198 protein-coding genes, 3 tRNA genes, 3 pseudogenes and 1 riboswitch (2 of these 205 cut by a window edge) are annotated in these 226,689 nt (G+C 73.2%); of the genes and pseudogenes, 95 read left to right on the top strand and 109 right to left on the bottom strand.

The genetic code is table 11. The annotated features are described in order from the left end of the window. The 4 genes in view from ACFYU0_RS14095 to ssd are tightly spaced (at most 7 nt apart) and all read right to left on the bottom strand, a layout consistent with a single transcriptional unit that may run on beyond the window. Positions 1–202 carry the beginning of a type II secretion system F family protein gene (locus ACFYU0_RS14095; protein ID WP_389300735.1) on the bottom strand. The gene continues 584 nt to the left of window position 1, outside the view, so the window shows 202 of its 786 coding nt (coding positions 1–202); the start codon lies at positions 200–202; its stop codon lies off the left edge, out of view. Continuing rightward, on the bottom strand, positions 199–1,044 hold the full coding sequence (locus tag ACFYU0_RS14090; RefSeq protein ID WP_389300911.1) for a type II secretion system F family protein: 846 nt from the start codon (positions 1,042–1,044) through the stop codon (positions 199–201). The genes ACFYU0_RS14095 and ACFYU0_RS14090 overlap by 4 nt, the downstream gene beginning before the upstream one ends. Positions 1,045–1,051: 7 nt before the next feature. Further along, positions 1,052–2,263, bottom strand: coding sequence for a TadA family conjugal transfer-associated ATPase (locus tag ACFYU0_RS14085; protein ID WP_389300732.1), 1,212 nt, complete (start codon positions 2,261–2,263; stop codon positions 1,052–1,054). Beyond that, complete coding sequence (gene ssd, locus ACFYU0_RS14080) at positions 2,260–3,366, bottom strand: septum site-determining protein Ssd (protein WP_351667377.1); 1,107 nt, start codon at positions 3,364–3,366, stop codon at positions 2,260–2,262. Before ssd ends, ACFYU0_RS14085 begins: the two co-directional genes overlap by 4 nt. Before the next feature lie 579 nt (positions 3,367–3,945). On the opposite strand from ssd, the gene ACFYU0_RS14075 reads away from it, so the two are divergent. Then, positions 3,946–4,782 carry an HAD family hydrolase gene (locus ACFYU0_RS14075; RefSeq protein WP_389300730.1) on the top strand — a complete coding sequence of 279 codons (837 nt, stop codon included), beginning with the start codon at positions 3,946–3,948 and terminating at the stop codon, positions 4,780–4,782. 359 nt (positions 4,783–5,141) lie between these two features. On the opposite strand, the gene ACFYU0_RS14070 is transcribed toward ACFYU0_RS14075, so the two are convergent. Beyond that, positions 5,142–5,966 carry an oxidoreductase gene (locus ACFYU0_RS14070; RefSeq protein ID WP_389300727.1) on the bottom strand — a complete coding sequence of 275 codons (825 nt, stop codon included), beginning with the start codon at positions 5,964–5,966 and terminating at the stop codon, positions 5,142–5,144. A 100-nt stretch (positions 5,967–6,066) separates the two neighbouring features. Between ACFYU0_RS14070 and ACFYU0_RS14065 the strand changes: the two genes are divergently transcribed. Continuing rightward, positions 6,067–7,047, top strand: a complete 981-nt coding sequence (locus tag ACFYU0_RS14065; protein WP_389300724.1) for an ATP-binding protein — start codon at positions 6,067–6,069, stop codon at positions 7,045–7,047. A gap of 3 nt (positions 7,048–7,050) precedes the next feature. On the opposite strand, the gene ACFYU0_RS14060 is transcribed toward ACFYU0_RS14065, so the two are convergent. Then, positions 7,051–8,316: a hypothetical protein gene (locus ACFYU0_RS14060; RefSeq protein ID WP_389300721.1), complete on the bottom strand. Its 1,266-nt coding sequence runs from the start codon at positions 8,314–8,316 to the stop codon at positions 7,051–7,053. A 331-nt stretch (positions 8,317–8,647) separates the two neighbouring features. Between ACFYU0_RS14060 and ACFYU0_RS14055 the strand changes: the two genes are divergently transcribed. The 6 genes from ACFYU0_RS14055 (at position 8,648) to ACFYU0_RS14030 (ending at position 16,554) form a co-directional block, all read left to right on the top strand. Beyond that, positions 8,648–10,990 carry a SulP family inorganic anion transporter gene (locus tag ACFYU0_RS14055; RefSeq protein ID WP_389300718.1) on the top strand — a complete coding sequence of 781 codons (2,343 nt, stop codon included), beginning with the start codon at positions 8,648–8,650 and terminating at the stop codon, positions 10,988–10,990. A gap of 118 nt (positions 10,991–11,108) precedes the next feature. Further along, the gene (gene acs / locus ACFYU0_RS14050) at positions 11,109–13,064 is read left to right on the top strand and encodes an acetate--CoA ligase (RefSeq protein ID WP_389300715.1); all 1,956 of its coding nucleotides are present in this window, start codon (positions 11,109–11,111) and stop codon (positions 13,062–13,064) included. A 233-nt stretch (positions 13,065–13,297) separates the two neighbouring features. Beyond that, entirely contained in the window at positions 13,298–14,707 is a 1,410-nt protein-coding gene (nhaA, locus tag ACFYU0_RS14045) for a Na+/H+ antiporter NhaA (protein WP_389300711.1), read from the top strand. A gap of 119 nt (positions 14,708–14,826) precedes the next feature. Continuing rightward, the gene (locus ACFYU0_RS14040; RefSeq protein WP_351667393.1) at positions 14,827–15,315 is read left to right on the top strand and encodes a phage holin family protein; all 489 of its coding nucleotides are present in this window, start codon (positions 14,827–14,829) and stop codon (positions 15,313–15,315) included. Beyond that, positions 15,312–16,247, top strand: coding sequence for an alpha/beta hydrolase (locus tag ACFYU0_RS14035; RefSeq protein ID WP_351667395.1), 936 nt, complete (start codon positions 15,312–15,314; stop codon positions 16,245–16,247). The genes ACFYU0_RS14040 and ACFYU0_RS14035 overlap by 4 nt, the downstream gene beginning before the upstream one ends. 127 nt (positions 16,248–16,374) lie before the next feature. Continuing rightward, positions 16,375–16,554 (top strand): hypothetical protein, encoded by a 180-nt coding sequence (locus ACFYU0_RS14030; protein WP_351667397.1) that lies wholly within the window; start codon positions 16,375–16,377, stop codon positions 16,552–16,554. Between the two features lie 46 nt (positions 16,555–16,600). Here ACFYU0_RS14030 and ACFYU0_RS14025 read toward each other — a convergent pair whose 3' ends face one another. The 3 genes from ACFYU0_RS14025 to nth all read right to left on the bottom strand — a co-directional run bounded on the left by ACFYU0_RS14025 (position 16,601) and on the right by nth (position 19,597). Further along, positions 16,601–17,800: a MarP family serine protease gene (locus ACFYU0_RS14025; protein WP_351667399.1), complete on the bottom strand. Its 1,200-nt coding sequence runs from the start codon at positions 17,798–17,800 to the stop codon at positions 16,601–16,603. A 119-nt stretch (positions 17,801–17,919) separates the two neighbouring features. Beyond that, positions 17,920–18,624 carry a CoA pyrophosphatase gene (locus ACFYU0_RS14020; RefSeq protein ID WP_351667401.1) on the bottom strand — a complete coding sequence of 235 codons (705 nt, stop codon included), beginning with the start codon at positions 18,622–18,624 and terminating at the stop codon, positions 17,920–17,922. Positions 18,625–18,676: 52 nt separating this feature from the next. Further along, positions 18,677–19,597: an endonuclease III gene (nth, locus tag ACFYU0_RS14015; RefSeq protein ID WP_351667403.1), complete on the bottom strand. Its 921-nt coding sequence runs from the start codon at positions 19,595–19,597 to the stop codon at positions 18,677–18,679. Positions 19,598–19,873: 276 nt separating this feature from the next. On the opposite strand from nth, the gene ACFYU0_RS14010 reads away from it, so the two are divergent. Beyond that, complete coding sequence (locus tag ACFYU0_RS14010; protein ID WP_199211391.1) at positions 19,874–20,548, top strand: Crp/Fnr family transcriptional regulator; 675 nt, start codon at positions 19,874–19,876, stop codon at positions 20,546–20,548. 166 nt (positions 20,549–20,714) lie between these two features. Beyond that, positions 20,715–21,545: a nucleotidyltransferase domain-containing protein gene (locus ACFYU0_RS14005; RefSeq protein WP_389300703.1), complete on the top strand. Its 831-nt coding sequence runs from the start codon at positions 20,715–20,717 to the stop codon at positions 21,543–21,545. A gap of 87 nt (positions 21,546–21,632) precedes the next feature. Here ACFYU0_RS14005 and ACFYU0_RS14000 read toward each other — a convergent pair whose 3' ends face one another. Genes ACFYU0_RS14000 through ACFYU0_RS13985 form a run of 4 tightly spaced genes read right to left on the bottom strand, consistent with a single transcriptional unit; the run spans position 21,633 to position 24,072 of the window. Then, the gene (locus tag ACFYU0_RS14000) at positions 21,633–22,463 is read right to left on the bottom strand and encodes an MBL fold metallo-hydrolase (RefSeq protein WP_389300700.1); all 831 of its coding nucleotides are present in this window, start codon (positions 22,461–22,463) and stop codon (positions 21,633–21,635) included. Further along, positions 22,460–23,389 carry an NUDIX hydrolase gene (locus ACFYU0_RS13995; RefSeq protein ID WP_351667410.1) on the bottom strand — a complete coding sequence of 310 codons (930 nt, stop codon included), beginning with the start codon at positions 23,387–23,389 and terminating at the stop codon, positions 22,460–22,462. Before ACFYU0_RS13995 ends, ACFYU0_RS14000 begins: the two co-directional genes overlap by 4 nt. Before the next feature lie 57 nt (positions 23,390–23,446). After that, complete coding sequence (locus ACFYU0_RS13990; RefSeq protein ID WP_351667412.1) at positions 23,447–23,911, bottom strand: RidA family protein; 465 nt, start codon at positions 23,909–23,911, stop codon at positions 23,447–23,449. Next, on the bottom strand, positions 23,908–24,072 hold the full coding sequence (locus tag ACFYU0_RS13985) for a DUF4177 domain-containing protein (RefSeq protein WP_136744038.1): 165 nt from the start codon (positions 24,070–24,072) through the stop codon (positions 23,908–23,910). The genes ACFYU0_RS13990 and ACFYU0_RS13985 overlap by 4 nt, the downstream gene beginning before the upstream one ends. Before the next feature lie 217 nt (positions 24,073–24,289). Between ACFYU0_RS13985 and ACFYU0_RS13980 the strand changes: the two genes are divergently transcribed. After that, on the top strand, positions 24,290–25,267 hold the full coding sequence (locus ACFYU0_RS13980; RefSeq protein ID WP_351667414.1) for an ArsA-related P-loop ATPase: 978 nt from the start codon (positions 24,290–24,292) through the stop codon (positions 25,265–25,267). Continuing rightward, complete coding sequence (locus tag ACFYU0_RS13975) at positions 25,264–26,604, top strand: ArsA family ATPase (protein WP_351667416.1); 1,341 nt, start codon at positions 25,264–25,266, stop codon at positions 26,602–26,604. Before ACFYU0_RS13980 ends, ACFYU0_RS13975 begins: the two co-directional genes overlap by 4 nt. Before the next feature lie 407 nt (positions 26,605–27,011). On the opposite strand, the gene wblA is transcribed toward ACFYU0_RS13975, so the two are convergent. Further along, a complete protein-coding gene (gene wblA, locus ACFYU0_RS13970) occupies positions 27,012–27,350 on the bottom strand; it encodes a transcriptional regulator WblA (protein ID WP_174266212.1) in 339 nt (112 codons plus the stop codon). Between the two features lie 533 nt (positions 27,351–27,883). Here wblA and ACFYU0_RS13965 point away from each other — a divergent pair. Continuing rightward, complete coding sequence (locus ACFYU0_RS13965; RefSeq protein WP_389300697.1) at positions 27,884–30,190, top strand: transglycosylase domain-containing protein; 2,307 nt, start codon at positions 27,884–27,886, stop codon at positions 30,188–30,190. A gap of 129 nt (positions 30,191–30,319) precedes the next feature. Here ACFYU0_RS13965 and ACFYU0_RS13960 read toward each other — a convergent pair whose 3' ends face one another. Then, positions 30,320–30,787, bottom strand: a complete 468-nt coding sequence (locus tag ACFYU0_RS13960) for a GatB/YqeY domain-containing protein (RefSeq protein ID WP_351667421.1) — start codon at positions 30,785–30,787, stop codon at positions 30,320–30,322. A 94-nt stretch (positions 30,788–30,881) separates the two neighbouring features. On the opposite strand from ACFYU0_RS13960, the gene ACFYU0_RS13955 reads away from it, so the two are divergent. The 3 genes from ACFYU0_RS13955 (at position 30,882) to ACFYU0_RS13945 (ending at position 32,984) form a co-directional block, all read left to right on the top strand. After that, a complete protein-coding gene (locus ACFYU0_RS13955; RefSeq protein ID WP_351667423.1) occupies positions 30,882–31,808 on the top strand; it encodes a metallophosphoesterase in 927 nt (308 codons plus the stop codon). A 277-nt stretch (positions 31,809–32,085) separates the two neighbouring features. Further along, entirely contained in the window at positions 32,086–32,844 is a 759-nt protein-coding gene (locus ACFYU0_RS13950; protein ID WP_389300693.1) for a Pr6Pr family membrane protein, read from the top strand. 66 nt (positions 32,845–32,910) lie between these two features. After that, positions 32,911–32,984, top strand: a tRNA-Pro gene (locus ACFYU0_RS13945). Positions 32,985–33,424: 440 nt separating this feature from the next. On the opposite strand, the gene ACFYU0_RS13940 is transcribed toward ACFYU0_RS13945, so the two are convergent. Then, a complete protein-coding gene (locus ACFYU0_RS13940; RefSeq protein WP_389300690.1) occupies positions 33,425–33,895 on the bottom strand; it encodes a DUF4429 domain-containing protein in 471 nt (156 codons plus the stop codon). A 672-nt stretch (positions 33,896–34,567) separates the two neighbouring features. Here ACFYU0_RS13940 and ACFYU0_RS13935 point away from each other — a divergent pair. Next, positions 34,568–34,948, top strand: coding sequence for a hypothetical protein (locus ACFYU0_RS13935; protein WP_389300687.1), 381 nt, complete (start codon positions 34,568–34,570; stop codon positions 34,946–34,948). A gap of 414 nt (positions 34,949–35,362) precedes the next feature. Here ACFYU0_RS13935 and ACFYU0_RS13930 read toward each other — a convergent pair whose 3' ends face one another. Further along, positions 35,363–35,890 (bottom strand): SMI1/KNR4 family protein, encoded by a 528-nt coding sequence (locus ACFYU0_RS13930; protein WP_389300684.1) that lies wholly within the window; start codon positions 35,888–35,890, stop codon positions 35,363–35,365. Between the two features lie 55 nt (positions 35,891–35,945). Beyond that, on the bottom strand, positions 35,946–36,344 hold the full coding sequence (locus tag ACFYU0_RS13925; protein ID WP_389300681.1) for a VOC family protein: 399 nt from the start codon (positions 36,342–36,344) through the stop codon (positions 35,946–35,948). Positions 36,345–36,436: 92 nt separating this feature from the next. Between ACFYU0_RS13925 and ACFYU0_RS13920 the strand changes: the two genes are divergently transcribed. Both ACFYU0_RS13920 and ACFYU0_RS13915 read left to right on the top strand, forming a co-directional pair. Further along, a complete protein-coding gene (locus ACFYU0_RS13920; RefSeq protein WP_389300678.1) occupies positions 36,437–37,426 on the top strand; it encodes a helix-turn-helix transcriptional regulator in 990 nt (329 codons plus the stop codon). Between the two features lie 150 nt (positions 37,427–37,576). Beyond that, the gene (locus ACFYU0_RS13915) at positions 37,577–38,380 is read left to right on the top strand and encodes a nucleotidyltransferase domain-containing protein (RefSeq protein ID WP_389300675.1); all 804 of its coding nucleotides are present in this window, start codon (positions 37,577–37,579) and stop codon (positions 38,378–38,380) included. Between the two features lie 360 nt (positions 38,381–38,740). Here ACFYU0_RS13915 and ACFYU0_RS13910 read toward each other — a convergent pair whose 3' ends face one another. Further along, the gene (locus ACFYU0_RS13910) at positions 38,741–40,714 is read right to left on the bottom strand and encodes an Ig-like domain repeat protein (RefSeq protein ID WP_351667433.1); all 1,974 of its coding nucleotides are present in this window, start codon (positions 40,712–40,714) and stop codon (positions 38,741–38,743) included. Between the two features lie 400 nt (positions 40,715–41,114). Here ACFYU0_RS13910 and ACFYU0_RS13905 point away from each other — a divergent pair, with 400 nt between their 5' ends. Continuing rightward, a complete protein-coding gene (locus tag ACFYU0_RS13905; protein ID WP_351667435.1) occupies positions 41,115–41,570 on the top strand; it encodes a TerB family tellurite resistance protein in 456 nt (151 codons plus the stop codon). Between the two features lie 33 nt (positions 41,571–41,603). On the opposite strand, the gene ACFYU0_RS13900 is transcribed toward ACFYU0_RS13905, so the two are convergent. From ACFYU0_RS13900 to ACFYU0_RS13890, 3 genes are all read right to left on the bottom strand, one after another. Next, on the bottom strand, positions 41,604–42,545 hold the full coding sequence (locus ACFYU0_RS13900; RefSeq protein WP_389300670.1) for a M56 family metallopeptidase: 942 nt from the start codon (positions 42,543–42,545) through the stop codon (positions 41,604–41,606). Positions 42,546–42,585: 40 nt separating this feature from the next. After that, positions 42,586–43,029, bottom strand: a complete 444-nt coding sequence (locus ACFYU0_RS13895) for a BlaI/MecI/CopY family transcriptional regulator (protein WP_389300667.1) — start codon at positions 43,027–43,029, stop codon at positions 42,586–42,588. 87 nt (positions 43,030–43,116) lie between these two features. Further along, the gene (locus ACFYU0_RS13890) at positions 43,117–44,079 is read right to left on the bottom strand and encodes a nitronate monooxygenase (RefSeq protein ID WP_351667441.1); all 963 of its coding nucleotides are present in this window, start codon (positions 44,077–44,079) and stop codon (positions 43,117–43,119) included. Here ACFYU0_RS13890 and ACFYU0_RS13885 point away from each other — a divergent pair. Then, positions 44,015–44,320, top strand: a pseudogene (locus ACFYU0_RS13885) (hypothetical protein); the annotation flags it as partial. The gene ACFYU0_RS13890 and the pseudogene ACFYU0_RS13885 overlap by 65 nt on opposite strands. A 428-nt stretch (positions 44,321–44,748) precedes the next feature. On the opposite strand, the gene ACFYU0_RS13880 reads toward ACFYU0_RS13885, so the two are convergent. Continuing rightward, the gene (locus tag ACFYU0_RS13880; RefSeq protein WP_351667443.1) at positions 44,749–45,222 is read right to left on the bottom strand and encodes a carboxymuconolactone decarboxylase family protein; all 474 of its coding nucleotides are present in this window, start codon (positions 45,220–45,222) and stop codon (positions 44,749–44,751) included. Between the two features lie 280 nt (positions 45,223–45,502). Here ACFYU0_RS13880 and ACFYU0_RS13875 point away from each other — a divergent pair, with 280 nt between their 5' ends. Together ACFYU0_RS13875 and ACFYU0_RS13870 are read left to right on the top strand one after the other, a co-directional pair. Then, positions 45,503–46,435 carry a hypothetical protein gene (locus tag ACFYU0_RS13875; protein WP_389300663.1) on the top strand — a complete coding sequence of 311 codons (933 nt, stop codon included), beginning with the start codon at positions 45,503–45,505 and terminating at the stop codon, positions 46,433–46,435. Between the two features lie 103 nt (positions 46,436–46,538). Then, the gene (locus tag ACFYU0_RS13870; RefSeq protein WP_389300908.1) at positions 46,539–48,386 is read left to right on the top strand and encodes an NAD-binding protein; all 1,848 of its coding nucleotides are present in this window, start codon (positions 46,539–46,541) and stop codon (positions 48,384–48,386) included. 61 nt (positions 48,387–48,447) lie between these two features. Here ACFYU0_RS13870 and ACFYU0_RS13865 read toward each other — a convergent pair whose 3' ends face one another. Then, on the bottom strand, positions 48,448–50,256 hold the full coding sequence (locus tag ACFYU0_RS13865; RefSeq protein ID WP_389300660.1) for a prolyl oligopeptidase family serine peptidase: 1,809 nt from the start codon (positions 50,254–50,256) through the stop codon (positions 48,448–48,450). Between the two features lie 194 nt (positions 50,257–50,450). On the opposite strand from ACFYU0_RS13865, the gene ACFYU0_RS13860 reads away from it, so the two are divergent. Beyond that, the gene (locus tag ACFYU0_RS13860; protein ID WP_389300658.1) at positions 50,451–51,269 is read left to right on the top strand and encodes an SURF1 family protein; all 819 of its coding nucleotides are present in this window, start codon (positions 50,451–50,453) and stop codon (positions 51,267–51,269) included. Positions 51,270–51,319: 50 nt separating this feature from the next. On the opposite strand, the gene ACFYU0_RS13855 is transcribed toward ACFYU0_RS13860, so the two are convergent. The 7 genes from ACFYU0_RS13855 to ACFYU0_RS13825 form a co-directional block, all read right to left on the bottom strand. Continuing rightward, positions 51,320–52,600 carry a hypothetical protein gene (locus tag ACFYU0_RS13855; protein WP_389300655.1) on the bottom strand — a complete coding sequence of 427 codons (1,281 nt, stop codon included), beginning with the start codon at positions 52,598–52,600 and terminating at the stop codon, positions 51,320–51,322. Next, a complete protein-coding gene (locus tag ACFYU0_RS13850; RefSeq protein ID WP_389300653.1) occupies positions 52,597–53,289 on the bottom strand; it encodes a SigE family RNA polymerase sigma factor in 693 nt (230 codons plus the stop codon). Before ACFYU0_RS13850 ends, ACFYU0_RS13855 begins: the two co-directional genes overlap by 4 nt. Before the next feature lie 319 nt (positions 53,290–53,608). After that, on the bottom strand, positions 53,609–54,682 hold the full coding sequence (locus ACFYU0_RS13845) for an aspartate-semialdehyde dehydrogenase (protein WP_351667451.1): 1,074 nt from the start codon (positions 54,680–54,682) through the stop codon (positions 53,609–53,611). Next, positions 54,679–55,950: an aspartate kinase gene (locus ACFYU0_RS13840; protein WP_351667453.1), complete on the bottom strand. Its 1,272-nt coding sequence runs from the start codon at positions 55,948–55,950 to the stop codon at positions 54,679–54,681. The genes ACFYU0_RS13845 and ACFYU0_RS13840 overlap by 4 nt, the downstream gene beginning before the upstream one ends. A gap of 159 nt (positions 55,951–56,109) precedes the next feature. Next, positions 56,110–56,772, bottom strand: coding sequence for a DUF5063 domain-containing protein (locus ACFYU0_RS13835; protein ID WP_351667455.1), 663 nt, complete (start codon positions 56,770–56,772; stop codon positions 56,110–56,112). Then, positions 56,765–57,364 carry a recombination mediator RecR gene (recR, locus tag ACFYU0_RS13830; RefSeq protein ID WP_250401419.1) on the bottom strand — a complete coding sequence of 200 codons (600 nt, stop codon included), beginning with the start codon at positions 57,362–57,364 and terminating at the stop codon, positions 56,765–56,767. Before recR ends, ACFYU0_RS13835 begins: the two co-directional genes overlap by 8 nt. Before the next feature lie 111 nt (positions 57,365–57,475). Beyond that, the gene (locus ACFYU0_RS13825) at positions 57,476–57,820 is read right to left on the bottom strand and encodes a YbaB/EbfC family nucleoid-associated protein (RefSeq protein WP_351667457.1); all 345 of its coding nucleotides are present in this window, start codon (positions 57,818–57,820) and stop codon (positions 57,476–57,478) included. Between the two features lie 274 nt (positions 57,821–58,094). Here ACFYU0_RS13825 and ACFYU0_RS13820 point away from each other — a divergent pair, with 274 nt between their 5' ends. Next, entirely contained in the window at positions 58,095–58,841 is a 747-nt protein-coding gene (locus ACFYU0_RS13820) for an SLATT domain-containing protein (protein WP_351667459.1), read from the top strand. 8 nt (positions 58,842–58,849) lie between these two features. On the opposite strand, the gene ACFYU0_RS13815 is transcribed toward ACFYU0_RS13820, so the two are convergent. Next, positions 58,850–60,376, bottom strand: coding sequence for a substrate-binding domain-containing protein (locus tag ACFYU0_RS13815; RefSeq protein ID WP_389300643.1), 1,527 nt, complete (start codon positions 60,374–60,376; stop codon positions 58,850–58,852). Between the two features lie 1,917 nt (positions 60,377–62,293). Continuing rightward, positions 62,294–63,215 (bottom strand): annotated as a pseudogene (locus ACFYU0_RS13810) (serine/threonine-protein kinase); the annotation flags it as partial. A 226-nt stretch (positions 63,216–63,441) separates the two neighbouring features. On the opposite strand from ACFYU0_RS13810, the gene ACFYU0_RS13805 reads away from it, so the two are divergent. The 4 genes from ACFYU0_RS13805 (at position 63,442) to ACFYU0_RS13790 (ending at position 68,441) form a co-directional block, all read left to right on the top strand. After that, positions 63,442–64,797 (top strand): aspartate aminotransferase family protein, encoded by a 1,356-nt coding sequence (locus ACFYU0_RS13805; protein ID WP_389300640.1) that lies wholly within the window; start codon positions 63,442–63,444, stop codon positions 64,795–64,797. 111 nt (positions 64,798–64,908) lie between these two features. Then, complete coding sequence (locus ACFYU0_RS13800; RefSeq protein ID WP_351667465.1) at positions 64,909–65,601, top strand: GntR family transcriptional regulator; 693 nt, start codon at positions 64,909–64,911, stop codon at positions 65,599–65,601. A gap of 140 nt (positions 65,602–65,741) precedes the next feature. After that, positions 65,742–66,392: a hypothetical protein gene (locus ACFYU0_RS13795; protein ID WP_143629802.1), complete on the top strand. Its 651-nt coding sequence runs from the start codon at positions 65,742–65,744 to the stop codon at positions 66,390–66,392. A gap of 99 nt (positions 66,393–66,491) precedes the next feature. Continuing rightward, positions 66,492–68,441: a protein kinase gene (locus ACFYU0_RS13790; RefSeq protein ID WP_389300636.1), complete on the top strand. Its 1,950-nt coding sequence runs from the start codon at positions 66,492–66,494 to the stop codon at positions 68,439–68,441. Positions 68,442–68,558: 117 nt separating this feature from the next. Here ACFYU0_RS13790 and ACFYU0_RS13785 read toward each other — a convergent pair whose 3' ends face one another. Next, on the bottom strand, positions 68,559–69,842 hold the full coding sequence (locus tag ACFYU0_RS13785) for an adenylosuccinate synthase (RefSeq protein ID WP_351667468.1): 1,284 nt from the start codon (positions 69,840–69,842) through the stop codon (positions 68,559–68,561). A 195-nt stretch (positions 69,843–70,037) separates the two neighbouring features. Here ACFYU0_RS13785 and ACFYU0_RS13780 point away from each other — a divergent pair, with 195 nt between their 5' ends. After that, positions 70,038–70,886 (top strand): diacylglycerol kinase, encoded by an 849-nt coding sequence (locus tag ACFYU0_RS13780; RefSeq protein WP_351667469.1) that lies wholly within the window; start codon positions 70,038–70,040, stop codon positions 70,884–70,886. Between the two features lie 260 nt (positions 70,887–71,146). On the opposite strand, the gene ACFYU0_RS13775 is transcribed toward ACFYU0_RS13780, so the two are convergent. Beyond that, entirely contained in the window at positions 71,147–71,689 is a 543-nt protein-coding gene (locus ACFYU0_RS13775; protein ID WP_389300632.1) for a GbsR/MarR family transcriptional regulator, read from the bottom strand. Positions 71,690–71,802: 113 nt separating this feature from the next. On the opposite strand from ACFYU0_RS13775, the gene ACFYU0_RS13770 reads away from it, so the two are divergent. Further along, on the top strand, positions 71,803–72,732 hold the full coding sequence (locus ACFYU0_RS13770) for an ATP-binding cassette domain-containing protein (RefSeq protein ID WP_389300629.1): 930 nt from the start codon (positions 71,803–71,805) through the stop codon (positions 72,730–72,732). Next, on the top strand, positions 72,729–74,330 hold the full coding sequence (locus ACFYU0_RS13765) for an ABC transporter permease (protein WP_389300626.1): 1,602 nt from the start codon (positions 72,729–72,731) through the stop codon (positions 74,328–74,330). The genes ACFYU0_RS13770 and ACFYU0_RS13765 overlap by 4 nt, the downstream gene beginning before the upstream one ends. A gap of 12 nt (positions 74,331–74,342) precedes the next feature. Here the strand turns inward: ACFYU0_RS13765 and ACFYU0_RS13760 are convergent, their stop codons facing one another. The 16 genes from ACFYU0_RS13760 to ACFYU0_RS13685 form a co-directional block, all read right to left on the bottom strand. Further along, positions 74,343–75,563 (bottom strand): cytochrome P450, encoded by a 1,221-nt coding sequence (locus ACFYU0_RS13760; protein ID WP_389300624.1) that lies wholly within the window; start codon positions 75,561–75,563, stop codon positions 74,343–74,345. 19 nt (positions 75,564–75,582) lie between these two features. Then, entirely contained in the window at positions 75,583–76,248 is a 666-nt protein-coding gene (locus ACFYU0_RS13755; protein ID WP_389300621.1) for a response regulator, read from the bottom strand. Then, positions 76,245–77,585, bottom strand: a complete 1,341-nt coding sequence (locus tag ACFYU0_RS13750) for a histidine kinase (protein WP_389300617.1) — start codon at positions 77,583–77,585, stop codon at positions 76,245–76,247. The genes ACFYU0_RS13755 and ACFYU0_RS13750 overlap by 4 nt, the downstream gene beginning before the upstream one ends. Before the next feature lie 91 nt (positions 77,586–77,676). Then, positions 77,677–78,357, bottom strand: a complete 681-nt coding sequence (locus tag ACFYU0_RS13745; RefSeq protein ID WP_351667476.1) for a response regulator transcription factor — start codon at positions 78,355–78,357, stop codon at positions 77,677–77,679. After that, positions 78,354–79,748, bottom strand: coding sequence for a sensor histidine kinase (locus ACFYU0_RS13740; RefSeq protein WP_389300614.1), 1,395 nt, complete (start codon positions 79,746–79,748; stop codon positions 78,354–78,356). Before ACFYU0_RS13740 ends, ACFYU0_RS13745 begins: the two co-directional genes overlap by 4 nt. Before the next feature lie 10 nt (positions 79,749–79,758). Beyond that, positions 79,759–81,063, bottom strand: coding sequence for an acyltransferase (locus ACFYU0_RS13735; RefSeq protein WP_389300611.1), 1,305 nt, complete (start codon positions 81,061–81,063; stop codon positions 79,759–79,761). Further along, positions 81,056–82,066, bottom strand: coding sequence for an alpha/beta hydrolase (locus ACFYU0_RS13730; protein ID WP_351667478.1), 1,011 nt, complete (start codon positions 82,064–82,066; stop codon positions 81,056–81,058). Before ACFYU0_RS13730 ends, ACFYU0_RS13735 begins: the two co-directional genes overlap by 8 nt. A 137-nt stretch (positions 82,067–82,203) precedes the next feature. Next, positions 82,204–83,109 carry an alpha/beta hydrolase gene (locus ACFYU0_RS13725; RefSeq protein WP_351667479.1) on the bottom strand — a complete coding sequence of 302 codons (906 nt, stop codon included), beginning with the start codon at positions 83,107–83,109 and terminating at the stop codon, positions 82,204–82,206. 162 nt (positions 83,110–83,271) lie between these two features. Beyond that, on the bottom strand, positions 83,272–84,468 hold the full coding sequence (kynU, locus tag ACFYU0_RS13720; protein WP_389300606.1) for a kynureninase: 1,197 nt from the start codon (positions 84,466–84,468) through the stop codon (positions 83,272–83,274). Continuing rightward, positions 84,461–85,309 (bottom strand): tryptophan 2,3-dioxygenase family protein, encoded by an 849-nt coding sequence (locus tag ACFYU0_RS13715; protein WP_351667481.1) that lies wholly within the window; start codon positions 85,307–85,309, stop codon positions 84,461–84,463. Before ACFYU0_RS13715 ends, kynU begins: the two co-directional genes overlap by 8 nt. A gap of 180 nt (positions 85,310–85,489) precedes the next feature. Further along, on the bottom strand, positions 85,490–85,903 hold the full coding sequence (locus ACFYU0_RS13710) for a DUF3151 domain-containing protein (RefSeq protein WP_351667482.1): 414 nt from the start codon (positions 85,901–85,903) through the stop codon (positions 85,490–85,492). 525 nt (positions 85,904–86,428) lie between these two features. After that, positions 86,429–87,883: an MFS transporter gene (locus ACFYU0_RS13705; RefSeq protein ID WP_389300602.1), complete on the bottom strand. Its 1,455-nt coding sequence runs from the start codon at positions 87,881–87,883 to the stop codon at positions 86,429–86,431. Between the two features lie 63 nt (positions 87,884–87,946). Further along, positions 87,947–88,969 (bottom strand): class II fructose-bisphosphate aldolase, encoded by a 1,023-nt coding sequence (gene fbaA, locus ACFYU0_RS13700; protein WP_351667484.1) that lies wholly within the window; start codon positions 88,967–88,969, stop codon positions 87,947–87,949. Positions 88,970–89,124: 155 nt separating this feature from the next. Next, on the bottom strand, positions 89,125–89,676 hold the full coding sequence (pyrE, locus tag ACFYU0_RS13695) for an orotate phosphoribosyltransferase (RefSeq protein WP_389300599.1): 552 nt from the start codon (positions 89,674–89,676) through the stop codon (positions 89,125–89,127). Between the two features lie 10 nt (positions 89,677–89,686). After that, complete coding sequence (locus ACFYU0_RS13690) at positions 89,687–90,475, bottom strand: aldose 1-epimerase (RefSeq protein WP_389300596.1); 789 nt, start codon at positions 90,473–90,475, stop codon at positions 89,687–89,689. 278 nt (positions 90,476–90,753) lie between these two features. After that, a complete protein-coding gene (locus tag ACFYU0_RS13685; RefSeq protein ID WP_351673242.1) occupies positions 90,754–91,521 on the bottom strand; it encodes an SRPBCC domain-containing protein in 768 nt (255 codons plus the stop codon). 176 nt (positions 91,522–91,697) lie between these two features. Between ACFYU0_RS13685 and ACFYU0_RS13680 the strand changes: the two genes are divergently transcribed. Then, positions 91,698–93,986 carry a SpoIIE family protein phosphatase gene (locus ACFYU0_RS13680; RefSeq protein WP_389300593.1) on the top strand — a complete coding sequence of 763 codons (2,289 nt, stop codon included), beginning with the start codon at positions 91,698–91,700 and terminating at the stop codon, positions 93,984–93,986. 10 nt (positions 93,987–93,996) lie between these two features. Here ACFYU0_RS13680 and ACFYU0_RS13675 read toward each other — a convergent pair whose 3' ends face one another. Both ACFYU0_RS13675 and ACFYU0_RS13670 read right to left on the bottom strand, forming a co-directional pair. Continuing rightward, on the bottom strand, positions 93,997–95,634 hold the full coding sequence (locus ACFYU0_RS13675) for a polyamine aminopropyltransferase (RefSeq protein ID WP_389300590.1): 1,638 nt from the start codon (positions 95,632–95,634) through the stop codon (positions 93,997–93,999). 79 nt (positions 95,635–95,713) lie between these two features. Continuing rightward, positions 95,714–96,259, bottom strand: a complete 546-nt coding sequence (locus ACFYU0_RS13670) for a DUF2617 family protein (protein ID WP_389300587.1) — start codon at positions 96,257–96,259, stop codon at positions 95,714–95,716. A 272-nt stretch (positions 96,260–96,531) separates the two neighbouring features. On the opposite strand from ACFYU0_RS13670, the gene ACFYU0_RS13665 reads away from it, so the two are divergent. Further along, positions 96,532–97,113, top strand: a complete 582-nt coding sequence (locus ACFYU0_RS13665; RefSeq protein ID WP_389300584.1) for a hypothetical protein — start codon at positions 96,532–96,534, stop codon at positions 97,111–97,113. Positions 97,114–97,171: 58 nt separating this feature from the next. Further along, complete coding sequence (locus tag ACFYU0_RS13660; RefSeq protein WP_389300582.1) at positions 97,172–98,356, top strand: pyridoxal phosphate-dependent aminotransferase; 1,185 nt, start codon at positions 97,172–97,174, stop codon at positions 98,354–98,356. A 45-nt stretch (positions 98,357–98,401) separates the two neighbouring features. Here ACFYU0_RS13660 and ACFYU0_RS13655 read toward each other — a convergent pair whose 3' ends face one another. Both ACFYU0_RS13655 and clpB read right to left on the bottom strand, forming a co-directional pair. After that, positions 98,402–98,932 carry a YbjN domain-containing protein gene (locus ACFYU0_RS13655; protein WP_351673254.1) on the bottom strand — a complete coding sequence of 177 codons (531 nt, stop codon included), beginning with the start codon at positions 98,930–98,932 and terminating at the stop codon, positions 98,402–98,404. 182 nt (positions 98,933–99,114) lie between these two features. Further along, positions 99,115–101,712 (bottom strand): ATP-dependent chaperone ClpB, encoded by a 2,598-nt coding sequence (gene clpB, locus ACFYU0_RS13650; RefSeq protein ID WP_351673256.1) that lies wholly within the window; start codon positions 101,710–101,712, stop codon positions 99,115–99,117. Between the two features lie 141 nt (positions 101,713–101,853). Between clpB and ACFYU0_RS13645 the strand changes: the two genes are divergently transcribed. Next, entirely contained in the window at positions 101,854–102,267 is a 414-nt protein-coding gene (locus ACFYU0_RS13645) for a TIGR03618 family F420-dependent PPOX class oxidoreductase (protein WP_351673258.1), read from the top strand. Between the two features lie 144 nt (positions 102,268–102,411). Here ACFYU0_RS13645 and ACFYU0_RS13640 read toward each other — a convergent pair whose 3' ends face one another. Beyond that, positions 102,412–102,747 (bottom strand): hypothetical protein, encoded by a 336-nt coding sequence (locus tag ACFYU0_RS13640; protein WP_351673260.1) that lies wholly within the window; start codon positions 102,745–102,747, stop codon positions 102,412–102,414. Positions 102,748–103,122: 375 nt separating this feature from the next. Between ACFYU0_RS13640 and ACFYU0_RS13635 the strand changes: the two genes are divergently transcribed. Continuing rightward, on the top strand, positions 103,123–104,085 hold the full coding sequence (locus tag ACFYU0_RS13635; protein WP_351673284.1) for a helix-turn-helix transcriptional regulator: 963 nt from the start codon (positions 103,123–103,125) through the stop codon (positions 104,083–104,085). Between the two features lie 19 nt (positions 104,086–104,104). Here the strand turns inward: ACFYU0_RS13635 and ACFYU0_RS13630 are convergent, their stop codons facing one another. From ACFYU0_RS13630 to ACFYU0_RS13600, 7 genes are all read right to left on the bottom strand, one after another. Then, on the bottom strand, positions 104,105–105,154 hold the full coding sequence (locus tag ACFYU0_RS13630; protein WP_351673262.1) for a helix-turn-helix transcriptional regulator: 1,050 nt from the start codon (positions 105,152–105,154) through the stop codon (positions 104,105–104,107). A 171-nt stretch (positions 105,155–105,325) separates the two neighbouring features. Then, positions 105,326–106,432, bottom strand: a complete 1,107-nt coding sequence (locus tag ACFYU0_RS13625; RefSeq protein WP_351673264.1) for a substrate-binding domain-containing protein — start codon at positions 106,430–106,432, stop codon at positions 105,326–105,328. 309 nt (positions 106,433–106,741) lie between these two features. Further along, a complete protein-coding gene (locus ACFYU0_RS13620; RefSeq protein ID WP_389300578.1) occupies positions 106,742–107,200 on the bottom strand; it encodes a heat shock protein transcriptional repressor HspR in 459 nt (152 codons plus the stop codon). 7 nt (positions 107,201–107,207) lie between these two features. After that, positions 107,208–108,377, bottom strand: coding sequence for a molecular chaperone DnaJ (gene dnaJ, locus ACFYU0_RS13615; RefSeq protein WP_351673268.1), 1,170 nt, complete (start codon positions 108,375–108,377; stop codon positions 107,208–107,210). Between the two features lie 36 nt (positions 108,378–108,413). Next, positions 108,414–109,079: a nucleotide exchange factor GrpE gene (grpE, locus tag ACFYU0_RS13610; RefSeq protein ID WP_351673270.1), complete on the bottom strand. Its 666-nt coding sequence runs from the start codon at positions 109,077–109,079 to the stop codon at positions 108,414–108,416. After that, positions 109,076–110,914, bottom strand: coding sequence for a molecular chaperone DnaK (gene dnaK, locus ACFYU0_RS13605; RefSeq protein ID WP_351673272.1), 1,839 nt, complete (start codon positions 110,912–110,914; stop codon positions 109,076–109,078). Before dnaK ends, grpE begins: the two co-directional genes overlap by 4 nt. A gap of 94 nt (positions 110,915–111,008) precedes the next feature. Beyond that, on the bottom strand, positions 111,009–112,028 hold the full coding sequence (locus ACFYU0_RS13600) for an MraY family glycosyltransferase (protein ID WP_351673274.1): 1,020 nt from the start codon (positions 112,026–112,028) through the stop codon (positions 111,009–111,011). Positions 112,029–112,221: 193 nt separating this feature from the next. On the opposite strand from ACFYU0_RS13600, the gene ACFYU0_RS13595 reads away from it, so the two are divergent. From ACFYU0_RS13595 to ACFYU0_RS13575, 5 genes are all read left to right on the top strand, one after another. Next, positions 112,222–114,504 carry a (Fe-S)-binding protein gene (locus tag ACFYU0_RS13595; RefSeq protein WP_351673276.1) on the top strand — a complete coding sequence of 761 codons (2,283 nt, stop codon included), beginning with the start codon at positions 112,222–112,224 and terminating at the stop codon, positions 114,502–114,504. Between the two features lie 178 nt (positions 114,505–114,682). After that, positions 114,683–115,972, top strand: a complete 1,290-nt coding sequence (locus ACFYU0_RS13590; protein ID WP_389300571.1) for an FG-GAP repeat domain-containing protein — start codon at positions 114,683–114,685, stop codon at positions 115,970–115,972. Between the two features lie 194 nt (positions 115,973–116,166). Beyond that, positions 116,167–117,642 (top strand): VCBS repeat-containing protein, encoded by a 1,476-nt coding sequence (locus tag ACFYU0_RS13585; RefSeq protein WP_389300568.1) that lies wholly within the window; start codon positions 116,167–116,169, stop codon positions 117,640–117,642. A gap of 24 nt (positions 117,643–117,666) precedes the next feature. After that, positions 117,667–118,692, top strand: a complete 1,026-nt coding sequence (locus ACFYU0_RS13580) for a Yip1 family protein (RefSeq protein WP_389300565.1) — start codon at positions 117,667–117,669, stop codon at positions 118,690–118,692. Positions 118,693–119,097: 405 nt separating this feature from the next. After that, positions 119,098–119,532: a hypothetical protein gene (locus tag ACFYU0_RS13575; RefSeq protein ID WP_389300562.1), complete on the top strand. Its 435-nt coding sequence runs from the start codon at positions 119,098–119,100 to the stop codon at positions 119,530–119,532. Between the two features lie 70 nt (positions 119,533–119,602). Here the strand turns inward: ACFYU0_RS13575 and ACFYU0_RS13570 are convergent, their stop codons facing one another. Together ACFYU0_RS13570 and dcd are read right to left on the bottom strand one after the other, a co-directional pair. Further along, on the bottom strand, positions 119,603–120,112 hold the full coding sequence (locus tag ACFYU0_RS13570; RefSeq protein ID WP_351672550.1) for a phosphoribosyltransferase: 510 nt from the start codon (positions 120,110–120,112) through the stop codon (positions 119,603–119,605). A 10-nt stretch (positions 120,113–120,122) separates the two neighbouring features. Further along, on the bottom strand, positions 120,123–120,698 hold the full coding sequence (gene dcd / locus ACFYU0_RS13565; protein WP_351672548.1) for a dCTP deaminase: 576 nt from the start codon (positions 120,696–120,698) through the stop codon (positions 120,123–120,125). A gap of 522 nt (positions 120,699–121,220) precedes the next feature. On the opposite strand from dcd, the gene ACFYU0_RS13560 reads away from it, so the two are divergent. Then, positions 121,221–121,294: transfer RNA gene (locus tag ACFYU0_RS13560), tRNA-Gly, on the top strand. Positions 121,295–121,373: 79 nt separating this feature from the next. Here the strand turns inward: ACFYU0_RS13560 and ACFYU0_RS13555 are convergent. Beyond that, on the bottom strand, positions 121,374–121,745 hold the full coding sequence (locus tag ACFYU0_RS13555; RefSeq protein ID WP_389300557.1) for a hypothetical protein: 372 nt from the start codon (positions 121,743–121,745) through the stop codon (positions 121,374–121,376). A 557-nt stretch (positions 121,746–122,302) separates the two neighbouring features. On the opposite strand from ACFYU0_RS13555, the gene ACFYU0_RS13550 reads away from it, so the two are divergent. From ACFYU0_RS13550 to ACFYU0_RS13540, 3 genes are all read left to right on the top strand, one after another. Next, the gene (locus ACFYU0_RS13550) at positions 122,303–122,653 is read left to right on the top strand and encodes a MerR family transcriptional regulator (protein WP_351672544.1); all 351 of its coding nucleotides are present in this window, start codon (positions 122,303–122,305) and stop codon (positions 122,651–122,653) included. A gap of 217 nt (positions 122,654–122,870) precedes the next feature. After that, positions 122,871–123,209: a MerR family transcriptional regulator gene (locus tag ACFYU0_RS13545; protein WP_389300554.1), complete on the top strand. Its 339-nt coding sequence runs from the start codon at positions 122,871–122,873 to the stop codon at positions 123,207–123,209. A 230-nt stretch (positions 123,210–123,439) separates the two neighbouring features. Next, a complete protein-coding gene (locus ACFYU0_RS13540) occupies positions 123,440–123,643 on the top strand; it encodes a cold-shock protein (protein WP_007383480.1) in 204 nt (67 codons plus the stop codon). A 91-nt stretch (positions 123,644–123,734) separates the two neighbouring features. Here ACFYU0_RS13540 and ACFYU0_RS13535 read toward each other — a convergent pair whose 3' ends face one another. Continuing rightward, positions 123,735–124,517, bottom strand: a complete 783-nt coding sequence (locus ACFYU0_RS13535) for a DUF4232 domain-containing protein (RefSeq protein ID WP_389300551.1) — start codon at positions 124,515–124,517, stop codon at positions 123,735–123,737. Positions 124,518–124,730: 213 nt separating this feature from the next. Between ACFYU0_RS13535 and ACFYU0_RS13530 the strand changes: the two genes are divergently transcribed. The 3 genes from ACFYU0_RS13530 (at position 124,731) to ACFYU0_RS13520 (ending at position 127,539) form a co-directional block, all read left to right on the top strand. Continuing rightward, positions 124,731–126,074 (top strand): helix-turn-helix domain-containing protein, encoded by a 1,344-nt coding sequence (locus tag ACFYU0_RS13530; protein WP_389300548.1) that lies wholly within the window; start codon positions 124,731–124,733, stop codon positions 126,072–126,074. A 128-nt stretch (positions 126,075–126,202) separates the two neighbouring features. Next, positions 126,203–126,787, top strand: coding sequence for a sigma-70 family RNA polymerase sigma factor (locus tag ACFYU0_RS13525; RefSeq protein ID WP_351672536.1), 585 nt, complete (start codon positions 126,203–126,205; stop codon positions 126,785–126,787). A gap of 23 nt (positions 126,788–126,810) precedes the next feature. Further along, positions 126,811–127,539, top strand: coding sequence for an anti-sigma factor domain-containing protein (locus ACFYU0_RS13520; RefSeq protein ID WP_389300905.1), 729 nt, complete (start codon positions 126,811–126,813; stop codon positions 127,537–127,539). Between the two features lie 100 nt (positions 127,540–127,639). Here ACFYU0_RS13520 and ACFYU0_RS13515 read toward each other — a convergent pair. After that, positions 127,640–127,786: pseudogene (locus ACFYU0_RS13515) on the bottom strand (RNA polymerase subunit sigma-70); the annotation flags it as partial. A 240-nt stretch (positions 127,787–128,026) separates the two neighbouring features. Here ACFYU0_RS13515 and ACFYU0_RS13510 point away from each other — a divergent pair. Next, positions 128,027–129,631 carry a molybdopterin-dependent oxidoreductase gene (locus tag ACFYU0_RS13510; RefSeq protein WP_389300545.1) on the top strand — a complete coding sequence of 535 codons (1,605 nt, stop codon included), beginning with the start codon at positions 128,027–128,029 and terminating at the stop codon, positions 129,629–129,631. A gap of 67 nt (positions 129,632–129,698) precedes the next feature. Beyond that, positions 129,699–130,355 (top strand): fasciclin domain-containing protein, encoded by a 657-nt coding sequence (locus ACFYU0_RS13505; protein ID WP_389300542.1) that lies wholly within the window; start codon positions 129,699–129,701, stop codon positions 130,353–130,355. A 165-nt stretch (positions 130,356–130,520) separates the two neighbouring features. On the opposite strand, the gene ACFYU0_RS13500 is transcribed toward ACFYU0_RS13505, so the two are convergent. Next, a complete protein-coding gene (locus ACFYU0_RS13500) occupies positions 130,521–130,760 on the bottom strand; it encodes a hypothetical protein (protein WP_389300539.1) in 240 nt (79 codons plus the stop codon). Between the two features lie 153 nt (positions 130,761–130,913). Continuing rightward, complete coding sequence (locus ACFYU0_RS13495; RefSeq protein ID WP_351672525.1) at positions 130,914–131,099, bottom strand: hypothetical protein; 186 nt, start codon at positions 131,097–131,099, stop codon at positions 130,914–130,916. Between the two features lie 250 nt (positions 131,100–131,349). On the opposite strand from ACFYU0_RS13495, the gene ACFYU0_RS13490 reads away from it, so the two are divergent. Continuing rightward, the gene (locus tag ACFYU0_RS13490; RefSeq protein ID WP_389300536.1) at positions 131,350–132,408 is read left to right on the top strand and encodes a PucR family transcriptional regulator; all 1,059 of its coding nucleotides are present in this window, start codon (positions 131,350–131,352) and stop codon (positions 132,406–132,408) included. 54 nt (positions 132,409–132,462) lie between these two features. Here ACFYU0_RS13490 and ACFYU0_RS13485 read toward each other — a convergent pair whose 3' ends face one another. The 6 genes from ACFYU0_RS13485 to ACFYU0_RS13460 all read right to left on the bottom strand — a co-directional run bounded on the left by ACFYU0_RS13485 (position 132,463) and on the right by ACFYU0_RS13460 (position 139,265). Further along, positions 132,463–133,686, bottom strand: coding sequence for an NAD(P)/FAD-dependent oxidoreductase (locus tag ACFYU0_RS13485; protein WP_389300533.1), 1,224 nt, complete (start codon positions 133,684–133,686; stop codon positions 132,463–132,465). Positions 133,687–133,779: 93 nt separating this feature from the next. Next, on the bottom strand, positions 133,780–134,724 hold the full coding sequence (locus ACFYU0_RS13480) for an RNA polymerase sigma-70 factor (RefSeq protein WP_351672519.1): 945 nt from the start codon (positions 134,722–134,724) through the stop codon (positions 133,780–133,782). 95 nt (positions 134,725–134,819) lie between these two features. After that, a complete protein-coding gene (secD, locus tag ACFYU0_RS13475; RefSeq protein ID WP_389300902.1) occupies positions 134,820–137,048 on the bottom strand; it encodes a protein translocase subunit SecD in 2,229 nt (742 codons plus the stop codon). Positions 137,049–137,162: 114 nt separating this feature from the next. Then, complete coding sequence (locus ACFYU0_RS13470; RefSeq protein WP_389300530.1) at positions 137,163–137,573, bottom strand: hypothetical protein; 411 nt, start codon at positions 137,571–137,573, stop codon at positions 137,163–137,165. A gap of 79 nt (positions 137,574–137,652) precedes the next feature. Next, complete coding sequence (locus ACFYU0_RS13465; protein ID WP_351672515.1) at positions 137,653–138,309, bottom strand: response regulator transcription factor; 657 nt, start codon at positions 138,307–138,309, stop codon at positions 137,653–137,655. Between the two features lie 2 nt (positions 138,310–138,311). Continuing rightward, the gene (locus tag ACFYU0_RS13460; protein ID WP_389300527.1) at positions 138,312–139,265 is read right to left on the bottom strand and encodes a HAMP domain-containing sensor histidine kinase; all 954 of its coding nucleotides are present in this window, start codon (positions 139,263–139,265) and stop codon (positions 138,312–138,314) included. A gap of 302 nt (positions 139,266–139,567) precedes the next feature. On the opposite strand from ACFYU0_RS13460, the gene ACFYU0_RS13455 reads away from it, so the two are divergent. The 5 genes from ACFYU0_RS13455 to ACFYU0_RS13435 all read left to right on the top strand — a co-directional run bounded on the left by ACFYU0_RS13455 (position 139,568) and on the right by ACFYU0_RS13435 (position 142,351). Beyond that, positions 139,568–139,894 (top strand): TraR/DksA family transcriptional regulator, encoded by a 327-nt coding sequence (locus ACFYU0_RS13455; protein WP_389300525.1) that lies wholly within the window; start codon positions 139,568–139,570, stop codon positions 139,892–139,894. A gap of 58 nt (positions 139,895–139,952) precedes the next feature. Continuing rightward, positions 139,953–140,378, top strand: coding sequence for a TraR/DksA family transcriptional regulator (locus tag ACFYU0_RS13450; RefSeq protein WP_389300522.1), 426 nt, complete (start codon positions 139,953–139,955; stop codon positions 140,376–140,378). Next, the gene (locus ACFYU0_RS13445; RefSeq protein ID WP_389300519.1) at positions 140,375–141,199 is read left to right on the top strand and encodes a rod shape-determining protein; all 825 of its coding nucleotides are present in this window, start codon (positions 140,375–140,377) and stop codon (positions 141,197–141,199) included. The genes ACFYU0_RS13450 and ACFYU0_RS13445 overlap by 4 nt, the downstream gene beginning before the upstream one ends. A gap of 44 nt (positions 141,200–141,243) precedes the next feature. Further along, entirely contained in the window at positions 141,244–141,870 is a 627-nt protein-coding gene (locus tag ACFYU0_RS13440) for a hypothetical protein (RefSeq protein ID WP_389300516.1), read from the top strand. Positions 141,871–142,030: 160 nt separating this feature from the next. After that, positions 142,031–142,351: a GYD domain-containing protein gene (locus tag ACFYU0_RS13435; protein ID WP_351672506.1), complete on the top strand. Its 321-nt coding sequence runs from the start codon at positions 142,031–142,033 to the stop codon at positions 142,349–142,351. Between the two features lie 20 nt (positions 142,352–142,371). Here the strand turns inward: ACFYU0_RS13435 and ACFYU0_RS13430 are convergent, their stop codons facing one another. Together ACFYU0_RS13430 and ACFYU0_RS13425 are read right to left on the bottom strand one after the other, a co-directional pair. After that, positions 142,372–143,064 carry a TNT domain-containing protein gene (locus tag ACFYU0_RS13430; RefSeq protein ID WP_389300513.1) on the bottom strand — a complete coding sequence of 231 codons (693 nt, stop codon included), beginning with the start codon at positions 143,062–143,064 and terminating at the stop codon, positions 142,372–142,374. 216 nt (positions 143,065–143,280) lie between these two features. Beyond that, the gene (locus tag ACFYU0_RS13425) at positions 143,281–144,054 is read right to left on the bottom strand and encodes a VOC family protein (RefSeq protein ID WP_351672502.1); all 774 of its coding nucleotides are present in this window, start codon (positions 144,052–144,054) and stop codon (positions 143,281–143,283) included. Between the two features lie 132 nt (positions 144,055–144,186). Here ACFYU0_RS13425 and ACFYU0_RS13420 point away from each other — a divergent pair, with 132 nt between their 5' ends. The 4 genes from ACFYU0_RS13420 to ACFYU0_RS13405 all read left to right on the top strand — a co-directional run bounded on the left by ACFYU0_RS13420 (position 144,187) and on the right by ACFYU0_RS13405 (position 149,420). Further along, a complete protein-coding gene (locus tag ACFYU0_RS13420) occupies positions 144,187–145,731 on the top strand; it encodes a M1 family metallopeptidase (RefSeq protein WP_389300510.1) in 1,545 nt (514 codons plus the stop codon). Between the two features lie 158 nt (positions 145,732–145,889). Further along, positions 145,890–147,842 (top strand): N-acetylmuramoyl-L-alanine amidase, encoded by a 1,953-nt coding sequence (locus ACFYU0_RS13415; protein ID WP_389300508.1) that lies wholly within the window; start codon positions 145,890–145,892, stop codon positions 147,840–147,842. Positions 147,843–147,886: 44 nt separating this feature from the next. Then, the gene (locus ACFYU0_RS13410) at positions 147,887–148,378 is read left to right on the top strand and encodes a hypothetical protein (RefSeq protein WP_389300505.1); all 492 of its coding nucleotides are present in this window, start codon (positions 147,887–147,889) and stop codon (positions 148,376–148,378) included. Between the two features lie 52 nt (positions 148,379–148,430). Next, a complete protein-coding gene (locus ACFYU0_RS13405; protein ID WP_389300501.1) occupies positions 148,431–149,420 on the top strand; it encodes an NAD-dependent epimerase/dehydratase family protein in 990 nt (329 codons plus the stop codon). A gap of 187 nt (positions 149,421–149,607) precedes the next feature. Here ACFYU0_RS13405 and ACFYU0_RS13400 read toward each other — a convergent pair whose 3' ends face one another. Further along, on the bottom strand, positions 149,608–150,720 hold the full coding sequence (locus ACFYU0_RS13400) for a HAMP domain-containing sensor histidine kinase (protein ID WP_351672493.1): 1,113 nt from the start codon (positions 150,718–150,720) through the stop codon (positions 149,608–149,610). 1 nt (position 150,721) lies between these two features. Continuing rightward, entirely contained in the window at positions 150,722–151,459 is a 738-nt protein-coding gene (locus ACFYU0_RS13395) for a response regulator transcription factor (protein WP_351672491.1), read from the bottom strand. Between the two features lie 105 nt (positions 151,460–151,564). Here ACFYU0_RS13395 and ACFYU0_RS13390 point away from each other — a divergent pair, with 105 nt between their 5' ends. From ACFYU0_RS13390 to ACFYU0_RS13380, 3 genes are all read left to right on the top strand, one after another. Beyond that, positions 151,565–152,284, top strand: coding sequence for a glycosyltransferase family 2 protein (locus tag ACFYU0_RS13390; RefSeq protein WP_389300497.1), 720 nt, complete (start codon positions 151,565–151,567; stop codon positions 152,282–152,284). Positions 152,285–152,387: 103 nt separating this feature from the next. Then, positions 152,388–152,999: a DUF2064 domain-containing protein gene (locus ACFYU0_RS13385; RefSeq protein WP_351672487.1), complete on the top strand. Its 612-nt coding sequence runs from the start codon at positions 152,388–152,390 to the stop codon at positions 152,997–152,999. Then, a complete protein-coding gene (locus ACFYU0_RS13380; protein WP_351672485.1) occupies positions 152,996–153,727 on the top strand; it encodes a methyltransferase domain-containing protein in 732 nt (243 codons plus the stop codon). Before ACFYU0_RS13385 ends, ACFYU0_RS13380 begins: the two co-directional genes overlap by 4 nt. A 346-nt stretch (positions 153,728–154,073) precedes the next feature. On the opposite strand, the gene ACFYU0_RS13375 is transcribed toward ACFYU0_RS13380, so the two are convergent. Further along, positions 154,074–155,312 (bottom strand): molybdopterin-dependent oxidoreductase, encoded by a 1,239-nt coding sequence (locus ACFYU0_RS13375; RefSeq protein ID WP_389300493.1) that lies wholly within the window; start codon positions 155,310–155,312, stop codon positions 154,074–154,076. Between the two features lie 113 nt (positions 155,313–155,425). On the opposite strand from ACFYU0_RS13375, the gene ACFYU0_RS13370 reads away from it, so the two are divergent. Further along, positions 155,426–156,808 (top strand): hypothetical protein, encoded by a 1,383-nt coding sequence (locus tag ACFYU0_RS13370; RefSeq protein ID WP_389300490.1) that lies wholly within the window; start codon positions 155,426–155,428, stop codon positions 156,806–156,808. Positions 156,809–156,899: 91 nt separating this feature from the next. Here the strand turns inward: ACFYU0_RS13370 and ACFYU0_RS13365 are convergent, their stop codons facing one another. The 7 genes from ACFYU0_RS13365 to ACFYU0_RS13335 form a co-directional block, all read right to left on the bottom strand. Then, positions 156,900–157,844 carry an MIP/aquaporin family protein gene (locus ACFYU0_RS13365; protein ID WP_351672481.1) on the bottom strand — a complete coding sequence of 315 codons (945 nt, stop codon included), beginning with the start codon at positions 157,842–157,844 and terminating at the stop codon, positions 156,900–156,902. Positions 157,845–157,945: 101 nt separating this feature from the next. Further along, a complete protein-coding gene (locus tag ACFYU0_RS13360) occupies positions 157,946–158,611 on the bottom strand; it encodes an SDR family NAD(P)-dependent oxidoreductase (RefSeq protein WP_389300486.1) in 666 nt (221 codons plus the stop codon). An 84-nt stretch (positions 158,612–158,695) separates the two neighbouring features. Continuing rightward, entirely contained in the window at positions 158,696–159,400 is a 705-nt protein-coding gene (locus tag ACFYU0_RS13355) for a DUF4328 domain-containing protein (protein WP_389300900.1), read from the bottom strand. 37 nt (positions 159,401–159,437) lie between these two features. Then, on the bottom strand, positions 159,438–160,730 hold the full coding sequence (locus tag ACFYU0_RS13350) for a hypothetical protein (RefSeq protein WP_389300483.1): 1,293 nt from the start codon (positions 160,728–160,730) through the stop codon (positions 159,438–159,440). Positions 160,731–160,817: 87 nt separating this feature from the next. Further along, positions 160,818–161,315: a SigE family RNA polymerase sigma factor gene (locus tag ACFYU0_RS13345; protein ID WP_351672475.1), complete on the bottom strand. Its 498-nt coding sequence runs from the start codon at positions 161,313–161,315 to the stop codon at positions 160,818–160,820. A 175-nt stretch (positions 161,316–161,490) separates the two neighbouring features. Then, the gene (locus ACFYU0_RS13340; protein WP_389300480.1) at positions 161,491–162,375 is read right to left on the bottom strand and encodes an RNA polymerase sigma-70 factor; all 885 of its coding nucleotides are present in this window, start codon (positions 162,373–162,375) and stop codon (positions 161,491–161,493) included. Between the two features lie 50 nt (positions 162,376–162,425). Next, positions 162,426–163,112: a DUF6445 family protein gene (locus ACFYU0_RS13335; protein ID WP_389300478.1), complete on the bottom strand. Its 687-nt coding sequence runs from the start codon at positions 163,110–163,112 to the stop codon at positions 162,426–162,428. Between the two features lie 343 nt (positions 163,113–163,455). Between ACFYU0_RS13335 and ACFYU0_RS13330 the strand changes: the two genes are divergently transcribed. Then, positions 163,456–164,199, top strand: coding sequence for a DUF4142 domain-containing protein (locus tag ACFYU0_RS13330; RefSeq protein WP_389300475.1), 744 nt, complete (start codon positions 163,456–163,458; stop codon positions 164,197–164,199). Here ACFYU0_RS13330 and ACFYU0_RS13325 read toward each other — a convergent pair. Next, the gene (locus tag ACFYU0_RS13325; protein WP_389300472.1) at positions 164,196–165,842 is read right to left on the bottom strand and encodes a glycoside hydrolase family 13 protein; all 1,647 of its coding nucleotides are present in this window, start codon (positions 165,840–165,842) and stop codon (positions 164,196–164,198) included. The genes ACFYU0_RS13330 and ACFYU0_RS13325 overlap by 4 nt on opposite strands. Positions 165,843–166,099: 257 nt before the next feature. Between ACFYU0_RS13325 and ACFYU0_RS13320 the strand changes: the two genes are divergently transcribed. Further along, positions 166,100–167,053, top strand: coding sequence for an LAETG motif-containing sortase-dependent surface protein (locus ACFYU0_RS13320; protein WP_389300469.1), 954 nt, complete (start codon positions 166,100–166,102; stop codon positions 167,051–167,053). A gap of 128 nt (positions 167,054–167,181) precedes the next feature. After that, positions 167,182–167,387: riboswitch (cobalamin riboswitch) on the top strand. Between the two features lie 28 nt (positions 167,388–167,415). Next, on the top strand, positions 167,416–168,501 hold the full coding sequence (locus ACFYU0_RS13315) for a HoxN/HupN/NixA family nickel/cobalt transporter (RefSeq protein WP_389300466.1): 1,086 nt from the start codon (positions 167,416–167,418) through the stop codon (positions 168,499–168,501). Positions 168,502–168,606: 105 nt separating this feature from the next. Here the strand turns inward: ACFYU0_RS13315 and ACFYU0_RS13310 are convergent, their stop codons facing one another. Beyond that, on the bottom strand, positions 168,607–169,584 hold the full coding sequence (locus ACFYU0_RS13310) for a nucleoside hydrolase (protein WP_389300463.1): 978 nt from the start codon (positions 169,582–169,584) through the stop codon (positions 168,607–168,609). Between the two features lie 633 nt (positions 169,585–170,217). Between ACFYU0_RS13310 and ACFYU0_RS13305 the strand changes: the two genes are divergently transcribed. Then, complete coding sequence (locus ACFYU0_RS13305) at positions 170,218–170,997, top strand: hypothetical protein (protein WP_389300461.1); 780 nt, start codon at positions 170,218–170,220, stop codon at positions 170,995–170,997. A gap of 83 nt (positions 170,998–171,080) precedes the next feature. Here the strand turns inward: ACFYU0_RS13305 and ACFYU0_RS13300 are convergent, their stop codons facing one another. Next, positions 171,081–172,424, bottom strand: coding sequence for a tetratricopeptide repeat protein (locus tag ACFYU0_RS13300; RefSeq protein WP_389300459.1), 1,344 nt, complete (start codon positions 172,422–172,424; stop codon positions 171,081–171,083). A 498-nt stretch (positions 172,425–172,922) separates the two neighbouring features. Between ACFYU0_RS13300 and ACFYU0_RS13295 the strand changes: the two genes are divergently transcribed. Continuing rightward, on the top strand, positions 172,923–174,470 hold the full coding sequence (locus ACFYU0_RS13295; protein WP_389300456.1) for an LCP family protein: 1,548 nt from the start codon (positions 172,923–172,925) through the stop codon (positions 174,468–174,470). Between the two features lie 164 nt (positions 174,471–174,634). Next, complete coding sequence (locus tag ACFYU0_RS13290) at positions 174,635–176,593, top strand: YncE family protein (protein WP_389300453.1); 1,959 nt, start codon at positions 174,635–174,637, stop codon at positions 176,591–176,593. A gap of 6 nt (positions 176,594–176,599) precedes the next feature. Here the strand turns inward: ACFYU0_RS13290 and ACFYU0_RS13285 are convergent, their stop codons facing one another. Together ACFYU0_RS13285 and ACFYU0_RS13280 are read right to left on the bottom strand one after the other, a co-directional pair. Beyond that, positions 176,600–177,736, bottom strand: a complete 1,137-nt coding sequence (locus ACFYU0_RS13285; protein ID WP_389300450.1) for a hypothetical protein — start codon at positions 177,734–177,736, stop codon at positions 176,600–176,602. A gap of 64 nt (positions 177,737–177,800) precedes the next feature. Continuing rightward, entirely contained in the window at positions 177,801–178,952 is a 1,152-nt protein-coding gene (locus ACFYU0_RS13280; protein WP_389300447.1) for a PP2C family protein-serine/threonine phosphatase, read from the bottom strand. Positions 178,953–179,095: 143 nt separating this feature from the next. Here ACFYU0_RS13280 and ACFYU0_RS13275 point away from each other — a divergent pair, with 143 nt between their 5' ends. Further along, positions 179,096–179,584, top strand: a complete 489-nt coding sequence (locus ACFYU0_RS13275) for a hypothetical protein (protein WP_389300444.1) — start codon at positions 179,096–179,098, stop codon at positions 179,582–179,584. A 405-nt stretch (positions 179,585–179,989) separates the two neighbouring features. Continuing rightward, positions 179,990–180,931: a hypothetical protein gene (locus ACFYU0_RS13270; RefSeq protein WP_389300441.1), complete on the top strand. Its 942-nt coding sequence runs from the start codon at positions 179,990–179,992 to the stop codon at positions 180,929–180,931. A 448-nt stretch (positions 180,932–181,379) separates the two neighbouring features. Here the strand turns inward: ACFYU0_RS13270 and ACFYU0_RS13265 are convergent, their stop codons facing one another. Beyond that, entirely contained in the window at positions 181,380–182,726 is a 1,347-nt protein-coding gene (locus tag ACFYU0_RS13265) for a PLP-dependent aminotransferase family protein (protein ID WP_389300897.1), read from the bottom strand. A gap of 88 nt (positions 182,727–182,814) precedes the next feature. Between ACFYU0_RS13265 and ACFYU0_RS13260 the strand changes: the two genes are divergently transcribed. The 9 genes from ACFYU0_RS13260 (at position 182,815) to ACFYU0_RS13220 (ending at position 193,225) form a co-directional block, all read left to right on the top strand. Next, positions 182,815–183,633, top strand: coding sequence for an alpha/beta fold hydrolase (locus ACFYU0_RS13260; protein ID WP_389300439.1), 819 nt, complete (start codon positions 182,815–182,817; stop codon positions 183,631–183,633). 144 nt (positions 183,634–183,777) lie between these two features. Further along, on the top strand, positions 183,778–185,589 hold the full coding sequence (locus ACFYU0_RS13255) for a VWA domain-containing protein (protein ID WP_389300436.1): 1,812 nt from the start codon (positions 183,778–183,780) through the stop codon (positions 185,587–185,589). A gap of 86 nt (positions 185,590–185,675) precedes the next feature. Further along, positions 185,676–187,289, top strand: a complete 1,614-nt coding sequence (gene metG, locus ACFYU0_RS13250; protein WP_389300433.1) for a methionine--tRNA ligase — start codon at positions 185,676–185,678, stop codon at positions 187,287–187,289. Positions 187,290–187,449: 160 nt separating this feature from the next. Then, positions 187,450–188,361, top strand: a complete 912-nt coding sequence (locus ACFYU0_RS13245) for a hypothetical protein (protein ID WP_351662097.1) — start codon at positions 187,450–187,452, stop codon at positions 188,359–188,361. A 65-nt stretch (positions 188,362–188,426) separates the two neighbouring features. Continuing rightward, a complete protein-coding gene (locus ACFYU0_RS13240; RefSeq protein WP_389300430.1) occupies positions 188,427–189,140 on the top strand; it encodes a nucleotidyl transferase AbiEii/AbiGii toxin family protein in 714 nt (237 codons plus the stop codon). A 148-nt stretch (positions 189,141–189,288) separates the two neighbouring features. Further along, a complete protein-coding gene (locus tag ACFYU0_RS13235; RefSeq protein ID WP_389300428.1) occupies positions 189,289–189,870 on the top strand; it encodes a hypothetical protein in 582 nt (193 codons plus the stop codon). 21 nt (positions 189,871–189,891) lie between these two features. Next, the gene (locus ACFYU0_RS13230; RefSeq protein ID WP_389300425.1) at positions 189,892–191,271 is read left to right on the top strand and encodes a peptidoglycan-binding protein; all 1,380 of its coding nucleotides are present in this window, start codon (positions 189,892–189,894) and stop codon (positions 191,269–191,271) included. Further along, positions 191,268–192,014 carry an ABC transporter ATP-binding protein gene (locus ACFYU0_RS13225; RefSeq protein WP_389300422.1) on the top strand — a complete coding sequence of 249 codons (747 nt, stop codon included), beginning with the start codon at positions 191,268–191,270 and terminating at the stop codon, positions 192,012–192,014. The genes ACFYU0_RS13230 and ACFYU0_RS13225 overlap by 4 nt, the downstream gene beginning before the upstream one ends. Beyond that, complete coding sequence (locus ACFYU0_RS13220) at positions 192,011–193,225, top strand: ABC transporter permease (RefSeq protein ID WP_389300419.1); 1,215 nt, start codon at positions 192,011–192,013, stop codon at positions 193,223–193,225. The genes ACFYU0_RS13225 and ACFYU0_RS13220 overlap by 4 nt, the downstream gene beginning before the upstream one ends. A gap of 133 nt (positions 193,226–193,358) precedes the next feature. On the opposite strand, the gene ACFYU0_RS13215 is transcribed toward ACFYU0_RS13220, so the two are convergent. Next, positions 193,359–194,975: a sensor histidine kinase gene (locus ACFYU0_RS13215; protein ID WP_389300416.1), complete on the bottom strand. Its 1,617-nt coding sequence runs from the start codon at positions 194,973–194,975 to the stop codon at positions 193,359–193,361. Continuing rightward, a complete protein-coding gene (locus tag ACFYU0_RS13210) occupies positions 194,972–195,694 on the bottom strand; it encodes a response regulator transcription factor (protein WP_351662076.1) in 723 nt (240 codons plus the stop codon). The genes ACFYU0_RS13215 and ACFYU0_RS13210 overlap by 4 nt, the downstream gene beginning before the upstream one ends. A 383-nt stretch (positions 195,695–196,077) precedes the next feature. Here ACFYU0_RS13210 and ACFYU0_RS13205 point away from each other — a divergent pair, with 383 nt between their 5' ends. Further along, the gene (locus ACFYU0_RS13205; RefSeq protein WP_351662074.1) at positions 196,078–196,434 is read left to right on the top strand and encodes an SH3 domain-containing protein; all 357 of its coding nucleotides are present in this window, start codon (positions 196,078–196,080) and stop codon (positions 196,432–196,434) included. A 103-nt stretch (positions 196,435–196,537) separates the two neighbouring features. Here ACFYU0_RS13205 and aspS read toward each other — a convergent pair whose 3' ends face one another. Beyond that, positions 196,538–198,301 carry an aspartate--tRNA ligase gene (aspS, locus tag ACFYU0_RS13200; RefSeq protein WP_351662071.1) on the bottom strand — a complete coding sequence of 588 codons (1,764 nt, stop codon included), beginning with the start codon at positions 198,299–198,301 and terminating at the stop codon, positions 196,538–196,540. A gap of 176 nt (positions 198,302–198,477) precedes the next feature. Here aspS and ACFYU0_RS13195 point away from each other — a divergent pair, with 176 nt between their 5' ends. After that, the gene (locus ACFYU0_RS13195) at positions 198,478–200,601 is read left to right on the top strand and encodes a SpoIIE family protein phosphatase (RefSeq protein ID WP_389300411.1); all 2,124 of its coding nucleotides are present in this window, start codon (positions 198,478–198,480) and stop codon (positions 200,599–200,601) included. Here ACFYU0_RS13195 and ACFYU0_RS13190 read toward each other — a convergent pair. The 3 genes from ACFYU0_RS13190 to ACFYU0_RS13180 all read right to left on the bottom strand — a co-directional run bounded on the left by ACFYU0_RS13190 (position 200,571) and on the right by ACFYU0_RS13180 (position 203,349). Continuing rightward, positions 200,571–201,617, bottom strand: coding sequence for an AI-2E family transporter (locus ACFYU0_RS13190; protein WP_351662068.1), 1,047 nt, complete (start codon positions 201,615–201,617; stop codon positions 200,571–200,573). The genes ACFYU0_RS13195 and ACFYU0_RS13190 overlap by 31 nt on opposite strands. A 143-nt stretch (positions 201,618–201,760) precedes the next feature. Continuing rightward, entirely contained in the window at positions 201,761–202,738 is a 978-nt protein-coding gene (locus ACFYU0_RS13185; protein ID WP_389300407.1) for a pirin family protein, read from the bottom strand. 137 nt (positions 202,739–202,875) lie between these two features. After that, a complete protein-coding gene (locus tag ACFYU0_RS13180) occupies positions 202,876–203,349 on the bottom strand; it encodes an SseB family protein (protein WP_351662062.1) in 474 nt (157 codons plus the stop codon). Between the two features lie 143 nt (positions 203,350–203,492). On the opposite strand from ACFYU0_RS13180, the gene ACFYU0_RS13175 reads away from it, so the two are divergent. The 4 genes from ACFYU0_RS13175 to ACFYU0_RS13160 all read left to right on the top strand — a co-directional run bounded on the left by ACFYU0_RS13175 (position 203,493) and on the right by ACFYU0_RS13160 (position 207,681). After that, on the top strand, positions 203,493–205,319 hold the full coding sequence (locus tag ACFYU0_RS13175) for an acyl-CoA dehydrogenase (protein ID WP_389300404.1): 1,827 nt from the start codon (positions 203,493–203,495) through the stop codon (positions 205,317–205,319). 124 nt (positions 205,320–205,443) lie between these two features. Continuing rightward, a complete protein-coding gene (locus ACFYU0_RS13170) occupies positions 205,444–206,742 on the top strand; it encodes a M18 family aminopeptidase (RefSeq protein WP_389300402.1) in 1,299 nt (432 codons plus the stop codon). A gap of 119 nt (positions 206,743–206,861) precedes the next feature. Continuing rightward, a complete protein-coding gene (locus ACFYU0_RS13165) occupies positions 206,862–207,116 on the top strand; it encodes a DUF6458 family protein (protein WP_351662053.1) in 255 nt (84 codons plus the stop codon). A gap of 73 nt (positions 207,117–207,189) precedes the next feature. Further along, positions 207,190–207,681 carry an LURP-one-related family protein gene (locus ACFYU0_RS13160; RefSeq protein WP_351662050.1) on the top strand — a complete coding sequence of 164 codons (492 nt, stop codon included), beginning with the start codon at positions 207,190–207,192 and terminating at the stop codon, positions 207,679–207,681. 50 nt (positions 207,682–207,731) lie between these two features. On the opposite strand, the gene ACFYU0_RS13155 is transcribed toward ACFYU0_RS13160, so the two are convergent. Next, positions 207,732–208,571 (bottom strand): carbon-nitrogen family hydrolase, encoded by an 840-nt coding sequence (locus ACFYU0_RS13155; protein WP_389300398.1) that lies wholly within the window; start codon positions 208,569–208,571, stop codon positions 207,732–207,734. 217 nt (positions 208,572–208,788) lie between these two features. On the opposite strand from ACFYU0_RS13155, the gene ACFYU0_RS13150 reads away from it, so the two are divergent. Both ACFYU0_RS13150 and ACFYU0_RS13145 read left to right on the top strand, forming a co-directional pair. Beyond that, positions 208,789–209,613 carry a maleylpyruvate isomerase family mycothiol-dependent enzyme gene (locus tag ACFYU0_RS13150; protein WP_351662044.1) on the top strand — a complete coding sequence of 275 codons (825 nt, stop codon included), beginning with the start codon at positions 208,789–208,791 and terminating at the stop codon, positions 209,611–209,613. Between the two features lie 352 nt (positions 209,614–209,965). After that, a complete protein-coding gene (locus tag ACFYU0_RS13145; RefSeq protein ID WP_389300396.1) occupies positions 209,966–210,724 on the top strand; it encodes an SAM-dependent methyltransferase in 759 nt (252 codons plus the stop codon). Between the two features lie 105 nt (positions 210,725–210,829). Here the strand turns inward: ACFYU0_RS13145 and ACFYU0_RS13140 are convergent, their stop codons facing one another. Then, positions 210,830–212,125, bottom strand: coding sequence for an MFS transporter (locus tag ACFYU0_RS13140; RefSeq protein ID WP_351662038.1), 1,296 nt, complete (start codon positions 212,123–212,125; stop codon positions 210,830–210,832). Further along, a complete protein-coding gene (locus tag ACFYU0_RS13135) occupies positions 212,122–212,772 on the bottom strand; it encodes a GntR family transcriptional regulator (RefSeq protein WP_351662035.1) in 651 nt (216 codons plus the stop codon). Before ACFYU0_RS13135 ends, ACFYU0_RS13140 begins: the two co-directional genes overlap by 4 nt. Before the next feature lie 188 nt (positions 212,773–212,960). Between ACFYU0_RS13135 and ACFYU0_RS13130 the strand changes: the two genes are divergently transcribed. Next, the gene (locus tag ACFYU0_RS13130) at positions 212,961–213,866 is read left to right on the top strand and encodes a D-alanyl-D-alanine carboxypeptidase family protein (RefSeq protein WP_389300393.1); all 906 of its coding nucleotides are present in this window, start codon (positions 212,961–212,963) and stop codon (positions 213,864–213,866) included. Between the two features lie 80 nt (positions 213,867–213,946). On the opposite strand, the gene ACFYU0_RS13125 is transcribed toward ACFYU0_RS13130, so the two are convergent. Continuing rightward, complete coding sequence (locus ACFYU0_RS13125) at positions 213,947–214,699, bottom strand: hypothetical protein (RefSeq protein ID WP_389300390.1); 753 nt, start codon at positions 214,697–214,699, stop codon at positions 213,947–213,949. 246 nt (positions 214,700–214,945) lie between these two features. Between ACFYU0_RS13125 and ACFYU0_RS13120 the strand changes: the two genes are divergently transcribed. Further along, positions 214,946–215,017 (top strand) — tRNA-Pro (locus ACFYU0_RS13120). 2 nt (positions 215,018–215,019) lie between these two features. Then, positions 215,020–217,356 (top strand): hypothetical protein, encoded by a 2,337-nt coding sequence (locus ACFYU0_RS13115; protein WP_389300387.1) that lies wholly within the window; start codon positions 215,020–215,022, stop codon positions 217,354–217,356. Between the two features lie 127 nt (positions 217,357–217,483). Here the strand turns inward: ACFYU0_RS13115 and ACFYU0_RS13110 are convergent, their stop codons facing one another. The 3 genes from ACFYU0_RS13110 to pdhA are packed head-to-tail and all read right to left on the bottom strand — an operon-like array spanning position 217,484 to position 221,077. Then, positions 217,484–218,899: a dihydrolipoamide acetyltransferase family protein gene (locus ACFYU0_RS13110; RefSeq protein WP_389300384.1), complete on the bottom strand. Its 1,416-nt coding sequence runs from the start codon at positions 218,897–218,899 to the stop codon at positions 217,484–217,486. Positions 218,900–218,910: 11 nt separating this feature from the next. Then, positions 218,911–219,888, bottom strand: coding sequence for an alpha-ketoacid dehydrogenase subunit beta (locus ACFYU0_RS13105; protein WP_351662021.1), 978 nt, complete (start codon positions 219,886–219,888; stop codon positions 218,911–218,913). Position 219,889: 1 nt separating this feature from the next. After that, positions 219,890–221,077 carry a pyruvate dehydrogenase (acetyl-transferring) E1 component subunit alpha gene (gene pdhA / locus ACFYU0_RS13100; RefSeq protein ID WP_351662018.1) on the bottom strand — a complete coding sequence of 396 codons (1,188 nt, stop codon included), beginning with the start codon at positions 221,075–221,077 and terminating at the stop codon, positions 219,890–219,892. A 504-nt stretch (positions 221,078–221,581) separates the two neighbouring features. On the opposite strand from pdhA, the gene ACFYU0_RS13095 reads away from it, so the two are divergent. Then, positions 221,582–222,625: a phosphotransferase gene (locus ACFYU0_RS13095; RefSeq protein ID WP_351662015.1), complete on the top strand. Its 1,044-nt coding sequence runs from the start codon at positions 221,582–221,584 to the stop codon at positions 222,623–222,625. Positions 222,626–222,708: 83 nt separating this feature from the next. On the opposite strand, the gene ACFYU0_RS13090 is transcribed toward ACFYU0_RS13095, so the two are convergent. Beyond that, on the bottom strand, positions 222,709–224,292 hold the full coding sequence (locus ACFYU0_RS13090) for a protein kinase (RefSeq protein WP_351662012.1): 1,584 nt from the start codon (positions 224,290–224,292) through the stop codon (positions 222,709–222,711). A gap of 343 nt (positions 224,293–224,635) precedes the next feature. Between ACFYU0_RS13090 and ACFYU0_RS13085 the strand changes: the two genes are divergently transcribed. After that, a complete protein-coding gene (locus tag ACFYU0_RS13085; protein ID WP_389300378.1) occupies positions 224,636–226,252 on the top strand; it encodes a protein kinase in 1,617 nt (538 codons plus the stop codon). A gap of 122 nt (positions 226,253–226,374) precedes the next feature. On the opposite strand, the gene ACFYU0_RS13080 is transcribed toward ACFYU0_RS13085, so the two are convergent. After that, on the bottom strand, positions 226,375–226,689 hold the 3' portion of the coding sequence (locus tag ACFYU0_RS13080; protein WP_389300894.1) for a bacterial proteasome activator family protein. The gene runs 225 nt beyond the window's last position; the window shows 315 of its 540 coding nt (coding positions 226–540); the start codon falls outside the window, past its right edge; it ends in the stop codon at positions 226,375–226,377.

Genomic DNA, 226,689 nt, shown 5'->3' with positions numbered 1-226,689 from the left:
CCACGACCGGCAGCCACCGCCGCACTTGGTTCCCGACCTCGAAGGGCGCTTTCGACTCGGCCTTCACCAAGGCCAGCAGTTCGGCCACCCTGCGTCGCGCCCGGCGCCGGCGCCGGGCCATGACCAGCCACCGGGCCGCCCAGCCCACGCTCAGCAGACCGGCCGCGACTGTCCCCAGCCTGTGGACGACTTCACCGCTCATGCCGCCTCAGCTCCCCGTACGATCCGCCCCGCCCACCACACCCCGGCGCCCTCGAACACCGCTCCCGCCACCAGGCAGCCAAGCCCCGCCCCGCTGTGCAGCAGCACCCGCAGGGGGTGGGCGCCCATGGCCGAGCCGAGCAGCAGCCCGAGGGCGGGCAGCGCAGCGAGCAGCAGCGCCGTCGCCCGAGCCCCGGACAGCTGGGCCCTCAGATCCGCCCGTTGGTCCCGCTCGGCACGCAGAGCCCCGTCCAGCCGCTCGAGGCCGTCCGCGAGCCCGGCGCCCTGGTCCACGGCCACCCGCCAGCAGGCGGCGAGACCCAGCAGCCCCTCCGCGCCCGGCTGCCGGGCCGCGACGGCCAGCGCGCCCGGCACATCGCCGCCGAACCGCGCGGCCGCGACCACGCCGTCCTGCGCCTCCCCGAGCCCGCCGGAATCGCGGGCGGCCCGCAGCAGCGCCTCACCGGGCTGCCGTCCCGCGCGCACCTCCCCGGCCAGCACGCCGCACAGGCCGATCACCGCGTCCGCGCGCCGCTCCCTGGCCCGTCCGGCCTGCCGGGCCAGCCGCGTCCTGCGCAGCACCGGCACCCCGGCCGCCCCCGCGACGACCGGAATCACCGAGGCGCCCAGCAGTGCGAGCAGCAGCCCGGCCGCGAGCGACCACCATTCGGGCCTCAGTCGTCCCTGCAGTCGCCGCAGTTCACCCACGGCCCGCTCCCAGGAGAGCGGGCCGGTCGCCACCCCCGCGCCCCCGGCCAGCAGCAGCCTCGCGCGCCGCGTCCCGTGGTGCCGTCCGCCCAGCAGCCAGGCCGCGGCCCCGACACAGGCCGCCGCCGCCCCCATCGACGTCTCAGTGCTCACTTCCGTCACTCCTCTCGTCCCGCTCGCTCCCGGATGCGCCGCTCAGCAGCTCCCGCAGCCGCTCCCAGCCCCGCTCCCGGGTGAAGGCCCGCACGCCCCAGCGCAACGCCGGCACCGTCCGCACGAGGCCCGAGTCGTCCCGCTCCAGCACATGCACCTCGGCGATCCGGCGCCGCCCGGACCCGTCCCGCACGAGGTGGAGCACCACCGACAGCGCGGCCGCCAGCTGGCTGTGCAGCGCCGCCCGGTCGAGTCCGGCCGCCGTGCCGAGCGCCTCCAGCCGGGCGGGCACGTCGGCGGCGGCGTTGGCGTGCACGGTTCCGCAGCCTTCGTGGCCCGTGTTGAGCGCGGCCAGCAGGTGCACCACCTCGGGGCCCCGCACCTCGCCGATGACCAGCCGGTCGGGCCGCATCCGCAACGCCTGGCGGACGAGGTCCTCCAGGGTCACGAGGCCGGCCCCCTCCTGGTTGGCCGGCCGGGTCTCCAGCCGTACGACGTGCGGATGGTCCGGTCTCAGCTCCGCCGAGTCCTCGGCGAGCACGATCCGTTCACCGGGCTGGACCAGACCGAGCAGTGCGCTCAGCAGAGTCGTCTTGCCGCTGCCGGTGCCGCCGCTGACGAGGAAGGACAGCCGGGCCGCGAGCAGCGCCCGCAGGACCTGGTCCCCGCCGGGCGGTACGGTGCCCGCCTCGACCAGTTCCCCGAGCGTGAACGCCCGAGGTCGCACGACGCGCAGGGACAGGCAGGTGCAGCCGACGGCCACCGGGGGCAGCACCGCGTGCAGCCGGGTCCCGTCGGGCAGCCGGGCGTCTGCCCAGGGCCTGGCGTCGTCCAGCCGGCGTCCGGCCACGGCGGCCAGCCGCTGCGCGAGACGCCGTACGGCCGCCGCGTCCGGAAAGGTCACCGGCGTCAGTTCCAGGCCGCCGCCGCGGTCCACCCACACCCGGTCGGGCGCGGACACCAGGATGTCGGTGACGCCCGGATCGGCGAGAAGCGGCTCCAGCGGACCGGTCCCGACCAGCTCCGACCGCAGGTGCTCGGCCGCGCCGAGCACCTCGGCGTCCCCGAGGACCCGGCCCTGTTCGCGCAGTGCCTGGGCGACGCGCGCCGGGGTCGGTTCGGCGCCGCTCTCCGCCAGCCGGCGTCGGACCCCGTCCAGCAGGGCCATGACGTCGGCCCGGTCGAGTCCGGGCAAGGTCATCGTGGGCCTCCCGTCTCGGCCAGTGCCTGTTCCCAGAAGGCGGTGCAGAAGCGGGCCAGCGGGCCGCGGCCGGTCGCGGCGGGCGGCTTGGCGGTGCCGTGCGCGCGCTGCAGGGCCGGTTCGACGGGGACCTCGCCGGCCAGGGGCAGGCCCAGCAACCGGGCGACCTCGCGGTCGTCGAGGCCGGGCGCGTACGGCCCCCGCACCGCCACCCGGAGGTCCCCGACGACCATGCCGAGCGCCGATGCGACCCGGCCGGCGGCCGCGACCGCCCGCAGTTCGGCCGGGACGACGAGCAGGGCCAGGTCGAGCTGGGCGAGGGCTTCGGCGACCCCGTCGTCCAGACGCCGCGGGAGGTCGACGACCACCGTGCCGCCGCGCCGCCTCGCGGCCGCGAGCACCGCGCGGACGGCCTGGGCCGGGACGGCCACGCAGTCGCCGCGGTCCCAGCTGAGCACCCGCAGCGAGTGCAACCGGGGCAGCGACTCCTCCAGCGCGCCGCCGCCGACCCGGCCGCGGGAGGCGGCGAAGGCGGGCCAGCGCAATCCCTCGGCGCTCTCACCGCCGAGGAGCACGTCGAGTCCGCCGCCCAGCGGATCGGCGTCGACGAGAAGGGTGCGCAGCCCCTCGCGTGCGGCGGTGACGGCGAGGGCGCAGGCCAGTGTGGACGCACCGGCCCCACCCCGGCCGCCGACGACCCCGACCGTCAGGGCCGGACGGCCGACGCCCTCGGCGACGTCCGCGATCCGGTCGACCAGCCACTGCTCTCCGTCGGGCAGCATCAGGACGTGGTCCGCGCCGATCTGCACGGCCCTTCTCCACACCCCGGAGTCGTCCTGGTCGCGGCCGACCAGCACCACTCCGCGCCGGCGCGCCGCTCCGCGCAGGCGGCGGGCCGCGTCGTCGCCGACCAGGACGAGCGGGGCCGCTTCCCAGCCACCGCCGTGATCGGGTACACCGTGATGCACTTCGGGCGTGGCGCCCGCGGCCGCGCACAGGCGCAGCAGATCGTCCAGCAGATCCGCGTCCTCGGTGACGATGAGCGGCCGTCCCGGCAGACCTCCGGTGGCCGGTGCCGGGTCGTGGGCGACGGTTCCGGTCACGTGCGCTCCCCCTTCCCATGTCCTCCGCGCGGCCTCCGCGGCCCCGCGATTCCCAAAGATGTGAAGGACCGGCGAGCGGCGCTCTGTGCGAGGCGGCAGAAACCGGCCATAGGCACTCCGGCAATCGGAACCGGCCATGAACTCGCCGGCGTCGGAGTGCGTGGGAATCACGGTGCAGCGATCCGGGAAATCGTGTGGATCTTGGTGGAAAACCGTGTACAACTCAGCGGTTGTGAATATCGCGGTCACCCATACCGGTGAGCCTTGAGCCGCCCTCTCCGCGACTTCCACAGAGCAGCGCTTCAATTACTCAGAGTGACGACTCACGGGCACGGCAGAGTCCGGTCGGCATCGGGCGCGACCGGTCGCGAGACATGTTGAAAAGGGGAGAAAATGCGTCCGGACATGCGACGACCCCCGCCGGGGGGGAGAGCGGGGGTCGTCCCCACGGCCGACTCGGGGGGGGAGGAGTCGGACCGGGTTAGCACGGTCGCGAACGATCCGTGACTTCCATGGTGTACCCGAGAGCCTTCTCAGGCAAACCCACGCGCCCCACCTTACGCCGAATGGTGGGCGCATATGCTCAGGGACGTGGAAAACCACTCCTTGCCCCGCGCAGCAGCCTTCTTTGACCTGGACAAGACGGTCATTGCGAAGTCGAGCACGCTCACCTTCAGCAAGTCCTTCTACCAGGGCGGGCTGATCAACCGCAGGGCCGCGCTGCGTACCGCGTACGCCCAGTTCGTCTTCCTGGCCGGCGGCCTCGACCACGATCAGATGGAGCGGATGCGCCAGTACCTCTCCGCGATGTGCCGAGGCTGGAACGTCCAGCAGGTGAAGGAGATCGTCGCCGAGACCCTGCACGACCTGATCGACCCGATCATCTACGACGAGGCGGCCTCCCTCATCGAGGAGCACCACACCGCCGGACGCGACGTGGTGATCGTGTCCACCTCGGGCGCCGAGGTGGTCGAGCCGATCGGGGACCTGCTGGGCGCCGACCGCGTGGTGGCCACGCGCATGGTGGTGGGCGACGACGGCTGCTTCACCGGGGAGGTGGAGTACTACGCGTACGGCCCGACCAAGGCGGAGGCCGTCAGGGAACTGGCCGTGTCCGAGGGGTACGACCTGGACCGCTGCTACGCCTACAGCGACTCGGCGACCGACCTGCCCATGCTCCAGGCGGTCGGGCACCCGCACGCCGTGAACCCGGACCGCACGCTGCGCCGCGAGGCGGTCGCACGCGGGTGGCCGGTCATGGAGTTCGCCCGGCCGGTCCGGCTCAAGCAGCGGATCCCCGGATTCTCGGTACCGCCGCGTCCGGCTCTCGTGGCGGCGGCGGCCCTCGGAGCGGCCGCCGCGACCGCGGGCCTCGTCTGGTACGCGAGCCGGCGCAGGGGCGTCGCCGCCACCTGACCGGTTTACCGCCGTTTGGACCTGAAAGTAAAGAAGTGCGGGCAGGGGTTCCACTTACTCCGGGGGTGCAGTACAAAGGTTTCAGGCCCGCGAGACCACAGGACATCCGTGAGGATCCCCTACTACTACGCACTGGCCCCACGGACCCCGCATGAACACCGGGCACCCACGCGACGTCGACCCGTCGATTACGGGCCAGCCGCACCAGGTGACGGGCAAAGACCCCGACCTGATGGGCAGATATCGAGGACGCTTGGTAACCCGGTGAGCATGCCAGCGGCGGTACGAGAACTCGTACCGCCGCAACCCCTGTCCGGCCCCCTCGCGGGGGCCTTTCCCATGTGTCCCGCGCTCAGGGCTCAGGCGGCCCCGCGCTGCAGCGCCTCGCATACCGCGGTGGACTCGCGCACCCCGAGCTCGACCGCGCGGCCGCAGTGGGCGATCCAGGCGGCCATGCCCTCGGGGGTGCCGGAGACGTACCCGTCGAGCGCGGCCAGGTAGGCCGCGCGTCCCAGCTCGGCGTGACCCACCTCGGACGGGCAGACCGCCTTGGGGTCGAGGCCGCTGCCGATCAGGACGATCCGCTCGGCCGTGCGCGCGACGAGGCCGTTGTGCGAGGTGAAGGGGCGCAGCGCGAGAAGTTCGCCGTGCACCACCGCCGCGGTGACCAGCGCCGGCGCCGAGGAGCCGGCGATGATCAGGTCCGCCAGGCCCTCCAGCCGGCCCGACACCTCCCTGGCGTCCGGCAGCGGCAGCTCGAGCAGCGGCTCGTCGACCGGTTCGCCCGCCTGGCGCGGACGGCCGACGTCGTCGCCCTGGGTCGCGGCGGCCACCAGATGGAGCCGGGCCAGCACGCGCAGGGGGGACTGCCGCCAGATGGACAGGAGCTGACCCGCCTCGGCGGTCAGCCTGAGCGCCGCGCCCACGACCATCGCCTCGGCGTCGGCGCTGAAGTCGGAGCGCCGCCGCACCTCCTCCAGGGCCCAGTCGGCGCCGGACAGCGCGGCCGAGCCGCGGGCGCCGCGCAGCGCGGCCTCTGAGGTGATCTCGTTGCTGCGGCGGCGCATGACCCGGTGCCCGTAGACCCGGTCCACGGCCTTGCGCACGGACTCCACGGACTCGGCCACGCCGGGCAGCGAGCCCAGGGCCGCGAGCGGATCGGCGGTCGCGCCTGTCGTACTCATGAGTACGACCCTACGCACCCGACCGCCCCACCCCACGAAGGAGTGGTCTTCTTCACTCCTCTCGACACATAGAGCTATCGGTTCACTACTGTTGGTGAACATGAAAATTGCTTTCGTCGGGAAGGGCGGCAGCGGCAAGACCACGCTCTCCTCCCTCTTCATCCGCCACCTCGTGGCTGCGGGCGCCCCGGTGCTCGCCATCGACGCCGACATCAACCAGCACCTCGGCCCGGCGCTCGGCCTCGACGAGGCGCAGGCGGCCGCGCTGCCCGCGATGGGCGAGCGGCTGCCGCTGATCAAGGACCATCTGCGCGGCTCCAACCCGCGCATCGCCTCGGCCGCGACGATGATCAAGACGACCCCGCCCGGCGAGGGTTCGCGGCTGGTGCGGGTGCGGGAGCCGAACGCGGTGTACGACGCCTGCGCGCGTCCGGTGGAACTCGACGGCGGCGCGGTCCGTTTGATGGTCACCGGCCCCTTCACGGACGCCGACCTGGGGGTCGCCTGCTACCACTCCAAGACGGGAGCGGTGGAGCTGTTCCTCAACCACCTCGTCGACGGCCCCGACGAGTACGTCGTGGTCGACATGACGGCGGGTTCGGACTCCTTCGCGTCCGGCCTGTTCACCCGCTTCGACATGACGTTCCTCGTCGCCGAGCCGACCCGGAAGGGGGTCTCCGTCTACCGCCAGTACAAGGAGTACGCCCGCGACTTCGGCGTGGCCCTGAAGGTCGTCGGCAACAAGGTCCAGGGGCAGGACGACGTCGACTTCCTCCGCGCGGAGGCCGGTGACGACCTGCTGGTGACGGTCGGGCACTCGGACTGGGTGCGTGCGATGGAGAAGGGGCGCCCGCCCCGGTTCGGTCTTCTGGAGGAGGCCAACGTCCGCTCCCTGCAGACGCTCCGGGCCGCCGCCGACGCCACGTACGAACGGCGCGACTGGGAGCGCTACACGCGCCAGATGGTCCACTTCCACCTGCGCAACGCGGAGGCCTGGGGCAACGAGCGCACCGGGGTCGATCTGGCGGCGCAGATCGACCCCGGGTTCGTGCTCGGCGAGGGCCTGGCGGCTCCGGTATGACGCCTACTGCTTGACCGCCGGCGCCCCGGGAACGCCCTTGGGCGCCGGGGCCGGCCGCCCGGACATGAGGGACGCCCAGCCCTGCCGGGGTGCCTCGCCCACCTTCAGGGTGCGCAGCTTGGCCAGTGTCTGCGGGTTCTGCGCGTCCAGCCAGTCGGCGAGCTGGTGGAAGGAGACGCAGCGCACCTCGGGCTTGTTGCACACCTCCTTCACCACCTCGTCGATGGCGCGCATGTAGGTGCCGCCGTTCCAGGACTCGAAGTGGTTGCCGATGATCAACGGCGCGCGGTTGCCGTCGTAGGCGCGGTAGAAGCCCTTGAGCAGGCCGTCACGCATCTGGTCGCCCCAGTAGTCGTACATGTCGGGGTCGCCCTGGGTCTGCGTGCCGGACTGGTTGACCATGAAGTTGTAGTCCATGGTCAACTGCTCGTAGGTGTGCCCCGGGAAGGGGACCAGCTGCATCGACAGGTCCCACAGGCCGTCCTTCTTATCGGGCCACACCTGGTCGCCGACTCCGCTGGAGTCGTAGCGGAAGCCGAGTTGGCGGGCCGCCTTCCTGAAGTTCTTCTGCCCTTCCAGGCAAGGGGTCCGGGCGCCGATCAGCTCCTTGTCGTAGTCGAAGGGCAGGGGGGCGGTCTTCTCCATGCCGGTGTTGGTCCGCCAGTTCTTCACGAACTGCTTGGCCTGGGCGATCTCGCTCTTCCACTCCTGCACCGACCACTCGCCGACGCCGCCGTCGGGACCGCAGAAGTGTCCGTTGAAGTGGGTGCCGATCTCGTTGCCCTCGAGCCAGGCCAGCCGCACCTGCTTGAGGGTGTCGGAGATGCCCCGCGCGTCGTTGAAGCCGATCTCCGAGCTGCCCGGGGCGTGTTGCGGCGGTCTGTAGAGCTCGCGTTTCTCCTCCGGCAGCAGGTACACGCCGCTGAGGAAGTACGTCATGGTCGCGTTGTTCTCCTTGGAGACCTTGCGGAAGTGGGAGAACAGCTTCTGGCTGTCCTCCCCCGCGCCGTCCCAGGAGAACACCACGAACTGGGGAGGTTTCTGACCGGGCTTGAGCCGCTCGGGGACGGGCAGGTGCGGCTGCCCTCCGGTGTACGCGGTGGACCCGTCACCGATCAGACGGAGCACGCTGTTGGGCGCAGGCGCCCCCTGCCTGGGGCCGGACGCTCCTTGCTTCGGGCCGTCGCCGCCGGACGAGCAACCGGCCAGCGACGCGGTACAGGCCGCGGCGACCATGGCGCCCACGGCGATCCTCTGGGTGGCGGCCATCTTCCGCCCCACCTTCTTCCTTCTCTCAGGCAAACGCTGATGAGGGCGTTTTCAGGTGATGTGCCGGGTTGTGCCGACAGCGCCGCCAAGGTCGCACGGGCCCGAGAAGGAATTAGTACGACAAGCCGATGAAATGATCGCTTCGCCCGCAGAGGTGACTGTTTACCCCATTTGCGACTAAAAGCTATGCATGACCTTTACTCTGCATTACGGTTCGTTTACGAAGCGTTGATCCCGCCACTGCACGCCGTGATCCCACGGCCGCGACCGAGCCCCCCACCGACGGGGCACCACCCCGTACGCGACCGCGCCACCCGGAGGAGACGGGACCATGACCGCCTGCGCACCCACCCACACCCACCACTCACACCGGCCGCACAGCCCGCCCCGCGCCCCGCGCCGCCGCCTCGTCCAGGGCGCCGACGTGTCCGCGTCCATCGCGGTCTTCCTGATCGCCCTGCCCCTGTCCCTCGGTATCGCCCTCGCGACCGGCGCCCCGCTCCAGGCCGGCCTGGTCGCCGCCGCGGTCGGCGGGCTGGTGGCCGGCCGGCTCGGCGGCTGCCCGCTGCAGGTCAGCGGCCCCGCCGCCGGACTCACCGTGGTCACCGCCGACCTCATCCACCGCTACGGCTGGCGGACCACCTGCGGCATCACTGTCCTCGCCGGCCTCGCCCAACTGGGCCTGGGCTGCCTGCGCGTGGCCCGCGGCGCACTCGCCGTCAGTCCCGCCGTGGTGCACGGCATGCTCGCCGGCATCGGCGTCACCATCGCCGTCGCCCAGCTGCACATCGTGCTCGGCGGCAGCCCGGACAGTTCCGTCCTCGCCAACCTGCGCGCCCTGCCCGCTCAACTCGCGGAGCTGGACCCGGCCGCCCTGTCGATGAGCGCGCTGACCCTGACCCTGCTGCTGGCCTGGCCGCGCCTCCCCGGCCGCGCCGGCCGGCTGCTGCGCAGGGTCCCGGCCGCCCTGGTGGCCGTCACCGGAGCCACTGTCACCGCCACGCTGACCGGACTGGTGCTGCCCCGGGTGGACCTGCCGTCCTGGAGCAGTCACGCGCTGGCCGGGCTGCCCGAGGGCCCGGGGCTCGGCATCGCCGCCGCCGTGCTCACCACCACGCTGGTGTGCAGTGTGCAGTCACTGCTCGGCGCGGTCGCCGTGGACAAGCTGGTCGCCGCCCGGCCCGGGCCTCTGGTCGGGCGCTCGGACCTCGACCGCGAACTGCTCGGCCAGGGCGCCGCCAACATCGTCTCGGGGGCGCTCGGCGGACTGCCCGTGGCGGGGGTGGCCGTGCGGAGCACCGCGAACGTGAACTCGGGTGCGGTGAGCCGGAACTCCACGATGCTGCACGGCGTTCTCGTAGTAGCCGCCGCACTGCTGATGGTCCCGCTCCTGGAGTGGATCCCGCTCGCCTCGCTCGCCGCCCTGGTGATGGCCGTCGGCATCCAGATGGTGTCCCTGAACCACATCCGCACGGTGACCCGCCACCGTGAAGTGCTGGTGTACGTCGCCACCACACTCGGCGTGGTGGTCCTCGGCGTCCTGGAGGGTGTGGCCCTCGGGGTCGGCGTGGCGGTCGCCCTCGCCCTGCACCGCCTCGCCCACACCCGCATCACGCACACGGAGAAGGAAGGAGTCCATCACGTACACGTCCGGGGCCAGCTGACGTTCCTCGCCGTGCCCCGGCTCAGCAGAGCCCTGCATCTCGTACCCCAAGGGGTCCACGCCGTCGTGGAGTTGGACGGCTCGTTCATGGACCACGCGGCGTACGAGTCGCTGCAGGACTGGCAGAACACGCACACCGCGCGGGGCGGCACCGCCGAGCTGACCGGTCGGCGGGGCGGAGTCCGCTCGTCGGATCCCGGTCCGTCCGCGGTGTGCCGGTGCCGGCCGTGGACGCCCTGGCGCAACCACCGGGCCTGCTTCGCACAGGTCCCCAGCACACCCGTCACCCACGAACTCGCCCGTGGCATCAGCTCGTTCCAGCGGAACACCGCCCCGCTGGTGCGCGAGGAGCTGGCGCGGCTCGCGCGGGAGGGGCAGCAGCCCTCGCAGCTCTTCCTCACCTGCGCCGACTCCCGGCTGGTCACGTCGATGATCACCGCCAGCGGTCCCGGCGACCTGTTCGTCGTCCGCAACATCGGCAATCTGGTGCCGCCGCCGGGCGAGGAGCACGGCGACCACTCGGTGGCGGCCGCCATCGAGTACGCGGTGGACGTGCTCGGGGTGCGGTCGATCACGGTGTGCGGGCACTCCGGGTGCGGGGCCATGCAGGCGCTGCTGGCCGCCGAGCCCGGCGGCCCGGCGACCCCGCTGAAGCGGTGGCTCGGACACGGGCGGCCGAGCCTCGCCCGGCTGGCCGGCGACCACGGTGACCGGCCCCGGCTGGCCGGGCGGCCGCCCGCCGACGCCGTGGAGCAGCTGTGCCTGACCAACGTGGTCCAGCAGCTGGAGCACCTGCGGGCGCACGAGACGATCGCGCGTGCCCTGCAGGCCGGTGCGCTGGAGCTGCACGGGATGTACTTCCACGTGGGCGAGGCGCAGGCCTATCTGCTCGACGGGAGCGGGGACGGCGCCGCGGTGTTCGAGCATGTGGAGGGAGCTGCGGGAAAGGAGGCGGAAGAGGAGGCTGGACAGGAGACCGGGACGGCCCCGGAGCTGCGAAGTCCCGTTTGATCCCCGAGCCGGGTCGACAGGTCTAAACCAATTTGGCCGTCGACCCTTGTCATCGGACCCCCGCGTCTGATGAGCTGTGGCCTGGGACACAACGGACACCCTGGGAAAGGGAGATGTCGTGAGCAACGAAAGCCTGGCCAACCTCTTGAAGGAGGAGCGACGCTTCGCGCCGCCCGCCGACCTGGCCGCGAACGCCAACGTCGGGGCCGAGGCGTACGAACAGGCCAAGGCTGACAGGCTCGGCTTCTGGGCCGAGCAGGCCCGCCGGCTGACCTGGGCCAAGGAACCGTCCGAGACGCTGGACTGGTCGAACCCGCCGTTCGCGAAGTGGTTCAAGGACGGCGAGCTGAACGTCGCGTACAACTGCGTGGACCGGCACGTGGAGGCCGGGCACGGGGACCGGGTCGCCATCCACTTCGAGGGCGAGCCCGGCGACAGCCGCTCGATCACCTACGCGGAGCTGAAGGACGAGGTCTCCAAGGCGGCCAACGCGCTGCTGGAGCTCGGGGTCCGCAAGGGCGACCGGGTCGCCATCTACATGCCGATGATCCCGGAGACCGCGATCGCGATGCTGGCCTCGGCCCGGATCGGCGCGGCGCACTCGGTGGTGTTCGGCGGTTTCTCGGCGGACGCGCTCGCCACCCGGATCCAGGACGCCGACGCCAAGGTCGTCATCACCTCCGACGGCGGCTACCGGCGCGGCAAGCCCTCCGCGCTCAAGCCCGCCGTGGACGAGGCGATCACCAAGGTCGACAACGTCGAGCACGTGCTCGTGGTGCGCCGCACCGGGCAGGACGTCGCCTGGGACGGCGAGCGGGACGTGTGGTGGCACGAGCTGGTGGACCGGCAGTCCGCCGAGCACACCCCGGAGGCGTTCGACGCGGAGCACCCGCTGTTCATCCTTTACACCTCGGGCACCACCGGTAAGCCGAAGGGCATCCTGCACACCTCCGGCGGCTACCTGACCCAGACGGCGTACACGCACTGGGCGGTGTTCGACCTCAAGCCGGAGACGGACGTCTACTGGTGCACGGCGGACGTCGGCTGGGTCACCGGGCACTCGTACATCGTGTACGGGCCGCTGGCCAACGGCGCGACCCAGGTCATGTACGAGGGCACCCCGGACACCCCGCACCAGGGGCGCTTCTGGGAGATCGTGGAGAAGTACCGGGTCACGATCCTCTACACCGCGCCGACCGCGATCCGCACGTTCATGAAGTGGGGCGACGACATCCCCGCGCAGTTCGACCTGTCGTCGCTGCGGGTGCTCGGGTCCGTCGGCGAGCCGATCAACCCCGAGGCGTGGATCTGGTACCGCAAGCACATCGGCGCCGACGCCACCCCGGTCGTGGACACCTGGTGGCAGACGGAGACCGGCGCGATGATGATCTCGCCGCTGCCCGGCGTCACCGAGGCCAAGCCCGGCTCGGCGCAGCGCCCGCTGCCCGGCATCAGCGCGACCGTCGTGGACGACGAGGCGAACGAGGTGCCGGACGGAGGCGGCGGCTACCTCGTGCTCACCGAGCCGTGGCCGTCGATGCTGCGCACCATCTGGGGCGACGACCAGCGGTTCATCGACACCTACTGGTCGCGCTTCGAGGGCAAGTACTTCGCCGGCGACGGCGCGAAGAAGGACGACGACGGGGACATCTGGCTGCTGGGCCGGGTGGACGACGTGATGCTGGTGTCCGGCCACAACATCTCCACCACCGAGGTGGAGTCGGCGCTGGTCTCGCACCCGTCGGTCGCCGAGGCGGCCGTCGTCGGCGCCGCCGACGAGACCACCGGCCAGGCCATCGTCGCCTTCGTCATCCTGCGCGGCTCGGCGTCCGAGGACGACAAGCTGATCGGCGCGCTGCGCGACCACGTGGGCGCCACGCTCGGCCCGATCGCCAAGCCGAAGCGGGTCCTGCCGGTGGCGGAGCTGCCGAAGACCCGCTCCGGCAAGATCATGCGCCGGCTCCTGCGGGATGTCGCCGAGAACCGTCAGCTCGGTGACGTCACGACGCTGACCGACTCCACGGTCATGGACTTCATCCAGGCGAAGCTCCCGGCCGCGCCGAGCGAGGACTAGGGCCGCACCGCGGGCGGCGGCGCCGTCCGCACGGCCGCGGGACCGGCCGGAAGGGGCGCCCGGCGCGAACACGCCGGGTGCCCCTTTTGCGTCTGATGTTCGGATCGCCGGGTGCATCCCGCGACGACCTTGGGTAACCTCGGCAGTGCTCGATGTGAAAGAGCCTCAAGGTGCGCCGGGAAGTCTGGTCGGCATGTGCTCAGTCCTGCCCACCACACCCGGAGGTCCCCACCGTGGCCGCCCCCCGTGACACCGCGTCCTCCACCTCGACCGGCCGCAAGGTCCTCGGGCGCCTGTCCCTGCCCGAGCGGACCGTGGTCGCGGACGCGCTGCGCACCGAGACCGTGGGCGGCGTCCTGCTGCTCGCCGCCGCCGTCACCGCGCTGGTCTGGGCGAACATCCCGGCACTGAGCCATGGCTACGAGGCCGTCAGCGACTTCCACTTCGGCCCCGCCGCGCTCGGCCTGAACCTGTCCGTGGCGCACTGGGCCGCCGACGGGCTGCTCGCCGTCTTCTTCTTCGTCGCCGGGATCGAGCTCAAGCGCGAGCTGGTCGCCGGTGACCTGCGCGATCCCAGGGCGGCGGTGCTGCCCGTGGTCGCGGCGCTGTGCGGGATGGCCGTACCCGCGCTCGTCTACACCCTGACCAACCTCGCCGGGCACGGCTCCACCGACGGCTGGGCGGTGCCCACCGCCACCGACATCGCCTTCGCGCTGGCCGTCCTCGCGGTCATCGGCACCGCGCTGCCCAGCGCCCTGCGGGCCTTCCTGCTGACCCTGGCGGTCGTCGACGACCTCTTCGCGATCCTGATCATCGCCGTCTTCTTCACCGAACGGATCGACCTGGCCGCGCTCGGCGGAGCCGTCGCCGGGCTGGTGGTCTTCTGGCTGCTGCTGCGCGCGGGGGTGCGCGGCTGGTACGTGTACGTGCCGCTCGCGGTGGTCGTCTGGGCGCTGATGTACAACAGCGGCGTGCACGCCACCATCGCCGGCGTGGCGATGGGCCTGATGCTGCGCTGCACCACCCGCGAGGGCGAGGAGCACTCGCCGGGCGAGCGCATCGAGCATCTGGTGCGGCCGCTGTCGGCCGGGCTCGCCGTACCGCTGTTCGCGCTGTTCAGCGCCGGCGTGTCGGTGTCCGGCAGGGCGCTCGGGGACGTCTTCACCCGGCCCGAGACGCTCGGCGTGGTGCTCGGGCTGGTCGTGGGCAAGGCGCTCGGCATCTTCGGCGGCACCTGGCTGACCGTGCGCTTCACCCGGGCCTCGCTCAGCCAGGACCTCGCCTGGGCCGACGTCTTCGCGGTGTCCTCGCTCGCCGGGATCGGCTTCACCGTCTCGCTCCTCATCGGCGAGCTGGCCTTCGACGGCGACATGGCGCTCACCGACGAGGTGAAGGCGGCCGTCCTCTGCGGCTCGCTGATCGCGGCCGTGTGCGCCACGGTGCTGCTGAAGATACGCAACGCCCGGTACCGCAGGCTCTGGGAGGACGAGGAGCGCGACGAGGACGAGGACGGCATCCCGGACGTCTACGAGCAGGACGACCCGGCGTACCACCTGCGGATGGCGGAGATCCTCGAGCGCAAGGCCGCCGACCACCGGCGCATCGCCGCCGAGAAGGCCGCCGCGGCGCGCCACGGGCTATAGGAAGTACGGGGCGGGGCAGGCGTTGAGGACGGCCGTCCGGCATGATCTGACGAGACGGTACAAATCAAGACGGCACTCGAGACGTCACACGGCACGCGAGACTTCAAAGGGAGAACGCGATGAGCGCACCCGACGGCAGCCCGGTCGGCGCCGAACGCAGCATCGGCCAGCTGTTCGCCTCGGCGACGACCGAGATGTCTGCGCTGGTGCACGACGAGATCGCGCTGGCCAAGGCCCAGCTCAAGCAGGACGTCAAGCGGGGGGCGACCAGCGGCGGCGCGTTCAGCGCCGCCGGCATGCTGCTGCTGTTCTCCCTGCCCATGCTCAACTTCGCGCTGGCGTACGGCATCCGCACCTGGAGCGGCTGGAACCTCGCGGTCTGCTTCCTGCTGTCCTTCGCGGCCAACGTGCTGGTCGCCGCGCTGCTCGCGCTGATCGGCGTGATGTTCGCCAAGAAGGCGAAGAAGAGCCAGGGCCCGCAGAAGGTCGCCGCGTCCGTGAAGGAGTCGGCGAGCGTCCTGCAGAACGCCAAACCGCACCCGCGCCCCGAGCTTCCGCAGGAGCGTGCGCCCCAGGCCATCGAAGCTGTGGCACGCTCGTCCTCATGACGGAACCCGCCGCGGCAGCGGCCGTACGGATCGACCTTCCCTCCGGGGAGAAGGTGACACACCGGGACGTCGCCGCCAACGGCGCGCGGTTCCACATCGCCGAGCTCGGCGACGGCCCCCTGGTGCTGCTGCTGCACGGTTTCCCGCAGTTCTGGTGGACATGGCGCCATCAGCTCGTCGCGCTCGCCGAGGCGGGCTACCGGGCGGTGGCGATGGACCTGCGGGGGGTCGGCGGCAGCGACCGCACCCCGCGCGGGTACGACCCCGCCAACCTCGCCCTGGACGTCACCGGGGTGATCCGCTCCCTCGGCGAGCCGGACGCCGCGCTGGTCGGCCACGACCTGGGCGGCTATCTGGCGTGGACGGCGGCGGCGATGCGGCCCAAGCTCGTGCGGCGGCTCGCGGTCGTCTCGATGCCGCACCCCCGGCGCTGGCGTGCCGCGATGCTCCGGGACGCCCGGCAGACGGCGGCCGGCTCCTACATCTGGGGGTTCCAGCGGCCCTGGATCCCGGAGCGCCAACTCACCGCCGACGGCGGCGCGCTGGTGGGCCGGCTGATCCGGGAGTGGTCCGGGCCGCGGCTGCCGGAGGACGAGGCCGTGGAGAACTACCAGCGGGCCATGTGCATCCCGTCCACCGCGCACTGCTCGATCGAGCCGTACCGCTGGCTGGTGCGCTCCCTGGTCCGCCCGGACGGCATCCAGTTCAACCGCAGGATGAAGCGGCCGGTGCGCGTGCCCACGCTGCATCTGCACGGCTCGCTCGACCCGGTGGCCCGCACGCGCAGCGCGGCCGGCTCGGGCGAGTACGTCGAAGCCCCGTACCGCTGGCGGCTGTTCGACGGGCTCGGGCACTTCCCGCACGAGGAGGACCCGGCGGCCTTCTCCGCGGAACTGGTCAACTGGCTGCGGGATCCCGAACCGGACCGGTGAGGGGACGGACGCGGTGGGTACCCGTCCGCCGAACACCCGTTCCGCGAACGGCCACATGCCCGCCGCATAGGCCAATTGGGGGGCGCGGACGCGGTTATCGACCTTCGGGCGGGGCAGATGTCGGGGTATGGGCTGGACGCACGACTACAGTGACGCACCCCGCAACCGCCGCTCGGCCTCCGGGCTGAGCTCCCCGCAGCGAGGCACTCCGCGGCTCGCGGAGGCGGACCTCAGGGTGGGAATTCCGCGTATCCTGCGCCGCCGGGCCCGCTGGGTCTCGGTACGTCTGCGTCACCCGCGCGGCTGATCCGCCGCACGGGGTCGTCACCGCGGCCGGTCCCCCGCCTCCGGGATCACAGGGCGCAGCTGTCGGTGCCCACCTGCTGGTTCGCGGTGCGGCCCCGGGCGATGTCCTGCTGGATCTCGTCCGCCGTGAGGGCGTAGCCGGTGTCGGCGTCGTCGAGGGACTTGGCGAACACCACTCCGTAGACCCTGCCGTCGGGCGTGAGCAGCGGGCCGCCGGAGTTGCCCTGACGGACGGTCGCGTACAGGGAGTAGACGTCCCGGCCGACCGTGCCGCGGTGGTAGATGTCCGGGCCGTTGGCGGTGATGCGTCCGCGCACCCGCGCGGCCCGCACGTCGTAGGAGCCGTTCTCCGGGAAGCCCGCGACGATCGCGCCGTCGCCGCCGGACGCGTCCTGGGTGCTGAACTTCAGGGCGTTCGCCGTGAGGTCCGGTACGTCGAGCACGGCGATGTCGCGCTTCCAGTCGTACAGGACGACCTTCGCGTCGTACTTGCGGCCCACTCCGCCTATCTGGACGGTGGGCTCGTCGACGCCGCCGACGACGTGCGCGTTGGTCATGACACGCCGGTCGGCGAAGACGAAGCCGCTGCCCTCAAGGACCTTGCCGCAGCTCTGCGCGGTGCCGGTGACCTTGACGATGGACCGCTGGGCGCGCGTGGCGACCGCGCTGTTCGCCAGGGCCGGGTCGGGCGGCTCCACGTCCTTGATCGGCTCGTTGGAGAAGGGGCTGAAGACCTGCGGGAAGCCGTTCTGGGCGAGGACCGAGGTGAAGTCCTGGAACCATGTGTCCGCCTGCGCGGGCAGCGCCTCGGAGACGCCGAGCAGCACCTTGGAGCTGCGGACCTCCTTGCCCAGCGTCGGCAGGGTCGTCTGGGCGAGGGCGGAGCCGATCAGCCAGGCGACGAGCAGCATCGCGACGACGTTGACGAGGGCGCCGCCGGTGGCATCCAGCGCGCGGGCCGGGGACCAGGTGATGTAGCGGCGCAGTTTGTTGCCCAGGTGGGTGGTCAGGGCCTGGCCGACGGAGGCGCAGACGATGACGACGACCACGGCGACGACGGCCGCGGTGGTGCCCACCGGGGCGTTGTCGGAGACGGCGTCCCAGATGACGGGCAGCGTGTACACGGCGACGAGGCCGCCGCCGAGGAACCCGATCACCGACAGGATGCCGACGACGAAGCCCTGGCGGTAGCCCACGACCGCGAACCACACGGCCGCGGCCAGCAACAGGATGTCCAGCACGTTCACTGCTTCAGGCCTCGCCTACTCCACTCCGGTCCCAGCAGCCTCGGCCGGGGGTCCGAGGGCCCGCGGCGCAGCCGCCGACGTCACTGCCCTCGGGCGAACACAGCACGGGGTTCACCCTGTCATGACCGCCAGTCGAGCGGGACCTGCTTGTCCCGGTCCCAGGGCCGCTCCCAGCCCGCGTAGTGCAGCAGACGGTCGATCACTCCGGCGGTGAAACCCCAGACCAGGGCCGATTCGACCAGGAATGCCGGACCCCGGTGGCCGCTCGGGTGGACGGCGGTGGCCCGGTGGGCGGGGTCCGTGAGATCCGCCACGGGGACGGTGAAGACGCGGGCCGTCTCGTTGGGATCGACGACGCCGACCGGGCTGGGCTCGCGCCACCAGCCGAGCACGGGGGTGACGACGAAGCCGCTGACCGGGATGTAGAGCGCGGGCAGCACGCCGAAGAGCTGGACGCCGGACGGGTCGAGGCCGGTCTCCTCCTCGGCCTCGCGCAGCGCGGCTCTGAGCGGTCCGTCGCCCGCCGGGTCGCCGTCCTCCGGGTCGAGGGCGCCGCCCGGGAAGGACGGCTGGCCGGCATGGGAGCGCAGGGAGCCGGCCCGCTCCATGAGCAGCAGCTCGGGGCCTCGCTCGCCCTCGCCGAAGAGGATCAGCACGGCCGACTGCCGTCCCGAGCCGTTCTCCGGCGGCAGGAAGCGGCTGAGCTGGAGCGGCTGGACCGTCCGCGCCGCCCGCACCACCGGGTCCAGCCAGTCGGGAAGGCCCTCCTCGCTCAGTGTCACCGGCCCTCTGTGCGTGTCGTGCGTCTCGTGCGTGTACGTCATCGCCACCCCCGTCCTGCCGTGTCCAACGCCCGAGGGCACCGAGATCGTTCCGTCATCCGGCCCCCAGCGGCGGCGCGGGCCTGCCGCCGGCGTCGAGGTAGGCCTGCGGCGGCTTCAGTCGCTGGCCGGGGAGGCCGCCCTTCTCGTACTTCAGGAGCTTCTTCGCCTTCTCCGGGTCGGTCTCGCCCTCGCCGTAGGCCGGGCAGAGCGGGGCGATGGGGCAGGCGCCGCAGGCGGGCTTGCGGGCGTGGCAGATGCGGCGGCCGTGCCAGATCACGTGGTGGGACAGGTCGGTCCAGTCGCTCTTGGGGAACAGGGCGCCGACGGCCGCCTCGATCTTGTCGGGGTCGGTCTCGTCGGTCCACTGCCAGCGCCGGACCAGCCGCTGGAAGTGCGTGTCCACGGTGATCCCGGGGCGCCCGAAGGCGTTGCCCAGGACGACGAAGGCGGTCTTGCGGCCCACGCCGGGCAGCTTGACCAGTTCCTCCAGTTTTCCGGGCACCTGGCCGCCGAAGTCCTCGGCGAGGGCCTTCGAGAGGCCTATGACCGACCTGGTCTTGGCCCGGAAGAACCCGCAGGGGCGCAGGATCTCCTCGACCTCCTCCGGGTTGGCCGCCGCGAGGTCCTCGGGCGTGGGGTACTTGGCGAAGAGCGCCGGGGTGGTCTGGTTGACCCTCAGGTCGGTGGTCTGGGCCGACAGGACCGTGGCGACCAGGAGCTGGAACGGGTTCTCGAAGTCCAGCTCCGGGTGGGCGTAGGGGTAGACCTCGGCGAGCTCGCGGTTGATGCGGCGGGCGCGGCGGACCAGCGCGGTGCGCGACTCCCCGGCCGGCGGCTTCACGGCGATCTTCTTGACCGGCGCGGACTTCTTCACCGGCACGGCCTTCTCGGCGCCCACTGCCTTCTCGGCCGGTGCGACCTTTTTGGACGATTTGTCGCTTTTACTACTACTGCCGGGACCCTGTTCGCCCACAGCGGAATCTCGACGTGCAACCACCCGTGCAGCCCCCTTGCCCTGTGCTCTCACCGGCGTTTTGGACACCCGGCCAGCCTAAAGCCCGGCACCGACATCCGCCCCGGACCCGGGGGATCGGCCCCCGATTGGACCCCTGCCGCGTACCCCGGGACATCTGTGCGGCATCCTTGTGACAGATCACACTGTTTGGACCGCCCGGCAAAACGGGGAACACGGTCCCCTGGTAGCCGGGGGATCATGGTCCCCTGAGCAGGTCGACAAGGGAGAGAACTCGTGGACGACGTTCTGCGGCGCAATCCGCTTTTCGCGGCGCTCGACGACGAGCAGGCCGCGGAGCTCCGCGCCTCCATGAGTGAGGTGACCCTCGCGCGTGGTGACTCGCTGTTCCACGAGGGCGACCCCGGTGACCGGCTGTACGTCGTCACCGAGGGCAAGGTCAAGCTGCACCGCACCTCTCCCGACGGCCGCGAGAACATGCTCGCCGTCGTCGGCCCCAGCGAGCTGATCGGCGAGCTGTCGCTGTTCGACCCGGGCCCGCGCACCGCGACCGCGACCGCGCTCACCGAGGTCAAGCTGCTCGCCCTCGGCCACGGCGACCTCCAGCCCTGGCTGAACGTGCGCCCGGAGGTGGCCGGCGCCCTGCTGCGCGCCGTCGCCCGCCGCCTGCGCAAGACCAACGACGCCATGTCCGACCTGGTCTTCTCCGACGTCCCCGGCCGTGTCGCGCGCGCCCTGCTGGACCTCTCCCGCCGTTTCGGCGTTCAGTCCGAGGAGGGCATCCACGTCGTCCACGACCTCACGCAGGAGGAGCTGGCCCAGCTCGTCGGCGCCTCGCGCGAGACCGTGAACAAGGCGCTGGCGGACTTCGCCGGGCGCGGGTGGCTCCGCCTGGAGGCGCGTGCCGTGATCCTGCTGGACGTGGAGCGCCTGGCCAAGCGGTCCCGCTGACCGCCCGCACACGCGCGTGAGGCCTTGCCGCCCCGCGTGAGGCCTTGCCGCCCCGCGCGGGGCCTTTCGCATGCCCCGCGCGGGGCATGCGAAAGGCCCATCGCCCTCAATGCCGACAGCCCGTAAATCGCCCGCCCCGGGGCCCCGCACCGGGCACAGTGAACGCATGACCGACACCGTTCAGCGTCCCGGACTCGACACGCAGGGGTTCCTCGTCCGCGAGGGCTCCCTCGCGCGCGTGCCGGACGCGTTCCGCCCCGTCGTGGCCGCCGCGCGCGACCGGCTGCCGGACCTCCTCGGGGCGCGGCTGCACAGCGCGTACCTCTACGGGTCGATCCCGCGCGGCACCGCGCGCCCCGGGCGCAGCGACTTCGATCTGCTGCTTGCGCTGCGCGAGGAGCCGACGGACGCCGACCGGCAGGACGTGCGGGCCTTCGGCGAGCGCCTCGACGAGGAGTTCCCGCAGATCGACGGGGTCGGCGCGCTGCTGTACGGCCGGGGGCGGCTGCTGAGCGAGATGGAGCGGCACGACATGGGCTGGTTCGTCGCCTGCCTGTGCACACCGCTGCTCGGGGACGACCTCGCCGCGCACCTGCCCCGGTACCGCCCCGACTCCCTGCTGGCCCGGGAGACCAACGGCGACCTCGCCCTGCTGCTGCCGCGCTGGCGCGAGCGGATCGAGCGGACGGCAGGCACCGAGGAGGCGCTGCGGCCGCTCGTCCGTTTCATGTCCCGGCACCTCGTGCGCACCGGCTTCACCCTCGTGATGCCCCGCTGGCGGGGCTGGACCAGCGACCTGCGCGAGATGGCCGGCGCGTTCGGCGCCCACTACCCGGAGCGGGCCGCGCAAATGCGCCGGGCGGCGGAGTGCGGCTACGAGCCCGTCGGCGACGCGGACGTACTGCGGTCGTACGTGGACGACCTCGGCCCCTGGCTGGCCGCCGAGTACGCGCGCGTGCACGGTGTGAAGGCCCCCCGGCCGGAGGACCGGCTCTGAGCGGCCCCGCGGGCCTGCGCCACCCGCCCTGCGGGTGGCCGCGGCCTGCGGGAGCCCGGCCCGACGGGCACCCGGCGTACGGGACCGCTATATGAGTCCGTGCTCGCTCAGGTAGTCCATCTGGGCCCGCACCGACAGCTCCGCCGCCGGCCACAGGGAGCGGTCGACGTCGGCGTACACGTGGGCGACGACCTGCGCCGGGGAGCGGTAGCCGTCCTCGACGGCCGTCTCGACCTGGGCGAGCCGGTGGGCGCGGTGGGCGAGGTAGAACTCGACGGCCCCCTGGGCGTCCTCCAGGACCGGCCCGTGGCCCGGCAGGACCGTGTGGACGCCGTCGTCCACGGTGAGGGAGCGCAGGCGGCGCAGGGAGTCCAGGTAGTCGCCGAGGCGGCCGTCCGGGTGGGCCACGACGGTCGTGCCGCGCCCGAGGACGGTGTCCCCGGTCAGCACCGCCCGGTCGGCCGGGAGGTGGAAGCAGAGCGAGTCCGCGGTGTGCCCGGGGGTCGGTACGACCCTCAGCTCCAGACCGCCGACCGCTATCACGTCACCGGCGGCCAGGCCCTCGTCGCCGAGCCGGAGCGCCGGGTCGAGGGCGCGCACGCGCGTGCGGGTCAGCTCGGCGAACCGGGCGGCGCCCTCGGCGTGGTCGGGGTGGCCGTGGGTGAGCAGGGTCAGGGCTATGCGCTTGCCGGCCTTCTCGGCCGTGTCGACGACGGCGCCCAGGTGGCCGTCGTCCAGCGGCCCGGGGTCGATCACCACGGCCAGGTCGGAGCCGGGCTCGGAGACGATCCAGGTGTTGGTGCCGTCCAGGGTCATCGCGGAGGCGTTGGGCGCGAGCACGTTGACGGCGCGTTCGGTCGCCGGACCCGTGAGGACACCGCCCCGGGGCTGTCCGGGCAGGGCGCTTGCGTCCGTCATGCGGGGCCTCCTCCGGTGCTCGGGGCCGTCGTCCCGCGTTCCGTCCCAGGTGCCCCGCCGGTGGCCGTCCCACTCGCCGGGACATGCTTGGTGAACTCGTCGTGGCCGGGCCAGGACAGGACGATCTCGCCGTCCACCAGGCGGGCTCTGGCCAGCACCGGGGTCATGTCCCGCGCCGGCGCGGCCGCGAGCGCCCCGGCCGCCGTGTCGTACGGCAGGAGCTGGCGCAGGGTGGCGATGGTGGGCGGCATCATCAGCAGCTCGCCCCTGTCGTACCCGGCTGCGGCCTCCTCGGGGCGGATCCACACCGTGCGGTCGGCCTCCGTGGAGGCGTTGCGGGTGCGCTGGCCCTCGGGCAGGACGGCCACGAAGAACCAGGTGTCGTAGCGCCGGGACTCGAACTCCGGGGTGATCCAGCGGGTCCAGGCGCCCAGCAGGTCGGAGCGGAGCACCAGGCCGCGGCGGTCCAGGAACTCGGCGAACGACAGCTCGCGCGCGACGAGGGCGGCGCGGTCGGCCTCCCAGTCGTCCCCGGTGGTGTCCCCGACCACCGAGCCGGCGTCCGGGCCGGCGAGCAGGACGCCCGCCTCCTCGTACGTCTCCCGCACGGCGGCGCAGACGACGGCCTGGGCGCCGCTCTCGTCGACGCCCAGCCGTTCGGCCCACCACGCGCGCGTGGGACCGGCCCAGCGGACCAGGCGGTCGTCGTCGCGCGGGTCGACACCGCCGCCGGGATACGCGTACGCGCCTCCGGCGAAGGCCATGGAGGCGCGTCTGCGCAGCATGTGGACGGCCGGACCGGCCGCGGTGTCCTTCAGGAGGAGCACGGTGGCCGCGCGCTTCGGGGTCACCGGCACGAGGGTGCCGTCCGCGAGCGCGCGGATGCGGTCGGGCCACTCCGGGGGATACCACTGACCGTTCGCCATGGCCGGAGGCTATCCCGTGTAGGGCGAATGTTCGAGAGGCACCCGAGGTCAGAGAGGTTACCGGTCGAGCTCGACCTGGATCTCGACCTCCACCGGGGCGTCCAGCGGCAGCACCGCGACGCCCACCGCGCTGCGGGCGTGCACGCCCTTCTCGCCCAGCACCTCGCCGAGCAGCTCGCTGGCGCCGTTGACGACACCCGGCTGCCCGGTGAAGTCAGCGGCCGAGGCGACGAAGCCGACGACCTTCACCACGCGCGCGATGCGGTCCAGGTCGCCGGTGACGGACTTCACGGCGGCCAGCGCGTTCAGCGCGCAGGTGCGGGCCAGCTCCTTGGCCTCCTCGGCCGTGACCTCGGCGCCCACCTTGCCGGTGACCGGCAGCTTGCCCTCCACCATCGGCAGCTGGCCGGCGGTGTAGACGTAGACGCCGGACCGCACGGCCGGCTGGTACGAGGCCAGCGGCGGCACGACCTCCGGCAGGGTCAGGCCCAGTTCGGCCAGCTTCTCCTCGACCGCGCTCACGCCTGCTTCTCCCGCTTCAGGTAGGCCACGAGCTGCTCGGGGTTGTTCGGCCCGGGCACGACCTGGACGAGCTCCCAGCCGTCCTCGCCCCAGGTGTCCAGGATCTGCTTCGTGGCATGGACGAGCAGCGGCACGGTCGCGTATTCCCACTTCTTGGTCATGGGCCGACTGTAGCCGCTGCGGTCACCCGGTCAGGCGGCCGACCACGGCCTCCGTCGCCCGCGGCGGGCACCGGTGCACGGGTGTGCCGTACGCCGGGCAGGGAGCGGAAGGCGCCGGACGCGAGGACGGCGGAAGGGGGTCCCGGGGGCCGGTCGGGAGCGCGGTTGTCCACAGCCTCCCGCGTGGACATCGGCCGGACTGGTTAGGCTCGAATACGTGAGCAGGCTCCAGGTCGTCAGCGGCAAGGGCGGGACCGGCAAGACGACGGTCGCCGCCGCACTCGCGCTGGCCCTCGCGACCGAGGGGAAGCGGACGCTTCTCGTGGAGGTCGAGGGTCGGCAGGGCATCGCACAGCTCTTCGAGACAGATGCGCTGCCCTACGAGGAACGGAAGATCGCGGTCGCACCCGGTGGCGGGGAGGTGTACGCCCTCGCCATCGACCCCGAACTCGCCCTTCTGGACTATCTCCAGATGTTCTACAAGCTCGGCGGCGCGGGCCGGGCGCTGAAGAAGCTCGGCGCGATCGACTTCGCCACCACGGTCGCGCCGGGACTCAGGGACGTCCTGCTGACCGGCAAGGCGTGCGAGGCGGTCCGCCGCAAGGACAAGGCCGGGCGGTTCATCTACGACTACGTGGTGATGGACGCGCCGCCCACCGGCCGCATCACCCGGTTCCTCAACGTCAACGACGAGGTCGCCGGACTCGCCAAGATCGGCCCGATACACAATCAGGCGCAGGCGGTGATGCGGGTGCTGAAGTCGCCGGAGACGGCGGTGCACCTGGTGACGCTGCTGGAGGAGATGCCCGTCCAGGAGACCGCCGACGGGATCGCCGAACTCCGCGCGGCGCGGCTCCCGGTGGGCCGGGTCATCGTGAACATGGTCCGGCCGGGGGTGTTGGACGCGGAGGACCTGGAACTCGTACGGACCGTGCCGCGCGCCTCCGTCGCGCGGTCCCTGTCGGCCGCCGGGCTCGGCGGGGCGCGGCGCGGCGGGCACGCCGAGCGGCTGGTGGACCCGCTGCTGGAGCAGGCGGCCGAGTACGCCGAGCGGCACGCGCTGGAGCAGGAGCAGCGCGCGGTCCTCGGCGAACTGGAGCTGCCGCTGCACGAACTGCCGCTGCTCGTGGAGGGCATGGACCTCGCGGGCCTGTACGAACTCGCCACCGAGCTGCGGAAGCAGGGGTTGTCATGAGCGTGGACCCGGCCGAGGCGCAGGACGCCGCCCGACCTCATCTCTCCCCCGCGCGCGTGCTGGACGTCGATCCGCTGCTGGACGACCCGGGCACCCGGATCGTGGTGTGCTGCGGCTCGGGCGGCGTCGGCAAGACGACGACCGCGGCGGCGCTGGGCCTGCGGGCGGCCGAGCGGGGCCGCAAGGTGGTCGTCCTCACCATCGACCCGGCCCGCCGGCTCGCCCAGTCGATGGGCATCGACTCCCTCGACAACGTGCCCAGGCGGGTCAAGGGCACCGAGGGCGACGGCGAGCTGCACGCGATGATGCTCGACATGAAGCGCACCTTCGACGAGGTCGTGGAGGCGCACGCGGACAGTGAGCGGGCGGCCGCGATCCTGGCGAACCCCTTCTACCAGTCGCTCTCGGCGGGCTTCGCGGGCACGCAGGAGTACATGGCGATGGAGAAGCTGGGGCAGCTCCGGGCGCGGGACGAGTGGGACCTGATCGTGGTCGACACCCCGCCGTCCCGCTCGGCGCTGGACTTCCTGGACGCGCCCAAGCGGCTCGGTTCCTTCCTGGACGGCCGGCTGATCCGTCTGCTGACCGCTCCGGCCAAGCTGGGCGGCCGCGCGGGGATGGCCTTCCTCAACGTGGGCATGTCGATGATGACCGGCACCCTGGGCAAGCTGCTCGGCGGTCAGCTGCTGAAGGACGTGCAGACGTTCGTGGCCGCGATGGACACCACCTTCGGCGGCTTCCGCACCCGCGCGGACGCCACGTACAAGCTGCTCCAGGCGCCCGGTACGGCGTTCCTGGTGGTGGCGGCGCCGGAGCGGGACGCGCTGCGCGAGGCGGCGTACTTCGTGGAGCGGCTGGCCGCGGAGGCCATGCCGCTGGTGGGGCTGGTGCTGAACCGGGTCCACGGCAGCGGCGCCGGGCGGCTGTCCGCGGAGCGGGCCCTCGACGCCGCGGAAAATCTTGAGGACCCCCGCATTGTGGATCAGGGGGACGGGAAAGCTGGACTTCGTAACTCTCCCGACACGCAAGGCAGTTCAGAAACTCCCGCTGCCACGCCATCGGCTCCGGACGACGGCTCCCCCGCCGGCACCGACGACGGCTCCCCCGCCGCGGACCCGGAGCGGACTGTGGACCAGCTCACCGCAGGCCTGCTGAGACTGCACGCCGAGCGCATGCATCTGCTCTCGCGCGAGCAGCGCACGCGTGACCGTTTCCTCGCCCGTCATCCCGAAGTGGCGGTCGTCGAGGTACCGGCGCTGCCCGGTGACGTGCACGACCTCACGGGGCTGCGCGACATCGGCGACCGGCTGGCGGCGGGGCGTACGGAACTGTCGTAGCGCTTACCGCTCGGCGTGCACGCGTACGTGGCGGTCGTCCGCGCGGGTCCGGCGGACGGCACGCACCGCGCGTTCGCGCGCGCGTGACCGCTCGTGGCAGGCATGCGCGTCGGTCGCGTGCTCGGACAGCGGGCGCACGCGGCTAGCCAGAGCGCCTGTCACCCACGCCGCGTCGGGGGCCGCACCGCCGCGACACCCCGTCACCGCTGCGACGGGCCACTGCCACTCCGACGGACCACTGTCGCTCGTCGGCCCGGCGGCCACCTGCCCAGCGGGCAGCGTCACGCCGACGCGTACCCGCCGGCCGGGGCCGAGGCCGCTCCTGGAGCGGCCGTCGCCTCAACCACGCACGCCTCGACCGCGCTCGCCCCGAATGGTTCCGGGGCGACACCCAGTGGCATGTGCCCTCAGCTGACCGCCGCGTAGTTCTCGTACACCTCGTCGCTGTCGAGGGACACGATGCCCGCGCCGCGCTCGTACTCCGAGCGTGCGGTCTCCAGCAGCCTGCGCCAGGAGGTCACCGTGGGCCGCCGGCGCAGCAGTGCGCGGCGCTCCCGCTCCGTCATGCCTCCCCACACGCCGAACTCGACGCGATTGTCCAGCGCGTCGGCCAGGCACTCGGTACGTACCGGACATCCGGTGCACACCGCCTTGGCCCTGTTCTGCGCTGCTCCCTGCACGAACAGTTCATCCGGATCAGTAGTGCGGCAGGCAGCCTGCGCACTCCAGTCGGTTACCCAGCCCATACCGGCGCCGTCCTCTCCCGAATCGAGGCTCCCCCACGGCGGCAGCGGCATATTCACCGCCGCCAGTTGAGGACGTTACGGAAGGTGGGCACAGCGCAACACCCCCTTCGGGCCCAATCTTGAATGGTCCGAACGGACTATGGGTAAGCGGCAGATCACCCGGGGGAGTGAGCTGACGACATGCGCGACCATCCCGGCATACCGGGACGGCTGTGGTGTGCCACACGGTGCGTCAGGTGACACACGAGGCGGAATCGGACACGCCCCGCCGAAGATTCAGGGGTACTTCCGGAACGATTCGGGTTCGCCGGACGTATTGATGTGTGGCCGCGCCGCTGTGACAGTTACGAGCAGCTTAGGCCAAGGCCTGTGCGCCTGTCCGGCGAATGAGAACGTAGGCCCCGCTTCGCCGTGCCGTGACAGCGGCCCCGGGCCGCCGGGCCGGAGGCGCGCACGTCACGATCCGGCACCCGAACATCCCGACGGAGGGCCGCTCCCTCGGAACGCTCATGAGTACGGATTAGGCTGCCCCCATGGCAAAGAAGCGCTCGAGCGGTGGCCTGTCGGCAACGCAGCAGGCCGCCAAGTTCCTCGGAGTCAGTGTGCTCGCGGGAGCCGTGATGGCGGGCATCGCGCTGCCCGCGGCCGGCGCGCTGGGCCTCGCGGCCAAGGGCTCGGTCAAGGGCTTCGACGAGATTCCGGCCAACCTCAAGAGCCCCCAGCTCAGTCAGCGCACGACCATACTGGACAGCCGGGGGACCCAGATCGCGACCGTCTACTCCCGTGACCGCACGGTGGTGGACCTCAAGAACATCTCGCCGTACATGCAGAAGGCGATCGTCGCGATCGAGGACTCGCGCTTCTACAAGCACGGCGCGATCGACCTCAAGGGCGTGCTGCGCGCCCTGAACAAGAACGCGCAGAGCGGCGGCGTCTCCCAGGGCGCCTCCACGCTGACCCAGCAGCTCGTGAAGAACTACTTCATCGAGGAGGCCGGCGACGACCCGACGAAGGTCGCCGAGGCCACCCAGCAGACCCTCGGCCGCAAGGTCAAGGAGCTGAAGTACGCGATCCAGATCGAGGAGAAGCTGGGCAAGAAGAAGATCCTCGAGAACTACCTGAACATCACCTTCTTCGGCGAGCAGGCCTACGGCGTCGAGGCGGCCGCCCAGCGCTACTTCTCCAAGCACGCCAAGGACCTGAACCTGCAGGAGTCGGCGCTGCTGGCCGGCATCGTGCAGTCCCCGAGCCGCTACGACCCGGTGAACGACGAGGCCGAGGCCACCAAGCGGCGCAACACCGTGCTGCAGCGCATGGCGGAGGTCGGCAACGTCTCCCAGGCGGAGGCCGACCGGGCCAAGGAGAAGCCGCTCGGACTGCACGTCAGCCAGCCGAAGAACGGCTGCATCACCGCGACGAAGGGCTCCGCGTTCTTCTGCAAGTACGTGGAGCACGTCTTCCTGACCGACCCGACCTTCGGCAAGACCCGCGAGCAGCGCGCCAAGCTCTGGAACCGCGGCGGACTGACCATCCGTACGACGCTCGATCCGCAGGCCCAGGACTCCGTCCAGGCCTCGCTGAAGGAGCACGTCTACAAGTCCGACAAGGTCGCGGCGGCCGCCACGCTGGTCGAGCCCGGCACCGGCAAGGTCCTGGCCATGGGTCAGTCGAAGCCGTTCGGCTACGGCAACAACGAGACGGAGTACAACTTCTCGGTCGACCGGGACCTGGGCGGCTCGAACTACGGCTTCCCGACCGGTTCGACGTTCAAGCCGTTCGTGGCGGCGGCCGCGATCGAGGGCGGCAAGCCGGCGACGCAGGAGTACTCGGCGCCGTACAAGATGAACTACCCGAGCCCCGTCCAGCGGTGCAGCAGCAACCCGTACGTCAACACCAAGAACGAGACGGTCGAGAACGAGAACGAGTCGGAGAAGGGCCCGTACCGCATGAAGGAGGCGATGGCCAAGTCCATCAACACCTACTTCGTGCAGCTCATCTCCGACATCGGCCTGTGCCCGGTGGTGAAGATGACCGACGCGCTGCACGTGGTGCAGGGTGACGGCTCGAAGCTCCCGGAGACCCCGTCGATCGCCCTCGGCTCGATCGGCCTCTCCCCGCTGACCATGGCCGGCGCCTACGCCACCTTCGCCTCCCGCGGGATGTACTGCACGCCGGTCGCCATCGAGTCGATCGTCCAGAAGGTCGGCACCGAGCAGAAGTCGCTCGAGGTGCCCAAGTCCACCTGCTCGCGCGCGATGAGCGAGAAGACCGCCGACACGGTCAACACGCTGCTGCGCGGTGTGGTCGACTCCGGTACCGGCCAGGAGGCGGGCCTGAACGACCGTGAGAGCGCGGGCAAGACGGGTACGACCGACGAGCGCAAGAACGCCTGGTTCGTCGGCTACACCCCGAACATGTCCGGCGCGGTCTGGGTGGGCAGCGCCAAGCAGAACGTGAAGATGACCGGGATCACCATCGGCGGCGTCTACCGCGATCTCGTCTTCGGCGGTCAGGTCCCCGGTCCCATCTGGCGGGACGCCATGGCCGGCGCCCTCGCCGGCAAGGACGCCCCGGACTTCCAGCTGGTCGACATCCCGGACGACCAGGGGGACGGTGGTGACCAGGGAAAAGGCGATCAGGGGGGACGCGACAGGAAGGGGGACAACACGGGGGGACGGACCGGGGGACTGATCGGCGGACCGACAAACGGGGGAACAAGCCAGGGCGGTGACACCGGCGGGACCGTCCCGACCCCGACCTTCTCCTTCCCCGACAACTTCATCGAGGGCCAGACCAACGGCGGCACGCACGGGAACGGCAACGGGGGGCACCGGGGGTGACCCCTCCCCCGTGACGCGGCGGCCGTGAAACGGCGGGGCCGCACCCTCTGCGAGAGGGTGCGGCCCCGTGGTCGTGCACGCGGTGTCCGGGGGCGGGCCACCGGCGTGATCAGACGCCGGTGGCGCGTCTCAGCCCTGCAGCAGCTTCTTCACCGCGGCGGCGACGCGGCCGCCCTCGGCCTGGCCGGCCACCTTCGGGTTCACGATCTTCATCACGGCGCCCATGGCCCGCGGCCCCTCGGCGCCGCCCGCCTTGGCCTCCTCGACGGCCTGGGCGACGATCGCGTTCAGTTCGTCGTCGCTGAGCGGCTTCGGCAGGTACGCGGCAAGGATCTCGCCCTCCGCCTTCTCCCGCTCGGCCTGCTCGGCGCGGCCGCCCTGCGCGAAGGCCTCGGCCGCCTCGCGGCGCTTCTTGGCCTCACGGGTGATCACCTTCTGCACCTCGTCGTCGGAGAGCTCGCGCTTCTCCTTGCCCGCGACCTCCTCCTTGGTGATCGCGGTGAGCGTCAGCCGGAGCGTCGAGGAGCGGAGCTCGTCGCGCCCCCTGATCGCGGCGTTGAGGTCGTCCTGCAGCTTCGACTTGAGCGTGGTGGTCATGGGGCCGATTGTCTCAGGTACCGGGGCGCGAACGCCCATTGATTTCCCGGGCGGCCGGTCCCGGGCATACCGCGGGGTCTGACACGATGGTCGTATGCGCGCGCGATATGGAGTACCCCTGGGAATCATGGCGGCAGGCGCCGCCGGAGTGGCCTACGCGGCGGGCTTCGAAGCCCGCTCCTTCCGCCTCCGACGGGTGACGGTCCCGGTCCTCCCGCCGGGCATGGGTCCGCTGCGCGTGCTCCAGGTCTCCGACATCCACATGGTGCGCGGCCAGCGCAAGAAGCAGCGCTGGCTGCAGTCGCTGGCGGGGCTGCGCCCGGACTTCGTGATCAACACGGGCGACAACCTCTCCGACCCGGAGGGCGTCCCCGACGTGCTCGACGCGCTCGGCCCGCTGATGGAGTTCCCAGGCGCGTACGTCTTCGGCTCCAACGACTACTACGGCCCGAGGCTCCGCAACCCCGCCCGCTACCTGCTGGAGAAGACGAGCGGCCGGCACGGCCTGAACGGCAACCCGCCGGCCGTGGGCGTGATCCACAACCCCTGGGAGGACATCAGGGACGGCTTCGACGCGGCGGGCTGGCTGAACCTGACGAACACCCGGGGCGTCCTGAAGGTCGAGGGCGTGTCGATCGAGCTGACGGGCCTGGACGACCCGCACATCAAGCGCGACCGCTACGCGCAGGTGGCGGGCGGCCCCTCCGGCTCGTACGACTTCTCGATGGGCGTCGTCCACGCCCCCTACCTGCGCGTCCTCGACTCCTTCACGGCGGACGACTACCCCCTCGTCCTGGCCGGCCACACCCACGGCGGCCAGCTCTGCATTCCCTTCTACGGCGCCCTGGTCACCAACTGCGACCTGGACACGGACCGCGTGAAGGGCCTTTCCCGGCACACGGCGGAGGGCCGCACGTCCTACCTGCACGTGTCGGCGGGCTGCGGCACCAACCGCTACACCCCCATCCGCTTCGCCTGCCCGCCGGAGGCGACGCTGCTGACGCTGGTCGGCCGGGAGTAGGCCGGACGGCGCCCTGGGCCGGGGCGCCGTCCTGAACCGGGGGGGCGCCGGGACTGGGGGCGCGCCGGGTCTGCCGGGCGCGCCGGGTCTGCCGGGCGCGCCGGGTCTGCCGGGCGCGCCAGGCGGGTGCCGGGCGGCGGCCCCCTGTCGATGGCGGAAGGACGGAGGGTCGGAAGGTCGGAAGGACGGAAGGGCGAAAGGGCGGACCACAGTGGCCGCAAACCCATTCGGACTGCCCCATATAGCCCCATTCATCCCCTCTGCCTAGCGTGAGGGCATGACCGCCCCGATACCCAGGGACATCCCGGACCTGCCCAGGGTGCCCGGCCCGCCCCTCCTGCTGCCCGCCCCGGTCCCGGCCACGGCGGTGGTAGGCCCCACGCACCGCCCCCTGGCAGCGCTGTTCCGCCTGATGATCGCCCTCGCGGCGGCCGCCGGCGTCGCCCTGCAGCTCCTCCTCGGCACCCCGTTCCGGACCCTGAGCTACTTCAGCGTCCAGGCCGACATCCTGCTGGCCGTCGTCATGCTCTCGTCGGCCTCCAGGGCCTGGCGCACGCGTCGCCCCCTGCCCGCGTCCGTGACCGGCGCCGCTCTCCTCTACGCCGTGGTCAGCGCCCTGACCTACCAGGTGCTGCTGGCCCACGCCACGCCGCCGTTCACCATGACGGACGCGGCCCCGCCCCCCGCCCGCTGGCACGCCCAGTGGGCAGCGCTCCAGCTCGTCCACACGGTCGCCCCACTGGCGGCCCTCCTGGACTGGCTCCTGCTCACCCCCGCGGCCCGCCTGCGCCTGCGCCACGCCGCGACCTGGCTCCTCTACCCCCTCGCCTACCTGGCCTTCTATCTCACCCAGGCGGCGCTCCGGTCCCCCTCCGCGCCGGCCCGATATCTCTACCCCTTCCTCGACGCGCAGACCCACGGCTACCGCGACACCCTGGCGAACGCCCTCCTCATCGGCCTCGCCATCTACGCTCTGGCGGTCCTCCTGGTCGCCCTGGACCACGCCCGCCCGAGCCCGGTCCGCCACCGCGGCTAAACCGGATTTCGTCTCCGGCCACCAGTGGGCTAAAGTAAACGACGTCGCCGCGAGAAGCAGCGACATCGGGGTGTAGCGCAGCTTGGCAGCGCGCTTCGTTCGGGACGAAGAGGTCGTGGGTTCAAATCCCGCCACCCCGACAGAGAAACAGCAGATCAGGCAGGTACTGGATTCAGTACCTGCCTGATCTGTTTCTGCGTGCGTGTCCACCTGAGTGACTACCGCTTCCCGCACGCCTACGGCCGCCGCGGCGGTCCCCGAGTGCCCGACGTGCCGCGAGATCTCCTCCAGGGGGACGCCCCGGTCGGAAAGCAGCGAGACGAAGCTGTGCCTCAGCTCCCGCGGAGTCCACTCGTCGGCGTTGATCCCGGCGATGCCCTTGAGCGCCTGGCGGAAGGCACGGCGGACCGGGTCGTCGTCCACGACAGCGACCAGGGCCACACGGTCACCGCGGAGCTGTACGCGGACGCACTGCGGGTAGGTCATTCGTGCTGAGTCAGGAAACCCGCCGCGGCTTCTGGTGCGAGTGCTGGACAGAAGACCTCACCGAGCAGCGAGGGCCGGCACTCCTGGCATCCTTCTACTGAGCGAGCAGTCGCGCCTTCTGCTGTTCGAACTCGGTCGTGCTCAGCACACCCTGGTCCCGCAGCGCCGCGAGCTTAGCCAACTCGTCGGCGAGTGAGGCCGGCCCCGTAGCGGCCGGTGCCTGGGGTGCGTGCTGCGCGACGATGGCCTGGTCAATGGCAGCGCGGAGCTTCTCGAACTCCGACTGCTGCTGCTTGGTGAAGACGACCGAGTTCTCGTCGTGCGCTGCGCTGGAGGTCTGGCTGCCGAATGCTGACCGGCGTTCGTTGCCTCCGGGCACTGTGAACTGGATGAAGCCATTCACGAATGCGCCGGCGGGCTTCCATTGAACGGCCGTGATCTGACGGATGTGGAGTCGCTTCTCGCCCTTGCCGACTGTGGCTCGGGCAAGGAATCCCTTGCGGGTGATGGTGACGTACTGGCCATCGAACTGAACCTGCCCGCCGTGACCTTTGACCTCGATCATGGTGTTACCCCCCTTGCTGGTGGGGGCATCGTGGCACGAGGTCTCCTAATCTGGGGAGGGGAATGACAAAGGCCCCTATTTGAGCTGCCTCGCTTCAGTCGGTTCGGATCTGCGATGCACCATGCGAAGCCGCCAGTTGGCATCCCTGAAGCGGTGGACACGGGTCGACGCTGACGGTAGTGGTGACGGCCAACGACAGTGGACGCCAGCGGCGCTCACCAGCCGAGCACAGCGGCGGCAGCGTGGTGACAGACCGGCACGCCATCATGTGCCCGCATCTTCTAAGCGCCTGGTCGGCTTGCGCGGCTGTGTCTAACTGCGTTCGGTCGGGGCCTGCCCGCTCCGGTGGCTCAGCAAGGAGCCGTGCCAGTCGCGTGCCAGATCGCGCGGGAACCAGGGGGAGCAGCGGGCACTGGGGCGACGGCGCCCAAGACTCCAACTCAATTGCAGGTCAGCACAAAACCCGCTTCCCAGAAAACCCAAGCTTCCCAAGCTGAGGGCCGATCGCTGCCCGATAGCCTGCTCCCCGTGCCGTTCGCTCAGGCGCCAACGGGCGCCCTTCAGCTGAAGTGGGAACTCCAGGGCCATGGGTGGGCGAGGTGCCACCTAGCCACTGACTCCCATCAGGCTTCGCTCGTAGTCAGTTACTGCACCGATGCGTTGGCGGATCTCGTGGCAGCAGCAGGCGGGCTCTACGGGCAGCAGCGCACGACCCGATTCTTCTTCGACGCCGAGCCGCAGGAACTCCGCTGGGTGCTCCGTGCCACGGATGCACTGATCGACGTGACCATCCACAAGTTCTCCGATGTGTCGATCAGCCCCGACCTACCGGACAACGCCGGCACGGTGATCTGGCAGTCGGCACACTCACGTCGCTTGTTCTCCCACGCCGTGCTGAACGCCGCTCAGAATGTGTTCGCGGAGCACGGCGAGGCCGGTTATCAGGCCAAGTGGATGCTCCATCCCTTTCCCGTCGCTCTGGTCCAGGACCTCCGCAGACTGCATCTGCGTGACGACGCCTGCGGACTGCCCCACGACCACGCACATCCCTAGGCGAACGAGGTGTTCCTGACTTCCCAGGGCTCCCGCGGTGACACCCGACGGGCAGCGAGAGTGAGTGTCTAACTGCGTGACAACGCCGACGAACAGCGGCGGACATTCACGAACGCCTGCGGACCATCAGCGCAGGTGAACAGCACGCCAGCTCAAGGCGGCGCTCCCACCCAAGTTGCTTCGGGACGAAGAGGTCGTAGGTGCAAAGCCCGCTACTCTCACGGGCCAGGTCTGTGGCCGTTAGGCCCCCTCAACCGCGGCCGTCTCCGGGTGGCCGACGAGCCGCGAGAGCTGCTGCGGCGGCACGCCCCGGGTCGGAGTGACTGGCGGGAGGCACGGCCTCCGTCTGAGCGAGGGTACGCGTCTTGGGTGGGCGTCCGTCTGCCCGTGGGGCGCCGAACACAGCGAGTCCGGTCAGCGGCACAGGGCCATGATGGTTTCGTCGAAGTCCGGGAATTCCTGGGTTGCCAGTTCGATCACTGCGGCTGCCGGCTGCTCGGAGTCGGCGGCGAATCGTTTGGCGACGGCCGTCAGTTTCTGGTTGTGGCGCGGAGTCCAGTCGGAGGCGTACGACGTGGCCGCTTCCCAGGGGCCGTATCCGCCGGCCAGCAGCCACAGGAACGCGTTCAGGTCGCGCGCCACGACACCGGTCTCTCCCTCGGAACCGAGGAAGACCACGGGCTGGTCGGCCAGCGGGCGGTGTGGGTGGACGAGCCAGAAGGCCGCGTAGCCGCCCGTACCATCCTGGCCGAACACTCGGAAGCAGTCGCCGTCCAGCTTCGCGTTGCCTGTCCACGCCCGGAACCAGTCGGTGGTGTCCTCGGCGGACAGGAAGGCTGGGAAGGGTTCGAAGTCGACGCCGTGGCCGTCGTCGTAGTCGAACGGGAGTGTCAGAGCGGCGGCGAGGGCCGCGGGGAACTGCCGATCATCAGTAGGCACCACGCGAACAGGCTAGCGATCGGCCCCTGGTCGCCGCGAGAACGGCTGTGTCGGGCGTTCAGCGGGCGAATTTCGCGATCGCCGCCGGGGTGACGGGGGTGAAGAAGTTGACCAGGTTGCCGTCGGGGTCGCGCAGCAGGAGCGATCGGTTGCCCCAGGGCATCGTGGTCGGCTCGGTGACGAAGGCCGTGACGAAGCCGGTCAGGTTTTGGTGGACGCGGTCCACGTCGTCGACGAGGAACTCGGTGATCACGCTGTGGTTGTCCGCCGGGCGGGCCGAGCCCGGGGCGAACAGCGGGACGGTGCTGCTGCCGGCGATCGCGAGGGTGGCGCCCGCTGTGGTGAGTTCGGCGAAGTCCTTCGTGGCCCACGTCGCCCGCGCCCCCGTGGCCCGCTCGTAGAACTCGACGAGGCGTGCCACGTCGCCGGTGATGATGCGGACCGAGACGAACTCCATGGGGATCTCCTTGGCTGTGCTTGAGGCGTGCACTGCGCAGGCTAGGAGGAATAGTGGACAGAATCGGTCCTCTATTCGCCTAGGTTGTGTACATGTCCCGACCCACCGCCCGCGTGCTCACGCTCCTCGAACTGCTGCAGTCGGGCGGCACCCGGACAGTGGCCGAACTGGCCGACCGGCTCGGCGTCGAAGGGCGCACCGTGCGGCGGTACGTGGACCAGCTGATCGACCTCGATGTGCCCGTGGAGTCGGTGCGCGGCCGCTACGGCGGGTACCGGCTCGCGCCCGGGTACCGCCTGCCTCCCCTCATGCTCAGCGACGACGAGGCGCTGGCCGTGCTGCTCGGCCTGATCGCCGGCCGCCGAGCCGGGCTGACGACGACGCAGCGCACGGCCAACGAGACGGCGTCGGCGAAGGTCCGGCGAGTGCTGCCCAAGCACCTCGCACGCCGGCTCGACACGCTCCTGGAATCCCTCGCCTTCACTGAACAGCCCGGGGAGTTCGAGGCCCCGGACACCGGGGTACTGCTCACCGTCGCCGACGCGGTGCGCCACCGCCGGCCGGTCTCGGTCCGCTACACCGACCGCGACGGGCGGCGCAGCGAACGCACGCTGCACGCGTACGGGATCGTCGCGCATGCGGGCCGGTGGTACGTCACGGGCAAGGACGCCCGGATCGGCGAGGACCGGACCTTCCGGCTCGATCGCATCGCGGACGCGCGGACCCTTCCCGGTACGTTCGAAGCGCCCTCGGGTCCCGGTCCGGCGCAGCGCGTGCTGTCGGCGTTCGCCACCGCCGAGTACCGGTACGAGGTGACCCTGCGGATCCACGGGACGGTCGAGCAGATCCGCGCCCACCTGCCCGCGGGCATCGCGAGCCTCGAGGAGCTCGAACCCGCGGCGGGCCAGGACCAGGCCGCCGAGCGCTGGCACCGCGTCGAGCTGCGGGCGGAGCGGCTCGACTGGGTGCCTCCCGTGCTCGCCTCGCTCGACCGGCCGTTCGTCATCGAACGCCCCGACGAACTGCGCGACCTCGTCACCGCGCTCGCCGATCGCCTCGCTTCCAGCGCTCGCCAAGCGTGAAGGCGGGGAGGTACTACCGCTGGGCGCTGCGCTCGTAGCAACGCAGTCCGCGCAATTGAGACGCCTGCTCCGCCCAGCCGCCGAAGCCGCTGGAGAAATTGGTCGCTGTGAGTCGGCCGGTTCTGCACACTCTGGTGCGTGGAGCGCCTGATGGAGATCGCTGGTCGGCTGGCCGGCGTCGGTGGAGTGGTCGGGGTGTGTCTGGGCGGCAGTCGGGCCAGGGGGACGCATCGTCCTGACTCCGACTTCGATCTCGGGGTGTACTACCGGCCCCCGCTGGACACCGCCGCCCTGCGCCGGCTCGCGTTCGAACTGACCGGTGAGCGGATCGAGGTGACGGAGCCGGGCGGGTGGGGGCCGTGGGTGGACGGTGGGGCCTGGCTGACCGTCGACGGGTGCCGTGTCGACTGGATCTACCGCGACCTGGACCGCGTTCGCCGGATCTGGGAGGAGTGCCGGGAGGGGCGCTTCGAGGTCGGGGTACAGGCCGGGCATCCGCTCGGGGTGTACTCCTACGCGTACGCCGGGGAGCTGGCCCTCGGCCGGGTTCTCGTTGATGACAGCGGTCGGTTGCGGGCCCTGCAGCAGGAGACCCGGCGATATCCGGAGCCGCTGCGCGAGGCGCTGATCGCCAACGCGCGGTGGGAGGCTCCCTTCATCCTGGCCAACGCCCGCAAGGGAGCGGCGCGGGGCGACACCTTCCATGTCGCCGGCTGCCTGTTCCGCGCGGTGGGGCTTCTCGTCCACGGCCTGCATGCTCACGCGGGCTGCTGGGTGGTGAACGAGAAGGGTGCTGTTCAGGCCGCGGGGGAACTCCCGGGTGCGCCTCGGGACTTCTCCGGGCGGGCCCACGGTCTGTTCGCCGCGCTCGGCACGGGCCCGGATGCGCTGTTCAGCGTGCTCGATGCCGCTGACGAGCTGGCTGCCGAGGTTTGCGGGCGGCTCGCCGTCTGAGACAGGCCTCGATGGCTTCGGCCACCGGCAGGTCGCGCCTATCTGCGGCGCCGGACGTACCAGCCCACGGCCAGCACCACCAGAAGCGACGCCACGAACGCCCACACGGTCGTCGCCGTGTCGAAGGACCGGTACACGATGGCCAGCATGGGTGGACGGGTACCCGGTATGCCGCGCGACAGTGACGACGGCTGCGACGGCTGCGACGGGCTGCGAGCGAGAGGCTGCCCTGCCAGTCCGGATGCGTGCTGGTGGGCGGGTCCGCCCAGGGCGGTGGGCCGCGCGAAGGGGCGGCCCTGCGCACCGACATGCCTGCGGCACCGGCAGAGGCTCTGCCGGTGCCGCTGGGTCACCCTCGGGTCAGCTGGAGAAGTACAGGTATTTCCACGAGCCGTACGTCGTCGTGTTGACGGTGTCGCCCGAGGAGCCGTTGATGTACGACGCGCGGACGCGGGCCTTGATGCCGGACTGGCCGGGGGCGCCCAGGTTCACGGCGCACTTGCCGTTGGAGGCGAGCTTGAAGTACTCCGAGCTGCCGTCCGTGGCGTACCACTTGCCCTGGTAGTAGACCTGGAGGTCGAGGCGCTCCTTGCGGCCCGAGTAGTACGACATGGTCGTGGTGATCACCGGAGCGGTGTTCTTGTGGAACCAGTAGTACGTCGTCGTGCCGATCTTGGCCTTCTTGTAGTACTTCGACATCACGCTGGAGTTCTTCACCTTGGCGAAGCCCGTGGACTTGACCGTCTTCGGCTTGTAGCGGGCGTCGCCCTTGAAGACCGCGGTGACGTCGGTGTCGCGGGTCATGTCGACCGTGGCGGAGATGTTGCCGTGCGAGTCGACCGTGCCGCTCTTGAGCAGCTTGTTGGGCTTGTCGCCGCCGTAGGGGTTGGCCCAGATCTCGACCGTGCGGTTCTTGTACGTCGTGCCGAGGTGCGCCGTGAACTTCACGTCGGCGCCGTAGGAGTACACCTTGCCGTTGTTGTTCAGGCTCAGCGAGGTCGAGGCGCGGGAGACGGAGACCTTGCCGGTCGCGGAGACCGCGGAGTGCGTGGCGTCGCCCGCGTACCTGACCTTGTAGGTGACCGTGCCGCCGGCGGGCGGGGTGTCGGAGAAGGAGTACGTGCCGTCCGACTTCACCGTGACGTCGGGCAGCGCCTTGCCGCTCGGGGACTCCAGGTCGGTGCGGGTGGCCTGGAGCTTCACGCCGGCCGGCAGCGGCACCGACGCGGTCAGCCGGCCGGTGACGGTGAGCGACTTGCCGCGGGTCGCGGTGGCCGGCGCCTTGACCGTCAGGGCCGGGCTGTTCAGCCCCGGGTCGGTGAGGACCTTGAGGGTGTAGCCGTCGCTCTCGCTGCCGGTGCCGACCAGCGCGAAGACCCGGGAGTCGTCCGGCGCCCAGGCGAGGTCGGCCGGGCGGGAGGTGCTGCCCTGGTCGTAGGTGTGCAGCGGCAGGGTGGCGTTCGGCTGGTACGTGAGGATCTTGGTGCCGCTCGCCTGGGCGACGAGGCCGTTGGAGGCGATGTCGGCGAACTGGCCGCCGGGGTAGGAGCCGGCGGCCTTGAACGTGCCGTTCGCGTAGGCGTCCCGGTCCCGGCCGTTGACCAGCACCTGCTTGCCGCCGGGCACCACGTCGATGTCGCCGATGCCGTTGTTCAGGGAGTAGTCGCCGTTGTGCCAGGCGACCACGGCGGGCTTGGCGCCGGAGACGTCGAGCACGGCCATCGAGTCCGAGGAGAGCCCGGTCTCGCCGACGGCGAGGACGCCCGGCTGGGTCGGGTCGGTGTCCAGCAGCGCCTGGCCCCAGACGCCGACCGAGGTGCCCTCGGTCGGGAACTGCGCCATGGCCACCGGGTCGGCGCCGGTCGCCGGGTCCACGGCCGGGTCGACGGAACCGATGTCGCCGTCCCACTGGTCGCCGTAGGAGAACCACACCTTGCCGCCGCTGAACGCGACGTGGCGCGGGCCGTAGTTGGTGGAGACGGTGTAGCGGGCCTTGACGTCCAGGGTGGTCGCGTCGATGGCCCAGATCTCGTGGATCTGCGGCGCGGCCGCGTACACGGTCGAGCCGTCGTCCGAGACGACGAGGTCGCTGACGCCGGTGACACCGCCGACCGAACCGAGGACGGCGCCGGAGTAGTCGGCGGCCACGACGGTGTCCTTGGCGGCGTCGCCGACGAACACCCGCTTCACCGCGCCGTCCACCGCGAGGCCGCCGGGCGTGGTGACCCGGGCGGCCGAGGCGGCCGAGGCGGTGCCGGCCACGCCGGCGCTCAGCGCCGCCGAGCCGAAGAGGACCGCGAGCGCCGTCGCGGTCGAGATGCTGCGCCTACGCACAGTGCTGTTACCCCCACGAGGAGACCCGGTGCAGGACCGGGGAGATGAGTGCGCCGCGCGGCACCCGGACGTGACCGCCGGACGGCGGTGACGCGCGGGGCGCGGCTGCTGGAGGCAGCGTATGGCATGACTGTGACAAATGAGGAGGGGGTTTCGGTTGTGAAGAGGTCACTCGCCTCGGGCCGCGACATCGCAACGGCGGACCACGACACCGCGAGGCAGGCGCACGGCGGCGCCACCCGCGCGGCCCGTACGGTCCTGCGGCGCGATCCGAGCGGTCGGGAAGTCCGACCTGCCGGCCGGATGGGAACCCCGGCGCTGGTTTCTACGTTGCTGTAGAAGATGCGGTCGCCCCTCCTGGTGGCCGCAACGCCGTCTATCGCATGTGGAGTTGGTTGGCATGGCCCTGTGGGACCGCCTCAAGGAGTCCGCGTCTCAGATGCAGAACCAGTTGGTGGCGAAGAAGAACGACCTCAAGAGCGGCGCCTTCCGAGACGCGAGCATGGCCATGTGCGCGCTGGTCGCGGCTGCCGACGGGACCGTCGATCCCTCCGAGCGGCAGCGCGTGGCCCAGCTCATCGGTACCAACGAGGTACTGCAGAACTTCCCCGCCGACGATCTGCGCCGGCGCTTCGAGGAGAACCTGAACAAGCTCACCGCCGACTTCGCCTTCGGCAAGGTCAGCGTGATGCAGGAGATCGCCAAGGCGAAGAAGAAGCCGGCGGAGGCCCGTGCGGTGATCCAGATCGGCATCGTCATCGGCGGCGCCGACGGCGACTTCGACAAGGACGAGCAGGCCGTCGTCCGCGAGGCGTGCTACGCGCTCGACCTGCCGCCGCACGAGTTCGACCTCTGACGGTCAGGCCCTGACGGCGGCGGCGCCCGGTCCTCAGAGGGGCGTCGCCGCCTTCAGGACGAGGTACATCGTCACGGCCGAGTTCGCCGACGACAGCGCGGACACGGCCGTGCCCACCGCCGCGCCCCAGGCCGCCAGGCCCACCGAGGTGAACACCGGCGGCCAGGGGCGGCCCGACGGGGCGGGCGCGAGCAGCGCCGCCACCCGGCGCGGGACCGGTCCGGGCGCGGCGAGGCAAGGCAGCGTCGCGGCCGGGGCGCGGTGGGCGGACAGGGCCGCCCGGCCGATGGCGCGGGCCACCGTCCGGCGGCTGCCGACCACGCGGGCCGCCTCCTCGTCCGCCCACCGCTCCGCCGTGTACGACACCGCCGTGCGCAGCGGGCGCAGGAACGGGTTGGCGCACGCCGCCAAGTGGACGGCGAGGAGCAGGCGGTGGTGCCGGGCGGCGAGGTGGGCGCGCTCGTGGGCGAACAGTGCCCTGCGTTCACCGGGCCGCCGAAGCCGCTCCAGCAGGGCGGTGGTCACGACCACGCGGTCCCTTCGTCCGCGTCCGCCGGGCAGCGCGTACGCGTACGCCGCCTCGTCACGCAGTACGGCCACCTGGGCGCCCCGGAGGCCGGCCAGGGCCCGGTGCGCGCGGCGCCGGGTGCGGGCGTGGCGCCACAGGGTCCGGCCGCAGGCCGCGACCACCGCGCACAGGGCCGGGATGGCCGCCTTGCCGGCGATCTCGTCGTACGGCACGGCGGCGCGCACCTCGGGGTCGGACCAGGCGTCGGGCAACGGGTTGCCGGGGAGCTGGGCGGTGCCGACCACCATCACCAGGGCGAGGCAGACGGTGCTGCACACCGCCATCACCGCCGCCACGGCCGCCAGCAGCCGCGTGGCGGCACGGGGATGCAGGTGCTGTTCGGCCAGGCGCGCGACCGGCCACGCCGTCAACGGCAGCACCAGCGGCAGGAAGACGAAGAGTCCCATCAGACCCCCATGATCTCCATCAGAGGATCCCCATCGGGCCTCAGTCGTCCGCCGGCAGGTCTTCTCCCGGCAGGTCCACTCCCGGCGGGTCTTCTCCCGCCAGGTCCTCTCCCAGCAGGTCCTCGCCCAGCAGTTCGCGCAGCAGTCGCCCGTCCTCGGGGCCGAGGCCGGTGACGAAGCTGGCCAGTACGGCCTGCCGGTCGCCGCCGGCGTCCAGCACCTTGCGCATCTTCCGCGCGGCCAGGTCCGCCTCGTCCGACACCGGCGTCCAGGCGAAGGACCGGCCCGCCCGCTCCCGGGTGACCGCGCACTTGGCCAGCAGCCGGGTGAGGATCGTGACCACCGTCGTGTAGGCGAGGTCGCCGCCCAGGCGCTCCTGCACCCAGCCGGCCGTCGCGGGTCCGCCCGCCTCCCGCAGCGCCGACAGGACCTGCGCCTCCAGCTCGCCCTGCCCGCGCCGGGAACGCCGCCGGTCTGCCGTCACGCCCCGTCTCCCTTCCGCCGTCCCCAGGTCATGGGCGGTACATCGTAGGGACACGCCGGGGCGCACGCCGGAGCGCCCGTGCCGTGGTCAGCATCTGCCCGCCCGGCGCAGCGCCTCCTCGGCGCCGTCGGCCAGGGCGCCCACCAGGCCGGCCGCGGGGGGCAGGCCGGTGACGAGGTCGACGGCCTCGCCCGCCCACACCGGCAGCGGCGGCACCGCGCCCCGCGCCACGTCGTCCTGGTAGTCCTGCCGGGCCCGCGCGTCCGCTGCGAGCTCCTGCTCCCGGTCGCGCCACCGGTCCAGATACGGGTGCCCCAGGGTGCGGGCGGTGTACCGGGAGGGCCAGCGGGAGCCACGGACGATGTCCAGTACCCGGCTGCGCTCCGTGTCCTCCCCGCGTCCGTCGACGAGCGCGGCGGAGACCGAGGGGTGGACCAGCGCCTCGGCCGTGGCCTGGAAGCGGGTGCCGATCAGCGCCCCGGCGGCCCCGAGGGCCAGGACGGCCGCCAGGCCGCGGCCGTCGGCGATCCCGCCCGCCGCCAGCACCGGCACCGGCGCCGCCAGGTCCACCACCAGCGGCACGAACGGCAGGGTGGAGCGCCCGTGCCGGGCCCCGTGCCCGCCGCCCTCGGTGCCCTGGGCCACGATGACGTCGGCGCCCAGGTCCACCGCCTGCCGGGCCTCCTCCATGTCGGTGACCTGCACGATGAGCGCGGCGCCTGCCCGGCGGACGGATTCGGCGTACGGGCTCGGGTCCCCGAACGAGAACATCACCGCCCTGGGCCGGTGCTCCAGTACCCGTTCGACCGCACGGGCGTCGATCTGCCAGGTCAGCAGGCCGACACCCCAGGGCTGCGCGGTGCCCCGCCGGATCAGGGGCACCTCGCGGGCCAGCCAGTCCGGGTCGCCGTCGCCGGAGCCGAGCAGCCCGAACCCACCGCCCCGCGAGACCGCCGCCGTCAGCGCGCCCCCGGCGGAGCCGCCCATGGGCGCCAGCGCGACCGGGTGCCGTACCCCGAACAACTTCGTGAACGCCGTCGACAACGCCATGGCCGCCATCATCGCCCCACGCGGGCGCGAGCGGCATCCCCCGCACCGGCCGGCACCCCCACCTCCGCCCAGACCGTCCTGCCCACGGGGTGCCGCGGCGTCCAGCCCCAGCAGGCGGCCAGGGCGTCCACGAGGAGCAGGCCGCGGCCCGACTCGCCCTCCGGGGCGGAGGGCGGCCGACCGGCCCCGGTTGTGGGTCGTCCTGGACGAGGCGGTGCTGAGGCGTCCGGTCGGGGGCCGTGACGTGATGCGTGAGCAACTGAGGCGACTGCTCCGGACCGCGGCGGAACCGCACATCACTGCCGTTCGACCAGGGGGCCCACGACGCGATGGGCGGCTCGCTGACGCTCCTCGAGCTGCCGGACGGCTCGGAGGCCGGCGGCGGGGCTGGACTCCGCGCTGCTCACGGCAGGGCTCCCCGGCAGTCTGCGGGCCCGCCCGGCCCACATCCTCGCCTTCCGCCTCCGCCAGACACCGCTGCCCGCCCCGCCCGAGCCGTCGCGCCCTGCGGCCCGCCCGGCCACCCTGCCGCTCCAGAACTGCGACGGCTGCGACCGCGCCTTCCGCGCCCCGACCCCGGGTCACTGCCGCGACTGCCGCACCGGGGCCTTCCTGGGCGAGGCGTGCTGAGCCCGCGGGCCGGGTGCGCCGGGCGCCGTCGGTGTCTCCTCAGCCGAACATCCCCGGCTCGTAGTCACCGGCCGGCTGCTGGACGATGACGTTCATACGGTTGTAGGCGTTGATCAGGGCGATCAGGCAGACCAGGGCGCCGAGCTGCTCCTCGTCGTAGTGCTTGGCGGCGTCGGCCCAGGCCTCGTCGCTGACGCCGCCGGCCGCGTCGGCGATGCGGGTGCCCTGCTCGACCAGTTCCAGCGCGGCGCGCTCGGCGTCGGTGAAGACCTTCGCCTCCCTCCAGGCGGCGACCAGGTTGAGGCGGATCGCGGTCTCACCGGCGTGCGCGGCGTCCTTGCTGTGCATGTCGGTGCAGAAACCGCAGCCGTTGATCTGGCTGGCGCGCAGCTTCACCAGTTCCTGCGTCGCGAGCGGCAGCGTCGAGTCCGACAGGACCTTCCCGGCGGAGTTGATGTAACGGAAGAACTTGCCGGCGACCGGGTTCTCGAAGAGGTTCAAACGAGCGTCCATGACGTCCTCCTGTGCGGTTGCTGTTGGCTACACCTCCTTGACGGAACGGGCCGGGGAGATGTGACAGCAACGGCTGTGACCTGGGTCACTCCAGGTGGGCGGGCATGAGAACCGGTGATCCGGAGCCGGTCACGGATCCGCAGGAAATGTGTGCAGGAGCGCCACACAGACCGCACACAGTCTGCGGAACGCCTCGTTACCGTTGCCGCTCGATCTCCCGTACGTACGTGAACTGGCCCCGGCCGTGGCCGCAGGCGCCGCCGACTCAGGAAGACCGTGAATGGACTACTGCTCCTCGTGCCGTCGGCATCTGAACGGCGCACTGGTGTGTCCCGGGTGCGGCGCCTACGCCCCCGACATCGCTCCGCCGGCGGCCGTGAGCGCGCCCCGGACGACTCCGGCCGTGTCCATGGCGGGGGCGGAGACGCATCCGTTCGACGCGTTCGGCACCGGTGACTGGTACGACGACGGCCCCGTCGACGCCGACGAGGAGCCCGCACCGGCCGCCGCGGACGGCGCGCCCCGGTTCCAGCCGTCCGGCGAGGTCGCGGTCCGTCCGGCCGCTTCGCAGGGGCGGGCGGCCCGGCGGCGGCAGCTCGTGCGCTGGAAGAAGAACAAGCGCCGGGCGGCGGTCGCCACCGCCTTCGCGATCGTCGGCGGCGGGCTCACGCTGGCCTCCCTGGACCGGCAGTCCGGCGACCGGGCCCAGGCGGCCTCGGCGGCCGACGCCCACAGCATGGGCGTCGCGGAGCGGCAGACCTCCGCCGAGTCCCGGCCCGACGCGAAACCGCCCACCGGCCGTCACCGGGCCACTCCCCCGGCGCACACCCCGGCGGCCCCCGCGCACGCCGGCGCCCGGCACTCCGCGTCCGACGGGCAGGGCCGGCACGCCATGGCCGCCGGGGCGCCCACCACCGCGTCCGACAGCCGTCCGGACGCCGTCGCCTCCCCGCTTCCGGCGGTCACCCGGGCCGTGACGCAGACCGTCGGCTCGGTGTCCGGGTCCGGTTCGGGGTCCGGGTCCGGCGCCGAGTCCGGGTCTGGTTCCGGGTCCGCTTCCGGGAGCACCGGCTCGACGGCGCAGGCGCCGGCCACTTCGACGCCCGTCAACGGCGGGAGCACCGCCTCGGGAACGACGCAGACGAGTCCGTCGCCCGCGGCGACCTCGCCCTCCCAGCACCAGCTCTGCCTGCTCGTGGTGTGCCTGGGCTGACCCGGTTCATCCGGTTGCTGGAACCACCTATCGGCTTGGGGCAGTCTTCTCCCTCGTGGCGAGCGTTCCGATTCAGGGTGGGCCCGGCGCCGGGACGGCGACGATGGTGGTGTGCGGCGACGACGCGCTCGCGCACCGCCTGACCGCCGAGTTGCGCACCTTCCACGGTGAGCAGGTCACCCTCGTCGTGCCGCCCAACGAGCGCCTGGTCCGGCCCCCGGTGGTCGGGCGGGCGCGCGCCGCCTCGGCCGCGCTGCTCGACCGGATGGTCAGCGCCGCCGTCGGACGGGCCGGCGGCGCCGGCTCCGCAGGGGCCGGCGCGGGTACGCAGAACGCGGACGGCGTGCGGGTGCTGGAGGCCGTCGACGTCACCGAGGCCGTGCTCGCCGAGGCCGGGGTGGAGCGGGCGACCGCGCTGGCGCTCGTGTACGACGACGACGAGACCAACATCAGGGCCGCGCTGACCGCCCGCCGGCTCAACCCCCGACTCCGGCTCGTCCTGCGGCTGTACAACCGCAGGCTGGGCCAGCACATCGAGGAACTGCTCGACCAGGCGGCGACGCTGGCCTCGGGCGAGGGACCCGACGGCGGGCCGGACGCCTCCACGACCGTGCTGTCCGACGCCGACACCGCCGCGCCCGCGCTGGCCGCGGCCGCCGTCGCCGGCACCACCAAGGTCGTCCAGGCCGGCGGGCTGCTGCTGCGGTCCGTCGAGCGGCCGCCGGCCCGGGACGGGCAACCCCCCGACCAGGGCCTGTGCACACTGGCGCTGCTTTCCGCCAACGGCGGCGGGCCCGGTGGAACGGGCCGGGCCGGCGGGGAGCACGGCGGGGAGCAGGAGCCCCGGTTGCTGCCCGACGACGACGAGGTGCGGCTCGCCCGCGGGCGGCCGGCCCTGGTGCTGGAGCAGGTGTCGGCCGTGGGCGGAGCGGTGCCGGACGCGGCGGGACGCGGTGGCGGGGTGGCGGCCGGGGTCGTACCGCCGCTCGCCTCCCTCTTCTCGCGGCGGCTGCGGTGGTCGCTGGCCGGTCTGGTGGCGTGTGTGGTGGCGCTCGCCGTCGCGCTGTGGGTGGTCACCGACATCGGCGCCCTGCCGGCGTTCTATCTGACGCTGCTCGACCTGTTCGCCATCGACGATCCCGCGATCGGGCAGTCGCTCGGGCGGCAGGTGCTGCAACTGCTGTCGGGGCTCGTCGGGCTGCTGCTTCTGCCGGTGCTGCTGGCGGCCGTGCTGGAGGCGCTGGGCACCTTCCGGAGCGCCTCCGCGCTGCGGAAGCCGCCGCGCGGGCTCGGGGGGCATGTGGTGCTGCTGGGGCTGGGGAAGATCGGCACCCGGGTGCTGACCCGGCTGCGGGAGCTGAACGTCCCGGTGGTGGGCGTCGAGGCCGACCCGGAGGCGCGGGGGCTGGCGACGGCCCGGCGGCTGCGGGTGCCGGTGGTGCTGGGCGACGTGACGCAGGAGGGGGTGCTGGAGGCCGCCAAGATCCACCGCGCGTATGCGCTGCTCGCGGTGACCAGCGCGGACACGACCAATCTGGAGGCCGCGCTGTACGCCCGGTCGGTGCGGCCGGATCTGCGGGTGGTGCTGCGGCTGTACGACGACGACTTCGCGACGGCGGTCTACCGGACGCTGCGGGCCGCGCATCCCGGGGCGCCTACGCGGAGCCGGAGTGTCTCGCACCTCTCGGCGCCCGCGTTCGCGGGGGCGATGCTGGGGCGGCAGGTGCTGGGGGCGCTGCCGGTCGAGCGGAGGGTGCTGCTGTTCGCTTCGGTGTCGGTGGGCGGGCATGCGGAGCTGGAGGGGCGGGCTGTGGGCTCGGCGTTCCGGGGCGGGGCCTGGCGGGTGCTGGCGGTGGAGGGGCGGGGGGACGTGGGGCCTGACTACGTGCTCGGGGCTGGTGACCGGGTGGTCGTGGCCGCCACCCGCCGGGGGCTGGCGGAGTTGGGGTGAGGGTCCAGGGGGCTCCGCCCCCTGGACCCTCGATACCGGCCGAGCCCTCGGACGAGGGCGGTTACGCCCTGTTCAAATGGCGGTTGGCGTAGGCGAGCTCCAGGGAGACCTGCTTGATCCGTTCGTCCACCACCAGGGAGCCGTGGCCCGCGTCGTAGCGGTAGACCTCGTGGGGGGCGTCGCGGGCCTGGAGGCGCTGGACGTAGTTGTCGATCTGGCGGATGGGGCAGCGGGGATCGTTGACGCCCGCCGAGATGTACACCGGGGCCTTGACCTGGTCGACGTAGGTCAGCGGGGAGGACGCCTCGAAGCGGTCCGGGACCTCCTCCGGGGTGCCGCCCAGCAGGGTGCGGTCCATGGCCTTCAGGGCTTCCATCTCGTCGTGGTACGCCGTGACGTAGTCCGCGACCGGCACCACCGCGATGCCCACCGCCCACGCCTCCGGCTGGGTGCCGAGGCCGAGGAGGGTGAGATAGCCGCCCCAGGAGCCGCCGGTGAGGACCAGGCGGTCCGGGTCGGCGAGGCCGGAGGAGACCGCCCAGTCGCGCACGGCGGCCACGTCCTCCAGCTCGATCAGGCCGACCCGGTGCTTCAGGGCGTCCGTCCAGGCGCGGCCGTACCCGGTGGAGCCGCGGTAGTTGACGCGGATCACCGCGTATCCCTGGTCCACCCAGGCGGCCGGGCCGGCGGCGAAGGAGTCGCTGTCGTGCCAGGTCGGGCCGCCGTGCAGGTCGAAGACCGTGGGGAGCGGGCCGGTCGCGCCGGCCGGCTTCTGGATCAGGGCGTGGATGCGGCCGCCGGGGCCCTCCACCCAGGCGTCCTCCACCGGCACCGACGGCGGGCACTTCATGCCGGGCGGGTCCAGGACGACGCGGCCGGAGGTGGAGCGCACCGCGGGCGGCTCGGCGGCCGACGACCACAGGAACTCCACGTCGCCGTCGGGCCGGGCCGTGGCCCCGGAGACCGTGCCGGGCGGGGTGGGGATGCGGGTCAGCTCGCCGGCGGCCAGGTCGTAGCGGAACAGCTCGCTGCGGGCCTCGTAGCCGTGGACGACGAGCAGGGCGGCGCCGTCCGGGTACCACTCGGCGCTCACGTCGCCGGGCAGGTCGAAGGAGAGGTCCGTCTCCGTGCCCGCCGCCACGTCCCACACCAGGGGCTCCCAGCGGCCCCGGCGCTGGTGGCCGATGAGCAGCCGGGTGTCGCCGTCCACGGGGGCGAAGCCCAGCACCTCCAGGCCCAGCTCCTCGGTGCCGCCCTTGGTGTCGTCCAGCTCGGCGACCGTCGTGCCGTCCGGGCGCAGCACGCGCAGGGCCGCGTGCATCGCGTCGCCGTGCTCGGTGTGCTCGATGGCGATCAGGGTGCCGTCGTGGGAGAGGTCGCCGACGCCGGCCGACTCGCGGTGGCGGTAGATCTCCACCGTGGGCTCGCCCTGGCGGGCGAGGTGGATGGTCGTGCCCTCGTCGTCCGTGGAGCGGCCGACCACCGCCGTGCGGCCGTCCCGGGCGAGGGCCAGACCGGCCGGGTAGGAGGGGTCGAGGCCGGGGACGGCCGTCTCGTCCGCGCCGCCCGTGAACGGCTGGCGGCGCCAGACGCCGAACTCGTCGCCGTCCTTGTCGTCGAACCACCAGATCCATTCGCCGTCCGGGGCGAGCACGCCGTCCGTCGTGCCGTTCGGCCGGTCCGTGGCCTGCCGCTGCCCGCCCGTCGCCCGGTCCCAGGCGTACAGCTCGTAGGTGCCCGTCGCGTTCGACACGAACAGGGCGCGGTCCGGCGCGTCCTCGGCCCAGTCGGGCAGCGAGACCCGCGGCGCCCGGAAGCGCTTCTCCCAGTCCGGCATGTCCGGTGTGTCCGGCGTCCTGCTCTCACTCATCGCCCCAGTCATGCGCCCATAGTGCCTGGCCCGACCGACAATCCGCTGACGGTGCCCCCAGCCTGTGGACAACTTCCCGATCGCGCCCACGCGGTCCGCACACGCATACGGGCACAAGTGCGTACGCAGGTCCACTCCCGCGGCCGGCCGACCCCGGCACGGGCCGGTCGCCCCCGCCCCGTACCGTTGTGGGCGTGTACCGGTTTCTGCTGACTCCCCGCTGGTGGGGCATCAACGTCTTCGTGCTGCTCGCCATCCCGTTCTGCGTCTTCATGGGGACCTGGCAGCTGAGCCGGTTCGAGGGGCGAGTGCAGGACCACCGCGCCGCCACCGAGCAGGCCGCGTCGGACGGGCACGAGACGGCCCGGCCCCTGGACACGATGCTGCCCGTCGACAAGAGCACCTCGGGACGGCGGGTCACCGCGAGCGGCCGGTACGGCAAGCAGCTCCTCGTGCCCGGCCGGGAGCTGGACGGCAGGAACGGCTTCTACGTGCTGACGCTGCTGCGCACCGACTCCGGCCGGTCCCTGCCGGTGGTGCGGGGCTGGCTGCCCGGCGCCGCGAACGCGGCCGAGGCGCCCGCCGCACCGTCCGGCGAGGTCACCGTGACCGGTGCGCTGCAGGCCTCCGAGACGCCGGGGAGCAACGGCGCCGGCGCCGAGGGCGGGCTGCCCGCCGGGCAGACGGCGGCGATCAGCTCGGCCACGCTGGTCAACCTGGTGCCGGACCGGCTGTACGACGCCTGGGTCACCCTCGACCGGGCCGACGCCGGGATGAAGGCCGTGCCCGCGACCGCGCCCGCCGGCACCGGTCTCGACCTGAAGGCCTTCCAGAACCTCGGCTACACCGGGGAGTGGTTCGTCTTCGCCGGCTTCGTGGTCTTCATGTGGTTCCGGCTGCTGCGCCGCGAGGTGGAGTTCCAGCGGGACGCGGCGCTCGGCCTGCTGCCCGAGCAGGAGCAGGAACGCGAGGGCGAGGAGCGGGGGAAGACCTCCGCTTCCACCGCCGTCTGAGACGCCGCGGTCGCGGGCGGCCTCCCCTGCGGCCGCCGCCCGCCCCAGGGCTACGACGCGGCCAGCACCCCGGTGTAGTACACCGTGCCCGCGCACGCGTTGGGCACGGTCGCGGAGGCCGACGGGGAGCCCGTCTCGCCGGTGTAGCCGACGAGGACGCTGCCGTCGGCCGTGCCCTCCTCGGTGACGAGCTGGGTGGTGGTGCCCGAGGTGCCGCCCGTGTCCGTGCCGCCGCCGGCGCTCGCGTCCTGCGAGGGCGACGGGTCGGGCGAGGGGTCCACCCCGCCGTCGGAGCCGCCGGTGGGGGTGGAGCCGCCGCCGGTGGGGCAGGTCTCGGAGGGCACGAAGGCGAACCGCTCCTCGTAGGCCGCACCGGGCTGCAGGACCAGCTTGGGGACGTCGAGGGAGGGGTCGGGCAGCGCGGCCGCCGCGTCCCCGGCCACGTGCCGGACGACCCCGATCTTGGCCTGGTCGGCCGCACCCTGCGCCGTCGCGCTGACCACGACCCCGCCGGTCACGGTGCAGGCGGCGCCCGAGGTGTTGGTGACGCGGAAGGTGCCGTAGACCACGCCCGTCGAGTCCGGGGCGGCGGCGCTGCCGGTGACGGAGCTCAGCTGGGCCGCCGTGCACAGTCCGGCGCCCGAGGCCGTGGGGGCGGACGGGTCGGCGGCGCCGCCCGAGCCGTTGCCGCCGCCGGTCGTCCCGTGCTCACCGGTCTTGCCGTTGCTCTTGTCCTGCCCGGGGGTGCTGCCGCGGGAGCCGCCGGTGCCGCCGGAGCCGGCCTGCGGGTCCTTTCCCTGGGTCGCCCCGCCCTGCGCCTCGGAGGACTGGCCCGCCATGGCGGTGTTGGGGTCGGTGCCACCGGAGTTCGAGACATGGACGAGAGCGGGGATGGCGGTGCCGATGAACAGGGCCGCGGCGGCCATGCCGACGGCGGCCTGGCGCTTGCGGGCCCGGCGGGCCGGTACCGCCCGGCGCAGGTGGTCGAGGGTGCCGGTGCGCGGCTCGATGTCGCCGACCGCGGAGTGCAGCAGACTGCGCAGGGCCTGCTCGTCCGAGCCGATCCCGTCGAGCGCGTCGAGGCCCGTGGCGGGCTTCTGTGAGCCCTTCTCTTCGGGGCCGTGGTTCACAGTTCCGTTCCCAGCGTGCGATTGCGGGTGCTCTTGCTCGTGACCCTCCGTCGGCTCGTGCCAGGCGTAGGGTTCGTGGCGCTCGTGCGAGAGGTTCTCGGGTGAGAGGTTCCCGGGCGCGGGGTCCTCGGGCGAGAGGTCCTCGGCCGAGCGGTCCTCGGGCGGGACGCCCTCGTCGCCGTGCTCGGTGCGCTCGCTCATGCCGACGCCTCCATGGACACGCGCAGCGCGGCGATGCCCCGGGAGCCGTACGCCTTCACCGAGCCCAGCGATATCCCGAGCGTCTCGGCGACCTGGGCCTCCGTCATGTCCGCGAAGTAGCGCAGCACCAGCACCTCGCGCTGGCGGCGCTGCAGGCCCTTCATCGCCTTGATGAGGTCGCGGCGCTCGAGCTGGTCGTAGGCGCCCTCCTCCGCGCTCGCCATGTCCGGCATCGGCTTGGAGAGCAGCTTCAGGCCGAGGATGCGGCGGCGCAGGGCGGAGCGGGACAGGTTGACGACCGTCTGCCGGAGGTAGGCGAGGGTCTTCTCGGGGTCGCGGACGCGCTTGCGGGCCGAGTGGACGCGGATGAACGCCTCCTGGACGACGTCCTCGCAGGAGGCGGTGTCGTCGAGGAGCAGCGCGGCGAGACCGAGCAGCGAGCGGTAGTGCGCCCGGTACGTCTCGGTGAGGTGGTCGACGGTGGTGCCGGCGGCCGCGGTTTCCGCGGCCGGCGCGGCGGCCGCGGTGTCGTCGGAGCCGTCACGCTGACTGGGGATGCGGGTGGGCCGCGCTGCAGGCATGGGCGCGATCACCGGCATGCCGCCGGCCAAGCGCGGCCGGAGCGCCGCACGAGGCGGCCGGAGGGCCGCGGTGCCGCGGGCCGCATTGAGTTCGAGTACCTCTGCCACGCCAGTTGGACACGCTTCCCCCCAGAAGGGTTGTACGTGCCGGACGTCACATGTGCGACAACCGACGGGTCCTCAACAGCCGTCATGCGCCCCGCTCTTCCCTTATGTCCCAATCGAACGGGCGTCCCCCGCCCGGATCACGGCGTCCCCACGCCGGATCCCCACGCCCACGTCTCGCAAGGGTCACTGCAAAGACGCTCCCCGCCCTCCGCACGGTTGCGGGGGACGGGGAGGAAAATCCTCTGCCGCCGGGGAGCGCGGAGCAAGTGGTTTGGACCATGCTCCCGGCTACATTCCTTATGTGGATACTACAAACGTTCTAGTCGCGGGCGACAGTATCTCCTGTGATCTCCGCCGCCAGCAGCTCGGCGATCTGCGCGGTGTTGAGCGCGGCGCCCTTGCGCAGGTTGTCGCCGCACACGAAGAGCTCCAGCGCGGTCGGGTCGTCCAACGCCCGACGGACCCGCCCCACCCAGGTGGGATCGGTGCCCACGACGTCGGCGGGGGTGGGGAACTCGCCGGCGGCGGGGTCGTCGCACAGCACCACGCCGGGCGCGGTGGCGAGGATCTCGCGGGCGCCGTCGACGGTCACCTCGCCCTGGAAGCGGGCGTGGACCGTGAGGGAGTGCGTGGTGATCACAGGCACCCGTACGCAGGTGACGGCGACCGGCAGCGCGGGCAGCCCGAGGATCTTGCGGGACTCGTCCCGCACCTTCATCTCCTCCGAGGACCAGCCGTCCTCCCGCAGCGACCCGGCCCACGGGACCACGTTGAGCGCGACCGGCTCCGGGAAGGGCCCGGTGTCGTCCCCGACGGCCCGCCGCACGTCACCGGGCTTCGTGCCCAGCTCGGTCCCGGCGACCAGGGACAACTGGGCCCGCAGGGCGTCCACGCCGGCCCGCCCGGCGCCGCTCACCGCCTGGTACGACGACACCACCAGCTCGCGCAGCCCGAACTCGGCGTTCAGCGCGCCCAGGGCGACGATCATCGACAGGGTGGTGCAGTTGGGGTTGGCGACGATCCCGCGCGGCCGGTTGCGCACCGCGTGCGCGTTGACCTCGGGCACGACGAGCGGCACGTCGGGGTCCATCCGGAAGGCGCCGGAGTTGTCGACGACGACCGCACCGCGCGCGGCGGCGACCGGCGCCCACTCGGCGGCGACCTCGTCGGGCACGTCGAACATGGCGACGTCGACCCCGGCGAAGGCGTCCTCCGTCAGGGCCGTCACCTCGACCTCCTCCCCGCGCACGGCCAGCTTGCGGCCGGCCGAGCGGGGGGAGGCGATCAGACGGATCTCGCCCCAGACGTCCGCGCGCTGGGACAGGATCTGGAGCATGACCGCGCCGACGGCTCCGGTCGCCCCCACGACCGCGAGCGTCGGCTTGCCGGTCATCGGCCGGTGCCCCCGTAGACGACGGCCTCGTCGGTGTCGGAGTCGAGCCCGAAGGCGGAGTGGACGGCGCGGACGGCCTCCGGCACGTCGTCCTTGCGGGTGACGACCGAGATACGGATCTCGGAGGTCGAGATCAGCTCGATGTTCACGCCCGCGTCGCTCAGCGCCTCGAAGAACGAGGCGGTGACGCCCGGGTTGGTCTTCATGCCGGCGCCGACCAGGGAGATCTTGCCGATCTGGTCGTCGTAGCGCAGGGAGTCGAAGCCGATGCCGCCCTTGTTGCGCTCCAGGGCGTCGATGGCCTTGCGGCCCTCGGTCTTCGGCAGGGTGAAGGAGATGTCCGTCAGGCCGGTGGACGCGGCGGACACGTTCTGCACGACCATGTCGATGTTGATCTGGGCGTCCGCGATGGTCCGGAAGATCGCCGCGGCCTCGCCCGGCTTGTCCGGGACGCCGACGACCGTGATCTTGGCCTCGGAGGTGTCGTGCGCGACGCCCGAGATGATGGCCTGCTCCACCTTCTGGTCCCCAATCGGCTCACTGCTGACCCACGTGCCCTGAAGTCCGCTGAAGCTGGACCGGACGTGGATCGGGATGTTGTAGCGGCGGGCGTACTCCACACAGCGGTGGAGCAGCACCTTGGAACCGGAGGCCGCGAGTTCCAGCATGTCCTCGAAGGAGATCCAGTCGATCTTCTTCGCCTTCTTCACCACGCGCGGGTCGGCGGTGAACACGCCGTCGACGTCGGTGTAGATCTCGCACACCTCGGCGTCGAGGGCGGCCGCCAGGGCCACCGCCGTGGTGTCGGACCCGCCGCGGCCGAGCGTGGTGATGTCCTTCTTGTCCTGGCTGACGCCCTGGAACCCGGCGACGATGGCGATGTTGCCCTCGTCCAGCGCGGTGCGGATGCGCCCCGGCGTGACGTCGATGATCCGGGCTTTGTTGTGGACCGAGTCGGTGATGACGCCTGCCTGGCTCCCGGTGAACGACTGGGCCTCGTGCCCCAGGTTCTTGATCGCCATGGCCAGCAGCGCCATGGAGATGCGCTCACCGGCGGTCAGCAGCATGTCGAACTCCCGGCCGGCAGGCATGGGTGAAACCTGCTCGGCGAGATCGATCAGCTCGTCCGTCGTGTCGCCCATCGCGGAAACGACGACAACCACCTGGTTGCCGTTCTTCTTCGCTTCCACGATCCGCTTGGCGACGCGCTTGATGCCCTCGGCATCGGCTACGGAGGAGCCTCCGTACTTCTGCACGACAAGGCCCACGTGCGCTCCTCGCTCGGTTCGTTTGTGTCGGCTCAGTTTACCGAGCGTCCGTTTTCCGCCCCCCTGCTCCCGCATGGTGAGACACCGGACGCCCGCAACCGGCACCTGCCCAGCCGGGAGCCGGGCACGCGCAAAGTGCCCCGCGTCACAGTGCGGCGGCTACGTGGCCGGACGGCCCATGCCGAGGGGGCCGCCGATCTCCTCGGCCATGACACGGCCCGCCTCGAACTCGAGGGTCTCGTCGCCCATGCCCTGGTCGGTGTCGAGGCCGTCGAGCTCCTCGAGGGGCTGGCCGAGGCGGACGTGGATGAGGACGGACTGGAGGGCGCGCAGCACGGCGGAGGCGGTGGGGCCCCAGTTGGAGAAGTAGGAGAACTGCCACCACCACAGGGCCTCCGTGATGCGGCCCGAACGGTAGTGGGCCATGCCGTGGCGGAGGTCGGCCATGATGTCGGCGATGTCGTCGGAGATCCGGGCCGGCACGGAGGCCTTGCGGGGCTCGTAGGGGTCGAAGACCTCGGAGTAGACGTCGACGGGGTCCAGCAGCCGGGCCAGGTTCTCGCGGAGCTCGTCCACATCCCCCTCGGGGCCGAGGTCGGGCTCGTAGCGCTCTTCGGGGACGAAGTCCTCGTGGGCGCCGAGCCGGCCGCCGGCCAGCAGGAGCTGGGAGATCTCGAGAAGGAGGAAGGGAACGGTCGAGCCGGGCTCGTCTCCCCTCGCCACCTCCGTGACGGCGACCAGGAAGCTCTCGACCTGGTCCGCGATCTGGACCGAGAAGTCGTCCGGGTTCCGCGTCGAGTCGTGCAGCGTGGCGTCAGACATCTAGGAGTCGTCTCCCCTCGAAGGCGCGGCCGAGAGTCACCTCGTCCGCGTATTCCAGGTCGCCGCCCACCGGGAGGCCGCTGGCCAGGCGGGTGACCTTCAGGCCCATGGGTTTGATCATGCGGGCGAGGTACGTGGCCGTCGCCTCGCCTTCGAGATTGGGGTCGGTGGCGAGGATCAGCTCGGTGACCGTGCCGTCCGCCAGCCGGGCCAGGAGTTCCCTGATACGCAGGTCGTCGGGGCCCACGCCCTCGATCGGGCTGATCGCGCCGCCGAGGACGTGGTAGCGGCCGCGGAACTCACGGGTGCGCTCGATCGCGACGACGTCCTTCGGCTCCTCCACCACGCAGATGACGGACGGGTCGCGGCGCGGGTCGCGGCAGATGTTGCACAGCTCCTCCTGCGCCACGTTGCCGCAGACCGCGCAGAAGCGGACCTTCGCCTTGACCTCCAGGAGCGCCTGCGCGAGCCGCTTCACGTCGGCCGGCTCCGCCTGCAGGATGTGGAAGGCGATCCGCTGCGCGCTCTTGGGACCGACGCCGGGCAGCCGCCCCAGCTCGTCGATGAGGTCCTGGACCACGCCTTCGTACAACGGACTGCCCTTCCTGGAGACCTTTCGGTACGTACGGTAGTCGGCTGCCGCCCGTCCTTGGAAGGCGGCGGAGGTTTCGCTCAGGTGGCGGGCACCGGAACGGGCGCCGGATCAGAAGGGCAGGCCCGGGATGCCGCTGCCGCCGCCGAGGCCCTGGGCCAGCGGGCCCAGCTTCTGCTGCTGCAGGGTCTGCGCGTTCTCGTTCGCCGCCTGCACGGCCGCCACGATCAGGTCCGCGAGGGTGTCGGTGTCCTCGGGGTCCACCGCCTTCGGGTCGATCTTCAGCGCCCGCAGCTCGCCGGAGCCGGTGACGGTCGCCCGCACCAGACCGCCGCCCGCCTGCCCGTCGACCTCCGTGTTCGCCAGTTCCTCCTGGGCCCGCTGGAGGTCCTGCTGCATCTTCTGGGCCTGCTGGAGCAGCTGCTGCATGTTGGGCTGGCCACCACCGGGAATCACGATCAGCTCCTGGTTCCTCGTCCACTGCGTCGTCGTTCGCTGTGCACGAGCCTACGTGGTCCGCCCCGCCATCGCCGCGCCACTCTTTCGAGTGATTACGGCGGCGGCCCTATACCTGATCAAGGCCCTCTTCCGGGCGGAAAAGCCGGCAAAGCCACGTCCGCGCCACCCATTGGGCGGTAGGAAGGTGGCCGCACACCGGCATCCGACGTCACACCGTGTGACGGGGGTGCGCAGTGCCGTGATCGGTGTCGTGTTCAGTAGGGAGTGCCGGGTGGGTCAGCCGGAGATGCAGCCCGAGGGTCCGCCTCAGGACGGGCGGGACGAGGGTCCGGCCGGACCGCGGCCGGGCGATCTGACCGGGCGGACCTTCCCGCTCGGGGACTGGGGAGAGCCCGCCGAACGCCTCGACGAGCTGTACCGGTGGGTGGAACGGGGGGCGCTGCACACGGCCGCCTGGTACCTGGAGGACCGGGTGTGGAAGCGGCGGGGCGCCCGCGCGCTGCGGGCCGGGGCGGCGACCGGGACGGTCCTCGGGGCCGCGCTGCCCCTGCTCGACATGACCGGGGTGGTCGGCGGGGTCGCGCCCTGGGGCTATCTGGCGCTGCTGTTCGCGGTGGCCTGCCTCGGCGCCGACCGGTTCTTCGGGGTCACGTCCGGGTGGATAAGGGACGTGGCCACCGCGCAGGCCGTGCAGCGGCGGTTGCAGGCGCTGCAGTTCGACTGGGCCTCGGAGTGCGTACGGGAGATGCTGGGGCCCGCCGAGGGCACGGCCAGCGAGGCCGCCGAGCGGTGCCTGGGGGTGCTGCGGCGCTTCTCGGAGGACGTGCAGGACCTGGTGCGCACCGAGACGGCCGACTGGATGGTGGCGTTCCGCACGGGGTCGGCGCCGCTCGGCATCCAGACGGCGGCCTCCGGCGTGCGGGCGGAGGCGGTGGCCCCGGCGGGCCGGCACCCCCTGCCGCCCGCGAACGGCGCCCGCCCGAACATGCCCCGCCAGCGGCCGCCGGAGCCGCGGTAGGCCGCGCCTCACCGGCAGAGCCGCAGGCCCTGGGGCGTCCAGCACGGCACATGGCCGTGGGTACGGATGACGTCCTGCCCGTTGCCCCTGGTCAGATAGGTCAGGAAGCTCGACGCCAGGGAGTCCGCCGGGGGCTGCCCGTAGGTGTACGCGTACTCGATCTCGCGGTACGGGTAGGCGCTGCGGCCGTGCTCGATCGCGTCCACGGAAGGGGCGTTCGAGTCCAGGGCCAGGACGTGGAGGCCCTCGGCCCTGGTGGCCAGGTTGATCTCGCTGTAGCCGACGGCGCCGGGCAGCCGGGCCACCTCGGCCAGCACCTGGTCGGTGGAGTCGAGTTCGCAGCGGGTCACCGGGGCCGTCGCGTCGTCCTTGTGGACGCAGTCGACGGAGGAGTTGGCGATCTCGCCGCGGCCCAGCACCCGGCGCTGGAAGACCTGCCGGGTGCCGGAGCCCGCGTCCCGGCTGACCAGCCGTACCGGCAGCGACCGGCCGCCCAGCTCGCTCCAGTCGCGGATCTCGCTCCGGTACAGGCGCCGTACGTCGGCCGTGGACAGGTTCCTCAGGCCCACGTCGTCGTTCACGACCAGCGCGAAGACCGACAGCGCGACGCGGTTCTCCCGCAGTTCCGGCATGTCGGCGCTCTTCGGCCCGTCGGAGAGGGCCAGCAGCGGCGGCGAGCCCTTCTTCGCCTCGGCGCCGGCCGCCTCCAGCTCCCGCAGGCCGGCCGTCGAGCCGTGCGGGTCCACGGTGACGGCCGCTCCCTCGCAGTCCGCCTCGTACTTGCGCGCCACCTCCCGCAGCACCGGCGCGAACGCCGTCGACCCCGCGACGATCAGCGCGCCCTTGGCGCAGCCGATCGGCGGGGGCGTGTCGTCGCGGGCCACCACGATGGCCGCCAGCGTCACCACGGACACCGTGAGCATGATGGTGATGAACCGGGAGGCACGGCTGAACAGGGGCGGTTTGTCGTCGGGTGTGGCGCTGCGGTTGGGGTGGACCTCGCCGTCCCTGATCCCGCCGACGACCCGGATCTCCCGGCCCACGTCCCCGCCGGACAGCAGCACGAGCAGCTTGAAGTGGTCTCCCCGGTTCAGCGGCACGCGCGGGACGCGCAGGGTGTTGCCCTCGTAGCCGAAGCCGCGCTCGGCGGTGAAGTGGTCCATCAGGTGGTCGGTGTCGGTCGGCTGGGTGACCGAGACGCCCCGCACGGTGCGGTCGGTGAACACCGCGGTCAGACCGTGCCGTTCGGGGCCCGTGTAGTCGTCGCGGTCGATGCCCTGCGAGCCGTCGTTCTCCAGGCGGAGCAGGACGAGGGTCGCGTCGGCCATGTCCGGCGCCTCGTCGAAGAGGCCGAGCCGGCGGTTGGCCCGGCCCGAACGCACGTCGTCGCCTATGGGGTTGTCCATCTGCACCCGGTAGCCGATCCGTTTGCGGCGCGGCACCCGGCGCTCGTACCAGACCATGCCGGCGGACGCGACGATGCCCAGCACCGCCGTGCCGACGGCCACGACGTTCTCCGCGCTCAGCCACTCCATGGGTGCCCCCGCCACTCACCGGAGTCGGATGGTGTGGTCACGGTACGCACGGGGAGGGGCGGGAACCGGACACGTCCGCCGAAGTTCGCCGAACGTTCAACGACTCTGTGACGGACGGGACTTCAGCTCACTGCTTGGTATACGTCAGGCTCTCGCCGCCGCTCGCCTTCGCACGCTTCAGCCGACCGTCCGGGAGCAGGGTGACCTCGCTGGCCTCGCCCGGGGAGCAGGACGACATCGGCTCGCCGCTGGTCACCGTGGACGGACCGATCTCCAACGGGCCTGCGCCGTCCGGTTGTTCGGCGAGGGTCGCCTCGAAGACGCAGTGGTACGTGCCGCCGCCGTCGCCGGGGCCGTCCGCGACCAGGGTGAGGACCGTGTCGCCCACCTCGCCCTGCTCGATGGTCAGCCGGCGGGTGTTGGCGCCCTTCGCGTTGTCGATGGTGGTCTCCCAGGTGCCGAGGTAGGCGGCGGGAACGGCGCCGTCCGCGGCCGCGGCGGAGGCCGAGGCGGAGGGCGTCGGCGTGGGCGCCGGGGAGGTGGCGGGCGGGGCGCTCGTGGCGCCGGTCGGCGCGGGGCCGACCGTGCCGCCGGCCGTGTCGTCGCCGCCGTGCTTCATCAGCGCGTACACCGAGCCGCCCGCGCCCAGCGCCACCACCAGCGCGATCACGACGAGCAGCGCGGTGGACCGCCCGCCCGGGCGTTCCCGCTCCGGCCGCTCGGCGAACGGCGGCGGACCGTAGGGCGGGGTGGAACCGAGCCCGCCGTACGGGGTGTACGGCTGCTGCGGGTAGCCGTAGCCGGCGGACGGGGACTGCGGATAGCCGTAACCGGCGGGCGGGGACTGCGGGTGCGGCTGGGCCTGCTGCGGATGGCCGTAGCCGTACGGAGCGGGCGAGCCGTACGCGGGGGGCGCCCCGGGCGGCGGGATCTGCCCGGCCACCAGGGTCGGCAGATGCCCGACCGCCGCGCCTCCGCCGCCGGGCCCGCCCGGCGGCGGGGGTGCGGGGGCGTCGTCAGCGACGGGCGAGTGCTCGTCCGAGCCCGCTGGGGCGCCCGGCCCCGCCCAGGGTCCCTCGCCGGCCCCGGGACCCTGCGCCTCACCGTGGCCACCTGCGGCCGGGCCACCCGGGCCCGCTTGCACACCCTTGCCCGAGCCGGCCTGGGCACCCCGACCCGCCGGGGCGGCCGGTCCCGCCGGACCACCCGCACCCGAGCCCGCCTGCGCACCCGCACCCGCTGGGGCGCCCGAGCCTGCTTGGGCACCCCAACCCGCCGGGGCGGCCGGTCCCGCCGGACCACCCACACCCGAGCCCGCCTGCACACCCGCACCCGCCTGCGCACCCCGACCCACCGAAGCGGCCGGTCCGGCCGGGTCCCCCGCGCCCGGGGCGCCCGGAACCGCTTGTGCGCCCCCGTCTGCCGGGGTGCCTGAGACCGCCTGTCGACCCGCGCCGCCCGGGCCCTCGGACTCCCCCGCGTCCGCCGGCGAGCCCTGCGCCCCGCTCGGGGCGCCCCGACCCGCCTGGACACCCGCGCCTGCCCGGGCACCCGGGCCCGCCCGTCCCACCCCGCCGGCCGACCCAGCCGGACCCGCCGGGCCACCTGGACCCGCTGGGGCGCCTGCGCCCGCACCCTGCGCTCCACCAGCGCCGTCCGCACCCGGACCCACCGGCGCACCACCGGACGCAGGCGCGCCCGGGCTCGCCGGTGCGCCCCCGGCCGCCTCCGCGTCCGGACCCGCCGAAGCGGCCGCACCCACCGGGCCGGCCGGGCCCGCCGGGCCAACGGCACCCGCGTGCGCCCCCGCGGCCCCAGGGCTACCCGGCCGGGAGTGCGGTCCCGCGCCCGGAGAGCCGCCCGGGGCCGGGGACGTGTCCGCGTTCTGCGCGTCGTGGGGGTCCGGGTCTGGGCCGGAGTGCGGGTCCTCGACCTCCAGGAGGCGGACCGCGTGGCGGCCGAGCTGGGCGACCAGGGCGCCGGGGAGCCAGGGGTCGCGGGAGCGGCCGCCGGAGACCGTGTCCTCCGCGCCCGTCCGCTCCAGGATGCGGTCCAGTGAGGGGCGGGCGGCGGGGTCCTTGCGCAGGCACTCGCGGACCAGGTCGGCGATGCCCTCCGGCATCCCCGCGAGGTCGGGCTCCTCCTGGGCGATGCGGAACATCAGGGCGTGCACCCCGCTGTTCGCGCCGCCGAAGGGCAGCACGCCGGTCGCCGCGTAGGCCAGCACGGACCCGAGGCAGAAGACGTCGCAGGCGGGCGTGACCCGGTCGCCGCGCACCTGCTCCGGCGCCATGAACCCGGGCGAGCCCACCAGCGAACCGGTCCGGGTCAGGCCGTCCCCGGCCAGCGTCTCCAGCGCCCGCGCGATGCCGAAGTCGATCACGCGCGGCCCGTCGATCGTCACCAGCACGTTCGACGGCTTGAGGTCGCGGTGGACGATCCCGGCCGCGTGGATGTCCTTCAGCGCGTGCGCGAGCCCGGCCGCGAGGATGCGCACCGACCGCTCGGGCAGCGCCCCGTGATCGTGCCCGACGACCTGCTGCAGGCTCGGCCCGGCGACATACCCGGTGGCCACCCACGGCACCGGCGCCTCGGTGTCCGCGTCCAGCACCGGCGCGGTCCAGTACCCGCCGACCCGTCGCGCGGAGCCCACCTCCTGCCGGAACCGGGCCCGGAACTCCTCCTGCGCGGCCAGTTCCCGGCGGATCAGTTTCACCGCGACGGTACGGCCCCGGTCCGACCGCGCCAGGAACACCTGCCCCATGCCGCCCGCGCCCAGCCGCGCCAGCAGCCGGTACGCCCCGATCTGCCGCGGGTCCCCCGGTCCGAGCTTGTCCATCCCCGCGCCGCCTTCCCCCCATAGGTCTGCAACGGACCGAGAATAGTGCGGGCGTGCCGGGAGCCGCGCCGGGCTGCGTCCACGGTTCGGTAACAGCCCGCCCGGGCGCCCCCGGCCGCCGGGGCGCACCACCCGGCGCACGTCGACAACCTGTCGTGAAAAGCACGCGGCCAGGGAACAGGACGCCGATGTCGCGAGCGTGGCAGGGCCATCTACCCTCGGCCGCATGACCCCTCAGCCTGATCCCGAAGCCGGCGCCGCAGTGAAGGCCGCGGACCGCGCGCACGTCTTCCACTCCTGGTCCGCGCAGGACCTCATCGACCCGCTCGCCGTGGCCGGCGCCGAGGGGTCGTACTTCTGGGACTACGACGGCAAGCGGTACCTGGACTTCACCAGCGGGCTCGTCTACACCAACATCGGCTACCAGCACCCCAAGGTCGTCGCCGCGATACAGGAGCAGGCGGCGAGGATGACGACCTTCGCGCCCGCCTTCGCGATCGAGGCCCGCTCGGAGGCGGCCCGGCTGATCGCCGAGCGGACCCCCGGCGACCTGGACAAGATCTTCTTCACCAACGGCGGCGCGGACGCCGTCGAGCACGCGCTGCGCATGGCCCGGCTGCACACGGGCCGCCCGAAGGTGCTCTCGGCGTACCGCTCGTACCACGGCGGCACCCAGCAGGCGGTGAACGTCACCGGCGACCCGCGCCGCTGGCCCTCCGACAGCGGCAACGCCGGCGTCGTCCACTTCTGGGCGCCGTTCCTGTACCGCTCCCGCTTCTACGCGGAGACGGAGGAGCAGGAGACCGCGCGGGCCCTGGAGCACCTGGAGACGACGATCGCCTTCGAGGGGCCGGGCACGATCGCCGCGATCATCCTGGAGACCGTCCCCGGCACCGCCGGGATCATGCTGCCGCCGCCCGGCTACCTGGCCGGCGTCCGCGAGCTGTGCGACAAGTACGGCATCGTCTTCGTCCTGGACGAGGTCATGGCCGGGTTCGGGCGGACCGGCGAGTGGTTCGCCGCCGACCTGTACGGCGTGGTGCCGGACCTGATGACCTTCGCCAAGGGCGTGAACTCCGGGTACGTGCCGCTCGGCGGCGTCGCCATCTCCGCGGAGATCGCCGAGACCTTCGGCAAGCGGCCCTACCCCGGCGGTCTCACCTACTCCGGGCACCCGCTGGCCTGCGCCGCCGCCGTCGCCACGATCGGCGTGATGGCCGAGGAGGGCGTCGTCGACAACGCCCGGCGGCTCGGCGAGAGCGTGGTCGGCCCGGCCCTGGCCGAGCTGGCCGCGCGGCACCCGAGCGTGGGCGAGGTCCGCGGCACGGGCATGTTCTGGGCGCTGGAACTGGTGAAGAACCGGGAGACCCGCGAGCCGCTGGTGCCGTACAACGCGGCCGGCGAGGCGAACGCCCCGATGGCCGCCTTCGCGGCCGCCGCCAAGCGGAACGGCCTGTGGCCCTTCGTGAACATGAACCGCACCCACGTGGTGCCGCCGTGCAACGTGACCGAGGCCGAGCTGAAGGAGGGCCTCGCGGCCCTGGACACGGCGCTGGGCACGGCCGACGAGTACACCGAGTAGCCACTCCGCGGCTGCCGCCGGGACCATCCGAACGCGTAAGGTGACGTGCTCGTAAAGAATGGCGAGTACGTGCGAGTACGTCACCCTTACGCGTGAAGAGAGGCCCCGACCATGCCCGGCAACGTCTCCGTGACGCGCAGCACCCTGCGCCAGCAGATCGCGGACGCGCTGCGCGACGAGGTGCTGGCGGGCCGCCTCGCCCCGGGCCGGGCGTTCACCGTCAAGGAGATCGCCGACCAGTACGGGGTCTCGGCGACGCCGGTCCGCGAGGCGCTGGTCGACCTGTCCGCGCAGGGCATCCTGGAGGCCGACCAGCACCGGGGCTTCCGGGTCCCCGAGTACTCCCTCACCGACTACCGCAGCATGCTCGAGGCCCGCGGCCTGGTCACCGACGGGATGTTCCAGGCGCTGACCCACGACCACCCCGCCTTCGCCGACATGGACAGCCCGCGGACGGTCGCGGCGCTCGCCGCCGTGCGCCGCCGCGGCGAGGAGGCGCAGCGCGCCGCCGCGGCCGGCGACCTCGGCGTGCTGATCGGCTACGACCTGCGCTTCTGGCGCGAGCTGAGCGGCTTGTTCGGCAACCCCTACCTCGCCGACTTCCTGCACCGGCTGCGCGTGCAGTCGTGGGTGTGCGCGGTGCAGCACCTGCGCCGGCTGCCGGACGTCCGGGGCCGGCTGTGGGCCGGGCACACCGAACTCGTCGACGCGCTGGCCCGCCGCGAGGCCCGGGCCGCCCAGGAGATCGTCGCCGCCGCCAACGCCCACTCGCTGGCCCTGCTGGAACGGCTGCCGCCGGAATGACGCGGACGCGGGGACTCCACGGTGAGCGCCGGGTATGGGACCCGCACGACAGGGGCCGTGGCCGCCCCGCACCGACTACCCTTCCCTGACCACCCGCTGCCGTGCGTGAGACACGCGCCTGCCGATGCGAGGAGCTCTCTTTGGCCTGTGACCTGTGGCTGGTACCGCTCGTGGACGTGTTGTGCCACACCCCGGACAACCCGTTCGCCGAGGAACTCGCGCACTACAACGACGCGCTGGCCGCGGCCGGGCTCCCGCCGGTGCCGGTGTACCAGTACATGCCGGGCCTGTCCGGCGAGGTCGCCCCGGTGGCCGGCTTCGACTACGACGCGCTGCACTTCCTGCGGCGGGCCTACCTGCTCCAGGTCTGCGGGCTGCCGGTGACCCCGGTGGACGAACTCGGAGGCGACTACGAGCAGTTGCTGGAGATGTTCGAGTCGACGGCCCAGCAGTCCCACCTGGTGTGGCACTACGACCACGCGGGCGCGTACGTCCCCGTCGACTTCCCGCACCCGCTGTCCAACGACGAACTCCTGGCCGGCGGCGGCCCGCTGGGCTCCTCGCAGAGCCTGCTGCGCGAGCTGGAGCACGTGGCCCCGTCGATCGGCATCGACCCGGCCAACCCCCCGGCCGCGCCGGAGCCCCCCGCCGCCCCCACGGAGCTGGAGGAGCCGGCCGTCCCCGCGCCGTACGACCCCAGCCCCTTCGCCCGCGAACGGCACGTGTGGCTGGGCCTGCACGCGGCGGCGACCCGGTCGCTGGCCCAGGGCTCGATGATCGTGTTCAGCTGAGGATTCGCGTCGTCCCCGGGCCCGCGTCCCGCGCCCACCGGGGCGTGGGCCCCCGGGGACCGTCCGGGTCCCGGCCGCCGTCTGGAATGATCGCGGACCATGCAGCCCCTGGCCCACGACGACCCCTCGTCCATAGGCCCCTACCGCCTGATCGCCCGCCTCGGCGCCGGCGGCATGGGACGGGTCTACCTCGCACGGGAGGCCGGCGCCGGCGCCCACGCGGAGACTGTCGCCGTCAAGCTGATCCGCACCGACGCCGACGGGGAGGAGACGGAGTTCCGGCGGCGCTTCGGACGGGAGGTGGCGGCGGCCCGGCGGGTGAGCGGGGCATGGACGGCCCGGGTGCTCGACGCGGACACGGACGCCGAACAGCCCTGGGTGGCCACCGAGTACGTGCCCGGACCCACCCTGCGGGCCGTCGTGCGCGGCGACTTCGGAGCGCTGCCCTCCGCCTCCGCGCACGTGCTCGCCCACCGGCTGGCGCAGGCCCTGGACGCCATCCACGGCGCCGGGCTCGTCCACCGCGACCTCAAGCCGTCCAACATCCTGCTCACCGTCGACGGGCCGCGGGTCATCGACTTCGGGCTGGCCCACGCCCTGGACGGCACCGCCGACTCCACGCTCACCCGTACCGGGACCCTCGTCGGCACGCCCGAGTTCATGTCCCCGGAGCAGGTCAGGGGCGAGCGGGTCAGCCCGGCCGGCGACGTGTTCGGCCTGGGCGGGGTCCTGGCCTACGCGGCCACCGGCCGTTCGCCGTTCCAGCGCCGGGGCGGCGAGGGCGGGGTGCACGCGCTGCTGTTCCGCATCGCCTACGAGGAACCCGACCTGACCGGCGTGCCGGAGGCGATCGCGGATCTCGTCCGGCACTGCCTGGCCAAGCGGCCGGGCGACCGGCCGACGGTCCGCGAGCTGATCTCCCTGACCCGGCGCGCCCCCACCGGCGCCTGGCTGCCCGCGTCGCTGCTGGCCCGACTCGACCGGGTGGCGGCGCAGCCGTTGCCGGACACCCCGCGCCGCGAGGAGGCGGTCCCGGAGCCAACCGGCGGCCCGGACCTCCCGGAGTCACCCGGCCACCCGGAGTTCCAGGAGTTCCCGGAGTTCCCGGAGCTTCCCGACTCGCTCGACGACCTCCGGGACAGCGGGAGCCGGCGCGACCCGCTGGACGCCCCGGAGGCCGGTATCGCCCCGCCCCAGGTGGTGGCGGCGCCCGCGCCGTCCCTGACCGCTCGGGCCGGGCGGCGGGCGGCGGGCACGCTGCTGCCCGTCCTCGCCGTGCTGTCCGTGGTGACCGGCGGGTACTTCGTCCTGCCCGCACTGATGGCGGCGCCCTGGTCGGCACTGGGTGACGGGCCGCCCGAACGGGCGCCGGGCTACTACGTCTTCGACGGCTCCTGGAGCGTCACCGAGGAGGAGGACGCGCCGCTGTTCAGCATGCGGCTCAGCTTCGTGCGGGGCGCCCGCACGGGGCGGCCGGGCGCCACCGTCGTCGCCGCCTCCCGCGACAGGCTCTGCGCGGGCGTGGCGACGGTGCGGTCCCGGTCGGAGGAGAAGCTGGTGCTCGGCGGGTTCCGGATGCGCGAGATCGGGACGAACCGCAGCGGCGAGGGCGACTGCGGGGTGCCGGACACCATGCGGCTCGTCGCCGGCCAGAACCAGGAGATGTCCTGGGACAGCCGGGGCACGTCCTACGGCCTGAGGCGGGTCCCCGAGTCCACCTTCGTGGGGGACGCCCTGCGCGGCGACTGGTACACCGCGGACGGCGGACTCCGGATCAGGATCGACGACGGTGAGCGGAGCATGCTCGCCGTCCACGGCACCGACGAGCGCGGCGGGCGGCACTGCGAGTGGGAAGCGGCGCTCCTGGAGGCCCACCGGACCACGATCGCCACCACCGGCGCCCAGGTGATCCCGACCCGCTCGGACCCGTCGTGCCGGTCGGCGTCCGTCGCGTACGCCTACACCGTCCACGGCGCCGGCGCCGCCGCGACCCTCACCCGCCACTCCGACGCCGAGCGGACCACGCTGGCCCTGCGGCGCCGTCGCTGACCGGGGGCGCCTCGCGGTCCGGCCGGGCCGCGGGACGCCCCGTGAAAGGCGGAACGGCCGGGCGGGTCTCCCCGCGCCGGCCGTCCCGCCGGATCCCGGATCCCGGGAAACGGACGCCTAGAGGAATGAGTTGATCTCGATCGTCTCGGTCCGGCCCGGGCCCACGCCGATCGCGGAGATCGGGGCGCCGGACATCTCCTCCAGCGCCTTGACGTAGTTCTGGGCGTTCTTCGGCAGGTCGGAGAAGGACTTCGCCTTGGTGATGTCCTCGGACCAGCCGGGCAGGGTCTCGTAGACCGGCTTCGCGTGGTGGAAGTCGGACTGCGAGTAGGGCAGTTCCTCGACCCGCTTGCCGTCGATCTCGTAGGCCACGCAGACCGGGATCTGCTCCCAGCCGGTGAGGACGTCCAGCTTGGTGAGGAAGAAGTCGGTCAGGCCGTTGACCCGGGTCGCGTAGCGGGCGATGACCGCGTCGAACCAGCCGCAGCGGCGGTCGCGGCCGGTGGTCACGCCCCGCTCGCCGCCGATGCGGCGCAGCGCCTCGCCGTCCTCGTCCAGGAGCTCCGTCGGGAACGGGCCGGCGCCGACACGGGTCGTGTACGCCTTGAGGATGCCGATCACCCGGCTGATCTTCGTCGGGCCCACGCCGGCGCCCGTGCAGGCGCCGCCCGCGGTCGGGTTCGACGAGGTGACGAAGGGGTACGTGCCGTGGTCGATGTCCAGCAGCGTGCCCTGACCGCCCTCGAAGAGGACCACCTTGTCGTCCTCCAGCGCCTGGTTGAGGACCAGGACGGTGTCGGCGACGTACGGCTTGATCTGCTCGGCGTAGCCCAGCAGCTCCTCGACCACCTGGCCGGCGGCGATCGCGCGGCGGTTGTAGAGCTTGGTGAGGATCTGGTTCTTGGCGTCGAGCGCCGCCTCGACCTTCTGGGTCAGGATCGACTCGTCGTACAGGTCCTGGACCCGGATGCCCACGCGGTTGATCTTGTCCGCGTAGGTCGGGCCGATGCCGCGGCCGGTCGTGCCGATCTTGCGCTTGCCGAGGAAGCGTTCCGTCACCTTGTCGACGGTCACGTTGTACGGCGTGATGATGTGCGCGTTACCGCTGATCAGGAGCTTGGACGTGTCGACGCCACGCTCGTTCAGACCGCTCAGCTCGGAGAGCAGGACCGACGGGTCGACAACGACGCCGTTACCGATGACCGGCGTACAGCCGGGCGAGAGGATTCCGGAAGGGAGGAGGTGGAGTGCATACTTCTGGTCGCCGACGACGACCGTGTGGCCGGCGTTGTTGCCGCCCTGGTATCGCACTACATAGTCCACCGAGCCACCGAGCAGGTCGGTCGCCTTCCCCTTGCCTTCGTCACCCCACTGAGCACCGAGCAGCACAAGTGCGGGCACGCGCGTACACCCCTTCCGGGCGGGGCATGTCCATGGTCGGAGGCGTGGGCGTAAGGTGCACCGCCGCATACCCGCGACCGCCTTTGGTCGCACGACCGTCGGACCGGATGCCCCGGAATAGACGAAGCCCCTGGCGCAATAGCGCAAGGGGCTCTTGCACAAAGATGCTACCCGAGGAAGCGAGGCAGGACCGAGGTGGCGACTTTCGCGACGTCCGATCAGCTGCTGGTGATCATCGATCCGGCGGCACGGCAGGGGGACGGCGAGTCCGTTCGGATCGCGAAAGACGTGCTCAGCGCGGGTGCGACCACCAAGGTGTGTCTGCCGGAGGGCCCGGAGGAATTCGCCCGGGCACTGGGCCGACGGGGTTCCCGGCGGCCGGTCGTGATCGGTGACGACCGGGCGCTGGTGCGCGCGGTGACCCTGCTGCACCGGCACCGCGAGCTGACCGGGTGCGCGCTGGCCGTGGTGCCGGTCGGGGAGGCGGCGCTGGCGGAGTCGCTGGGCGTGCCGGCCGGGCCGGTGGCGGCGGCGCGGGCCGTGCTGGAGGGCGCCGAGCGGCGGCTCGACCTGCTGGTCGACGACAGCGACGGGGTGGTGCTGGGCACGCTGGGCATCCCGCCGGCGCGGGCGGCGGCCGCGAACCGGGGGGCCGGCGCCGAGGGGCACCCCTGGCTGCGTACGCGGTACCGCTCGCTGGTCCGCACGCTGGCCCAGCGCCCCGCCCGGCTGGACGCGGTGCCGGCGCCCGGTCCCGCCCGGCTGCGGGTGGAGGTCGACGGGGAGACCGTGGTGGACCTGGACCAGCCGGTGGAGGCGGTGTCGGTGACGCCGGGCGACAGCGGGACCGCCGCGGTGGAGGTGCGGCCACTGCCGGGCCCCGGCGCGCAGGCCTCGCCCCTGCTGGCCGCGGGGCGGACGGTGACGGTCGTGGGAGCGGACTTCCGCTACCGGGCGGACGCGGTGGTCTCGGGCCCCGTGCGCAGACGGACATGGACGGTACGCGAGGGAGCCTGGGGCCTGACTCTGCCGGTGCCGGGGTGATCCGGGGCAAGGGCGTCGCGTAAGGCCGGGGAAGGTCCGGCCCCAGGGAGCCGGGGCAGGTCTGACCCGGTTCAGATCCTGGGCGTCACCGGAAAACCCGACACGGTACGGACCCTGGGCGTCATGCGGAGCCGGACACGGTCCGAGACCCTGGGCGTCGGAGGGAGCCGGACACCAGGGCCCCGGGCGTCAAGCGGAGCCGGGGGCGGTCCAGGGCCGGGACGTCGCCCGGAGCCGGGGACGGCGCGGGCCCCTGGGCGTCACTGCGAGCCGAAGAGTTCTTCGCGGCGGGTGCGCCAGCGGAGCATCATCGCGGCGATCTCGGTGTCGACGAACTCGAAGAAGGCCAGCGTCTCGGCGAGCCGGCGCCCGGCCGGGGTGTCGGCGCCGAGGCTGTCCACGCCCTCCCGCAGGGCGTGCTCCCAGCGCTTGATGACGGCCTCGCGGCTGGTCAGGGCCTCGTACCACTGGTCGCCGTGCACCCGGTACCGCTCCCGGCGCGAGCCGGGTTCGCGCTCCCGCGAGACCATGTGCACCTGCGCCAGGTAGCGCACCGCGCCGGACACGGCCGCAGGGCTGATGCGCAACCGCTCGCCGAGCTCGGCCGAGGTCAGGGTGCCGGAGTCGGACGCGAGCAGCGCGGCGAAGACCCGGGCCGGCATCCGGGGCACGCCCGCCTCGACGAGCTGGGCCGCGAAGTGCTCCACGAAGCGGGAGACCGTCTCCGGGTCGCGTTCCGGCGCCGGGGAGGTCTGCCGGTCCGCCGCCCCGGGCCGTTCGGCCCTGTCCGCCCGTTCCGTCATCCCCGGATCATCTCCCCTGATCAGCACCGCCGTCGCACCCTCACGACACACTCCCGCAGTTTATACGGTTCCTTAACTTCACAAGTTTGTGAAAGAAGCGTACGTTGCGAAACATGACGAAGGCAATCACGGTCTCCGGGCTCCACAAGTCCTTCGGCCGTACGCACGCGCTGGACGGCCTGGACCTGGAGGTCGAGACCGGCGAGGTCCACGGCTTCCTCGGCCCGAACGGCTCGGGGAAGTCCACCACCATCCGCGTCCTGCTCGGCCTGCTGCGCGCCGACGCGGGCACAGCGCGGGTGCTGGGCCGCGACCCGTGGGCGGACGCGGTGGAGGTGCACCGCCGTATCGCCTACGTCCCCGGCGACGTGACCCTGTGGCGCAATCTGTCCGGCGGCGAGGTCATCGACCTCTACGGGCGGCTGCGCGGGGGCCTGGACCCGCGACGGCGCGCGGAGCTGACCGAGCGGTTCGAGCTGGACCCGACGAAGAAGGGCCGCACCTATTCCAAGGGCAACCGGCAGAAGGTCGCCCTGGTCGCGGCGTTCGCCTCGGACGTGGACCTGCTGATCCTGGACGAGCCGACCTCCGGCCTCGACCCGCTGATGGAGGAGGTCTTCCAGCGGTGCGTCGAGGAGGAGCGGGACCGGGGCCGGACCGTCCTGCTCTCCTCGCACATCCTCAGCGAGGTGGAGGAGCTGTGCGACCGGGTGAGCATCATCCGGGGCGGCCGCACCGTGGAGAGCGGTTCGCTGGCCGACCTGCGCCACCTCACCCGCACCAGCGTCAGCGCCGAACTCGCCGGCCCGCCGAACGGCCTTGCGGACCTGCCCGGCGTCCACGACCTCGACGTCCGGGGCCGGCGGGTGCGGCTCCAGGTCGACACCGACAAGCTGGACGGGGTGCTGCGGCAGCTCGGCGCGTCGGGCGTACGGTCGCTGACCTCGACGCCGCCCACCCTGGAGGAACTGTTCCTGCGGCACTACCAGGCCGAGCCTGCCGGACTCGACGACTCCGCCGCACGGAACGAGGTGGCGCGATGACCACCCTCGCGGTGCGGGCCTCCGGCCGGTCACGCCAACTGGCCGGCACCGGAACCCTGTTGCGCTTCGCGCTGCGCCGGGACCGGGTGAGCACCCCGGTCTGGGTCGCGGTCAACGCCCTCATGGTCCTCTCCATGCCGGGCACCCTGCGGAGCCTGTACGGCACCACCGCCGAACGCGTCGGCCTGGTGACCCAGCTGGAGACCAACGCCTCGTTCCGGGCGCTGATCGGCCCGGTCTTCGACACCTCGGTCGGCGCCCTGACCGCCTGGCGGGTGGGTGTGTACGCCGCCGCGCTCGGCGCCGCGATGAGCATGCTGATCGTCGTACGGCACACCCGGGACGAGGAGGAGAGCGGCCGGCAGGAACTGGTGGCGTCCGGGGCGGTGGGCCGCCGGGCCCCCCTCACGGCGGCGCTGCTGGCGGCGGCCGTCGCCGACGCGGCCCTGGCGCTGCTGGTCACGGCGGGCCTGGCCGGGCAGGGGGCGGGCGGCGCGCTGGCCTTCGGCCTCGGTCTCGCCGGCGTCGGCATGGTCTTCGCCACCCTTGCGGCGATCGTCGCCCAGCTCACCGAGAGCGCCCGCCTCGCCCGGGGCCTGACGGCGGCCCTCCTCGGGGCGGCGTTCGTGCTGCGCGCGGCGGGCGACTCGGCGGCCGACGACGGTTCCTCGCCGCTGACCTGGCTGTCCCCGCTGGGCTGGCTGGAGAACCTGCGGTCCTTCGCGGACGAACGCTGGTGGGTGCTCGCGCTGTTCGCGGCGGCGGTGGCCGCGCAGGCGGCGGTGGCGTACGCGCTCGCCGGGCGCCGGGACACCGGCATGAGCTTCCTGCCCACCCGGCCGGGCCCGGCCGCCGGCCGCCTCGGCACGGCGGGCGCGCTGGCCCGGCGGCTGCAGCGGGGCGGTGTGCTCGGCTGGTCGGCCGGCTTCTTCCTCGCCGGGGTCGTGTACGGCGGTCTCACCGACGGCGCGGCCGGCCTGGTCCGCGACAACGACAGCGCCCGGCGGATCTTCGAGCGGATGGGCGGCCACAGCGGCCTCACGGAGGCGTTCCTGGCGTCGATGACCGGCATGCTCGGCCTGATCGCGGCCCTGTTCGCGGTGGCCTCGGTGCTGCGCCTGCACGGTGAGGAGACCTCGGGCCGGGCGGAACCGGTGCTGGCGTGCGCGGTGGGACGGCTGCGCTGGGCGGCGGGGCATCTGACGATCGCCTTCGGCGGCTCCGCCCTGATCATGACCCTGGCGGGCCTGGGCTTCGCCGTCGGCTACGGCAAGGAGGTCGTGCCGGTGCTGGGCGCCTGCCTGGTGCAGCTCCCGGCGGTGTGGGTGATCGGCGGGGTCGCGGTGCTGCTGTACGGCGCGGCCCCGCGGCTCGCGCCGGCCGCCTGGGGGGTCGCGGTGGCGGTCCTGCTGATCGGCTGGGTGGGCCCGGCCCTGGACGCCCCGCGGATCGTCCTGGACCTCTCCCCCTTCGGCCACCTGCCGAAGCTGCCGGGCGGGGGCATGGAGTGGGGCCCGGTGCTCACCCTCACGGCTCTGGCGGCGGCACTGACCGCGACGGGCCTGGAGGCCCTGCGACGCCGGGACCTGGCGGGCTGAGCGGCACCAGCCTCACCTCACCTCCACGTTCAGCCCCTCCAGCCCCCGGATGACGAAGTTCGGCCTGCGGCGCGGCTCTTCCGCCAGGGTCAGGGTGGGCGCCTGCTCCAGCAGGGCCGTCATGGAGGCGGCCAGCTCGATGCGGGCCAGGGGGGCGCCGATGCAGTAGTGGATGCCCGCGCTGAAGGAGATGTGCGGGTTTTCCCGGCGGGTGAGGTCGAGGCGGTCCGGGTCGGTGAAGACGGCCGGGTCGTGGTTGGCGGAGCCGAAGAGCATGGCGATCTCCGCACCCCTGGGGATCACCGTCCCGGCGATCTCGACGTCGTCCAGCACCCAGCGCTCGAAGAGCTGGAGCGGGGTGTCGTAGCGCATCAGCTCCTCGATCGCGGACGGGACGAGGGACTGGTCGGCGCGCAGGGCCGCCAGCTGGCCGGGGTTGCGGAACAGGGCCCACCAGCCGTTCACCGTGGCGTTGACCGTGGCCTCGTGGCCGGCGTTGAGCAGCAGCACCGCCGTGGAGATCATCTCCTGCTCGGTCAGCCGGTCGCCCTCGTCGTGCGCCGCGATCAGGCCCGAGATCAGGTCCTCGCCGGGCCGCTCGCGGCGGTCCGCGATCAGCTCCGCGAGGTACGCGGAGAACTCCTGCGAGGCCCGGACCGCGTTCGCCGCCGTCTCCTCGGACGGGTTCAGCTCGTACATCCCGCAGATGGCCGCCGACCAGGGCCGCAGGCTCGCCCGGTCCGCCTCCGGGACGCCCAGCATCTCGGCGATCACCGCCACCGGCAGCGGCTCCGCCACGTCCGTGAGCAGATCTCCGCCGCCCGCCTCGACCAGGCGCGCCACCAGGTCGTTCGCCAGGCCGCGCACATACGGCCGCAGCCGCTCCACCGTGCGCGGGGTGAACGCCTTGGACACCAGGCGCCGGATCCGGGTGTGGTCCGGCGGCTCCAGGTCGAGCATGCCGTGGTCGTTGAGGACGTGGAACGGCTCGTGCTCCGCCGGGGGCGCGGTCCGGCCGAACTCCTCGTGGGAGAAGCGGTGCTGGTAGGTGCGGCCCAGGCGGCGGTCGCGCAGCAGCGCGGAGACGTCCGCGTGGTGCGGTACGAGCCACTGGTCGGTCGGTTCGTACCGGAACACCCGGCCGCGCGCCCGCAGATCGGCGTAGGCCGGGTACGGGTCGGCGAGGAACCCGGGGTCCCAGGGGTCGAAGGCGAGATCCGCGGCAGTGGCCATGGAGGGACGCTAGCCCGGCTCAGCCCGGTGTGACCAGCCTCGCCTCGTACGCGAACACCGCGGCCTGGGTGCGGTCCCGCAGGCCCAGTTTCACCAGGATGCGGCTCACATGGGTCTTGATCGTCGACTCGGCCACCACCAGCCGCCCGGCGATCTCCGCGTTCGACAGGCCCTGCGCGATCAGGACCAGCACCTCCGTCTCCCGCTCCGTCAGCTCCCCGTACGCCGCCTGCGCCGACGGCATCAGCCGCGGGGCGTCCGCGAGCCGGGAGAACTCGGTGATCAGCCGCCGGGTCACCGAGGGCGCGAGCAGCGCCTCACCGGAGGCCACCACCCGTACACCGTCCGCCAGTTGGCGGGCCGAGGCGTCCTTGAGCAGGAAGCCGGAGGCCCCCGCGCGCAGCGCCTGGTACACGTACTCGTCCAGGTCGAACGTGGTCAGCACCAGCACCTTCGCCGCCCCGTCGGCGGCGACGATCTCCCGGGTGGCCTCGATGCCGTTCAGCTCGGGCATGCGGATGTCCATCAGCACCACGTCGGGGGCGAGTTCACGCACCCGCTCGACCGCCTCCCGGCCGTTGACGGCCTCGCCGACGACCTCGATGTCCGGCATCGCGTTCAGCAGGACCGAGAAGCCCTCGCGCACCATCATCTGGTCGTCCGCGATCAGCACGCGGATCGTCATGCCCCACCCTCGATCGCGATGTCCGCCGGCACCGGCAGGAACACCGTCACCTCGTAGCCCCCGTCGGCCGTCGGGCCCGCCGTCATCTCGCCGCTCAGCATGGTGACACGCTCCCGCATGCCGGTGATGCCGTGCCCGGCCCCGGGGGAGGGCTTCACCAGGCCGGGGGCGGGCGGCGGGCCGTTGACCACGCGCAGGCCCAGGCCGCCGAGCACGTACCCGATCTCCACCCGGGCGCCGGCGCCCGGCGCGTGCCGCAGGGCGTTGCTCAGCGCCTCCTGCACGATCCGGTACGCCGACAGCTCGACGCCCTGGGGCAGTTCGCGCACCGCGCCGGTCACCGCCTTCTCCACGTCGAGACCGGTCTCCCGCACGTTGGCCAGCAGCCGGTCCAGGTCCGCGAGGGTGGGCTGCGGGGCGTCCGGCGCCTCGTAGTCCTCCGCGCGGACCACCCCGAGGACCCGGCGCAGCTCGGTCAGCGCCGCCACCGCGTTCTCCCGGATGGTGGCGAACGCCTTCTCCAGCTCCTCCGGCGGGTTCTGCACCCGGTACGGCGCGGCCTCCGCCTGGATGGCGACCACCGACATGTGGTGCGCGACCACGTCGTGCAGTTCCCGGGCGATGGTCGTGCGCTCCTCCAGCAGGGTGCGCCGGGAGCGCTCCGCCGCGGTCACCGTCCGCTCCTCCGTCACCTCGCGCTGGGCCTGCCGGCGGATGTGCCGCACGGTGACCGCCAGCAGGATCAGCGCCGACAGGATCAGCATCGGCGCCACGTCGGTGTCGTAGTGGCTCCAGCCGAGGAGGGTGTCGGTCAGGAAGCCGTAGACCGCGGTGAGCACCCACATCCAGGCCGCCGTGCGCGGGCGGGTGCGTATCGCCACCACCGTGAGCACCACCAGGTGCGAGACGAAGCTGCCCGGTCCCCACGGCCAGTCCATGCCGGTCGCCCCGCCGATCACGGAGAGGACCGTGGTCGCGGCGAGGGAGAACCAGAAGGCGCCCACCGGACGCACCAGGGTCAGCAGCACCGGTCCCAGCGCCAGCAGCCCGCACAGCAGCGACACCGGGCCGGAGCCGCTCGTGGCCGCCAGCCCGATCAGCATCGCCAGCCCGCCGAGGCCGACGACGACGGCGTGCGGTGTCCAGCCCGAGTACCGCGTCGGGCGGCCGGAGCGGCCGACGGCCCTGGTCCGGGGCAGCGGGCGGTAGGCGAAGGCGTCGTCGAACAGGTCCTGCCGCAGGCCGCGCAGGGCGTCCCCGGCGAACTCGCGCTCGGGGCTGCGCGGCCGCTCGGCTCCACCGGCCGGGGTCGTCTGCGTGTGCGTCGTCTCGGTCACGTGGGCAACGGTAGGCCGCGCCGGGTCCGCGGTCGTCACCTCGCAGAAGGGTCCTCGGCCGTCCCCCTGAAGTACTACGGCTCCGCCGGGCTCAGTATCCGGACGGCCGCACCAGACCCGACTCGTAGGCGAAGACGGCCGCCTGGGTGCGGTCGCGCAGCCCCAGCTTCACCAGGATCCGGCCCACGTGCGTCTTCACCGTCTGCTCGGCCACCACCAGCCGCCCGGCGATCTCCGCGTTCGACAGGCCCTGCGCGATCAGCGTCAGCACCTCGGTCTCCCGCTCGGTCAGGGCGCCGACCCGCCGCATGAGCGGGGGCCGGGGCGTGCCGTCCAGCCGGGAGAACTCGGCGATCAGCCGGCGGGTGACGCCCGGGGCGAGCAGCGCGTCCCCCGCGGCCACCACCCGCACCGCCTCGGCGAGCTGGTCGGCGGAGGCGTCCTTCAGCAGGAAGCCGGAGGCCCCCGCGCGCAGCGCCTGGTACACGTACTCGTCCAGGTCGAACGTGGTCAGCACCAGGACCCGGACATCGGGGTGGTCGGCGGTGATGCGGCGGGTCGCCTCGATGCCGCCCAGCTCGGGCATCCGGATGTCCATCAGCACCACGTCGGGGGCCAGTTCGCGGACCTTGGCGATGGCGTCGAGACCGTGCACCGCCTGTCCGACCACCCGGATGCCGGGCTTGGTGTCGAGCAGCACGGTGAAGCCCTGCCGGACCATCTGCTGGTCGTCGGCTATGAGTACGCGGATGGTGCCGGCGCCGCTCGTCATGGCGTCTGGTCTCCTGTCGTGGACGGGTGGGGCGGCTCGCGTCGGTCGAGCGCGCCGGTCGGGGCGGCGGACGGGGCGCCGTCCCGGGGCAGGAAGGCCGCGACCGCGAAGCCGCCGTCCGGGGCCGGGCCGGCGGTGACGTGGCCGCCGAGCATCGCCGCGCGCTCCCGCATGCCGAGCAGCCCGTGCCCGGCGCCCGGGGAGGGCGGCACGGGGCGGCGCGGCCGGGAGTTGGCCACCGTCAGCCGCAGCCCGTCCGGGCCGTGCGCGACCTCGACCCGGACCGTCGAACCCGGCGCGTGGCGCAGGGCGTTGCTCAGCGCCTCCTGCACGATCCGGTACGCCGACAGCTCGACCCCCGGGGCGCAGGGCCGCGCCGCACCGCCGACCTCGGCGGTCACGTCCAGTCCGGCCGCCCGGGTGTTCTCGATCAGCGCGCCGAGCCGGTCGAGCGTCGGCTGGGGGGCGTCCGGGGCGGCGCCGGTGCCGGGGTCGCCGAGGCCGTAGGGGTCCTCGGGGTTCTCCGACCGGAGCACGCCGAGCACCCGGCGCAGTTCGGTGAGCGCCTCCAGCGCGTTCTGCCGTATGCCCGCGAGGTTCTCGACCAGCTCCGGGGACGGCTGCTCGACGAGATGCGGGGCGACCTGCGCCTGGATGGAGATGACCGACATGTGGTGCGCGACCACGTCGTGCAGTTCCCGGGCGATGCGGCTGCGCTCCTCCAGCAGGGTGCGGCGGGCCCGCTCCTCGGAGGTCTGGGAGGTCTGCTCGACGAGTTCCGCGCGGGCCACGCGGCGGTCGCGCAGGGCGGCGCCGAGCACCACGACGACCGCGGACAGGACGACGGCGAGGACTCCGGTGGGCTGGTAGTGCGAGCCGCCCCACACGCCCTGCAGGAACCAGGTGACCAGTGCGGTCAGGGCCAGCGCCTCGGCCGAGACCCGGGGGCGCACGCGCAGCGCGAGCAGCAGCAGGACGAGCAGGTGGGCGACGATGCCGGCCGCGGTCCAGGGCCAGGTGAACGTCACGCCCGGCACCAGGTCCAGCCTGCCGCGCACCGCCGCCGCGCCCACCACGGTCCCGGCCGTCGACAGCCACCAGCCCGCGACGGGCCGCCACATCGCGAGCAGGATCGCACCGCCCTGCGCCAGGGCGATCACGAAGGCCGCTCCGGGCTGCAGGTGCCCGTTGTCCGCGAGCTGCGCGCTGCCGCCGACGGTGACCCCGAACGCGGCCAGGCACAGCAGACCGTGCGGCAGCCAGCGCAGCCACACCGATACGGGCAGCGGATCCGGGCGGAAGTCCCACAGGTCGCCGTGCAGCACCCGTATCCGGCGCCGCCACCGGTCCGCGAGCAGCACCGGGCTCCGGCGGCCCCCCGTCTCCGTCACGCGGTCCACCCTAGGGCCTGTGGGTCCGGTGGGTCCGGTGGCCCGCGCCCGCTGCGCCCCGGTCCGCCGCGCGGTGCACGCGGACCACCCGGGACCGGCCGGCGGAACCGCCGCTCGCGGGACGGCGGCGGGCGCCCTGCTCGCGGGAGCGGAACACCGCCCAGTACAGGGCGAGTACGGCGGTGAACACCGGCAGCCACAGGAGCCGGGCCGCGACCCAGTGCAGGTCGTCCGGCCGGGTGTGCAGGCCGGGGAGCCGGCCGCCCGCGAGGGCGGCGACCGTGGTGGTCATCAGAGCCGTCTGGTGCCACAGGAAGACGGTCATCGCGGAGAGGTTGACCAGGGCCGCGGCCGCCCAGGCGAGCGGGCGGCGCATCGCCCGGCGCAGCCGGTCGCGCAGCAGGAGGGCCAGTCCGCACTGGGCCAGACCGAAGGTCACGGCCGCCAGCGTCGGCGGGTTCAGGTTGGAGACGGGGGCGCCCGGCACCCCGACCATGGACGCGGGATAGCCCGCGCACGTCACCAGCAGGACCGTGGCCGCCGTACCGCCGAGGAGCAGCAGCCGGGCCGCGTGGCGGCCGTCCAGCTCACCGCGGGTCCAGGCGGCGCCCAGGGTGTACGGGACCAGCCAGCCGGCCGCCACGTTCACCCAGCCCAGCCAGGAGGGGCCGGTGTGCAGGCCGAAGCGGAGGATGTCCACGTGCAGGACGACGGCCAGCGGCCAGAGCGGGCTGAGCCGGACGAGCAGCGGGGTGGCCGCCGTGAGGGCGGCGAAGACCAGCAGGAACCACAGCGGCGACAGGGCCAGTTTGAGCAGCGTGTGCAGTGTCGCGAAGGGGACGCCGCTCAGCAGCAGAGCGGCGGCGGCCGCCGTCCACAGGGCGAGGAGCGCGAGCACCGGCCGGAGCAGACGGGCCAGGCGGCTGCGCAGCCACGCCCCGTAGGTGAGCCCCCGGGTCCGCGCCGAGGCCAGTGAGCGCGTCGCCACGTGACCGCCGACCAGGAAGAACACCGCGAGGGTCTGGAAGACCCAGGAGACGGGGGCCAGCCACGGCAGGTGCCGCAGCGGGCTCGCCGTGTGCAGCGCCCCGTCCTGCGGCACCAGGGCGGTGACCAGCCAGTGGCCGAGGACCACACCGAGGACAGCGAGGGCGCGCAGCGCGTCGACCGCGCGGTCCCGGGAGGCCGGGGTGGCGGCGTCCACCCGGCGGGCGCCCCGGCGTACCGCGTGCGTCAGGCGCGGCGGGCGGGCGGCCCTGGCCGCCGCGGTGCGGGCGGGAGTCCGGCGCCGGGGGCCGGGGACCGGCTCAGGCACGGGTCACCTCCGAGGTGGCGCCGAGGGTGATCCGGGCCAGGTTGGCGAGGGCGGCCGAGCCCGGGGTGAAGTAGCCGCTGTGATCGGCGTCCGCGGCGTCGAAGACCTGGGCGCCGAAGGCCCCGGAGACCGGGTCGGCGCCCAGGCCGACGGTGGCGCCCAGCAGACCGGCCCGTACGTGCGGGACGTGGGCCACCCAGTCGCGGCTGCCGCGCGCCGCCCAGACCCGGGCACGGGTGTGCAGCCCGGCGACGGTGCCGACGCCCGTGCCCGGGCTGCCGACGAGGACGACGTCACCGACGTCCAGACCGTGCGCGGCCCGGCCGCAGACGACGGAGCCGTAGGAGTGGCAGAGCAGGGAGATCCGGGCCCGCGCGGGGGCGATGGCGCGCAACTGCCCGGTGAGGGCGCGCAGACGGGGCGCCGCCTCGTCGGCCCTGGCGGTCGTGGTCACCGTCGTGCTGACCGTGCCGGGGGTGCGGTAGCCGAGCCAGGCGACCACGGCGACGCGGGTGCCGGCGGGGGCGCGGCGCGTGAGGTCGTCGTACAGGGCGGCCGCCGCCCGGTGGAAGCGGGCGTAGGTGTCGATCGAGGTGTCCGAGCCGGGTACCAGGACGGCGACGCGGCCGGCCCGGCGCAGCTCGCCGAGGACCTCGGTGGCCTGGCCGGGGCCGCGGCCGTCGAAGGCGAGCAGCTCGCGGGCGGCCAGCGCCCGGTCGGCGGCGGCCCGGTGCGCGTCGCCGTGGGCGGCGGCCATGGCGGCGGCCTCGGCCGCGTTGGCCCGGTTCGCCGCGTAGACCGAGCCCAGGGTGGCCGCGGTGGCCGGGGCGTGGCCGGCCGGGGGCGGGGCGGGGATGGTGGAGTGCGCGGCGGCGGTCAGGGCGACGACCGTGGCGGCGGTGAGCAGCGCCTGGCGCCAGATCCCGTTCCGCCCCGGCCGCCACCGGCTCCGGCTGGGCGGCGGCGGTTGCGGACCGGCGGTGGACGGCGGCGCTTGCCCCATGGTGGCTTCCCTTCGCGAAGCCCGGCCATCGGGCTTGTCCAGAAAGGAAGTTAGGAGCCGCAGGGCGTCGCCGGCGTCCCGCCAGGGAGCCGTCCCGCGGGGTAGCTCTCAGGTACTACGGGTATGACCGGGGCGGCTCACCAGGCGAGTTGGGCGATCTCCTCGGCCACCACCGCGCAGGCGTCGGTCGCCGGGTCGATGAGCGGGAAGTGCCCGACGTCCGCCAGCAGGGTCAGGCCCACCAACTCGCCCGCCTTCTCGGCGGCGTTCGCGTACGACTCAGCCACCGCCGGGGGCACCACCAGGTCGGCCTCGCCCTGGACCAGCGTCGTGGCGATGCCGTTCGGGAGGAGCAGCACGGGGTCGGCGTACGGCCGGCGCTCGGCGAAGTGGTCGTGCCCGCCGAGGAGTTGCAGGGAGGCGTTGCCGCAGACGTCCAGCTTCTCCGCCACGTCGAGGTCGGCGACCGGGGCGAGGGCCACGACGCCGCGCAGCGGGGCGGGACGGTCGGTGCGCCAGGGCGCGTCGGCGGGCAGCACGTGCCGGGCCGCGGCCCACAGGGCGAGGTGGCCGCCCGCCGAGTGCCCGGTGAGGACGGTGCGGCGCGGGTCGGCCTGCGGGAGCGCCGCGCGGGCCAGGCCGGGCAGGGCGTCCAGGGCGGCGGCCACGTCGTCGAAGGTGTCGGGCCAGCGGCCGGCCGGCGGGGTCGCGTCCGAGGGGCCGGGCCCGGCGCCCTGGAGCTGCGCCGGGATCAGCGGCTCGCCGCCGCGCCGGTACTCGACGTTGGCCACGGCGAAGCCGGCGCGGGCCAGGTGGTCCGCGAACGGGGTGACGTGGCGGCGGTCGTAGCGGGCGCGCCAGGCCCCGCCGTGCAGGACGACGACCAGGGGCGCGCCGGACGCGCCGGTCCGCGGGGCGTAGAAGTCGATCACCTGGTCGGGGTGGTCGCCGTAGGCGGCGGTCGCGTCGGGGTCGACCGCGGGGTGCGAGAAGGCCGACTCCTCCTCGGCGGCGGCGCGGGCTTCGGCGGCGTCGTCCGGCATGCTCCGACCTCTCGGCGGCGGGATGGGTCCGGCGGACCTGGTGGGTACGAATCGGTACGCAGCGTCGGCCGTTGGCCGGGACGGTACCAGGCGGGTGACGTGGGCGGACACCGGGCCGGGGCCCGGCGGCGGGGGCGCGGGGCACCCCGCCGCCGTGCCACGTCACCCGGTGAGCAGCTCCCCCAGGATCCGGGCCGCGCGCTCCGTGTCCGCGAAGCCCACGTACAGCGGGGTGAAGCCGAAGCGGAGCACGTCGGGGTGGCGGAAGTCGCCCACCACGCCCCGCTCGATCAGCCGCTTCATCACCTCGCCGGCGTCGGGGCAGCGCAGCGCGATCTGGCTGCCCCGCTCCGCGTGCGGCGCCGGGGTCACGCACTCGGCCCGGCCGGCCTCGGTGTACGCGGCGACGCACTCCAGGAAGAAGTCCGTCAGCGCCAGGGACTTGGCCCGCACCGCGTCGACGCCGACCCCGTCCCACACCTCCAGGGCGGCCTCGAGGGCCAGCATGGAGAGGATGTCCGGGGTGCCGACGCGGCCGCGCACGGCGCCCGGCGCCGGTGCGTAGGACGGGCTCATCGCGAACGGCTCGGCGTGGGAGGTCCAGCCGGGCAGGGGCGAGTCGAAGCGGTCCTGCAGCTCCCGGCGCACGTACAGGTACGCGGGCGAACCGGGGCCGCCGTTCAGGTACTTGTAGGTGCAGCCGACCGCGAGGTCCACGCCGTGCTCGTCCAGGCCCACCGGCAACGCGCCCGCGCTGTGGCACAGGTCCCACACCGCGAGGGCGCCGGACGCGTGGATCGCGGCGGTGAGGCCGGGCAGGTCGTGCAGCCGGCCGGAGCGGTAGTCGACGTGGTTGAGCAGCACCGCGGCCGTGCGGTCGCCCAGCGCGGCGGGCAGCTCCGCCGGGGTCACCGGGCGCAGGGTGCGGCCGGTCATCCGGGCGGCCGACTCGGCGATGTAGCCGTCGGTGGGGAACGTCGTGGCGTCGACGAGGAGCTCGTCGCGGCCGGCGTCCGCCATCCGGACCGCCGCCACGAGCGCCTTGAAGACGTTGACGCTCGTGGAGTCGCCCACCATGATCTGGCCCGGCGCCGCGCCGACCAGCGGGGCGATCCGGTCGCCGATCCGCTCCGGCGCCGTCCACCAGCCGCTCTCCTCCCAGGAGCGGATGCGCAGCTCGCCCCACTGCCTGCGGACCACGTCCGCCATCCGGTCGGGGACGTGCGCGGGCAGGGCGCCGAGGGAGTTGCCGTCCAGGTAGACGACGTCGTCGAGGACGAAGCGCTCGCGCAGCGGGGCCAGTTCGTCGGCGGCGTCCAGTTCCTTGGCCCGCAGCGCGAGTTCGAGGCGCTCAGACATGGGACCTCGCCGTCCACAGCTCGGGGAAGACGTTCTTGCGGGCGCGCTTCTCCAGCCAGGCCACGCCCGCCGAGCCGCCCGTGCCGGTCTTCGAGCCCATCGCGCGGCGGGTGGCGACCAGGTGGTCGTTGCGCCAGCGCCAGACCAGCTCGGCCACGTCGGACAGGGCCTCGCCGAGCCGCACCAGCTCGTCGTCCTGGTCGCCGGAGTAGAGAGCGGCCCAGGCCGACTCGACGGCCTCCGAGGGCTCGTAGCGCTGGGAGACGTCCCGGTTCAGCACCGAGGCGGGGATCGCGTGGCCGCGGCGGGCGAGCAGCCGCAGGACCTCGTCGTACAGGCTGGGCTCGTGCAGGGCCTTCTCCAGCTCCGCGTGGGCGCGGGGGGCGCCGCGGTGCGGGACCAGCATCGACGCGGACTTCTCGCCGAGCAGGAACTCCAGCCGGCGGTACATCGCCGACTGGAAGCCGGAGCCCTCGCCGAGGGCGCCGCGGTACGAGTTGAACTGCGCCGGGGTGAGCTGGCCGAGCGGCTTCCAGGAGGCGTTCAGCGCCTCCAGCTCGCGCACGGAACGCTTCAGCGCGGCGATCGCGGTCTGCACGTCGTCCTGGCGGAGAGCCTTCGCGGCGGTCTCCCACTCGTGCACGACGACGGTGAACCACAGCTCCATGACCTGGGTCGTCACCAGGAAGACCATCTCTCCGGGATCGTCGGAGAGGGTGTGCTGGAGGTGGGTGAGCACGTCCGCCCGGACGTAGTCCTCGTAGGGCGTCGTACCCGCGAAGTCGAGATGCGGGGTCTCGGGCTCAGCGGCCTCGTGAGGGGGGCGAGCCGGTTGCGACATCGCTGTCTCCTGTTGTTGCTCCGGGTGGCGGTCCGCCCCTGCCGATGCCGGCACGGGGGCCCCGGTCCCCACCCCGCATCCTCCGCAATCACTCCGGTCACGGCAAGGCCCGCCTGCTGCCAGACGGGCCACACAGGTGACGCCGCGGGGGCCGGCCGGCTCGGCCGGCTGGTGGGCCGGTCAGCCGAGGGTCTGGGCCGCCGCGGGCGAGGAGTCCTTCAGGAACTGGGAGCAGCGCTCGTACTCCTCCTGCTCGCCGATCGCCTGGGCGGCGCGGGCGAGGCCGTGCAGGGCGCGCAGGAAGCCGCGGTTGGGCTCGTGCTCCCAGGGCACCGGGCCGTGGCCCTTCCAGCCGTTGCGGCGCAGGGCGTCCAGGCCTCGGTGGTAGCCGGTCCGGGCGTACGCGTACGACTCCACGACCGCGCCCCGCTCGAAGGCCTCGTCGGCGAGCTGGGCCCAGGCGAGGGAGGAGGTCGGGTACTTGGCGGCGACGTCCGCGGGGGCGGTGCCGGTCGCGAGGAGTTCGCGGGGCTCCGGGTCGTCGGGGAGGTGGGTGGGGGGCGGGCCGCCGAGAAGGTTTTCGTGAATCGTCATGCCTCCAGTCTGTCGCACGCAGGCGCCCCCGGCGGATCGGCACCGGTGCGTGGGGCTCGCCGGGTGCGTGGTGCTCGTCGGTGCGTGGGGCTCGCCGGCTGCGTGGTGCTCGTCGGTGCCTGGTGCTCGCCGGGTGCGGTGCTTGACGGTGCCCGTGCTGGTGGGTGCCCGGTGCCGGTGGGTCTGGTGCCCGGCGTCGCTGAGGTGCCCGGTGCCGGTGCCGGCCGGAGGGCGTTCCGCTTGCCCGCGCTAACGGGGTACCTCCCCCGCTCTCGACTTCGCTCGAGCGGGGGGACCCCCACCGCCCACCCGTGCCGCCCCTAGCGGCACGCATGCCCGCAGCTGGGGGCCGGCACCGGGTGCCTGAGCAAGGGGCGCGGGGAACTGCGCGACCAGCCACCGCGCAGCCGCGGACAGACGACAAGGGACACCCACCCAGGGGCGCGAGGAACTGCGCGACCAGCCACCACGCAGCCGCGGACGGACGACGCCGGATGCCCACGCGCGAACGGCCGTGGAGGGGGGTCAGGTGTGGCGGCCGGACTCCAGCGGGGGAGCCGTGACGCCGCAGAAGGTCCTGCATTCCGGGTGGCGGCAGCCGGGAGGCGGCCGGCGGATCAGGGTGAACGCCAGCACCGCGCCCAGCACCAGCACCCCCGCGCAGATCGGCATCGCCCGGGAGAACGCCGCGTCGAAGGCCACCGCGGAGCGGTACGCCTCCGGTCCCATCCCCGTCAGCAGCGGCAGCGCGGCCACCGCGACCAGCCCGGCCGCCCGGGCGGCCGCGTTGTTGATGCCGCTGGCCAGGCCCGCGCGGGCGGTGTCGACGGAGGCGAGCACCGTGGCGGTCAGCGGGGCGACCAGGGTGACCATGCCGGCGCCCATGACGAGCAGCGCGGGCAGGACGTCGGTGAGGTAGTCCGCGTCCGCGCCCACCCGCAGCATCAGCAGCATCGCCGCCGCGCAGAGCAGCGGCCCCACGGTCAGCGGCAGCCGCGGACCGGTGCGGTCGGCCAGGGCGCCCGAGCGGGCCGAGAACAGCAGCATCAGGACCGTCGTCGGCAGCAGGGCCGTGCCGGCCTGCAGGGGCGAGTAGCCGGACACCACCTGGAGCTGGAGCGCGGTCAGGAAGAAGAAGCCGCCGAAGGCCGCGTACACGCACAGCGTGACCAGGTTGACCGCGGTGAAGCGGCGCGAGGCGAAGATGCCGGGCGGGAGCATCGGGTTCGCGCGGTGCCTCTCGACGTACACGAAGGCCACCGCCGCGGCCAGGCCGAGGACCGCGCTCACCACCACCCCGGTCCCGCCGCCGCCCGCCTCGATCAGGGCGTACGTCAGCAGGGCCAGGGCGAGCGCCCCGAGGCCGGCGCCGAGGACGTCGAAGCGGCCCTTGCCGGGGCCGGCGGCGGACTCCGGTACGTGCCGCACGGCGATCGGCGCGCACAGCAGGGCGACCGGCACGTTGAGCAGGAACACCCAGCGCCAGCCGGGGCCGTCCACCAGCCAGCCGCCCAGGAACGGGCCGACGGCCGCGCCGACCCCGCCGAAGCCGGACCACAGGCCGACCGCCCGGCTGCGGTCGTCCGGATGGAAGGAGGCCTGGATGAGGGCGAGGGAGCCGGGGGTGAGCAGAGCCCCGCCGACCCCCTGCAGGGCACGGGCGGCGATCAGCACCACGGGGTTCGGGGCGAGGCCGCAGAGCAGGGAGGCGGCCGCGAACCAGACGACGCCCAGCACGAAGACGCGCCGGCGGCCGTACCGGTCCCCCAGGGAGCCGCCCAGCAGGATCAGACCGGCCAGCGTGACCATGTACGCGTTGACCGTCCACTGCAGCGCGGCGAGGCTGGCGTCGAGGTCGCGGCCGATGGTCGGCAGCGCGACGTTGACCACGGTGGAGTCCAGCATGGCCATGCTGGAGCCGAGCACCGTGGTGAGCAGGATCCACTTGCCCTGGGACGAGCCCAGCCGGACATCGGGCATGCTCCAGATATACAGCGGGCCCGGTGCCGAGGCACCGGGCCCGCCGAAGCCGCCGTACGCGACTTACTTGATCTTGTTACCCGCGGAGCGCAGGTTCTGCGTGGCCTCGACGACACGCGCGGCCATGCTCGCCTCGGCCAGCTTGCCCCAGGTGCGCGGGTCGTAGGTCTTCTTGTCGCCGACCTCGCCGTCGACCTTCAGGACGCCGTCGTAGTTCTTGAACATGTGGTCGGCGACCGGACGGGTGAAGGCGTACTGGGTGTCCGTGTCGATGTTCATCTTCACGACGCCGTTGTCCAGCGCGGTGAGGATCTCCTGCTCGGTGGAGCCGGAGCCGCCGTGGAAGACGAAGTCGAACGGCGCCGCCTTGCCGAACTTGGCGGAGACGCCGTCGGCCAGCTCCTTCAGCAGCTCGGGGCGGAGCACGACGTTGCCCGGCTTGTAGACGCCGTGCACGTTGCCGAAGGAGGCGGCCAGCAGGTAGCGGCCCTTCTCGCCGAGGCCCAGGGCCTCGGCGGTGCGGATCGCGTCCTCGACCGTGGTGTAGAGGGAGTCGTTGATCTCGTGGGAGACGCCGTCCTCCTCGCCGCCGGTCGGGGTGATCTCGACCTCGAGGATGATCTTCGCGGCGCGGGCCTGCTCCAGCAGCTCCTGCGCGATCTCCAGGTTGTCGGCGAGGGTCTCGGCGGAGCCGTCCCACATGTGCGACTGGAACAGCGGGTTGAGGCCGGCCTCGACGCGCTTGCGGGAGAGCGCCAGCAGCGGACGCACGTACCCGTCGAGCTTGTCCTTCGGGCAGTGGTCGGTGTGCAGCGCGATGTTGACCGGGTACTTCTCGGCGATGATGTGCGCGTACTCGGCGAGCGCGACGGCGCCGGTCACCATGTCCTTGTTGTACTGGCCGCCCAGGAACTCGGCGCCACCCGTGGAGATCTGGACGATGCCGTCGCTCTCCGCCTCCGCGAAGCCGCGCAGGGCGGCGTTCAGGGTCTGGCTCGAGGTGACGTTGATGGCCGGGTAGGCGAACTTGCCTGCCTTCGCCCGGTCGAGCATCTCGTTGTAGACCTCGGGGGTTGCGATGGGCATGGTCCGCTCCTTGGAGTGTGCGGGTTGGGTTCTGCGTACTACGGCCCTGACCTAGACCTTGGGTGTGACGTCATCGTCGTTCCCATCTTTCCAGACATGACCCGGTGCCAGTGGCTCCGGTCAAGCCACGGGCAAGTCCAGGTCAATTCCGGGCGTCAGTCCAGACCCAGTTCATCCTTCGAGAAGGCGAACCGGTACGGAACGCCCGCACCGGCCTCGATCTTCTCGGCCGCGCCGGTGGCCCGGTCGACGATGGTCGCCACGGCGACGACCTCGGCGCCCGCCTCGCGCACGGCCTCCACGGCGGTGAGCGGCGAACCGCCGGTGGTGGAGGTGTCCTCCACGACGAGCACCCGCCGGCCCGCGATCTCCGGCCCCTCCACCCGCCGCTGCAGGCCGTGCGCCTTGGCCGCCTTGCGGACGACGAAGGCGTCCAGCCGCCTGCCGCGCGCGGCGGCCGCGTGCAGCATGGCGGCGGCGACCGGGTCGGCGCCCATGGTGAGGCCGCCCACCGCGTCGAACTCCAGGTCGGCGGTCAGGTCCAGGAGCACCTGGCCGACCAGCGGGGCGGCCTCGCCGTCGAGGGTGATGCGGCGCAGGTCGACGTAGTAGTCGGCCTCGAGACCCGAGGAGAGGGTCACCTTGCCGTGCACCACGGCCTTGTCCTTGATCTGCTGCAGCAGCGCGCCGCGCACGTCGTCCGTCATGCCGCCCAGCTTAGAGCCGCCGCCAGGTCCAGGTGGTCGTCGCCTCCAGCGGCTCCAGCGGGGTGACCAGGCGCGGGAGGGTGTTCAGGCCGTTGGGCGGGCCGGTCTGCGGCTCGACGCACACGGCCTCGGCCTGCTCGTCGTAGACGACCACCCACTCCTCGCGGCTCGCGACCTTCAGCTCGAGCCGCCCGGGCCAGGTGAGGGTGACGTCGACGCCGCCGGGCATGCCGAAGCAGTCGTCCCACGGGCCGGTCCCGGGCTCGACGCGGTTGCCGGTGGGCAGGTGGTCGGCGCCGCGCTCCTCCTGCCAGGCGGGCTTGAAGTCGAGCCGCACGTCCGCGCCGCCGAGGCTGCGGTTGAACCAGGGGTGCCAGCCGATCTGCGCCGGGAAGGAGTCGTCGTACGCCTCCACGGACATGGTCAGGGCCAGGCTGTCCGCGGTCAGCCTGACCACCTGGGTGACCCGGCCGCGGTGCGGCCAGGGGTCGGTCAGGTCGTGGGTGATGACGGCCTCGTCCGCCGACACCCGGGCGGTGCGCCAGGCGCCGTCGCGCGCGGTGCCGTGGATGGCGTGCGGCGGGGAGTTGAGGGGCATCTGCCGGACGGTGGCGCCGTCCAGGAAGCGGCCCTCCCGGATCCGGCCGCACCAGGGCACCATGGGGAAGCAGCCGTAGCGCTCGCCCTGGCGCAGCAGCTCCACGCCACCGATCCGGAGCCCACCGATACGGCCGCCGTTGCCGGGCCGCACGCTCACTTCCGCGTCGCCCGCGGTCAGCGTGATGTCTTCGTTACTCACGTGACGACCCTACTTCGGCGATCAAGAGGGCGTCCGCCGCACGACCGCACGGGGCCGGAGGCGGCCGGGAAACCGGCTAGGTCGTGTCCGCGAAGTCGCGTCGTTCGCCCGCAGGGCGGGCATCGCGGCGTCCGGTGCGTGCTCTGGGGGTCCCCCCGGCCGAAGGCTGGGGGAGTGCCGGCCGGATGCCCTCGTACTGGGTGTACTCGGGCTTTCGGCCGGTGCGGCGAGAGTGCGTGCCGGGCGTCGCGACGCAGACGCGACTTTGCGGACACGGCCTAGCGCCGGCGGCGCAGGGCGCGGCCCACGACGATCGCGGAGGCCACGGCCAGGGCCGCCGCCGGGGCCGCCCAGCGCAGCACCTGGCTGCCGGCGCCGGTCTGGGGGGCCGGCACGGGGGCGTAACGGCCGCGCGGGGGCGCGTGGTCGACCTCCTCCGCGCTGCGGCCGATCATCGTCCGGCGCGCGTGCGCGGCCTCGGCGGGCGGCGCCCCCGTTTCGGCGAAGCCGTCCGCCGGGCGGTCGGCGGCGGCGGTGTCGTCGGCGGCGGGGTCGAGGGAGGGCGCGGGGACCTCGGTGTCGAAGACGGAGGCGGAATCGGGGCCGGGCGCCCGGTCCGGGTTGTCGGGGCTGGCCGCGAGGCTCTCCACGAAGCGGCTCAGCAGCCGCGTCACCGCCGAGCTCACCGCGTCCGCCGGCAGTTCGGCGATACGCCCGTCCGCCTCCGCGGTGCCCTCGACCGTGACGGTGGTGCCGTCGGCGGTGCCTTCGAGGCGCAGGGTGAGCGCGACCTTGGCCGTACCGCTGCCGCGGGCCTCGCCGGCCTCGCCGTCCACGGCGTAGCCGCCGTCCGCGCGGGGGGTGATACGCAGCGCCCCGCGGTAGGTGACGGAGTGTCCGCCCACCCGCAGCTTCAGCCGCCCCGAGACGGGTTCGGCGCCGGCGTCCTGCTGGAGCCCGGGGACCGCCCGGGCGACCCGGGCGGGCTCGGCGAGCGCCTCCCTGAGCCGGTCGGCCGGAACCGGAACGAAGACCTGGTGCTCCATGTCGGCTGAGCCTACCCAGTCCCGGCCGGAACGCACCCTCCCGCGCGCGGAGCCCGTGCGACCCGGGTCCCCCGGCCGCCCGCGCACCCGGTGATGCCCCGAACGGCGGCAGCTTGCCGGGATCGGGTCCGGCCGGTGGACGGCGCGGGCATGGATGGGGCGGAGGTGTTGCCCAGATGGCCAGCGACGACCGGCTCATGCGTCTCGACGAGACCGGGCGGGTGCTCGAATGGCGCCGTGCGGCCCAGGAGGCGTACGGCTGGTCCGCCGAGGAGGCCGTCGGGCGGACCGCGGCGTCCCTGCTGCGCGGCGGCCCGGCCGGCCCCGCCCGCCCGGCGGCGATGCGGCCCGTGCTGGTCAGGCCCGTGATGGCGGCGGACGGGACGCTGGTGTGGGAGGTGTGCGCGGCGGCGGAGGCCGCGTCCGGCGAGGACCTCGCCATCCTGCGGGCGATGTTCACCCAGTCCCCGGTGGGCCTGCACGTGCTGGACGACCGGCTGCGCATCGTCCGCGTCAACACCGCCACCCGCGCGCTGCGCGGCACGGCCGAGGACCGGCTGGTGGGGCAGGTCTTCTCCCGGGTGTACGGCCTGGCCGACCCCGGCCAGGAGGAGGCGGCGGCGCGCCGGGTGCTGGAGACCGGCCGGGCGGAGCTGAACCGGATCGTGCGGGTGGTGCCGGGTGCGGCCGGTCACGAGCACAGCGTGTACTCCGTCTCCTACGTGCGTCTGGAGAACACGCGCGGCGACATCCTCGGCCTGGTCGCCTCGGCCGTCGACGTGACCGAGCGCGAGCACGCCCTGTGGCGGCTGTCGGTGGTGGACGAGGTGCGGCGCCGGGTGGGCGAGCGGCTGGACGTGATCGCCGCCTGCCAGGAGTTCGTGGACGCGGTGGTGCCGCGGTTCTCGGGGATCGCGGTGGTCGAGGTGGTCGAGGAGGTGGTCCGGGGGGAGGCGCCGCCGCTGGTCCCGGTCGGCCGCGAGGTGCCGCTGCGCCGGGCCGCGTTCCGCGGCGTGGTGTCGGCGTATCCGGTGGGCGAGGTGCGGCGGCTGCCGTACGGCACCCCGTTCTCGCGGGTGCTCACCGATCTGCGGCCGCGGCTCGTCACGGTGGACGAGGACAGCCTGTGGCTCTCGGCCGACCCGCCGCGGGCGGACGCCATCAGGGCGTCCGGCGCCCACTCCCTGATCGTCGCCCCGCTGGCGCTGCGCGGCGAGGCGCTCGGGGTGGTCAGCTTCTACCGGCACCGGGAGGAGGTCCCCTTCGAGGAGGCGGACGTCGCCCTGGCCGCCGACGTGTGCGCGCACGCCGCGCTGTGCATCGACAACGCCCGGCGCTACGCCCGGGAGCGGTCCATCGCCGCCACCGTGCAGCGCAGGCTGCTCCCGCAGCGGCCGGTCGTGCCGGACACGGTCGAGCTGTCGCATCTGCATCTGCCGGCCACCGAGGGCGGGGGCGTCTGGTTCGACGTGATCGGCATGGCCGGCGCCCGGACGGCGCTGATCGTCGGCGAGGTGGCCGGCCACGGCATGGCTGCGGCGACCACGATGGGGCAGCTCCGCACGGTCATCCACTCGCTGGCGTCCCTGGACCTGGCGCCGGACGAGCTGATGGCCCGGCTGAGCGACACGGCGGCCCGCCTCGCCACGGAACGCGCCGCCCTGCCGACGGGCGACCCGCTGCACCGCGAGCCGCTGACCGCGAGCTGCCTGATCGCCGTCTACGACCCGATCGACCTCACCTGCACCTTCGTGCGGGCGGGTCTCTCGGAACCCGTCGCGGTCCCGCCCGGCGGCGCCCCGGACGTCGTCTCCGTGCCCGCGGGACCGCTGCTCGCCGGCCCCGGCAACGCCCCGTTCCCGGCCACCACGGTCGACCTGCCGGCCGGGAGCACGCTCGCGATCGGCACCCGCGGCCTGGCGCGGGAGGTCCTGGCCCCGTCCGCGCCGCTGCGCGCCCTGTTCGACGAGCACGCCCACGACCCGCTGCCCGACCTGTGCGACGCCGTCGCCTACGCCGTCAGCGACGGGCCGCGCGCGGACGACGCGCTGCTGCTGCTCGCGCGCACCGCGGCGCTGCCCGCCGAGCGGGTCTTCCGCTGCGCCCTGCCGGCGGGACCGGAGGCCGCGCCGTTCGCGCGGGAGGAGGCGCGGCGCCGGCTGCGCGCGTGGGGGGTCGACCGGGAGGCCGCGTTCACCGCCGAGCTGATCGTCAGCGAACTCGTCGCCAACGCGGTCCGCTACGGCGCCCCGCCGATGCGCCTGCGGCTGATCTGCGACGGCATGCTGACGTGCGAGGTGAGCGACGGCGCGATGTCCGCCCCGCACCTCAAGCACGCCCGTACCAGTGACGAGACGGGGCGCGGGCTGTTCATCGTCGCCAGCCTGGCCGACAACTGGGGCACCCGGTACCAGGCGGAGGGCAAGACGGTGTGGGCCCAGCAGTCCGTCGACGGCTGTCCGTGAGGCCGCCCGGTCAGTACCTCGGACGCACCAGCGTCGACGCCGGCAGCCCCCTGATCCGGGTCGCGGCCGCAGCGCGCGCGTCGGCCGCCAGGCCGTTCCCGGTCAGGGTGCGCGGCGCGGGGCCCTCGGGGTCCAGGCGAAGCGGCGGCGCCGTGCGGCCCGGCGCCGCCAGCAGGAACCCCCAGTCGTGCGGGGCCCGGGAGGCGTCGGCCGAGCGGTCGGGGCCGGCCGGGAAGCCGGAGTCCCGGCCGGGGACCCGGTAGGCGGCGGTGGCGAAGCCGGCCGCCCGGAGGGTCGAGGCCACCGTCCAGAAGGCGCGGGGGCGGCCGGTGACCGGACCGGCGTGCACCACGAGCCGTCCGTCGGCGGCGAGGGCGCGGCGGACCAGGCCGTAGCACTCCTGGGAGTACAGCTTGGCGCTGGCGGTGATGCCGGGGTCGGGCAGGTCCGCGATCACGACGTCGTACGTCCCGGCCGGCGCACCGCGCAGCCAGGCGAGCGCGTCCGCCGTCGTCAGGCGCAGGCGGGGGTCGTCGTAGGCGTGGCCGTTGAGGGCGGACAGGCCGGGGTCGCGGCGGGCCAGGCGGACGAGCCCGGTGTCGAGTTCGACCACGTCGACGCGGCGCACGTCGCGGTGGCGCAGGACCTCGCGGGCGGCCAGGCCGTCGCCGCCGCCGAGGATGAGCACGCGCGTGTGCGGGCCGCTCAGCGCGGGCTGGACGAGGGCCTCGTGGTAGCGGCGCTCGTCCCGGCCGCCGACCCTGAGCCGGCCGTCGAGGAACAGGTCGAGGGGCCGGCCGCCGGTGCCGCCGGCGAGGACGACCTCCTGCACGCCGGTCCGCACGGCGACCCGGACGTCCTCGCCGTACACCGCGTGCCGGGCGGCGCGTTCGAAGTCGTCGGCGAGGGCGGCCGCGGCGGCGAGGACGCCGAGCACGGCGAGACCGGCCAGCAGCAGGGTCCAGCGGGCGCGGCGGCCGAGGTCGCGGCGGAACAGGCCGAGCACCAGGGCGCCCCCGGCGACCACGTTGACCGCACCGGTGAGCAGCGCGCCCGTCAACTGGCCGAGGAACGGCAGCAGCAGGAACGGGAAGGCGAGACCGCCGACCAGCGCGCCCACGTAGTCGGCGGCGAACAGGTCGGCGACCGCGCCGCCCGCGTCCTGCCGGCGGATGCGCTGGATCAGCTCCATCAGCAGCGGCACCTCGGCGCCCACGAGCAGCCCGATGGCCAGCGAGAAGGCGACCAGCAGACAGCGCGGGCCGTCGGCCCAGAGCCCGCCCCAGCCGCCGGTCCAGGCGAAGACCGCGTACAGCGCCATCGCGCTGCAGCCGCCGACCAGGGCGAGCGCGATCTCGAGCGCGCCGAACCCGGCGGCCGCGTGCCAGCGCAGCCGCTTGGCGGCGAGCGAGCCGATGCCCATCGCGAACACCATCACCGACAGCACGACGGAGGCCTGGGTGACCGAGTCGCCGATCAGGTACGAGGCGAAGGCGACGAGTTCGAGTTCGTACACCAGCCCGCAGGCCGCGCAGACGAAGACGCACACGAGCACCAGGAACCGCCCGGTGCCGGGCCGCACGGGCAGCGGTGCGGGGGCCGTCCAGGGCGGGGCGACCGGCGGAGCGGGCGCGTGCGGATCGATCACGCTGCGACGTTACGTCACGCACTCGGTACGCTTCGTCACCCACACGTGTGGATCTCCGGGCAGTTGACGCATTCCCGGTTTACGCCGCGTGGAACGCGTGGCGCCGCGTCCGGCCGGCCGGGACCCGCGCCCCGACCCGGGTCCGGGTCGCCACCAGCTGCCCGTCCTGCGGATAGGCGTGCCAGGTGCGCCAGTGGACCTGGCCCTCGTGCCACTGGGCCAGCAGCGCGGTGAAGGCGTGCGGGCTGCCGGGGAAGACACCGGCGAGGCCGTGCGGATGGTCGGAGACGAGGGCCAGCAGCTCCTGGGCGCGGCGCTCGAACGAGCCCGGCGTGAGCACCTCGACGCGCGCCGCGAACTCGTACTCCCAGTCGTCGACGCGCTTGGCCACGCCCAGCGGAAGCGGGGTGCTGGACCCGGGGATGCACGCGACCGTCTCCGAACATCGCCCCCGCTCCTCCTCGAGCAGCACCTGGTGGGACGCGCCGAGGAGCCGCAACTGCAGGCCGGCGCCGCCCAGTTCGAGGTCGAGCGTGGCGAGGGCGGGCAGTGGTTCGCGGCCGAGGGCCCAGGCGAGGTCGGCGGCACGGGTGTCGGTGTAGGAGGTGTTCAGGGTCGTGAGCATGGGTCGGCTCCGCTAACGAACAAGGAGGGGGGAGTTCGGCCTTGTCAGCCCAGTCAGCCCGGCCGGTGGGGGCGACTGCGGGAGTCCGAGGGCTGTGTCGGTAAGGAGGACGGCCGGATTGGTGAATTAGAGGGAATCATGAACAGTGGTGCCACCACAGCTTTTTTACCCAAGTTCGTGGGGTTTCCATCCGTCAGAGGGCTCCACAGCTCAACTGTTCAACTACGGCGTGCGCCCGGCGCGGGGCCGGGAAACACCCGGGCGCCCGCCGGATGCGTTCCTCCGGCGGGCGCCCGGGCTCCGGGGAGCCGGCTGCCCCGTGTCAGCCGCCTCCCCCGCTCGCGGCCGGTCAGCTTCCGCCGCCGCAGCCACCGCCGCCACCGCACGAGGAGCCCCCGCCGCAGGACGAGCCGCCGCCGCAGGACGACGAACCGCCGCCGCACGACGAGCCGCCTCCTCCGCAGGAGTGGTGCCCGCCGGAGTGGCCCCCGCCGTGGTGGCCGCCGGACGACGAGCCGGCGTCCGCGGCACCCGCGACCCACCAGCTTCCGCCGCTGTCGTACGACGACGAGGACCTCGTGCGCGACGAGCGGGTCCGGCCCGACGGACGGGTCCCGCCCTTCCTGAGGTTCGGGCGCCTGTTCGCGGCCCGCTTCCTGCGCGCCCGGTCCGCCGCCCCCGCGATGACCAGCAGCGCCAGCAGAGCCAGTCCGAATCCGATCGCCATGGCGCCGCCCTCCTTCCTCTCCCCCGAAGCGGCCCCCCGTGGGCGCCTCGCCGTCACCGTCTCCGGTGCGGTGACCGGGGGATGCCCGGCGGCCGAGCGCGCCAAAGCAGAGTTGAGCAACTTCTGAGGCGCGAGGCCGAAGACCGGGCGGGCGGAGTTGAGGAACCCCGGAACCTGGGCGCAGGATGACCGGCATGACCTCCAGCGCGCGCCCGCTCCTGAACCGCCGTCTGGCGGAGTTCGGCACGACGATCTTCGCCGAGATGTCCGCCCTCGCCGTGGCGAGCGGGGCGATCAACCTGGGACAGGGCTTCCCCGACACCGACGGCCCCGAGGAGATCCGGGAGGCCGCCGTCCGCGCGCTGCGCGACGGGCGCGGCAACCAGTACCCGCCGGGCCCGGGCGTCCCCGAGCTGCGCACCGCGATCGCCGCGCACCAGCTCAGGCGCTACGGGCTGGCGTACGACCCCGACACCGAGGTGCTGGTGACGGCCGGCGCCACGGAGGCCATCGCGGCCTCCCTGCTGGCGCTGCTGGAACCCGGCGACGAGGTGGTGGCCCTGGAGCCGTACTACGACTCCTACGCGGCGAGCATCGCGATGGCGGGCGGGCGCCGGGTGCCGGTGACGCTCCGGCCGCACGACGGGGCCTTCCGCCTGGACCTGGACGAGCTGCGGGCGGCCGTCACGGACCGCACCCGGCTGCTGCTGATCAACACCCCGCACAACCCGACCGGCACGGTGCTGACCCGCGCGGAACTCGCCGCCGTGGCCGAACTGGCGGTGGAGCGGGACCTGCTCGTGGTGACGGACGAGGTCTACGAGCACCTGGTCTTCGACGACGCCGAGCACACGCCGCTGGCCACGTTCCCCGGGATGCGCGAGCGCACGGTGACGATCGGCTCGGCCGGCAAGACGTACTCGTTCACCGGCTGGAAGGTCGGCTGGGTGACGGCCGCCCCTGAGCTGGTGGCCGCCGTGCGCTCGGCCAAGCAGTTCCTGACCTACGTCTCCGCGGGCCCGTTCCAGTACGCGGTGGCGGAGGCCCTGGCCCTGCCGGACTCGTACTACGAGGACTTCCGCCGGGACATGCGGACCCGCCGGGACATCCTGGCCGAGGGCCTGGTCCAGGCCGGTTTCGAGGTCTTCAGGCCCGCCGGCACCTACTTCGTCACCACCGACATCCGGCCCCTCGGCGAGAAGGACGGCTTCGCGTTCTGCCGTGCGCTGCCGGAGCGGGCGGGTGTGGTGGCCATCCCCAACGCGGTGTTCTACGACGACCGCGAGGCGGGGGCGCCGTTCGTGCGGTTCGCGTTCTGCAAGCGCGCGGAGGTGCTGCGGGAGGCCGCGGAGCGGTTGCGGCGCATGTGAGGGCGGGGTCCGGGGGCCGTGGCCCCCGGACCGGCCGGGCGGGGTCTACTCCCCGTCGTCCTCGGGCTTCTCCGCTTCGTTCACTTCCTCTTCCAGGCCCAGCTGCTCCACCAGCCACTTGTCGAACTCGATCGCGGCCCGCACCCAGCTGACCGTGGAGGAGACGAAGTGGTTGAGGTCGACGCCGGTGCCGACCAGCATCTGCGCCTCGCCGATGAGGCGGACGGTGCCGTCGTCGTGGGTGTGGGTGTACACCTTGGGCCACAGCGTGCGGCGGTTCCAGTCGTCGACGGACTCCAGCAGCTGGGGCTTCTCGCCGATCTGGTGGGGGCGGTCGTAGAAGGTCCGCACCGAGAAGACCGCCTGCTCATCCTCCCCGCGGAACATGAAGTACGTGCGGAACTGCTCCCAGGGCGCCGCGAGGTCTCCCTCCTCGTCGACGACGTACTTCAGCTCCATCTGGTCGAGGAGCTGCTTCACGAGGTCCTGATCCGGGACGACGGGGCCCACCGGTCCCTGGGGCTGCGGTTCTGGCTGGCCCCCGAAGTTCGGAATCGAGGACGGGTCGATGCTCACCGTGTTTTTCCCTTCATTGGATCCCGCCATCCTCCCCCATGCGGGGAGGGGGGTGGCAAGCCCCGACGCGGCCTGTCAGCCCAGGGCTGACATGATCCGGTGAACCGGGCGCGGGCCGCACGGCGCCCGCCCGGCGACCCGGGGGCGGGAGCAGCGCCCCCCGGGTCGCACGGCCGCTCGCGTCAGAGCGTCTTGCCGGTCGCCGGGCCCACGATCAGGCCCTCCTCGAAGCGGTCCACGCGGACCGTGTCGCCGTCCTTGACCTCGCCGGAGAGGATCTCCCGGGCGAGGCGGTCGCCGATCGTGGTCTGCACGAGCCGGCGCAGCGGGCGGGCGCCGTAGGCCGGGTCCAGGCCCTCCTCGGCGAGCCAGGCCAGCGCCGCGGGCGTGACGTCCAGCGCGAGCCGGCGCTCGGCCAGCCGCCTCGCCAGCCGGTCGATCTGGAGCCCGGCGATCCGCTCCAGCTCGGGCTTGGTCAGCGCGGTGAAGACCACCAGGTCGTCGAGCCGGTTGAGGAACTCGGGCTTGAAGGAGGCCCGGACCACCTCCAGCACCTGCTCCCGCTTCTCCGCCTCGCTGCTCACCGGGTCGACCAGGAACTGGCTGCCCAGGTTGGAGGTGAGCACCAGGATGGTGTTGCGGAAGTCGACCGTGCGGCCCTGGCCGTCCGTCAGGCGGCCGTCGTCCAGCACCTGCAGCAGGATGTCGAAGACCTCGGGGTGGGCCTTCTCCACCTCGTCCAGCAGCACCACGCTGTACGGGCGCCGCCGCACCGCCTCGGTGAGCTGGCCGCCCTCCTCGTAGCCGACGTAGCCGGGGGGCGCGCCCACCAGCCGGGCCACGCTGTGCTTCTCGCCGTACTCCGACATGTCGATGCGGACCATGGCCCGCTCGTCGTCGAAGAGGAAGTCGGCGAGCGCCTTGGCCAGTTCTGTCTTGCCGACGCCGGTCGGGCCCAGGAAGAGGAAGGAACCGGTGGGGCGGTCGGGGTCGGAGATCCCGGCCCGGGAGCGGCGTACGGCGTCGCTCACCGCCCGCACGGCCTCGGTCTGGCCGATGAGGCGCCGGCCCAGCTCGTCCTCCATACGCAGCAGCTTCTGGGTCTCGCCCTCCAGCAGGCGCCCGGCGGGGATGCCGGTCCAGGCGCCGACGACGTCGGCGATGTCGTCGGAGCCGACCTCCTCCTTGACCATGGTGTCCCTGGCGACCTCCTCCTCGGCCTCGGAGGCGGCCTCCAGCTCCTTCTCCAGCTCCGGGATCCGGCCGTAGAGGAGCTTGGCCGCGGTGTCGAAGTCGCCGTCGCGCTGCGCGCGTTCGGCCTGGCCGCGCAGGTCGTCCAGGCGCTCCTTCAGCTCACCGACCCGGTTGAGGGACTGCTTCTCCTTCTCCCAGCGGGCGGTCAGGCCCCGCAGCTCCTCCTCCTTGTCGGCGAGGTCGCGGCGGAGCTTCTCCAGGCGCTCCCGGGAGGCCGGGTCGGTCTCCTTGGCGATCGCCAGCTCCTCCATCTTCAGCCGGTCCACGGAGCGCTGGAGTTCGTCGATCTCCACCGGGGAGGAGTCGATCTCCATGCGCAGCCGGGAGGCCGCCTCGTCGACCAGGTCGATGGCCTTGTCGGGCAGGAAGCGGGAGGTGATGTACCGGTCGGACAGGGTGGCGGCGGCCACCAGCGCGCTGTCCGCGATCTGCACCTTGTGGTGGGCCTCGTACCGGCCCTTGAGCCCGCGCAGGATGGCGATGGTGTCCTCGACGGTCGGCTCGGCGACCAGCACCTGCTGGAAGCGGCGCTCCAGGGCGGGGTCCTTCTCGATCCGCTCCCGGTACTCGTCCAGGGTCGTGGCGCCGACCATGCGCAGCTCACCGCGGGCCAGCATCGGCTTGAGCATGTTGCCCGCGTCCATGGCGGAGTCGCCGCCGGCACCGGCGCCGACGACGGTGTGCAGCTCGTCGATGAAGGTGATGATCTGCCCGTCGGAGTCCCTGATCTCGGCGAGCACGGACTTCAGCCGCTCCTCGAACTCGCCGCGGTACTTGGCGCCGGCCACCATCGCGCCGAGGTCGAGCGCGACCAGCCGCTTGTCCTTCAGCGACTCGGGGACGTCCCCCTTCACGATGCGCTGGGCGAGTCCCTCCACGACGGCGGTCTTGCCCACGCCGGGCTCGCCGATCAGGACGGGGTTGTTCTTGGTACGGCGGCTCAGCACCTGCACGACCCGCCGGATCTCCTGGTCCCGCCCGATGACCGGGTCGAGCCGGCCCTCGCGGGCGGCGGCGGTGAAGTCGGTGCCGAACTTCTCCAGGGCCTTGTACTGACCCTCGGGATCGGCGGTGGTCACGCGGCGTCCTCCCCTGGCCTTGGTGAAGGCCTCTTCCAGCTTCTTGGCGTCGGCGCCCTGCTTCCGGAGCACCTCGCCGGCCGCGCCGCCCTTGGCGGCGATGCCGAGGAGCAGGTGCTCGGTGGACAGGTACTCGTCGCCGAGCGCCTTCGCCCGCTCGGTGGCGTCGGCGATGACCGCGAGCAGCTCGCGGTTGGGCTGCGGCGGCGCGACGGTGGAGCCGGTCACGCTGGGCAGTCCGGCCAGCACGCGCTCGGCGCCGGAGCGTACGGCGGCCTGGTCGGCCTCGACGGCGGCGAGCAGGTCGGTGATGTTCTCGTTGTCCTGGCCCTGGAGCAGAGCCAGCAGCAGGTGGGCGGGGGTGAGGTCCGGGTGCCCCCCGGTGACTGCGCGGTTGCCGGCCGCGTTGATCGCGTCCCGGCTCCTGTTGGTCAGCTCGGCGTCCACGTGTCCGTTCTCCTCCTCGGCGTCGGCTCGGCGGCCAGGTCCTTCCCAGTGCTGACTTGATCAGCGTACACAAAGTTGAGTCTATTCCGCTCAAGGCGAGACATGGCGCCGGACGCGGGAATCAGCGGCTAGGTTTCGGCCATGGCCAAGCACTCCGTAGACCCGGCTGCCCCCGACGAGCCCTATCTCGCCTTCTGGCGGGAGCGGCATCTGTGCACCCTGACCACCCTGCGCCCGGACGGCAGTCCGCACGTGGTGCCGGTCGGGGTGACGTACGACCCCGAGGCGCGGCTGGCCCGGGTGATCACGAACGGGGGCAGCGCGAAGGCGGCCCACGTGCGCGCGGCCGGCGCCGAGGGCGCCCGGGTCGCGGTGTGCCAGGTCGACGGCCGCCGCTGGGCCACGCTGGAGGGCCGGGCCCGGGTGCGCGAGGACCGGGAGCGGGTCGCGGAGGCGGAGCGCCGGTACGCCGAGCGCTACCACCGGGTGCCGGCGGAGAACCCGCGGCGGGTGGTGATCGAGATCGAGATCGAGCGGGCGCTCGGGCACGGCTGACACCCGACGGATTTCAGCCGGTGTGGCCGCGCTCCCATGCCCGGAATCTGCCCATAAACTGCAGCGGCGTCACCGTGTTCAGGTCACGGTGACGCCGCTGCGGGGGGAAGCACCTGAGCGATCTGTTACGACGGGGGAATCGCGTCAGGCACTGCGGGGGGTGGCTGAGATGGCGGTGAGTTCCGGGTCCTCCGGCTCCGCGAGCCGGTGGTCCCGCTGGTCCAGGTTCACGAAGATCATGCCGTAGCGGATGGCGCACCGCACCGGCTGCGGCGCCCCGCGCGGCTTGCGCAGGCACCGGTAGGCCCGTACGTCCTCGTCCTCGTCGCGGGTGACGACGACCGGCTCTCCGAAGACGGTCACCATCAGCGAGTCACCACTGTGGGGGATGGCGGTGACCAGGTCGATGAAGTGCCAGCCGGAGCGGTAGGCGGTGGCCATCTCGCGACGGAAGGAGCGGTCGTCAGGCGGGGTCGTCACGTCAACTCCTCACGCCGTCCCTGGGCTGCACCGGCCACGTGGTATCCCTGAGCGGCGCGCTGTTCACGACCGCGCCCGGCCATGTCGTGTCCGCTCGTACGTCGGCCTTCTCGCTCGCGAGGCCGCCCATCGCCCCCGCAGTCAAAGCAACAGAGAAAGCGGCGACAAGTATCGAGCGAAGCAGTCTCTTGCCCATAGTCGGCTTCGTCCTCACTTGAAGGTCCCCTCTTCCCCCGTCGAGTACGACGATGGCTCATTCGGGCACGTCATGGCCACATAATCAATGCATCATGTTCCTGCACGTTCAGGACCCTGGGGGGTGGAGATTTGGAAACGAATCAGACTAAACACGCACATCCCCATGCTGTGACCGAGATGTGTGAGGAAGGTGGACGTCTCTACGCCGCCGCCCTGCGCGCCGGGCGCATCGCGCGAGCCGACGTCGAACCCGCCCCCTGCCTGCTGGAGTTCGACCTCCTGTACCCGGATCCGGACGATCCGGAGTGGCTGCGCCCGCTGCCCGCGCCCGTCGCCCTCGCCCAGCGGCTCAGCCCCCTGGAGCGCGAGATCGCGGACCGCAGGCGGCTGACCATCCGGCTCGCCGACGCCTTCGAGCCGTTCATATCCCTCCACAGCCACATAGCCGCGGCCACCGACTCGATCGCGGTGCTGGAGGGCGGGGAGCGCATCAACGCGGCGCTGAACCTCGCCACGTCGCAGTGCCAGAACGAGGTGCTCACCGTACAGCCGAGCGACCGCCTCTCCGAACAGAACCTGCTGCGCGGCCTCGAACGGGACCGCCCGCTCATCGAACGCGGCGTCCGGATCCGCACGCTGTACCAGCACACCGCGCGGTACAACCCGGAGAAGCTGGCCTACGTGGCCCAGCTCGCCAGCGGCAAGGCGGAGTACCGGACCATCGACGAACTGGTGGAGCGCCTCATCGTCTGCGACGACTCCGTCGCCTTCATCCCCATCCGGGACGACCAGCAGGTCGCCCTCGAACTGCGCCACCCGGGCCTGGTCCGCTACCTGATCAAGGTGTTCGAGTTCATGTGGGGCCGCGCGGTCCCCCTGAGCGCCGGCGCCCCCTACGAGACCGCCCCCGACGGCATCTCCGAGGTCCAGCACTCCATCGCCAAGCTCCTCGTCGAGGGCCACGTCGACGAGGCGATCGCCCGGCGCCTTGGCATGAACGTACGCACCTGCCGCGCCCACATCGCCAAGCTCGCCCAGGCCCTCGGCAGCGGCAGCCGGGCCCAGCTCGGCTTCCTCATCGCCCAGTCCGGAATGCTGGAGGACAAGGACGCCCTGGCGCCGGGGCCGAACGGCCACTGACCGGCGCGACCCGGCCGCCTCACAGGGCGGAACGGGCCTCCCGGCCGGAGCGGCCGACGGCCGGCGCGGCGACGTGCGCGGCCTGCGGCGGCCGGTCCAGACCCGCCTGGGCGAGGCGGACGCCCAACTGCGTGCGGCTGGCCGCCCCGAGCGTCTCGGAGAGCCGGGCGATGTGGCCGCGGCAGGTACGGACGCTGATGCCGAGGCGTTCGGCGATCACGGCGTCCTGGTGGCCCTCCGCGAGCAGCGCGGCGATGGACCGCTCACGGTGCGAGATGCCCTCGATCCCGGTGTCGGGCAGCGGGGCCGTCAGCGGCAGCGCCAGTCGCCAGAGCCGCTCGAAGACCGTCACCAGATACTCGACCAGGGCCGGGTGGCGCAGCTCGAGGGCCATCGTGCGCTCGGAGTTGGCGGGGATGAACGCGACCGTGCGGTCGAAGAGGATCAGCCGGTCGATGACCTCGTCCAAGGTGCGGGCCTCGACCGCTCCGCCCATCAGTTCCAGGTAGTTGAGCAGCCCCTGCCCGTGCCGCGCCACGTGCGTGTAGAGGTCGCGCATGCGCACGCCCCGGCCGCGCAGGGCCAGCGCCCGGTGCAGCCCCTCGGTCAGCTCGTCCTCGCGGCGGATGCCGCCGGGCTGCACGGTGAGCACCTCGGCCGTGCACGCCGCGGTCGCCTCGTCCATCGCGGCCTGGATGCGGGACAGTCCGTCCAGCACCCGGATGGCCGTGCCCTCACCGGACGCCGTGAGCGCCTGGAGCTGCCGGCCCAGGCCCGCGTACCACTCGAAGGCGGCGACCGCCGAGCCCACCCGCAGCTGGCTCTCCCTGACCTCGTCGTGGACCCCGCGCAGCAGCCGCGTCATGACCTCCTGCGGCGAGGTCGGCACCAGCCAGTCCATGTCGTCCGGATCGGGGTGCAGCAGGGCCAGTTCGAGCAGACAGGGCACCGGCTCGGCGTCCGTGCGCGGCACCCGCCCCCGGCGTACGGCCCGGGAATACACGCGATCCCCGGCCTCGCACAGCCGGTCGGCACCGTGAGGATGATCCTCCGTCCCGTGCCCGGCCATCGCCCATTCCACCCCCGGTTGCTGCCACTTCCGCAGCGCAACTATGCGCGGCCGGGACCGGCTCCGCAACACGGCTCCGGCCGCCCCGGGCGGGGAAATCGGCCGGTATGCGCCGTTGCGTACGGGTCTTAGGCCCGCCGCGCAGCAACAAGCTGGCGGGCGGGACGCGGGCTACTTCAGGCCGATGGACGCGCAGGCCGCCTTGTACTTGGCAGTGCAGATGTCGCCGACCGTGTAGATCCCGTCGGCGATCACGGTGTCCTTGATCTTGCCCCGGGTCAGCGCGCTCACCTGGACGAGGCGGGACGGGATGTTCTTGTCGGTGGGGCTGTCGACGTGGTCCTGGGTCAGGGCGTCGAACTGGATGTCCTTGCCCTGCACCTTGGTGACGGCCATCTGGGCGGCGGCCTCGGCCTCGTCCGGGTAGGACTTGTAGACGCTCATGTACTGGTCGCCGGCGACGATCCGCTGGACCGCGTCCAGTTCGGCGTCCTGGCCGGTGATGGGGGGCAGCTTGCTGACGCCGGCCGCCTGCAGGGCCTTGATGACACCGCCCGCCATGCCGTCGTTGGCGGCGTAGACAGCGGCGATGTTGTCCTTGCCGATCTCGGCGATCGCCTTGGTCATGTAGGCCTGGGCGATCTCCGGCTTCCAGTCGGTGGTGTCGTAGGACTTCGCGATGTCCACCTTGCCGTTCAGCTCGGACAGCGCGCCCTGCTTGAACTGCTTGGCGTTGGGGTCGGTGGGCGAGCCGTTCACCATGACGACCTTGTCGGAGGTGTCCACGCCCGAGCCCAGGGCCTCCAGCAGCGTGCGGCCCTGCACCTCGCCGACCAGCTCGTTGTCGAAGGAGATGTAGGCGTCGATCGGGCCCTCGGCGAGACGGTCGTAGGCGATGACCGGGATGCCCGCCTCCTTGGCCTTCTTCACCTCGCCGACGATGCCGTGCGAGTCGACCGCGTCGAGCAGGATGACGTCGACCTTCTCGTCGATCATCGTCTGCATCTGGCCGGCCTGCCGGGCGGCGTCCGCGTCCGCGTTGGCGTACCGGACCGTGCCCTTCTTGCCGGTCAGTTCGGCCACCTTGCTCTTGATGATGGGGTAGTCGAACTTGTCGTAGCGGGTGTTCGCCTTCTCCGGCAGCAGCAGTCCGACGGTGACGTCGTCGCCCTTCGTCGGGCTCGCGCTCGCACCGTCCCCCGTCGCGTCCAGCACGCCGCACCCGGCGAGCGAAAGGATCAACGTGGACGCGGCCACGGATATGGCGATACGACGCATTCGAGGGCTCACTTCAGGTGCGATCCGGACGTGGGGGCTGCTTTACGACCCAGGTGTCTGAAAAGACAACGCGGAGCGGCCACCCGGCGTCAAGCGGAACTACTTAACGAGTGCGCAACAGCACGCTCCGCTGCACCTGTGAAGGAGGAGCGGAATCGCCTCCAAACAGCCTTTACGGACCCTCCACGCAAAGGAAGTTCACGGGAGGGCAAAGATCCGGCAACCAACCCGCGCCCGCCGCACACGTGCGAGGGGCCGGGGACGGTCGCCCGTCCCCGGCCCCTCGCCGTGCCGTTTCCCCGTGGGCGGTCAGTCCGCCTGCTGCTGCCGCTTGGGCCGCCAGACCACCAGCGCGCTGGTCTGCTGCACCTCCTGATACGGCACCAGGTCGCGCCGGTAGGAGGCGTGGACGGCGGCCTCGCGCTGCCGCATCGCGGCCGCCGCGCCGTCCAGTGCCCCCTGCAGCTCCGCGACGCGGGACTGGAGCGCGGCGACCTGGTTCTCCAGTTCGATGATGCGCTTGATACCGGCCAGGTTGATGCCCTCGTCCTGGGACAACGTCTGCACCTGGCGGAGCAGTTCGATGTCACGGGCCGAGTAGCGGCGGCCCCGTCCGGCCGTGCGGTCCGGGGAGACCAGACCGAGACGGTCGTACTGGCGCAGCGTCTGCGGATGGAGTCCGGAGAGCTGGGCCGCCACCGAGATGACGTAGACCGGGGTCTCCTCGGTCAGTTCGTACGGGTTGCGCCGACGGCCGGGTGTGTCCATGGGGCGCTCAATCTCCCTTCGCGGCCTCGAACAGCTCCGCCCGCGGGTCCTCGCCCGCGGTCGCCTCGCGATACGCCTCAAGCGCGTCACGAGCCTTCCCCGACAGGTCCTTCGGGACACTCACCTCGACGGTGACCAGAAGGTCGCCGCGGGTGCCGTCCTTGCGGACCGCGCCCTTGCCCCGGGCGCGCATGGTGCGGCCGTTCGGGGTGCCGGGCGGCAGTTTCAGGGTGACCGCCGGGCCGCCGAGAGTAGGGACCCGCACCTCGCCGCCGAGAGCCGCCTCGGCGTACGTCACCGGCACGGTGACGGTGAGGTTGTCGTCCTTGCGCCCGAACACCGGGTGCTCGCCGACGTGCACGACCACGTAGAGGTCGCCCGCCGGTCCGCCCCGCTCGCCGGGCGCCCCCTTGCCGCGCAGCCGGATCCGCTGCCCGTCCGTGACGCCGGCCGGGATGCGGACCTGCATGGTGCGCGAGGACTTGGCGCGGCCGCTGCCCTTGCACTCCAGGCAGGGGTGCTCGGCGATGAGGCCGCGGCCCTTGCAGTCGGGGCAGGGGTCGGTGAGCGAGAACCCGCCGCCCGAGCCCCGGGCGACCTGCCCGGTGCCGACGCAGGTCGGGCACACGCGCGGCGTGCCGTTCTTGTCGCCGGTGCCCGAACAGGCCTTGCAGGGCGCCTGGGAGGACATCCGCAAGGGCACGGTGGCGCCCTCGATGGCCTCCGTGAAGCTCAGCGTGACCTCGGTGTCGATGTCCTGGCCGCGCCGCGGCTGGGTACGCGTGGTGCCCGCGCCGCCGCGGTTGAACAGGCCGCCGAAGACGTCGCCGAGCCCGCCGCCGAAGCCGCCCGAGGTCTGCGCGTTGCCCCCGAAGAGGTCGCCGAGGTCGAAGTTGAAGTTGCCGCCGCCGGCGCCCGGCCCGGGGCGGAAGCCCCCGTTGCCGAACAGGGCGCGCGCCTCGTCGTACTCCTTGCGCTTCTTCGGGTCGCCGAGGACGTCGTTCGCCTCGGAGATCTCCTTGAAGCGCTCCTCGGCCCTGGCGTTGCCCTTGTTGGCGTCCGGGTGGAACTCGCGGGCGAGCTTCCGGTACGCCTTCTTGATCTCGGCCTCGGTGGCGTCCTTGGGGACGCCGAGGACCTTGTAGTAGTCCTTCTCGATGAAGTCCTTGGTACTCATCCCCGACGTCCCTCCTTCCTGTCCCCGGTGATTACGTCAGCCCTCCTCCGGGCCACCGTTCTCCTTGTCGTCGGCCGCGTCCGCGTCGGTGCCGCCGTCCTCGGCGCCCTCGGCCTTGACGGTCTGCGCGCCGGGCTGCGGTTCGGCGACGGCCACCCGCGCGGGGCGGATGGTGCGCTCGCCGATGCGGTACCCGGGCTGCAGGATGGCCACGCACGTCGTCTCGGTGACGTCCGGCGCGTAGCTGTGCATCAGGGCCTCGTGGATCGTCGGGTCGAAGGGCTCGCCCTCCTTGCCGAACTGCTGCAGGCCCATCTTGGCCGCGACGGTCTCCAGCGACTCGGCCACCGACTTGAAGCCGCCGACCAGTTCGCCGTGTTCCCGTGCCCGGCCGATGTCGTCGAGCACGGGCAGGAGCTCGGTCAGGAGGTTCGCGACGGCGATCTCCCGGACCGCGACCCGGTCGCGTTCGACGCGGCGGCGGTAGTTCTGGTACTCGGCCTGCAGGCGCTGGAGGTCCAGCGTGCGCTCGTTCAGTGCCGTGCGCACCTGGTCCAGCTGTGCCACCAGACCGGCGTCTGCGGTTGCGTCCCCGGCCGGGGCCGCCCCCTCCTCGGGGGCGGCCTTCGGCTCGGCGTCGTCAGGGGTGGCGCCGGAGGGGACGTCGGGCTTCTCCTCGAAGCCCGGGGTCTCCTCCGTCACGCGGCACCGTCCTTGCGCTCGTCGTCGACGATCTCGGCGTCAACGACGTCGTCGTCCGCCTTGGCCTCACCCTCGGGCGCGCCACCGGCGGCCTGGGCGGCCTGGGCGTCGGCGTACATGGCCTGACCCAGCTTCTGCGAGACGGCCGCGACCTTCTCGGTGGCGGTGCGGATCTCGGCGGTGTCCTCGCCCTTGAGCTTCTCCTTCAGCTCGGCGACGGCCTCCTCGACCTCGGTCTTGACCTCGCCCGGGACCTTGTCCTCGTTGTCCTTGAGGAACTTCTCGGTCTGGTAGACGAGCTGCTCGCCCTGGTTGCGGGTCTCGGCGGCCTCCCGGCGGGCGTGGTCCTCCTCCGCGTACTTCTCGGCCTCCTGGCGCATGCGGTCGACCTCGTCCTTCGGCAGCGAGGAGCCGCCGGTGACGGTCATCTTCTGCTCCTTGCCCGTGCCGAGGTCCTTCGCGGTCACGTGCATGATGCCGTTGGCGTCGATGTCGAAGGCGACCTCGATCTGCGGAACGCCACGCGGCGCCGGCGGCAGACCGGTCAGCTCGAACATGCCGAGCTTCTTGTTGTACGCCGCGATCTCGCGCTCGCCCTGGTAGACCTGGATCTGCACCGACGGCTGGTTGTCCTCGGCCGTGGTGAAGATCTCGGACCGCTTGGTCGGGATCGTGGTGTTGCGCTCGATGAGCTTCGTCATGATGCCGCCCTTGGTCTCGATGCCGAGGGACAGCGGGGTCACGTCGAGGAGCAGGACGTCCTTGACCTCGCCCTTGAGGACACCGGCCTGGAGGGCGGCGCCGATGGCGACGACCTCGTCCGGGTTCACGCCCTTGTTGGCCTCGTTGCCGCCGGTCAGCTCCTTGACGAGCTCGGCGACGGCCGGCATGCGGGTGGAGCCGCCGACGAGGACCACGTGGTCGATCTCGCCGAGCTGGATGCCCGCGTCCTTGATGACGTTGTGGAACGGCGTCTTGCAGCGCTCCAGCAGGTCCGCGGTGAGCTGCTGGAACTGGGCGCGGGTGAGCTTCTCGTCCAGGTGCAGCGGGCCCTCGGCGGACGCCGTGATGTAGGGCAGGTTGATCGAGGTCTCGGTGGACGAGGACAGCTCGATCTTCGCCTTCTCGGCGGCCTCGCGCAGACGCTGCAGCGCCATCTTGTCCTTGGACAGGTCCACGCCGTGACCGGACTGGAACTGCTTGACCAGGTAGTCGACGACACGCTGGTCCCAGTCGTCACCACCGAGGTGGTTGTCACCGTTGGTGGCCTTCACCTCGACGACGCCGTCGCCGATCTCCAGGAGGGACACGTCGAACGTGCCGCCACCGAGGTCGAAGACGAGGATCGTCTGGTCGTCCTTGTCGAGGCCGTAGGCGAGCGCCGCCGCGGTGGGCTCGTTGACGATGCGCAGGACGTTCAGACCGGCGATCTCGCCGGCCTCCTTCGTCGCCTGGCGCTCGGAGTCGTTGAAGTAGGCCGGGACGGTGATGACCGCGTCCGTGACCTTCTCGCCCAGGTACGACTCGGCGTCCCGCTTCAGCTTCTGCAGGATGAAGGCGGAGATCTGCTGCGGGTTGAAGTCCTTCCCGTCGAGCTGGATCTTCCAGTCGGTGCCCATGTGGCGCTTGACGGACCGGATGGTCCGGTCCACGTTCGTGACCGCCTGGCGCTTGGCCACCTCGCCGACGAGCACCTCGCCGTTCTTCGCGAAGGCGACGACGGACGGCGTGGTCCTGGCACCCTCGGCGTTGGTGATGACGGTGGGCTCGCCGCCCTCCAGAACGCTGACGACGGAGTTAGTCGTGCCCAGGTCGATGCCGACCGCACGTGCCATGGTTGATTCCTCCAGCTGACTTGAGTGGAACAGGCTCAAGTGTGCATGAGGGAGGCCGTGCGGTCAACAGACCTGAGTCAGTCAGACTCAACTCTTATCCGTTCCTCACACGCAACCGCGCGCTGACCTGCGTCGACACCGTCCGACGGGGTGGCTGGACAGGGATGCGAAGGAGTACGAGGACGGCGAAGACCACCCCGCCGACCACCCACAGCACCGCCTTCTCCCCGGTCCACCCCGTGTGGACGAGCACCCCCACGAGCACGGAGGAGAAGGACCCGGCGCCCAGCAGCACCACCGCCCCCGGCGGGGTCGGCCCGAGCCGCCGCAGCCGGTGCGCCAGGTGGTCCGGGCCCCGCCTGAGCAGCGGGCGGCGGGAGGTGAGGCGGGCGAGGACGACCAGCAGGAAGTCGGCCGCCGCCACGGCGCTCAGGCTGAACACGACGCCCGCGCTCTGCTCCAGCCCGTACCCGGCGCGCGTGAAGACGACGGCCGAGGACAGCAGGAAGCCCGTGAAGAGCGATCCGCAGGCCCCGAGCCCCACTCGCGCGGGATGCCAGTTGTGCATCAGGAAGCCGGTCAGCGCCGCCGCGAACACGCTGAGGAGCACGGCCAGCCCGTCCATCAGCTCGGCCGCGGCGCACACCCCCGCCCCGAAGGCGGTGACCACCCCCACGGTCCCGGCGAGACCGTCGGCGTGGTCGAGCCCCTTGAAGGCGAGCGTCGCGAAGACGATCCAGGCCACGGCCAGCAGGCCGCCCCAGGCGCCCGTCTCGTCGTACGGCACCACGCAGGCCGCCGCGACGGCCGTGCCGGTCACCAGTACCCGGGACCGCAGCCGCCACACGTCGGCGACCAGTCCCAGCGAGGCGATCCCGGCGGCGGCGGCGAGCAGCCGGCCGACCCCGTCCCCGAACGGCGCCACCCCGAGCCACTGCCCCGCCCAGGCGACCAGGCAGGTGACGGCCACGACGGCCACGCCCCCGAGCACCGGGAGGGGCCGCTGCCGCCGCCGGTCCAGGATTCCCGCGCGCAGCGCGGGCATCCGGAGCAGCGCCGCGAGCACGGCGGTGAGGAGGAGGGCGGCGCAGGCCGCGGCGATCCCGTAGAGCACGGCTCTAAGTTAGGCGCGAAAGTAGCAATTCGGTACGAATAACACGATCAGATTGCCATCCAGCTCAGGCACACCTCAGCGATCCAGATCACCTCGCGCCTGGCTACAGTGCGAGTAAAGATGCGGGTAGTCTCGAACGGACTGCATAAGTTACCGCTTAGTAATTTCCCTCGCAGGCCCGAGGAGCCCCGAAATGCAACTCGCCGCGATCATCGTGTCGCTGGTTCTGATCGTGGTCGGCGTGGCCCTGTTCGCCCGCGCCCTCCTGCAGATCTACAACTTCATGCGGCTCGGCCAGAACGTGCCCGCGGGCACCCGAACCGACGAGCCCGGCCGGCGCACCGTCACCGTGGTCAGGGAGTTCCTCGGCCACACCCGGATGAACCGCTGGGGCATCGTCGGTGTCGCGCACTGGTTCGTGGCGGTCGGCTTCTTCTCGCTGCTGCTGACGATCGTCAACGCCATCGGCCAGCTCTTCCAGGCCGACTGGCTGCTGCCGGTCATCGGCGACTGGGCGCCGTACAACGTCTTCGTCGAGTTCATCGGCACGATGACGGTGCTCGGCATCCTCGCCCTGATCGTCATCCGGCAGCTCACCCACCCGCGCAAGCCGGGCCGCAAGTCCCGCTTCGCCGGCTCCAACTTCGGCCAGGCGTACTTCGTCGAGGCCGTCATCCTCATCGTCGGCGTCTGCATCTTCATGCTGCACGCGCTGGAGGGCGCCCAGCACCACGTGGACGGCTACGAGGCCTCGTTCTTCATCTCGTACCCGGTCGTCCACTGGCTCGAGGGCATGGACGTCTCCACGCTCCAGAACCTCACCTACTTCTTCGCGGGCCTGAAGATCGCGACGTCCTTCATCTGGATGATCACCGTCGCCCTGAAGACCGACATGGGTGTGGCCTGGCACCGGTTCCTCGCCTTCCCGAACATCTGGTTCAAGCGCAACGCCGACGGCGGCACCTCCCTCGGCGCCCTGCTCCCGATGACCTCCGGCGGCGAGCCGATCAACTTCGAGGACCCGGGCGAGGACGACGTCTTCGGCGTCTCCCAGGTCGAGCAGTTCTCCTGGAAGGGCCTGCTGGACTTCTCCACCTGCACCGAGTGCGGCCGCTGCCAGTCGCAGTGCCCCGCCTGGAACACCGGCAAGCCGCTCTCCCCGAAGCTGCTGATCATGTCGCTGCGGGACCACGCCCACGCCAAGGCGCCGTACCTGCTGGCCGGCGGCGGCAAGACCATGGAGGGCGAGGAGAAGGCCTCCGAGGAGCAGCTCAAGGACGTGCCCGCCGCCGCCCTCGCGGAGGCCGAGCGCCCGCTCGTCGGCACCGCCGAGGAGAACGGCGTCATCGACCCGGACGTCCTGTGGTCCTGCACCACCTGCGGCGCCTGCGTCGAGCAGTGCCCCGTGGACATCGAGCACGTCGACCACATCGTCGACATGCGCCGCTACCAGGTCATGATCGAGTCGGCGTTCCCGTCCGAGGCGGGCACGATGCTCAAGAACCTGGAGAAGAAGGGCAACCCCTGGGGCCTGGCCAAGAAGCAGCGCCTCGAGTGGCTCAAGGAGGTCGACTTCGAGGTCCCGGTCGTCGGCAGGGACATCGAGGACCTCACCGAGGTCGAGTACCTCTACTGGGTCGGCTGCGCCGGCGCCCTCGAGGACCGCGCGAAGAAGACCACCAAGGCCTTCGCCGAGCTGCTGCACATCGCGGGCGTGAAGTTCGCGATCATGGGCGGCGACGAGAAGTGCACCGGCGACTCCGCCCGCCGCCTCGGCAACGAGCCCCTGTTCCAGGAGCTCGGCATGGAGAACGTCATGGCCCTGAACACGGCGTTCGGCGAGGAGCTGGACGACGACGGCAAGGTCACGGCGGAGTCCAGGAAGCCGAAGTCGGCGAAGAAGATCGTCGCCACCTGCCCGCACTGCCTCAACACGCTCGGCAACGAGTACCCGCAGCTCGGCGGCGACTACGAGGTCATCCACCACACCCAGCTGCTCCAGCACCTGGTGGACGAGGGCAAGCTGATCCCCGTCACCCCGGTCGAGGGCATCATCACCTACCACGACCCGTGCTACCTGGGCCGCCACAACAAGATCTACACGCCCCCGCGCGAGATCATCGGCAAGGTCCCGGGCCTGCGCAACGAGGAGATGCACCGCCACAAGGAGCGCGGCTTCTGCTGCGGCGCCGGCGGCGCCCGGATGTGGATGGAGGAGCGGATCGGCAAGCGCATCAACAACGAGCGCGTCGACGAGGCCCTCTCCCTCAACCCGGACATCGTCTCCACCGCCTGCCCGTTCTGCCTGGTCATGCTGACCGACTCGGTCAACGGCAAGAAGAACGACGGCAAGGCCAAGGAGTCCATCCAGGTCGTGGACGTCGCCCAGCTGCTGCTCGACTCCGTCAGGACGCCGGTCGACCCGGCGGGCGAGGCGGAGACCGAGAGTGAGCCGGAGCCCGAGCCGGTGAAGTGACCGCCCGCTGAACAGCCACGGCGCCCCCCGACCGCACGGCGGACCGGGGGGCGCCGTGCTGTCCGGGACCACCGCGGCCGCCGGCTCCCCGGCCGAACCGCCACCCCGCCCCTTACCCCGTCTCTCGAACGCGTGCATGATTGCGAGATCGTCGTCCGAGAGCCGGGAGGGGTGCGCGGTGCGTGTGCGCAGAGGTGGGATCGGTACCGCGGCCGCCGTCGTCTGCGGCACCCTGCTCCTCACCGCCTGCGGACCGGGCGACGACGGGGCCGGGCGCACGCCCGCCCGGATCGCCGACGCACCCGCCGTGATTCCCGTACCGCACGGCGCGGGCAGCGACGTCCCCGACGACTTCAACGGCGACGGCCACCGCGACCTCGTCCTCGACGACCTCGTCAAGGAGGACAGCCACGCCGACGACGCGGGCATCGGCGTCGTCTACGGCGGCCCGCACGGCCTCACGCCCGGCGCTCGGCAGCTGCTCACCCCGGGGAAGCGGGCGGCCCGCTCCGGGGGACGGCTCCCGGCCGTGTTCGACGCCGAGGAAGGCTGCGACCTGGACGGCGACGGCTTCACCGACCTGATCGTCTCCACCGACCCGCCCTACGACGGCCAGGGCCGGCCCCCGGTGCCGCTGCAGGTGCTGTTCGGCTCCCCGGCCGGGCTGTCCGGCCGCGCCGTCGAGCTCACCGTCCCGGCCCGCGCCCGCTTCGGCAACGACTGGCCGGACCAGCCGGTGTGCGGCGACTTCGACGGGGACGGCCACAAGGACCTGGTGCTGCACGCCTCCGGCAGCCGGCTGTCGTACCTGCGCGGCCCGTTCAGCCGCACCGGCGCCCCGCGCACGGCCGGCGCGCCGCTCGCCGCCCCGGGTGAGGTGCCCGCCGGGCCGGCGGCCGACGTCGACGGCGACGGCGCCGACGACCTGGTGGTCCGCGCCACGGAGGGCGCCGGCACGGCCGCGGTCGTGCTCGGCGGCCCGGCCGGCCCCGCCCGCACCGGTACCCTCCTGCCCGCCGGCGTCGACGTGGCCCTCGGCCGCTTCGGCCGCGGCAGGGCGCTCGACGCGGCGGTCGGCGGCACCGCCGAAACGTCCCTGCGCTACGACCTCCCGGCCCCCGCGACCCGGGCGGCCCTCCCCGTATCCGGCTCGATGCCGGCCGCCGCCGACTTCGACGGCGACGGCCGCGACGAACTCGTCTCCAGCGGCTCCCGGCTGCGCGTCCTGCGGGCGGGGACGGCCGGCCTGTCCGGGAAGGGCGCGGTCACGGTGGCGCCGCCCGGGCCCGGCGCCACCCGGGTCCTCACGGCCGGCGACTTCGACGGGGACGGGCGGGCCGACCTGGTGGTGCGCACGCAGCTGGGCGGCACGAAGGACACCGTCGCCGTGTACCGGGGTTCGGCGAAGCACCTGCTCGACGGCCGGCCCGCGGTGACCTTCTCCACCTCGGCGTTCCTGGCGATGTGATCCGGGCGGGCTCGGTTCCCGCCGGCCCCGGAAAGTGTCCGGGCTCACGTACAACCCTTGCGCACCGAGGCAGGTCTCCTCTGCGCCGAACGCTCCGTGAACCGCGGGACAACCCACGGCGAACCCGGACGGTCCGCACCCCATCGACTGCGGATGCCCGCCAGGCATCCCCCGCATGCAGCAGGAGAAACCGCATGCACAAGCCTCTGCGACTCGCCCTCGCGACGGCCACCGCCGCCGCTCTGACGGGCGGGCTGCTCACGTTCTCGGCCGTGACCGCGACGGCCGCGGACTCCACCGTCGTCCCGCAGGCCGACTTCAACAACGACGGGATCGGCGACACGGCCTTCTCCGCCGACGGCGCGTACGTCAGCGGCAAGAAGGGCGCCGGCCAGCTCGTCGTGCTCTACGGCTCCAAGAGCGACGGCGTCTCGTCCGCCAAGCGCTCCACGATCAGCCAGAACACCGCCGGCAACCCGGGCTCCGCCGAGACCGGCGACCACTTCGGCGCCGAGACCGCGTACGCGGACTTCAACGACGACGGCTACGACGACCTGGCCGTCGGCACCCCCGGCGAGGACGTCGGCAGCGACACCGACGGCGGCGGCGTCGTCATCCTGTGGGGCTCCGTCTCCGGGATCACCGGCAAGGGCGTCTCGGTCGCGGACCCCGCACCCTCCGCGCACGACTACTGGGGCAAGAACCTCGCCGCAGGCGACTTCGACGGCGACGGCCGGGCCGACCTGGCCGTCGGCAGCTCCACCGCCACCGTCTACGTCCTCAAGGGCGGCTTCAACTCCTCCGGCACCCCCGGCGGCAAGTACACGGTCAAGCCCCCGATCATGGGCACCGACGCGAACGGCCCGCTCAACCTCACCGCCGGCGACATCGACAACAGCGGGGAGACCGACCTGGTGGTCGACGGCTTCGAGAGCGGCACCGCCGACGGCTGGAACCGCAACTACTACATCCCGGGCGGGACCGACGGACTGCACATGTCCGAGGCCATGCCGCTCAAGCCCGGCGTGATCACCGCGATCGGCGACATCAACGGCGACCACTACGGGGACATCGTCAGCGGCGCCTACTGGAACCCCACCACGTCGGACGGCACCGCCATCCCGGACTCGGGCAAGGGCGGCAAGGTCTGGGTGACGTACGGCTCGGACGGCGGCCCCTCCGACGCCCACGGCATCACCCAGGACACGGGCAACGTCCCCGGCACCGCCGAGGGCAACGACTTCTTCGGGTACGAGCTCGACCTCGGCGACGTCAACGGCGACGGCTTCCTCGACCTCGCGATCGGGGTGGCCGGCGAGAACATCGGCAGCGCCGCCAACACGGGCACGGTCACCGTCCTCTACGGCACCCCGGACGGCCTGGACACCACCTCCGGCGCCCAGTCCTTCGCCCAGTCCACGGCGGGCGTGCCCGGCAGCGACGAGGACGACGACTACTTCGGGCAGGACGTCAAGCTCGACGACGTCACCGGCGACAACCGGGCCGACCTGATCGTGGGATCCCGGGAGAACGACGACAACGGCGCGGTGACCTACCTGCCCTCCGACGGCACGAAGATCACCACGACCGGCTCCCGCGCCATCTCCCCGAGCACCTCGGGCGTCTCGACCACCGGAGCGCCGTTCTTCGGCGCCAACTTCGCCGACTGACCGACCCTGACGGCCCCTTAGGGGATGTCACAGGTCGGCCGCAAAGCCGGGCCCGGACGCCCGGGTCCGGCACGCCGGTCTCCGGGACCAGGTACGTTCGATGACGTGGCTGGATTCAGGAGCGGACGTGGGGGCCGCGACAACCGCACCCCCCAAGGACAGCAGGCGCCGCAGGGCCCGTCGTACGGACAGGGGCGGCCCGGCGGGCCCTCGCAGGGACGTCAGGGACCGTCGCACGGACGGCCCGCGGGCCCCTCGTACGGTTACCCGGCGGCGCAGCAGCCGCCGTACCCGCAGCAGGGACAGCCGTACGGGTACCCGGGGCCGGCCGGCGACGGCCCGGAGTACTTCGGCGACGGCGGCCACCCGGGCGCCGGCCCCGGCGGGTACGACCCGTACGCGGCGAACAACCCGGGCCACACCCAGGCGTTCTCGGTCGACGAGGCCGCCGGCTACACCCAGGGCTCGACCTACCACGCCGGCACGGCCGCGCCGTCCGGGCCGATCGGGCCGCCCCTGCACTGGAAGGAACTGCTGAAGGGCGTCGTGTTCGCCCCGAACCAGACCTTCCTGCGCATGCGGGACTACACGATGTGGGCCCCGGCGCTCATCGTCACGTTCCTCTACGGCCTGCTCGCCGTCTTCGGCTTCGACGGGGCCCGCGCGGACGTGATCGACGCGACGCTGTCCAACGCGATCCCGATCGTCCTGGTCACCGCCGTGGCGATGGTGCTGAGCGCCTTCGTCCTGGGCGTGGTCACCCACACCCTGGCCCGCCAGCTCGGCGGCGACGGCGCCTGGCAGCCCACGGTCGGCCTCTCCATGCTGATCACGTCCCTCACGGACGCGCCCCGCCTGGTCTTCGCCATGTTCTTCGGCGGCGACGCGGGCTTCGTCCAGGTGCTCGGCTGGGCCACGTGGATCGGCGCGGGCGCGCTGCTCACCTTGATGGTGTCCCGCTCGCACGACCTGCCCTGGCCGAAGGCGCTGGCCGCGTCGGCCATCCAGCTCATCGCGCTGCTGTCGATCGTGAAGCTGGGCACGTTCTAGGTCGTGTCCGCAAAGTCGCGTCGTTCGCCCGCAGGGCGGGCGTCGCGGCGTCCGGTGCGTGCTCTGGGGGTCCCCCCGGCCGAAGGCTGGGGGAGTGCCGGCCGGATGCCCTCGTACTGGGTGTACTCGGGCTTTCGGCCGGTGCGGCGAGAGTGCGTGCCGGGCGTCGCGACGCAGACGCGACTTTGCGGACACGGCCTAGCCCGGCCCGTCCTCCCCGAAAGGCCCCCGCGCGCTGACCCGCCGGGGGCCTTTCGCGCGGGATTCGGCGGATTTCCCCGGTGAGGCTGTACGGGGGAAAAGAAAGGCGCCGCAGCGTGCCCAGTGATCCTTCGCAGCCCGTCGTGACCATTCTGTCCACCGAAGCCAGGAATTCGGCTCCAGGGACGACGAAAGGTTGGTCGAGTGAAGTTCGCCAAACGATGTGCCGCGATCAGCGCCGCTGTTACGGCCGCGGTCCTCTTCAGCGCGGGCGGCGCCCAGGCGCACGGTGTCGGGGACGCCCTTCCGCTGCTGGACAAGATGACGCTCCTGAAGGTCGCCTACCCCTCGATGGACCAGGTCCGCACGGGCGACATGGCCACCAGGGCCCTGCGGGCCGCCAAGGACGACGGCGCGGGCACCATCACCGTCATCTGCAACCAGCAGCAGCAACAGCAGCAGGCCGCTGCGGACCCCGCCGCCGCCAAGGCGCTGAAGTCCGCCAAGGCGTCCAAGGCGGCCAAGGCGACGAAGACCACCAAGTCCGCCAAGGTCCTGAAGACGGTCACGAAGGACGGCGAGAACACGGTCATCAACTGCACCCAGCAGCAGCAACAGCAGCAGGCGGCCGGGCAGTGACGACGGCGCGCTGACGGCACGTCCGGCGCCCTGCGGCACGAGTCTCCGGGCGCCGGACCGTTCGCGTGTCCTAGAGGGCGTCCTTGGACGGTGTGACCGGCACCCCGGCCCTGCGGACCGGAGGCAGCACGGACCACGGGAAGTTGATCCAGTCCTCGGTGCGCTTCCAGACGTACTCGCACTTCACCAGGGAGTGGGACTTCTCGTAGATCACCGCGGAGCGCACCTCGGCGACGGTGTCGAGGCAGAAGTCGCGCACCAGCTTGAGCGTCTTGCCGGTGTCCGCGACGTCGTCGGTGATCAGCACCTTCTTGTCGGAGAAGTCGATCAGGTTCGGCACGGGCGCGAGCATGACGGGCATCTCGAGCGTGGTGCCGACGCCGGTGTAGAACTCGACGTTGACCAGGTGGATGTTCTTGCAGTCGAGGGCGTAGGCCAGGCCGCCCGCCACGAACACCCCGCCCCGCGCGATGCTCAGCACGACGTCGGGCTCGTACCCGTCGTCCGCGATGGTCTGCGCCAGCTCGCGGACCGCGGTGCCGAACCGCTCGTAGGTCAAATTCTCACGTGCCTGCGTCATGCGGCCGCCCTCACACCTGGGTCCGATGGAAGTTCAGGAAGGACCGCGAGGCGGTCGGCCCGCGCTGCCCCTGGTACCGGGAGCCGTAGCGCTCGCTGCCGTACGGGTGCTCGGCCGGCGAGGTCAGCCGGAACATGCAGAGCTGGCCGATCTTCATGCCGGGCCAGAGCTTGATCGGCAGGGTGGCGAGGTTGGACAGCTCCAGGGTCACGTGCCCGCTGAACCCCGGGTCGATGAACCCGGCGGTGGAGTGCGTGACGAGCCCGAGCCGGCCGAGGGAGCTCTTCCCCTCGAGTCGCGAGGCGAGATCGTCGGGAAGCGTGATCACCTCGTACGTCGACGCGAGCACGAACTCACCGGGGTGCAGGATGAACGGCTCGTCGCCCTCGGGCTCGACCAGCCGGGTCAGATCGGCCTGCTCGATCGAGGGGTCGATGTGCGGGTACCGGTGGTTCTCGAACACCCGGAAGTACCGGTCCAGCCGGACGTCGATGCTCGACGGCTGCACCATTGTTTCGTCATAGGGATCGATCCGTACCCGCCCGGCGTCGATCTCGGCCCGGATGTCCTTGTCTGAGAGAAGCACGCCCCGAGGATACGCAAGGCGCGCGGAGCCCCGACAATCGTGACGGGTCCGCGCGCCTGTGTCCGTGTGCGGTCGGTCCGGTTACCGCCTCTCCAGGGCGACCGGCACCACGCTGCGGAGCCGGGCACACCGCGGACACCGCACGAGCCGGCCGGGCCCCAGCCGCTCGGCCTTCTGCATCGGGAACGACGTGGCGCTGAAGACGTGTCCGTCCGCGCAACGAACGACGGTGCGATCCATCAAATCCCTCAAGTCCCTTCCCCAAGAGCCTCGTCGCCCTGCTGCTCCGGCGACGAAAGCCACATTACGGGATCAAAGAGACGACTCTCCAGGCGGCACTCCGGCCTCGCCCGGCCCCTCTCCCACCCCGCCACGGTACGCCCCAACTCCGTTCCCCCGCAGCGGTATCCCATGCCCCGGGCGCACGTGGACCCCCGGGTCCGGGCACCGGGGGTCCACGATGGGGTACAGTGAGCGAGCGTTCGGGCATCGACTCCGCGGAAGCGGTCGGCCCGTGATCACGCGGGTGTAGTTTAATGGTAGAACATCAGCTTCCCAAGCTGAGAGCGCGAGTTCGATTCTCGTCACCCGCTCCACGAAGAAGGCCCAGGTCGGAAGACCCGGGCCTTTCTGCTGTTCCGGGGCGGGGCCGGGGCGCTCTCAGCCGCGGCGGTGTCACCGGTCGACGTAGCTGAAGTCCCCCACGGTCCAGGCGCCGACGTCCTCGATCGCGACCCGGTACATGCCGCCCGTCTCCGGGATGCCGAGGCTTCCCTGCAGAATCCGGGCGAGGTGGAAGTGCAGATGGGTGGGGGTCCCGCCGCGATCGGACCGGTCGCCTCGCGGGCGGCGGAAGACGTCCGCGAACGGGCCCAGACGGTCCGAGTCCCTGAGGACCTCCGCCACCCGCTCCCTCCATACGACCTCAGGGGCCAGCCGGCCGGTGAGGACGGCGCCGCCGACGACCACGGTCAGCGACATCTGATTGCTTCGCTCGGCCTCGACCGCGGCGGCGATGGCGACGAGCAGATCATCGGGGTTCGACATGGCAACAGAGCCTATGCGGCCCCGCGCGTATCCGAACCACCCGTGGGCCCCCCTCAGTTGCGCACGGCGGGAAGCACCCCCGCTCCCACCGGCGAAGACCGGCCGCGACAGAAGCCTCCTCCTCCGAACGAGTGAAACCTGCTCTCTCCGGAGTAGATATTCGGTGACACCCCGGGTATGCTTCTTCACGTAGGCAAGGTCGAAGAAGGCCCGCCAGACGCGAACGGGCGGGTGGAAGAAGACGGAGTACGCAGGTCAGAGCCGTTGGCTGACCTCGACGCCAGTGAGTTCAGTGGTTGGTCCGAGAGAGGAACGGAGGAGCAGACGCCATCAGGATCGCCCGGTCCGAGGAGCACTCGGTCCGGGTACCGCAAGACCCCGGAATGGATGGTGGTCCCCGGTCACGCAGCTGCGATCCCCGCTCCGCCCTGCCGGGCCGGGTAGCGGAAACAGAAGGTCGGCACAGCAGTAGGGCCGACAGATGGTGTTCAATTTCCTTCGGGGCCCTGGTGCCGTACGGCACCAGGGCCCCTCGACGCGTTGCACATCGAGGTGACATGACATCGGACAACCCCTTGAACGATCGTCTGGACGACGACGACTACCCCGCGTACACAATGGGCCGGGCGGCCGAGATGCTCGGCACCACCCCGGCCTTCCTCCGGGCCATCGGGGAGGCTCGTCTGATCACTCCGCTCCGCTCGGAGGGGGGCCATCGCCGGTACTCCCGCTACCAGCTGCGGATCGCCGCGCGGGCCCGCGAACTCGTCGACAAGGGGACTCCGATCGACGCGGCGTGCCGCATCGTCATCCTGGAGGACCAGCTCGAGGAAGCACAGCGCATCAACGCCGAGTACCGGCGTGCCGCCGGCGACCCGGCGGCCGGCCGCGGCTCCCGCACCGGCTGAACGGGCGTCCGGGGCCGTGTCCGCCGTCCGGCCCCACCCCGCCGACCGCCACGTCCGGTGCGGCCGGCACGGGCCCGCGCGGAAATCTGCAGCGGTGAGGCCACAAGTGCGTGCCTCCCGACGCCAGGGTCGCCGTGCGAGGCGGCGGAGCGCCGAGTCCGCGCCGCACCGGTGCCCCGCGCCCGGACCGCCCTCCGCGCCCCGAGACGAAGGTGCCATGCCCGCCGATAACGCCCCCGTCGCCGGCAACCTCGACGACGACGACTATCCCGCCTACACCATGGGGCGGGCCGCGGACGTCCTCGGGACCACGCCCGCCTTCCTCCGGGCCGTCGGCGAGGCCGGGCTCATCACCCCGCTGCGCTCGGTGGGCGGTCACCGCCGCTACTCCCGCCGCCAGCTGCGCGCCGCCGCCCGGGCCCGTGAGCTGGTCGGGCAGGGCACTCCCGTCGAGGCCGCCTGCCGCATCGTGTCCCTGGAGGACCAGCTCGACGACGCCCTCCGGCTGAACCGGGACATGCGCCGGAAGCTGGACGGGCGCGGCACGAATACCTAGTCCCGCTGGTACAGAATTACCGGGCACGGCGGGACGAGAATTACCCGACGCTCCGGAAAATGCTCAGTCGCCGCGGCCGCGACCTGTGTTAGCTTGCTACCGGTTGCAGTTCTGATTGCCAGAGATTTTTTCTTTGCACGGCTTTCCGGATCTTTCCGGAGGGGTGATCATCGCGGCCACTCGGTTCCGTAAAGTGCGGATCCGGCACTGCCCCTCAAGGGAGATTCAATATGGCATCTGGCACCGTGAAGTGGTTCAACGCGGAAAAGGGCTTCGGCTTCATCGAGCAGGACGGTGGCGGCGCCGACGTGTTCGCCCACTACTCGAACATCGCCACCAGCGGCTTCCGCGAGCTTCAGGAAGGCCAGAAGGTGACCTTCGACGTCACGCAGGGCCAGAAGGGCCCGCAGGCGGAGAACATCGTTCCCGCCTGACGCTGACGCGAGATCGTCGCGAGCCGGTGGTTCGCGCACCCTGTGGCCGGGGCCCGCACCTTCGAGGTGCGGGCCCCGGCTCGTTCGCGTGTCACCAGTTCAGGGCGTCGTCCATGGTCGACTGCCAGTACGAGACCCGGATCGAGTCGTCGACGTACACGCCCTTCGCGGGCAGCGACGGCCGGGCGGCGGTGTTCGCGCCCGTGTCGAAGTAGACCTCGAGCGACTTGGCCGTGTAGCCGTGAGAGCCGCTGCCGTCGCCGGCCGAGAGCCGGACACCGGCGTAGCCCGACTCACCGGGCGCCAGCGTGACCACCGCCTGCGGCTTGGAGTCCTCGTAGGCCGCCGGGACGGACTGGGCCTCGCCGAACCGGACCGCCGGGTAGTACAGGAGGTCGCAGTTCTTCGAGCCGGTGTTGGTGACGGTGAGGAGCAGGTGGTTCAGGGGGCGGGAGACCACCGTCGCGGTCGTCCGGGTGGCGGAGACGGAGCAGCGGGCGGAGGCCGTCCCCGCGCCGTTCGAGCCCGGCGCACCCTTCGCCCCGGACGACCCGCCGGCGTCCTTCGAACCCGTGGACCCGGAGGAGCCGGTGTACCCGGACGCCCCCTTGGCCCCGGACGAGTGCCGGGCGCCCGTGGCGCCGTTCGAAGCGGCCGCACCGCCGGCCGCGCCGTCCGCCGAGTCGGCGGAGCCTCCCCCGCTCACCTCGGACGAGTGCGCGGCGGAGGCCGTGGGCGCCTGCGTGGCGGCGGAGCCCGCCGCCGCGCCCTCGTCGTGGAGGTCCCCACTGCTGTCGCAGGCGGTCAGCGTCAGCGCGGCGGCGGCGAGTGCGGAAGCGAACAGCAGACGGGTGCGGCGGGTGCGAGCGGACATGGGATCCCCCTTGTGCGTACGGGTGTTGGCGTGGGCCGCTCCTCCGGGACCCGGGGGCGGCGTGCTTGGATGGCCCCAGCTTGTGCGGTGCTCCGTCCCGGCCGCCAGGACCGCCGGGACATCCGGGACGCTGGAATGCCCGCAACAGCTCTGACCTGCTGAAATGACCTCCCCCTGGAACGGGGGCGCGGGACGCCTGGAGGGGACGGAACGGTGACGGGGGACGATTTCCCGGAGCTGCTGGGCCGGTTGAAGGAACGGTCCGGGCTCAGTTACGGGGTGCTCGGCAAGCGGCTGCACACGAGTGCGTCCACGCTGCACCGGTACGTCAACGGGGACGCCGTGCCGACGGACTACGCGCCCGTGGAACGGTTCGCACGGCTGTGCAGGGCGACGCCCGAGGAGCTGGTGGAACTGCACCGGCGGTGGGTCCTCGCGGACGCCAAGCGCCGGCAGAGGCCGAGCGGGGCGGCGGAGGGGACCGGAGCCGCCGCGGCCGAAGCGACGGCCGCGACGGAGCCCGCCGACGGGCCGGCGGAGCCCGGGACGCCCGTGTCCGGGACGCCGGACACGGGCGACGGAGCGGAGCCCGACGAGGCGGCGGGGGCCGGGGGCCGGGCCGAGGGTGCGCCGGTGCGTTCGGCGGCGGCCCACTCGGCGCGGCGGCGTACCGTCGTCCTCGCCGGGATCGGGGTGGCCGCCGCCCTGGTGTCGGCCGCGCTCGTGGCGAACCTCCTGACCGACGGCGGCGAGCAGCGCCGGGCCGGCGCCCCGTCCACCCCGGCGGCGGCCTCCCGGCCCGTCTCCGGGAGTGCCGGCGCCTCCGAGCCGGCCGGTGCGGGAAGCGGTTCGCCGTCGCCGTCGCCGTCCGCATCGCGCGGCGCGAGCCCCCCGCCGTCCCCCTCCGCCTCCCGTGGCGGTGGGGGCGGATCGCCGCAGGGCGGCGCCGAGGACGGGGCCACCGCGCCCGCCGTCGCCGTCGATCCGTACAAGTGGGAAGACCCGTGCACTCAGCACTACCTGATCGACCGGCAGCCCGAGCAGGTGCCTCCGCCGCCGGGTGAGCCGGACGCGCGCGGGTGGGTCACCGCGCTGGGCGGGGTCGCCGGCGGCCGGCAGATGCTCGCGCTGACCGTGCAGGGGACCGGCAGGGCCACCGTCGTCCTGGAGGACCTGCATGTGCGCGTGGTGGAGAAGAGCGCGCCGCTCGCCTGGAACGACTTCGCGATGGGCGTCGGGTGCGGCGGCGGCGTGGAGACGGCGTCGTTCGGGACGGATCTCGACGCCGGGCGACCCACGCTCACCCCGAAGGCGGGTCAGCGCGACTTCCCGTACAAGGTGAGCGAGTCCGACCCCGAGGTCTTCTACGTCTTCGCGGACGCGCGGGCGCACAACGTGAGCTGGTACCTGGAGCTGGACTGGTCCAGCGGTGCCCGGCACGGCACCGTGCGCGTCGACGACGACGGCAGGCCCTTCCGCACCAGCGGGAACGTGGGACGCCCCGCGTACAGCCATCCGCTCGGCTCCTCCGAATGGGGGCCCTTCCAGCCGGGGTGAGGGCGGCCCGGCGAACAGGCTTCGGGCCGCCCTTCGGGGGTATCCGCGCTCTTTCACCGCCGGGACCAATCCGCGGCCTCCCCGGGACCGGATTACGTCCGGAGATGTCGCAACCGCGGAGGCCCTTTGTGAGAGAAGCCGTGTTCATCGGCGTGAATCCCTCGTCCGAACCTGATCTGCAGGAGCTGATGGGCCGTGTCGCCCTCGGCGACGAGGACGCGTTCGCCTCCGTCTACGACGCCGTGGCCGGTCCCGTGCTCGGGGTCGTCCAGGCCGTGCTGCGTGATCCGGCCCAGTCGGAGGAGGTGGCGCAGGAGGTGCTGGTGGAGGTGTGGCGGACCGCGCCCCGCTACCGGCCCGAGATCGGGACGGCCCGCAACTGGGTGCTCACGCTCGCGCACCGCCGTGCGGTGGACCGGGTGCGCTCGGTGGAGGCCGCGGCGGCCAGGGACCACAAGGCGGCGCTGCTGGCGCGGACGCCCGAGTTCGACGAGGTGACCGAACAGGTCGAGGCCAGGCTGGAGCGGGAGCAGGTGCGGCGGTGCCTGCGCACCCTGACCGAGATCCAGCGGCAGGCGGTGACGCTCGCCTACTACCGCGGGCTGACCTACCGCCAGGTCGCGGAGGCGCTCACCCTCCCCCTCGGCACGGCCAAGACCCGGCTGCGGGACGGCCTCATCCGGCTGCGCGACTGCCTGGGGGTGACCGCGTGAACACGACCGCCGACCTGCACCGGATGACCGGCGCCCACGCCCTGCACGCCCTGCCCGACGAGGAACGCGCCGCGTTCGAGCGGCACCTGGCGGACTGCGAGCCGTGTGCGCAGGAGACCGCCGAACTGGCCGCCACCGCGGCCCGGCTGGGGCTCGCCGCCACCGTGACGCCCTCGCCGGCCCTGCGCGGGCAGGTCCTGCGGCGGATCTCCTCCGTCCGGCAGGTACCGCCCGGCCCGAGCGGGGTCCGTGCCGGGGGCCGGTCCGGGAAGCGGGCGCGGCTGCTGTCCCGCTGGGCCCTGGCCGCCTGCTTCGCGGCGGCCGCCACCCTCGGCGGCACGACGGTGTGGCAGCACCAGCGGGCCGAGGACGCCCTGCGGCAGGCGCGCAGCGCCCGGCAGGGCACCGCCGAGATCGCCGCCGTGCTGGCGGCGCCGGACGCGCGGACCCGGACCGCCGCCCTGGGCGACGGCGCCACCGGCAGCGTCATCGTCTCCCGGGAACGGGACAGGGCCGTGTTCGTCGCCTCCGGGATGGCCCGGCCGGCCGGAGGCAAGGTCTACCAGCTCTGGTTCGACGACAAGGGCACGATGCGGTCGGCCGGTCTCATGGATCCCGGCCGCACCGACCAGGCCGTGCTGCTGCGCGGCGGCGTCGACGGCGCCTCGGGCATGGGGGTCACCGTGGAGCCGGCGGGCGGCTCCGAGAAGCCGACGTCCGCGCCGGTGGCCCTGCTGGGCTTCCCGGCCTGACGGCCGGACCGACGCGGCGCGAGGGGCGGAGCCCGGTGGCAGCGCCGGGCCCCGCCCCGGGTCAGACCAGGCCCGTCACGGTCACGGTCACCCGTGCCGCCGCCAGCCGGATCAGCGCCGGTGCGTGGCGCTGCACGAGCACCGCGAAGGCGTCCTCGTCGCCCTCCGCGGCCCGGACCGTGAGCAGGGCGTCGTCGGTGACGCCTCCACCGTCCGGTGGTGCGGTCGGTGTGCGGGCCCCCGCCACTGGGCGGCTCCTCTCGTCCGGTCTCCTCCACTTGGACACCTGTGCGCCGTGCCTGTGACGCACGACTTCTTCGGCGGCGGGGGCACCGGCGGATGCACGACCGGCGGGGCCCACGGATCATCGGGCCCTCGAATTTCCTCTTCATCCGTAGCGGCGCGGGGTGTGGATTGGTGCGGAAAAAAGATTCACTCGATCGAGGCAAAGGCCAATCCGGACCCCCGGCGGAACCGGATTCCCCACGTGACCGACGACGAGAAGGAACCGCGCAGGCCCTCGGGGCCGCTCCGGGTGACGGCGGGCGCGCTCGCCGGCGCCGTCGCCGGCTTCGCCTCGCTCGCGACGGCCGAGCTGGTGTCGGTGGCGGTCCGTCCGCAGGCGGGGCCCGTCGTCGCGGTGGGAGGGGCGGCGATCGACCGCACGCCCGCCGCCGTGAAGGACTGGGCGGTCCGGAATTTCGGAACCGACGACAAACTGGTTCTGCAACTCGGAATTCTGGCGGTGCTGACGCTTTTCGCATGCGCCCTCGGAATCACCGCGCTGCGCTTCCTGCGCACCGGCGCGGCGGGCGTCGTGCTGTTCGGCTTGGTCGGTGCGCTGGCCGCGACCGGCCGGCCGGACTCGCGCGGCCCGTCCGACGCGCTGCCGTCACTCGTGGGCGCGGGCGCCGGAGCGGCCGTCCTCCTCGTCCTCGCGGCCCGGCTCGCGTGGCGGGAGCCGGCCCCCGCGGACCGGCGTACCGGCGAGGGTTCCGGCGACTGGGACCGGCGCGGGTTCGTGCTCACCGCCACGGCCGCCGCCGTCGCCTCCGCCGGGGCGGGCGCGCTGGGCCGGTCGCTGAACGGCGCGAGGGGCAGGGACGCGGTCGCCTCCCGCGACCGGCTGGTGCTGCCGGCGCCCGGCTCGCCCGCGGACGCCGTCCCCCGGGGCGCCGCTCTGCGGATCCCCGGGGTGAGCCCCTTCATCACCCCCAACGGCTCCTTCTACCGGGTCGACACCGCGCTGGTGGTCCCGAAGGTGGACGCCACCACCTGGCGGCTGCGCATCCACGGCAAGGGCGTGTCCCGGCCGGTCGTGCTCTCCTTCGACGAGCTCCTCCGCCGTGACCTGGTCGAACGCGACATCACCCTCACCTGTGTGTCCAACGAGGTCGGTGGCCCCTATGTGGGGACCGCGCGCTGGACCGGGGCCCGGCTGGCCGACCTGCTGGCAGAGTGCGGGGTGCGGCCGCCGTCGCGCGGCGGGCCGGCCGACCAGCTGGTGGCCCGCTCGGTGGACGGCATGACCATCGGCAGCCCGGTCGAGGACGTCATGGACGGCCGGGACGCGCTGCTCGCCGTCGGCATGAACGGGGAGCCGCTGCCGTTCGACCACGGCTTCCCGGTGCGGATGGTGGTGCCGGGGCTCTACGGGTTCGTCTCCGCCTGCAAGTGGATCACGGACCTCGAGCTGACCACCTTCGACGCCTACGACCCCTACTGGGTCGAGCGCGGCTGGGCCCGCAGGGCGCCCGTCAGGACCCAGTCCCGGATCGACACCCCCAAGCCCTTCGCGCGGCCCGCGGCCGGCCCGGTCATGGTCGCCGGGGTCGCCTGGGCCCAGCACCGCGGCATCGGCAGGGTCGAGGTCCGGATCGACGACGGCCCCTGGCAGGAGGCCCGGCTGGCCGCCGAGGACAGCCGTGACACCTGGCGCCAGTGGTCCCTGCCCTGGCGGGCCGCCAAGGGCGCCCACACCCTCACCGTGCGCGCCACCGACCGCTCCGGCCGGGTGCAGGCCGAAAGACGCACCCGCACCGTTCCCGACGGCGCGAGTGGCTGGCACTCCGTCGTGGTCACCGTCGAGTGACCGTCCCGACCACCTCTTTTCCCCATGACAGGCGGCTCCGGCCGCCGCTACCGACAGGAGAGAACCGATGAACTCCCGTATCCGCTGTACCGCCGTCACCCTGGCCGCCGCGGCCACCCTGCCGCTCGCGCTCAGCGCCTGCTCCGACGGCGGCAGCGACTCCGGCAAGTCCGACTCCGCGCCGAAGGCCTCCGCGTCGGCGTCGGCCGGCGCCGCGGACGACGGCATGGGCAGCTCCGCGTCTGCCGTGGACCAGCCGTTCGGACCCGCCTGCTCCTCGGTGCCCAAGGACGGCGCCGGTTCCTTCGACGGCATGGCCAAGGACCCGGTGGCCACCGCCGCCTCCAACAACCCGGCCCTGTCCACCCTGGTCTCGGCCGTGAAGAAGGCCGGTCTGGTCGACACGCTCAACAACGCGCAGAACATCACCGTGTTCGCGCCGACCAACGACGCCTTCAAGAAGATCCCCAAGGCCACCCTGGACAAGGTCCTGGCCGACAAGGCCCAGCTGACGAAGATCCTGACCTACCACGTCGTCGGCCGGAAGCTCGCGCCCAAGGACCTGGAGAACGGCTCCTTCCCGACCCTGGAGAAGTCGAAGCTCGCCACGTCCGGCTCCGGTGAGTCCTACACCGTCAACGACTCCTCGAAGGTCGTCTGCGGCAACGTCAAGACCGCCAACGCCAACGTGTACATCGTCGACACGGTGCTGATGCCCTCCTGACGGCGCACCCGACGGGGCCCGGACCGCGCGGTCCGGGCCCCGTCCGCGTTCCGCCGGATCCTTCCGCTGAATCCGCGTCACAGAGGCGGCCGGGGCGGGTGGGCGCCGGGGCGGGCCCACACGGCTCCGTCGCCCCCGGGCTCCACCGCCCGGGCCGGGGGCCGCCTACGCCGGGGCGGTGAACCGCCGGCGCACCACGACGAGGGCGATCCAGCCGGCCAGCATCACGAGGCCGCCCCGCGGGGGCCACAGGCCGCCGGCCAGGGTGCCGAAGGCCGCCAGGGAGGCGCCGGACAGGACGACGGCGGCCACCGCCGACTCGGCGCGGAGCCGGCGGGCCGGGCGCGTGCTCGCCGAGGGCCTGACGAGCTGACGGCCGAGGAAGGCCTGCGCGGCGTTGACCACGGCCAGCAGGGCCGCCAGGACACCGAGGGAGACGAACGCTATGGACAGGGCGCGAAGTTACACCGCCCGTACGGCGCGCCGGACCGGCAGGGGTGTCCCCGGCGCCGTGGGCCGGGAGCGGGCGTCATCGGGTCCGGGTGCCCCTCGCCGAGCTCACCCGCGTTCCCGCCGGGACGGACGCTCCCCGCGCTCCACCGGGTGCCAGTCGGCGCCCGCAGGGGGCGCCGCGGACCTCCAGGACGGCGTCATCCGGCGCCGGTCCCGGCGGATCAGTACAGCCGTGCAGAGCGCCGTGATCAGCGCGGCCACGGCCGGCGGGATCAGGAACGACGTCATCATCGGGCCTCCCGGGTGCGGACGTTCACGGCCTTCGGTGCGGGCGGCACGGTCGGCGGCGTCCGATTCCGGCCCGGTGCCGGGCACCTGCCGGTGTCCGGCACCGGAGCCGTCCGTGCTGCTCCCCGCACGTCATGCTGCCCGACCGGCACCGGCCGGCGCATTGCCGGTTCCCGGCAACGTTCACTAGGGTCAGCGTGCCGGGGGGCGCTGAGGGGCCGTCACCGGAATCCTGGGCACGCAGGGGGGCGGCATGGCGGAACGGGAGATTCCCGAGCACTTCCTGGAGGGCTACGCCCACATCCTGGCCGAGGTGTCGGCCACCGGGCGGCGCCTCACCCGCCCCGAGCTGGCGTCCCGGCGCGCCCTCGGGGAACAGGCCGCCGAGGCCGGGTACGGGCTGCGCTCCCTGGTCGGCGCCCACCTCGCCGCGACGCGGGCCGCCTGGCCGCGCTCACCCGGCTCCGCCGACAGCGCCCTGGCCGCCGTGCAGCAGGCGGTGGACGCCTTCGCCGAGGGGTACGAGCGGGCCCAGCGCCTCGCCGTGCGCCAGGAGGAGGCGGCGCGGCGGGAGTTCATCGACGACCTGCTCTTCGGCCGCAGCGATCTGGGCAGGCTCGCCGAGCGCGCCGAACGCTTCGGCCTGCGGCTGTCCCACGCCCACGCCGTGGCCGTCGCCCAGGGCCCCACCGGCTACGACGAGGGCGACGCGGTGCCCCGGCGGGTGGAGCGGGCGCTGATGGCCCGCTTCGGCCACCGCGAAGTCCTGCTGACCACCAAGGACGGCCGGCTGCTGTGCATCGCGCCCGGCCACGAGGACGAGGTGCTGCCCTACTTCGCCGAGCAGGCGCACGCCGCCACCGACGGCGGCCGGGTCGCCGTCGGCCGCCCGCAGCCCGGCCCCGGCGGGGTGGTCCAGTCGTACGAAGAGGCCCTGAACGCCCTGGAGATGGCCGAGCGCCTCGGGCTGCGCGCCCCCGTGCTGTACGCGGCCGACCTGCTCGTCTACCCGGTCCTCGCCCGCGACCGCCAGGCCCTGACCGACCTGGTCCTGGGCACCCTGGGCCCGCTCACGACCGCCCGCGGCGGCGCCCGGCCGCTGCTGGACACCCTCACCGCCTACTTCGACTCCGGCTGCGTCGCCGCCGAGGCGGCCCGCCGGCTGTCGCTGAGCGTGCGGGCCATGACCTACCGGCTCGACCGCATCCGCAGGCTCACCGGCGCCGACCTCTCCGACCCGGCCCACCGCTTCACGCTGCAGACCGCCACGATCGGCGCCCGGCTGCTGGACTGGCCCGCGACGGAGCCGTGACGAACGGCGGGCGGCGGGCGCCCCCACCGCGAGGGCGCCCGCCGGGCGGCGCGGTCAGGCGACCGCCTCGGCGGCCTGCTCCGCCTCGGCCGCCCGGTCCGGCCTGCCCGCCCGGTCCGGCTGCCGTACGACGCGGCGGCGCCGGCTCGGGACGCCGAGCGTCGGGTTGGCGACGCCCCAGACCGCGCCCTTGCAGACCAGCTCCTTGTAGAAGACCGCGAGCCGTCCGGTCAGGGCCGCCCGGACGGCCCGGTCGTCGGCGGTGACGTACTGGATCAGCCCTTCCCCGCGGCCCAGCGAGACGCACTGGTTGAAGTAGTTCAGCCGCGCCTTCGGCGGCCTGCCGCCGGTGAGGCGGGCCGCGATGGCGTCGGCGGCCTGCCACGCCATGGGCACGCCCGAGGCGCAGGACATCCGCAGCGGCTTGTCGCCCGCGCCCGTCGCCATGGCCGCGTCGCCGACGGCGTACACGTCCGGGTGGGACACCGAGCGCATGGTGCCGTCGACCACGATCCGGCCGGTGTCGGTGACCTCCAGGGTGGTGGCCCGCGCGATCGGGTGGACGGCGAAGCCGGTGGTCCACACGGTGACCGCGGCGGGAACGGACCCGCCGTCGGCGGTCACGACCCGGTCCGCCTCGACGGCGGTGACGGCGGTGTGCTCGTGCACGGTGACGCCGAGCCGGCCGAAGACCTTCCGCAGGTGCGCGCGGCCCTTGGGCGACAGCCAGTCGCCGAGGGCGCCACTGGCGGCGAGGGCGACGTCGAGGTCCGGGCGGGCCTCGGCGATCTCGGTCGCGGCCTCCACGCCGGTGAGGCCGCCCCCGACCACGACCACCGCCCGACCGGCGTCCAGGCCGGCCAGCCGCTCGCGCAGCCGGAGCGCGCCGGCCCGGCCGGCGACGTCGTGGGCGTGCTCGGCGGCGCCGGGGACGCCCTGGTCGTTCCAGCCGCTGCCGAGGGCGTACACGAGCGTGTCGTACGCCAGTTCCTCGGCGCCGTCGGCGGTCTCGACGGCCACCGTCCGGCGGTCGGCGTCGACGCCGGTGACCTTCGCGATGCGCAGTCGCACCCCGGTGCCCGCGAACATCTCGCCGAGCGGCCGGGGCGGCAGGTCCTGGCCGGCCGCGAGCTGGTGCATCCGGACCCGTTCGACGAAGTCGGGCTCGGCGTTGACGAGGGTGATGGCGACGTCTTCGGGGCGCAGCCGCCGGGCGAGGCGTCCGGCGGCGATGGCCCCGGCGTATCCGGCTCCGAGGACGACGATGCGGTGCTGCATGTCCCTGCTCCTGTCTTCAGCGGATTCGCCCCTTGAACCGGGCGGCCCGCCGTTTCCTGACAGGTTCGGGGTGTGAAGCAGGTCACATCCGTATCAGAAGATGGTGAGCAGGGGTTCTCCGTGGTCGGCGGCCGCCCAGCGCTCGGTCGCGCGGACGAGCTTGTCGGGGTTGGCCTGGCTGCGGAAGGCGGCGATGCCGTCGGCCGTGACCTCCAGGCACAGGACGCCGATGACCCGGCCGTCGAGGACCGCCACGACGGCGGGGCCGCCGTTGGCCGTGGTGGCGTGGATCTCCGGCGAGCCGCCGACCAGGTTCCGCTTTCCCTTGCCGGGCTTGAACAGACCGCGCATGAACTTCGCGACCGCGAGGGCGCCCTCGAACGCCTTGGTGCGGGCCGGGACCTTGCCGCCGCCGTCGCCGATCGCGACGGCGTCCTGGGTGAGCAGCCGCACCAGGGGCTCGGTCCGGCCGCTGGTGGCGGCCGCGAGGAACTCCTCCACGATCCGCCGGGCGGCGGCCTCGTCGATCTCGGTGCGGGCCCTGCCCTCCGCGACGTGCTTCCTGGCGCGGTGGAGGATCTGCTGGCTCGCCGCCTCGGTGAGGTCGAGGATCTCGGCGATCTCCCGGTGCGGGTAGTCGAACGCCTCCCGCAGCACGTACACCGCGCGCTCGTTGGGCGACAGCCGCTCCAGCAGGGTGAGGACCGCGTACGAGACCGACTCGCGCTGCTCGGCGGTGTCGGCGGGGCCGAGCATCGGGTCCCCGGCGAGCAGCGGCTCGGGCAGCCACTGGCCCACGTACGTCTCGCGCCGCGCGCGGGCCGAGGTGAGCTGGTTCAGGCACAGGTTGGTGAGCACCTTCGTCAGCCAGGCCTCCGGCACCTCGACACGGTCGGTGTCGGCGGCCTGCCAGCGCAGGAACGTCTCCTGCACGGCGTCCTCCGCCTCGGCCGCCGAGCCGAGCAGGCGGTAGGCGATGGCCTCCAGGCGGGGCCTGGACGCCTCGAACCGGTCCACGTCGTGCACGGTCAGCGCCATGGTCCCGGATCCTAGCCCGCGCGGGGCGGGAACGCCGGTGGCCGTTCGGCTCCGGTCCCGCCCCGCGGGCGTCCCACGGCTGCCGCCCTCCCCCCTCAGCCCGCGCCCCGCCGGCGTCCGCCGGTCCGGTTCTGGAGTTCGATCGCCACGGGCGCGGCGACGAAGACCGAGGACCAGGTGCCGACCGCGAGGCCGATGAGCAGGGCGAGGGCGAAGTCCGTGAGGGAGTCCCCGCCGAGGACCGCGAGGGCGGTGAGGATCAGCGCGGCTCCCATGCCGGTGTTCACGGTGCGGGGCAGCGTCTGCAGGATCGCCTGGTTGGCGACCCGGCGCAGCGGGGAGCCGCGGTGGCGCCGGCGCAGTTCGCGGATGCGGTCGAAGACGACGACGGAGTCGTTCACCGAGTAACCGATGACGGTCAGCAGGGCGGCGAGGAACACGCCGTCCACCGGCTTGCCCAGCCAGGCGAAGACGCCCAGCAGGATCACCACGTCGTGGGCCAGCGCGGTGACCGCCGCGGTGCCGAGCACCCAGCGGAAGCGGGCCGCGAGGTAGAGGAGCTGGGCGCCGAGGGCCAGGGCGAGCGCGATCAGGGCGTTGCGGCGCAGCTCCTCGCCGAGGCTGGGTCCGATCAGTTCGTCGCGGACCCGGTCCGCCCCGCCGCCGAGGGCGCCGACCGTCCGGGTGACCTCGGCCGCCTGGGCGTCGGTCAGCGCCCCGGTGCGGACCGTCAGCCGGTCCTCGCCGGAGGACTGGACGACCGCGCGGGGGAACCCGGCGTCGGCGAGCGCGGCGCGGGCCCGGTCCGGGTCGACCGGGGCGCCGGTGGTGTACTCGGCCAGCCGGCCGCCGGTGAACTCGACGCCGAGGTCCAGCCCGCGCAGCCCGATGCCGGCTCCGGCGAGGGCCAGGAGCACGGCGGAGGCGGCCAGCCAGCGGCGGGGCCGGCGCATCAGCTGCGGGTCGCGGCGCAGCAGGCGGTCGCGGACGGGGCCGGTGGTGGCGATGCCGCTGAGGTGCGGGCGGGCGCGCAGCCAGGGGCGGGACGCGGCGTGGTCGGCGAGGACCCGGGTGATGAGCAGCGCGCTGACCATGGAGGCGAGGACGCCGATGCCGAGGGTCACGCCGAAGCCGCGCACCGGTCCCGAGGCGAGGAAGAACAGCAGGGCCGCCGCGATCAGGGTGGTGATGTTGGAGTCGGCGATCGCGCTGAAGGCGTTGCGGAACCCGGCGGCCACCGCCGAGCGCGGGGTGGGGCGCTGACGTGCGGCGTGCTCCTCGCGGGCGCGTTCGAAGACGAGCACGTTGGCGTCCACGGCCATGCCGATCGCCAGGACGAACCCGGCCAGGCCCGGCAGGGTCAGGGTGGCGCCGAGCGCGGCCAGGGCGGCGTAGGAGACGAGGCCGTAGCAGAGCAGGGCGAGGGCCGCGAGCATGCCCATCAGCCGGTAGACGGCGATGACGAACAGCGAGGTCAGGGCGGTGCCGATGACGGCCGCCCAGGTGCTGGCGGCGATCGCCTCGGCGCCCAGGGTGGGGCCGACGGTGCGCTGCTCCACCGTCTCCACGGCCACCGGCAGGGCGCCGCCCTTGACGAGCAGGGCGAGTTCGCGGGCCTCGGCGTCATCGAAGGAGCCGGTGATCTGCGTGGAGCCGGCGGTGATGCCGGTGCCGCACGCCACCGAGGGGGCGACCTCCGGCGACGAGATGATCTTGTCGTCGAGGACGATGGCGATACGGCGGCCGGGGTCGCCCACCGGCTTGCAGGCGGCCTCCCCGGTCAGCCGGGCCCACTCGGCGCGGCCGGCGCCGCCGAAGTCGACGGTGATGTGCCAGCCGGCGCCGGACTCCTGGTCGAAACGGGCGGCGGCGTCCGTGACCTGCTGCCCGGTCAGGGCGGCCTCGCCCAGGCGCAGTCGCCGGCCCGACTCGTCGGGCAGGGCCGGCTCCCCGGTCCGGTCCTGCCCGGCGGCGACGCCGGTCACGGGGTGGATGGTGAGCTGCGCGGTGCGGCCCAGTACCTCGGCCGCCCGCTTCGGGTCCCGTACACCGGGGAGTTCGACGATGATCCGGTCGTCACCGGAGCGGACGAGGCTGGGTTCGGCGACGCCGAGCGCGTCGATGCGGCCGCGCAGCACCTCCAGGGTGCGGTCGGTGGCCTCGCGGTCGGCGGTGGCGGTCGGGGTGGAACGCGTCTGGAGCACGATCTGGGTGCCACCGCGCAGATCGAGTCCGAGACGGACCGGCACGGTGAGGGCGATGTACAGCGACACGGCGATCACGGTGAGGGCGAGCAGCGCCCTCACCCGGGCGGAGCGGATCAACACGGGCCTCCGGCGGGCATGCCACGGCTGCGGCCGTACGGCCGCGGCGGATGGCACAGGTGAATGGGTCGGCGGATGAAGGGGCGGAGCGGGCGGCGGGCGGCCGCGCCGGTCTCAGGCGCGGGCCGGCCCGGCCGGTGGCGCCCGCCCGCGATCCGCCGCCGCCCGGTCCCAGCGGAAGGGCGCGGCCGCCCGCTCGCCGTCGCCCGGCGCACCGCCGGGCGGCGCCGCCTGCGCACCGGGTACGGCCACGGCGAGCGGGCCGTGCGGCACCGGACGCTCCCCGGGAGCCTCCTGCCGCACCGCGGCCCGGGCGGCACGCACGCCGGCACACGGCTCGTCGGCGAACGCGACGGCGCTGCTCTCGTCGCCCGGGGCGGCCGGGGAAGCGGCGGCCGCCTGCGGGAGGCGGACGGGTCCGGCGTCGGCCGGCTGGGCGGTGAGGAGGGCGAGGGCCGTCAGCAGGAGGGCCAGGAGGGCCGTGAAGGCGGGCGCACGAAGGGGGGTGCGCGGTGTCCGGTGCATGCGCCGGTCCCCTTTCGTGGCGGTGACGGTGCGTGGGGGCCCGGGCCCGGCCGGGGAGTTGGCGGCCGGGGCACCGGGGTCAGGGTTCGACGAGGCCGGCGCGGATGGCGTAGCGGGTGAGTTCCAGGCGGTCGTGCAGACCGAGCTTCTGCAGCAGGTTGGCGCGGTGGCGCTGCACGGTCTTGACGCTGATGAAGAGGATCTCGGCGATCTCCTTGGAGGAGTGCCCCTCCGCGACCAGCTTGAGGACCTCCTCCTCGCGCGGGGTGAGGATCTGGTCCGGCGTCTCCTCGCCGTGCCGCACCCGGTCGAGGTAGTTGCGGATGAGGGCGGTGACCGCCCCCGGGTAGAGGAAGGGCTCGTCGCGCATCGCGGACCGGCAGGCGGCGACCAGGTCCCGGTCGGCGACGGACTTCAGCACGTAGCCCGAGGCGCCGGCCTTCAGGGCCTGGAAGAAGTACTGCTCGTTGTCGTGCATCGTCAGCATCAGGACGCGCAGCCCCGGCTTCAGCGCGATCAGCTCGCGGGTGGCCTGCAGTCCGGTCAGCCGGGGCATGGCGATGTCCAGCACGGCCAGGTCGACGTCGTGCGTGCGGGCCATCGCGATGGCCTCGGCGCCGTCGCCCGCCTCGGCGACCACCTCCAGGTCCGGCTCCTGGTCGAGGATGAGCCGCACGCCGCGCCGGACCAGCGCGTGGTCGTCGGCGAGGAGGATGCGGATCGGGGTGGCTGGCATGGTCACGGCTGCTTCCTGGGAACGGGGGCGGTGAGGCGCACCCGGGTGCCCGCACCGGGCGCGGAGGTGATGTCGAGGTGGGCCCCGATGAGCAGGGCCCGCTCCCGCATGCCGCGGATGCCGGCGCCCTCCCGGGCGGCTTCGATGCCGCAGCCGTCGTCGGTGACGGCCAGTTCCACCCTGCCCTCGCCGTGGTCCAGGGCCACGACGACGCGTTCGGCGTCCGCGTGCCGGGCGGCGTTGGTCAGGCCCTCCTGGGCGACCCGGTAGAAGACCAGCTCGGTCTCCGGCTCCAGGGCGGGCAGGTCGGCGTCGAAGCGGCGCTGTACCTGCAGCCCGGTGTGCGCGGCGAAGTCCTCGGTGAGCGAGGTCAGCGCGCTGACCAGGCCCAGGTCGTCCAGCACGCCGGGCCGCAGCCGGCGCACCAGGCGGCGCACCTCGTCCAGGCTCTCCCGGGTGATCTCCTGCATCTGGTGCAGTTCCCCGCGCAGCGGCTCGCCCGCCTGGTCGGCGGCCCGTTTCAGGGCGAGCAGGATCGCGGTCATGCTCTGCCCCACCTCGTCGTGCAGTTCCTGCGCGATACGGCGGCGTTCGGCCTCCTGCGCGAACAGGGCGCGGGCGCTGCTGGTGGCGCGTTCCTGCTCCAGCCGCTCCAGCATCGCGTTGAAGGCGCGGATCAGCTCGGCGACCTCGGCGCCGCCGTGCGCGGGCAGCCGCTGGCCGGGACGGAGCAGGTCCACGGTGGTCATCAGCTTCGTCAGCCGGTCGAGCGGGGCCAGACCCCAGCGCAGCAGGCCGGCGTTGGCGACCAGCATCACCGCCAGACCGCCCAGCAGGATCACGGCCTCGGTCAGCACGACCGGGACGGAGACGGTCACCGGAGCCCACAGCAGCAGTGCCGTGGCCGTGCCCAGCACCACGGCGTTGAGTCCGAAGATCCGCCAGAACAGGGACACCGGGACGTACGCCTCCTTTTCGCGATGCGGCCTGCCTCCACTGTCGGGCATCGGGCGCCCCGGGCGGGCCGCTGCCCTGGCCGCCCCCAGCCTGCCCGTCGCCGGCACGCCGGGGCGATGGGGCGCGTGGCCCATTTTCTCCGCCGCCGTCCACCCATGCCCGGCCCGGGCAGGGTTCGTGACGCTCGGTAAATGGGTTCCGCGCCCGATGGGCAGGGGCGGCGTGATCGGCGAGGGTCGAGACGACGGCGGACCGGCCGTCCGACACCCCGAACCGTCCGGGACCGAGAGAGGGAAGCACCATGTCGATCGACACTCCCGCCGCCGATGGCCACCTGCGCAGCCTCACCGCCGACGAGGCCCGCCGGCGCCTGGAGCACGCGCGCGGCACCCGGCTGGTCCAGCTCGAGGCGGTGAACGAGACCGGGCACCCGGCGGACGACCAGCTGATGTCCGCGCAGCGGACCGCCATCGAGCGGGTGCTGAAGGAGATCGACGACGCCTTCGCCCGGGTCGCGGCGGGGACCTACGGGACCTGCGAGAACTGCGCCAAGCCCGTGCCGGTGGAGCGGCTGGAGATCCTGCCCTACACCCGCTACTGCGTCACCTGCCGGCGCGTCGCTCCCTGAGCCCGCGCCCTCCCCTGTCCCCGACCCGCCTTTCGTTCCGCTCTGCCCAAGGGGTGAAGTGGTGACCCACCAGATCATCGGCGACCCGGAAACGCACGACACCGGGCCGCGTGCCCCAGCGGGGCACGCGCCGCTCCCGCACCCGCACCTGTCGCCCGAGGACGTGGCCGCGCTGCGCGAGAACCTCCACGAGCAGCGCCTGTTCCGGCAGGAGCAGCTGGTGCAGATCGCGTCCGCCGTCCCGTCCCGCACCGACGACCTGCTGCGGCAGAGCACCGCCGGGCAGGTGGAGGTGCACGTCAAGCTCGCCGCCTCCGCCCGCATGGTCCTCAGCGACGTCGTCGCGGCGCTCGACCGCATGGACCGGGGCAGCTACGGCGCCTGCCACCTGTGCCGCCGGCCCATCGACCGCGAGCGGCTGCTGATAGTGCCGCAGGCCCGCTACTGCGCGCGCTGCCAGCAGGTCCGGGAGGCCGGCCGATGAACGGCGTCCGGCGCCCCGGCGCCACCGGGCACCGGCCCTGGCCCCGGTGCCGCCGGTGCTGCGGGGTCGCCCTCGACCTGGGCAGCGCCCGCACCCGCGCCTGGATCGCCGGCCGGGGACTGGTCCTCGACGTGCCCACGGTCACCTTTCCCGGCACCGGCGCGGTCCACCCCGTCCAGCGGGGCGCCATCGTCGACACCCCGGGCTGCGCCAGAATGCTGGAGCGCCTGCTCTCGGACCGGCTGCCGCGCCTCGCCCGGCCGCTGGTCATCGTCACCGCCCCGGTGCTGGACGGCGTCGCCTACCGGGACGCGGCCCGCACCGCCGTGGGCGTGCTGCGTCCGAGCGGCGTGCTGACCGTCCCCAGCGCCCGGGCCGTCGCGCTGGCCGCGGGCGCGGACCAGGCCCGGCCCGTGCTCGTGGTGGACATCGGCGCGCACCTCACCGAGGTGGTGCTGCTGTCCGACGGCGCCGTCGTGGACGCCCGCCGCACCGCTCTGGGCACCGGCGACCTGGACACCCTGCCGCCCGCGGACCTCTGCGACGCGGTGACCGCCATGGTGGCCGCGATGGTGCGGCAGGACCGCACCAGCGCCACCCTCGACGCGCTGCGCCGCGGCCCCCTGCTGGCGGGCGGCGGCGCGCTGCGGCCGGAGATCACCCACCGGCTCACCGGCCGGCTGGACGTGCCGCTCCGCGTCGTCCCGGCGCCGCACACCGCCGCGGTGCGCGGCGCCGCGCGGCTCCTGGAAGCGGCCCACCGCCACCCGGCCACGACCGGGTCCGGCGCCCTCCTGCCACCCGGCCCGCACCCCTCCTAGCCCGTCCTCCCGTGCGCCGTCCCCCTCACCGGAAGGAGGTCGCCTTGGCCGGCCGCGTACCCCCGCCCGCACAGCCGCCTCCCGAGGACCTGCCCCGGGTCACCCTGTGGCGGCTGCGCGGCAATCCCCTGCGCCGCCGCTCGGACCTGCTCCTCGGGTGGTTCGGCCTCGGTCTGCTGGCGGCCGTGCTCGCGGCCGCCCCCGTCGTCGCCCTGCTGGCCGGCGACACCGCCCGACGGCACTACGCCCGCACCGCCCAGCACCAGGCCGAGACCCGGCGACCCACCACCGCGGTCCTGCTCCGGGACGTGCCGCGCCACCCCGAACCGGGCTCGGCGGAGGCCGCCCTGACGCGGTACCCGGCGCGGGTCCTCGTCGACGGCCCCGACGGCCGTACCCGGACCGTGCGGACCGAGGTCGAACCCGGCCTGCGCGCGGGCAGCACCGTGCACGTCTGGGCCGACCGGGACGGTCGGATCACCGGGGCGCCGATGACCACCGAGGAGATCCGCTCCCGCTGCATGGGCTGGGCGATCTGCGCGGCCCTGGCCACCGCCGGCGCCGGCGCGGCCGCCTACGGCACCGCGGCCCGGGCCGTGCGGCGGCACAACCTCGCCGCCTGGGAGACGGCCTGGACCAGGACGGCACCCCGCTGGACGCTCTCCTCGTGAGTGACGGGTCACCGGAGCGGTGAGCGCACGGCGCATGACGTGGCATCACCGCGCCGGGACCGCCGCCCATCGGGTGATTCCGGCCGCGCGGCGGGGGGCGGCCGGGGCCGGGACGGGAAATCCCTTGTGCGTAACCGATCACCGACGGGCAGGGAGCGTCATGCCGAAGTTCCTCATCCAGGCCAGCTACACCGCGGACGGCACGAAGGGGCTGCTCGACGAGGGCGGCAGCGGCCGCCGCGCCGCCGTCGAGCAGGTCGTCTCCGGCCTCGGCGGAAGCGTCGAGGCCATGTACTTCGCCTTCGGGGCGGACGACATCGTGCTCGTCGTCGACTTCCCCGACCCGGCGGCCATGGCGGCCGTCTCCCTCCATGTGAAGGCCAGCGGCGCCCTGCTCACCCGGGCCACTCCGCTGCTCACCCTGGAGGAGCTCGACGAGGCCGCCCGCCGGCAGGTCGCGTTCCGCGCCCCCGGCGCCTGAGCCGGGGGCGCCCGCGGGCCCTACGCCGCCGGTGTGATCTCCAGCAGTTTCTTGCCGGCGACGAGTTCCGGCACGGTCTTCCCCGTCACGTACTGCCGCCCGAGTCCCGGCTGGCCGAACCAGGGCCTGATGGGACCGGCCTGGACCGTGAAGTCCTCGGTGACGCGGTAGAGGTGGTAGTTGAACGGCGGGGCGGCCGGGTCGTACTCGTCGAGGTTGGTAGGCGGGATGGCCCGCTTGGCGTACGGCGTGCCCGCCGGTGCCAGGAAGTTGCCGCGGCCGCTGCCGAAGAGGTCGACGAGCTGCCCCTTGCGCAGCGTCTCCGTCCGCTGCACCGGGCGGCCGTCGCGCAGCACGAACCCGTTGTTGTCCGGGTACCACCAGCCGGAGACGTTCTGCTGGCCGGTCTGCCAGTAGCAGCCGAGGAACCAGTACGAGGAGGTGCCGTCCTGCGGTTTCCAGCCCTTGAGCATCCGCGCGACGGGGCCGGTGACCGGGAGATGGCTGGGGCCGAGCCGCCAGTCGTCGCGGTAGTAGTTCTCCAGCCCCTCGGGCGGCGCCTTGGTGATGTTCGCCGTCCGGTGGGTGACCGGGCAGGCGCGGCCGTCGTGGCGCAGGTGCGCTCCGGCGGCCTGGGCGGGGGCCGGGGTGACCCCGAGCAGCAGGAGCGTCGAGGCGAGCGCGCTCCACAGGAAACGGCGCAGTACGCGCATCCGAGTCCCTTCTCCTCCGGTGCCCGCCGGGCACCGGGTACGCGGGCATGGCCATGGACGCGCGAAGGGACGGCACGGAGCGGCCGCCCCTCACGCGGCACGGTGCATTCAATGCGCGGCGCGGGCGCGAAGCGGCGAACTGCGGCGGGAGGGGCACCGGAACGGCGTAACGGAACACCCCGGGCGGCCGAGGCCGTCCGCCCGGCGGCGGACTCCTCAGCCCTGGCGCGGGTTCGGCCGCAGGACGGCGAAGACGGACCGGTCGGGCGCGCTCAGCCAGGCGATGGTGCCGACATCGGGCACGTCCACGGCGGGCATGAGCACCGTCGCGCCGTTGTCCCGTCCGGCGGCGACGACGGCCTCCGGGTCGGACACGGCGAAGTACGGCACCCAGCGCGGGTCCCCCTGGCCGCCCCGCAGCGGGGCCACACCGCCGAACGCGCCCTCCTGCTGGTCGCCGTCGGCGACGCTGAGCACCTGGTACGCCATGCCGGGCGCCGTCATCTCCGCCGAACGCCAGCCGAACAGCCCGGCGTAGAACCGGATCGCCGACTCCGGTTCGGTGGTGTGCAGTTCGACCCAGACCAGCGCGTTGTCCTCGCTGGTCCGCTGCAGCCCCATCGGGGACCGCAGCACCGCGAACCGGGCGCCCTGCGGGTCGGTGAACTGGGCCATCGACCCCTCGCCCACGCTCATCGGCTCGACGCGCACGGTTCCGCCGCCCGCGACCACGTCCCGGGCGGTGGCCTCGATGTCGTCGCTGTGGAAGTACGTCGTCCAGGCCGGGACGGCGCCCGGTTCGGTGAGCCGGCCGAGGGCGGCGACGGTGCTGCCGTCCTTCAGGAAGAACCCGTAGCCGCCCGCCTCCGGGCCGGCGGAGGCGAACTGCCAGCCGAAGACGGCGCCGTAGAAGGCGGCGCTCGCGTCGGTGTCCGGACTTCCGAGGTCGAGCCAGACGGGCGATCCGGTGCGGAAGTCGGTGCCGAGCATGCGTTTCCTCCTGGGGCGGGTGCAGGACGCCCGTCACTATGCCGTAAACCGGGTGAAGAAGTGACAGACAGGAGTGAGAGTGTTCATAGGAAAATAAGCGTTGATTCATCGCTTTACTGACATAGTGCGGCCATGAGAACCACGAGGGCCGGCAGCCGTGCCCGCACCGCACGCCCGCGCGGCCGCCGTACCGCCCTCGTACTCGCCGGCGCCGCCCTGCTGGCCTGCGCCCTGTCCTGCCAGGCGGACCGCACCGCCCCCCGCCCGGCCCGCGAGGCGCCCGGCGCCGACGCGGGCGTCTCCGCAGCGGCGCCCTCTCCCGGCGCCCGGGGCATCGGCGACCCGCTGCTGCCGCTCGACGGCAACGGCGGCTACACGGTGCGCCGTTACGAGCTCGCCTTCGACTGGCGGGCGCCGGGCACGCCGTTCGCGGCCGGCGCCACCGTCACGGCCACCGCCACCCAGGCCCTGTCCCGCTTCGACCTGGACTTCGCGGGCAACACGCTGCACGAGGTCACCGTCGACGGCCGTCCCGCGCGGGCGGAGCGCGACGGCGACGAACTCGTCGTCACCCCGGCGCGGCCGGTCGCGGACGGCGCCTCCTTCACCGTGCGGGTCACCTACACCGCCGACCCCGCCCAGCGCCGCCGCCGCCGCGACGCGATCGGCGAGTACGGCTGGGTGCCCACCCCCGACGGCACCGTGCTCTACCCGCAGCCCGACGGCGCCAAGATGATCTTTCCGGCCGACGACCACCCCAGCCTGCGCGCGCCGTTCACCTTCCGCATCACGACCCCGGCGGACCGCCAGGCGGTGGCCAACGGCCGGCTCGTCGAGCGGGCTCCGCAACCCGGCGGGCGCGTCCGGTGGACGTACGACTCCGAGGAGCCCATCGCGGCCCAGCTCGTCCAAGTGGCGATCGGCAGGTTCGAGTTCGCCGACGGCACCGGGCCGCACGGGCTGCCGGTCCGGGACGTCGTGCCCGAGGACCTCGTCGCGGACACCGCGGAGCACCGCTCCCTCACCCCGGAACACCTGGCCTGGCTGGAACAGCGGCTCGGCCCCTACCCGTTCCGCCGCTACGGCGTGCTCGTCGCCGACACCGACCTGCCGGTCGCGCTGGAGACCCAGTCGCTGTCCGTCGTGCCGAGGGACAGCCTGCTGGGCGACCGGGTGCACGCCGAGCGCGACCTGGTGCACGAGCTGACCCACCAGTGGACGGGCGACAGCGTCGCCCTGCGGCGGTGGTCGGACCTGTGGCTGAGCGAGGGTCACGCCCGCTTCTACGAACGCCTCTACTCCGAGTCGCACGGTGGGGTCTCCCTGGAGGACGCGATGCGGGACGCGTACGAACAGCACGACCAGTGGCGGCACGACGACGGGGCGCCCGCCGAGCCCACCGAACCGTCCCTCTTCCGCAACATCCGCTACGACGGCTCCGCGCTGGTGCTCTACGCGCTGCGCGAGGAGGTCGGCGAGGAGACCTTCGGGCGGATCGAACACACCTGGGTGACCCGCTACCGGGGCCGGGCGGCCGGCACCGCGGACTTCGTCGCGCTCGCCTCCGAGGTCGCGGGCCGGGACCTGAAACCGTTTCTGACGCCGTGGCTGTACGGGCCGCACACCCCGCCGATGCCCGGGCACCCCGACTGGCGGGTGGACCCGGCCGAGGACTGAGCGTCCACGCCGCCGACCGGGTGGCCTGGGCGGGGTCACTGGTCCACGCCGGTGACCCTTGGCGCGACGTGGCGCGGCGGGCACGGCAGCGTACAAGGGGTGGCGGTGGAGCACCCGCTCCCCCGGGGCAGGACGAGCGCGGTCGGAGGCCCTTGCATATGTGGAGTCGTGTCAAGTCCCGTGTCCCCGGCGCCGTACGCGGCCGCAACGGGCTGATCTGCGCCACCGCCTCGGCGGCGCTCCTGCTGCCGCTGCTGGCCTGGCCGTCGTCCGACGACGGTGAGAACGAGGACCGGCGGCTCCAGGGCGACTTCGCGACCGCCGCGCAGGACTACCACGTGCCGGTGAGCGTCCTCATGGGCGTGTCCTATCTGCAGTCGCGCTGGGACTCCCATCCGGGCGTCCCGAGCACCGGCGGCGGCTACGGGCCGATGCACCTGGTGGACCCCGGCCTCACGGGGGCGGCGGGACCCTCGCCCCGGCCCGCCGCCCGGCCCGCGCGCGGCGGTCCGGAACAGCGGGCGGCGGACCTGCGCCGGGCCGCCCGCCTCACCGGAGAGGCGACGGACCGGCTGCGGCTGGACGCCGCCGCCAACGTGCGCGGCGGCGCCGCCCTGCTGGCGGCCACCCAGAAGGCGCTCGGCAGGCCGCTGAGCCAGAACCCGGCGGACTGGTGGGACGCGGTGACCCGCTTCTCCGGCTCCAGCGACAAGGCGGAGGCGGCGACGTACGCGCACGACGTCTTCGAGGTGATCCGGCAGGGCGCGCACCGCACCACCGACGTGGGCCAGCGGGTCACCCTGGCCGCCCGCCCCGAGGTGCGCTGGAACCCGGCCGGCCAGTCCGGCCCGCAGCGTGCGCAGGACCCCGAGTGCCCGCCGGAGCTGTCCTGCTCGTGGCTGAGCGCCTCCTACGACACGACCGACGACGACGGCGGCTACGGCAACCACGACCTCGCCGACCGGCCCCGGGACCAGAAGATCGACTACATCGTCATCCACGACACCGAGGCGATCCTGCCCAACATGTTCAAGACCGTGCAGGACCCGACGGAGGCCTCCTGGCACTACTCGATCAGCTCCCGCGACGGCCACGTCACCCAGCACATCAAGACCAAGGACGAGGCCTGGCACTCGGGCAGCCAGTTCGTCAACGCCCGCTCGATCGGCATCGAGCACGAGGGCTTCCTCACCCAGCCCGACGCCTGGTTCTCCGAGTCGATGTACCGGACCTCGGCCCGCCTGGTGCGCTACCTGGCGCGGAAGTACGGCGTTCCGCTGGACCGGCAGCACATCTTCGGCCACGACAACGTGCCCGCCCCGACCGCCGACTCCATCCCCGACATGCACGACGACCCCGGCCCGTTCTGGGACTGGCGGCACTACTTCGACCTGCTCGGCGCCCCGCTGAAGGCGACGGCCGGACCGGACAGCCCCATGGTGACCGTGCTGCCCGACTACGCCACGCACAAGCCGCGGTTCACCGGGTGCACGGGGAAGGGCGACCCGTGCGCACCGCACGGCTCCAGCGCCGTCCGCCTGTACACCGAGCCGTCCGAGACCGCGCCCCTGATCCAGGACATGGGCCGGCACCCGGACGGCGAGGACTCCACGGAGGACGTCAACGACCTGGGCTCGCGGGTCTCGGCCGGCCAGACCTTCGCGGTCGCCGGGCGCAGCGGCGACTGGACGGCGATCTGGTTCCAGGGCAACAAGGCCTGGTTCAAGAATCCGAAGAAGCACCCGACGGCGGTCGGCGCGGCCGGCCGGATGGTCACGCCCAAGGAAGGCCTGAGCGAGATCCCGGTGTTCGGGCGCGCGCTGCCCGACGAGGACGCCTACCCGGACGGCGTGGACGAACAGCCCGAGTCGCCGCTGCCATACGACCTCCGCGCGGGCCAGCGGTACGTGACGCGGTCCAGCGTCCTCGGCACCTGGGCCGGCAAGTCGTACGGCAGCGCGCCCTACCCGGTGGTGAAGGGCCGCGAGCGCTACTACGAGATCCAGTTCGGGCACCGGCTCGCCTACGTCCGGGAGCAGGACGTGGACCTGGTGAAGGCGCCGGCCACGAAGGCCCCGAAGTCCGGTGCGGCGGGCTCCGCTTCGCACTGACGCACCTCTCCCCGGCGGGCCCGGCGGGGCACTAGGGTCCGCGCATGGCGAGGGTGGGGAAGCGGACGTGGATCGCCTGCGGGGTGATCGGGGCGGTGTGCTGCGCGCTCGCCGTGTCCACCGCGCTCGCGGTGGCCCGGCAGCGGCAGGAGGCCCGGCGGATCGACGCCGCGCCCCGGCGGGTCACCGGTGTCGTCGAGCGCGCGGTGCCCGAACCCAAGGGGGGCGTGCGGATGGAGATCGCCTACACGGTGGGCGTCCGCCGCTACGCCACCCACCGGGAACTGTTCGACCTTCCGTACGGCACGAAGCCGAGGGCGGGCGTCCGGGTGTGCCTGGAGGTGGCCGCCTCCCGGCCGGCCGTCAACCGTCTGTGCGGCCGGCGCTATCCGGCGGGCGACGACTGGGTCCCGGCCTACGGCCTCATGGCCGTCGCGGGCACGATCGGGGTGCTCGCCTGCGCCGGCACCGTCCTCGCCGCCCGCCGGGCGCGTCCCGCCCCGGCCGCCGGTGACGGGGTCCTTACGGACCCGTGACGCGCCGTCCGCGCGAGGGGGCGGGGGCCGGGTGCGCGCCTAGCGTGGGCGTATGCGCGTACTGGTCACCGGCGGTGCCGGGTTCATCGGGTCCCATGTCGTCGACGCCCTGCGGGCGCGCGGGCACGAGCCGGTGGTGTTCGACGTCCGCGACGACCCCGGAGCCGACGTGCGCGACCCGGCGGCGGTCGACCGCGCGCTCGCCGGGGTGGACGCGGTCTGCCACCAGGCGGCCATGGTGGGCCTCGGCGACGGCGTCTCGGACGCGGCCGAGTACGTCTCCCGCAACGACCTGGGCACCGCCGTCCTGCTCGCCGCGATGGCCCGGGCGGGCGTGCGGCGGCTGGTGCTGGCGGGCTCGATGGTGGTGTACGGGGAGGGCCGCTACGAGTGCCCGGCGCACGGCGTCGTACGTCCCGGCCCGCGCGCCGAGGACCGGCTGGCGGCCGGCCGCTTCGAACCGGACTGCCCGTCGTGCGGCGCCGAGCTGGCCCCGGGGCTGGTCGCCGAGGACGCCCCGGCCGACCCGCGCAACGTCTACGCCGCCACCAAGCTCGCCCAGGAGCACCTGTCCGCCGCGTGGGCCCGCTGCACCGGCGGTACGGCCGTCTCGCTGCGCTACCACAACGTGTACGGCCCCCGGATGCCCCGGAACACCCCGTACGCCGGCGTCGCCTCCTTCTTCCGCTCGGCCCTCGAACGCGGGGAGCCGCCGAGGGTGTTCGAGGACGGGCGGCAGCGCCGGGACTTCGTCCACGTGCGGGACGTGGCCGCCGCCGACGTCATCGCGCTGGAGGCCGGAGGGCGCCCCGGAACGCTCACCGCGTACAACACCGGCAGCGGTGAGCCGCACACGGTCGGCGACCTGGCCCGCGCCCTGGCCGCCGCGCACGGCGGCCCGGAGCCGCTGGTCACCGGTGAGTACCGGCTGGGCGACGTCCGCCACATCACGGCGGACTCGACCCGGCTGCGCACGGAACTCGGCTGGATTCCGGAGGTCGGATTCGCCGAGGGGATGCGGGAGTTCGCACGGACCTCCTGAGCCGGATCCGCCGCGCACCGACTCCCGGGTACGACCCGGCCGGCCAGCGGGGCGTGTCCGGGCGCGGCCGCCGACCGGACGACCGGCGCCTGTCCGGGCACGGCCGCCGACCGGACGACCGGGCTCCGCCGGCTCGGCGAGCGCCCCGGACACGGCTCGGCCGGACACGGCTCGGCGGCGCCCCGGCCTACGTTCCGGCCGCCGGGAGGGTCACCTCGAAGCGGCAGCCGCCCGGGATGTTCCGCACCGTGGCGTGTCCCTGGTGCGCCTCCACGATCCCCCGCACGATCGCCAGGCCCAGGCCCGCCCCCGCCGGTGGCGTCCGGGCGTCCGTGCCGCGCCAGCCGGTGTCGAAGACGCGGGGCAGGTCCTCCTCGGGGATGCCGCCGCAGCCGTCCGTCACCGACAGCACCACACCGCCGGGCGCGCGCTCGGCGGCGACGGCGACCGTGCCGTCGGCCGGGGTGCGGCGAATGGCGTTCACCAGCAGGTTGGCCAGCACCCGGCTCATCTCCTTGCCGTCGACCTCCACCGGGACCGGCTCCACCCCGTCCCCGACCAGCCGTACACCGTGCTCCCGGGCGAGCGCGCCGACGCCCGCGAGGGCGTCGCCGACCAGGTCGTAGAGGGAGACGCGGGCCGGGCTGAGGGGCAGTGTGCCGGCGTGGATGCGGGAGAGCTCGAAGAGGTCGCCGACCATGTCGTTGAGGCGCTCCACCTCGGTGCGGATCTGCTTGAGGTAGCGGTCCGGATCGGCGGCCACCCCGTCCTCCAGCGCCTCGGACATGGCGCGCAGCCCGGCGAGCGGGGTGCGCAGATCGTGCGAGATCCAGGCGACCAGCTCGCGCCGGGAGGTCTCCAGCGCCCGTTCGCGGTCGCGGGACGCGGCCAGCCGGGCGCTGGTGGCGGCCAGCTCGCGGCCGAGCGCGTCCAGTTCGGCGGTGGCCGGGGCGGCCGGCGCGGCGAAGGCGCCGCCGTCGCCGAAGTGCCGTGCGGCGTCGGTGAGTTCCCGGCTGCGGGCGACGACCCAGCGGCCCAGCAGCAGCGCGGTGGCCAGGGAGACGACGGCCGCCATCGCGACGACGGCGGTGACGACCCGCAGATCGTGCGCGGACAGGAACATCGCCTGCGCCACGGCCATGGTCCCGGCGAGCATGGCCACCACCCCGACGGCGGCCACCACGGCGAGCGAGGCGGTGAGGGAGCGTCTGCGGATCAGGCGGAGCACCGCCGCGCCCACGAGGCCGGTGGCGGCGGCGCCGAGGAAGGCGTAGAGGGCGATGAGGAGGTTGTCGCGCACGTCAGACCGCCTCCTTCCCCGTGGCGTCGAAGCGGTAGCCGACGCCCCACACGGTCTGGATGAGGCGGGGCCGGGCCGGATCGTCCTCGACCTTGCCGCGCAGCCGCCGGACGTGGACGGTGACGGTCGACAGGTCGCCGAAGTCCCAGCCCCACACCTCCCGCATCAGCTCCTCCCGGCCGAACGCCCGGCCCGGGTGCCGCATGAAGAAGGCCAGCAGGTCGAACTCCCGTAGCGTGAGCAGCAGTTCGCCGCCGTCCTTGGTGGCGCGGCGGGCCTGCGGGTCCACGGTCAGACCGGCCGCGCCGAGCCGGCCGCCCGGTGCGGCGGGCCGGGCGCGGCGCAGCACCGACTCCACCCGCAGCACCAGTTCGCGCGGGCTGAACGGCTTGGTGACGTAGTCGTCGGCGCCGACCTCCAGGCCGAGGATGCGGTCGTCCTCGTCGCCGCGCGCGGTGAGCATGACGACCGGCACCGAACCCCGCTCGCGCAGCCGGCGGCACACCTCGAGGCCGTCCATGCCGGGCAGCATCAGATCGAGCACCACCAGGTCGGGCCGGTGCCCGGCGGCCCGTTCGAGGGCGGACGGCCCGTCGCCGGCCCGGTCCACGGTGAACCCGGCGCGGTCCAGGTAACCCGCGACGACCTCGGCGACGGTCGGGTCGTCGTCCACGACGAGGATCCGGCCCCGGGTGTCCGGTCGCCGTCCGGTGTCCGGTGACGCGTATGGCTGCTGCATGTCTCCCACCCTGGCACCGCGCCGCCGCCCCGGCCCGCCCCCGGCGCCGACGTCCGGGTTTCGTAAGGAGCGGATGTCCGCTTCGTCATGGTTCGGCTTCGTAGGGTGAACGCCGTGACCACCTCACCGTCCCGCACCGGCGTGGATGTCGTCCTGCCCTGTCTGAACGAGGCCGGGGCCCTGCCCTGGGTGCTGGAGCGCATCCCGCCCGGCTGGCGCGCCCTCGTCGTCGACAACGGCTCCACCGACGGCTCCGCCGCTCTCGCCCGCGCCCTCGGCGCCACCGTCGTCACCGAGCCACGGCGGGGTTTCGGCGCCGCCTGCCACGCGGGGCTGCTGGCCGCCACCGCGGACGTGGTGTGCTTCTGCGACTGCGACGCCTCCCTCGACCCCGCGCACCTGGTCCCGTTCGTCCGCGAGGTCCGGGGCGGCGGGGCCGACCTGGTCCTCGGCCGGCGGCGCCCGCAGACCCGGGGCGCCTGGCCCGCCCACGCCCGGGCCGGCAACCTGGCGCTGACCCGCCTGCTGCGCCGCCGCACCGGGCTGCGCCTGCACGACCTCGGCCCGCTGCGCGCCGCCCGCCGGGAGGCCCTGCTCGGCCTCGGCCTCACCGACCGGCGCAGCGGCTACCCCCTGCAGATGGTGGTGCGCGCCGCCGACGCCGGCTGGCGCATCGCCGAGCACGACGTGCCCTACCTCCCGCGCACCGGCGCCTCCAAGGTCACCGGCACCTGGCGCGGCACCTGGCACGCGGTGCGGGACATGAGCGCGGTCCTGGGCGAGCCGCCCGCCGCCGGCCCCCGGCCGCCCGGCGACGGCGGCTGACCGCGCGGTTCCCCCGCGCCCACCGGGGAGCCGCACCACCCGCGCGGTCCCCCCGGCGCCCCCGAGGAGCCGCACCACCCGCGCCGCACAAGGAGACCGAACCATGACCACCCTCCTGGTCATCGCCAAGGAGCCCCGCCCCGGCAGGGTCAAGACCCGTCTCACCCCGCCCTTCACCCCCGCCCAGGCCGCCGCGCTCGCCGAAGCCGCCCTCGCCGACACCCTGCGCGCCGTGGCCGAGGCCCCCGCCGCCCGCCGGCTCCTGGTCCTGGACGGCCGGCCCGGCCCCTGGCTGCCGGCCGGCTTCGACGTCGTCCCCCAGTGCGCCGGCGGCCTCGACGACCGTCTCGCCGACGCCTTCGCCCGGTGCACGGGCCCGGCCCTGCTGATCGGCATGGACACCCCGCAGGTCACCCCCGCCCTGCTCACCGTGGACTTCACGGACTGCGACGCGTGCTTCGGCCCGGCCGAGGACGGCGGCTTCTGGGCGCTGGGCCTGGCCCGCCCGGAGCCCGCGCTGCTGCGCGGCGTTCCCATGTCGACGCCGGCGACCGGGGCGGTGCAGCGGGAGCGGCTGGTGGCCGCCGGGCTGCGGGTGCGGGACCTGCCCACGCTGCGGGACGTCGACACGGCCGCCGACGCCCGCGCCGTCGCCGCCCTGGCCCCGCACGGCGCCTTCGCCGCCCGCCTCGCCGACTGCACGGCGGGCCGGTGAGCGCGGCCGGCGCCCCGCCCGCCTGGGCGGCCTGCGATCCGTACACCGCCGCCCTGCGCAGCGGCCGGGGCCCGCTGTTCCTGCGCCTGGCCGACGGGCGGCTGCTGCCGCTGGACGTGGAGCGCTGGTGCGCCGCCGCGGACGCCGTGGACCGGGCCGTGCTGGCCCGCTGCGAGGGCGCCGTCCTGGACGTCGGCTGCGGACCGGGCCGGCTGGTCGCGGAACTCGCCGCGCAGGGCCGCACCGTGCTCGGCGTCGACGTCTGCGAGGCCGCCGTCACCCGCACCGTCACCGTGGGCGGCCAGGCGCTGCGCCGCTCCGTCTTCGGCCCGCTGCCCGGCGAGGGCCGCTGGGGGACCGTCCTGCTCATGGACGGCAACATCGGCATCGGCGGCGACCCGGGCGCCCTGCTGCACCGCATGGGACAACTGCTGCGCTCCGGCGGCCTGCTGATAGCCGAGACCGACCCGGCGGACATCGACGAGCGAGCCGAGGCGCGGGTCGTGCGCCACCACCGGGAAACCGCCGGCGAACCGTTCCCGTGGGCCCGGACCGGCACCCCGGCCCTGCTCGCGATCGCGGACCGGGCCGGGTGGCGGACGGCCGCTCAGTGGGCGGCCGGCGAGCGCCGCTTCGTCGCCCTGCGCACGCCGAGCACCCGCAGCGCCAGCAGCAGCGCCGAGCCGCCGAAGAGCACGGCGGTGATCAGCAGCCAGCGGCCGAGGTAGACGTCGGCGGACATGCCGGTGGCCGCGCGGTAGCGCCGGTCCACCAGGTTCAGGATCAGCGGGAACCACACGAGCAGCAGCAGCCCCGACAGCACGGCGGGCACCCGCACGTACGACGTCCACTCACGCCGGCCGGCCGCGCCGAGCCCGCGGACTACCGCCCGGTCCGCCGCCGAGTACAGCGGCAGCAGCACCAGGTCGTGCAGCAGGGCCGCGCCCACGATCCACAGCGCGATCGCGCGCCAGTCACCGGCGAGGAGCCGCACCCCGGCGTACCCGGCGAGCGCGAACGTGCAGGCGAACAGCAGCAGTTGGAACGGGCTCCCGACCGGGAGACGGGGCCGCATCACAGGTCTCCGAAGGTCAGTCGGGCCACCCACTTGGTGTTGAGCACCCCGGGCGCTGCGGGCACGATGATCCGCGCCGGGTGGCCGTGGTCCATGGACAGGTCCTCGCCGTTGACGGCCAGGGCGAGCAGGGAGCGGCCGTCCGCCACCTGGTTGGCGCGCAGGGCCGCGCGGCGGAAGGCGCCGTGCCGCTGCAGGGACTCCACGAGCACGTCCGGGACCTCGCCGTCGTACCCGACGAGTGCCGCGAGGTCGCGCAGCCGCACCCCGCGCCACCACTGGTCGGCGGTCGACCAGCCCTCCACGCAGGCGATGGGCAACGACGAGCTGTGCTGGGGCAGTCGCAGCAGCTCGGCGCGGCTGAGGCGCACGGTGCCGGTCCGGCCGGTGACGACGAGCCGCCAGGCCTCCTCTCCGGTCTCCGCCGCGTCGATCCCGGCGTACGCGGCCGTCTTGTTGATCTGGAAGCCGTTCGGGCCGCCGCCCGGGTCGGGCCCGCCGTGCGGCGCGAGCAGCGCGGTCCGGCGGAACGGGCCGCCCAGGCTCTGCCCCACCGTGGTCAGGAACAGCAGCAGCGAGCCGCCGCCGACCAGCCACAGCGCCCCGCGCCGGGAGACGGTGGGCGGGTCGGGGCGCGGGGCGGCCAGGTCGCTCTCCGGCTCCCCGCCCAGCCGCCGCCGTACGGTGCGCACGGCCGCCGGCGCCTTCAGCACGGCGTGCGCCACGAACGCGGCGAAGAACACCCAGGCCCCGTAGAAGTGCAGCGGGTAGAAGCTGCCCGGGAAGACGTAGGCGAGCTGGACGTTGAGGACGCCGGTGGTGAACTCGAACAGCCCGCCGCCGACGAGCAGCAGCAGGGAGAGCCGCTCCAGCGCGTGCGCGAGGGAACGGGCCGGCGGCAGGGTGAACAGCCGGGGCACCACCGACCACAGCTTGGCCAGCAGGACCGGGACGAGGGTGACGCCGAGGGTGACGTGGACGCCCTGGGTGAACCGGTACAGCCACACCGGGCCGGCCGGCCAGGTGAACAGGTAGAACCCGAGGACGCCCTTGTCCGGCGTGGTGTCGTTCACCGGGGACAGGTCCGGGTTGTAGGAGGCGTACGACACCAGGCCGGTCACGAACAGCACCGTGATGCCGGCGAGCAGTACGAGGCCGAGCACCGAGGTGAACCAGGGCCCGCGCAGGGGGCTGCGCCAGAAACCGGGGGCGGTGGGAAGCCGGGGATGGTCGCGCATGTGCCGACGGTAGGCCGCGGGACGCCCGGAGAAGGGCCCGCGACCGGTGACGAAACGCTGACGTCCGCCCGGTGCGACGGCTCTGGCGCGGCCGTGCGGCCTAACGTGCCGACGTGACCCGCTCCCTCCGCAGTGACGCCGGCCGTGACCGCCGCCCGGCAGACCGCGACGCCCGCCGCGGCCTCCGCCGTGACCTGTACGCCGCCGGGGCCGCCGCCCTGCTGGTGACGGCCGCCGTGCTGACCGGCCGCCACATCCAGTCCACCCGCCACACGCTGTTCGTGCACTGGCCGCCCCTGCTGGCCGAGTGGGACCCGCACCTGGGGCCCGGCACCCCGGCCGCCGTGCTCCTCGCCGCGGCCGGGGTGGCGTACGGGCCGTCGCTCGCCGGCCGCCTGCCCTGGCGGGCCCTGCTCGCGGCGGCCTGGGCGGCGTCGACGGCCTGGATCCTCTCCCTCGCCCTGGTCGACGGCTGGCAGCGGGGCGTCGCGGGCCGCCTGACCACCCGCGAGGAGTACCTCCGGGTCGTCGGCCGCTTCCACGACATCCCGGCCGCGCTGCGCGACTTCACCCACCACATCGTGGCCGGGACCCCCGATCCCTGGCCGGCCCATGTCGCGGGCCACCCGCCCGGCGCCACGCTCACCTTCGTCCTCCTCGACCGGGCCGGGCTGCACGGGGGCGGCTGGGCCGGGCTGTGGTGCGTGCTCACCGGCGCCACGGCCTGCGTGGCCGTCCTGGTCGCCGTACGGGCCCTGGCCGGCGAGGCGTTCGCCCGCCGCGCCGCGCCCTTCCTGGTGCTGGCCCCGGCCGCGGTGTGGACCGGCGCCTCGGCGGACGGCTGGTTCGCGGCGGCCGCGGCCTGGGCGGTGGCCCTGCTGGCCCTCGCGGTCACCCGGGGCTCCCTGCCGTGGGCGGCCGCCTCCGGGCTGCTGTTCGGCCTGACCTGCTACCTGTCGTACGGGCTCACGCTCGTCGCCCTGCCCGGCGCGGCGGTGCTGTGGACGGCCCGGGACGGGGTCCGCGGGCGTCCCGCCCTGCTCCTGGCCCTGCTCGCCGGACTGGCCGTGGTGCCGCTGCTGTTCACGTTCGCGGGGTTCGACTGGTGGACGGCGTACCGCCTGCTGGTGACCCGTTACCACCAGGGCGTCGGCGGCACCCGGCCCTACGGCTACTGGGTGTGGGCCAACCTCGCCTGCACCGTGCTGATCACCGGCCTGGCGACGGCGGCGGGCCTGCGCCGGGCCGTCGCGGCCCTCGTCCGGCGCGCGTCCCCCGCCGCCGTCCGCCCGGCGGTCCTCGTCTGCGCCGCGCTGCTGGCCCTGCTGATCGCCGACCTGTCCGGGATGAGCAAGGCCGAGACCGAGCGGATCTGGCTGCCGTTCGCGGTGTGGCTGCTCCCGGCGTGCGCGTACCTTCCGCGTCCCCGCGCCTGGCTCACCGCTCAGGCGGCGCTCGCCCTGCTCCTGAACCACCTGCTGCTGACCGGGTGGTGAGGGGGCGAGGGGCCGGCCGGCGGACCGGTCCACAGCCTGTGGACGGCGGGGGAGTCCGCGGCCCGCTGCGGGGGTCCCGTCGTCGCCGGCCCTAGTAGTCCTCCTCCTTCACGGCCCGGGCGCGGCCCGGCTCGGGCAGTTCGCCCAGCTCGGCGCGCACCACCAGCACGTCCCCGATGAACAGGTCGTAGACCAGGATGCCGATCACGGCGCCGACCAGCGGCCCGACGATCGGGATCCACCAGTACGCGCTGAACGAGCCGGCCACACTGCCGGGGAAGGCCAGACTGTCCCAGCCCGCAGCCCAGGTGAACAGCCGCGGCCCGAAGTCGCGGGCCGGGTTGATGGCGTAGCCCGCGTTCGCGCCGTAGGACATGCCGATCGCGGCGACGATGAAACCCACGATCAGCGGTGCGAGGTTGGCCTTCACGGCCTGGTTGCGCAGGTCGAGGACGGCGGCGATCAGCATCAGCAGGAAGGCCGTGCCCACGATCTGGTCGATCAGCGGCCCCCAGATGCCGCCGTGGAAGTACGGAGCCGGGAAGGTCGCGAAGATCGAGAAGGTGGCGTTGGTGTGCCCGTTCACCTTCGGTCCCGGCACGGCCGCGTCGAAGGCGTTGATCGCCTGGTGGTAGACGAGGTAGACCAGCGCCGCTCCCGCGAACGCGCCCACGATCTGCGCGAACCAGTACGGCACCACCTTGACCCAGGGGAACCCGCGGCGCACGGCCATGGCCAGCGTCACCGCCGGGTTGATGTGGGCGCCGCTGACGCCGCCGGCGACGTAGACGCCGAAGACCACGGCCATCGCCCAGCCCCAGGTGATCAGCAGCCAGTCACCGGCCGCCAGGAAGATGGTCGTCGGGGTGGCGGCACGGCCCGATCCGGGCAGCGCGGCGACCGCCATCGCGACCACACCGCAGCCGAAGGAGATGAGGACGAAGGTCCCCAGGAACTCCGCCAGACACTCGCCCAGCAGCCCTCCCCGGCTTCGGAGCCGGGACGGCTTGATGAGCGAAGGGATTTCCACAGCCATTGAGGCCCCCTCGAAGAGAGCAATGCGGCCAACATCACCATATTGGCCCACAAATGCTCTTCACGCAGGGCAACGTCCGGTACCCCCGCCCGCCTGCGGTTTCAGCCGTCGAGGTCGTCGGCGTAGTGCCGGAATCCGCGCCGGTCGCGGTGCATGGCCCACAGGGTGTCCGCCAGCACGGCCGGGTCCTTGCGCACGTGCCCGGGCGTGATCGACCCGGGGATGATCAGCTGGGCGACGTGGATCCCCTCGCCGGCCAGCCGGTCGTGCAGCAGATGCCCGTACGCGCTCTCCGCGGCGAACGCGATCGAGGTGCCGGCCCGCTCGGGATGGGGCACGGCGGCCGTTCCGCCGTTGACCAGCAGGATGGTCCCGCGGCCCAGCTCCCGCATGCCCGGCAGGACCTGCTGCACCGCCACGACCGGCCCGTACACCGAGAACTCGATCGGCCCGAGCAGATCCCGGTGCCGGGTCTCCAGCACCGGCCGCATGAAGTCCCGGTGCGGCACCGGGCTGTACTGCAGTACCTCCACCGTGCCGAGGACGCGGCCCGCGTCCTTCAGCGCGGCCGCCAGTTCCTCCGGCCGGCGCACGTCGGCGGCGAAGCCGCGTGCGGCGACCCCGTCGGCTGCCAGTTCACGGACCAGGTCGTTCAGCCGCCCGGGGGCGCGCGCGACGAGGGCGACGTCGTAGCCCTCCCGCCCGAACCGGCGGGCGACGGCGGTCCCGAGCCCGGGACCGGCCCCGACGATGGCGATGACACTCACGGATGAAATCCTCCCCGCCCGGCGAGCACCTCACCACCCGCGCGGCGGCGAGGCCGTCGCACGGGCCCGCGCGCGGGTTCCCCGTCAGCCGCCGACGACGCCCGCGGACTCCTCCGCCACGCTCCGGCCCGGTTCACGCCGGATCCGCTCCACCTGAGCGGCGGTGACGGCCCGCACGGCGAACGCACCGGCCACCGCGGCGCCGACCACGGCGGCGTCGGCGAGGAGCAGCGGCCACACCCCCTCGTAGGCCCGCGCGATGATCCGGTCCGTCGAGTCGCGCGACACCAGACCGACCCCGCCGAACATGCCGAGCAGCCAGAGCACCCACCACACGTTGACGGAGACGGGCAGCCTGCGTTCCGGGGCGGTGGCCCGGAAGGCGTCGGCGACGATCCCGCGCGGGAACCAGAGGTTCACGACGGGCACGATCCACCCGAGGTACACCCAGATCCCGAGGTACTTCGGCGGACGCCCCGACAGCACCCGCGCGTTCTCCCGCACCTGCCGCAGCCAGGCCAGGAACAGCAGCGCGCACACGAGGGCGACGCCGCCGCCCAGCGAGGTCACGAGGTGGTACGAGTCCTCGAGCCCGGTGAGCGGCCGGTGCACCCCGTCGCCCTGGTCCGGCGGCCCCGAGGCGGGCTCCCCCGCCACGGCCAGCCTGATCTCCCAGACCCCCCGCACCACCCAGGCGGCCCCGGCCGCCAGCAGCGCCCCGCCCGCCAGCCGCCCGGCCGTCCGCACGGACCGCGCCTCGAGCCGCTCGCGAGCGGCTCCCTCCCCCATGAGTTCGTCCACGCGCCCATACTGGCGCACCGCCCGCTCAGTCCGTGAAGAACCCCTTGTCGAGCGCGATCTCCTGCAGCCGGTCCAGGCTCAGTTCGGGCCGCGGACGGGTCACCGGGGCGCTCTCGGCATAGGAGTTGACCTCGCGGACCGTCACCCGGCGGCCGTCGGGGCGCAGGGTGTCGACCAGCCAGACCTGAGCGGCGCCGCCCTTCTCCGAACGGGTCCTGACCCTCTTGATCCGGGTGCCGTCGGCCAGGGTCCCGGCCTCACAGCCGCCGGACTCGCCGGCGCAGCCCATGTGGCCGCCGATCGCGGCGGTCGCGTCGTACTGGACGTCGACCTCCACCATGTTCCGGCCGTCGCCGTCGTCGTGGACCAGCTGGACCAGGCCGGTCCCGCTGTTCACGTCGGAGACGGTGCCGTGGGGCAGGTGCGACTCGAGCACCCTGGTCAGGCGGGCGCCGGAGGCCCGGTCGGTGCGGGTGGGCCCGGCGGGAGCGGTGTCCGGGACCGGCAGCGCGTCGATCGCCCCCTTCCAGGCCGGGCTGCGCACGATGGCCGTGAGCTGGGCGGTCGAGAGCAGGGGGTCGGCGCCCCCGGTGGCGCCCTTCTCCGCGCCGCCGCCGAACTCCTGCGCCGTCAGCTGCACCCCGTCCGCGGTCGTGAGGACCACGTACCAGCGCTTCTGGCCGGTGTCGCTGTTGGGGTAGGTGAAGGACTTGGTGGTGCTGAGCAGGGCGCCGCCGGGGAGCCTGCGGGTGCTGCACTTGTCGTACGGGCGCACCTCCAGCGGCAGGCACCCGCTCGCGCCCTGCTCGTCGGCGGGCAGGCCGGACGCGAGTCGCGCGACGGTGACGTCGATGCCGGAGGAACCGGCCCCGGTGGAGTACGTGAGCCTGGCGCTCGGCCAGACGACGGCGCCGTCCGACCGGGACCCCCGGCCCGTGGCCTCGGAGACCGTCCCGCCGGGCGGCAGCAGGCTCTTCAGCGTGCGGACCATCTCCTCGCCGCTGACCGGCGCGTGGCCGCGGGAGGGGGACCGGCCGGGGGACGCGGGGCTGCTCGCCGAGGCGTCGGCGGCGAGCCGGCCGTCCGCCCCGCTTCGGGTGCCGAAGGCGTCCGTGGCCATCAGGGTGCCGCCCGCGGCGACCACCGTGACGGCCGCGGCGGCGACGCGGGCGGCGCCGAACAGGCGCATCCTGCGGCCCCGGGCGATGGAGCGGGTCACCAGGTCGGCCGAGTGGGGCGGGAACTCGTCGCTCGCGCCGCCCATGGCGCGGCTCACCCGTTCCTCGAAGTCGTCGGTGCGGTGCTCGTCGCGTGGCATGGCGGTGGGGCTCTCCGTTCGTCTGGGGAGGGTGTCTGGGTGACGGCGCCCGGCCGTCGTCCGGGGAGGGCGCCGGCGCCCGGCCGGTCAGGCGGCCAGGTCGGCCAACTGGCCGCCGAGGAGGGTGCGCAGCCGCTGCAGGGCGCGCTTGCTCTGCGCCCGGACGGCGCCGGGGGTCGTCCGCAGGACCTGGGCGGTGTCCTCCACCGAGCGGTCCTCCCAGTAGCGGAGCACCAGCACGGCCCGGTCCCTGGCCGCCATCCGGGCGAGGCCGTCCAGCAGGGCCATCCGGAGCTCCGCGTCCCGCGCCGGACCGGCGGCGTCCGGCAGCCGGTCGCTGGGACGCTCGGTGGAGCTGCGGCGCCGGCGCTGCGAGAGGAAGGTCCGCACCAGCACGGTGTCGGCGTAGGCCACCGGGGAGCCCGCGCGGCTGATCCGCCGCCAGGAGCGGTACATCTTGGCGAGGGTCTCCTGCACCAGGTCCTCGGCGAGGTGCCAGTCGCCCGTCAGCAGGCACGCGGTCCGGAACAGCGGACCGCTGCGGGCGATTGCGAACTCCAGGTAGTCCGCGGGTGCTTCCCTCACCGTGTGTCCCTTCGTGGTCGGACGTCACCCTTTACACGCGATGGGACCCCACCCGCGTTACGGGTCGGCGCCGGCCACTGGAAAAGAGTGCGGTCCGGACGCCGTCGTGGGTGTCCGGGCCGAGGGGGCCGGCGCTCTCACCGGTGGCCGGGCCGCGCCGCGCGCCCGCGGCGACTCAGCGTCGCAGGCCGCGTAGTTTGTTCGGGTTGAGCTGCACGCGGATGGTTTCGAAGCGGTCGTCGAGCAGGTCGTACGTGACGGCGCCCACCGGCTCCCCGCCGAGGGTGAGCAGGACGCCCAGTTCGCCGTTGATCGGGACCAGCTCGACGGCCACGCCCGCCATCCGGGGTTTGCGGAGCACGCCCAGGACGAACCGGCCCACGTGGTCCGCGCCGTGCAGCGGCCGCCGGGCCGCGGAGACCTTGCCGCCGCCGTCGGACCAGCAGGTGACATCCGGTGCGAGGAGTTCCAGCACCGCGTTCAGGTCGCCGCCCGCGCACGCCTCGATGAACCGCGCGGTGACCGTGGCCCGCCGCTCGGGGTCGGTGTCGTAGCGGGCGCGGCGGGAGCGGACGTGCTCGCGGGCCCGGCGGGCGATCTGGCGGACCGTGGGTTCGGGGCGGTCCAGGAAGCCGGCGATCTCCGCGTGCGCGTAGCCGAAGACCTCGCGCAGGACGAACACCGCCCGCTCCACCGGGGTCAGCGTCTCCAGGACCACCAGCAGGGCCGTCGAGACGCTGTCCGCGAGTTCCGCCTCCTCCTGGGCACCGGGGGAGGTCAGCAGGGGTTCGGGCAGCCACGGGCCGACGTACCGCTCGCGGCGCGCCCGGGCCGAGGTGAGGCGGTTCAGGGAGTGGTTGGTGACGGTGCGGACCAGATAGGCACGGGGGTCCCGGACCGCCGAGCGGTCCGCGCGGTGCCAGCTCAGCCAGGTGTCCTGCAGGACGTCCTCCGCGTCCGCCACGCTGCCCAGCATCCGGTACGCCGTCGCGAACAGCGTCCGCCGGTGCTCCAGGTAGGGGTCGGGGTCGTGGCCGGTGTCCGTCTCCGAGTACGCCATGGGGCCACGCTGCCAGAACGCCCCGGTCCCGGCACCGCCGGGTGCCCGGCTCAGGCCATCCAGAAGAAGACCGCGGTCATCCGCTTGCGCGCCAGCTCCCGGCCGGAGTAACCCGTCGCGCTGTGCACCATGTTGGCGTTGTGGAGGAGCAGCCGGTTGTACCGGTGCGGGACGCGCACGTCCTCCTCGAAGGCGTCGGCGGCCACGAACCGGGTGCCGAGCGCGGCCACGAGGTTGTCGTGCGGGGCCTGGACGACGTTGCCGCCCAGCCGGCCGCCGGGCAGGGACTGGCGATAGAAGCTGGTGCCGCAGTCCTCGGGCACGTCCGGGTTGAGGTAGAGCACGGCCGCGTACCGGCACAGCGCGCGCGAGTCGGTGTGCGGGCGGGGCTCGCTCTCGCCCTCGCCGACCACCTGCACGCAGTTGTGGTTCAGGGTGCCGCCGCCGGGCGCCCGCTGCACCCACAGCTTCCCGGCCCCGGTCGCCTTCCTCACCAGCCGCTCCACCCGCTCGAGTTCGCCGGGTTCGAGGCCGGGCATGGCCCGCAGCCCCGGCCAGGTCTCGGAGGTGTACGGGTACCCGCGGGTCCAGTCGTCCTTGGCCAGGCACCGCTCCCGTACGGCGTCGGGGTCCGGCAGGACGTCGTCCAGCACCCAGTAGTCACGGCCCCGGGTGGGCTTGCGGTAGGGCAGGACGGGCAGCGCGGCGGGCGTCCTCGGGGACGGTTGCGGGGGCATGCGGCGAATCTAGGACCGCCTCCGGTCTGCCTTCTCCCGGCGGCGGGTCAACCTTCGCCCAGCCATCTGTCATGCACATCCATCGATCGCCAACGGATCGCAATCGCCCGGGGGCCGGGAGCGCGGGCGCCGGGGACCCGCACCGGCGCCCGGCGGCACTTTTCACCCGCGTCGGCGCCCGGCCACAGTTTTTACCCGCGGCACAGAGACGATCGGCCCCCGTGTCCGTACTGCTGTGCGTACGAACTGCCCACGCGTCGCCGGGGGCGGGATCCACGACCGGGCAGGAGGCACGGTGCGCTTTTCGCGGAACGCGACGGGAACTCTCTTCGTGGGCGGTGCGATGGCCCTGACACTCGGCGCGCTCGCCTACCCGAGCATGCTCGGGCTGAACACCGTCTCCACCTCGCAGACACGGATCATCGCCCAGACGCAGTGGGGGCCGCTCACCGAGGGCGACCGGGACTTCGTGGTCAGGGTGCGGGCCGCCGGTCTCTGGGAGTACCCGCTCGGTCAGATCGGGCTGCAGAAGGGCGCCTCGAAGGGCGTCCTTGAAGCCAGCAAGCACCTGGTCGACGGGCACGCCGCGCTGGACGCGAGCTGCCGCAAGATCGCGCCCATGCTGAACATCACGCTGCCCAACATCGCGAGCCCCCAGCAGGAGGGCTTCGTCACCCAGCTCAAGGCGGAGAGCGGCAAGGCGTTCGACACCGACTTCGCCAACATCCTGCGGATGACGCACGGCTCGATCTTCAACTCGATCGCCAAGATCCGCTCCACCACCAAGAACTCGCTGGTGCGGGCCCTCGCCGACCAGGCCAACGACACCGTGCTGGACCACATGACGGTGATGGAGAAGACCGGCCTGGTCGACTTCGACCAGACCATCTTCCAGCAGACCACCCCGCCGAAGCTGCCCTCCGACAACCTCACCCCGCCCCCGCCGCCCGCGGGCCAGCCGGAGGTGGTCCTCACCCCGCCGCCGAACGCGACCTCCACCCCGCTGAACCTCAGCGGCCTCACCGGTGACGGCGGCGACTCCGGCGGCGGCGCCCCGGCCCCCACCCCGAGCCCGACCGTGGGCTAACCGAGCCACACGGTGGTGTCCGGCGGGAGCGAACCGGCCTCGGCGAGCGGGGTGCTGGCGAGCAGCACCTCGCCCGGCGGCAGCGGTACGGGCCGCCCGGTCAGGTTGGTGACCGAGCGCCAGGTCTCGGTACGGGCGAAGTCGAGGACGCCGGCCGGTGCGCCGGGCGTCCAGGTCAGCGTCTCGCCCTCCAGCAGCTTCCGGCGCAGCCGCAGGGCGGTGCGGTACAGCTCCAGGGTGGAGCCCTCGGCGCCGGCCTGCGCCGCCACCGCGTAGGAGGCGAAGGACTCCGGCTGCGGCAGCCAGGCGGCCCCCGGCCCGAATCCGTACGACGGGCCGTCCGGCGTCCACGGGATCGGCACCCGGCAGCCGTCGCGGCCCTTGCGGACGTGGCCGGTCTGCTCCCAGATCGGGTCCTGCAGCACCTGGGTGGGCAGGTCGGCGACCTCGGGCAGGCCGAGTTCCTCGCCCTGGTAGACGTACGCGGAGCCGGGCAGCGCCAGCATCAGCAGGGTCGCGGCCCGGGCCCGGCGCAGACCGGCCTCGGGATCGACGGCCGGGGCCCGGCCGCCGGACAGCAGCCAGGCGTTCTCGTCGGTGCCGGGCGGCAGCAGCAGGCGGGAGGCGTGCCGTACGACGTCGTGGTTGGAGAGCACCCAGGTGGCCGAGGCGCCGACGGTGCGGGCGGTGGCGAGCGAGCCGGTGATGACCTCCCGCAGCTCGTCGGCGTCCCAGGACGCCTGCAGGTACTCGAAGTTGAAGGCCTGGCCCAGTTCGTCCGGACGGGCGTACAGGGCGCGGCGGGCGTCCGGGACCCAGGCCTCGGCGACCGCGGTGCGGGGCGGGGTGTAGGCGTCGAAGATCTTGCGCCAGTCGCGGTAGATCTCGTGCACCTCGTCGCGGTCCCAGTACGGGTGGCTGCCGGGCGCGACGCGCCGCAGGGCCTCCTCGCCGGTGGCGCCGATGCCGCCGATGTCCCGCAGCGGCTCGGCGAGGTCCTTGGCGAGGCCGTGCGCGACGTCGACGCGGAAGCCGTCCACGCCCCGGTCGGACCAGAAGCGCAGGGTGGCGCGGAAGTCGGCGCGGACCTCCTCGTTCTCCCAGTTCAGGTCGGGCTGCTCGGGCGCGAAGAGGTGCAGGTACCACTCGCCGTCCGCGGTCCGCCGCCAGGCGCTGCCGCCGAACACCGACTGCCAGTCGGTGGGCGGGAGTTCACCGTGCGCGCCGCGGCCGGGACGGAAGACGTAGCGGTCCCGGGCCGCGGAGCCGGGGCCGGCCAGCAGCGCCTCCTCGAACCAGGGGTGCCGGTGCGAGGTGTGGTTGGGGACGACGTCGACGACCACCTTCAGACCGAGGCGGTGGGCCTCGGCCACCAGTGCGTCGAAGTCGTCCAGGGTGCCGAGGCGGGAGTCGACGCCCCGGGGGTCGGCGACGTCGTAGCCGCCGTCGGCCAGTTCCGAGGGGTAGAAGGGGCTCAGCCACAGGGCGTCGACGCCGAGCGTGGCGAGGTGGTTCAGGCGCTGGGCGACTCCCCTGAGGTCGCCGAGCCCGTCGCCGTCGGCGTCGGCGAAGCTGCGCGGATACACCTGGTACACGACGGCCTGGCGCCACCAGTCCGGGTTCCGGGACGAGAGGTCTGCCATGCGGGCTCCCTTCGGGAAGGACGACAGTACAGAGCCTGTCCACATTGCCCGGAAAGAGAACCTTCAGGTGATGGGGAGTGGATCCTTCCCCGTGTGACGAAGTTGTGACGGAGCCATGAACGCCCCCTGCATACACGCAGGTTGACAGGTTTCAACACGGCCGATCACCATGGCCTCACACTGTGGCGCATGTGACCAATGGGCCGCGTGTCTCTTCTGACTTCTTCGCTCACTCGAGCTTCTGCGATGGGATACCCATGTCCATAGCCAGACGTGTCACCGCGCGCCGCCTGCTGGGGACGGGCGCCGCGTCACTCGCCCTCTGCGCCGCCTCGGTCGCCGCCGCCTCCGGCGCGTGGGCCCACGGCGCGCACGGCGGTGACGGCTGGAGGTCCGGCGGCCACTACGCGCCCGGCACCGGCGCGGGCACCGAGACCGGCACCGACCGCTGCCAGTTCTCGCTGGACGGCGTGAACTTCTTCGACTCGGTGAAGGTGGACGACCAGAACCTCCGGCCGACCGAGGACGGCAAGGTCCACGTCAAGGTGCGTGCCGCCGGGGGCGCCGCGGGCTGCACCGCCTCGCTGGCCTCCTACCTGGCCCACGGCGCGAGCTTCGCCACCTCCGGCGAGCAGGTCTTCGTCGACTTCGACACCGTGGCCGTGAAGCCGGGCGACACCGACTCCCTCGACATCGCGGTGCCGGACGCGGGCTGCTTCGCGCAGATCGACCTCTACCGCGGCGCGGTCAAATTCGACGGCAAGAACGGCGCGAACGACGGCTTCGAGCACGGGGACCTGCCCAAGGGCCCGGACCACCCGGTCATCAAGGACAAGCTGATCGCGGCCTGGAACGGCGGCACCAAGGACTGCGCCACCACGCCCGAGCAGCCGCAGTCCCCGTCGCCGAGCGCCCCCGCGGACGACTCGGCGTCGCCCGCGCCGAGCACGTCGGAGCCGTCCACGCCGAGCGACTCGGAGTCGTCCGCCGCGCCGTCCCCGGCCGCCACGGAGTCGGCGCCGGCCCCGTCCGCCTCCGAGTCGCGGGCCGGCTCGGCGCCCACCCCGGACGGGGGCGACGACGGGGGCGACCTCGCGGAGACCGGTGGCGGCGGCAACTCGGGGCTGATCGCGGGCGGGGCCGCCGTGCTGGTCGCCGGCGGAGCCGCCTTCGTGCTCGTCTCGCGCCGCAGGCGGGGCGCCCAGGGCTGACGGCCCGGCCCACCACGACCCCCGCCGTCCCGCGGCAGCCGCAAGGCCCGCGGGACGGCGGGGGCGTCTCGCATGTGATCTTGCGTACCCGCACCGGTGCCCGGCTAGGCGGACGGGCGTTCACCCGCCTACGGTGGGCGGGCCGTGGTGCTCGGGAAGTCGGTGACGGCCCCTCAGGGGTCCATGCCGACGCGGCCCTCGCCACTGTGATCGGGGAGTTCCCGTCCCGTCCGGCGTCCGCCGGGCCACTGGCCGTGTCCACGGCTGGGAAGGCAGGGACGGCGAACGCACCACCCCGTAAGCCAGGAGACCGGCCACGGCAGCTCACGAGATGATCCACGAGGTGCTGGAGCGTGAATCCGATGGCCGATGCCGCTGCCTTCCGATGGCGACGCGAGGACACGATCAGGACGGCGGGGCTGCTGGGGGTGATCGCCGCCCTGCACGTCGTCGCCTTCGGGGTGCTGTTCCTGCTCGTCGCCCCCGGGCACTACAAGGTCGGCCAGGACGTCTTCGGCGTCGGCCTCGGCGTCACCGCCTACACCCTGGGCATGCGGCACGCCTTCGACGCCGACCACATCGCCGCGATCGACAACACCACCCGCAAGCTGATGGCCGACGGCAGGCGGCCGGTGTCGGTGGGCTTCTGGTTCGCGCTGGGCCACTCCGGCGTGGTGGTGCTGCTGGCCCTGCTGATCGCGGGCGGCACCCGGCTCGCCGGCCGGGTCATGGACGAGCACTCGCGCACCCACCAGGTGCTCGGCTTCATGGGCACGACGATCTCCGGCGCCTTCCTCTACCTCATCGCCGCCCTCAATCTGGTCGCGCTGGCCGGCATCCTGAGGGTGTTCCGGGCGATGCGGTCCGGCACGTACGACGAGCGTGAGCTGGAACAGCACCTGGACTCGCGGGGGTTCATGAACCGCGTCCTCGGGCGGCTGACCAAGTCCATCTCGCGGCCGGGCCAGATGTTCCCGCTGGGCTTCCTGTTCGGCCTCGGCTTCGACACGGCCACCGAGGTCACGCTGATGGTGATGGCCGGTTCGGGCGCGGCGGCCGGACTGCCCTGGTACGCGGTCCTGTGCCTGCCGCTGCTCTTCGCCGCCGGGATGAGCCTGTTCGACACCCTCGACGGCACGTTCATGAACTTCGCCTACCAGTGGGCGTTCTCCAACCCGGTGCGCAAGGTCTTCTACAACCTCACGATCACCGGGCTGTCCATCGCCGTCGCGTTCCTCATCGGCACCATCGAGCTGGTCGGCGTCCTGCACGAGAAGTTCGCCCTGGGCGACGCCGTGACCGGCTGGATCGCCGGGCTGGACCTGGACAGCGTCGGCTACGTCATCGTGGGGCTGTTCGTGGTGGTGTGGGCGGCGGCGCTGGCGTACTGGCGGCTGGCGCGGGTGGAGGAGCGCTGGACGGCACGGGTCCCGGCGGCGTCCGACTGAGCCGGGGCCGGTGGGACGGCACGGGTCCCGGCGGCGTCCTACGGATCCGGGGTCGGTGGGACGGCACGGGTCCCGGCGGCGTCCGACTGAGCCGGGGTCGGCGGCCTAGGCCGGGGGCCCCTCGACCGTCTCCAGGTAGAGCTTCACGAACCGGTCCACGTCCACGTCCAGCGCGACGTCCACCAGGGGCTGCTCGCGGACGCCCTCGTGGATCTCGGACTCGCCGGGGCGGGGGCGGCGGTCGACCAGCGTCTGGCCGCGGGCCGGGCCGGGCGCCAGGCAGACCTCCACCGGCAGCAGCCGGGTGGCGATGCCCGCCGGGTCGGCGACCGCGCAGACCGCGCCGGCGTCACCGAGTCCGCCCGCCTCCTCGGCCTCGGGCTCGCCGCCCTGCGCGGTGGGCCGGTGGGCGAGGAGATCCCCGGCCAGCCGGGTGCCCGGGTCGGCGCTGCCGCGCAGCCGGTGCACGTCGGCGCCGGGCACGACGACCCGCATGAAGACGTCCAGCCCGTACATCGTGATCGGCACCCCGGCGGTGAGCAGCACGGCCGCCGCCTCGGGGTCGTGCCAGACGTTGAACTCGGCGACGGGCGTGGCGTTTCCGGTGGCGACCGCGCCGCCCATGAACACGATCCGCTCGATGTTGCGGGTCACCTCGGGGTGGGTGCGCAGCAGCAGGGCGATGTTGGTGAGCGGCGCGGTGGGCACGAGGGTGACCGGGCGGGGCGAGGCCAGGATCTCCCGGCGCAGCAGGGTCACGGCGTCCACGTCGGCGGGGGCGCGGGTGGGCGCTGGCAGGCCCAGGTCGCCCATCCCGTCCGAGCCGTGCACGTGCCGGGCCGAGCGGGCCGGCTCGATCAGCGGGCGCTCGGCGCCCCGCGCCACCGGGATGTCCGGGGCGCCGGCCCGCTCCAGCACGGTCAGGGTGTTGCGGACCACCCCGTCCACGTCCGTGTTCCCGGCCACGCAGGTGACGGCCCGCAGGTCGAGGCCCGGGTGGCGTACGGCGAACAGCAGGGCCAGGGCGTCGTCGACGCCGGTGTCACAGTCGATGATCACAGGAATACCGGCCTGCCCGGCCACGACGGTCTCCTTCCACCAGGAACTCCCCCCGAAGGCCCCCTCAGCCTACGACCGCCCCCGGCCCCCGGCCGCGCGGCGACCTGCCCTGGGCGGCGCCCTGAGAGCCGCGGGGCGGTCACGGCGGGCGCCGGAACGAGCCGGTACCGAGGCGGTGGCCGGACGCCCGGGGCCGACCGAAGAACGGGACGCCCGCCGCCAAGCCGGGCCCCACCGCCCTGACCCGCCCGGAAGCCCCGGAACACGCCTCAAGCCGGGCAGCTCCACCCCGGCATCCTGAGAGCCGCGGGGTGTTCACGACGCGCGGCGGACCGAGGCGGCGACCGGGCGCCCGACCCGCCGGACCAGCCGCGCACCGCCGCCACGACCGGGCCCACGCTCCCGGCGGCCCGAAGCCGGACGCTTCAGGGCGGCCGCGGCGAGGCTCGACACCATGCGCGCGTTCCAGCCGGCGCCGCCCGGACGCCCGGGGCCGGACACTCCAGGGCGCCCGGAATGCCGTGCGGCACTCGCACCGAGCGTCCGTGCCAGCCGGCGCGTCCTCTCACCCGGACGGCCCGTCGCGCTGGTGGGCCGGTGTGGGCGGTGGTGGCGTGAGAGGTGGCACCACCACCGGTCCGCACAGGAGGCCCCCCGATGACCGCCGCGATACGCCCCCGTGCCCTCCCGCTCGCCGCTCTCGCGGCCGGTCTCCTCGCCCTCACCGGCTGCGCCGCCCTCGGCCTGGAGCACCCGCCGACCGCCGAGCAGCCGCTGCCCACCGTCGACGCGGCCTCGCCCACACCGAGGGCGTCCGGCGGAGGGGACGGCCTGCTCACCGACGACCAGGCCAGGGCAGCGCTCCTGACGCAGAACGACCTCGGCGCACCCTGGTCCGCGACGCGCGGGGCGGCCACCTGGCGCGACGGCCTGCTCAAGGCGAGCTCCCGCACCGCGGAGTGCCAGCGCCTGCTCGACGCGCTGTACGCGGACGAGCTCCTCGGCGCCCCCGCCCGGGTCGCCGTCGGCCTGGACGACGCCGACACCGACGCCCAGCTCCGCTACCAGATCGGCGCGCGCCGCCCGGCCGACGTCGACGCCGCCCTGGCCTGGCTGCGGACGATGCCGGAGCGGTGCGCCCGGTTCACCGCCACCACGGAGAACGGCCTGGTGGAGGACGTCCAGGTGCAGGACGCTCCGCTGCCGGAGGTCGGCGACGCCCGCCAGGGCCTGCGGCTCACCCTCTACACCATGACGTCCGACGGCCAGGACGTCGTCCTCACGATGGACGTGGCCGCCGTCCGCGTCGGGGAGGACTCCTTCGCGCTCACCAACGGCGGTCTGGGCGACGTACCGAACGAGGCGACCCAGGCGGCCGTCCAGATCGGCGCCATGCGCCTCGCGGACATCCGCAAGCAGGGCCGCGCCGAGGTCTGAGCGGCCGGGACGGCGCCGTCAACCGAGCCCGGTCCGGGGCAGCCCGGCGTAGGACGGCCGTGCCGCGCCCGCTCCGGCCGCCGTCACAGCGGGGGCTGGGCCGGGGCCGGGCCGAGGGTGGTGGTGCCCGGGGCCGTGCGGTGGCCCAGGCCGGTGCGGTAGGCGTCGAGGGCCGCTTCCACCCGGCCGGTGCGGCGCAGCAGGTCGCCCAGCAGGCGGCACAGGTCGGCGAGGTCGCCGGCCGCCCCGGCCCGTTCCAGCAGGCTGAGCGCGCGGACGTAGTGCTCTTCGGCAGCCTCGGTGTCCCGGTCGTCCTCGGCGATGATGCCGAGGAGGCGGTGCGCGGCGGCCGCGTGGACGGCGCCGCGCTCGGAGGAGAAGTCCCCGAGGACCCCGTTCAGCAGCTCGGCCGCCTCCGCGGACCTGCCCTGCCGGTGCAGGACGTCGGCCAGCTCGACGGCGGCCTGGCTGCCGTAGAGGGCCGCCCGGGTCCGGGAGAACATGGCGAGCGCCTGCCGCAGCTCGGCCTCGGCACGCTCCAGTTCGCCGTTCTGGGCGCAGACGTAGCCGCGCATCCAGTGGCAGTTGGCGAGTTCGGTGCGGAGCTGGAGCTGCCGGTTCAGCTCGGCCGCCTTGGCCAGGGAGGCGTCGGCCTCGGCGAGCCGGCCCTCGGCGAGCAGCGTGCGGGCGACGGTGCGGTGCATGCGGGCGATCAGCGCCGGGTCGGCGACCCGCGGGGCGAGCGCGAGGGCGAACTCGGCGGCCTGGGCGGCGCGCGCGTGGGCGCCCATGTCCATGTACGGGCCGATGACGCTCGCGTAGAGGAGCAGCAGGGCGTCCGGGTCGTGCAGGCCGCCGCGGTTCAACTCGTCGAGGGCGGTCTCCAGGAGGTAGACGGCGTACCGGAGTTCACCGGCGAGGTAGTGGGAGACGGCCCGGCCGCGGACCGCCGGCACCCGGACAGGCAGCGACTCCCCGGCCAGGCGCTCCTCGGCCCGCTCGAAGTGCTCGCGGGCCCGCCCCAGTTCGCCCGACTGCAGGGCCGTCTCGCCGAGTCCGAGCAGCGCGGTGGCCTGCTCGGCGACCAGCCCGTGGCCCTCCGCCTCGATGAGCAGCCCGGAGTACCGGGCGGTCGCCTCCTCGCAGTCGCCGTCCGCCAGGGCGCGCTGGGCCTCGGCGAGCCGCAGCCGCAGGGCGGTGGCCAGGTGCGCGGGCCGGCCGACGGCCAGCTCCTCGAAGGCGACCCCGAGCCGGCCCGCGATGTGCCGCAGCGCCTCGTCGGAAGCGCGGACCCGGCCCGCCTCCAGGGTGGAGATGTAGGCGGGCGTGTAGGTCGGTTCGGCCAACTGCCGCTGCGTGAGACCGCGTTCGGTGCGCAGTTGCTGCACGCGCCGCCCCACGACCTGCGGATCATCCCGTTCCGGCATCTCCCCGTCACCCTCAACTCGTCTGGCAGGCCTTGCCGTTCGCGTCCTTCAGCCTCTAGGTTAAACGGCGGATTAAGCATGTTTAACAGGTCGCTGTCGTTGCGAGGTCGACGTGCCCGGACGTACATCCGAACCCTACGGCCGCCCCTGCGCACCGGCCCCCGCCCGGCTCCGTCCGGGCGGGCGGAAGCCCACCGCCCGGGGCGTGGCCGCGGCCGTGCTCGCCGTGGCGGCGCTGGTCACGGCGGCCAACGCGGGACCGGCCCGGGCCGCGGACATCGCACCGGCCCCGCCGGCCGCGGGCCGGACCCTGCCCTGAGACCTTCTCCCCGCATCCGAACTACTGACGAGTCAGGCCGAGTTCGTCAACCCCTGTGAAGGTTGTACGGGAGTGGCATATCTCACCACTCACCCCAACTCATCGCGTCACGCCGATAATGTGTGCGATCCGGTGCAGCCGGAGACGCGGCAGGCGCCGTCGGGGTGGGAAGGCAGAGAATGACGCTGGACGCACAGGCGCGGCCGGCCGGCCGCGGCCGGGACGACGACGGCACCTCCGGCAGACCGCGCCGCGGACGCCGGATCCTGCGCTGGACGGCCTTCACCCTGGCGGCCCTCGTGTTCGGCGGCGCGGTCGCCGGATACCTCTACTACGAGCACCTCAACGCCAACATCACCAAGGCCCGGCTGAACCTCGGCGACTCCACGCCGCCCAAGGCCGCGCCGAACGCCGCGGGCCAGACCCCGCTGAACATCCTGCTGCTCGGCTCGGACAGCCGGAACACCGCGGCGGACCTGAAGCTCGGCGGCTCCAAAGCCGACGTGGGCCGCCCACCGCTCGCGGACGTGCAGATGCTCCTGCACGTCTCGGCGGACCGCGGCGACATGTCCGTGGTCAGCCTGCCGCGCGACACGATGATCCCGATCCCCAGGTGCACCGACCCGGACGGCGGCAAGGTGTACGGCGCGCTTACCCTGGCCATGGCCAACGAGTCGCTGGGCCGGGGCGGCCCGGGCTGCACCGTCGCCACCTGGGAGAAGCTGACCGGCATCCACATCGACCACTTCATGATGGTCGACTTCTCCGGCGTGGTCTCGATGGCGGACGCCATCGGCGGCGTCCCGGTCTGCGTCAAGGAGAACGTCTGGTCGCACACCTCCGAGGGCCACGGCTCGGGCCTCAAGCTGAAGGCGGGCACCACGTACGTCAAGGGCGAGCAGGCCCTGCAGTGGCTGCGCACCCGCTACGGCTTCGAGGACGGCACCGACATCGGCCGCACCCACGCCCAGCACATGTACATGAACGCGATGGTCCGCCAGCTCCGCGAGAACGCCACCCTGGGCAACCCCACCGAGATGCGCCGGCTCGCGGAGACCGCGACGAAGGCGCTCACCGTCGACGAGGGCCTCGGCACGGTCAAGAAGCTGTACGACCTGTCGACCGAGCTGCAGAAGGTCCCCACCGAGCGGATCACCATGACGACGCTGCCCACCGTGCAGTGGGCCCAGGACCGCAACCGGCTGGTGCCCGCCGGTGAGGACGCCGACCAGCTCATCTCCATGGTCCGCACCGACACCCCGCTCGACGGCAAGGCCGGGCGACAGCTCACCGAGCAGGTGTCGGACGACCCCGCCGCCCCCGCCGGCGCCCTCGCCGTGCGGGTCCGCAACGGCACCGGCACCACCGCCGAGGCCCCCGTGCTCCACCGATCCGACGCCGTCGTCAAGGCGCTGCGGGACCAGGGGTTCACCAAGGCCGCCGCGGATGTCACGCCCGCCACGGGAACCGCCACGACCGTGCTGTACCCGAGCCACCGCCTGGAGGGCGACGCCCAGGCCGTGGCCAAGGCCCTCGGCATCCCGCTGACCCAGGTGCGCCCGTCCACCGACGTCAAGGGCGTCACGCTGACCGTGGGCGCCGACTGGCGCAGCGGCGGCGCCTACCCGAAGTCCGCGGCGCCGGCCAAAGCACCTGAGTCCGCGGCCGTGCTGAACGGCGGCAAGACCGACGCCTGCATGCCGGTTCAGCCGGGTTTCACCTGGTAGAGCGGGTATCCCGGAGGCAAAGAAACCCGGGGCCACCAGCGCTTTCACCGACGGCGTGACCTAGTCTTCGCTCACTCGCCACGCCCGGCGCCCAGGGGGCTCTCACACCAGCCGTGCCGCGTGGCGCCCCATCTCCTCATTCGTTCCGGGGGGTTCGAATCAGCGTGCGCATACGCACCCTTCCCGCGGCCGCCGCCCTGGCGGCCATGATCGGCTCGATGGCGCTCGCCGCGCCGTCGTACGCCGACACCGACCGGTCCATCCCGGTCTGGAACGTCGACGACACCGTGGTCGACGGCCTCCACCAGCAGGTCTTCCTCAGCGACAGCTACAAGAGCCAGATCGTCGTCACCGACTACGCGGGCCAGGTCGTCGGCACCGTCTCCGGCCTCGGCCAGGTCAGGGACCTGGAGCTGAGCCCGGACGGCGGCACCCTGTACGCGGCCGTGCAGGAGGCCGACAAGATCGTCGCGATCGACACCGGCACGCTCCGGCAGACCGCCGAGTACCCGACCGGCGCCGGGACCGCCCCGTCCCGCCTGGCCCTCGCCGACGGCAGGCTCTGGTTCGGCTACGGCGACCAGTGGGACTCGGGGCTCGGCGTGGTCGACCTGACCGCCGGCACCCCGGCGGTCACCCTCGGCCTCGACGACGGCCACGACTTCTCCAGCCCGCCGCGGCTCTACGCGGCCCCCGGCAACCCGGGCACGCTGCTGGCGCTCGACGCGAACATCAGCTCCGGCCCGATCGTCGTCTACGACATCTCCTCCGGCACCCCGAAGATCAGGGTGTCCGCCGAGAAGGGCGGCTCCTACGCGGACGCCGCCCTCACCCCGGACGGCCAGGACGTCGTGGTGGCCGGGCCCGGCACCCGCGCCCTGACCGAGTACCGCCTGTCCGACCTGTCCGAGGTGCGCACCTACCCGGTCCCGGACAGCCCGAAGGCGGTCAGCATCGCCCCGGACGGCACGGTCGCGGCGACCGTCGCGGACACCGGCAGCGACGGTGACACCTACGTGTTCACCGGCGGCGCCGACGGCACGCCGAGCGTCCGCGACCTCTCCCCCGCCTTCACGCCGGGCGGCGGCCACTCCATCAGCTGGACGCCGGACGGCGGCGCGCTGTTCGCGCAGACGGGCTACGACACCTCCACCCGGCTGCACCGGGTCGACGAGCCCCGCAAGTACGCGCCGGTCCTGACGGTGAACGCCCCGTCGACCGGCACCCGGACCAAGACGCTCACCGTCACCGGCAAGCTGACCGCCGGCGTCGCCCTGCCCGCCGGCACCCCGCTGAAGGTGACCCGCACGGACCTGGACTCACCGAACGGCAAGTCCCTCGGCACCAGGACCCTCGGCACCGGCGGCACGTTCTCCTTCACCGACGCCCCGCCGGCCGGCTCCAAGGTCACGTACACGTTGACGTACGCCGGTGACGCCACCCACACCTCCGCCACCGCCTCGGACAGCGTCCAGGTCTCCCGCGCCACGCCGAGCCTGTCGGTCGACAACAACGGCAAGGTGTACGCGTACGGCAAGGACGTGAAGTTCACCGCGCACCTGGGTTCGACGTACAAGAACCGCACGGTGGAGATCTGGGCCGACCCGTACGGCGCGGACAAGCCGAACAAGCTGGTGAAGAGCGGCACGGTCGACTCCCACGGCAACCTGTCCGCCGTCGTCGACATGAAGCGCGACACCAAGGTCACCGCGAAGTTCGCCGGCGACTCCCACTACCAGCCGCGCTCGGTGTCCAGCACGGCCGGCGCCGAGGTCAGGGTGTCCACGTCGGTGAGCGGGCACTACAAGACCAAGTACACCAGCGGCCACACCTACTACTACTTCCACAAGTCCAAGGACCCGCTGTTCACGACGGACATGACGTACTACCGGGGCCGCAAGCAGCGCCTCGAGATCGACGTGTACGCCGACGGACGCTGGCAGCGCGTCGGCGCCCAGTACTTCGCGCTGGGCACCGACGGTGTCTCCCGGGTCCACCTGACCGGAACGCACAGCACCGGCTGGCGCACCCGCGTCCGCTCCTCGTACTACAACTTCTCCTCGGGCGACAACGTCAACTCCACGACGCACGGCGCCTGGAAGTACTACATCTTCACCAGCTGAGCGGGGTCATCCCGCCTGAAGCTGCCGCAGGTGGCGCTGGACGTTCTCCAGCGCCCCCCGCCGGCGGCCCGGCACCCGCAGTCTCAGCTCCGCGAGCGCGGGCCCGAGTTCACGGGCCCGCGCCGCGTCCGTGATGGTCCCCCACTGGTGGTGGGCCCGGTCCACGGCCGCCTCCACGGCGGGCGCGTCCGGCGGCTGCCCCGCCGCCAGCCGCACCCCGGCCACCGCCAGCCAGGCCCGGCAGCTCCGCGCCGCGTCCCCCGCGAACATGGCGAGGTCCGCCCGGACCTCGGCCCAGTGCAGGGCCTGGGCGGAGGCGGCGCCGAAGGCGCGCACGGCGGCCTCCTCCTGCCGCGCGGCGAGCGCGTCGGCCTCGGCGTGCCGGCCGGCCCGGACGGCGTCGCTGATGGCCGCGTGCGGATCGCCCTGCGCCGCGGGCGGCCCGGACGGCGGGGCGTCCGGCTGGTACGGGCGGGGCACCGCCGGCACGGGGGCGGGCCGGTGGGCGAAGCCTCCGGGACCGGCCAGCACCAGGTCCCCTGCCGCGCCCTGCTCGGCGGCCCGGGCCAGGGCGTGCTCGTGCAGCTCGGCGAGCGGCGGCCGGTGCCCGCTGCGCAGCAGCGTCGCCACCGCCTTCATGTACGACGGCTCGGCCGGCCCCCGCCCCCTGGCCGGGGGCGCGATACGGCCGTAGACCGCGGTCGTGCGCCCGGAGTCCAGCGGCTGCCCGGCCAGTTGCCGCCAGGTCTCCGCGTCCGCGTGCAGATCGACCAGGAGCGCGGTGTCGGCGGCGGAGCGCAGCCGCAGCTCCTCCCGGATCCACGCCCAGGGCAGGGCCGTGTAGCGGACGGTCGCCGGGGTGGTGCGGGCCAGCGCGAGGTGCGGCCGGCGCTGGCGCCGGTCCAGGTGCAGCTGACCGGTCAGGTACACGGTGAGCGGTCCGGGCGCGGCCGCGGCGGCGCGCAGCCGGGTGAGGACGGCCTGCGGCTCCAGCGGATCGGCGAGTTCGACCACGTTCGCGGTGTCGGTGCCGGACAGCACCGCCGGCGCGACCGCGGCGAGGACGGGCAGCACACCGGCCGCGTCCACCAGACGCCCCCGGCCCAGCGGCGAGGCCGCGAGCAGCAGCACGGTTCCGGGCATCGTCCCTCCCCTGTGGATCGCCCTACAGCCAGCACCGTAGCCGCTGCTGCTGCAAAGGGTCGGCTCAGGACCGCAAACGTCCCTGTACGGGGTCTTCGCGCAGCCGCCGGACGGCGAACACCGTGGTGTCGTCCTCCAGGTGGCCGCCGGTGTACCGGAACACGCCGTCGCGGACCCGGCGCACCAGCCGGTGCGGGTCGGTGCGGCGCGGGTCGGCAGCGACCGCCCGGGTCACCTCCGCGACGAGCGGGTAGAACTCCCCGGTCCTGTCCCGCGCCTCGGTCACCCCGTCGGTCACCAGCAGCAGGGTCTCCTCGGGGTCCAGCGGCACCCGGTGCAGGGGCGGGCAGCCGGACACCAGTTCGCTGAGCCCGAGCGGCAGGCCGTCGCCGGCCGGCAGGACGCGCACGCTGTGCGCGCCGACGGCGAGCGGCGGCTCGTGGCCGAAGTTGATCAGCTCGACCGTGTCCGGGGCGTCCTCGGGGAAACCGAGCAGCACGGCGGTGGAGAAGCGGTCGGCGTCGTCCCGGCCGAGCGCGACGCGGTGCGCCCGGTGCCGGGTCATACGGGTCTCCAGCCGCTCCGCGACGACCCTCAGGTCCGCCTCGTGGTAGGCGGCCTCCCGGAACGTGCCGAGCAGTGCGGCCGCCGTCTCCACCGCCCCGAGCCCCTTGCCCTGGACGTCCCCGACGAGGACCCGGGTGCCGTGCGGGCCGGGCTGGATGTCGTAGTAGTCGCCGCCGACCCGGGCGTCCACGTCGGCGGCGAGGTACGCGCCCGCGTGCTCGAGCCCGCCCCAGTCGGGCGGCAGCCTGCGCAGCACGGTGCGGCGGGTGGTGTCGGCGATGTCCCGCATGTGCAGCATCTGCCGCTCCCGGCGCACCCGGGCGGCGGAGGCCAGCGTGGCGAGGGCGCCGCCCAGGGCGACCAGCAGGAAGTCGGCGAGTCCGGCCCGGTGCTCGCTGGGCCAGACGCGGTCCACGGCGACGTACGTGAACAGCGACAGCACGCCGTACCCGGCCGTCGTCCACACCCCGCAGACGGCGGCGGCCGTGCCGGGGACCAGGACGATCCAGGAGACGATCCGGAACCACTCGCCGGTCCGCAGGTCCAGAAGCGTGATGCCGGCGAGCAGCAGCAGGGGCAGCGCCTGCAACGCGATCCGCCCACCGGTCCACAGCGGCTGCCGCCGGCGCCGGGACTCCACTTGCGTCACGGCGGACAGCGCTCCATGCCCCTCAGCGAAACACGGGATCGAAACCGCCGCATCCGGGCACCCGGCCCGTCCGACCGACTTGCCAGGCCGTCCCCCCAGGTGTGCCCTGGAGTCCGGGGGCGAGGAGCGAGAGGAGTGCTCTCATGGCTCAAGCGGCACCCGCGCCCGGTGGCACGCACCGGGGCACGACAGCGCCCGCACTCGGCGGCCGGGACGCGGCCGCCCGCCACCGGCCGCCCGATGTCTTCGACGAGCGGACCCACGCGATCGCGCGGTGGGCGCTGCCCATCGTGCTCGGCCTGATCTACGGCTACTGGGCCGCCGCCAACACCCGCTACGGCGGCCCCATCACCGGCTGGAACGTGTTCTTCGGCGTCGCGACGGGCGTCGTCTTCTTCGCCGTCTTCCGGGCCCTCGAGTTCTTCGCCGCGCGCTGCCGGCGCGAGGTGCACGCGGTGCTGTGGGCGGCCTTCACGGGCATCGCCATCGGCTTCCTGTACAGCCTGAGCGGCCGCGGCCACGGCGTGTGGGAGTCCACGGTCCTGGCCCTGGCGGTCGCCGTGCCCACGTTCGCGGTGCTGTTCTACCGCTACTACACGCACGAGGACGCGGCCGGCCACCGCATCCGCTGAGCACACTGTCCCGCCCGCGCCGAGCACGATGGTCGGTGACCTCGGTGCGCGGGGCGGTGACCGCGGAGCATGCGGGGCGGTGACCGCGGTGCGCGCGGCACGCGCGTGGGCCCCGGCCGGACGACCCGGCCGGGGCCCACGCGCTCCCCTGTGCTTCCCTTCCTCACCGGTCGCCGGGCCCGCTTCCCGCGGCCCGGCGTCTCCCCAGCACCAGGAAACACCCGTTCGGGTGAACCCTCCACCGGAGCCGGGGCTCCCCGCTTCCGCCAGGAGGAAGCGGGACGGAGTACGGGGGCGGAGCGGACGGTGCGGACGAGGCCCCCCACCGCCCGTCCGGCCCCGTCCCGTCCCCCGAATGCACGCGCTCCGCTCGCGCGTCCGGACGCGCGGCCCTTGCCTTGAAGAGTGCCCCCACGCCTCAGGAGCGCCCTGTCGGCCGCCCTGATCGCCGTGTCCTGCCTCCTCGTGCCGTTCGGCGCGCTGGCGGCCTGGGCGGCGTACGGACTCGCCGACACGGGCCGGTACGTCACCGCGATGGCCCCGCTCGCCGCCGACCCCGACGTGCGGGAAGCCGTCGCGGAGACCGTCGGGGACGGCATCCTGCGCGAGGTGGACCAGCGGATGCACGTCCGCCCGCTGCAGGGCTCGGTCGCCCCGTTCGTGCACGAGGCGGTGCGCTCCTTCACCCAGACCCGGGCCTTCCGCAAGGCCTGGGACACCGGCAACCGGGTCACCCACGACGCCGTCCTGCGCGCCCTGCGCGGGGACGCCACCGCCGGCGACGCGGACGACGGCCCGGTCACCGTCGATCTCGCCCCCGTCACCGCCCAGGTCAAGCAGCAGCTCACCGACGACCACATCACGCTCGCCGCGCGCATCCCGGTGGAGCACACCGCGGTGCCGGTGCTGGAGGCGCACGAGGTGGCACCGCTGCGGAAGGGATTCCACGTGCTCGAAGTCGCCGGTTTCTGGTGCCCGGTCGCGGCCGTCGTCTTCGCGGTCGCCGGCATCGCCCTGGCCGTCCACCGCCGGCGCGCGATCGTGGCGACCGCGCTCGGCACCGCCCTGGGCGGCGGCCTGCTCAACCTCGCCCTCGTCGTCGGCCGCGGCCTCACCCTCGACGGCCTGGCCGAAGGGGTGTCCCACCCGGCCGCCGGCGCGGTCTACGACGCCCTGACCGGCACCCTGCGCACGGCCTCCTGGCTGCTGATCGGCCTCGGTCTCGGGGCGGCCCTCACCACCCTGCTCGCCCGCCGCCTACGACCTCCCCGCCCCGCCCGACCCCAGCAGCACTCCACGGAGCCCACCCAGTCTCCGTCCCCGGAACCGACCCGGGCCAAGGTCTGACCGAGCCCGGCGGCCGCGCAGGTCCCCGGGCCTCACCGCCCCGCCTCATCCGCGGACGGCGGCCGCCCCGTCCCGCGCGACCCTGGCCAGGGTCCGCAGAGCCCGCGCAAACTCCGACCCCGGGGCCGAGCCGAGCCCGATTCTTACCGCGTCCGGCGTATGGCTCGGGTCACCGGGCGAGGCCAGACCCAGCCCCCCTCCGCCCCGCGCTGCCAAGCCGCACGCTCCGCTCGCCAGACCGCCCGACTCACCCGCCGACCGAGGCCGCCCCGTCCCGCGCGATGCCGGCCAGAGTGCGCAAAGCGAACGCAAGCTCCGGCTCCGGAGCCGAACCGAGCCCGATTCTGACCGCGTCCGGCGTATGGCTCGGGTCACCGGGCGAGGCCAGACCCAGACCCCCTCCACCCCGCGCTGCCAAGCCGCACGCTCCGCTCGCCAGCCGCCCGACTCACCCGCCGACCGAGGCCGCCCCGTCCCGCGCGATGCCGGCCAGAGTCCGCAAAGCGAACGCAAGCTCCGGCTCCGGAGCCGAACCGAGCCCGATTCTGACCGCGTCCGGCGTATGGCTCGGGTCCACCCGGAAGGCCGTGCCCGGGGTCACCGCGATCCCGTGTGCCCGCGCGGCCGCGGTGAAGGTGTCCGCACGCCAGGGCGCGGGCAGCCGCCACCAGGCGAAGTAGGCGGCCGGGTCGGACCGCACGTCGAACCCCGCCAGCTCGTCGGCGACCAGCCGCTGCCGGCGCGCGGCGTCCCGCCGCTTCGCGGCGACCAGTCGCGCCACGGTCCCGTCGCCTATCCACCGCACGGCCGCCTCCAGCGCGAAGGACCCCGCGCTCCAGCCGCCGGACCTGACGGCGCGCGCCACCGCCTCGGCCCGCCCGGCCGGCACGGAGGCGAACCCCACGGTGAGCCCCGGCGCGACCCGCTTGGACAGCCCGTCGACCAGGTGCACCAGCTCCGGGACGAGCGCGGCCAGCGGCGGCGGTCCGGACGGCTGGAGGAAGGACCAGATCCGGTCCTCCACGACCGGTATCCCCAGGCTGTGGACGACATCGGCCACCCGCGCCCGGCGCTCGGCGTCCATGGTCAGCGAGGTCGGGTTGTGCAGGGTCGGCTGGAGGTAGAGGGCGGACAGCGGAGCGGCACGGTGGACCGCGGCGACCGACTCGGCGAGCGGCCCCCGGTCGTCGGCCGCGAGCGGGACGAGGACACAGCCGAGCCGCCCCGCGATCTCCTTGACCAGCGGATACGTCAGCGGCTCCACACCGACCCGGCCGCCCGGCCGGACCAGGGAGGCGAGGGTGGCGGCGATGGCCTGGCGGGCGTTCCCGGTGAAGAGCAGTCCCGCCGGGTCGGGCCGCCAGCCCTCCGTGGCCAGCAGGCCGCCGACCGCCTGCCGCGCGGCGTCCGTGCCGGCGGCGGCGGCGGGCCGCAGCGCGTCGGTCAAGGCGTCCGGCCGCAGCAGCGACGCGAGCACGGGGGCCAGCAGCTCCGACTGGCCGGGCGCCGAAGGGTAGTTCAGCTCCAGGTTCACCGGCGGCGCGGCGGCCGCCTCGGTCAGCGCCCGCCCCGGCTGCCCGTCCGGCTCGGTGGCCCGCACGAACGTGCCGCGCCCGACCTCGCCCACCACCAGCCCCCGGCGCACGAGTTCGGCGTACACCCGGCCCGCCGTGGAGGCTGCGATCCCGTGCCGCCGCGCGAACGCCCGCTGCGGCGGCAGCCGTTGCCCCGGACGGAGCCGCCCGGAACCGATGTCACCGGCGATCCGGTCGGCGATACGCCGGTAGTCCTCCACAAGTCCCCCTGTCACACGACGCGTTGAATTGCACCGAGAGCAAAGATTTTATTGCACCGAGAAGACGCGGAACCCTAGGGTCGATCACATGCCCCCGTTCCTCGCATACGACGACAAAAACCCCGCGTCCTCCACCCGCACCCCCCTCGTCCTCGTCCACGGCCACCCCTTCGACCGCACGATGTGGGCCCCGCAGATCGCCGCGTTCTCCGCCGGGCGCCGGGTGATCGCCCCCGATCTGCGCGGCTACGGCGCCTCCCCCGTGACCCCCGGCACCGTCCCGCTCTCCCGTCACGCCCGCGACGTCGTGGAACTGCTCGACTTCCTGGAGGTGGACACCTTCGCCCTGGCCGGGCTGTCGATGGGCGGCCAGATCGCCATGGAGTGCTACGACCGCCTGGGCGACCGCGTGCGCGGCCTGGTCCTCGCGGACACCTTCCCCGACCCCGAGACCCCCGAGGGCAGGAAGGGCCGGACCGCCCTGGCCGCCCGCCTCCTCGCCGAGGGCATGCACGGCTACGCGGACGAGGTCCTGGAGCGGATGGTCGCCCCGTACGCCGATCCGCAGGTCAAGGCCCATGTCCACCGCATGATGACGGCCACGTCCCCCGAGGGCGCCGCCGCCGCCCTGCGCGGCCGCGCCGAACGCCCCGACTACCGCCCGCTGCTGGCCCGGGTCTCGGTTCCGGCGCTGGTCGTGGTGGGCGCCGACGACACCTTCACGCCGGTCGCCGACGCGGAGGCCATGCACGCGCTGCTGCCCGACTCCGCCCTGCACGTGTCCAAGGGCGCGGCCCACATGCCGAACCTGGAGCGGCCGGAGGAGTTCAACGAGGTGCTGGGCCGTTTCCTGGCCCGGGTCGACGGCACACCCATCGCGCCGACGGCGCCCGATTCCCGCGCCTGACGGACACCGCCCATCGCCCACGCGTATCCGACGTCACGCTCCACGGCTCCGCCAGAGACCGAAAAGCAACTTCGGGCCGCTAACCTTACGTGTCCGTCCTGGCCAGGGATTAACGGGTACCAACTCACGCAAAGGGTTGCGCACATGGGCATTCTCACTCTCCTGCGGAACGCATTCGGCCGGGGGCGCAAGGCGCGCGCCGCCGAAGCAGAGGGTGCGGACCGACGTCCGTCGCAGGAACCGGAGCCGACGACCACCGAGCCGGCCCCGGCCCCGACCGCCCAGGTCCCCGAGCCCCGCACCTCGTCCCCGGACGAACACGATCTGGTCTCGGCAGCCTTCGACAACATCACGGTCCCCAGGCAGCCGGACCGCTCCACGGAACCCCCGGCCACGGACACCCCCACCCCGGAACTGGTCCTCAACCTGACCCCGGACCCTGAGCCGGAGGCAACGCCCGAGCCGGAGACGAAGGCCGAGGCGAGGCAGGAGGCCGAGCCGACGCCTGAGCCGGAGGCCGAGCCGACGCCGGAAGCGAAGCCGGAGGCCGAGCCGGCGCCTGAGCTGGAGACGACGGCCGAGGCGACGCAGGAGGCTGAGGCCAAGGCCGAGCCGACGCAGGAGGCTGAGGCCAAGGCCGAGCCGACGCAGGAGGCTGAGGCCAAGGCCGAGCCGGCGCCGGACCCGACGCCGGAGGCCGAGCCGGCGCCTGAGCTGGAGACGAAGGCCGAGGCGACGCAGGAGGCTGAGGCCGAGCCGACCGACGCCAAGGCGAAGCCGAAGGCGGAGACGACGCCGAGGACGGAGTCCGAGGCGAAGGCTGAGGCAGCTTCGGAAGCGGAGCCCGAGGCGGAACCGGAGACCAAGGCGGAACCGGCGGCCGAGACGAAGGTCGAGGCGGAACCGGAGCCCGAGTCGACGCCGAAGCCGGCCGAAGCCGAGCCCAAGGCGGAGCCGAAGGCTCAGGACGAGCCCAAGGCGGAGACGACGCCGAAGCCGGCCGCGGCGAAGGCAGAGGCCGAGGCGGAGCCGAAGCCCTCCACCCCCGAGCCGCAGGCCGCCGACGGCGAGGACACCCCGCAGGGGCCGCCCGCACCCGACAACGAGACCCGCACGGGTGGTGCGGGTGGGAACGATCCCGCCGAAGGCGAAGCCGAGGCGACCCCCGAGCCGCAGGCACCCCCCGCCGAGGCGACCCCCGAGCCGCAGACACCCCCCGCCGAGGCGACCCCCGAGCCGCAGACACCCCACGCCGAGGCGACCCCCGAGCCCCAGGCGTCCTCCGCCAAACCCGCCACCCCCCTCACCAAGATCAAGTCCAACACCCCCAGCCTCGCCACCGCCTACAAGGCAGCCGCCACCACCCTCAAGAAGACCAACCTCACCGGCACCCGCGCGAAGCTCTATCTCGTCCTCGACCGCTCCGCGAGCATGCGCCCGTACTACAAGGACGGCTCCGCCCAGGCCCTGGCCGACCAGACCCTCGCCCTCGCCGCCCACCTCGACCCCGAGGCCACGGTCCACGTCGTCTTCTTCTCCACGGAGATCGACGGCACCACCGACCTGACCCTCACCGAGGACCACGAGACGAAGATCGACGACGTCCACGCGGACCTCGGCCGCATGGGCCGCACCAGCTACCACGCCGCCGTGGAGGCCGTACTCGCCCACCACGAGAAGAACGACGAGCCCGGCACCCCCGTCCTGGTGGTCTTCCAGACGGACGGCGCCCCCGACGCCAAGACCCCCGCGACCCAGTCCCTGACCGAGGCCGCGAAGAACCACCCCGGCGTCTTCTTCTCCTTCGTCGCGTTCGGCGAGCACGACAACAAGGCCTTCGACTACCTGCGCAAACTGAAGACCGGCAACACGTCCTTCTTCCACGCCGGCCCCACCCCCCGGGAGCTCACGGACACCGAGCTCTACGAGGGCGTCCTCGCGGCCTGGCGTCCGTAGGAGGCCGGTGCCGGGGGGTGGACGACGCGTCCACCCCCCGAAACGCGTGTGAGTCGATCTTCGGCGGCCAAGTAGGATTTCGACTTATGGCGGCCACTGGATCCGAGAAGCAGGGGTCGAAGGCGTACTACGTCTCGACCCCCATCTACTACGTCAACGACGCTCCTCACCTGGGCCACGCCTATACGACCGTCGCAGGCGACGTGCTCACCCGCTGGCACCGTCAGCGCGGCGAGAAGGTGTGGTTCCTCACCGGCACGGACGAGCACGGTCAGAAGATCATGCGCACGGCCGAGGCCAACGGGGTCACGCCCCAGGCCTGGGCCGACAAGCTCGTCAGCGAGGCCTGGAAGCCCCTGTGGGAGCACCTGGAGATCGCGAACGACGACTTCATCCGCACCACGCAGAAGCGGCACACCGACCGCGTCCAGGAGTTCGTGCAGGACCTGCACGACAAGGGCGAGATCTACAAGGGCGGCTACGAGGGCCCGTACTGCGTCGGCTGCGAGGAGTACAAGCTGCCGGGCGAGCTGCTCGATGGCGAGGGCGAGTACGCGGGCCAGAAGCTCTGCCCGATCCACAAGAAGCCGGTGGAGATCCTCAGCGAGGAGAACTACTTCTTCAAGCTGAGCGCGTACACCGAGAAGCTGCTGGCCCACTACGAGGCCAACCCGGACTTCATCCAGCCCGAGTCCGCGCGCAACGAGGTCCTGAACTTCGTCCGCCAGGGCCTGCAGGACCTCTCCATCTCCCGCTCGACGTTCGACTGGGGCATCCCGATCCCCTGGGACGAGAAGCACGTGATCTACGTGTGGGTCGACGCGCTGCTGAACTACGCCACGGCGGTCGGTTACAACGAGAACCAGGAGAAGTTCGAGGCAACCTTCCCGGCCGACGTGCACCTCGTCGGCAAGGACATCCTCCGCTTTCACGCGGTGATCTGGCCGGCCATGCTGATGGCCCAGGGCCTGCCGCTGCCCGGGAGGATCGCCGCCAACGGCTGGCTGATGGTCGGCGGCGAGAAGATGTCGAAGTCCAACCTGACCGGCATCAAGCCGCAGGACCTGACCACGCACTTCGGCGTGGACGCCTACCGCTGGTACTTCCTGCGGGCCATCGCCTTCGGGCAGGACGGATCCTTCTCCTGGGAGGACCTCTCCGCCCGCTACACCTCCGAGCTGGCCAACGACTACGGCAACCTCGCCTCCCGCGTGGCGGCCATGGTCGGCAAGTACTTCGGCGGCGAGCTGCCCGAGGCGACGGCCGCCGGCGAGGCGGAGAAGGCGGTCCAGGAGGGCCTGGCCAAGGCCGCCGCGGAGGCCGACCGGCGCATCGGCGACGAGCTGGACTTCCAGGGCGGCATCCTGGCCGTCTTCGACTTCGTCAAGCAGGTCAACGGCTACCTCACCGAGCAGGAGCCGTGGAAGGTCGCCAAGGACGACTCGCCCGAGGGCAAGGCCCGGCTGGCCACCATCCTCTACACGGCCGCCGAGTCCCTCCGCGCGGTCGCCGTCCTCCTCAACCCGGTGATGCCGGACACCTCCCAGAAGCTCTGGGACTCCCTCGGCGCGGAGGCCTCCCTCGGCGCCCTGGCCGACCAGAAGGTCCAGGAGTCCGGTACCTGGGGCCGACTCCCGTCCGGCTCCACGGTCACCAAGGGCGCGGTCCTCTTCCCCCGCCTGGAGGAGAAGCCCGCGTAACCGACCACGCGACGACAGGGGCCCGGGAACACGACGTTCCCGGGCCCCTGCGCGTGCGCGGATGCCGACCGGGAAGGCGTGAACGTTTCCGCCTTACCCGAACGGGTGAACCAACCTGTCCACGAGGCACCCCGGCTCCCGCCCCCTCTACGTTGACCACATGGTCACATCGACACACGAGGCCTCACACCGGATCTTCCAGGAGCACCCCGAGGTTCTCGCCCCCGTCTTCGAGGCGCTGGGCCTGCCGCCTCCGGCCAAGTCGATCGTCGAGGCGCTGTCCCCCGACGCCACGGAGATCCGCCCCCTGGAACGCCGTGTGGACACCGTGCTGAAAGTCGAGCCTTCTGAGGGGGACCGGTTCATGGTCGCCATCGAGGCACAGACCGGTCGAGCCCCGGACAAGGGCATCAGCTGGGCCTACTACGTGGCGTACCTGCATGCGAAGTTCGAGCTCCCGGTACTGCTGGTCGTGGTCTGCAAGAACAAGCCGACCTCGATGTGGGCGGCCGGGCCGTTCGAGAGCCGTGTCGGCCCCTGGGCCACCCAGGTGACGCGCCCGTTCGTCCTGGGTCCGCACAACGTTCCGGAGATCACCGACGTGTCGAAGGTCGCCGACGAACCGGCGATGGCGACCATCTCTGCCATCGTGCACAGCGAGAGCAGGAACATCGACGCCATACTGCACATGTTGGCCCGCGGCATGCGGTCCTTCGACAAGGCCACAGCGAAGTACTGGTGTGAGTTCGTGGAAGTCGGCCTGGAGAACACTCCGGCCAGGGAGACGTGGAAAGGTCTGCAGAAGATGGTCGCCACCTACTTCCCCGGCCGGGGAACCCTCTTCGAAGAGACGTACCTGGAGGGCAAGGCCGAAGGGAAAGCCGAGGGCGAGGCCAAGGGAGTCCTGCGCGTCCTCGAGGTGCGCGGCATCCCCGTCTCGGACGACGCCCGTAAGCGCATCACCTCCTGCACCGACCCCGACCGGGTGGCCGACTGGCTGGACAGGGCGGCCACGGTCTCGCGGGCGGAGGACCTCTTCGCCGGGGATGTCGCGGAACAGACCGAGTCCTGACCTACGAGGTCTCCCGGGCGGGGCACCCCCTCACCCCGCCCCCCTTCTGGCAGAGTACGGATGCCGTGAGCCCTTCCGATCCCCAGTTGCGACTTCTCGCGGACGTTCTCGGCGCAGGCAGCCCGTATGCGCTGGTACTCGCGGGGGGTTACGCCCTGCAGGCGCACGGCCTGGTGTCCCGGCCGCACGCCAACGTCGACTTCGCCACCGAGAGCCCCAAGGTCATGGAGCACATCGTGGCCGCCGTCGACTCGGCGCTGGAGGCGCGCGGACGCCGGGTGCGGGTCGGAGCCGTCACCCCGCTCACCGCGCAGCTCACCGTCACCGACCCGCCGAGCGGGGAGCCCATCGCGCTCGCCCTGCACAAGGAAGCCTTCTGGCAGCCGCCCGAGCTGACCGAGTACGGGCCCGCCCTGTCACTCGAGGACGCCGTCGGCACGAAGATCCGCGCGCTGTACGACCGGGGCGCGGCCGTCGACCTCGTCGACGCGCGGGGCGCCGCCGCCCGGTTCCCCCTGCCCCGCCTGGAGGAACTGGGCCGCCGCCACGCCCACGACCCCTTCGACCTGCCCACTCTGCAGTCCCGGCTCACCGGCACCGACTTCTACGCCGACGCCGACTTCCGCCGGTACGGCCTGGACGAGCCCCAGGTCCTCGCCCTGCGCGCCTGGGCGCAACACTGGTCCGACGACATCGCCGAGCGGCTGATGGAGGACGGCGCCTCCCCGGACACCGAGCCGGACCCGGACCCGGAAGCCGGCCCCGACTCCGGCGCCTGACCGGGCGACAGCGGCGACGGCGAGGGCGCCCTTTCCTCCGGAACGGTTCTTGACGGCTTCTTCATGGGTTCTTCATCACCCCGGATCTACATTCGTCGCCGCCCGGCCGGAACAGGCCGGGCGGCGACGGCGTGAAGGAGGCTCGGTGATGAGTGCGCGGCGGCGGTTAGAGGCGCGGACCTGGCTGGTCGGAGTGGCGGTGGCGGCCGTGGTGGGCGTCGCCGGCTGCGGCGCTGACGGCGACGACGGCGGCGAGATCGCCTCGGCCGGCGGCGGCAAGGCGGGCGCGGGCGCCTCCAAGAACGCGTCGAGCGAGCTGACCGAGTACGTCGACGCCCAGCGCAAGTGGGTCGACTGCCTGCGCGGCGCCGGTCTCGACGCGCCCGACCCCGACGCCCAGGGCAAGGTGGACCTCGGCGACCAGTCCAAGTGGAAGCGCGATCCCAAGGCCCTCAAGGCCCAGGAGAAGTGCGCGGACCTCAGCGTGCCCGTCCCGGAGAGCGTCGAGAAGGCCCAGCAGCCCGAGCTGTCCAAGGCGGAGATCCGCAAGAACCAGAAGTACGCCAAGTGCATGCAGGAGCACGGCGCGGCCGACTTCCCGGACACCGACTCCGACGGCCACTTCCGCGACGTCACCTGGGACGCCACGTCCGCGGGCGCCAAGCGAGCCACGCGCGAGTGCGCCTCCGTCATCGGCGTGCCCACCGACGCGCCCTCGGCCCAGGGCTGACGGGCGGGTGCCGTGGACGTCATGAAGGACGGACACCACGAGCCGGCGGCGGGAGCGGCGGGCCCGGACGATCCGGGGGACACGGTCCGGGCCGCCGGGCCGGGCCGGGCCGCCGCACGCCGGCGGAACAGGCTCGCCCTCGTGGTGGCCGGCTTCCTCGTCGTGACCGGCGTCAGCGTCGTCGGCGCCCTGGGCCTCGGCGGGAGCGGCGGCCCCGACGACGGCGGCGCGGCGCCCGGCCGCAGCAGCCAGGTCGTCCACGTCACCCGGGCGACCCTCACCGACCAGACCCAGGTCGACGGACAGCTCGGCCACGGCCCCCAGGTCCCGTTCCCGGTCAAGGCGAAGGGCACGGTGACCTGGCTGCCGGCCACCGGCACCGTCCTGCGGCGCGGCCAGGCGGTGATGCGGGCCGACGACCGGCCGGTGGTCCTGCTGTACGGCGGTCTGCCGATGTACCGGGACCTGGGGCTCGTGGAACCGGAGCGGCCGGATATCGAGGGAGCGGGCGCGGGCGAGGGAGGCACGGAGGGCGGCAAGTCCGCGGCCGGCGCCACCCCGTCCGCCTCGGTCACCCGCCCGGGCGCCGCCGCGGCCGCGCCCCTGAACGGCATGGACGTCAAGCAGTTCGAGAGCAACCTCAGCGCGCTCGGCTACTCGGGGTTCACCGTCGACGAGTCGTACACCGAGCTGACCGCGAACGCCGTCAAACGCTGGCAGAAGGACCTGGGACTGCCGCAGACCGGCAGGGTCGGGGCCGGCGACGTCGTGTACGCGCCCGGCCCGGTCCGGGTCGCGGGCACCGGCGCCCGCGTCGGCGACGAGGCCGCCGGCGGTCAGGTCAGCTACACCAGCACCTCCCGCATGGTGACGGTCAGCGCTCCGGCCGCCGACACCGACTGGGCGCGGCGCGGCAGCCGGGTCACCGTGGACCTGCCCGACGGCCGCTCGGTCGAGGGGACCGTCGCCAGCCTGGGCTCGGACGCCTCGGCGGCGTCCGGCGGAGGCGGTGACGGCGCGGGGGACAGCGGTGACGACGGCGGAGGCGCGGACGGGGGTTCCGGCGGTGGTGCGGACGGCAAGTCCGCGACGGTCTCCGTCGTGGTCACCTTCGACGACCAGCGCTCCCTGGGCCGGCTGCAGAGCGGCCCGGTCACCGTCCGGTACACGCAGAAACAGCGCAAGGACGTCCTCACCGTGCCGGTCGCCGCGCTGACCGCGCTCGCCGAGGGCGGCTACGGCCTGGAGCTCGCCGACGACGGCGCCCGGGACGGCAAGAACGGGGACGCCGGTGCTCCGGGACGCTTCGTCCCGGTGCGGACGGGGCTGTTCGCCGGGGGCAAGGTGGAGGTCAGCGGTCCCGGTGTGCGCGAGGGCATGAAGGTGAGGATCCCCAAGTGACCCCGCCGGACACCGAGTACGCCGCTCCCGCCACGCCCGTGGTCGAGTTCGCGGGCGTCTCCAAGACGTACGCCGGGGGCGTCACGGCTGTCGCGGACGTCGAGCTGACCATCCGGCACGGCGAACTCGCGTGCGTCGTCGGGCCGTCCGGCTCGGGCAAGTCGACCATGCTGCATCTGATGGGCACCCTCGACAGGCCGTCCGCCGGTCGCATCGTCATCGACGGGTACGAGGTCGCCGGCCTCTCCGACCGGGAGCTGTCCGCGCTGCGCGCGCAGCGCGTCGGGTTCGTGTTCCAGCAGTTCCACCTGGCGGTCGGGGTGCCCGTGCTCGACACGGTCGCCGACGGACTGCTCTACACCGGGGTGCCGCTGCGGGAACGCCGGCGCCGGGCCGCGCGGGCGCTGGCCCGCGTCGGGCTGGACCACCGGCTCGGCCACCTGCCGCACCAGCTCTCCGGCGGCGAACGGCAGCGGGCGGCGGTGGCCCGCGCGGTGATCGGGGAGCCGGCGCTGCTGCTCGCCGACGAGCCCACCGGCAACCTCGACTCGGCCTCCGGGGCAGCGGTGCTGGCCCTGCTGCGGGAGTTGCACACGGCCGGCACCACGGTCGTCGTCATCACCCACGACCGGGAGATGGCGGAGGTGTTCGACCGCAGGGTGGAGATGAGGGACGGACGCGTCGTGGCCGACAGCGGCAGCGGCCCGCGCACCGCCCCGGCGGGCACAAAGGACCGGCGATGAGGCCGGGCACGGCGGGCGGGGGAACGCTCCGGCCGGCCCGGCTGCGGCCCGCCGACTTCCTGCGGCTCGGCGGCACCGGCCTGCGCACCCGGCCGCTGCGCGTCTTCCTCTCCGCGCTGGGGATCGCGATCGGGGTGGCGGCGATGGTCGCCGTGGTCGGCATCTCGTCCTCCAGCCGGGCGGAGGTGGACCGCCGGCTGGACGCCCTGGGCACCAACATGCTGCGGGTCGCTCCCGGTCGGACGCCGGACGGCACGGCGACCCGGCTGCCCCAGGAGGCGGTGCCGATGATCCGGCGGATCGGGCCGGTGGACCAGGTCGCGGCGACCGGTGAGGTCGAGGACGCGGCGGTCTACCGCAACGAGCACATCCCCGTGGGGCGCACCGGCAGTGTGGAGGTGGCCGCGGCCGGGGCGGGACTGCTGCCCGCGGTCGGCGGCGAGGTGCGGGTCGGGCGGTGGCTGACCGAGGCGACCGAGGAGTACCCGGCGGTGGTGCTCGGCGCACAGGCCGCCCGCCGGCTCGACGTCTACACGCCGGGCACCCGGCTCTGGCTCGGCGGCACGTGGTTCTCCCTGGTCGGCGTCCTGGAACCGGTGCCGCTCGCGCCGGAGATCGACGGCTCGGCGCTGGTCGGCTGGCAGGCGGCGCGGACGTACCTGGGCTTCGACGGCCATCCCTCGACGGTGTACGTACGGGCCCGTGACGACCGGGTGTCCCAGGTACGGGCGGTGCTCGCGGCGACGGCCAACCCGGAGAAGCCGAACGCGGTGCTGGTCTCCCGGCCGTCCGACGCGCTGGCCGCCCGGGAGGCCACCGAGTCGACGCTGACCGGGCTGCTGCTCGGCCTGGGTTCGGTGGCCCTGCTGGTGGGCGGGGTCGGGGTGGGCAACACCATGGTGATCTCGGTCCTGGAACGCCGCCCGGAGATCGGCCTGCGCCGCGCGCTGGGCGCCACGAGCGGGCAGATCCGGGGCCAGTTCGTCTCGGAGTCGCTGCTGCTGTCGGCTCTGGGCGGTCTCGGTGGCACGGTGCTGGGCACGGCGATCACCGCCGTCTTCGCGTCCGTACGCGGCTGGCCGACGCAGGTCCCGGTCTGGGCGACGGCGGCGGGTGTCGCCGTCACCCTCCTCATCGGGGCGCTGGCGGGCCTGTACCCGGCGGTCCGGGCGGGCCGCCTGACCCCGACGGAGGCGCTGGCCGGGCCATGAACGCGGGTGCCTGCGGCCGTCCTTCCACGGCCCGGCGCAGACCCGGCCGCCGGTCCCTCGCCGCAGGGCGACCGCCGGTTCGCTCCAGGTCCGGTCCCCGCGTCACCGGACCGGCGCACGACCGCCGCGTCCCTCAGTCCAGCGCCCGCAGCGTCACCGTGAACGTGGTCCCGGTGCCCGGACGGCTCGTGACCTCGATCGTGCCTTCGTGGTCGGTGACGATCTGGCGGGCGATGGCGAGGCCGAGGCCGCTGCCTCCCGTGGTGCGGCCGCGCGCGGGGTCCGCGCGCCAGAAGCGGTCGAAGAGGCGGGGCAGCTGCTCGGCGGGGATCCCCTTGCCGGTGTCCCGCACGAGGAGCACCGCCGTGCCGTCCCGGCGCTCGGCGCGGAGGGTCACCGTCCCGCCGGGCGCGGTGGCCCGCAGCGCGTTGCCGACCAGGTTGCCGACCACCTGCCGCAGCCGGTCGGCGTCGGCGTGGACCCGTACCGGACGGGGCGCCTCGGTCCGCAGCGCCACACCGGCGGCCTCCGCCTGCGCCAGATGGGCGGTGCGGCTGGTCTCCAGCAGGTCGCCGAGGTCCACCACGGCCCGGTGGTAGGTGAGCGCCCCCGCCTCGGCCAGCGCCAAATCCTGGAGGTCGTCGACGATCCGCTGCTGCAGCATCGCCTCCTCGTGCAGGGAGTCGAGCAGTTCGGGCGTCGGTTCGACCACGCCGTCCCGCAGCGCCTCCAGGTAACCGCGCACGTTGGCGAGCGGGGTGCGCAGTTCGTGGGCGATGTCGGCGGTGAGCCGGCGCTGGCGGTCCTCGGCGGCCTGCAGCGAGTGGGCCATGCGGTTGAACGCCCGGCCCAGTTCGGCCATCTCGTCCCGTCCGGAGACCGGCACCCGCCGTTCCAGTTCGCCCTCGCCGAGGTCCCGGGCGGCCGAGGTCAGGGCCCGCACCGGCCGCAGCACGGCCCGGCTGAGCAGCAGCGCGCCGAGCACGGCGACCAGGGCGACACCGGAGGCGACCGCCACGGTCGGTGCGGCGGCGAGGCCGGCCGGGGCCTCGCCCCGGAAGCCGAGCCCCACCTGGAGGCGCGGCGGGGCGAGGGTGGCGGTCCGTTCGTTGAAGACCCGCTGCAGGCAGGCGGTGAGGCGCTGTTCGCCGGAGCAGCGCGAGACGGCCGCGTGGTCCTCGCCCGCCCGGGGGTCGGCTCCGGGGTCGGGCCGGACACACCGGGCCTGGTCCCGGTCGGTGCTGATCCGGGGGATGCCGGTCCGTCCGGTCCGGGCGGTGACCTGCGCGCCGGCCCTGGTCAGGCAGGTGGCGTAGGTGACGGCGGACCGGTAGTCGGCGATCGCGGCCACCGTCCGCTTGACCGAGGCGAGGGGTACGGAGTTCTCCGGCAGCTGCAGTCTCGGCCGGGGATCGACGAGGAGGGGCGGCTGTCCGCCGACCGGGCGCGGGGTGCGGCCGGCCAGGGTGTCGGAGTCGGCGAGCAGGACGTCCGTCTCGGTGGTGACCCGGATCCGCTGGCCGGTGTCCGCCGCCAGTCTCCGCACGGTCGGGGCCACCCCGTCCCAGGTGCCGTGCCGCAGGCCGTACGACTGGAGGGCGTCGGTGATCCGCGCCACGTCCTGGCGTCCGGCGGTCACCGAGTCCCGTGCCTGGCTGGCGGCCTGCCGTAACGTCAGCCAGGCGGTGGCGCCCGTGGCGGTCAGGGCGATCAGGGCCAGCAGGCCCAGCACCCGCAGCCGGAAGCTCACCGCGTCCCGCCGTCCGGCGCCGGCGTCCCGGGCGGCCGCGTCGCCAGGCGGTAGCCCCGTCCGTACACGGTCTCCACGTACCGGGTCCCGTCGCGGCCCCGCTCCAGCTTCCGCCGCAGGTTCATCACGTGCGCGTCCACGGTGCGCTCCAGCACGTTCTGGTCGAACCCGAAGACCCGGTCGATGATCTGGGCCCGGGTGAAGGCCCGCCCCGGCTCGCCCGCGAGCACGGCGAGGATCGCGAACTCCTTGCCGGTGAGCGGCACCGGCTCACCGGCCGCCCGTACCTCGAAGCGGGCGGTGTCGATCACCAGGTCCCCGACCGTGAGCAGGGCGGGCCGTTCGCCCTCGGCGGCCCGGGCCCGGCGCAGCAGCGCCCGCACCCGGGCGGTCAGTTCGCGGGGGCTGTACGGCTTGGTCATGTAGTCGTCGGCGCCGAGGTCGAGGCCGAGCAGCAGGTCCTCCTCGGTGCTGCGGGCGGTCAGCAGCAGGATCGGCACCCGGGAGTCCATGCGCAGGATGCGGCAGACGTCGAGTCCGTCGACGTCCGGCATCATCACGTCGAGGACGATCAGGTCCGGCCGGGAGGCGCGGGCCCGGTCGATCGCGGAGCGTCCGTCGGCCACGAGCTGGACGTCGTGGCCCTCCCGTTCCAGGTAGATACGGATGAGTTGCGCCTGTTTCACGTCGTCCTCGGCCACCAGTATGCGAGCGGGCAACGCGACTCCTTCGCCTGGGATTCCACACCGTACCGGATTGCACCCGTGCTGTTCAGGGGCGGATACGGGGCATTCTCTTCCGCCGCCGGCCGGTAACGGGAATTGCGGAACCGGCGGATCCACGGGCAGGCGGCACGACCAATTCCAGCCGAACGGCCACCCCGCTCAGGGTTGTACGCATGTCACACAACGGCACAGGAATGACCTATTCCCCCATCATTTCTTTTCGGTCGCACATCGAACAGAAACGGACATCCCTTATCGGAAGCATTTCTTCAGTCCGTCCGGCACCGAATCGTACTAGTGCCACTCGGGACCCGGACGACCCCGGGTGACGCGAAAGGAAAAGCGACAACGACAAGAACAACGACGATGGGGGTTCAATGAAGCGTCGATTCGCAGTCGTTCTGCCCACGCTCGTGGCGGTGGCCGCGAGCCTGCCGATCGCCCTGGCGACCACGCCGGCCTCGGCGGCCGCGTCCTGCGGCAAGACCGTGGCGGACAAGGACTCGAGCGCCTGGAACAAGACGGCGGACGGGGCCAACGAGCGCAGCGGCTCCAGCACCAGCTGTGCGATCAACGGGATCGCCTACTCCACCCAGCGGCTGGACTACCACTGCTACACGGTCGCCGGCGACTACACCTGGACGTACGCCCGCAACGACAGCACAGGGGTGTACGGCTGGATCCGCGACGACCTGCTGAGCGACTACGGCAGCTCGGTGTACTGCGGATTCTGATACCGCTGAACGGATTCCGCACCGGAATCCGGGAACGGCAGAAAAAAGGGCGGCCCCCCTGCGGGGGCCGCCCCTCTGATCCGTCCCGAGAACGGAGCGCGGATTACTTGGGCTGCGGCTTCCGGACGGAGAGGTGCAGCTCGCGCAGGCGCGACTCGTCCAGCTCGGTCGGCGCGCCCATCATCAGGTCCTGGGCGTTGCCGTTGAGCGGGAAGGAGATCGTCTCGCGAATGTTGGGCTCGTCCGCGAGGAGCATGACGATCCGGTCCACGCCGGGCGCGATTCCGCCGTGCGGCGGGGCACCGAAGCGGAAGGCGCGGAGCATGCCCGCGAACTTCTCCTCGACCGTCTCGCGGTCGTAACCCGCGATCTCGAAGGCCTTGAGCATGATCTCCGGCTCGTGGTTCCGGATGGCGCCGGAGGACAGCTCGACACCGTTGCAGACGATGTCGTACTGCCAGCCGAGGATGTCCAGCGGGTCCTGGGTCTGCAGGGCCTCAAGGCCGCCCTGCGGCATCGAGAACGGGTTGTGCGAGAAGTCGATCGCGCCGGTGTCCTCGTCCTTCTCGTACATCGGGAAGTCGACGATCCAGCAGAAACGGAAGACGTTCTCCTCGAACTGACCGGAGCGCCTGGCGGCCTCGACCCGCACCGCACCCATGATCTTCGAGACCTCGTCGAACTCGCCGGCGCCGAAGAAGATGGCGTGGCCGGGCGCCAGCGACAGGCGCTTGGTCAGCTCGGCGACGTTCTCCTCGGTCAGGAACTTGGCGATCGGGCCGGTCAGCGTCCCGTCCTCGCCGACGCGCACCCACGCCAGGCCCTTCGCGCCCAGCGAGACGGCGAAGTCACCGAGCTGGTCGAAGAACTTGCGCGGCTGGTCCTGGACCGCCGGCACGGGCAGCGCCCGCACGTGCTTGCCGGCGAAGGCCTTGAACTCCGAGCCCTCGAACACGTCGGTGATGTCGACGAGCTCCAGCTTGGCGCGCAGGTCCGGCTTGTCGGAGCCGTACTTCAGCATCGCCTCACGGAACGGGATGCGCGGGAACGGGGAGGTGACGTGGCGGCCGCCGCCGAACTCCTCGAACAGCTCCGTCATGAGCTTCTCGATGGGCTGGAAGACGTCCTCCTGCTCCACGAAGCTCATCTCGACGTCGAGCTGGTAGAACTCGCCCGGCGAGCGGTCGGCGCGGGCGTCCTCGTCACGGAAGCAGGGGGCGATCTGGAAGTACCGGTCGAAGCCGGAGATCATCAGCAGCTGCTTGAACTGCTGCGGGGCCTGCGGCAGCGCGTAGAACTTGCCGGGGTGGACCCGGGAGGGCACGACGTAGTCGCGGGCGCCCTCGGGGGAGGTGGCGGACAGGATGGGCGTCGCCATCTCGTTGAAGCCCATCACCGCCATCTTCTGGCGCATGGCGGAGATGACCGCCGTGCGCAGCATGATGTTGCGGTGCATGCGCTCGCGGCGCAGGTCCAGGAAGCGGTACTCCAGGCGCCGCTCCTCGTTGACCCCGTCCTCGGCGTTGATGGTGAAGGGCAGCGGGGCCGCCGCGCCGAGCAGCTCGACCTCGGAGACCTCGACCTCGATCTCACCGGTGGGCAGGTCGGCGTTCACGTTCTCGGTTCCACGTGAAACCACGCGGCCGTCGACGCGGACCGTGGACTCCTTGGAGAGCTTGTCCAGGGCCTCGTACGAGGGCGTGCCGGGACGGGCCACGAGCTGCGTGATGCCGTAGTGGTCGCGCAGATCGATGAAGAGGATGCCGCCCAGGTCGCGCCGATTGTGCAGCCAGCCACTCAGCCGGACGTCGGTGCCGACGTCAGAGGCGCGGAGCTGGCCGCAGGTGTGGGACCTGTACCGATGCATCGTCGTTCATCGTCCTTCGTGGTGGGGTGATGAGTGCCGGGACTGCCGCCCCGGCGGGGGCCGGGCACGGGGCCCGGACCCATCAAGGGTACCGGGCACGCCAAGATCGGCTCCCCACCATTTACGGCGTCCGCCAAGGGTGGCAGTTATCGAGCACATCTCCTTAAATGGGGGCAATGCGTACAGGCGAGTCTCTGCCGTCCGTGGGTGACGTCCTCGCCGCCCTCGCGACCGGGTTGTGGCACTGGGACACCGCCGCCGGACTGGTCACCGTGGACGGGGAGGCGGCGCGGCTGCTCGGGCTGCCCCCGGAGCCGGTCACCCTCACCGAGAACCAGACCCGGGCACGGCTCCACCCGGAGGACTGGAACGAGATCACCGGAGTGGTGCCGCTGGCGGTCGACGAGGGCACGCTGGCCGAGGTGCGGATCCGGATCATGGACGAGGAGGGCCAGGTCGTACGGGTCGTCCGCAGCCGCTCGAAGCCGTCCTTCGACCCGGACCGGCGGGCGTACGAACTGATCGGGACGCTCCAGGAGGTCACCGAGCCCACCCCGGGCACCGCGGCGGCCCGCAACGCGGTCACCGGCGACTGGCGCCGCTCACGGGAGGCGTTCCTGCTGGACGCCGGCCGGGCCCTGGCGGAGGCGCGCTCCACGGCGGAGGTGCTGCGGGTCGCGGCCGGACTGTCCATGCCCGGGTTCTCCCCGGACGGTCTCGCGGTGTTCGGCGTGGAGGGCGAGCGGCTGACGGTGATCGGCCACCACGGGCAGCAGCCCGGTGAGGACGGCCCCTTCCTGCACATGCCGCTCAGCGCGGACTACCCGGCGGCCGAGGTGGTCCGCACCGGCCGGGCCGTCTACCTCTCCTCCCCCGAGCAGTACCGGGCGCGCTACCCCGTCACCTGGCCCCTCGCCCGGCACTTCGAGCGCCGTTCCTGGGCGTTCCTGCCGCTCACGGCGGCCGGGCGCACCATGGGCGCCTGGATGGCGGCCTTCACCTACCCGGTCGCCTTCACCCCGGACGAGCGCGCGGTCCTGACGACGGTCGCCCGGATGCTCGCCCAGGCCCTGAACCGGGCCGGCGCCGCCGACACCCAGCGGGAGCTGACCGAGGGACTGCAGCGCTCCATGCTGCCGTCGCTGGGCCCGGAGATCCCAGGGATGACGGTGGCCGCCCGCTACATCCCGACCGGGGGCGGGCTGCAGGTCGGCGGCGACTGGTACGACATGATCCCGCTGCCCGCCGGGAGGTTCGCACTGGCCATCGGCGACGTCCAGGGGCATGACGTCCGGGCGGCGGGCCTGATGGGCCAGCTCCGCATCGCGCTGCGCGCCTACGCCTCCGAGGGGCACCGCCCGGACGCGGTGCTCTCCCGCGCCGCCCGCTTCCTGCACGGCATCACCCACGACGAGCACATGACCGACGTGCGCTTCGCGACCTGCCTCTACGTCGAGGCCGATCCGGCGACCGGCATGCTGGAGATCGCCCGCGCCGGGCATCCGGACCCGGCGATCCGGATGGCCGACGGCACGGTGATGATGCGCCCCACGGCCGGCGGGGTGCCGCTGGGCGTCGACCCGGACGCCGACTACCCGACCACCCGGTTCACGCTGGAGCCCGGCGAGACCCTGATGCTGTGCACCGACGGCCTGATCGAGACCGGCGGCCACGACATGGAGAGCGGCTGGCGGCGCATACGCGCGATCCTCGAGGCGCACACCGGGGATCTGGAGTCGCTGGCCGACGCGCTGGTGCAGGGCGTGCACGGACCGTCGTCGCACCACACCACCGGCCCGCTCGCCGACCGCCGCGAGGACGACATCGCGCTGCTGCTGCTGTGCCGGCAGGGCGCGGGCTGCGGCCGCGACGACACGCTGACCGTGCAGCCCCGGCTGCGGCGCACCCTGCTGCCCGTGGCCCAGGACGAGCCCGAGCGGATCGCCGAGGCCCGCCGGCACCTGCGCGAGCTGCTGCACGACTGGGTGTCGGCCGAGCAGGTGGACTCCGCGGTGCTGCTGGTCTCCGAGATGGTCACCAACGTCCTCGTGCACACCGACGCGGACGCGCTGCTGCTCGCCGAGGTGGCCGGGGAGCCGGGCGGGCGCCGGCTGCGGGTGGAGGTCACGGACTCCGGCGACGACCTCCCGCACCGGCGCCGGCCCGGGGAGCTGGCCTCCTCCGGCCGCGGCCTGATGCTGATCGAGCTGCTCGCGGACCTGTGGGGGGTGGACCCGCGCGGCAAGGGCAAGAGCATCTGGTTCGAGCTCTACGAGTCCGGCGGCCCGGCCGCCGTGTGACGCTCACGCAGCTCGTTCACGACGCCGACGGCGGCCGCGGTCAGCGGCACCGAGAGCAGCATGCCGAGGATGCCCGCGACGGACGCCCCTGCGGTGATCGCCAGCAGCACCACCGCGGGGTGCATGTGCACGGTCCGGCTCTGGATGGCCGGCTGGAGCACGTGCCCCTCCAGCACCTGCACCGCGAGCACCACCCCCAGCGCCCACAGCGCGATGACGAGGCCGCGGTCGGCGAGGGCGACCAGCACGGCCACCGCGCCGGAGATGAAGGCGCCGAGGTAGGGGATGTAGGCGCCGACGAAGACGAGCGCGCCGAGCCCGATCGCGCCGGGCACCCGCAGGATCAGCAGGCCGACGGTGATGCAGACGGCGTCGATGAGCGCGATGACCGTGGTGCCCCGCATGAACCCCTGCACCGCGCCGAAGGCACGTCGCGCCAGCGCCTCCAGGGTGTCGCCCAGCGGGCCGGGCGCGACGATCCGGAGCGCCCCGGCCGCCCGGTGGGAGTCGCGCAGGAAGAAGAAGACGAGCAGCAGCGCGAGCAGGGCCATGGCCAGGTACTCACCCACCACGCCGACCCCGCTGATGACGTTGGAGGCCGCGGTCCCGCCGTACTTGCCCAGCAGCTTCTTGGCGTTGCCGATCAGGTCGTCCAGCCCGGTCCCGGCGGCCCCGAAGTGCTTCGTCAGGGCCCTGACGCCCTGCCGTACCGACGCGATGATCTGGTCACCGGTGTCGACGAGCGCGGCGACCACGATGTACACGGCGCCGCCGACCACGGCCACCACGGCGACGCAGGTCAGCGCGGCGGCGAGGGAGCGCTGCACCTTGGCCTTCACCAGCCGCCGGTACAGCGGGCCGAGCAGCGCGGTCCCGAGCAGCGCGAGCAGCACCGGCACGACGGCGGTGCGCAGCACCGCGCACAGCCGGATCACCACCCAGCCGACCCCGGCGACCAGCAGCACGACGGCACACCAGGCGGCGAGACGGCGCACGGACTCGGGCAGCAGCGACACATCCCCAGCGGATCACGCCACCGGGCCGCCTGTCCTGCCGCACGGGACCGGCCGGGTGAGGGGGCCGGCGCCCGGGGCCCCGCACATGCCCGTCGCCTGGTCCGCTCGGCGAGCGGACCAGGCGACGGGGTGGAGGGGGCGGGTCAGGCCTGGGGGCCCTTCGGGGTCATGCCGTGCACGGCCGGGACCGTGCCGAGGCGGCCCTTCTGGAAGTCCTCGAAGGCCTGCATCAGCTCTTCCTTGGTGTTCATGACGAACGGGCCGTAGTGCGCCATGGGCTCACGGATGGGCTGTCCGCCGAGGAGGACGACCTCCAGGTCGGGGGTGTGCGAGTCCTGCCGCTCGTCCGCGCGGACCGTCAGGGCACCGCCCGCGCCGAAGACGGCGGTCTGGCCCAGGTGGATCGGCCGGCGCTCGGCGCCGACGCTGCCGCGGCCCGCCATGACGTAGGCGAGGCCGTTGAAGTCCCCGCGCCAGGGCAGGGTGATCTCGGCGCCGGGGGCCAGGGTCGCGTGGATCATCGTGATCGGCGTGTGCGTGATGCCGGGGCCCGCGTGACCGTCCAGCTCGCCCGCGATGACCCGCAGCAGCGCGCCGCCGTCCGGGCTGGTCAGCAGCTGGACGCTGCCGCCGCGGATGTCCTGGTAGCGCGGGGCCATCATCTTGTCCCTGGCCGGGAGGTTCACCCACAGCTGCAGGCCGTGGAAGAGGCCGCCGGACATGACGAGCTGCTCCGGCGGGGCCTCGATGTGCAGCAGGCCCGAGCCCGCGGTCATCCACTGGGTGTCGCCGTTGGTGATGGTGCCGCCACCGCCGTTGGAGTCCTGGTGGTCGAAGATCCCGTCGATGATGTAGGTGACGGTCTCGAAGCCGCGGTGCGGGTGCCAGGGGGTGCCCTTGGGCTCGCCCGGCGCGTACTCCACCTCGCCCATCTGGTCCATCATGATGAACGGGTCGAGGTGCCGGTAGTTGATCCCGGCGAACGCCCGGCGCACCGGGAAGCCCTCGCCCTCGAAACCGCCCGGGGCGGTCGTGACGGAGAGCACGGGCCGAGCCACCGCGTCGGCGGGAGCGGTCACGCGGGGCAGGGTCAGCGGGTTCTCGACGGTCACTGCAGGCATGGTCGGTACCTCCTTGTGCGCCCAGTTTAGTTGAGCGTTGAACTTTCTGCCACCCCACAACAGAGCGAGCCCGGAGGGTATTCCCTCCGGGCTCGCAGCGGGGTGCGGGCCGGCCGCCGTCCGCGCGGCAACGGCGGCTAGCCGTACATCCGGCGCATGGCGAAGTCGACCATCTGCTCGACCGCCTTGGCGTCGAACACCATCCGGTGCTCGCCCTCCATGTCCAGGACGAAGCCGTAGCCGCTCGGCAGCAGGTCGATCACCTCGGAGCCGGTGATCACGAAGTACTTGGACTCCTTGCCCGCGTACCGGCGCAGCTCCTTGAGCGAGGTGAACATCGGGATCACCGGCTGCTGGGTGTTGTGCAGGGCGAGGAAGCCGGGGGTGTCGCCGCGCGGGCAGTACACCTTCGACGTGGCGAAGATCTGCTGGAAGTCCTCGGCGGGCATCTGCCCGGTGGTGAAGGCGCGCACCGCGTCCGCCAGCGAGGGTGGGGACGGCTCCGGATAGAGCGGCGGCTGCTGGCCGTACCCGCCTGCACCGCCCTGCTGCGGGGGGACGTAACTCTGCTGAGCGGCGCCACCGTCCATGGGCTGGCCGTATCCGTACATGCGCAGAAGAGTACTCAGTCACAGATGACGGAATCGGGCTTGCGTCTTATTACCGACGGGTAGCATCATCGTAGCTACTTGTTGGTACGTGAACCAGATGCGAGGAGACAGTGCCTCGCCGAGTCCGATACGGAGCCGTCACCATGGGGCACTACAAGCCGAACCTCCGCGACATCGAGTTCAACCTGTTCGAGGTGCTCGGGCGCGACAAGCTGTACGGAACCGGCCCGTTCGGCGAGATGGACACGGACACCGCCAAGAGCGTCCTGGAGGAGCTGACCCGCCTCGCGGAGAACGAGCTCGCCGAGTCGTTCGCGGACGCGGACCGCAACCCGCCGGTCTTCGACCCGGAGACGAACACCGCGCCCGTCCCGGCGTCCTTCAAGAAGAGCTACAAGGCGTTCATGGACTCCGAGTACTGGCGTCTGGGCCTGCCCGAGGAGATCGGCGGCACGACGGCCCCGCCGTCCCTGATCTGGGCCTACGCCGAACTCGTCCTCGGCTCGAACCCGGCCGTGTGGATGTACTCCTCCGGCCCGGCGTTCGCCGGCATCCTCTTCGACGAGGGCAACGACGTCCAGAAGAAGATCGCGCAGATCGCGGTGGAGCGCACCTGGGGCTCCACCATGGTGCTCACCGAGCCCGACGCGGGCTCCGACGTCGGCGCCGGCCGCACCAAGGCGGTCCAGCAGGAGGACGGCTCCTGGCACATCGAGGGCGTGAAGCGCTTCATCACGTCCGGTGAGCACGACATGGAGGAGAACATCCTCCACTACGTGCTCGCGCGTCCCGAGGGCGCCGGTCCCGGCACCAAGGGCCTGTCCCTCTTCCTCGTCCCGAAGTACCTCTTCGACTTCGAGACCGGCGAGCTGGGCGAGCGCAACGGCGTCTACGCCACCAACGTCGAGCACAAGATGGGCCTGAAGGCGTCCAACACCTGCGAGATGACCTTCGGCGACCGGCACCCGGCCAAGGCCTGGCTGATCGGTGACAAGCACGACGGCATCCGCCAGATGTTCCGCATCATCGAGTTCGCCCGCATGATGGTCGGCACGAAGGCGATCTCCACCCTCTCCACGGGCTACCTCAACGCCCTGGAGTACGCCAAGGAGCGCGTCCAGGGCCCGGACCTGGCGAACTTCATGGACAAGACCGCGCCCAAGGTCACCATCACCCACCACCCCGACGTCCGCCGCTCGCTGATGACGCAGAAGGCGTACGCCGAGGGCATGCGCGCCCTCGTCCTCTACACGGCCTCGATCCAGGACGCCATCGCCGTCAAGGAGGCGAACGGCGAGGACGCCAAGGCCGAGCACGCGCTCAACGACCTGCTCCTGCCCATCGTCAAGGGCTACGGCTCCGAGAAGGGCTACGAGCAGCTCGCCCAGTCGCTGCAGACCTTCGGCGGCTCCGGCTTCCTGCAGGAGTACCCGATCGAGCAGTACATCCGCGACGCCAAGATCGACACCCTGTACGAGGGCACGACCGCGATCCAGGGCCAGGACTTCTTCTTCCGGAAGATCGTCCGCAACCAGGGCGCCGCGCTGAACTCGCTCGCCGAGGACATCAAGAAGTTCCTGGCGCTCGGCACCGGCGGCGAGGAGCTGGCGGGCGCCCGCGAGCACCTCGCAAAGGCGGCCGTCGAGCTGGAGGCCATCGTCGGCCTGATGCTGACCGACCTCGCGGCCACCGAGCAGGACGTCAAGAACATCTACAAGGTCGGCCTGAACACCAGCCGCCTGCTGCTCGCCTCCGGCGACGTCGTGGTCGGCTACCTGCTGCTGAAGGGCGCCGCCGTCGCCGCCGAGAAGCTGCAGACCGCCTCCGCCAAGGACAAGGCGTTCTACACCGGCAAGATCGCGGCGGCGAAGTTCTTCGCGGCCAACGTCCTGCCCGGCCTCACCCTGGCCCGCAAGATCTCGGAGAACGTCGAGCTGGACCTGATGGAGCTGGACGAGGCCGCCTTCTAGGACGACCTCGGGCCGGTCCTGGGCCGGCCGCGTGCCGGAAGGCCCGTTCCGCATCCACCGATCGCAGCCGTGGGCCCGCTCCCGTACCGGGGGGCGGGCCCACGCACGTCGTTAAGGTAAGCCCATGAGCGCACCAGCCCGCTTCGATCGCGGCCACACCGACGACCTGATGACCTTCCTGGCGGCGAGCCCGTCGCCGTACCACGCCGTGGCGAACACCGCCGAGCGGCTGGAGAAGGCGGGCTTCCGGCAGGTCGCCGAGACGGACGCCTGGGACGGGACGAGCGGCGGCAAGTACGTGCTGCGCGGCGGGGCGATCGTCGCCTGGTACGTCCCCGAGGGCGCCGCCCCGCACACCCCCTTCCGCATCATCGGCGCGCACACCGACTCGCCGAACCTGCGGGTCAAGCCGCTGCCCGACACCAGCGCCCACGGCTGGCGGCAGGTCGCGGTGGAGATCTACGGCGGTCCGCTGCTGAACTCCTGGCTCGACCGCGACCTGGGCCTGGCCGGCCGGCTGACCCTGCGCGACGGCAGCACGGTCCTGGTCGACGTGAACCGCCCGCTGCTGCGCGTGCCGCAGCTCGCCATCCACCTGGACCGCGCGGTCAACAGCGAGGGCCTCAAGCTGGACAAGCAGCGCCACCTGCAGCCCGTGTGGGGGCTGGACGACGCCCCGCGCGACGGCGAACTGATCGCCTTCCTGGAGCAGGAGGCCGGCCTGGCGGCGGGCTCGGTGGCCGGCTGGGACCTCATGGTGCACCCGGTCGAGGCGCCGGCCTACCTCGGCCGCGACCGTGAACTGGTCGCCGGTCCCCGGATGGACAACCTGCTGTCCGTGCACGCCGGTACGGCCGCCCTGGCCGCCGCCGCGTCCTCCGGCGCCGCGCTCGGCCACATCCCCGTGCTGGCCGCCTTCGACCACGAGGAGAACGGCTCCCAGTCGGACACCGGCGCGGACGGCCCGCTGCTCGGCTCCGTCCTGGAGCGCTCGGTGTTCGCCCGCGGCGGCTCGTACGAGGACCGAGCCCGGGCCTTCGCCGGCACCGTCTGCCTGTCCTCCGACACCGGCCACGCCGTCCACCCCAACTACGCCGAGCGGCACGACCCGACGCACCACCCCCGGGTCAACGGCGGTCCGATCCTGAAGGTCAACGTCAACAACCGCTACGCCACGGACGGTTCGGGCCGCGCGGTGTTCACCGCCGCCTGCGAGCGGGCCGACGTCCCGTTCCAGAGCTTCGTGTCCAACAACTCCATGCCGTGCGGCACCACCATCGGCCCGATCACCGCGGCCCGGCACGGCATCCGGACCGTCGACATCGGCGTGGCGATCCTGTCGATGCACAGCGCGCGTGAACTGTGCGGCGCCGACGACCCGTTCCTGCTGGCGAACGCGCTGGTGGCGTTCCTGGAGGACTGAGCCGGGACGTCCCGGCGGCCCCTGAGGCCCCGTCACGAGCCGTCCCACACATGTTCGGGGCGGCTCCGGGTACCCGGACGGCACCGGAGATTCCGGAACCGGAAGGGGAGGCGACGACAATGGGCCTCGGCGGTTGCATCATCCTCATCGCCCTGGGTGCCATCCTGACGTTCGCGACGGACTGGCACATGCAGGGAGTCAACCTCGACCTCGTCGGGATCATCTTCATGGCCGTCGGGCTCATCGGCATCGCCACGTTCAGCGGCATCGCCCGGCGCCGTCGGGTCGTGGTGCCCCCGACGCCGGTGGTCGAGGAGGAGCCCCACCACCACCATCACGCCCGCGACGGCTACACCGACGGCTACGGCGTGTGAACCGGGCCCCCGACCGGGGACGGCTTGAAGACGGCTTTGTGACGACGGCCCGAAGCCGGGGAACGGTCACCGCATGAGATTCCTCGTACGCGACCGGCTCCTCGGCATCGGTGACGACTACTGGATCGAGGACGAGCACGGCCAGAAGGTCTTCCTCGTCGACGGCAAGGCCATGCGGCTGCGCGACACCTTCGAACTGAAGGACACCCAGGGGCGCGTCCTCATCGACATCCACCAGAAGATGTTCGCCCTGCGCGACACCATGGTGATCGAACGGGACGGCGAAGGCCTGGCCACGATCCGCCGCAAACGGCTGTCCCTGCTGCGCAACCACTACCGGGTGTCCCTGGCCGACGGGACCGACCTGGACGTCAGCGGCAAGATCCTCGACCGCGAGTTCGCCGTCGAGTACGACGGCGAACTCCTCGCCGTGATCTCCCGGCGCTGGCTGCACGTCCGGGAGACGTACGGCGTCGACGTCGTACGGGAGGACGCGGACCCGGCGCTGCTGATCGCCGTGGCGGTGTGCGTGATCCACCTGGCGGAGAAGGAGCGCGAGGACTGAGCCGGGGCCACGGCCGGGTGGGGACCCCGGCCGTGGCCCCACACCACCGCTCAGCGGCCCCGGCCGCCCACCTGCGTCGGCGGCGCGGGCGGTTCGAGCCCCATCACCCGGTCCTTCAGGGCCGGGAACTGCTCACGGGTCACCGCCACCTTCCCGGGGTCGAACTCCACCGTGAGGACCTCCTCGCCGGCCCCCGCCTCGGCGAGCACCTCGCCCCACGGGTCGACCACGATCGAGTGACCGGCCTGCGGAACTCCGGCGTGCGTCCCGGCCGTTCCACAGGCGAGCACGAACGCCTGGTTCTCCACCGCCCGCGCCTGCGCCAGCAGCGTCCAGTGCGCCCGCCGCCGCTCGGGCCAGCCGGCCGGGATCACCAGCGTCTCGGCGCCCGCGGCCACCAGCGAGCGGAACAGCTCGGGGAAACGCAGGTCGTAGCAGGTGGCGACGCCGAGGGTGGTGCCGGGCAGCCGGACCGTCACCACGTCCCGTCCGGCGCTCATCAGCACGGCCTCGCCCTTGTCGAAGCCGAAGCGGTGGATCTTGCGGTAGGCCGCGGCCAGTTCGCCGGAGGGGGAGAAGACGAGAGAGGTGTTGTAGAGGTCGCCACCGCCCGCTGAGCCGTCGGCCGGGGCGCGTTCCGGGATCGAGCCGGCGTGCAGCCATACGCCCGCGTCGCTCGCGGCCTTGGCCATCACCTCGTACGTCGGTCCCTCGAGCGGTTCGGCCTCCGCGCCGAACTCCTCGTAGGCGAAGGCGCCGGTGGTCCACAGCTCGGGCAGGACCACGAGGTCGGACCCGGCCTGCTCCCGGACCAGGGCGGCCGCCCGCCGCCGTCGGGAGGCCACCGATTCACCCTCGTCCACGGCGATCTGGATCAGCGAGGCGCGCACACTACCACCGTCCTGGCATTCGAGTCGTCCATACAGGCCTACGATCGTCACACGAAAGCACTGCCGGGGTGCCTCGGAGCAGCGTAACTTGGGGGTCCCCCGCTCGAGCGAAGCCGAGAGCCGGGGGGGTGCCACGACACCCGCCGAGTGCAGCCACCGTCCGCCGGCAACGCCGCCACAACCTGCCCGTGTACCGACCGCCGAGGGGTCCCGTTCCGTGAGTCTGCATCCCACCCTCCAGCCCTACGCCGACGCCTGGACCCACTCCATCGAAGCGATATCCGAGCTGGTGCAGCCGCTCCCGGAGGCCGAGTGGAACCGGCGGACCCCGTGCCCGGGCTGGTCCGTCCGCGACGTGGTCTCGCACGTCATCGGCCTGGACTGCGAGATGCTCGGCGACCCGCGGCCCATCCACACCCTGCCCCGCGACCTCTTCCACGTCACCAACCCGCACCAGCGCTACATGGAGATGCAGGTCGACGTCCGCCGTCACCACACGGCGCCGGAGATGACGGCGGAGCTGGAGTACACCGTCATCCGCAGGAACCGCCAGCTGCGCAACGAGTCCCGCGACCCCGGCACCAAGGTGCGCGGCCCGATGGGCACCGAGATCACCCTCGAACACGCGATGCGCACCAGGGCGTTCGACGTGTGGGTTCACGAGCAGGACCTGCGCACGGCCCTCGCCCGCCCCGGCAACCTCGACTCGCCGGGCGCCCACGTCGCCCGCGACATGCTGCTGGAGGCGCTGCCCAGGGTCGTCGCGAAGGACGCGAACGCGCCGCGCAGCTCCGCGATCGTCTTCGACGTGCACGGACCCGTCGAGTTCCTGCGCACGATCCGGGTCGACATCCAGGGCCGCGGCACGCTGGAGACGGCGCCCGCCCTCGGCCCGGCGGCCACCCTCACCCTCGACTGGGAGACCTACGTCCGCCTGTCCTGCGGCAGGGTGTCCCCGGACGCGGTGGCGGACCGGGTGAAGACGGAGGGCGACCCCGAGCTGACGACGGCCATCCTGCGAAGCCTCAGGGTCACGCCGTAGCGGAACGCGGTGCTGCGGACCTCGCGGGGCGGGGCCGCTTCCTGGACGCCGGGCGCTGAGCGGCGGGGCGCGAAAGGCACGAAGGCGCGCTGGACGCGGGGGCGTGCCGTGGGCGGCGCCCGAGCCGCTTCCTGGACGCCGGGGCGTTGACCGCGGGGCGCGGAACGCGCGCAGGCGCGCTGCCCCCCGAGGCGCGTGCTGCGGGCGGGGCTGGGCCGCTCGCTGACGCGGGAGCGCTGGACGCGGGGGCGCGGAGCGCTGAGTGCGTGCGGCGGGCGGAGCCGGTGTGTGCCTGGGCGACGGGGCGCGATATTCCGGTGACCGGGGTCGCCCGGATCGTTAGCGTGCCCGCATGATCGACGACGACGGCCCGCCCCGGCTCACCCGCCTCACCTTCCACGGACCCCTCTCCGCCGCCCGGGCGACGGCGATGGTGCAACGGCTGGCCGCCAGGCGGCCCCGCACCGTCCTGGACATCGGCTGCGGCTGGGGCGAACTGCTGCTCCGCCTGCTGGAGGCCGTGCCCGGGGCCAAGGGTGTCGGCGTGGACGTCAACGGCGAGGACCTGGCCCGCGGGCGGCGCAACGCCGGGGCGCGCGGGCTCACGGACCGGGTGGAGTTCCGCGAGGAGTCCGCGCTGGGCACCCGACGCGGGCCCGCCGACCTGGTGCTGTGCCTGGGCGCGAGCCAGGCGCTGAGCACGGCCGCGTCCCCGGTCGCGGAGGCGCTGCGCGAGCTGCGGCGGCTGGTGGCCGAGGACGGGCGGGTGGTGCTCGGCGAGGGTTTCTGGGAGCGCCCTCCGGCCCCGCACGAGCTGGCCCGGATGTGGCCGGAGGCGTCCGCGGACGATCACTGCGACCTCGGCGCCCTGCTCGACCTCGCCGTCGAGGCGGGCTTCCGGCCCGAGTGGACGGAGACCGCGAGCCGGGAGGAGTGGGAGGAGTTCGAGTCCGCGTACCAGGCGGACGCCGAGGTGTGGCTCGCCGGGCACACCGGCCATCCCTCGGCCGCCGCGGTCCGCGACCGCCTCGACCGGCACCGGGCCCAGTGGATGGCCTACCGGGGCGTACTCGGCCTCGCCTACCTCACGCTGGTCCCGGTGGCCCGCTGACGCGCCCGCGGGAGGCCTCCGCGCGCCTCGTCGAACCGAATGCCCGGCGGGCGCCCGCTGGGGGCCCGCCGGGCATCCGCGGTTCACGGGGGCACGTGGGCCGGGTCACGCGGGCACGTGGACCGTTTCCACCCGGCTCGCCACCAGGCGCTCCCGCTCCCGGCGGGCGGCCCGGCCGCGCAGGCGGAGGATCTGGCTGACGCCGAGGGCCTGCAGGACGAAGACCGCGGAGAAGGCCACCGTGTAGTCGTCGCCGGTCGCGTCCAGCAGCACACCGACCGCGAACAGCGTCGTCATCGAGGCGATGAAACCGCCCATGTTGGTGATGCCGGAGGCGGTGCCCTGTCGCTCGGGCGGGTTGGCCGGGCGCGCGAAGTCGAAGCCGAGCATCGAGGCGGGGCCGCACGCGCCGAGCACCGCGCACAGCACCACCAGCAGCCACATCGGCGCATGCTCGGCCGGGTAGGCGAGCGTCACCGCCCACATCAGCGCGGTCGCGGCCACCGTGCCCAGCGCCAGCGGCAGCCGGGCCGCGTGGTGCCGGGCCACGATCTGGCCGTAGACCAGGCCGATCACCATGTTGGACAGCACGACCAGGGTGAGCAGCTCACCGGCCGTGGCCCGGCTGAGGCCCTGCGCCTGGACCAGGAACGGCAGGCCCCACAGCAGCAGGAAGACCATCGCCGGGAACTGGGTGGTGAAGTGCACCCACATGCCCAGCCGGGTGCCGGGCTCCCGCCAGGACGCGGCGATCTGCCGGCGGACGTAGCCGGCGCCCTGGTGCGGAGAGGGCGCGGGCTCGTACCCCTCGGGGTGGTCCTTCAGGAACAGCAGCGCCAGGACGAGGACGACCGCACCGGCCAGCGCGCTGCCCGCGAACGCGGCGGTCCAGCCGATGCCGTGCAGCAGCCGCGCGATGACCAGCGTGGAGACCAGGTTGCCGGCCATGCCCACCAGGCCCGCGAGCTGGGCGACCAGCGGTCCGCGCCGGGCGGGGAACCAGCGGGTGCCGAGGCGCAGCACGCTGATGAAGGTCAGCGCGTCACCGCAGCCGAGCAGCGCGCGCGAGGCCAGCGCCATGCCGTACGAGGGCGAGAAGGCGAAGCCGAGCTGGCCCAGGGTGAACAGCACCGCGCCGAGACTCAGCACCTTCTTGGTGCCGAGCCGGTCGACCAGCAGCCCGACGGGTATCTGCATGCCGGCGTAGACCAGCAGCTGGAGGATCGAGAAGGTCGACAGCGCAGAGGCGCCCACGTGGAAGCGTTCGACCGCGTCCAGGCCGGCCACGCCCAGGGAGGTGCGGAAGATGACGGCGACGAAGTAGACCGAGACGCCGATCGACCACATCGCGACGGCGCGACGACCGCCCGGGGGGTCACCCGGCAGGGTGGCGCTGTTCATCGCACCTCACCCCGCGCGAGGTGCGAGAACCAGCTCACGTGCCGGTGCACGACCCCGACGGCCGCTTCCGCGTCACCGGAGCCCAGGGCCCGCAGGATCTCCTCGTGCTCGGCGAGCGTCTTGGCGATCCGGTCCGGGTGCGAGTGCATGACGGCGACCCCCATCCGCAGCTGCCGGTCGCGCAGCTGGTCGTACAGCCGCGAGAGGATCTCGTTGCCGCCGCTGCGCACGATCTCGGCGTGGAAGCACCGGTCGGTCACCGCGGCCGCGGCGAAGTCGCCGGCGGCGGCCTGCGTCTTCTGCTTCTCCAGCAGCTCCGCGAGCCGCTCCAGCAGCCCCGGCGGCGCGGGCACGGCCTTGCGCGCCGCGTGCTCCTCCACCAGCAGCCGGGTCTCGACGACGTCGGCGATCTCCTGCGCCGACACCGGCAGGACCAGCGCGCCCTTCTTGGGGTAGAGCCTGATCAGGCCCTCCATCTCCAGCCGCAGCAGCGCCTCCCGCACCGGTGTGCGCGAAACGCCCACGGCATCCGCCAGCTCACCCTCGGTGAGCAGCGTCCCGCCCTCGTAGCGGCGGTCGAGCACGCCTTGCTTGACGTGCGTGTAGACACGGTCGGCGGCGGGTGGTTGCTTCACGGGCGTTGCCATGCCCACAGGATAGATACAACACGTACGCAACACGGATCGCGTCCACCATGCGGACGTGCCGGAAATCGCCCCCAGCGGCCGCACAACCTTCTGTGCTATTTACGTGTCACACTCGTGCGGCCCCACTCGCTCGCCACCTCAACTCGGCCGCATATCAGGGGCATTCCAGACAATCGGGGTACTTCACTTTGATTACCGGCATCAAGGGCACCCGCCGTATCCGCCGAGCAACCGCCGTCGCTGTGACGTCCGGCGCGCTGCTCGCCACCGGGGCTCTCACCGCGGCACCCGCGCAGGCCGTCACCACGCCCTCGATCGTGGCCAAGGGCGGCTACGTGATGAACAACGCGAACGCCAAGTCGCTGTACACCAAGGCAGCCGACACCAAGCGATCCACGGGCTCCACCACCAAGATCATGACCGCCAAGGTCGTGCTCGCCCAGTCGAACCTCAATCTGGACGCCAAGGTGACGATCCAGAAGGAGTACAGCGACTACGTCGTCAGGAACAACGCCTCGCAGGCGCACCTGATCGTCGGCGACAAGGTCACCGTCCGCCAGCTCCTGTACGGCCTGATGCTGCCGTCCGGCTGCGACGCCGCCTACGCACTCGCGGACAAGTTCGGCACCGGCTCGACGCGTGCCAAGCGCGTGGCGTCGTTCATCTCCAAGATGAACTCCACCGCCAGGAGCCTCGGCATGACGAACACGCACTTCGACTCGTTCGACGGCATCGGCAACGGCTCCAACTACTCGACCCCGCGCGACCTGACCAAGCTGGCCAGCAGCGCGCTGAAGAGCTCCACGTTCCGCACGGTCGTCAAGACCAAGCACTACACGGCCAAGACGATCACCAAGACCGGCAGCACCCGCACGATGAAGACGTGGGACAACACCAACGGTCTGCTCAGCAGCTACAGCGGCACCATCGGTGTGAAGACCGGCTCCGGCCCTGAGGCCAAGTACTGCCTGGTCTTCGCCGCGACCCGGAACGGCAAGACGGTCGTCGGCACCGTCCTCGCCTCCACCTCGATCGCCCAGCGCGAGTCGGACGCGAAGAAGCTCCTCAACTACGGCTTCGCCAAGCTCGGCTGACGACAGCCCGGCCACCGGGGCCCGTCGCACCACGTGCGGCGGGCCCTTCGCCGTACGGGCCCCTGCCGGCACGGGCGTCCCTACGGGAGCCGGTCGTAGGTGCGGTAGGTGTACGAGGCGTCGTAGGACAGCAGGTTCCCGGTGGCCGCCGGCAGGCCGAGGCGTCTGCCGAGGGGACCCGTCAGCGGTCCGCAGTGCTCGGGTGCGGGGGCCGTGAAGGTGTCGTCGTACGCGGAGAACTCGATCACGGGCGGGTCCTCGGACACGTGCCGCGAGGGCCCCGACCGCTTCACCTGGAAGTCGACCGGCGCGCTCGCGCCGATCGCGCAGTCCCGCGGCAGCAGGGGGCTCAGCAGCCGGAAGCGCAGGCTGAGTCGTCGGGTGTAGAAGTCCGACCGCCCGCCGTACTCCGGCCGTATCGCCAGGCCCAGAGCCGGGGCGTGGCCGCCCGCCGGCGTGCCGGTCAGGCCACCCGGCACCGCGGTCGGCGCGCTGTGCAGCGCGCCCCACACCTGCCCGTCGGCGCCGTCCGGCAGGGGCCCCTCGGCGTGCGTCATGGTGATCGGAGCGAGCGTCGTGGTGATCTCGCCCATGGTCAGCTTCGGTGTGGCCGTGTGCACCTCGCACCTCCAGCGCGCGGGGTCCACGCCCTCGGGAAGAGCCGGGCAGTCGCCGAACCCCGTGGCGGCCCGGGCGCCGGCGGCGGGCGCGGAGTAGGCGGCGCCCGCTGCCCAGACACCGGCCACGCCCGCCAGGAGAGCGGCGGCGGCGACGGGGGTGGCGAGGCGGCGGACGAGAGAGGTACCGCGGCGAGCGGCAGTGGTTTCCGACATGCCCCCAGCGTGCCGCCCGCGCCCCACCGGCCACATCGGTGACTCCCCCGGCCCGACCCGGAGGCGTCCCTGAGGGCGCGTCAGGGCGCGGGTGACGGCGTCGAAATGACCCTCCGCGGTGCCGAAAACCCTTTGTGGCCGCGGCACACCGCCACCTAGTGTCGGCCCATCGACGTGTAGCTCAGCAGCAGAGCACCGGGCTCTACTCCCGGAGGGCGCGGGGGCGGAACCCGCCACGTCGGCCATCGACGTGTAGCTCAGCAGCAGAGCACCGGGCTCGGGACCCGGAGGGCGCGGGGGCGGGACCCGCCACGTCGGCTATGAACGACGACGCTGAGCAGCAGCACCTCGCCCAGGCGAACCCCGGATACGCGGCCGGTCAGCTTGCCGCCGCCTTCCGTACGGCCGCCGCCCACCCGGACCCGGAGACCCGCCGACGCGGCGCGGAACGCGGGCGCAGGTGGCGCGCCGTGCTGGACGGAATGGCGAACGGCCTGCTGACGATCGGTTCCCGCACGCCCGTCGCCGGACTGCCCGCCTGGGTCACGCCCGAGGTGGTCCGGGGCGGCTTCGCCACCGGCGAGCCGAGCGCGGGCGGCCCGCTGCTCGACCACGAGATCGCCACCGCGCGTCGCGCCGGCGTGCCCGGGACCCGGCGGGCGCTGTTCGCGCACTTCCTGTCCGAGGACGGGCTCGCCCATCTTCACGCTCTCCTCGACAGCGGCCGCTACGAGGTGACCGTTCCCGAGGAGGCCGCGCTGCTCACGGTGGCCTGGCTGGTCCGGGCCGGAGAGCCGGCGGCAGCGCTCGACCTGGTGGAGGAGCTCGCGCCGTTCGCGGACCGGCTCCGCTTCGCCCCCCGGCCGTCCGGCGTGCCCGCGCCCCGGCACGACGCCGTGCACCGCTCCACCGTCGCCGAGGCCCGCGCGGCGCTCGCCGCCCGCCGTCCCAGCACGGCCGTCGAGACGCAGCGCGAGGCCCTGGCCGTCTGGCACCCCTTCGGTGACGAACTCCTGCTGCACTGGCTGGCGGTGACCGACGAGCGGGGGCGGATACACGTCCCCGGCCCCGACGACCCGTGGCACGCCCGCTCCGCCGCCCTGCTGCGCCGCTACCACGACCTCGCGCGGCGCCACACGCACTGCACCAAGCACCTGCGGCCCAAGGAGAACCTGGGCATCCTGCGCGGCGCGCTGGAGGAGGCCGTCGCCGCAGGGGAGCTCACACCGCGGCGGCTCGGGCTGCTGCGGCACGCCGTCACCTCCATGGTCCGGCGGCGCGGGCGTCCCGGCTCCGCCGAGCACACCGCCCTGCGCCGGCGGCAGGCCGCCCATGCCGCGCTGCCCTCCCACCACGCGCTGGCCGGCGTCGTGCTGGGCCGCCTGTCCGGCCTGCCGCAGGAGGGCGGGGTCGAGGAGGTGGGGCCCGTCCTGGCCCCGGTGAGCGAGCGGGAGGCGGACGAGACGGGTGTGCCCGCGGGCGCGGTCGTCCCGGCCGCCGTGCGCCGGCCCGTCGAGGCCGCGCTCAGCGCGCCCGTCGCCACGCTCGTGGAACGCGGCGTCGTACCGTCGGCGGAGGTCCTGGCCGAGCTGGTCCCCCAGCTCGTCGCCGCCACCACCGCCGAGGCCCATCGCGACCCGGCCCTGCGGTCGCTCGCCGCCGCCCACTACCGCGCGTTCCGCAACCGCCGCTCCCTGCTGCTGTTCGATCTCCAGCGGCAGGTGCGGGTGGAGGAACTGCCGTGGGTGCGGGCGGTCGCCGCACAGCGGGCCGGCTCCGGGGCGGACGAGGCCGCGGCCGGGGCGCTGCGGCAGCTCGGCGGGCTCGCGGTGCGCGCCTTCCCGGGCACGATCCTGCCCAATCCGCTGATCCGCGAGCTGTCCGTGCTGGCCCGCCAGGCCGAGCTGGGCGCGCCCTTCGTGGAGGAACTCGCGGCCGACATCTTCATGGGCACGTTCACCCCGAAGTTCCTCACCGCCGCACGGATCGCGGCCGAACTCCTCGGCGCGGGCTCGCTGTACGAGCGGTACTACGCCATCGACTACGCGGCGGTGCGCAACCTCGCCGTCATCGAGGCCGCCGATGCCGCCCGCCGGTCCGGCCGTGCCCGCACCTCTCCCGGGTTCGCCGAGCTGTGCCGGCGGCGGGCCGCGGAGTTCGCACCGGGTGCGGGGCGCGCCGGCTCCTGGGTCGCGGGGAACGGCACGGTGATCGAGCAGGCGCAGATCCTCACCACCCACAATCTGGCCACGCTGGTCCACCGGGTGGGCATCGATCCCGGCGTCGGCTGGGACGACGTCGCCCTGCGCTGCTTCGACACGGTGTGCCGGCTGACCGGGCGCGTGCACCACAACCCGCGGCCGCTCGGCACCGTCAAGGACACCGCCTACGCCTGGCGGCAGATGATCTTCTACCTGTCGCTGTGCGCGCCGGACCAGCAGAGGTACGTGGTGGCCCGCGTCACCGAGGACTTCGCGCGGCAGCCCTGGCACGTCGCGGGACGGCTCGCCCCCGCCCTCACCGGGCTCCGCCAGGTCCTGGCCGGCGAGCAGGCGGACCAGGGCGCCGGCCGCCGGCTGCTGGGCTGGAGCACCGGCGGCCACTGGTTCCGTGAGGACCCGGCACCCGACCAGGCACCCGGCTCGCACCCGCGCTAGGCGGCACCGACGGCACCGGGTTCGCGCCCTCGGCAGCCGGAGCCGGGGCAGAACGAAGGGGGGTGGTCGCGAGACGAACTCGCGACCACCCCCCTTCGGTGCTCGGGGACCACCCGGGCGACAGCCGTCAGGCCCAGGTCATCAGCCGCTTCGGCTGCTCCAGGATCGCCGCGACGTCCGCCAGCACCTTGGAGCCCAGCTCGCCGTCGACCAGCCGGTGGTCGAAGCTCAGCGCGAGCGTCGTCACCTGGCGCGGCTTCACCTTGCCCTTGTGCACCCACGGCTGGAGCTTGATGGCCCCGACCGCGAGGATCGCGGACTCGCCCGGGTTGAGGATCGGCGTGCCGGTGTCGACGCCGAAGACGCCGACGTTGGTGATGGTGACCGTGCCGCCCTGCATCGCGCCCGGCGAGGTCTTGCCGTCACGTGCCGTCGAGACCAGCTCGCCCAGCGACTCCGCGAGCTGCGGCAGCGTCTTGGCGTGCGCGTCCTTGATGTTCGGCACGATCAGACCGCGCGGGGTGGCGGCCGCGATGCCCAGGTTGACGTAGTGCTTGAGCACGATCTCCTGGTTCGCCTCGTCCCAGGACGCGTTGATGTCCGGGTTGCGCCTGATGGCGACCAGCAGCGCCTTGGCGATCAGGAGCAGCGGGTTCACCCGCAGGCCCTGGAACTCCTTGTCCTGCTTGAGTTCCTCGACCAGCTTCATCGTGCGCGTCACGTCCACCGTCACGAATTCGGTGACGTGGGGCGCGGTGAAGGCGGAGCCGACCATGGCCGCCGCCGTCGCCTTGCGGACGCCCTTGACCGGGATCCGGGTCTCGCGTGCGCCCTCGGAGCCGACGGCTGCGGGCGCGGCGGCCGGGGCCGGGGCGGCGGGGGCCTGCGTGACCGGCGCGGCGGTCTCGGCGGCCTGCGGCGCCGCGGCCGCGTGCACGTCCTCGCGGGTGATGACGCCGTCCGGGCCGGACGGCGTGATCGTGGCGAGGTCCACACCGAGGTCCTTGGCCAGCTTGCGCACCGGCGGCTTGGCCAGCGGGCGGTTCCGCTCGGGGACCGCCGGGGCGCTGTGGCCGTTCAGCTCGGTCTGGACCGCCTGGGCGGCGGCCGGGACGGTGACCTCGGGGCCCTTGCGCGGACGGCGCTTGGTGGAGGTGGTGGCCACGCCGTAGCCGACCAGGACCGGCTGGCGGCCCGTGGGCTCGGGCTCCGGCGCCTCGGGGGCCTCCGGCGCGGCGGCGGTCGTCTCCGGCTGCCCGGCGGTGGCCTCCGGTGCGGCTCCGCCCGAGACGTCCACCGCGATGATGGCCGTGCCCACGTCGACCGTGGTGCCCTCGGGGAAACGCAGCTCGCGGACCACGCCGTCGTAGGGAATGGGGAGTTCGACGGCCGCCTTGGCGGTCTCGACCTCGCACACCACCTGGCCGTCGGTGACCGTGTCACCCGGCTGGACGTACCACTTGAGGATCTCGGCCTCGGTGAGTCCCTCGCCCACGTCGGGCATCTTGAACTCGCGTACGGATGCTTCCGTCATCGTCGTCACGAACCCTCTCCTCAGTACGCCAGGGCACGGTCGACGGCGTCGAGCACCCGGTCCAGACCCGGCAGGTACTCCTCCTCCAGGCGGGCCGGCGGGTACGGGGCGTGGTAGCCGCCGACCCGGAGCACCGGGGCCTCGAGGTGGTAGAAGCACCGCTCGGTGATCCGGGCGGCGATCTCCGCGCCGGAGCCGAAGAACACCGGCGCCTCGTGGACCACGACCAGACGGCGGGTCTTCTCCACCGAGGCCTGGACGGAGTCGAAGTCCAGGGGGCTGACCGAGCGCAGGTCCAGCACCTCCAGGGACTTGCCCTCCTCGGCGGCCGCGGCGGCCACCTCCTGGCACAGTTTCACCATCGGGCCGTACGCGGCCAGGGTCAGATCCGTGCCCTCCCGCACCACCTGCGCCTTGTGCAGCGGGCCGGGGATCGCCTCCGCGTCCACCTCGCCCTTGTCCCAGTAGCGGCGCTTGGGCTCGAAGTAGATCACCGGGTCGTCGCTCTGGATGGCCTGCTGCATCATCCAGTAGGCGTCCGACGCGTTCGACGGGGAGACGACCTTCAGGCCGGCCACGTGCGCGAACAGGGTCTCGGGGGACTCCGAGTGGTGCTCGACCGCGCCGATGCCGCCGCCGTAGGGGATGCGGATGACGACGGGCATCTTGACCTTGCCCAGCGACCGGGCGTGCATCTTCGCGAGCTGCGTGACGATCTGGTCGTAGGCAGGGAAGACGAAGCCGTCGAACTGGATCTCCACCACGGGGCGGTAGCCGCGCAGGGCGAGACCGATCGCGGTGCCGACGATGCCCGACTCGGCGAGCGGGGTGTCGATGACCCGGCTCTCGCCGAAGTCCTTCTGCAGGCCGTCCGTCACCCGGAAGACGCCGCCGAGCTTGCCGACGTCCTCACCCATGACGACGACCTTGGGGTCCGTCTCCAGAGCGCGCCGCAGCGACTCGTTGATCGCCTTGGCGAGAGCCATTTTCTCGGCCATCTCAGTGACCCCCCTCTGCATCCGCGAACGACGCCTGGTAGGCGGCGAACTGGGCTCGCTCCTCGTCGACGAGCGCATGCCCGTCCGCGTACACGTTCTCGAAGATGGCGAAGTGGTCCGGGTCCGGCATGGCGCGGACCGCTTCGCGCACTCGCCTGCCCAACGCCTCGGACTCGGCCTCGAGTTCCGCGAAGAATCCCTCGTCCGCGTGGTTTGAGGCCTCCAGGAACCGGCGAAGGCGCAGGATCGGGTCCTTCGCCTCCCAGGCCAGCCGCTCCTCGTCGCCCCGGTACCGGCTGGGGTCGTCGGAGGTGGTGTGGGCGCCCATGCGGTAGGTGTACGCCTCGACCAGGGTGGGGCCCTCGCCGTCGCGGGCGCGCTCCAGCGCCCACTTGGTGACCGCGAGGCAGGCCAGCACGTCGTTGCCGTCGACGCGCACGCCCGGGAAGCCGAAGCCCTGGGCTCGCTGGTAGAGCGGCACCCGGCTCTGCTTCTCGGTGGGCTCGGAGATGGCCCACTGGTTGTTCTGGCAGAAGAACACCACCGGCGCGTTGTAGACCGCGGAGAAGGTGAACGATTCCGCCACGTCGCCCTGGCTGGAGGCGCCGTCGCCGAAGTAGGCGATGACGGCCGAGTCGGCGCCGTCCTTGGCCACGCCCATCGCGTATCCCGTGGCGTGCAGCGTCTGGGAGCCGATGACGATCGTGTACAGGTGGAAGTTGTTGCCGTTCGGGTCCCAGCCGCCGTTGTTCACGCCGCGGAACATCCCGAGCAGGTTCGTGGGGTCGACCCCGCGGCACCAGGCCACGCCGTGCTCACGGTAGGTCGGGAAGACGTAGTCGTCGTCGCGCAGGGCCCGGCCGGAGCCGATCTGCGCGGCCTCCTGGCCCAGCAGCGAGGCCCACAGGCCCAGCTCGCCCTGGCGCTGCAGCGCTGTGGCCTCGGCGTCGAAACGCCGGGTGAGCACCATGTCGCGGTACAGGCCGCGCAGCTCGTCGGGGGTGATCCCGTCGACGTAGCCGTCGTACTCGGCGTTCTTGACCCGCTTGCCCTCGGGCGTCAGGAGCTGCACCAGCTCCGGGTCGGCGCTCTTCTGGGTGGTGCGGGTGGTGCGCTTGGTGCCGGTGGTGCCGGCTTTGCCTGCGGCGCTGCGTCGCGGCTTGCGCGCGGCACTGCTGTCCACGGTCACGTGTGCTCCTCCGTCGTTCCGGCCCCCGGGGTTGCCGGTAGGCCAGTGCGGCTCACCTGCTTCTCGACCACCGGGCACGGGGTGGGTGCCACTCGGCCGGGAACAGGCGTGACAGGTGCCCCGGCGAGCGCCCTGCGACTTTTACGTTACCCAGTGCTCCACATATCTGTGAAACCCCTCCTGACCTGCGTTTTTGCTTGGATTTCCAAGTAAATCCGCAGGAGGCGGAAGGTCGCTGGTCACAGCCTTGCAGGAGGCCGGAGCAACGGCACGTTATCCCGGCGACCCCGGACACGGGAAGAGTCGACTTGTGACTCGCACCTCGTGGACGAAAGGCGAGAATTCCGGACATGACCGTTGAGCGGTCTCAGAATGCGAGACGCGGACCTGGACATCCGGTGGCGCGGTCCACCCCTGCACACCCCGTGACCGAATGCGATCACCGATGACTGGCCGTGACAAGCCGCAGCTCACGGGTTCTTTTCCTGCCCTAGCATCTGGCGCGTGCCGCGCTCATGTGTACCACCCCCTGTACCGCACGCGCCCCCTCTGGGCCGTCTTCTGCGCCTCTACGCCGCCGGTACGGCCCTCGCCTGCGAACCCGTCGACGAGGGCCTGCTGAACCGGGGCTACCGGGTGCGCACCACCCGCGGCCGCTACTTCCTCAAGCACCACTTCGATCCGGACACCGCCGACCCGGCCGCCATCGAACGCCGCCACCGGGCCACCCAGCGGCTGGCCGACCTCGGCGTCCCCGTGGCCCAGCCGCTCGAGCACCGCGAGGGCCGCACGGTCGCCGTCGTGGGCGGCCACGCGTACGCCCTGCACCCCTGGATCGACGGACGGCACCGCCACGGCGGCCAGCTCACCCGTTCCGAGAGCGCACGCCTGGGGGCGCTCCTGGGGGCCGTGCACGCCTGCCTGGAGCGGGTGATGCCGCCCAAGGGGCGCACCCGTCCGGCGACCGGCCCGCATCCGGTCGAGAGCGCCGACCCGTCCGACACCTTCGCCCTGATCGACGAACTGCTCGGCCGGGTACGCCGCCACCGCCCCGCCGACGCGTTCGACGAGCTCGCCCGCCACCGGCTCCTGGAACGCCGCGCCCTGCTGGAGCAGCACGCCGGCCGGCGCCCGCCGCGCGGCGGCCCGGTCGGCTGGGTGCACGGCGACTTCCACCCCTTCAACCTGCTCTACACGGACGAAGGACCGGCCGCCATCGTCGACTGGGACCGGCTGGGCGTGCAGCCCCGCGCCGAGGAGGCCGTACGCGCCGCCGCGATCTTCTTCGTACGGCCCGCGGGCGCGCTCGACCTGCCGAAGGTGCGGGCCTACGCGCGCGCGTACCGGCGGGCGGCCCGCGCCACGCCGTCCGAGCTGGCGGCGGCCGTGCACCGGGTGTGGTGGGAGCGGCTGAACGACTTCTGGATGCTGCGCTGGCACTACGAGCGCGGCGACACCCGCGCGGACTGCCAGTTCCCGGCCGCCTCGGCGCTCGCGGTGTGGTGGACGCGCGAGTACGAGGCGGTGTGCGACGCCTTCGCGGGCTGAGGCCCCTGGAGACGGGACGACGTCACGCGCGCGGGTGAGCCGTGGCCCGCCCGCGCGCGCGGAAGTGGTTCAGCGACAGCGCCTCACGGCGACACCGGGGCCGACGGGGTGACGCCCCCGTCCGAGCCCTCCGTGGCGCCGCCGTCGGTGCCGTCCGTGGTCCCCGCGTCCGTGCCGCCGTCCGTCGGATCCGTCGGCGGCGACTGGGACGGCTCCGGGTCCGACGGCTCCTCGCTCGGGTCGTCGGTGGCCGGCTGCGAGGGCGTGTACGACGGGGTGTACGACGGGGTCCCCCAGTTGGAGCCGCTGCCGTTGTCCGTCCCGTTGTCGGTGGACGGGTCCGAGGGCTGGTCCGTGTTGTCGTCGGACGGCGACTCGGAGGCCGTCTCGTCCTTCGTGGTCTTGGAGTGGGTCGGCGTCGGAGTGGTCCCGCCGCCGCTGCCGTCGTTGTTGTGGTTGAGCGCCAGCGCGACTCCGGCCGCGATGGCGATCACGGCGAGCACGGCGAGGATCCACAGCTTGCCGCGGCCGCTGCCCCGGTTGCCGTGCCCCTCGAAGCCGCCCTCGTCCCCGCTCCCGTACCCGCCGGGCAGGATCGGCTGCGGAATCTGCGCGGTGCCGGCGCCGAAGTCGCCGGGGTGCTGCATCACGGCCGTACCCGCGAATCCGGCCGCCGCGGCGTTCCGGCCGTCGTGCGCGGCCACCGGCCCGGTGTTCCAGGTCCCGGTGTGGCCGCCCTGCTCGTACAGCATCTGCAGGCTGTACTGGATCAGGCCGCGCATCTCCTCGGCGGTCTGGAACCGGTCGTCGGGCTCCTTGGCGAGCGAACGCATGACCAGGCCGTCCAGCTCCGGCGGGCAGGCGTCCGAGGCCTCCGAGGGCGGGGTGGGGATGTCCTGGACGTGCTGGTAGACCACCGACAGCGGGGTCTCACCGGTGAACGGGGGCCGCAGGGAGAGCAGCTCGTACAGCAGGCAGCCGGTCGCGTACAGGTCGGAGCGGTGGTCGACGGCCTTGCCGAGCGCCTGCTCGGGCGAGAGGTACTGCGGGGTGCCCATCACCATGCCGGTCTGCGTCATCGTCGTCGACGCGCCGTGCAGCGCGCGGGCGATGCCGAAGTCCATCACCTTCACGGCGCCGTTGTCGGTGATGATGACGTTGGCCGGCTTGATGTCGCGGTGCACGATGCCGTGCTGATGCGAGTAGGCGAGCGCCTCCAGCACCCCGGACACGATGATCAGGGCCTGCTCGGGACCCGGCGCCTCGGCGTTGAGCAGCAGGTCGCGGATGGTGCGGCCCTCGACCAGCTCCATCACGATGTACGGCACCGACTGGCCGCCCACGACGTCCTCGCCGGAGTCGTACACGGCGACGATCGCGTGGTGGTTCAGCCCGGCGACCGACTGGGCCTCGCGCGTGAAGCGGGCCTTGGAGACCGGGTCCTCGGCCAGGTCGGCGCGGAGCAGCTTGACCGCGACGGTACGGCCGAGCCGGACGTCCTCGGCCGCGAAGACCTCGGCCATGCCGCCCCGGCCCAGCCGATGGGTCAGCCGGTACCGGCCGTCGCCGACGAGCCCGCCGTTGCCCCACATCTCGGGCGTCTCTGACATGCCGCCGCCAGTCGCCTCGGGGTCGGACGGGCCCTGGGCGCTGTGCGTCTGTGCCATCGGTCCTCGCCGTCGTTTCTGCCCGCGGTGCGCGCGGTGTTGTTACGGTCTCCGTCGGCCACGCTACAGCCTCCGCGTCCGCCTCCGGTCCGGAACCGGAACCGGAACCGGCCCGAGACGGACCGGTCATGAAACCCCTAGCACGCGCTCTCGTGCAAATTCTGTGCACTGCTCGTACGTCCGCTGTAACGCTTGCGCGACGCTTCTTTCGCGTACGGTCACGGAACGGGCACCGAGCTTGACGTGTCAGTGCCCTCGGGCAGACTTGGCCGGGAATGGGACATTCGATCAAGGCATGTTCGCCCAGCGACGGCGCCGGACGGCCAGTGGGGGACGCGGAGAGATGAGCCAGGACGGCGCACAGGAGCGGTACGCGGGGCGGGCGCTGGCCGGCGGGCGCTACCAGCTGCGCGACCTGCTGGGGCAGGGCGGCATGGCCTCGGTTCACCTGGCCTACGACACCGTGCTCGACCGCCAGGTGGCGATCAAGACCCTGCACTCCGAGCTGGGCCGGGAGCAGGCCTTCCGGGAGCGGTTCCGGCGCGAGGCCCAGTCCGTGGCCAAGCTCACGCACACCAACATCGTCTCCGTCTTCGACACCGGCGAGGACGCGCTGGACGGCGCGACGATGCCGTACATCGTCATGGAGTACGTCGAGGGCCGCCCGCTCGGCTCGGTCCTCGAGGAGGACGTCCGGCAGGCCGGCGCGATGCCCGCCGACAAGGCGCTGAAGATCACCGCGGACGTGCTGGCGGCGCTGGAGATCAGCCACGAGATGGGCCTGGTCCACCGCGACATCAAGCCGGGCAACGTGATGATGACCAAGCGCGGCGTGGTCAAGGTCATGGACTTCGGCATCGCCCGCGCCATGCAGTCCGGCGTCACCTCCATGACCCAGACCGGCATGGTCGTCGGCACCCCGCAGTACCTCTCGCCCGAGCAGGCCCTCGGCCGGGGCGTGGACGCCCGCTCCGACCTGTACTCGGTCGGCATCATGCTGTTCCAGCTCGTGACCGGGCGGCTGCCGTTCGACGCGGACTCCCCGCTGGCGATCGCCTACGCGCACGTGCAGGAGACGCCGGTCGCGGCCTCCTCGATCAACCGCGCGCTGCCGCCCGCGGTGGACGCGCTGATCGCCCGCGCGCTGAAGAAGAACCCGAACGAGCGCTTCCCGACCGCGGAGTCCATGCGCGACGAGTGCCTCCGTGTCGCCGCCTCGCTGCACGCCGCGCCGCCCAGCATCGTGCCGGGCGCCGGTCCGACGCAGAGCGGAGCGGGTGTGGGCGCCACGGTGTTCCCGCCCGTCGACCAGACGGCCCCGGCGCCCACCGGCCCGGTGCAGACGCCGTACCAGCCGAACCCGTACGGCACCCCGGCGCCCACCCCGGCGTACGGCTATCCCCAGCAGGGCGGCTACCAGACGCCCGCGGCGTACGGGCAGCAGACCCCCTCGACCCCGCCGCCGTACAACATCACGCCCCAGACGGCCGTGCAGTCCTCCGGCGGGGGCGACGGCAAGAGCAACAAGCCGGTGATCATCGGCTCCATCGTGGTGTCCCTCGTCGCGGTCGTCGGCCTGATCGTCGCGCTGACCGTGAACGGCGGCGGCACCGACGACAAGGGCGGCAACGACCCCACCGCCTCCGCGTCGGCCCACGGGGCGGGCTACCGGGGACCGGACACGTCGCGGACGGTCAAGGAGACCGACTGCACGGAGCCGGAGGAGTCGTACAACGACGAGAAGAAGATCGAGCTCCCGGACTTCCGGTTCAAGAACATCGACTCCGTGAAGTCGTGCTTCCAGGCCGCCGGCTGGCAGTACAAGATCAAGAAAGAGGACAACAACACCTGGGGCGACGGCACCGTCCTCGACCAGTTCCCCTCCCAGGGGACCAACCTCGATCCCAAGAACATGCCGGAGATCGAGCTGAGCGTCTCGACGGGCTATCCCGCGCAGTGACGCGGGCGCCCGCCCGGTGACCGCGCAGGCGCCCCAGGCCTGACCGGTGCCATGCGTAAGGGCCCGGCGGAACACCGCCGGGCCCTGCTGTCCCTCCTGGCCGCTCGGACCGCCCGGCGGCCCTACAGGTAGGGGCCGCCCGAACGGCCGCCCGTGCGCGGGTCGTCACCGCCCTCGTGACCGCCCACACCCGGCGGCAGCGCCCGGCGCATCTGCTCGAGCTGTGCGCGCGCCGCCATCTGCTGGGCGAACAGCGTGGTCTGGATGCCGTGGAACAGGCCCTCCAGCCAGCCCACCAACTGGGCCTGCGCGATACGCAGTTCCGCGTCGCTCGGGGTCGTGTCGTCGGTGAACGGCAGCGACAGCCGTTCCAGCTCCTCCACCAGCTCCGGCGCCAGACCGTCCTCCAGCTCCTTCACCGAGCTGCGGTGGATGTC

The organism is Streptomyces sp. NPDC003720, assembly GCF_042875075.1.
Taxonomy (GTDB): Bacteria; Actinomycetota; Actinomycetes; order Streptomycetales; family Streptomycetaceae; genus Streptomyces.
The sequence above is the reverse complement of the archived record's forward strand: the minus strand, read 5'-3'. Positions and strand labels throughout refer to the sequence as shown.

What these genes read in the sequence shown, in the direction of transcription:
- ACFYU0_RS14090 (WP_389300911.1), bottom strand. Translation starts at nt 1,044, where the DNA reads ATGGGGGCGGCGGCGGCCTGTGTCGGGGCCGCGGCCTGGCTGCTGGGC.
- ACFYU0_RS14085 (WP_389300732.1), bottom strand. Translation starts at nt 2,263, where the DNA reads ATGACCTTGCCCGGACTCGACCGGGCCGACGTCATGGCCCTGCTGGAC.
- ACFYU0_RS14075 (WP_389300730.1), top strand. Translation starts at nt 3,946, where the DNA reads ATGCTCAGGGACGTGGAAAACCACTCCTTGCCCCGCGCAGCAGCCTTC.
- ACFYU0_RS14070 (WP_389300727.1), bottom strand. Translation starts at nt 5,966, where the DNA reads ATGAGTACGACAGGCGCGACCGCCGATCCGCTCGCGGCCCTGGGCTCG.
- ACFYU0_RS14065 (WP_389300724.1), top strand. Translation starts at nt 6,067, where the DNA reads ATGAAAATTGCTTTCGTCGGGAAGGGCGGCAGCGGCAAGACCACGCTC.
- ACFYU0_RS14060 (WP_389300721.1), bottom strand. Translation starts at nt 8,316, where the DNA reads ATGGCCGCCACCCAGAGGATCGCCGTGGGCGCCATGGTCGCCGCGGCC.
- ACFYU0_RS14055 (WP_389300718.1), top strand. Translation starts at nt 8,648, where the DNA reads ATGACCGCCTGCGCACCCACCCACACCCACCACTCACACCGGCCGCAC.
- ACFYU0_RS14040 (WP_351667393.1), top strand. Translation starts at nt 14,827, where the DNA reads ATGAGCGCACCCGACGGCAGCCCGGTCGGCGCCGAACGCAGCATCGGC.
- ACFYU0_RS14035 (WP_351667395.1), top strand. Translation starts at nt 15,312, where the DNA reads ATGACGGAACCCGCCGCGGCAGCGGCCGTACGGATCGACCTTCCCTCC.
- ACFYU0_RS14030 (WP_351667397.1), top strand. Translation starts at nt 16,375, where the DNA reads ATGGGCTGGACGCACGACTACAGTGACGCACCCCGCAACCGCCGCTCG.
- ACFYU0_RS14020 (WP_351667401.1), bottom strand. Translation starts at nt 18,624, where the DNA reads ATGACGTACACGCACGAGACGCACGACACGCACAGAGGGCCGGTGACA.
- ACFYU0_RS14005 (WP_389300703.1), top strand. Translation starts at nt 20,715, where the DNA reads ATGACCGACACCGTTCAGCGTCCCGGACTCGACACGCAGGGGTTCCTC.
- ACFYU0_RS14000 (WP_389300700.1), bottom strand. Translation starts at nt 22,463, where the DNA reads ATGACGGACGCAAGCGCCCTGCCCGGACAGCCCCGGGGCGGTGTCCTC.
- ACFYU0_RS13995 (WP_351667410.1), bottom strand. Translation starts at nt 23,389, where the DNA reads ATGGCGAACGGTCAGTGGTATCCCCCGGAGTGGCCCGACCGCATCCGC.
- ACFYU0_RS13985 (WP_136744038.1), bottom strand. Translation starts at nt 24,072, where the DNA reads ATGACCAAGAAGTGGGAATACGCGACCGTGCCGCTGCTCGTCCATGCC.
- ACFYU0_RS13975 (WP_351667416.1), top strand. Translation starts at nt 25,264, where the DNA reads ATGAGCGTGGACCCGGCCGAGGCGCAGGACGCCGCCCGACCTCATCTC.
- wblA (WP_174266212.1), bottom strand. Translation starts at nt 27,350, where the DNA reads ATGGGCTGGGTAACCGACTGGAGTGCGCAGGCTGCCTGCCGCACTACT.
- ACFYU0_RS13965 (WP_389300697.1), top strand. Translation starts at nt 27,884, where the DNA reads ATGGCAAAGAAGCGCTCGAGCGGTGGCCTGTCGGCAACGCAGCAGGCC.
- ACFYU0_RS13960 (WP_351667421.1), bottom strand. Translation starts at nt 30,787, where the DNA reads ATGACCACCACGCTCAAGTCGAAGCTGCAGGACGACCTCAACGCCGCG.
- ACFYU0_RS13955 (WP_351667423.1), top strand. Translation starts at nt 30,882, where the DNA reads ATGCGCGCGCGATATGGAGTACCCCTGGGAATCATGGCGGCAGGCGCC.
- ACFYU0_RS13950 (WP_389300693.1), top strand. Translation starts at nt 32,086, where the DNA reads ATGACCGCCCCGATACCCAGGGACATCCCGGACCTGCCCAGGGTGCCC.
- ACFYU0_RS13940 (WP_389300690.1), bottom strand. Translation starts at nt 33,895, where the DNA reads ATGATCGAGGTCAAAGGTCACGGCGGGCAGGTTCAGTTCGATGGCCAG.
- ACFYU0_RS13925 (WP_389300681.1), bottom strand. Translation starts at nt 36,344, where the DNA reads ATGGAGTTCGTCTCGGTCCGCATCATCACCGGCGACGTGGCACGCCTC.
- ACFYU0_RS13920 (WP_389300678.1), top strand. Translation starts at nt 36,437, where the DNA reads ATGTCCCGACCCACCGCCCGCGTGCTCACGCTCCTCGAACTGCTGCAG.
- ACFYU0_RS13915 (WP_389300675.1), top strand. Translation starts at nt 37,577, where the DNA reads ATGGAGATCGCTGGTCGGCTGGCCGGCGTCGGTGGAGTGGTCGGGGTG.
- ACFYU0_RS13905 (WP_351667435.1), top strand. Translation starts at nt 41,115, where the DNA reads ATGGCCCTGTGGGACCGCCTCAAGGAGTCCGCGTCTCAGATGCAGAAC.
- ACFYU0_RS13900 (WP_389300670.1), bottom strand. Translation starts at nt 42,545, where the DNA reads ATGGGACTCTTCGTCTTCCTGCCGCTGGTGCTGCCGTTGACGGCGTGG.
- ACFYU0_RS13890 (WP_351667441.1), bottom strand. Translation starts at nt 44,079, where the DNA reads ATGGCGTTGTCGACGGCGTTCACGAAGTTGTTCGGGGTACGGCACCCG.
- ACFYU0_RS13880 (WP_351667443.1), bottom strand. Translation starts at nt 45,222, where the DNA reads ATGGACGCTCGTTTGAACCTCTTCGAGAACCCGGTCGCCGGCAAGTTC.
- ACFYU0_RS13875 (WP_389300663.1), top strand. Translation starts at nt 45,503, where the DNA reads ATGGACTACTGCTCCTCGTGCCGTCGGCATCTGAACGGCGCACTGGTG.
- ACFYU0_RS13870 (WP_389300908.1), top strand. Translation starts at nt 46,539, where the DNA reads ATGGTGGTGTGCGGCGACGACGCGCTCGCGCACCGCCTGACCGCCGAG.
- ACFYU0_RS13865 (WP_389300660.1), bottom strand. Translation starts at nt 50,256, where the DNA reads ATGAGTGAGAGCAGGACGCCGGACACACCGGACATGCCGGACTGGGAG.
- ACFYU0_RS13855 (WP_389300655.1), bottom strand. Translation starts at nt 52,600, where the DNA reads ATGAGCGAGCGCACCGAGCACGGCGACGAGGGCGTCCCGCCCGAGGAC.
- ACFYU0_RS13845 (WP_351667451.1), bottom strand. Translation starts at nt 54,682, where the DNA reads ATGACCGGCAAGCCGACGCTCGCGGTCGTGGGGGCGACCGGAGCCGTC.
- ACFYU0_RS13835 (WP_351667455.1), bottom strand. Translation starts at nt 56,772, where the DNA reads ATGTCTGACGCCACGCTGCACGACTCGACGCGGAACCCGGACGACTTC.
- ACFYU0_RS13815 (WP_389300643.1), bottom strand. Translation starts at nt 60,376, where the DNA reads ATGGAGTGGCTGAGCGCGGAGAACGTCGTGGCCGTCGGCACGGCGGTG.
- ACFYU0_RS13805 (WP_389300640.1), top strand. Translation starts at nt 63,442, where the DNA reads ATGACCCCTCAGCCTGATCCCGAAGCCGGCGCCGCAGTGAAGGCCGCG.
- ACFYU0_RS13800 (WP_351667465.1), top strand. Translation starts at nt 64,909, where the DNA reads ATGCCCGGCAACGTCTCCGTGACGCGCAGCACCCTGCGCCAGCAGATC.
- ACFYU0_RS13790 (WP_389300636.1), top strand. Translation starts at nt 66,492, where the DNA reads ATGCAGCCCCTGGCCCACGACGACCCCTCGTCCATAGGCCCCTACCGC.
- ACFYU0_RS13775 (WP_389300632.1), bottom strand. Translation starts at nt 71,689, where the DNA reads ATGACGGAACGGGCGGACAGGGCCGAACGGCCCGGGGCGGCGGACCGG.
- ACFYU0_RS13770 (WP_389300629.1), top strand. Translation starts at nt 71,803, where the DNA reads ATGACGAAGGCAATCACGGTCTCCGGGCTCCACAAGTCCTTCGGCCGT.
- ACFYU0_RS13765 (WP_389300626.1), top strand. Translation starts at nt 72,729, where the DNA reads ATGACCACCCTCGCGGTGCGGGCCTCCGGCCGGTCACGCCAACTGGCC.
- ACFYU0_RS13760 (WP_389300624.1), bottom strand. Translation starts at nt 75,563, where the DNA reads ATGGCCACTGCCGCGGATCTCGCCTTCGACCCCTGGGACCCCGGGTTC.
- ACFYU0_RS13755 (WP_389300621.1), bottom strand. Translation starts at nt 76,248, where the DNA reads ATGACGATCCGCGTGCTGATCGCGGACGACCAGATGATGGTGCGCGAG.
- ACFYU0_RS13745 (WP_351667476.1), bottom strand. Translation starts at nt 78,357, where the DNA reads ATGACGAGCGGCGCCGGCACCATCCGCGTACTCATAGCCGACGACCAG.
- ACFYU0_RS13730 (WP_351667478.1), bottom strand. Translation starts at nt 82,066, where the DNA reads ATGGGGCAAGCGCCGCCGTCCACCGCCGGTCCGCAACCGCCGCCGCCC.
- ACFYU0_RS13725 (WP_351667479.1), bottom strand. Translation starts at nt 83,109, where the DNA reads ATGCCGGACGACGCCGCCGAAGCCCGCGCCGCCGCCGAGGAGGAGTCG.
- kynU (WP_389300606.1), bottom strand. Translation starts at nt 84,468, where the DNA reads ATGTCTGAGCGCCTCGAACTCGCGCTGCGGGCCAAGGAACTGGACGCC.
- ACFYU0_RS13715 (WP_351667481.1), bottom strand. Translation starts at nt 85,309, where the DNA reads ATGTCGCAACCGGCTCGCCCCCCTCACGAGGCCGCTGAGCCCGAGACC.
- ACFYU0_RS13710 (WP_351667482.1), bottom strand. Translation starts at nt 85,903, where the DNA reads ATGACGATTCACGAAAACCTTCTCGGCGGCCCGCCCCCCACCCACCTC.
- ACFYU0_RS13705 (WP_389300602.1), bottom strand. Translation starts at nt 87,883, where the DNA reads ATGCCCGATGTCCGGCTGGGCTCGTCCCAGGGCAAGTGGATCCTGCTC.
- fbaA (WP_351667484.1), bottom strand. Translation starts at nt 88,969, where the DNA reads ATGCCCATCGCAACCCCCGAGGTCTACAACGAGATGCTCGACCGGGCG.
- pyrE (WP_389300599.1), bottom strand. Translation starts at nt 89,676, where the DNA reads ATGACGGACGACGTGCGCGGCGCGCTGCTGCAGCAGATCAAGGACAAG.
- ACFYU0_RS13685 (WP_351673242.1), bottom strand. Translation starts at nt 91,521, where the DNA reads ATGGAGCACCAGGTCTTCGTTCCGGTTCCGGCCGACCGGCTCAGGGAG.
- ACFYU0_RS13680 (WP_389300593.1), top strand. Translation starts at nt 91,698, where the DNA reads ATGGCCAGCGACGACCGGCTCATGCGTCTCGACGAGACCGGGCGGGTG.
- ACFYU0_RS13670 (WP_389300587.1), bottom strand. Translation starts at nt 96,259, where the DNA reads ATGCTCACGACCCTGAACACCTCCTACACCGACACCCGTGCCGCCGAC.
- ACFYU0_RS13665 (WP_389300584.1), top strand. Translation starts at nt 96,532, where the DNA reads ATGCGTTCCTCCGGCGGGCGCCCGGGCTCCGGGGAGCCGGCTGCCCCG.
- ACFYU0_RS13660 (WP_389300582.1), top strand. Translation starts at nt 97,172, where the DNA reads ATGACCGGCATGACCTCCAGCGCGCGCCCGCTCCTGAACCGCCGTCTG.
- ACFYU0_RS13645 (WP_351673258.1), top strand. Translation starts at nt 101,854, where the DNA reads ATGGCCAAGCACTCCGTAGACCCGGCTGCCCCCGACGAGCCCTATCTC.
- ACFYU0_RS13635 (WP_351673284.1), top strand. Translation starts at nt 103,123, where the DNA reads ATGTGTGAGGAAGGTGGACGTCTCTACGCCGCCGCCCTGCGCGCCGGG.
- ACFYU0_RS13630 (WP_351673262.1), bottom strand. Translation starts at nt 105,154, where the DNA reads ATGGCCGGGCACGGGACGGAGGATCATCCTCACGGTGCCGACCGGCTG.
- ACFYU0_RS13625 (WP_351673264.1), bottom strand. Translation starts at nt 106,432, where the DNA reads ATGCGTCGTATCGCCATATCCGTGGCCGCGTCCACGTTGATCCTTTCG.
- ACFYU0_RS13620 (WP_389300578.1), bottom strand. Translation starts at nt 107,200, where the DNA reads ATGGACACACCCGGCCGTCGGCGCAACCCGTACGAACTGACCGAGGAG.
- dnaJ (WP_351673268.1), bottom strand. Translation starts at nt 108,377, where the DNA reads ATGAGTACCAAGGACTTCATCGAGAAGGACTACTACAAGGTCCTCGGC.
- dnaK (WP_351673272.1), bottom strand. Translation starts at nt 110,914, where the DNA reads ATGGCACGTGCGGTCGGCATCGACCTGGGCACGACTAACTCCGTCGTC.
- ACFYU0_RS13595 (WP_351673276.1), top strand. Translation starts at nt 112,222, where the DNA reads ATGCAACTCGCCGCGATCATCGTGTCGCTGGTTCTGATCGTGGTCGGC.
- ACFYU0_RS13585 (WP_389300568.1), top strand. Translation starts at nt 116,167, where the DNA reads ATGCACAAGCCTCTGCGACTCGCCCTCGCGACGGCCACCGCCGCCGCT.
- ACFYU0_RS13580 (WP_389300565.1), top strand. Translation starts at nt 117,667, where the DNA reads ATGTCACAGGTCGGCCGCAAAGCCGGGCCCGGACGCCCGGGTCCGGCA.
- ACFYU0_RS13570 (WP_351672550.1), bottom strand. Translation starts at nt 120,112, where the DNA reads ATGACGCAGGCACGTGAGAATTTGACCTACGAGCGGTTCGGCACCGCG.
- ACFYU0_RS13555 (WP_389300557.1), bottom strand. Translation starts at nt 121,745, where the DNA reads ATGTCGAACCCCGATGATCTGCTCGTCGCCATCGCCGCCGCGGTCGAG.
- ACFYU0_RS13550 (WP_351672544.1), top strand. Translation starts at nt 122,303, where the DNA reads ATGACATCGGACAACCCCTTGAACGATCGTCTGGACGACGACGACTAC.
- ACFYU0_RS13545 (WP_389300554.1), top strand. Translation starts at nt 122,871, where the DNA reads ATGCCCGCCGATAACGCCCCCGTCGCCGGCAACCTCGACGACGACGAC.
- ACFYU0_RS13540 (WP_007383480.1), top strand. Translation starts at nt 123,440, where the DNA reads ATGGCATCTGGCACCGTGAAGTGGTTCAACGCGGAAAAGGGCTTCGGC.
- ACFYU0_RS13535 (WP_389300551.1), bottom strand. Translation starts at nt 124,517, where the DNA reads ATGTCCGCTCGCACCCGCCGCACCCGTCTGCTGTTCGCTTCCGCACTC.
- ACFYU0_RS13520 (WP_389300905.1), top strand. Translation starts at nt 126,811, where the DNA reads ATGACCGGCGCCCACGCCCTGCACGCCCTGCCCGACGAGGAACGCGCC.
- ACFYU0_RS13505 (WP_389300542.1), top strand. Translation starts at nt 129,699, where the DNA reads ATGAACTCCCGTATCCGCTGTACCGCCGTCACCCTGGCCGCCGCGGCC.
- ACFYU0_RS13495 (WP_351672525.1), bottom strand. Translation starts at nt 131,099, where the DNA reads ATGATGACGTCGTTCCTGATCCCGCCGGCCGTGGCCGCGCTGATCACG.
- ACFYU0_RS13490 (WP_389300536.1), top strand. Translation starts at nt 131,350, where the DNA reads ATGGCGGAACGGGAGATTCCCGAGCACTTCCTGGAGGGCTACGCCCAC.
- ACFYU0_RS13485 (WP_389300533.1), bottom strand. Translation starts at nt 133,686, where the DNA reads ATGCAGCACCGCATCGTCGTCCTCGGAGCCGGATACGCCGGGGCCATC.
- ACFYU0_RS13480 (WP_351672519.1), bottom strand. Translation starts at nt 134,724, where the DNA reads ATGGCGCTGACCGTGCACGACGTGGACCGGTTCGAGGCGTCCAGGCCC.
- ACFYU0_RS13470 (WP_389300530.1), bottom strand. Translation starts at nt 137,573, where the DNA reads ATGCACCGGACACCGCGCACCCCCCTTCGTGCGCCCGCCTTCACGGCC.
- ACFYU0_RS13465 (WP_351672515.1), bottom strand. Translation starts at nt 138,309, where the DNA reads ATGCCAGCCACCCCGATCCGCATCCTCCTCGCCGACGACCACGCGCTG.
- ACFYU0_RS13455 (WP_389300525.1), top strand. Translation starts at nt 139,568, where the DNA reads ATGTCGATCGACACTCCCGCCGCCGATGGCCACCTGCGCAGCCTCACC.
- ACFYU0_RS13445 (WP_389300519.1), top strand. Translation starts at nt 140,375, where the DNA reads ATGAACGGCGTCCGGCGCCCCGGCGCCACCGGGCACCGGCCCTGGCCC.
- ACFYU0_RS13435 (WP_351672506.1), top strand. Translation starts at nt 142,031, where the DNA reads ATGCCGAAGTTCCTCATCCAGGCCAGCTACACCGCGGACGGCACGAAG.
- ACFYU0_RS13430 (WP_389300513.1), bottom strand. Translation starts at nt 143,064, where the DNA reads ATGCGCGTACTGCGCCGTTTCCTGTGGAGCGCGCTCGCCTCGACGCTC.
- ACFYU0_RS13425 (WP_351672502.1), bottom strand. Translation starts at nt 144,054, where the DNA reads ATGCTCGGCACCGACTTCCGCACCGGATCGCCCGTCTGGCTCGACCTC.
- ACFYU0_RS13420 (WP_389300510.1), top strand. Translation starts at nt 144,187, where the DNA reads ATGAGAACCACGAGGGCCGGCAGCCGTGCCCGCACCGCACGCCCGCGC.
- ACFYU0_RS13415 (WP_389300508.1), top strand. Translation starts at nt 145,890, where the DNA reads ATGTGGAGTCGTGTCAAGTCCCGTGTCCCCGGCGCCGTACGCGGCCGC.
- ACFYU0_RS13410 (WP_389300505.1), top strand. Translation starts at nt 147,887, where the DNA reads ATGGCGAGGGTGGGGAAGCGGACGTGGATCGCCTGCGGGGTGATCGGG.
- ACFYU0_RS13405 (WP_389300501.1), top strand. Translation starts at nt 148,431, where the DNA reads ATGCGCGTACTGGTCACCGGCGGTGCCGGGTTCATCGGGTCCCATGTC.
- ACFYU0_RS13395 (WP_351672491.1), bottom strand. Translation starts at nt 151,459, where the DNA reads ATGCAGCAGCCATACGCGTCACCGGACACCGGACGGCGACCGGACACC.
- ACFYU0_RS13385 (WP_351672487.1), top strand. Translation starts at nt 152,388, where the DNA reads ATGACCACCCTCCTGGTCATCGCCAAGGAGCCCCGCCCCGGCAGGGTC.
- ACFYU0_RS13375 (WP_389300493.1), bottom strand. Translation starts at nt 155,312, where the DNA reads ATGCGCGACCATCCCCGGCTTCCCACCGCCCCCGGTTTCTGGCGCAGC.
- ACFYU0_RS13365 (WP_351672481.1), bottom strand. Translation starts at nt 157,844, where the DNA reads ATGGCTGTGGAAATCCCTTCGCTCATCAAGCCGTCCCGGCTCCGAAGC.
- ACFYU0_RS13355 (WP_389300900.1), bottom strand. Translation starts at nt 159,400, where the DNA reads ATGGGGGAGGGAGCCGCTCGCGAGCGGCTCGAGGCGCGGTCCGTGCGG.
- ACFYU0_RS13350 (WP_389300483.1), bottom strand. Translation starts at nt 160,730, where the DNA reads ATGCCACGCGACGAGCACCGCACCGACGACTTCGAGGAACGGGTGAGC.
- ACFYU0_RS13340 (WP_389300480.1), bottom strand. Translation starts at nt 162,375, where the DNA reads ATGGCGTACTCGGAGACGGACACCGGCCACGACCCCGACCCCTACCTG.
- ACFYU0_RS13335 (WP_389300478.1), bottom strand. Translation starts at nt 163,112, where the DNA reads ATGCCCCCGCAACCGTCCCCGAGGACGCCCGCCGCGCTGCCCGTCCTG.
- ACFYU0_RS13330 (WP_389300475.1), top strand. Translation starts at nt 163,456, where the DNA reads ATGGCCCTGACACTCGGCGCGCTCGCCTACCCGAGCATGCTCGGGCTG.
- ACFYU0_RS13325 (WP_389300472.1), bottom strand. Translation starts at nt 165,842, where the DNA reads ATGGCAGACCTCTCGTCCCGGAACCCGGACTGGTGGCGCCAGGCCGTC.
- ACFYU0_RS13320 (WP_389300469.1), top strand. Translation starts at nt 166,100, where the DNA reads ATGTCCATAGCCAGACGTGTCACCGCGCGCCGCCTGCTGGGGACGGGC.
- ACFYU0_RS13315 (WP_389300466.1), top strand. Translation starts at nt 167,416, where the DNA reads ATGGCCGATGCCGCTGCCTTCCGATGGCGACGCGAGGACACGATCAGG.
- ACFYU0_RS13305 (WP_389300461.1), top strand. Translation starts at nt 170,218, where the DNA reads ATGACCGCCGCGATACGCCCCCGTGCCCTCCCGCTCGCCGCTCTCGCG.
- ACFYU0_RS13300 (WP_389300459.1), bottom strand. Translation starts at nt 172,424, where the DNA reads ATGCCGGAACGGGATGATCCGCAGGTCGTGGGGCGGCGCGTGCAGCAA.
- ACFYU0_RS13295 (WP_389300456.1), top strand. Translation starts at nt 172,923, where the DNA reads ATGACGCTGGACGCACAGGCGCGGCCGGCCGGCCGCGGCCGGGACGAC.
- ACFYU0_RS13285 (WP_389300450.1), bottom strand. Translation starts at nt 177,736, where the DNA reads ATGCCCGGAACCGTGCTGCTGCTCGCGGCCTCGCCGCTGGGCCGGGGG.
- ACFYU0_RS13275 (WP_389300444.1), top strand. Translation starts at nt 179,096, where the DNA reads ATGGCTCAAGCGGCACCCGCGCCCGGTGGCACGCACCGGGGCACGACA.
- ACFYU0_RS13260 (WP_389300439.1), top strand. Translation starts at nt 182,815, where the DNA reads ATGCCCCCGTTCCTCGCATACGACGACAAAAACCCCGCGTCCTCCACC.
- ACFYU0_RS13255 (WP_389300436.1), top strand. Translation starts at nt 183,778, where the DNA reads ATGGGCATTCTCACTCTCCTGCGGAACGCATTCGGCCGGGGGCGCAAG.
- metG (WP_389300433.1), top strand. Translation starts at nt 185,676, where the DNA reads ATGGCGGCCACTGGATCCGAGAAGCAGGGGTCGAAGGCGTACTACGTC.
- ACFYU0_RS13245 (WP_351662097.1), top strand. Translation starts at nt 187,450, where the DNA reads ATGGTCACATCGACACACGAGGCCTCACACCGGATCTTCCAGGAGCAC.
- ACFYU0_RS13235 (WP_389300428.1), top strand. Translation starts at nt 189,289, where the DNA reads ATGAGTGCGCGGCGGCGGTTAGAGGCGCGGACCTGGCTGGTCGGAGTG.
- ACFYU0_RS13230 (WP_389300425.1), top strand. Translation starts at nt 189,892, where the DNA reads ATGAAGGACGGACACCACGAGCCGGCGGCGGGAGCGGCGGGCCCGGAC.
- ACFYU0_RS13220 (WP_389300419.1), top strand. Translation starts at nt 192,011, where the DNA reads ATGAGGCCGGGCACGGCGGGCGGGGGAACGCTCCGGCCGGCCCGGCTG.
- ACFYU0_RS13205 (WP_351662074.1), top strand. Translation starts at nt 196,078, where the DNA reads ATGAAGCGTCGATTCGCAGTCGTTCTGCCCACGCTCGTGGCGGTGGCC.
- aspS (WP_351662071.1), bottom strand. Translation starts at nt 198,301, where the DNA reads ATGCATCGGTACAGGTCCCACACCTGCGGCCAGCTCCGCGCCTCTGAC.
- ACFYU0_RS13195 (WP_389300411.1), top strand. Translation starts at nt 198,478, where the DNA reads ATGCGTACAGGCGAGTCTCTGCCGTCCGTGGGTGACGTCCTCGCCGCC.
- ACFYU0_RS13185 (WP_389300407.1), bottom strand. Translation starts at nt 202,738, where the DNA reads ATGCCTGCAGTGACCGTCGAGAACCCGCTGACCCTGCCCCGCGTGACC.
- ACFYU0_RS13180 (WP_351662062.1), bottom strand. Translation starts at nt 203,349, where the DNA reads ATGTACGGATACGGCCAGCCCATGGACGGTGGCGCCGCTCAGCAGAGT.
- ACFYU0_RS13175 (WP_389300404.1), top strand. Translation starts at nt 203,493, where the DNA reads ATGGGGCACTACAAGCCGAACCTCCGCGACATCGAGTTCAACCTGTTC.
- ACFYU0_RS13170 (WP_389300402.1), top strand. Translation starts at nt 205,444, where the DNA reads ATGAGCGCACCAGCCCGCTTCGATCGCGGCCACACCGACGACCTGATG.
- ACFYU0_RS13165 (WP_351662053.1), top strand. Translation starts at nt 206,862, where the DNA reads ATGGGCCTCGGCGGTTGCATCATCCTCATCGCCCTGGGTGCCATCCTG.
- ACFYU0_RS13160 (WP_351662050.1), top strand. Translation starts at nt 207,190, where the DNA reads ATGAGATTCCTCGTACGCGACCGGCTCCTCGGCATCGGTGACGACTAC.
- ACFYU0_RS13145 (WP_389300396.1), top strand. Translation starts at nt 209,966, where the DNA reads ATGATCGACGACGACGGCCCGCCCCGGCTCACCCGCCTCACCTTCCAC.
- ACFYU0_RS13140 (WP_351662038.1), bottom strand. Translation starts at nt 212,125, where the DNA reads ATGAACAGCGCCACCCTGCCGGGTGACCCCCCGGGCGGTCGTCGCGCC.
- ACFYU0_RS13135 (WP_351662035.1), bottom strand. Translation starts at nt 212,772, where the DNA reads ATGGCAACGCCCGTGAAGCAACCACCCGCCGCCGACCGTGTCTACACG.
- ACFYU0_RS13125 (WP_389300390.1), bottom strand. Translation starts at nt 214,699, where the DNA reads ATGTCGGAAACCACTGCCGCTCGCCGCGGTACCTCTCTCGTCCGCCGC.
- ACFYU0_RS13115 (WP_389300387.1), top strand. Translation starts at nt 215,020, where the DNA reads ATGAACGACGACGCTGAGCAGCAGCACCTCGCCCAGGCGAACCCCGGA.
- ACFYU0_RS13105 (WP_351662021.1), bottom strand. Translation starts at nt 219,888, where the DNA reads ATGGCCGAGAAAATGGCTCTCGCCAAGGCGATCAACGAGTCGCTGCGG.
- ACFYU0_RS13090 (WP_351662012.1), bottom strand. Translation starts at nt 224,292, where the DNA reads ATGGCACAGACGCACAGCGCCCAGGGCCCGTCCGACCCCGAGGCGACT.
- ACFYU0_RS13085 (WP_389300378.1), top strand. Translation starts at nt 224,636, where the DNA reads ATGAGCCAGGACGGCGCACAGGAGCGGTACGCGGGGCGGGCGCTGGCC.